At 62.4% G+C, this 217,001-nt stretch carries 211 protein-coding genes, 2 tRNA genes and 1 pseudogene; 151 read left to right on the forward strand and 63 right to left on the reverse strand.

Translation table 11 applies throughout. From position 1 onward, the window contains the following. Nucleotides 1–135: 135 nt before the first annotated feature. The gene (locus GGQ67_RS10575) at nt 136–531 is read right to left on the reverse strand and encodes a winged helix-turn-helix domain-containing protein (RefSeq protein WP_246400159.1); all 396 of its coding nucleotides are present in this window, start codon (nt 529–531) and stop codon (nt 136–138) included. 80 nt (nt 532–611) lie between these two features. Continuing rightward, nucleotides 612–1,901, reverse strand: coding sequence for a citrate synthase (gene gltA / locus GGQ67_RS10580; RefSeq protein ID WP_183900137.1), 1,290 nt, complete (start codon nt 1,899–1,901; stop codon nt 612–614). Nucleotides 1,902–2,195: 294 nt separating this feature from the next. On the opposite strand from gltA, the gene GGQ67_RS10585 reads away from it, so the two are divergent. Then, the gene (locus GGQ67_RS10585; protein ID WP_183900138.1) at nt 2,196–4,640 is read left to right on the forward strand and encodes a ComEC/Rec2 family competence protein; all 2,445 of its coding nucleotides are present in this window, start codon (nt 2,196–2,198) and stop codon (nt 4,638–4,640) included. Here GGQ67_RS10585 and lexA read toward each other — a convergent pair. Next, a complete protein-coding gene (gene lexA, locus GGQ67_RS10590; protein ID WP_183900139.1) occupies nt 4,621–5,346 on the reverse strand; it encodes a transcriptional repressor LexA in 726 nt (241 codons plus the stop codon). The two genes, GGQ67_RS10585 and lexA, sit on opposite strands and share 20 nt — an antisense overlap. Nucleotides 5,347–5,545: 199 nt before the next feature. Here lexA and GGQ67_RS10595 point away from each other — a divergent pair, with 199 nt between their 5' ends. The 18 genes from GGQ67_RS10595 (at nt 5,546) to GGQ67_RS10680 (ending at nt 19,806) form a co-directional block, all read left to right on the forward strand. Further along, the gene (locus tag GGQ67_RS10595) at nt 5,546–6,430 is read left to right on the forward strand and encodes a VOC family protein (RefSeq protein WP_183900140.1); all 885 of its coding nucleotides are present in this window, start codon (nt 5,546–5,548) and stop codon (nt 6,428–6,430) included. Beyond that, complete coding sequence (gene kdsA, locus GGQ67_RS10600) at nt 6,427–7,269, forward strand: 3-deoxy-8-phosphooctulonate synthase (RefSeq protein WP_183900141.1); 843 nt, start codon at nt 6,427–6,429, stop codon at nt 7,267–7,269. Before GGQ67_RS10595 ends, kdsA begins: the two co-directional genes overlap by 4 nt. Nucleotides 7,270–7,422: 153 nt before the next feature. Then, complete coding sequence (gene eno, locus GGQ67_RS10605) at nt 7,423–8,697, forward strand: phosphopyruvate hydratase (RefSeq protein ID WP_183900142.1); 1,275 nt, start codon at nt 7,423–7,425, stop codon at nt 8,695–8,697. A gap of 185 nt (nt 8,698–8,882) precedes the next feature. Further along, nucleotides 8,883–9,203: an FtsB family cell division protein gene (locus GGQ67_RS10610; RefSeq protein ID WP_183900143.1), complete on the forward strand. Its 321-nt coding sequence runs from the start codon at nt 8,883–8,885 to the stop codon at nt 9,201–9,203. 146 nt (nt 9,204–9,349) lie between these two features. Next, entirely contained in the window at nt 9,350–10,396 is a 1,047-nt protein-coding gene (pdhA, locus tag GGQ67_RS10615; RefSeq protein ID WP_183900144.1) for a pyruvate dehydrogenase (acetyl-transferring) E1 component subunit alpha, read from the forward strand. Between the two features lie 17 nt (nt 10,397–10,413). Next, on the forward strand, nt 10,414–11,796 hold the full coding sequence (locus tag GGQ67_RS10620) for a pyruvate dehydrogenase complex E1 component subunit beta (RefSeq protein WP_183900145.1): 1,383 nt from the start codon (nt 10,414–10,416) through the stop codon (nt 11,794–11,796). 18 nt (nt 11,797–11,814) lie between these two features. Next, nucleotides 11,815–13,164, forward strand: coding sequence for a pyruvate dehydrogenase complex dihydrolipoamide acetyltransferase (locus GGQ67_RS10625; protein WP_183900146.1), 1,350 nt, complete (start codon nt 11,815–11,817; stop codon nt 13,162–13,164). 19 nt (nt 13,165–13,183) lie between these two features. Then, on the forward strand, nt 13,184–13,825 hold the full coding sequence (locus GGQ67_RS10630; protein WP_183900147.1) for an SGNH/GDSL hydrolase family protein: 642 nt from the start codon (nt 13,184–13,186) through the stop codon (nt 13,823–13,825). 2 nt (nt 13,826–13,827) lie between these two features. After that, nucleotides 13,828–14,409 carry a GNAT family N-acetyltransferase gene (locus tag GGQ67_RS10635; protein WP_183900148.1) on the forward strand — a complete coding sequence of 194 codons (582 nt, stop codon included), beginning with the start codon at nt 13,828–13,830 and terminating at the stop codon, nt 14,407–14,409. Nucleotides 14,410–14,424: 15 nt separating this feature from the next. Next, nucleotides 14,425–15,870, forward strand: a complete 1,446-nt coding sequence (gene lpdA / locus GGQ67_RS10640) for a dihydrolipoyl dehydrogenase (RefSeq protein WP_183900149.1) — start codon at nt 14,425–14,427, stop codon at nt 15,868–15,870. A gap of 76 nt (nt 15,871–15,946) precedes the next feature. Continuing rightward, nucleotides 15,947–16,201 (forward strand): GlsB/YeaQ/YmgE family stress response membrane protein, encoded by a 255-nt coding sequence (locus GGQ67_RS10645; RefSeq protein ID WP_018899984.1) that lies wholly within the window; start codon nt 15,947–15,949, stop codon nt 16,199–16,201. Between the two features lie 14 nt (nt 16,202–16,215). Beyond that, nucleotides 16,216–16,464 (forward strand): GlsB/YeaQ/YmgE family stress response membrane protein, encoded by a 249-nt coding sequence (locus tag GGQ67_RS10650; protein ID WP_183900150.1) that lies wholly within the window; start codon nt 16,216–16,218, stop codon nt 16,462–16,464. A 40-nt stretch (nt 16,465–16,504) separates the two neighbouring features. Beyond that, entirely contained in the window at nt 16,505–17,479 is a 975-nt protein-coding gene (gene lipA, locus GGQ67_RS10655; RefSeq protein WP_183900151.1) for a lipoyl synthase, read from the forward strand. A gap of 54 nt (nt 17,480–17,533) precedes the next feature. Further along, nucleotides 17,534–17,815, forward strand: coding sequence for a type II toxin-antitoxin system RelE/ParE family toxin (locus tag GGQ67_RS10660; RefSeq protein WP_183900152.1), 282 nt, complete (start codon nt 17,534–17,536; stop codon nt 17,813–17,815). Nucleotides 17,816–17,824: 9 nt separating this feature from the next. After that, a complete protein-coding gene (locus tag GGQ67_RS10665) occupies nt 17,825–18,121 on the forward strand; it encodes a HigA family addiction module antitoxin (protein WP_183900153.1) in 297 nt (98 codons plus the stop codon). Between the two features lie 32 nt (nt 18,122–18,153). Next, on the forward strand, nt 18,154–18,741 hold the full coding sequence (locus tag GGQ67_RS10670; RefSeq protein WP_183900327.1) for a P-loop NTPase family protein: 588 nt from the start codon (nt 18,154–18,156) through the stop codon (nt 18,739–18,741). Between the two features lie 42 nt (nt 18,742–18,783). Next, nucleotides 18,784–19,353 (forward strand): AAA family ATPase, encoded by a 570-nt coding sequence (locus tag GGQ67_RS10675; protein ID WP_183900154.1) that lies wholly within the window; start codon nt 18,784–18,786, stop codon nt 19,351–19,353. A gap of 9 nt (nt 19,354–19,362) precedes the next feature. Next, nucleotides 19,363–19,806, forward strand: coding sequence for a type II toxin-antitoxin system RatA family toxin (locus GGQ67_RS10680; protein ID WP_183900155.1), 444 nt, complete (start codon nt 19,363–19,365; stop codon nt 19,804–19,806). Between the two features lie 7 nt (nt 19,807–19,813). On the opposite strand, the gene GGQ67_RS10685 is transcribed toward GGQ67_RS10680, so the two are convergent. Then, entirely contained in the window at nt 19,814–20,314 is a 501-nt protein-coding gene (locus GGQ67_RS10685) for a CinA family protein (RefSeq protein ID WP_183900156.1), read from the reverse strand. Continuing rightward, nucleotides 20,311–21,531: a bifunctional 2-C-methyl-D-erythritol 4-phosphate cytidylyltransferase/2-C-methyl-D-erythritol 2,4-cyclodiphosphate synthase gene (locus tag GGQ67_RS10690; RefSeq protein ID WP_183900157.1), complete on the reverse strand. Its 1,221-nt coding sequence runs from the start codon at nt 21,529–21,531 to the stop codon at nt 20,311–20,313. Before GGQ67_RS10690 ends, GGQ67_RS10685 begins: the two co-directional genes overlap by 4 nt. Before the next feature lie 147 nt (nt 21,532–21,678). Here GGQ67_RS10690 and dusB point away from each other — a divergent pair, with 147 nt between their 5' ends. From dusB to hflX, 7 genes are all read left to right on the forward strand, one after another. Then, nucleotides 21,679–22,695, forward strand: a complete 1,017-nt coding sequence (gene dusB, locus GGQ67_RS10695; RefSeq protein WP_183900328.1) for a tRNA dihydrouridine synthase DusB — start codon at nt 21,679–21,681, stop codon at nt 22,693–22,695. Next, nucleotides 22,692–23,843 carry a two-component system sensor histidine kinase NtrB gene (locus tag GGQ67_RS10700; RefSeq protein WP_183900158.1) on the forward strand — a complete coding sequence of 384 codons (1,152 nt, stop codon included), beginning with the start codon at nt 22,692–22,694 and terminating at the stop codon, nt 23,841–23,843. The genes dusB and GGQ67_RS10700 overlap by 4 nt, the downstream gene beginning before the upstream one ends. Beyond that, nucleotides 23,840–25,291, forward strand: a complete 1,452-nt coding sequence (gene ntrC, locus GGQ67_RS10705) for a nitrogen regulation protein NR(I) (protein ID WP_112433760.1) — start codon at nt 23,840–23,842, stop codon at nt 25,289–25,291. The genes GGQ67_RS10700 and ntrC overlap by 4 nt, the downstream gene beginning before the upstream one ends. Nucleotides 25,292–25,515: 224 nt before the next feature. Continuing rightward, the gene (locus tag GGQ67_RS10710) at nt 25,516–27,786 is read left to right on the forward strand and encodes a sensor histidine kinase NtrY-like (RefSeq protein ID WP_183900159.1); all 2,271 of its coding nucleotides are present in this window, start codon (nt 25,516–25,518) and stop codon (nt 27,784–27,786) included. After that, nucleotides 27,776–29,140 (forward strand): nitrogen assimilation response regulator NtrX, encoded by a 1,365-nt coding sequence (gene ntrX / locus GGQ67_RS10715; RefSeq protein WP_018899970.1) that lies wholly within the window; start codon nt 27,776–27,778, stop codon nt 29,138–29,140. The genes GGQ67_RS10710 and ntrX overlap by 11 nt, the downstream gene beginning before the upstream one ends. 241 nt (nt 29,141–29,381) lie before the next feature. Beyond that, nucleotides 29,382–29,624, forward strand: a complete 243-nt coding sequence (gene hfq / locus GGQ67_RS10720) for an RNA chaperone Hfq (RefSeq protein WP_018325164.1) — start codon at nt 29,382–29,384, stop codon at nt 29,622–29,624. A 76-nt stretch (nt 29,625–29,700) separates the two neighbouring features. Then, entirely contained in the window at nt 29,701–31,029 is a 1,329-nt protein-coding gene (gene hflX, locus GGQ67_RS10725) for a GTPase HflX (RefSeq protein WP_183900329.1), read from the forward strand. Between the two features lie 33 nt (nt 31,030–31,062). Here hflX and GGQ67_RS10730 read toward each other — a convergent pair whose 3' ends face one another. Genes GGQ67_RS10730 through GGQ67_RS10740 form a run of 3 tightly spaced genes read right to left on the reverse strand, consistent with a single transcriptional unit; the run spans nt 31,063 to nt 33,744 of the window. Next, nucleotides 31,063–32,292: an FAD-dependent oxidoreductase gene (locus GGQ67_RS10730; RefSeq protein ID WP_246400161.1), complete on the reverse strand. Its 1,230-nt coding sequence runs from the start codon at nt 32,290–32,292 to the stop codon at nt 31,063–31,065. A gap of 11 nt (nt 32,293–32,303) precedes the next feature. Further along, complete coding sequence (gene mazG, locus GGQ67_RS10735) at nt 32,304–33,137, reverse strand: nucleoside triphosphate pyrophosphohydrolase (RefSeq protein WP_183900160.1); 834 nt, start codon at nt 33,135–33,137, stop codon at nt 32,304–32,306. A 19-nt stretch (nt 33,138–33,156) separates the two neighbouring features. After that, on the reverse strand, nt 33,157–33,744 hold the full coding sequence (locus GGQ67_RS10740; RefSeq protein ID WP_183900161.1) for a deaminase: 588 nt from the start codon (nt 33,742–33,744) through the stop codon (nt 33,157–33,159). 228 nt (nt 33,745–33,972) lie between these two features. Between GGQ67_RS10740 and cysG the strand changes: the two genes are divergently transcribed. From cysG to GGQ67_RS10765, 5 genes are read left to right on the forward strand one after another with little or no spacing between them, the layout of a single operon-like run. Continuing rightward, complete coding sequence (gene cysG, locus GGQ67_RS10745) at nt 33,973–35,409, forward strand: siroheme synthase CysG (protein WP_183900162.1); 1,437 nt, start codon at nt 33,973–33,975, stop codon at nt 35,407–35,409. Between the two features lie 2 nt (nt 35,410–35,411). Then, a complete protein-coding gene (locus GGQ67_RS10750) occupies nt 35,412–35,726 on the forward strand; it encodes a DUF2849 domain-containing protein (RefSeq protein ID WP_111561437.1) in 315 nt (104 codons plus the stop codon). An 8-nt stretch (nt 35,727–35,734) separates the two neighbouring features. Next, nucleotides 35,735–37,408: a nitrite/sulfite reductase gene (locus tag GGQ67_RS10755; protein WP_183900163.1), complete on the forward strand. Its 1,674-nt coding sequence runs from the start codon at nt 35,735–35,737 to the stop codon at nt 37,406–37,408. After that, the gene (locus GGQ67_RS10760; protein WP_183900164.1) at nt 37,408–37,920 is read left to right on the forward strand and encodes a DUF934 domain-containing protein; all 513 of its coding nucleotides are present in this window, start codon (nt 37,408–37,410) and stop codon (nt 37,918–37,920) included. Before GGQ67_RS10755 ends, GGQ67_RS10760 begins: the two co-directional genes overlap by 1 nt. A gap of 37 nt (nt 37,921–37,957) precedes the next feature. Then, nucleotides 37,958–39,169 (forward strand): UbiH/UbiF family hydroxylase, encoded by a 1,212-nt coding sequence (locus GGQ67_RS10765; protein WP_183900165.1) that lies wholly within the window; start codon nt 37,958–37,960, stop codon nt 39,167–39,169. Between the two features lie 59 nt (nt 39,170–39,228). Here the strand turns inward: GGQ67_RS10765 and GGQ67_RS10770 are convergent, their stop codons facing one another. Then, nucleotides 39,229–39,978, reverse strand: coding sequence for a cytochrome c biogenesis protein CcdA (locus tag GGQ67_RS10770; RefSeq protein ID WP_183900166.1), 750 nt, complete (start codon nt 39,976–39,978; stop codon nt 39,229–39,231). A 153-nt stretch (nt 39,979–40,131) separates the two neighbouring features. On the opposite strand from GGQ67_RS10770, the gene GGQ67_RS10775 reads away from it, so the two are divergent. Continuing rightward, a complete protein-coding gene (locus tag GGQ67_RS10775) occupies nt 40,132–41,937 on the forward strand; it encodes a sensor domain-containing diguanylate cyclase (RefSeq protein ID WP_183900167.1) in 1,806 nt (601 codons plus the stop codon). 29 nt (nt 41,938–41,966) lie between these two features. On the opposite strand, the gene GGQ67_RS10780 is transcribed toward GGQ67_RS10775, so the two are convergent. From GGQ67_RS10780 to GGQ67_RS10800, 5 genes are all read right to left on the reverse strand, one after another. Then, nucleotides 41,967–42,296 carry a DUF6665 family protein gene (locus tag GGQ67_RS10780; protein ID WP_183900168.1) on the reverse strand — a complete coding sequence of 110 codons (330 nt, stop codon included), beginning with the start codon at nt 42,294–42,296 and terminating at the stop codon, nt 41,967–41,969. Between the two features lie 183 nt (nt 42,297–42,479). After that, nucleotides 42,480–42,641 carry an entericidin domain-containing protein gene (locus tag GGQ67_RS10785; RefSeq protein ID WP_183900169.1) on the reverse strand — a complete coding sequence of 54 codons (162 nt, stop codon included), beginning with the start codon at nt 42,639–42,641 and terminating at the stop codon, nt 42,480–42,482. An 86-nt stretch (nt 42,642–42,727) separates the two neighbouring features. Beyond that, nucleotides 42,728–42,994, reverse strand: coding sequence for a DUF2934 domain-containing protein (locus tag GGQ67_RS10790; RefSeq protein ID WP_183900170.1), 267 nt, complete (start codon nt 42,992–42,994; stop codon nt 42,728–42,730). A 93-nt stretch (nt 42,995–43,087) separates the two neighbouring features. Then, complete coding sequence (locus GGQ67_RS10795) at nt 43,088–43,732, reverse strand: SAM-dependent methyltransferase (RefSeq protein WP_183900171.1); 645 nt, start codon at nt 43,730–43,732, stop codon at nt 43,088–43,090. Between the two features lie 190 nt (nt 43,733–43,922). Further along, a tRNA-Lys gene (locus GGQ67_RS10800) sits at nt 43,923–43,998 on the reverse strand. Nucleotides 43,999–44,364: 366 nt separating this feature from the next. On the opposite strand from GGQ67_RS10800, the gene GGQ67_RS10805 reads away from it, so the two are divergent. From GGQ67_RS10805 to GGQ67_RS10825, 5 genes are all read left to right on the forward strand, one after another. Beyond that, nucleotides 44,365–44,571: a hypothetical protein gene (locus GGQ67_RS10805; protein ID WP_183900172.1), complete on the forward strand. Its 207-nt coding sequence runs from the start codon at nt 44,365–44,367 to the stop codon at nt 44,569–44,571. A gap of 248 nt (nt 44,572–44,819) precedes the next feature. Next, complete coding sequence (locus tag GGQ67_RS10810; protein ID WP_183900173.1) at nt 44,820–46,139, forward strand: efflux RND transporter periplasmic adaptor subunit; 1,320 nt, start codon at nt 44,820–44,822, stop codon at nt 46,137–46,139. 10 nt (nt 46,140–46,149) lie between these two features. Continuing rightward, nucleotides 46,150–46,866, forward strand: a complete 717-nt coding sequence (locus tag GGQ67_RS10815; RefSeq protein ID WP_183900174.1) for an ABC transporter ATP-binding protein — start codon at nt 46,150–46,152, stop codon at nt 46,864–46,866. Beyond that, nucleotides 46,856–48,064: an ABC transporter permease gene (locus tag GGQ67_RS10820; protein WP_183900175.1), complete on the forward strand. Its 1,209-nt coding sequence runs from the start codon at nt 46,856–46,858 to the stop codon at nt 48,062–48,064. Before GGQ67_RS10815 ends, GGQ67_RS10820 begins: the two co-directional genes overlap by 11 nt. 110 nt (nt 48,065–48,174) lie before the next feature. After that, on the forward strand, nt 48,175–48,792 hold the full coding sequence (locus GGQ67_RS10825) for a GntR family transcriptional regulator (protein WP_183900176.1): 618 nt from the start codon (nt 48,175–48,177) through the stop codon (nt 48,790–48,792). Between the two features lie 55 nt (nt 48,793–48,847). Here GGQ67_RS10825 and GGQ67_RS10830 read toward each other — a convergent pair whose 3' ends face one another. Further along, nucleotides 48,848–49,660: a ferredoxin--NADP reductase gene (locus tag GGQ67_RS10830; RefSeq protein ID WP_183900177.1), complete on the reverse strand. Its 813-nt coding sequence runs from the start codon at nt 49,658–49,660 to the stop codon at nt 48,848–48,850. Nucleotides 49,661–49,907: 247 nt separating this feature from the next. On the opposite strand from GGQ67_RS10830, the gene pcsA reads away from it, so the two are divergent. From pcsA to GGQ67_RS10900, 14 genes are all read left to right on the forward strand, one after another. Next, nucleotides 49,908–50,636 (forward strand): phosphatidylcholine synthase, encoded by a 729-nt coding sequence (pcsA, locus tag GGQ67_RS10835; protein WP_183900178.1) that lies wholly within the window; start codon nt 49,908–49,910, stop codon nt 50,634–50,636. A gap of 10 nt (nt 50,637–50,646) precedes the next feature. Further along, complete coding sequence (locus GGQ67_RS10840; RefSeq protein WP_183900179.1) at nt 50,647–51,630, forward strand: quinone oxidoreductase family protein; 984 nt, start codon at nt 50,647–50,649, stop codon at nt 51,628–51,630. A 39-nt stretch (nt 51,631–51,669) separates the two neighbouring features. After that, nucleotides 51,670–53,244 (forward strand): ATP-binding cassette domain-containing protein, encoded by a 1,575-nt coding sequence (locus tag GGQ67_RS10845; RefSeq protein ID WP_183900180.1) that lies wholly within the window; start codon nt 51,670–51,672, stop codon nt 53,242–53,244. Further along, nucleotides 53,234–54,319, forward strand: coding sequence for an ABC transporter permease (locus tag GGQ67_RS10850; RefSeq protein WP_183900181.1), 1,086 nt, complete (start codon nt 53,234–53,236; stop codon nt 54,317–54,319). The genes GGQ67_RS10845 and GGQ67_RS10850 overlap by 11 nt, the downstream gene beginning before the upstream one ends. Then, the gene (locus tag GGQ67_RS10855; protein WP_183900182.1) at nt 54,316–55,236 is read left to right on the forward strand and encodes an ABC transporter permease; all 921 of its coding nucleotides are present in this window, start codon (nt 54,316–54,318) and stop codon (nt 55,234–55,236) included. Before GGQ67_RS10850 ends, GGQ67_RS10855 begins: the two co-directional genes overlap by 4 nt. A gap of 45 nt (nt 55,237–55,281) precedes the next feature. Further along, nucleotides 55,282–56,355 carry a BMP family ABC transporter substrate-binding protein gene (locus GGQ67_RS10860; RefSeq protein ID WP_183900183.1) on the forward strand — a complete coding sequence of 358 codons (1,074 nt, stop codon included), beginning with the start codon at nt 55,282–55,284 and terminating at the stop codon, nt 56,353–56,355. A gap of 145 nt (nt 56,356–56,500) precedes the next feature. After that, nucleotides 56,501–57,463, forward strand: a complete 963-nt coding sequence (gene ytfQ / locus GGQ67_RS10865; protein WP_183900184.1) for a galactofuranose ABC transporter, galactofuranose-binding protein YtfQ — start codon at nt 56,501–56,503, stop codon at nt 57,461–57,463. A 120-nt stretch (nt 57,464–57,583) separates the two neighbouring features. After that, nucleotides 57,584–59,107: a galactofuranose ABC transporter, ATP-binding protein YtfR gene (gene ytfR, locus GGQ67_RS10870; RefSeq protein ID WP_183900331.1), complete on the forward strand. Its 1,524-nt coding sequence runs from the start codon at nt 57,584–57,586 to the stop codon at nt 59,105–59,107. Beyond that, on the forward strand, nt 59,104–60,120 hold the full coding sequence (locus GGQ67_RS10875) for an ABC transporter permease (RefSeq protein WP_183900185.1): 1,017 nt from the start codon (nt 59,104–59,106) through the stop codon (nt 60,118–60,120). Before ytfR ends, GGQ67_RS10875 begins: the two co-directional genes overlap by 4 nt. Next, on the forward strand, nt 60,117–61,085 hold the full coding sequence (yjfF, locus tag GGQ67_RS10880; RefSeq protein ID WP_183900186.1) for a galactofuranose ABC transporter, permease protein YjfF: 969 nt from the start codon (nt 60,117–60,119) through the stop codon (nt 61,083–61,085). Before GGQ67_RS10875 ends, yjfF begins: the two co-directional genes overlap by 4 nt. 14 nt (nt 61,086–61,099) lie before the next feature. Further along, a complete protein-coding gene (locus GGQ67_RS10885) occupies nt 61,100–61,852 on the forward strand; it encodes a FadR/GntR family transcriptional regulator (protein ID WP_183900187.1) in 753 nt (250 codons plus the stop codon). 81 nt (nt 61,853–61,933) lie between these two features. Next, the gene (gene glmU / locus GGQ67_RS10890; protein ID WP_183900188.1) at nt 61,934–63,295 is read left to right on the forward strand and encodes a bifunctional UDP-N-acetylglucosamine diphosphorylase/glucosamine-1-phosphate N-acetyltransferase GlmU; all 1,362 of its coding nucleotides are present in this window, start codon (nt 61,934–61,936) and stop codon (nt 63,293–63,295) included. 108 nt (nt 63,296–63,403) lie between these two features. Continuing rightward, on the forward strand, nt 63,404–65,230 hold the full coding sequence (gene glmS, locus GGQ67_RS10895; RefSeq protein WP_183900189.1) for a glutamine--fructose-6-phosphate transaminase (isomerizing): 1,827 nt from the start codon (nt 63,404–63,406) through the stop codon (nt 65,228–65,230). A gap of 115 nt (nt 65,231–65,345) precedes the next feature. Next, nucleotides 65,346–66,050 carry a DUF502 domain-containing protein gene (locus GGQ67_RS10900; protein ID WP_183900190.1) on the forward strand — a complete coding sequence of 235 codons (705 nt, stop codon included), beginning with the start codon at nt 65,346–65,348 and terminating at the stop codon, nt 66,048–66,050. Between the two features lie 5 nt (nt 66,051–66,055). Here GGQ67_RS10900 and GGQ67_RS10905 read toward each other — a convergent pair whose 3' ends face one another. Then, entirely contained in the window at nt 66,056–66,550 is a 495-nt protein-coding gene (locus tag GGQ67_RS10905; RefSeq protein ID WP_183900191.1) for a peptide deformylase, read from the reverse strand. A gap of 169 nt (nt 66,551–66,719) precedes the next feature. Between GGQ67_RS10905 and mgtE the strand changes: the two genes are divergently transcribed. Next, a complete protein-coding gene (gene mgtE / locus GGQ67_RS10910; RefSeq protein ID WP_183900192.1) occupies nt 66,720–68,132 on the forward strand; it encodes a magnesium transporter in 1,413 nt (470 codons plus the stop codon). A gap of 77 nt (nt 68,133–68,209) precedes the next feature. Continuing rightward, a complete protein-coding gene (locus GGQ67_RS10915) occupies nt 68,210–68,602 on the forward strand; it encodes a MerR family transcriptional regulator (RefSeq protein WP_183900193.1) in 393 nt (130 codons plus the stop codon). A 16-nt stretch (nt 68,603–68,618) separates the two neighbouring features. Here GGQ67_RS10915 and GGQ67_RS10920 read toward each other — a convergent pair whose 3' ends face one another. Continuing rightward, the gene (locus GGQ67_RS10920; protein WP_183900194.1) at nt 68,619–69,605 is read right to left on the reverse strand and encodes a heparan-alpha-glucosaminide N-acetyltransferase; all 987 of its coding nucleotides are present in this window, start codon (nt 69,603–69,605) and stop codon (nt 68,619–68,621) included. Next, nucleotides 69,606–70,370, reverse strand: a complete 765-nt coding sequence (locus GGQ67_RS10925; protein ID WP_183900332.1) for a DUF599 domain-containing protein — start codon at nt 70,368–70,370, stop codon at nt 69,606–69,608. Nucleotides 70,371–70,558: 188 nt separating this feature from the next. Between GGQ67_RS10925 and GGQ67_RS10930 the strand changes: the two genes are divergently transcribed. Further along, a complete protein-coding gene (locus GGQ67_RS10930) occupies nt 70,559–71,965 on the forward strand; it encodes an L-serine ammonia-lyase (RefSeq protein ID WP_183900195.1) in 1,407 nt (468 codons plus the stop codon). A 124-nt stretch (nt 71,966–72,089) separates the two neighbouring features. Next, complete coding sequence (locus GGQ67_RS10935; RefSeq protein ID WP_183900196.1) at nt 72,090–72,527, forward strand: DUF1489 family protein; 438 nt, start codon at nt 72,090–72,092, stop codon at nt 72,525–72,527. Between the two features lie 37 nt (nt 72,528–72,564). Here GGQ67_RS10935 and GGQ67_RS10940 read toward each other — a convergent pair whose 3' ends face one another. The 7 genes from GGQ67_RS10940 to GGQ67_RS10970 all read right to left on the reverse strand — a co-directional run bounded on the left by GGQ67_RS10940 (nt 72,565) and on the right by GGQ67_RS10970 (nt 78,906). Further along, nucleotides 72,565–72,843: a hypothetical protein gene (locus GGQ67_RS10940; protein ID WP_183900197.1), complete on the reverse strand. Its 279-nt coding sequence runs from the start codon at nt 72,841–72,843 to the stop codon at nt 72,565–72,567. 114 nt (nt 72,844–72,957) lie between these two features. After that, nucleotides 72,958–74,412, reverse strand: coding sequence for a serine hydrolase (locus GGQ67_RS10945; protein WP_183900198.1), 1,455 nt, complete (start codon nt 74,410–74,412; stop codon nt 72,958–72,960). A gap of 140 nt (nt 74,413–74,552) precedes the next feature. Further along, complete coding sequence (locus GGQ67_RS10950; protein ID WP_183900199.1) at nt 74,553–75,305, reverse strand: hypothetical protein; 753 nt, start codon at nt 75,303–75,305, stop codon at nt 74,553–74,555. Nucleotides 75,306–75,553: 248 nt separating this feature from the next. Continuing rightward, nucleotides 75,554–76,159: a transglutaminase-like cysteine peptidase gene (locus GGQ67_RS10955; protein ID WP_183900200.1), complete on the reverse strand. Its 606-nt coding sequence runs from the start codon at nt 76,157–76,159 to the stop codon at nt 75,554–75,556. Between the two features lie 376 nt (nt 76,160–76,535). After that, on the reverse strand, nt 76,536–77,504 hold the full coding sequence (gene pip, locus GGQ67_RS10960; RefSeq protein WP_183900201.1) for a prolyl aminopeptidase: 969 nt from the start codon (nt 77,502–77,504) through the stop codon (nt 76,536–76,538). A 60-nt stretch (nt 77,505–77,564) separates the two neighbouring features. Continuing rightward, a complete protein-coding gene (locus GGQ67_RS10965) occupies nt 77,565–78,176 on the reverse strand; it encodes a PilZ domain-containing protein (RefSeq protein ID WP_183900202.1) in 612 nt (203 codons plus the stop codon). 88 nt (nt 78,177–78,264) lie between these two features. After that, a complete protein-coding gene (locus GGQ67_RS10970) occupies nt 78,265–78,906 on the reverse strand; it encodes a PAS domain-containing protein (RefSeq protein WP_246400162.1) in 642 nt (213 codons plus the stop codon). Between the two features lie 303 nt (nt 78,907–79,209). On the opposite strand from GGQ67_RS10970, the gene GGQ67_RS10975 reads away from it, so the two are divergent. After that, entirely contained in the window at nt 79,210–79,977 is a 768-nt protein-coding gene (locus GGQ67_RS10975; protein WP_183900204.1) for a rhomboid family intramembrane serine protease, read from the forward strand. 102 nt (nt 79,978–80,079) lie between these two features. Next, nucleotides 80,080–80,514 carry a CBS domain-containing protein gene (locus tag GGQ67_RS10980; RefSeq protein WP_183900205.1) on the forward strand — a complete coding sequence of 145 codons (435 nt, stop codon included), beginning with the start codon at nt 80,080–80,082 and terminating at the stop codon, nt 80,512–80,514. Nucleotides 80,515–80,534: 20 nt separating this feature from the next. Here the strand turns inward: GGQ67_RS10980 and GGQ67_RS10985 are convergent, their stop codons facing one another. The 3 genes from GGQ67_RS10985 to folE all read right to left on the reverse strand — a co-directional run bounded on the left by GGQ67_RS10985 (nt 80,535) and on the right by folE (nt 82,704). Further along, nucleotides 80,535–81,497 (reverse strand): patatin-like phospholipase family protein, encoded by a 963-nt coding sequence (locus GGQ67_RS10985; protein WP_183900206.1) that lies wholly within the window; start codon nt 81,495–81,497, stop codon nt 80,535–80,537. 109 nt (nt 81,498–81,606) lie between these two features. After that, nucleotides 81,607–82,065, reverse strand: a complete 459-nt coding sequence (gene hisI, locus GGQ67_RS10990) for a phosphoribosyl-AMP cyclohydrolase (RefSeq protein WP_183900207.1) — start codon at nt 82,063–82,065, stop codon at nt 81,607–81,609. 24 nt (nt 82,066–82,089) lie between these two features. Then, the gene (gene folE, locus GGQ67_RS10995; RefSeq protein ID WP_183900208.1) at nt 82,090–82,704 is read right to left on the reverse strand and encodes a GTP cyclohydrolase I FolE; all 615 of its coding nucleotides are present in this window, start codon (nt 82,702–82,704) and stop codon (nt 82,090–82,092) included. A 303-nt stretch (nt 82,705–83,007) separates the two neighbouring features. Between folE and GGQ67_RS11000 the strand changes: the two genes are divergently transcribed. From GGQ67_RS11000 to thrS, 4 genes are all read left to right on the forward strand, one after another. Next, nucleotides 83,008–83,451 carry an iron-sulfur cluster assembly scaffold protein gene (locus tag GGQ67_RS11000; protein WP_183900209.1) on the forward strand — a complete coding sequence of 148 codons (444 nt, stop codon included), beginning with the start codon at nt 83,008–83,010 and terminating at the stop codon, nt 83,449–83,451. A gap of 3 nt (nt 83,452–83,454) precedes the next feature. After that, the gene (gene yidD, locus GGQ67_RS11005; RefSeq protein ID WP_183900210.1) at nt 83,455–83,856 is read left to right on the forward strand and encodes a membrane protein insertion efficiency factor YidD; all 402 of its coding nucleotides are present in this window, start codon (nt 83,455–83,457) and stop codon (nt 83,854–83,856) included. Further along, a complete protein-coding gene (locus tag GGQ67_RS11010) occupies nt 83,856–84,380 on the forward strand; it encodes a DUF1697 domain-containing protein (protein WP_425503776.1) in 525 nt (174 codons plus the stop codon). The genes yidD and GGQ67_RS11010 overlap by 1 nt, the downstream gene beginning before the upstream one ends. A 122-nt stretch (nt 84,381–84,502) precedes the next feature. Further along, nucleotides 84,503–86,509 (forward strand): threonine--tRNA ligase, encoded by a 2,007-nt coding sequence (thrS, locus tag GGQ67_RS11015; RefSeq protein ID WP_183900212.1) that lies wholly within the window; start codon nt 84,503–84,505, stop codon nt 86,507–86,509. A gap of 83 nt (nt 86,510–86,592) precedes the next feature. Here the strand turns inward: thrS and GGQ67_RS11020 are convergent, their stop codons facing one another. Beyond that, on the reverse strand, nt 86,593–87,687 hold the full coding sequence (locus GGQ67_RS11020; RefSeq protein WP_183900213.1) for a hypothetical protein: 1,095 nt from the start codon (nt 87,685–87,687) through the stop codon (nt 86,593–86,595). Between the two features lie 113 nt (nt 87,688–87,800). Between GGQ67_RS11020 and GGQ67_RS11025 the strand changes: the two genes are divergently transcribed. The 3 genes from GGQ67_RS11025 to GGQ67_RS11035 all read left to right on the forward strand — a co-directional run bounded on the left by GGQ67_RS11025 (nt 87,801) and on the right by GGQ67_RS11035 (nt 90,250). Further along, on the forward strand, nt 87,801–88,385 hold the full coding sequence (locus GGQ67_RS11025; protein WP_183900214.1) for a nitroreductase family protein: 585 nt from the start codon (nt 87,801–87,803) through the stop codon (nt 88,383–88,385). Next, on the forward strand, nt 88,385–88,987 hold the full coding sequence (locus tag GGQ67_RS11030; protein WP_183900215.1) for a flavin reductase family protein: 603 nt from the start codon (nt 88,385–88,387) through the stop codon (nt 88,985–88,987). The genes GGQ67_RS11025 and GGQ67_RS11030 overlap by 1 nt, the downstream gene beginning before the upstream one ends. 123 nt (nt 88,988–89,110) lie before the next feature. Continuing rightward, on the forward strand, nt 89,111–90,250 hold the full coding sequence (locus GGQ67_RS11035; protein WP_183900216.1) for a DUF2336 domain-containing protein: 1,140 nt from the start codon (nt 89,111–89,113) through the stop codon (nt 90,248–90,250). 5 nt (nt 90,251–90,255) lie between these two features. Here GGQ67_RS11035 and GGQ67_RS11040 read toward each other — a convergent pair whose 3' ends face one another. Together GGQ67_RS11040 and GGQ67_RS11045 are read right to left on the reverse strand one after the other, a co-directional pair. After that, nucleotides 90,256–90,666 (reverse strand): hypothetical protein, encoded by a 411-nt coding sequence (locus GGQ67_RS11040; protein WP_183900217.1) that lies wholly within the window; start codon nt 90,664–90,666, stop codon nt 90,256–90,258. Between the two features lie 117 nt (nt 90,667–90,783). Next, a complete protein-coding gene (locus tag GGQ67_RS11045; RefSeq protein WP_183900333.1) occupies nt 90,784–91,953 on the reverse strand; it encodes an AI-2E family transporter in 1,170 nt (389 codons plus the stop codon). A 326-nt stretch (nt 91,954–92,279) separates the two neighbouring features. Here GGQ67_RS11045 and GGQ67_RS11050 point away from each other — a divergent pair, with 326 nt between their 5' ends. Continuing rightward, on the forward strand, nt 92,280–92,741 hold the full coding sequence (locus tag GGQ67_RS11050; protein WP_183900218.1) for an OsmC family protein: 462 nt from the start codon (nt 92,280–92,282) through the stop codon (nt 92,739–92,741). 20 nt (nt 92,742–92,761) lie between these two features. Here the strand turns inward: GGQ67_RS11050 and parE are convergent, their stop codons facing one another. Beyond that, the gene (gene parE / locus GGQ67_RS11055; protein WP_183900219.1) at nt 92,762–94,849 is read right to left on the reverse strand and encodes a DNA topoisomerase IV subunit B; all 2,088 of its coding nucleotides are present in this window, start codon (nt 94,847–94,849) and stop codon (nt 92,762–92,764) included. A gap of 219 nt (nt 94,850–95,068) precedes the next feature. Here parE and GGQ67_RS11060 point away from each other — a divergent pair, with 219 nt between their 5' ends. The 6 genes from GGQ67_RS11060 to GGQ67_RS11085 all read left to right on the forward strand — a co-directional run bounded on the left by GGQ67_RS11060 (nt 95,069) and on the right by GGQ67_RS11085 (nt 99,942). Further along, complete coding sequence (locus GGQ67_RS11060; RefSeq protein WP_183900220.1) at nt 95,069–95,959, forward strand: dienelactone hydrolase family protein; 891 nt, start codon at nt 95,069–95,071, stop codon at nt 95,957–95,959. A 152-nt stretch (nt 95,960–96,111) separates the two neighbouring features. Next, on the forward strand, nt 96,112–96,882 hold the full coding sequence (gene tpiA / locus GGQ67_RS11065) for a triose-phosphate isomerase (RefSeq protein WP_183900221.1): 771 nt from the start codon (nt 96,112–96,114) through the stop codon (nt 96,880–96,882). 106 nt (nt 96,883–96,988) lie between these two features. After that, the gene (gene secG, locus GGQ67_RS11070; protein ID WP_183900222.1) at nt 96,989–97,537 is read left to right on the forward strand and encodes a preprotein translocase subunit SecG; all 549 of its coding nucleotides are present in this window, start codon (nt 96,989–96,991) and stop codon (nt 97,535–97,537) included. Between the two features lie 182 nt (nt 97,538–97,719). After that, the gene (pyrG, locus tag GGQ67_RS11075; protein ID WP_111561478.1) at nt 97,720–99,348 is read left to right on the forward strand and encodes a CTP synthase; all 1,629 of its coding nucleotides are present in this window, start codon (nt 97,720–97,722) and stop codon (nt 99,346–99,348) included. Between the two features lie 64 nt (nt 99,349–99,412). Further along, nucleotides 99,413–99,619, forward strand: a complete 207-nt coding sequence (locus GGQ67_RS11080; protein WP_183900223.1) for an antitoxin MazE family protein — start codon at nt 99,413–99,415, stop codon at nt 99,617–99,619. Then, nucleotides 99,616–99,942: a type II toxin-antitoxin system PemK/MazF family toxin gene (locus GGQ67_RS11085; RefSeq protein ID WP_183900224.1), complete on the forward strand. Its 327-nt coding sequence runs from the start codon at nt 99,616–99,618 to the stop codon at nt 99,940–99,942. Before GGQ67_RS11080 ends, GGQ67_RS11085 begins: the two co-directional genes overlap by 4 nt. On the opposite strand, the gene GGQ67_RS11090 is transcribed toward GGQ67_RS11085, so the two are convergent. Then, a protein-coding gene (locus GGQ67_RS11090) for an IS5 family transposase (RefSeq protein ID WP_183900225.1) occupies nt 99,935–100,698 on the reverse strand; the annotation gives its coding sequence in 2 pieces (ribosomal slippage) (nt 99,935–100,371 and nt 100,371–100,698; 765 coding nt in all). The two genes, GGQ67_RS11085 and GGQ67_RS11090, sit on opposite strands and share 8 nt — an antisense overlap. 204 nt (nt 100,699–100,902) lie before the next feature. Next, the gene (locus GGQ67_RS11095; RefSeq protein WP_183900226.1) at nt 100,903–102,615 is read right to left on the reverse strand and encodes a methyl-accepting chemotaxis protein; all 1,713 of its coding nucleotides are present in this window, start codon (nt 102,613–102,615) and stop codon (nt 100,903–100,905) included. Nucleotides 102,616–102,883: 268 nt separating this feature from the next. Between GGQ67_RS11095 and GGQ67_RS11100 the strand changes: the two genes are divergently transcribed. The 4 genes from GGQ67_RS11100 (at nt 102,884) to GGQ67_RS11115 (ending at nt 108,180) form a co-directional block, all read left to right on the forward strand. Continuing rightward, complete coding sequence (locus GGQ67_RS11100) at nt 102,884–103,411, forward strand: FecR domain-containing protein (protein ID WP_183900227.1); 528 nt, start codon at nt 102,884–102,886, stop codon at nt 103,409–103,411. 6 nt (nt 103,412–103,417) lie between these two features. After that, nucleotides 103,418–105,277, forward strand: a complete 1,860-nt coding sequence (locus GGQ67_RS11105) for a CHASE2 domain-containing protein (protein WP_183900228.1) — start codon at nt 103,418–103,420, stop codon at nt 105,275–105,277. 96 nt (nt 105,278–105,373) lie between these two features. Then, nucleotides 105,374–107,296 carry a DEAD/DEAH box helicase gene (locus tag GGQ67_RS11110; RefSeq protein ID WP_183900229.1) on the forward strand — a complete coding sequence of 641 codons (1,923 nt, stop codon included), beginning with the start codon at nt 105,374–105,376 and terminating at the stop codon, nt 107,294–107,296. A 47-nt stretch (nt 107,297–107,343) separates the two neighbouring features. Continuing rightward, nucleotides 107,344–108,180 carry a class I SAM-dependent methyltransferase gene (locus GGQ67_RS11115; protein ID WP_246400164.1) on the forward strand — a complete coding sequence of 279 codons (837 nt, stop codon included), beginning with the start codon at nt 107,344–107,346 and terminating at the stop codon, nt 108,178–108,180. Between the two features lie 21 nt (nt 108,181–108,201). On the opposite strand, the gene GGQ67_RS11120 is transcribed toward GGQ67_RS11115, so the two are convergent. The 6 genes from GGQ67_RS11120 to GGQ67_RS11145 form a co-directional block, all read right to left on the reverse strand. Next, nucleotides 108,202–108,615: an ACT domain-containing protein gene (locus GGQ67_RS11120; protein WP_183900231.1), complete on the reverse strand. Its 414-nt coding sequence runs from the start codon at nt 108,613–108,615 to the stop codon at nt 108,202–108,204. Between the two features lie 109 nt (nt 108,616–108,724). After that, nucleotides 108,725–109,948 (reverse strand): molybdopterin molybdotransferase MoeA, encoded by a 1,224-nt coding sequence (locus tag GGQ67_RS11125; protein WP_183900232.1) that lies wholly within the window; start codon nt 109,946–109,948, stop codon nt 108,725–108,727. Beyond that, nucleotides 109,945–110,445, reverse strand: coding sequence for a cyclic pyranopterin monophosphate synthase MoaC (gene moaC, locus GGQ67_RS11130; protein ID WP_183900233.1), 501 nt, complete (start codon nt 110,443–110,445; stop codon nt 109,945–109,947). Before moaC ends, GGQ67_RS11125 begins: the two co-directional genes overlap by 4 nt. A 1-nt stretch (nt 110,446) precedes the next feature. Next, entirely contained in the window at nt 110,447–111,259 is an 813-nt protein-coding gene (gene trpC, locus GGQ67_RS11135) for an indole-3-glycerol phosphate synthase TrpC (RefSeq protein WP_183900234.1), read from the reverse strand. Between the two features lie 9 nt (nt 111,260–111,268). Continuing rightward, nucleotides 111,269–112,285: an anthranilate phosphoribosyltransferase gene (gene trpD, locus GGQ67_RS11140; protein ID WP_183900235.1), complete on the reverse strand. Its 1,017-nt coding sequence runs from the start codon at nt 112,283–112,285 to the stop codon at nt 111,269–111,271. A 15-nt stretch (nt 112,286–112,300) separates the two neighbouring features. Then, nucleotides 112,301–114,193 (reverse strand): peptidylprolyl isomerase, encoded by a 1,893-nt coding sequence (locus GGQ67_RS11145; protein WP_183900236.1) that lies wholly within the window; start codon nt 114,191–114,193, stop codon nt 112,301–112,303. A gap of 218 nt (nt 114,194–114,411) precedes the next feature. Here GGQ67_RS11145 and GGQ67_RS11150 point away from each other — a divergent pair, with 218 nt between their 5' ends. The 4 genes from GGQ67_RS11150 to visR all read left to right on the forward strand — a co-directional run bounded on the left by GGQ67_RS11150 (nt 114,412) and on the right by visR (nt 118,084). Then, nucleotides 114,412–114,693 (forward strand): hypothetical protein, encoded by a 282-nt coding sequence (locus GGQ67_RS11150; protein WP_018899882.1) that lies wholly within the window; start codon nt 114,412–114,414, stop codon nt 114,691–114,693. 99 nt (nt 114,694–114,792) lie between these two features. Beyond that, a complete protein-coding gene (locus GGQ67_RS11155; RefSeq protein WP_183900237.1) occupies nt 114,793–116,163 on the forward strand; it encodes an IS1182 family transposase in 1,371 nt (456 codons plus the stop codon). Between the two features lie 412 nt (nt 116,164–116,575). Further along, the gene (gene visN / locus GGQ67_RS11160; protein ID WP_183900238.1) at nt 116,576–117,322 is read left to right on the forward strand and encodes a transcriptional regulator VisN; all 747 of its coding nucleotides are present in this window, start codon (nt 116,576–116,578) and stop codon (nt 117,320–117,322) included. Between the two features lie 12 nt (nt 117,323–117,334). Further along, a complete protein-coding gene (visR, locus tag GGQ67_RS11165; protein ID WP_183900239.1) occupies nt 117,335–118,084 on the forward strand; it encodes a transcriptional regulator VisR in 750 nt (249 codons plus the stop codon). 21 nt (nt 118,085–118,105) lie between these two features. Here the strand turns inward: visR and GGQ67_RS11170 are convergent, their stop codons facing one another. From GGQ67_RS11170 to GGQ67_RS25650, 6 genes and pseudogenes are all read right to left on the reverse strand, one after another. Further along, entirely contained in the window at nt 118,106–118,546 is a 441-nt protein-coding gene (locus GGQ67_RS11170; protein WP_183900240.1) for a hypothetical protein, read from the reverse strand. A gap of 4 nt (nt 118,547–118,550) precedes the next feature. Then, nucleotides 118,551–119,630 (reverse strand): flagellar biosynthesis protein FlhB, encoded by a 1,080-nt coding sequence (gene flhB, locus GGQ67_RS11175; RefSeq protein WP_183900241.1) that lies wholly within the window; start codon nt 119,628–119,630, stop codon nt 118,551–118,553. A 126-nt stretch (nt 119,631–119,756) separates the two neighbouring features. Then, nucleotides 119,757–120,797 carry a flagellar motor switch protein FliG gene (fliG, locus tag GGQ67_RS11180; protein WP_183900242.1) on the reverse strand — a complete coding sequence of 347 codons (1,041 nt, stop codon included), beginning with the start codon at nt 120,795–120,797 and terminating at the stop codon, nt 119,757–119,759. 29 nt (nt 120,798–120,826) lie between these two features. Continuing rightward, nucleotides 120,827–121,396 carry a flagellar motor switch protein FliN gene (fliN, locus tag GGQ67_RS11185; protein ID WP_183900243.1) on the reverse strand — a complete coding sequence of 190 codons (570 nt, stop codon included), beginning with the start codon at nt 121,394–121,396 and terminating at the stop codon, nt 120,827–120,829. Nucleotides 121,397–121,458: 62 nt separating this feature from the next. Continuing rightward, complete coding sequence (locus tag GGQ67_RS11190; RefSeq protein WP_183900244.1) at nt 121,459–122,397, reverse strand: FliM/FliN family flagellar motor switch protein; 939 nt, start codon at nt 122,395–122,397, stop codon at nt 121,459–121,461. A 5-nt stretch (nt 122,398–122,402) separates the two neighbouring features. After that, nucleotides 122,403–122,501, reverse strand: a pseudogene (locus tag GGQ67_RS25650) (flagellar motor stator protein MotA); the annotation flags it as partial. Nucleotides 122,502–122,820: 319 nt separating this feature from the next. On the opposite strand from GGQ67_RS25650, the gene flgF reads away from it, so the two are divergent. The 13 genes from flgF to fliP all read left to right on the forward strand — a co-directional run bounded on the left by flgF (nt 122,821) and on the right by fliP (nt 131,783). Further along, complete coding sequence (gene flgF, locus GGQ67_RS11195) at nt 122,821–123,555, forward strand: flagellar basal-body rod protein FlgF (RefSeq protein ID WP_183900245.1); 735 nt, start codon at nt 122,821–122,823, stop codon at nt 123,553–123,555. Between the two features lie 16 nt (nt 123,556–123,571). Further along, nucleotides 123,572–124,963, forward strand: coding sequence for a flagellar protein export ATPase FliI (fliI, locus tag GGQ67_RS11200; RefSeq protein ID WP_183900246.1), 1,392 nt, complete (start codon nt 123,572–123,574; stop codon nt 124,961–124,963). A gap of 27 nt (nt 124,964–124,990) precedes the next feature. Next, nucleotides 124,991–125,536: a flagellar protein gene (locus GGQ67_RS11205; protein ID WP_183900247.1), complete on the forward strand. Its 546-nt coding sequence runs from the start codon at nt 124,991–124,993 to the stop codon at nt 125,534–125,536. A 167-nt stretch (nt 125,537–125,703) separates the two neighbouring features. Next, a complete protein-coding gene (flgB, locus tag GGQ67_RS11210; protein WP_183900248.1) occupies nt 125,704–126,096 on the forward strand; it encodes a flagellar basal body rod protein FlgB in 393 nt (130 codons plus the stop codon). Between the two features lie 4 nt (nt 126,097–126,100). Next, nucleotides 126,101–126,517, forward strand: a complete 417-nt coding sequence (gene flgC, locus GGQ67_RS11215) for a flagellar basal body rod protein FlgC (protein WP_183900249.1) — start codon at nt 126,101–126,103, stop codon at nt 126,515–126,517. Further along, nucleotides 126,517–126,843, forward strand: coding sequence for a flagellar hook-basal body complex protein FliE (gene fliE / locus GGQ67_RS11220; protein ID WP_183900250.1), 327 nt, complete (start codon nt 126,517–126,519; stop codon nt 126,841–126,843). The genes flgC and fliE overlap by 1 nt, the downstream gene beginning before the upstream one ends. 20 nt (nt 126,844–126,863) lie before the next feature. Next, nucleotides 126,864–127,652 carry a flagellar basal-body rod protein FlgG gene (flgG, locus tag GGQ67_RS11225; protein ID WP_183900251.1) on the forward strand — a complete coding sequence of 263 codons (789 nt, stop codon included), beginning with the start codon at nt 126,864–126,866 and terminating at the stop codon, nt 127,650–127,652. A 17-nt stretch (nt 127,653–127,669) separates the two neighbouring features. Next, nucleotides 127,670–128,155 carry a flagellar basal body P-ring formation chaperone FlgA gene (flgA, locus tag GGQ67_RS11230; RefSeq protein ID WP_183900252.1) on the forward strand — a complete coding sequence of 162 codons (486 nt, stop codon included), beginning with the start codon at nt 127,670–127,672 and terminating at the stop codon, nt 128,153–128,155. Next, the gene (locus tag GGQ67_RS11235) at nt 128,152–129,273 is read left to right on the forward strand and encodes a flagellar basal body P-ring protein FlgI (protein ID WP_183900253.1); all 1,122 of its coding nucleotides are present in this window, start codon (nt 128,152–128,154) and stop codon (nt 129,271–129,273) included. The genes flgA and GGQ67_RS11235 overlap by 4 nt, the downstream gene beginning before the upstream one ends. Next, nucleotides 129,270–129,818, forward strand: a complete 549-nt coding sequence (locus tag GGQ67_RS11240; protein WP_183900254.1) for a MotE family protein — start codon at nt 129,270–129,272, stop codon at nt 129,816–129,818. Before GGQ67_RS11235 ends, GGQ67_RS11240 begins: the two co-directional genes overlap by 4 nt. After that, entirely contained in the window at nt 129,815–130,534 is a 720-nt protein-coding gene (flgH, locus tag GGQ67_RS11245; RefSeq protein ID WP_183900255.1) for a flagellar basal body L-ring protein FlgH, read from the forward strand. Before GGQ67_RS11240 ends, flgH begins: the two co-directional genes overlap by 4 nt. Before the next feature lie 11 nt (nt 130,535–130,545). Continuing rightward, nucleotides 130,546–131,049 carry a flagellar basal body-associated FliL family protein gene (locus GGQ67_RS11250; protein ID WP_183900256.1) on the forward strand — a complete coding sequence of 168 codons (504 nt, stop codon included), beginning with the start codon at nt 130,546–130,548 and terminating at the stop codon, nt 131,047–131,049. After that, the gene (gene fliP / locus GGQ67_RS11255) at nt 131,046–131,783 is read left to right on the forward strand and encodes a flagellar type III secretion system pore protein FliP (RefSeq protein WP_183900257.1); all 738 of its coding nucleotides are present in this window, start codon (nt 131,046–131,048) and stop codon (nt 131,781–131,783) included. The genes GGQ67_RS11250 and fliP overlap by 4 nt, the downstream gene beginning before the upstream one ends. Before the next feature lie 107 nt (nt 131,784–131,890). Here fliP and GGQ67_RS11260 read toward each other — a convergent pair whose 3' ends face one another. After that, the gene (locus tag GGQ67_RS11260; RefSeq protein ID WP_183900258.1) at nt 131,891–133,798 is read right to left on the reverse strand and encodes an O-linked N-acetylglucosamine transferase family protein; all 1,908 of its coding nucleotides are present in this window, start codon (nt 133,796–133,798) and stop codon (nt 131,891–131,893) included. 378 nt (nt 133,799–134,176) lie between these two features. Between GGQ67_RS11260 and GGQ67_RS11265 the strand changes: the two genes are divergently transcribed. From GGQ67_RS11265 to folD, 26 genes are all read left to right on the forward strand, one after another. Next, nucleotides 134,177–135,067, forward strand: coding sequence for a flagellin N-terminal helical domain-containing protein (locus tag GGQ67_RS11265; protein WP_183900259.1), 891 nt, complete (start codon nt 134,177–134,179; stop codon nt 135,065–135,067). A gap of 274 nt (nt 135,068–135,341) precedes the next feature. Then, the gene (locus GGQ67_RS11270; RefSeq protein ID WP_183900260.1) at nt 135,342–136,226 is read left to right on the forward strand and encodes a flagellin N-terminal helical domain-containing protein; all 885 of its coding nucleotides are present in this window, start codon (nt 135,342–135,344) and stop codon (nt 136,224–136,226) included. A gap of 258 nt (nt 136,227–136,484) precedes the next feature. Then, a complete protein-coding gene (locus GGQ67_RS11275) occupies nt 136,485–137,393 on the forward strand; it encodes a flagellin N-terminal helical domain-containing protein (protein ID WP_183900261.1) in 909 nt (302 codons plus the stop codon). 287 nt (nt 137,394–137,680) lie between these two features. Next, nucleotides 137,681–138,646, forward strand: a complete 966-nt coding sequence (locus GGQ67_RS11280; protein ID WP_183900262.1) for a flagellin N-terminal helical domain-containing protein — start codon at nt 137,681–137,683, stop codon at nt 138,644–138,646. Nucleotides 138,647–138,804: 158 nt separating this feature from the next. Continuing rightward, on the forward strand, nt 138,805–139,437 hold the full coding sequence (locus tag GGQ67_RS11285) for a hypothetical protein (protein ID WP_183900263.1): 633 nt from the start codon (nt 138,805–138,807) through the stop codon (nt 139,435–139,437). Beyond that, complete coding sequence (locus GGQ67_RS11290; protein ID WP_183900264.1) at nt 139,434–140,693, forward strand: MotB family protein; 1,260 nt, start codon at nt 139,434–139,436, stop codon at nt 140,691–140,693. The genes GGQ67_RS11285 and GGQ67_RS11290 overlap by 4 nt, the downstream gene beginning before the upstream one ends. 3 nt (nt 140,694–140,696) lie before the next feature. Further along, complete coding sequence (gene motC, locus GGQ67_RS11295) at nt 140,697–142,124, forward strand: chemotaxis protein MotC (RefSeq protein WP_246400165.1); 1,428 nt, start codon at nt 140,697–140,699, stop codon at nt 142,122–142,124. A 1-nt stretch (nt 142,125) separates the two neighbouring features. After that, nucleotides 142,126–143,547, forward strand: coding sequence for a flagellar hook-length control protein FliK (gene fliK, locus GGQ67_RS11300; RefSeq protein WP_183900265.1), 1,422 nt, complete (start codon nt 142,126–142,128; stop codon nt 143,545–143,547). Beyond that, a complete protein-coding gene (locus GGQ67_RS11305) occupies nt 143,468–144,052 on the forward strand; it encodes a transglycosylase SLT domain-containing protein (RefSeq protein ID WP_183900266.1) in 585 nt (194 codons plus the stop codon). The genes fliK and GGQ67_RS11305 overlap by 80 nt, the downstream gene beginning before the upstream one ends. A 282-nt stretch (nt 144,053–144,334) precedes the next feature. Then, nucleotides 144,335–145,006, forward strand: coding sequence for a transcriptional activator Rem (rem, locus tag GGQ67_RS11310; protein ID WP_018898445.1), 672 nt, complete (start codon nt 144,335–144,337; stop codon nt 145,004–145,006). A 127-nt stretch (nt 145,007–145,133) separates the two neighbouring features. Then, nucleotides 145,134–146,420, forward strand: a complete 1,287-nt coding sequence (locus GGQ67_RS11315) for a flagellar hook protein FlgE (protein WP_183900267.1) — start codon at nt 145,134–145,136, stop codon at nt 146,418–146,420. 19 nt (nt 146,421–146,439) lie between these two features. Further along, complete coding sequence (gene flgK, locus GGQ67_RS11320) at nt 146,440–147,900, forward strand: flagellar hook-associated protein FlgK (RefSeq protein ID WP_183900268.1); 1,461 nt, start codon at nt 146,440–146,442, stop codon at nt 147,898–147,900. A gap of 3 nt (nt 147,901–147,903) precedes the next feature. Further along, nucleotides 147,904–149,025 carry a flagellar hook-associated family protein gene (locus tag GGQ67_RS11325; RefSeq protein ID WP_183900269.1) on the forward strand — a complete coding sequence of 374 codons (1,122 nt, stop codon included), beginning with the start codon at nt 147,904–147,906 and terminating at the stop codon, nt 149,023–149,025. Between the two features lie 41 nt (nt 149,026–149,066). Further along, the gene (gene flaF / locus GGQ67_RS11330) at nt 149,067–149,414 is read left to right on the forward strand and encodes a flagellar biosynthesis regulator FlaF (protein WP_183900270.1); all 348 of its coding nucleotides are present in this window, start codon (nt 149,067–149,069) and stop codon (nt 149,412–149,414) included. Next, nucleotides 149,411–149,860 carry a flagellar biosynthesis repressor FlbT gene (gene flbT, locus GGQ67_RS11335; protein WP_018898450.1) on the forward strand — a complete coding sequence of 150 codons (450 nt, stop codon included), beginning with the start codon at nt 149,411–149,413 and terminating at the stop codon, nt 149,858–149,860. The genes flaF and flbT overlap by 4 nt, the downstream gene beginning before the upstream one ends. Beyond that, entirely contained in the window at nt 149,851–150,291 is a 441-nt protein-coding gene (gene flgD / locus GGQ67_RS11340; RefSeq protein WP_183900271.1) for a flagellar hook assembly protein FlgD, read from the forward strand. The genes flbT and flgD overlap by 10 nt, the downstream gene beginning before the upstream one ends. 69 nt (nt 150,292–150,360) lie before the next feature. Then, nucleotides 150,361–150,627 (forward strand): flagellar biosynthesis protein FliQ, encoded by a 267-nt coding sequence (gene fliQ, locus GGQ67_RS11345; protein WP_183900272.1) that lies wholly within the window; start codon nt 150,361–150,363, stop codon nt 150,625–150,627. An 88-nt stretch (nt 150,628–150,715) separates the two neighbouring features. Continuing rightward, nucleotides 150,716–152,803, forward strand: a complete 2,088-nt coding sequence (gene flhA, locus GGQ67_RS11350) for a flagellar biosynthesis protein FlhA (protein ID WP_183900273.1) — start codon at nt 150,716–150,718, stop codon at nt 152,801–152,803. After that, nucleotides 152,800–153,552 carry a flagellar biosynthetic protein FliR gene (fliR, locus tag GGQ67_RS11355; RefSeq protein ID WP_183900274.1) on the forward strand — a complete coding sequence of 251 codons (753 nt, stop codon included), beginning with the start codon at nt 152,800–152,802 and terminating at the stop codon, nt 153,550–153,552. The genes flhA and fliR overlap by 4 nt, the downstream gene beginning before the upstream one ends. A gap of 4 nt (nt 153,553–153,556) precedes the next feature. Beyond that, nucleotides 153,557–153,970, forward strand: coding sequence for a hypothetical protein (locus tag GGQ67_RS11360; RefSeq protein ID WP_183900275.1), 414 nt, complete (start codon nt 153,557–153,559; stop codon nt 153,968–153,970). 32 nt (nt 153,971–154,002) lie between these two features. Next, a complete protein-coding gene (locus GGQ67_RS11365) occupies nt 154,003–154,566 on the forward strand; it encodes a rod-binding protein (protein ID WP_183900276.1) in 564 nt (187 codons plus the stop codon). A 17-nt stretch (nt 154,567–154,583) separates the two neighbouring features. After that, nucleotides 154,584–154,949: a hypothetical protein gene (locus tag GGQ67_RS11370; RefSeq protein ID WP_183900277.1), complete on the forward strand. Its 366-nt coding sequence runs from the start codon at nt 154,584–154,586 to the stop codon at nt 154,947–154,949. Beyond that, on the forward strand, nt 154,949–155,482 hold the full coding sequence (locus GGQ67_RS11375; protein WP_183900278.1) for a hypothetical protein: 534 nt from the start codon (nt 154,949–154,951) through the stop codon (nt 155,480–155,482). Before GGQ67_RS11370 ends, GGQ67_RS11375 begins: the two co-directional genes overlap by 1 nt. Before the next feature lie 249 nt (nt 155,483–155,731). After that, the gene (locus tag GGQ67_RS11380) at nt 155,732–156,544 is read left to right on the forward strand and encodes a WecB/TagA/CpsF family glycosyltransferase (protein ID WP_183900335.1); all 813 of its coding nucleotides are present in this window, start codon (nt 155,732–155,734) and stop codon (nt 156,542–156,544) included. Nucleotides 156,545–156,801: 257 nt separating this feature from the next. Further along, nucleotides 156,802–158,466 carry a GumC domain-containing protein gene (locus GGQ67_RS11385; RefSeq protein WP_183900279.1) on the forward strand — a complete coding sequence of 555 codons (1,665 nt, stop codon included), beginning with the start codon at nt 156,802–156,804 and terminating at the stop codon, nt 158,464–158,466. A gap of 123 nt (nt 158,467–158,589) precedes the next feature. Next, entirely contained in the window at nt 158,590–159,489 is a 900-nt protein-coding gene (gene folD / locus GGQ67_RS11390) for a bifunctional methylenetetrahydrofolate dehydrogenase/methenyltetrahydrofolate cyclohydrolase FolD (RefSeq protein ID WP_183900280.1), read from the forward strand. Nucleotides 159,490–159,495: 6 nt separating this feature from the next. Here the strand turns inward: folD and GGQ67_RS11395 are convergent, their stop codons facing one another. Next, nucleotides 159,496–160,518: a substrate-binding domain-containing protein gene (locus GGQ67_RS11395; RefSeq protein ID WP_183900281.1), complete on the reverse strand. Its 1,023-nt coding sequence runs from the start codon at nt 160,516–160,518 to the stop codon at nt 159,496–159,498. A 273-nt stretch (nt 160,519–160,791) separates the two neighbouring features. Here GGQ67_RS11395 and GGQ67_RS11400 point away from each other — a divergent pair, with 273 nt between their 5' ends. From GGQ67_RS11400 to GGQ67_RS11425, 6 genes are all read left to right on the forward strand, one after another. Then, a complete protein-coding gene (locus GGQ67_RS11400; RefSeq protein WP_183900282.1) occupies nt 160,792–162,153 on the forward strand; it encodes an ABC transporter substrate-binding protein in 1,362 nt (453 codons plus the stop codon). 165 nt (nt 162,154–162,318) lie between these two features. Continuing rightward, nucleotides 162,319–163,332 carry a carbohydrate ABC transporter permease gene (locus GGQ67_RS11405; protein WP_183900283.1) on the forward strand — a complete coding sequence of 338 codons (1,014 nt, stop codon included), beginning with the start codon at nt 162,319–162,321 and terminating at the stop codon, nt 163,330–163,332. Between the two features lies 1 nt (nt 163,333). Then, complete coding sequence (locus GGQ67_RS11410; RefSeq protein ID WP_183900284.1) at nt 163,334–164,497, forward strand: ABC transporter permease subunit; 1,164 nt, start codon at nt 163,334–163,336, stop codon at nt 164,495–164,497. 45 nt (nt 164,498–164,542) lie between these two features. After that, nucleotides 164,543–166,195, forward strand: a complete 1,653-nt coding sequence (gene bglA / locus GGQ67_RS11415) for a beta-galactosidase BglA (RefSeq protein ID WP_183900285.1) — start codon at nt 164,543–164,545, stop codon at nt 166,193–166,195. A 24-nt stretch (nt 166,196–166,219) separates the two neighbouring features. Then, nucleotides 166,220–167,311: an ABC transporter ATP-binding protein gene (locus GGQ67_RS11420; protein WP_183900286.1), complete on the forward strand. Its 1,092-nt coding sequence runs from the start codon at nt 166,220–166,222 to the stop codon at nt 167,309–167,311. A 172-nt stretch (nt 167,312–167,483) separates the two neighbouring features. Next, complete coding sequence (locus tag GGQ67_RS11425; protein ID WP_183900287.1) at nt 167,484–167,837, forward strand: hypothetical protein; 354 nt, start codon at nt 167,484–167,486, stop codon at nt 167,835–167,837. Between the two features lie 83 nt (nt 167,838–167,920). On the opposite strand, the gene edd is transcribed toward GGQ67_RS11425, so the two are convergent. The 5 genes from edd to GGQ67_RS11450 all read right to left on the reverse strand — a co-directional run bounded on the left by edd (nt 167,921) and on the right by GGQ67_RS11450 (nt 174,886). Beyond that, nucleotides 167,921–169,741 carry a phosphogluconate dehydratase gene (gene edd, locus GGQ67_RS11430; protein WP_183900288.1) on the reverse strand — a complete coding sequence of 607 codons (1,821 nt, stop codon included), beginning with the start codon at nt 169,739–169,741 and terminating at the stop codon, nt 167,921–167,923. Between the two features lie 78 nt (nt 169,742–169,819). Next, nucleotides 169,820–170,518, reverse strand: a complete 699-nt coding sequence (gene pgl / locus GGQ67_RS11435) for a 6-phosphogluconolactonase (RefSeq protein WP_183900289.1) — start codon at nt 170,516–170,518, stop codon at nt 169,820–169,822. Nucleotides 170,519–170,530: 12 nt separating this feature from the next. Continuing rightward, complete coding sequence (zwf, locus tag GGQ67_RS11440) at nt 170,531–172,006, reverse strand: glucose-6-phosphate dehydrogenase (protein ID WP_183900290.1); 1,476 nt, start codon at nt 172,004–172,006, stop codon at nt 170,531–170,533. A 134-nt stretch (nt 172,007–172,140) separates the two neighbouring features. Further along, nucleotides 172,141–173,439 carry an NAD(P)/FAD-dependent oxidoreductase gene (locus GGQ67_RS11445; RefSeq protein ID WP_183900291.1) on the reverse strand — a complete coding sequence of 433 codons (1,299 nt, stop codon included), beginning with the start codon at nt 173,437–173,439 and terminating at the stop codon, nt 172,141–172,143. A 10-nt stretch (nt 173,440–173,449) separates the two neighbouring features. After that, nucleotides 173,450–174,886 carry a glutamine synthetase family protein gene (locus tag GGQ67_RS11450; RefSeq protein ID WP_183900292.1) on the reverse strand — a complete coding sequence of 479 codons (1,437 nt, stop codon included), beginning with the start codon at nt 174,884–174,886 and terminating at the stop codon, nt 173,450–173,452. A 174-nt stretch (nt 174,887–175,060) separates the two neighbouring features. On the opposite strand from GGQ67_RS11450, the gene GGQ67_RS11455 reads away from it, so the two are divergent. The 4 genes from GGQ67_RS11455 to GGQ67_RS11470 all read left to right on the forward strand — a co-directional run bounded on the left by GGQ67_RS11455 (nt 175,061) and on the right by GGQ67_RS11470 (nt 181,379). After that, on the forward strand, nt 175,061–176,194 hold the full coding sequence (locus tag GGQ67_RS11455) for a BaiN/RdsA family NAD(P)/FAD-dependent oxidoreductase (RefSeq protein WP_246400167.1): 1,134 nt from the start codon (nt 175,061–175,063) through the stop codon (nt 176,192–176,194). A gap of 164 nt (nt 176,195–176,358) precedes the next feature. Next, a complete protein-coding gene (locus GGQ67_RS11460; protein ID WP_183900294.1) occupies nt 176,359–176,502 on the forward strand; it encodes a hypothetical protein in 144 nt (47 codons plus the stop codon). Between the two features lie 304 nt (nt 176,503–176,806). Continuing rightward, nucleotides 176,807–179,335 carry a methyl-accepting chemotaxis protein gene (locus tag GGQ67_RS11465; protein WP_183900295.1) on the forward strand — a complete coding sequence of 843 codons (2,529 nt, stop codon included), beginning with the start codon at nt 176,807–176,809 and terminating at the stop codon, nt 179,333–179,335. A gap of 193 nt (nt 179,336–179,528) precedes the next feature. After that, nucleotides 179,529–181,379, forward strand: coding sequence for a methyl-accepting chemotaxis protein (locus tag GGQ67_RS11470; RefSeq protein ID WP_183900296.1), 1,851 nt, complete (start codon nt 179,529–179,531; stop codon nt 181,377–181,379). 84 nt (nt 181,380–181,463) lie between these two features. On the opposite strand, the gene GGQ67_RS11475 is transcribed toward GGQ67_RS11470, so the two are convergent. Together GGQ67_RS11475 and aceA are read right to left on the reverse strand one after the other, a co-directional pair. Continuing rightward, a complete protein-coding gene (locus GGQ67_RS11475; RefSeq protein ID WP_018898479.1) occupies nt 181,464–181,700 on the reverse strand; it encodes an SMc00767 family acetate metabolism repressor in 237 nt (78 codons plus the stop codon). A gap of 24 nt (nt 181,701–181,724) precedes the next feature. Further along, nucleotides 181,725–183,014 (reverse strand): isocitrate lyase, encoded by a 1,290-nt coding sequence (gene aceA, locus GGQ67_RS11480; RefSeq protein WP_183900297.1) that lies wholly within the window; start codon nt 183,012–183,014, stop codon nt 181,725–181,727. A 195-nt stretch (nt 183,015–183,209) separates the two neighbouring features. Here aceA and GGQ67_RS11485 point away from each other — a divergent pair, with 195 nt between their 5' ends. From GGQ67_RS11485 to GGQ67_RS11505, 5 genes are all read left to right on the forward strand, one after another. Continuing rightward, nucleotides 183,210–184,619 (forward strand): helix-turn-helix domain-containing protein, encoded by a 1,410-nt coding sequence (locus GGQ67_RS11485; RefSeq protein WP_183900298.1) that lies wholly within the window; start codon nt 183,210–183,212, stop codon nt 184,617–184,619. 142 nt (nt 184,620–184,761) lie between these two features. Continuing rightward, entirely contained in the window at nt 184,762–185,859 is a 1,098-nt protein-coding gene (locus GGQ67_RS11490; protein ID WP_183900299.1) for a polyamine ABC transporter substrate-binding protein, read from the forward strand. An 81-nt stretch (nt 185,860–185,940) separates the two neighbouring features. After that, a complete protein-coding gene (locus GGQ67_RS11495; protein ID WP_183900300.1) occupies nt 185,941–187,083 on the forward strand; it encodes an ABC transporter ATP-binding protein in 1,143 nt (380 codons plus the stop codon). A 4-nt stretch (nt 187,084–187,087) separates the two neighbouring features. Continuing rightward, nucleotides 187,088–187,999 (forward strand): ABC transporter permease subunit, encoded by a 912-nt coding sequence (locus tag GGQ67_RS11500; RefSeq protein ID WP_183900301.1) that lies wholly within the window; start codon nt 187,088–187,090, stop codon nt 187,997–187,999. 3 nt (nt 188,000–188,002) lie between these two features. Then, a complete protein-coding gene (locus GGQ67_RS11505) occupies nt 188,003–188,821 on the forward strand; it encodes an ABC transporter permease (protein WP_183900302.1) in 819 nt (272 codons plus the stop codon). On the opposite strand, the gene GGQ67_RS11510 is transcribed toward GGQ67_RS11505, so the two are convergent. Further along, on the reverse strand, nt 188,822–190,717 hold the full coding sequence (locus GGQ67_RS11510; protein WP_183900303.1) for an AsmA family protein: 1,896 nt from the start codon (nt 190,715–190,717) through the stop codon (nt 188,822–188,824). A gap of 161 nt (nt 190,718–190,878) precedes the next feature. Here GGQ67_RS11510 and GGQ67_RS11515 point away from each other — a divergent pair, with 161 nt between their 5' ends. Then, the gene (locus GGQ67_RS11515) at nt 190,879–192,843 is read left to right on the forward strand and encodes an acetoacetate--CoA ligase (protein WP_183900304.1); all 1,965 of its coding nucleotides are present in this window, start codon (nt 190,879–190,881) and stop codon (nt 192,841–192,843) included. 219 nt (nt 192,844–193,062) lie between these two features. On the opposite strand, the gene GGQ67_RS11520 is transcribed toward GGQ67_RS11515, so the two are convergent. Continuing rightward, nucleotides 193,063–197,112 carry a sensor histidine kinase gene (locus GGQ67_RS11520; protein ID WP_183900305.1) on the reverse strand — a complete coding sequence of 1,350 codons (4,050 nt, stop codon included), beginning with the start codon at nt 197,110–197,112 and terminating at the stop codon, nt 193,063–193,065. Nucleotides 197,113–197,325: 213 nt separating this feature from the next. On the opposite strand from GGQ67_RS11520, the gene GGQ67_RS11525 reads away from it, so the two are divergent. After that, complete coding sequence (locus tag GGQ67_RS11525) at nt 197,326–197,769, forward strand: phasin (protein ID WP_183900306.1); 444 nt, start codon at nt 197,326–197,328, stop codon at nt 197,767–197,769. Nucleotides 197,770–197,896: 127 nt separating this feature from the next. Further along, nucleotides 197,897–197,973 (forward strand) — tRNA-His (locus GGQ67_RS11530). 55 nt (nt 197,974–198,028) lie between these two features. Here GGQ67_RS11530 and GGQ67_RS11535 read toward each other — a convergent pair. After that, the gene (locus GGQ67_RS11535) at nt 198,029–198,910 is read right to left on the reverse strand and encodes a universal stress protein (protein WP_183900307.1); all 882 of its coding nucleotides are present in this window, start codon (nt 198,908–198,910) and stop codon (nt 198,029–198,031) included. A gap of 365 nt (nt 198,911–199,275) precedes the next feature. Here GGQ67_RS11535 and GGQ67_RS11540 point away from each other — a divergent pair, with 365 nt between their 5' ends. From GGQ67_RS11540 to GGQ67_RS11555, 4 genes are all read left to right on the forward strand, one after another. After that, entirely contained in the window at nt 199,276–199,521 is a 246-nt protein-coding gene (locus GGQ67_RS11540; protein WP_183900308.1) for a helix-turn-helix domain-containing protein, read from the forward strand. Between the two features lie 210 nt (nt 199,522–199,731). After that, nucleotides 199,732–200,193, forward strand: coding sequence for a hypothetical protein (locus tag GGQ67_RS11545; RefSeq protein ID WP_183900309.1), 462 nt, complete (start codon nt 199,732–199,734; stop codon nt 200,191–200,193). Nucleotides 200,194–200,278: 85 nt separating this feature from the next. Continuing rightward, on the forward strand, nt 200,279–200,749 hold the full coding sequence (locus GGQ67_RS11550; RefSeq protein ID WP_183900310.1) for a DUF4174 domain-containing protein: 471 nt from the start codon (nt 200,279–200,281) through the stop codon (nt 200,747–200,749). Nucleotides 200,750–200,775: 26 nt separating this feature from the next. Further along, nucleotides 200,776–200,934, forward strand: coding sequence for a hypothetical protein (locus tag GGQ67_RS11555; protein WP_183900311.1), 159 nt, complete (start codon nt 200,776–200,778; stop codon nt 200,932–200,934). Between the two features lie 52 nt (nt 200,935–200,986). On the opposite strand, the gene GGQ67_RS11560 is transcribed toward GGQ67_RS11555, so the two are convergent. Next, nucleotides 200,987–201,868, reverse strand: a complete 882-nt coding sequence (locus GGQ67_RS11560) for a LysR family transcriptional regulator (RefSeq protein ID WP_183900312.1) — start codon at nt 201,866–201,868, stop codon at nt 200,987–200,989. Between the two features lie 120 nt (nt 201,869–201,988). On the opposite strand from GGQ67_RS11560, the gene GGQ67_RS11565 reads away from it, so the two are divergent. From GGQ67_RS11565 to GGQ67_RS11600, 8 genes are all read left to right on the forward strand, one after another. Beyond that, nucleotides 201,989–203,485 (forward strand): CoA-acylating methylmalonate-semialdehyde dehydrogenase, encoded by a 1,497-nt coding sequence (locus GGQ67_RS11565; protein ID WP_183900313.1) that lies wholly within the window; start codon nt 201,989–201,991, stop codon nt 203,483–203,485. Between the two features lie 180 nt (nt 203,486–203,665). Further along, nucleotides 203,666–204,148: an iron-responsive transcriptional regulator RirA gene (gene rirA, locus GGQ67_RS11570; protein ID WP_183900314.1), complete on the forward strand. Its 483-nt coding sequence runs from the start codon at nt 203,666–203,668 to the stop codon at nt 204,146–204,148. A gap of 337 nt (nt 204,149–204,485) precedes the next feature. Continuing rightward, nucleotides 204,486–206,081 (forward strand): ABC transporter substrate-binding protein, encoded by a 1,596-nt coding sequence (locus GGQ67_RS11575; RefSeq protein ID WP_183900315.1) that lies wholly within the window; start codon nt 204,486–204,488, stop codon nt 206,079–206,081. Nucleotides 206,082–206,170: 89 nt separating this feature from the next. Beyond that, nucleotides 206,171–207,175 carry an ABC transporter permease subunit gene (locus GGQ67_RS11580; protein ID WP_183900316.1) on the forward strand — a complete coding sequence of 335 codons (1,005 nt, stop codon included), beginning with the start codon at nt 206,171–206,173 and terminating at the stop codon, nt 207,173–207,175. Nucleotides 207,176–207,184: 9 nt separating this feature from the next. Continuing rightward, on the forward strand, nt 207,185–208,072 hold the full coding sequence (locus GGQ67_RS11585; protein WP_183900317.1) for an ABC transporter permease subunit: 888 nt from the start codon (nt 207,185–207,187) through the stop codon (nt 208,070–208,072). Between the two features lies 1 nt (nt 208,073). Next, nucleotides 208,074–208,922, forward strand: coding sequence for an ABC transporter ATP-binding protein (locus GGQ67_RS11590; RefSeq protein WP_183900318.1), 849 nt, complete (start codon nt 208,074–208,076; stop codon nt 208,920–208,922). After that, on the forward strand, nt 208,919–209,755 hold the full coding sequence (locus tag GGQ67_RS11595; protein WP_112979890.1) for a dipeptide ABC transporter ATP-binding protein: 837 nt from the start codon (nt 208,919–208,921) through the stop codon (nt 209,753–209,755). The genes GGQ67_RS11590 and GGQ67_RS11595 overlap by 4 nt, the downstream gene beginning before the upstream one ends. A gap of 52 nt (nt 209,756–209,807) precedes the next feature. Next, the gene (locus GGQ67_RS11600) at nt 209,808–210,341 is read left to right on the forward strand and encodes a gluconokinase (protein WP_183900319.1); all 534 of its coding nucleotides are present in this window, start codon (nt 209,808–209,810) and stop codon (nt 210,339–210,341) included. Here the strand turns inward: GGQ67_RS11600 and GGQ67_RS11605 are convergent. From GGQ67_RS11605 to GGQ67_RS11620, 4 genes are all read right to left on the reverse strand, one after another. Then, nucleotides 210,338–211,558 carry a YeeE/YedE family protein gene (locus tag GGQ67_RS11605; protein WP_183900320.1) on the reverse strand — a complete coding sequence of 407 codons (1,221 nt, stop codon included), beginning with the start codon at nt 211,556–211,558 and terminating at the stop codon, nt 210,338–210,340. The genes GGQ67_RS11600 and GGQ67_RS11605 overlap by 4 nt on opposite strands. Before the next feature lie 132 nt (nt 211,559–211,690). After that, nucleotides 211,691–212,938 carry an NAD(P)/FAD-dependent oxidoreductase gene (locus tag GGQ67_RS11610; RefSeq protein WP_183900321.1) on the reverse strand — a complete coding sequence of 416 codons (1,248 nt, stop codon included), beginning with the start codon at nt 212,936–212,938 and terminating at the stop codon, nt 211,691–211,693. Nucleotides 212,939–213,014: 76 nt separating this feature from the next. Continuing rightward, nucleotides 213,015–213,515 (reverse strand): isoprenylcysteine carboxyl methyltransferase family protein, encoded by a 501-nt coding sequence (locus GGQ67_RS11615; RefSeq protein ID WP_183900322.1) that lies wholly within the window; start codon nt 213,513–213,515, stop codon nt 213,015–213,017. Between the two features lie 2 nt (nt 213,516–213,517). Continuing rightward, nucleotides 213,518–214,567, reverse strand: a complete 1,050-nt coding sequence (locus GGQ67_RS11620; protein WP_183900323.1) for a 3-oxoacyl-[acyl-carrier-protein] synthase III C-terminal domain-containing protein — start codon at nt 214,565–214,567, stop codon at nt 213,518–213,520. Between the two features lie 200 nt (nt 214,568–214,767). Here GGQ67_RS11620 and GGQ67_RS11625 point away from each other — a divergent pair, with 200 nt between their 5' ends. Genes GGQ67_RS11625 through GGQ67_RS11635 form a run of 3 tightly spaced genes read left to right on the forward strand, consistent with a single transcriptional unit; the run spans nt 214,768 to nt 216,746 of the window. Further along, complete coding sequence (locus tag GGQ67_RS11625) at nt 214,768–215,313, forward strand: tetratricopeptide repeat protein (protein WP_183900324.1); 546 nt, start codon at nt 214,768–214,770, stop codon at nt 215,311–215,313. A gap of 39 nt (nt 215,314–215,352) precedes the next feature. Continuing rightward, nucleotides 215,353–215,958, forward strand: a complete 606-nt coding sequence (locus GGQ67_RS11630) for an RNA polymerase sigma factor (protein WP_183900325.1) — start codon at nt 215,353–215,355, stop codon at nt 215,956–215,958. Continuing rightward, on the forward strand, nt 215,955–216,746 hold the full coding sequence (locus GGQ67_RS11635) for an anti-sigma factor family protein (RefSeq protein ID WP_183900326.1): 792 nt from the start codon (nt 215,955–215,957) through the stop codon (nt 216,744–216,746). The genes GGQ67_RS11630 and GGQ67_RS11635 overlap by 4 nt, the downstream gene beginning before the upstream one ends. Nucleotides 216,747–217,001 lie beyond the last annotated feature (255 nt).

Genomic DNA, 217,001 nt, shown 5'->3' on the forward strand with positions numbered 1-217,001 from the left:
TAGGCGGCAAAGCGGCGGCCCTTGGCAGACCATCCGGTGCGTTTCGTCAGACGTGTATTCGTTGAAGTCTCATCGATAAAAATGAGCCGCGACAAGGCCTTGTTGAAGAACCGCTTGCGGCGGCTGATCCACAGATCACGCGCCTTGGCGATCTCCGGCCTGCGCTGCTCGCTTGCCTTGAGGCTTTTTTTTATTGCTCAGCCCAAGCCGGTGTAGAAACCGCCCGACGGTCGCGCGGTGGACCTCGATGCCGCGCTCCGCGAGCGCAACGCACAGTTCATCCAACGTCGTTTCGCCATGGGCAGCCATCCGCTCGCGGATCCAATCACCATGAGCCAAAAGCTTTGTACCACCAGGCGGGTGTCCCTGCTTGGCGGCGGTCAGGGAACCGCATGACCGATGCAGGATCATCATGTTGTTGACGAACCGGGGCGAAACCCGGAAATGCCGAGCGGCTTCGCGATTACTATGCCCCTCATTCACAAACGCAACGACACGCTCTCGCAACTCGATCGGATGCGGCTTGCCCATGGTGCATCTCCTTCCATGGGATAAGTGAATCACAAATCACGTCAAACGGGAATCCTGAATCAGGTTGGCTGCGACATGCTTTAGCGCTTGGAAACCGGAACGTAGTCGCGCTGCGCTTCGCCGATATAGAGCTGGCGCGGACGGCCGATACGCTGCTGCGGGTCCTCGATCATCTCGTTCCACTGCGCGATCCAGCCGACGGTGCGGGCAAGCGCGAACAAAACGGTGAACATGGTCGTGGGGAAGCCGAGAGCCTTCAGCGTGATACCCGAATAGAAGTCGATGTTCGGATAGAGCTTCTTCTCGATGAAATAGGAATCGGTCAGCGCGATGCGCTCGAGTTCCATGGCGACGTCGAGCAGCGGATCGTCCTTGATGCCGAGCTCGCCGAGCACTTCATGCGTCGTCTTCTGCATGATCTTGGCGCGCGGGTCGTAGTTCTTGTAGACGCGGTGGCCAAAGCCCATCAGGCGGAACGGATCGTTCTTGTCCTTGGCGCGGGCGATGTACTCGGGAATGCGATCGACCGTGCCGATTTCCTGCAGCATGTTGAGCGCTGCTTCGTTGGCGCCGCCGTGGGCAGGGCCCCAGAGGCAGGCAATGCCGGCCGCGATGCAGGCGAACGGGTTGGCACCCGAGGAGCCGGCGAGGCGAACGGTGGAGGTCGATGCGTTCTGTTCGTGGTCGGCGTGCAGGATGAAGATGCGATCCATGGCGCGGGCGAGCACCGGATTGACCACATATTCCTCGCAAGGAACGGCGAAGCACATACGCAGGAAGTTCGACGCGTAGTCGAGATCGTTCTTCGGGTAAACGAAGGGCTGGCCGATGTGGTATTTGTAGGCCATGGCGGCGATCGTCGGCATCTTGGCGATCATGCGCAGGGAAGCGACCATGCGCTGGTGCGGATCGGTGATGTCGGTGCTGTCGTGGTAGAAGGCCGACAGCGCGCCGACGCAGCCGCACATGACGGCCATCGGGTGTGCGTCGCGGCGGAAGCCGGTGAAGAAGCGGCTCATCTGCTCGTGCACCATGGTGTGGTGCGTCACGCGATAGTCGAAGTCCTTCTTCTGCGCCGCCGTCGGCAGTTCGCCGTAGAGCAGCAGATAGCAGACTTCGAGGAAATCACCCTGTTCGGCCAGCTGCTCGATCGGGTAGCCGCGGTGCAGCAGAACGCCCTCGTCGCCATCGATATAGGTGATTTTCGATTCACAGGATGCGGTCGAGGTGAAACCAGGATCGTAAGTGAAGGAAGCCGTGTTCTTGTAAAGGGCGCCGATATCGATGACATCGGGGCCAATCGTGCCACTCTTGACAGAGAGCTCGACGGTTTTGTCACCGAGTTTCAGTGTTGCGCTTTGATCCGTCATTATGATCCTCCAAACTGGCGGGTGGCGCCATAAAAGCGCCATAGGGTTAAGCGTCGTCTGCGATAGCTATATGATCGCGCGCCTAATGCCAAGTTACCGTGATGCCATTTTGTGCATCGCAGTATCAACTTTTGAGCACTGCTGAAATGCCGTCTCCGCATAGCGGAAGTCGATGATAATCCTGACATTTTCGATGGTTTTATTTCTCATTTGAATTCAAACGATTATAGTTGCGTTTCGGTTCCGAGAGCGGCATTCTGACTGCAGGTCAGGGTGGCTTTCGGGTGTTTTTGCATGCCGGAGTTGAATGCCAGTAACGCGGTTTTGAAAGCACCCGAAGCGGCGCAAATTGCCAATTTGCCGGACGCGGCCGGGCAAAATGCCCGTGCCATAGTCACACGTCCGCCCTTGACGCAGTCCTCGTCAGGCTTTCTTGGTCGCGCAAGCCGCCGAATCGCCCGCCAGATGGTGGTCGCCAGACAGGCGTTCGCCGCCGAATTCGACCATGGCCGGTTCTTCCTGGCGTCACCGGTTCTGCTCGGGGCCGGCGCCATCGCATGGTTCAGGCTTTCGAGCGACCCTCCGCCGACGCGATTGCTTGCCTGGGCGGCCGCCTTTGTGCTCGTATTCCTGCTTTCCGGCGTCGGGCGCGTCGCAACCCGCCGCATGGCTGTCGCCGGTCTGCTCGTCGTGCTCGGCATGTTTGCCGCGCAGCTCGAGACATGGCGCGCGGCCACCGTGGTTCTGGACACGCCGGTGACAACGACCGTGACCGGCCGCGTGGAACGGCGTGAGGGCGACGACAACGGCCGCTGGCGCTATATTCTCAGGGTAACGCGAACGGAGACGCCGGCTCTCAAGCGGCCACCGGAACAAATCTCGCTGGTTGCCCGCGCGGGCGAACCCGTCGCGGTCGGCGGCTGGCTGACCGGCCGCGTGCGTCTGACGCCGCCGGCGGGACCGGCGCTGCCGGGACTGAGCGATTTCGCATTTTCCGCCTATTTTGACGGCATCGGCGCCAACGGTTTTTTCTACGGCGCGCCGCAACCCATCCCATCGCCGGTGGATAGCGTCGAGCTCTCCGCGAAAGATCGCGCCATGGCCTGGCTCTACGGCCTGCGCAGCCGCATCGGCGACCGCATCCGTGGCATCCTGCCCGGTGATACCGGCGCCTTCGCCGCCTCTCTGGTCACCGACGAGAGACGGGCCATCTCCAACGAGACGACCGAGGCGCTGCGTCAATCCGGTCTCGCGCATATCGTCGCGATCTCGGGGCTCAACATGGCGCTGTCGGCCGGCATCTGCTTCGTCGGGCTGCGCCTGTTCTTCGGTCTCTTTCCCGGCTTCGCTCAGGCCTATCCGACCAAGAAGTTCGCCGCCGGCAGCGCGCTTCTGGCGCTGACCGCCTATTACATGATCTCCGGCTTCGCCGTCTCCGCCGAGCGCGCCTTCATCATGATGGCGATCATGCTGGTCGCGGCGCTGTTCGACCGTCCGTCGATCAGCCTGCGCAACATCGCTCTCTCCGCGCTGCTGATCATATCGCTGTCGCCATCGGAAGTGCTTGGCCCCAGCTTCCAGATGTCTTACGCCGCGACCCTGGCACTGGTCGCCGGCTTTGCCGTCTGGACCAGAAGACGACCTCGCGAGAGCGTCTTTTTCACGCATCCGGCGATGAAACCGGTCATGTTCGCGCTTCGCTTCTTCGGCGGCATCGCGCTCACCTCCATGATCGGCGGCTTCTCGACCGCATTGTTTTCGATCGAGCATTTCAACAGGCTGAGCGGCTACGGGCTGCCGGCCAATCTGTTGGCCATGCCGGTCATCTCCTTCATCGTCATGCCCTTTGGAATGGCCGCCATGCTGGCGACGCCATTCGGCCTCGATGCGCCCTTTTGGATCGTCGCCGGCTTCGGGCTGGATCTGGTGATCGCCATCGCCAGGATGGTCTCGGGCTGGGGCGGCAGCGTCGATACCGGCAGGATTCCCGAATGGTATTTCGCGATCGCCGTCGTCGGCTTTCTGATCTGGGGGCTGATGCTGACGCGCCTGCGCTGGATCGGCGCCGTGGGTGCCGCGGTTGCAACCCTTGTCCTCGTCATGCTGCCGGCCGAGCCGCTGCCCGAGCTCGTCGTGTCCGAGGATGGAAGCCTCGTGGCATCGCTCAAGAGCGACAGCCTCGCCAGCAACCGCGAACGCCCGCCCGACTTCATTCTGGGGCAATGGCAGCGCGCGCTTGCCATTCAAAATCAAACGCCGCCGGACATGCTCGATGGCGAGGCGCTGTCCATCCCGAAAAAGGGCGAGCCAAGGCCGAGATTAACATCAAGGCAACAACGCGAAGCCCGCGGCATGATGCGCGGCGCGGCGGATTCGACCAACAATAATGGCTTCCAGTGCCTGAAGACGGCGTGGTGCGTGACCACGCTCGACAGCGGCTACATCATCGCGACGCTGGAAAACGCCGCTTATCTCGGTCCCGCCTGCGACGTCGCCGACATCGTCGTCACACCCGTCCGTCTCCGCGAGGTGACATGCCGCTCCGGCGCCATGCTCCTGACCGGAGAAACCTTGCGGCGATCGGGAGCCGTCGAAATCCGTATCGACGAGCAAGGCGCGCCAGTCGTCAAAACCGCTTACGGCAGTCTCGATCGCCCCTGGATGCGTCATCGCGCCTATGACTGGCGCAATAACAGCTTCGCGGGCGACCCGTCACCGATCAGTGATATCGGCGAATGAGGCCGACGAGCTTGCCCTGGACCTTGACGCGGTCCGGTCCGAATATACGGGTTTCGTAAGCCGGGTTGGCTGCCTCGAGCGCGATCGAGGCGCCTTTGCGGCGGAAGCGCTTCAGCGTTGCCTCTTCGTCATCCACAAGCGCCACGACGATGTCACCGGGATTGGCGGTGCTGCCGTTGCGGATGATGACGGTGTCGCCGTCGAAAATGCCGGCCTCGATCATCGAATCGCCCTTGACCTCGAGCGCGTAGTGCTCACCCGAGCCGAGCATGTCGGCGGGAACGGTGATGTCGTGGGTGTTGTTCTGGATCGCCGAGATCGGCACGCCTGCTGCGATCCGGCCCATGACGGGAACGGAAGCCGAGTTTCCGTTGTCGGCGCTCGGCGCCGGCTTCGGGGCAGGGGCGGCGGCCACCGGCTGCGACTTGCCGAGGCTGCCCTCGATGACGCTCGGCGAAAAGCCGCGGCGTGGCTGCAGGCTCGGATTATAGGCTTCCGGCAGCTTGATGACCTCGAGCGCGCGCGCCCGGTTTGGTAGCCGGCGAATGAAGCCGCGTTCCTCCAGCGCCGTGATCAGCCGGTGGATGCCGGACTTCGACGCGAGATCGAGTGCATCCTTCATCTCGTCGAAGGAGGGCGGAACGCCCGACTCTTTCATTCGCTCGTGAATGAACAGAAGCAGTTCCTGTTGCTTGCGCGTGAGCATCGAATTGAACCCCAGAGTCGTGAAACAAATCCAGAACGGACACTATATGTTCCATATGTGTTCCGCAAGTGCCTAAATTTTCGTAAAACTTGGCTCTGAATCGTCGCGATTTTGCGCTTCATTCGATTTAACCGCGCTCGCCTCTTGCATTGTGGCGAAAGCCAGCGCACATCTCTGCCGATTTCGGGAGGATTTGCCTATGAGTGAACCCCATCCTCTGGACCACGTCGTCCTGCCGGTCGTCAACATCGAGATGGCGCGCGAGCGTTTGGGCAAGCTCGGCTTCACGGTCGCCGCCGATGCGCTGCATCCCTTCGGAACCGCGAACGCCTGCGTTTTCTTCGCCGACAAGACCTATCTCGAGCCGCTCGGCATCGCCAGTATCGAGGCCTATGAGGCCGCCATCGCCGACGGGAACGTGTTTGCGGCGCGCGACCGCGCCTTTCGCTTTCGGTGCGGCGACGACGGCTTGTCGGCGATCGTGTTCGGCACGCCGGACGCCGATCGTGATCACGCGCGATTTATGAGCGATGGCATGAGCGGCGGCGATATGCTGCAATTCGCCCGGTCGATGAGGATGCCGGACGGGTCGGAGGTGACGGCGGCGTTCCGCCTGGCCTTCGCGGCCGATCTGCGCGCGCCCGATTTCTTCCTCTTCGCTTGCCAGCGGGTCAATCCGCTGCCAAGCGACCGCAAGGCCTTGGAGACGCACGCCAACGGCGTATCGGGGATCGCTTCGATCGTGCTCTCGTCGTCCGATCCCAAGGCGTTCGCGCCGCTGTTGCAGCTGGCGTCCGATGCGGCCGCGTCGCGCCAGGAGGCCTTCGGTGTCAGTCTCGACGCGGGCAACGTCCGTATCAATATCCTGTCGCCGGATGGGCTGGACGCCTATTACGATCTGTCCCAGCCGACAGCCGATCGCGGTTTGCGCGGCTCGGCGATTGTTTTCGCCGTTGCCGATCTCGCCGTGACAGAGGCGCATTTGGCTGCTAACGGGATCACCTACACACGCAAGAACAATCGAATTCTGGTGAAGGCCGCGCCCGGCCAGGGTGCACTCTTCGCCTTCGAGGAGAAACGATGACTGAAACCAATTCCGAAGTGGCCGTGGGCGAAGGCGCCGGCCGTGTTGTGTTTTCCAACAGCGCCCGCCTGTCTCTGATCGCCGGCCCTTGCCAGATCGAAAGCCGCGAGCATGCCTTCATGGTCGCCGGCACGTTGAAGGAACTCTGCGACAAGCTTGGCATCGGCCTCGTCTACAAGTCGTCCTTCGACAAGGCAAACCGCACGTCGCTGTCGGCGCAGCGCGGCATCGGGCTTGAAGCGGGGCTCGAAATCTTCGCCGATCTCAAGAAGGCGTTCGGCTTCCCGGTCCTCACCGACGTCCACAGCGAAGAGCAGTGCGCCGACGTGGCCACCGTGGTCGATGTCCTGCAGATCCCGGCCTTCCTTAGCCGGCAGACGGACCTCCTGGTTGCCGCTGCCAAGACCGGCCGCGCCATCAACGTCAAGAAGGGTCAGTTCCTGGCGCCGTGGGACATGAAGAACGTGCTTGCCAAGCTGAATGCCAGCGGCAACCCGAACATCATGCTGTGCGAGCGCGGCGCCTCCTTCGGCTACAATACGCTGGTCTCCGACATGCGCTCGCTGCCGATCATGGAAGCGATGGGCGCGCCGGTCGTTTTCGACGCGACCCATTCGGTTCAGCAGCCGGGCGGGCAGGGCGGCTCGAGCGGCGGTCAGCGCGAATTCGTCGAGACGCTGGCGCGCGCGGCGGTCGCCGTCGGTGTCGCCGGCGTGTTCGTCGAGACGCATGAAGACCCCGATAACGCCCCGTCGGATGGCCCAAACATGGTCTATCTCAAGGACATGCCGCGCCTGCTTGAAAAGCTGCTGGCCTTCGACGCCATCGCCAAGGGCTGACGTTCAAACGACTGACACGTTCGTGTATTAGGCCAGCCACGAACAATGCGGCGAAGCATGCGCAAAAGGGTCCCGAACTGGCATTGTAATTTGCGCATCTTCGATTAAGACGAATTTCAAACGATTTATCCACCCTCCAGCAGAGAAGAGCCGATGACCGCTATTACCGACATTATCGCCCGCGAGATCCTCGACAGCCGTGGCAACCCGACCGTCGAAGTCGATGTCTATCTCGAAGATGGCAGCATGGGCCGCGCCGCCGTTCCGTCGGGCGCCTCGACCGGCGCGCATGAAGCCGTCGAGCTTCGCGATGGCGGCAAGCGTTACCTCGGCAAGGGTGTCGAAAAGGCCGTCGAAGCCGCCAACACGGAAATCTTCGACGCCATCGGCGGCATCGATGCCGAAAACCAGATCCAGATCGACAACATCATGATCGAGCTGGACGGCACGCCGAACAAGTCGCGCCTCGGCGCCAACGCCATTCTCGGCGTTTCGCTCGCCGTCGCCAAGGCAGCCGCTGAAGCTGCCGGCCTGCCGCTCTACCGCTACGTTGGCGGCGCTTCCGCCCACCTGCTGCCGGTTCCGATGATGAACATCATCAACGGCGGCGCGCATGCCGACAACCCGATCGACTTCCAGGAATTCATGATCCTTCCTGTTGGCGCCGATTCGATCCGCGAAGCCGTCCGCATGGGCTCGGAAGTCTTCCACACGCTCCGCAAGGAGCTCGCTGCCCAGGGTCACAACACCAACGTCGGCGACGAAGGCGGTTTCGCACCGGGCCTGAAGAGCGCTCCTGAAGCTCTCGACTTCATCATGAAGTCGATCGAGAAAGCCGGCTACAAGCCTGGCGAGGACATCCACCTCGGCCTCGACTGCGCCGCGACCGAATTCTTCAAGGACGGCAAGTACGTTCTCGAAGGCGAAGGCCGCACGCTGGAGCCGGGCGCCATGGCCGAATACCTCGCGCAGCTCGCTGCCCAGTACCCGATCATCTCGATCGAGGACGGGATGGCCGAAGACGACTGGGATGGCTGGAAGACGCTCACGGATCTGGCCGGCAAGAAGGTTCAGCTGGTCGGCGACGATCTCTTCGTCACCAACTCGGCTCGCCTGCGCGACGGCATCAAGATGGGCGTCGCCAACTCCATCCTCGTCAAGGTCAACCAGATCGGCTCGCTGACGGAAACGCTCGATGCCGTCAACACCGCGCACAAGGCAGCCTACACCGCCGTCATGTCGCACCGTTCGGGCGAAACCGAAGATTCGACGATCGCCGATCTCGCCGTCGCGACCAACTGCGGTCAGATCAAGACCGGCTCGCTGTCGCGCTCGGATCGTCTGGCCAAGTACAACCAGCTGATCCGCATCGAAGAGGGCCTCGGCCCGCAGGCGCAGTACGCCGGCCGTTCGATCATCCGCGGCTAAGCCGCTGATTTCAGGCATTTGGAACCCGCGCTCTCGTGAACTGATCCCCGAAATTGGATAACCAACTTTCGGGGACAGTTCATGACGGCGCGGGTTTTTTGTTGCGCCGCGTTCATAGTCAACGGACGGTTAATCTCTGCCCGTTAGGCTTGTTGATAACGGTAATGCGTTTCGAGAATGCGTGTATGTGGACCAAGCATCATAAGAAGAAAAAGATCGGCCGTTTCATCATTCCGGCGATGACGGTCGCGTTTCTCTCCTACTTTGGCTATCATGCCATCCATGGCGATTATGGTCTGCGCGCGACCGAGGCGTTCGAGCGCCAGCGCATCGCCAAGGAGAGGGAGCTGGCCGTGCTTAAAAATAAGCGCGAGCACCTTGAAAAGCAGGTGGCGCTCCTAAGTGATGGTTCCATGGATAGGGACATGCTGGACGAGAAGGCGCGTCTTCAGCTGAACTTCTCGCGCGCCGACGAAGTCGTCATTTTCAACAATTATACAAATTAACCGAATTCCGGTTAATCGAAATAAATTGATAACTATCAATAGCTTACGGCAGAATATGAGCCATGCATTTATGGCATTGCTGTGGCGAAATTTCTTCCCTATGGTGCGCACCACCCAAGAACCGATAAACCCATAGGGAGGGTTGAATGGCTCCGCGAAAAAACGCGACCGTTTCCAGCCGTAAGACAAGCGCAAAGCCAGCCGCGAAGGCATCGAATGGTGGCCCGGTGGCCGATTTCGATCGTGACGAAGAGCTCAAGGCCTATCGCGAAATGCTGCTCATCCGCCGTTTCGAAGAGAAGGCGGGCCAGCTTTACGGCATGGGCTTCATCGGCGGTTTCTGTCACCTTTATATCGGCCAGGAAGCTGTCGTCGTCGGCATGCAGATGGCGCAGAAGGACGGTGACCAGGTCATCACCGCTTACCGCGACCACGGTCACATGCTGGCAACCGGCATGACCGCGCGCGGCGTCATGGCCGAGCTGACAGGCCGCGTCGACGGCTACTCCCGTGGCAAGGGCGGCTCGATGCACATGTTCTCCAAGGAGAAGCATTTTTACGGCGGCCACGGCATCGTCGGCGCCCAGGTGTCGCTCGGCACCGGTCTCGCCTTCGCCAACAAATATCGCGGCAATGACAGCGTCTCGATCGCCTATTTCGGCGACGGCGCCGCCAACCAGGGCCAGGTCTACGAGAGCTTCAACATGGCTGCTCTCTGGAAGCTCCCGATCATCTACATCATCGAGAACAACCGTTACGCCATGGGCACGTCCACGGCCCGCGCCACGGCGCAGTCGAACTACTCGCTGCGCGGTTCCGGCTTCGGCATCCCCGGCGTCCAGGTCGACGGCATGGACGTTCGCGCCGTCAAGGCCGCGGCGGACGAGGCGCTCGAGCATTGCCGTTCCGGCAAGGGTCCGATCATTCTCGAAATGCTGACCTATCGCTATCGCGGTCACTCCATGTCCGACCCGGCCAAGTATCGCTCCAAGGAAGAAGTGCAGAAGATGCGCTCCGAGCAGGATCCGATCGAGCAGGTCAAGGCACGCCTCATCGAGCGCGGCTGGGCGAGCGAAGACGATCTCAAGGCGGTCGATAAGGACGTTCGCGACATCGTCGCCGACAGCGCCGACTTCGCCCAGGCCGCACCGGAGCCGGATGTGTCCGAGCTCTACACCGACATTCTGCTGTAATCGGGGAGGGTAGACCCATGCCAATCGATATTCTCATGCCCGCCCTCTCTCCGACGATGGAAGAAGGCACGCTGTCCAAGTGGCTGAAGCAGGAAGGTGACAAGGTCACCTCCGGCGACGTCATCGCCGAAATCGAAACCGACAAGGCGACGATGGAAGTCGAAGCCGTCGACGAAGGCGTCATCGGCAAGCTTCTGGTTGCCGCCGGCACCGAAGGTGTCAAGGTGAACGCCAAGATCGCGGTTCTCCTGCAGGACGGCGAATCCGCATCCGACATTTCGGCTGCACCTGCCGCTGCCGCACCGGCCGCCACTGAGGCGCCGAAGGCCGCTGAAGCGCCCGCCGCCGCTGCTGCTCCGGTTCCCGCCGAGCCCAAGGCCCAGGTTCCGAACGATCCGGAAATCCCCACCGGCACCGAAATGGTCTCCATGACCGTTCGCGAAGCGCTGCGCGACGCCATGGCCGAGGAAATGCGCGCCGACGACAACGTCTTCGTCATGGGCGAGGAAGTGGCCGAATACCAGGGCGCCTACAAGGTGACCCAGGGTCTGCTGCAGGAATTCGGCGCTCGCCGCGTCATCGACACACCGATCACCGAGCACGGCTTCGCCGGCGTCGGCGTCGGTGCCGCGATGGCCGGCCTGAAGCCGATCGTCGAGTTCATGACCTTCAACTTCGCCATGCAGGCGATCGACCAGATCATCAACTCGGCTGCCAAGACGCTCTACATGTCCGGCGGCCAGATGGGCGCTCCGATCGTGTTCCGTGGCCCGAACGGTGCCGCTGCCCGCGTCGGCGCCCAGCACAGCCAGGACTACGCTTCGTGGTACAGCCAGATCCCGGGCCTCAAGGTCGTCATGCCCTACACGGCATCCGACGCCAAGGGCCTGCTCAAGGCCGCGATCCGCGATCCGAACCCGGTCGTCTTCCTTGAAAACGAAATCCTCTACGGTCAGCATTTCGATGTGCCGAAGATGGATGACTTCGTTCTCCCGATCGGCAAGGCACGCATCCATCGTCCGGGCAAGGACGTCACGATCGTCTCCTTCGGCATTGGCATGACCTACGCCACCAAGGCCGTCGCAGAACTCGAGAAGATCGGCATCGACGCCGAGCTGATCGACCTGCGCACGCTGCGTCCGATGGACCTGCCGACCGTGATCGAATCGGTCAAGAAGACCGGCCGTCTCGTCACCGTCGAGGAAGGCTACCCGCAGAACTCTGTCGGCACCGAAATCGCCACCCGCGTCATGCAGCAGGCCTTCGATTATCTCGATGCGCCGGTTCTCACGATTGCCGGCAAGGACGTTCCGATGCCTTACGCCGCCAACCTCGAAAAGCTTGCGCTTCCGAGTGTCGCCGAAGTCGTCGATGCCGTGAAGGCTGTTTGCTACAAGTAACAAGGGAAGGGTATTTCGATGCCTATCAACATCACGATGCCTGCCCTGTCTCCGACCATGGAAGAGGGCAACCTCGCCAAGTGGCTGGTCAAGGAAGGCGATACGGTTAAGTCCGGCGATGTCATCGCCGAGATCGAAACCGACAAGGCGACGATGGAAGTCGAAGCGGTCGACGAAGGTGTCGTCGCCAAGCTCGTCGTTCCCGCCGGCACCGAAGGCGTCAAGGTCAATGCCTTGATCGCCGTTCTGGCCGCCGATGGCGAAGACGTCGCTGCCGCCGCAAGCGGCGCTGGCTCGGCCGCGCCGGCACCGAAGGCTGCCGAAGCGCCGAAGGCCGAGGCGAAGACCGAAGCCGCTCCGGCTCCGGCCGCGGCCCCTGCTTCTGCCCCGGCACCGGCTGCGGCACCTGCCGCTGCGTCGGCAAGCGGCAACCGCACCTTCTCCTCGCCGCTCGCGCGTCGTCTGGCGAAGGAAGCCGGTATCGATCTCGCAGCCGTCGCAGGCTCCGGCCCGCATGGCCGCGTCGTCAAGAGCGACGTCGAAGCCGCGGTTGCCGGTGGTGGCGCGAAGGCTGCATCTGCCGCTGCTCCGCAGGCTGCCGCATCGGCTCCTGCCGCCGCGCCGAAGGGTGCATCCGACGAGACCGTTCTCAAGCTGTTCGAGCCGGGTTCCTACGAACTCGTGCCGCATGACGGCATGCGCAAGGTCATTGCCAAGCGCCTGGTCGAATCCAAGCAGACCGTGCCGCACTTCTACGTCAGCGTCGATTGCGAGCTCGATGCGCTGCTGGCGCTGCGCGCCCAGCTCAACGACGCCGCTCCCCGCAAGGATAGCGCGCCGGCCTACAAGCTGTCGGTCAACGACATGGTCATCAAGGCCATGGCGCTTGCGCTGCGCGACGTTCCGGATGCCAACGTGTCCTGGACCGAATCCAACATGGTCAAGCACAAGCACGCCGATGTCGGCGTTGCTGTCTCCATCCCCGGCGGCCTGATCACTCCGATCATCCGCAAGGCCGAGGAAAAGACCCTGTCGGCCATCTCCAACGAGATGCGCGATCTCGGCAAGCGTGCCAAGGACCGCAAGCTGAAGCCCGAGGAATATCAGGGCGGCACCACGTCGGTCTCCAACATGGGCATGATGGGCGTCAAGCACTTCGCAGCGGTCATCAATCCGCCGCACGCAACCATCCTCGCGGTCGGCGCGGGCGAGCAGCGCCCTGTCGTGAAGAACGGCGAGCTCGCTGTCGCCACCGTGATGACGGTCACGCTGTCGACCGACCATCGCTGCGTCGATGGCGCGTTGGGCGCGGAGCTCTTGCAGGCGTTCAAGGGCTACATCGAAAACCCGATGGGCATGCTCGTCTGATCAAACGGCGGAGGCGGAAATGACGAAGACCGTTCTTTGCTATGGTGATAGTCTGACCTGGGGTTATGATGCCGCTTCCGTCGGCCGTCATGACTACAAGGATCGTTGGCCGAGTGCGCTGCAAGTGGCGCTCGGCAACGAGGTCAGGGTCATCGCCGAGGGATTGAACGGCCGCACGACCGCCTTCGACGATCATCTCGCCGATTGCGACCGCAACGGCGCCCGCGTCCTGCCGACCATTCTGCAGACGCATGCGCCGCTCGATCTCGTCATTCTGCTCCTCGGCACCAACGACATGAAGAATGTCGTGGCCGGATCGGCCTTCGCCGCCTGCCAGGGCATCGCCCGGCTGGTGCGGCTGATCCGCAACCACGCCTGGCCGTTCGATTTCGAGGTGCCGGACATCCTGATCGTCGCGCCGCCGAGGATCTGCGAGACGGCCAACGTGCCCTTCGCGGCCTCCTTCGTCGGCGGCATCGAGGAATCGGCGATGCTGGCGACACTCTACCGGGATCTCGCCGACGAGCTCGGCTGCGGTTTCTTCGACGCCAATTCGGTCGCCAGGACGACGCCGCTCGACGGCATCCATCTCGACGCCGAGAACACCCGCGCTCTCGGGCGCGGCATGGAATCGACCGTGCGGATGATGTTGGGGCTTTGACCGTGGCGTCTTTCGTGACGCTCCGTCCCGCCACACGGGATGACGCGGCCGAACTGGCGATCCTCTCGGACATCGCCTCGCATGGTTTCGCCTCCTGGCTTTGGCTGGGCGAGCTTGATGGCACCGGCAGCGATACGCCGATGGAGCTTGGCCGGCTGAAGATGCGTCGGGACGACGGCTATGGCACATGGCGCCATGCGGTGCTGGCCGAGGCTTACGGGGAAACGGCGGGCGCGGCGATCGGCTACGCGCTGGGCGAGGACGTAAAGAAGATGGAAGTCGATCGCGTGGCTTTGCAGCCGGTGATCGATCTGCAGAAGACGGTTGTTGGCAGCTGGTTCATCGCAACGCTCGGCGTCTACGGCCATCTGCGCGGCATCGGGATCGGCAGGGACATACTGAAGGATCAGATCGACAGGGCAGGGTCGCTGCCGGTCAGTCTGATCACCGCAAGTGACAATGAAGCGGCTTTGTCGCTTTACAAGAAGAATGGTTTTTCGGAAGCGGCGCGCCAAAACGCAATGTCTCTTTTCGAAAGCAGCAGGAAACACGAGTGGGTGCTTCTCACCCGCGACGCCCGATAACAAAGGCAGGAAAACATGGCTGAGAATTACGACGTCATCATCATCGGCTCCGGTCCCGGCGGCTATGTGGCCGCTGTGCGCGCCAGCCAGCTCGGTCTCAAGACCGCGATCGTCGAGCGCGAGCACCTGGGCGGCATCTGCCTGAACTGGGGCTGCATCCCGACCAAGGCGCTGCTGCGCTCGGCCGAGATCCTCGACCACGCCAACCACGCCAAGGACTACGGCCTCGTGCTTGAGGGCAAGATGAGCGCTGACGTGAAAGCCGTCGTCGCCCGCTCGCGCGGTGTCTCCGCCCGCTTGAACGGCGGCGTCGGCTTCCTGATGAAGAAGAACAAGGTCGATGTGATCTGGGGCGAAGCCAAGATCACCAAGCCGGGCGAGATCGTCGTCGGTAAGTCCTCCAAGCCGGTCGTCGAGCCGCAGAACCCGGTTCCGAAGAACATCAAGGGCGAGGGCACCTACACCGCCAAGCACATCATCATTGCAACCGGCGCCCGCCCGCGCGCGCTGCCGGGCATCGAGCCGGATGGCAAGCTGATCTGGACCTATTTCGAAGCGATGAAGCCGGCAGCCTTGCCGAAGTCGCTGATCGTCATGGGCTCTGGCGCCATCGGCATCGAATTCGCGAGCTTCTACCGCTCGATGGGCGTCGACGTTACCGTCGTCGAAGTCATGCCGACGATCATGCCGGTCGAGGACGTCGAAGTCACCGCGATCGCGCGCAAGCAGCTCGAGAAGCGTGGGATGAAGATCCTCACCAGCGCCAAGATCACCAAGGTCGAAAAGGCTGCCGACAGCCTCACCGCGCATGTCGAGACGGCTGACGGCAAGGTCCAGCAGATCACAGCCGACCGCATGATTTCGGCCGTGGGCGTCCAGGGCAATATCGAAAACCTCGGCCTCGAAGCCGTCGGCGTCAAGACCGACCGCGGCTGTGTCGTCATCGACGGCTACGGCAAGACCAACGTATCGGGCATCTATGCCATCGGCGACGTCGCCGGCCCGCCGATGCTCGCCCACAAGGCCGAGCACGAAGGCGTCGTCTGCGTCGAAAAGATCGCCGGCCTGCCGAATGTTCACGCCACCGACAAGAGCAAGGTCCCGGGCTGCACCTACTGCAACCCGCAGGTCGCCTCCGTCGGCCTGACGGAAGCCAAGGCCAAGGAAGCCGGCCGCGACATCCGCGTCGGCCGCTTCTCCTTCGCCGCCAACGGCAAGGCGATCGCGCTCGGCGAGGACCAGGGTCTCTGCAAGGTGATCTTCGACAAGAAGACCGGCGAACTGCTCGGCGCGCACATGGTCGGCGCCGAAGTCACCGAACTCATCCAGGGCTTCGTCGTCGCCATGAACCTGGAAACGACCGAAGAAGAACTTATGCACACCATCTTCCCGCATCCGACGGTTTCCGAAACCATGAAGGAAGCGGTTCTGGATGCTTATGGTCGCGTCCTCAACGCTTGATAATTTTCTTCGCCGCTCTCTATGACGGATTGAACCACGTTCAATCACGGACTGGAAAAAGCGAAAGGAAATCATCATGTCTATGGGTACGCAGGCACTCGTCATCTTCCTCCTGATCGGTCTGGTCGCGGGGTTCCTCGCCAGCCTGATCGTTGGTGGAGGCGGATTGATACGGTGCCTGCTCAGCGGCATCATCGGCGCGTTCGTCGGAGGCTTTCTCTTCAACGCGCTGGGGATCAACCTGGGCATAGACAGCGCCATCGTGGTGCAGATTATTCACGCCACCGTCGGCGCCATCATCGTGGTGTTGATCGCAAGGGCGATAGCTTGAGGGGATAGGACTGCATGGAAGGTGTGGGCTGGATTACGGCGATCATCGTCGGCGGCTTGGCGGGCTGGCTCGCGGGCATTTTGATGGGCATACGCTTCGGCGTTTTGATGAACATCGTCATCGGCATCGTCGGTGCTGTTATCGGCAGCGCGGTCTTTGCCCGCGCCGGCATCTATGTCGCCAGCGGTTGGCAGGGTTACCTTGTGACGGGTTTCATCGGCTCTTGTATCTTGCTATTTCTGGCAAAACTCGTCAGACGCTGACGAAGAAGGCCGCTTCCGGCGGTTTGAAGGCAGGTTATTGATGGTAACTATTCTCGACAGGATCAATCCAAGCGCTGAAAAGCGCGTGCGGCACCCGGAAAAGGCGCATCGCCCGGACACGGAAGTCATGCGCAAGCCGGACTGGATCCGCGTCAAAGCGCCGACCTCCAAGGGCTACGCCGAAACCCGCTCGATCGTGAAGGAGCACAAGCTCGTCACCGTCTGCGAGGAAGCCGGCTGCCCGAATATCGGCGAGTGCTGGGACAAGAAGCACGCGACCTTCATGATCATGGGCGAGATCTGTACCCGCGCCTGTTCCTTCTGCAACGTCGCGACCGGCAAGCCGAACGCGCTCGACATGGCCGAGCCCGAGAGCGTGGCGAAGGCCGTCAGGGAGATGGGCCTCAGCCACGTGGTCATCACCTCAGTCGACCGCGACGATCTGGAAGACGGCGGCGCGGAGCACTTCGAGAAAGTGATCTGGGCGATCCGCGCCGCATCGCCGACGACCACCATCGAAATCCTCACGCCTGACTTCCTTAAGAAGCCCGGTGCGCTGGAGCGCGTCGTCGCCGCCAAGCCCGACGTCTTCAACCACAACATGGAAACCGTTCCGGGCAACTATCTGACGGTTCGTCCCGGTGCCCGCTATTTCCACTCCGTACGCCTGCTGCAGCGCGTCAAGGAACTGGACCCGACCATGTTCACCAAGTCGGGCATCATGGTCGGCCTCGGCGAGGAACGCAACGAAGTGCTGCAGCTGATGGACGACCTGCGCGTCGCCGACGTCGACTTCCTGACGATCGGCCAGTACCTGCAGCCGACCCGCAAGCACCACGCGGTCATGAGCTACGTCACGCCCGAGGAATTCAAGTCCTACGAAACGGTCGCCTACACCAAGGGCTTCCTGATGGTGGCCTCCAGCCCGCTGACCCGCTCCTCGCACCATGCCGGCGACGACTTCGCCCGCCTGCGCGCCGCGCGCGAGAAGAAGCTGCTGGTGGCCGCTGAGTAATCAGGCTAACGACGATATATTGATATCCGTATCGTTTTCCGATACGGATATCGGATGATCGTTGGCTTTCGCAACAAGCAGACTGAAGGCCTTTTCCTGCGACGCGATGCCCGCCATTTCCCGGCGGATGTCGTCGAGCGGGCACGACGGAAGTTGATGGCACTCGACGCTGCTATAAGCCTTGATGATTTGCGTGTTCCGCCAAGCAATCGTCTTGAAGCCTTGAAGGGCAGCCGGGCCGGCCAGCATTCGATCCGTGTCAATGATCAGTGGCGCATATGCTTCGTCTGGAAAGACGGCAATGCAGACAATGTCGAATTCTGCGACTACCATTAGGAGATGCGGATGCAGATCATTCCCGTCGACCCCATCCATCCCGGTGAAATCCTCAAGGAGGATTTCCTGAAGGAATACGGCATCTCCGCCTATAAGGCGGCGGAGGACATGGGAATTCCACGCACGCGGATCGAACGAGTCCTGCGCGGTGAAAACGGCATTACCGCGGACACGGCGTTGCGTCTGTCCCGCTATTTCAACAACAGCCCGGAATTCTGGCTCAATCTGCAGCGCACCTACGACCTTGCGGTCGCGCGGCGGGCTGCTGGAGATCTCAGCGGGATTACACCTGTCCGGGCGGCCTGATCTTCCCCGCAATCAGACAAGAGGCCATCGTGTTGCAACAACCGAAGCATCGGCTGAACGTCACCGGTCTTGCTGAGGCGGCCGAACTCCTCAAGCGCGCCGACCGCATCGTCATCTTCGGCTCATCAGGTGGCGGCAAGAGCACGCTGGCGCAGAAGCTCGCGCGGATACTCGGCGTCCGCTACGTCTCCATGGACCGCGAGGTGTTCTGGCTTTCAGGATGGGTGGGCAGGCCGAGGCCGGAGCAGCGCGAGATCATCGCCAGGATCGTCGCCGAGGAGCGCTGGATCATCGATGGCAACAACCCGAGGACGCTCGATCTCAGGCTGCCGCGCGCCGATGTGATCTTGTGGGTGAGGGTGTCGCGCTGGCTCTGCCTGTGGAGCATCTTCAAGCGCGGCATCGTCCATCGTGGCAGGACGCGCCCCGACATGGCGCCTGGATGCACGGAAAAGTGGCCGGACCGGGAGTTCATCTCCTATGTCTGGAATTTCGAGAGGGACGATGTACCCGATTTCATGGAAGGCATCCGCCTGCATGGGCCTGACGTCCCGCTCGTCGAATTGAGGAGCAGGGCGCAGATGGGACAACTGCTTCAGCGCCTCGAAGCCATCGGCTAGGATGACAGCCTGATTCGGTCTTTGCTTGCGGGAGGGGAAGACATGCCGAATTACGTCACCGATATCACCACTGCCGCGGACCTCGTCAGCCGCGCCGACCGCATTCTCGTGATCGGCTGCTCTGGCGGCGGCAAGACCACGCTGTCGAGACGCCTCGGCGCGCGGCTCGGCGTGCGACACATATCCATGGACCGCGACTTCTATTGGCTGCCGGGCTGGGTGAAGCGACCCAAGGCCGAGGAGCGCGAGATGATCGCGGCCGCTGTTGCAGAGGAGCGGTGGCTGATGGACGGCACCGGCGCCTCGACCTTCGATCTCAGGATGCCGCGCACCGATATGGTGCTCTGGGTGCGGCTGCCGCGCTGGCGCTGTCTTCTCGGTGTCACCACAAGGTGGCTTGCCTGGCGGGGCAGGGCGCGGCCGGAAATGGCGCCGGGTTGCCCGGAAAGACTGGATGGCGAGTTCCTGACCTACATCTGGAATTTCGAGCGACGGTGGGCGCCGCTCATCATCGCGGGGATCGAGCGACACAAGCCCGAAGTGCCCGTCCTTCAGTTGAAATCGCACCGGGAAATGCGCCGCCTTCTTGATCTTCTCGGCGCGCCCGCTTAACTGCGGCTCATGCCTCAGTTCGAAACGCACCGCCCCGTCCCGCATTCCGCAGACCAGATGTTCGATCTCGTTGCCGATGTCGATAAATACCCGCAATTCCTGCCGCTATGCGAAGGGCTTGCGATCCGCAGCCGCAAGGAGCGCGATGGCAAGGTTCTGCTCGTCGCCGACATGACGGTTGGTTACAAGGCGATCCGCGAGACTTTCACGACGCAGGTGCTGCTCAACAAGGCCGAGCGCGTCATCGACGTCAAATACATCGACGGCCCCTTTAAGTATCTCGACAATCGCTGGCGCTTCGAGGACACCCCGTCGGGCTCCAACGTGCATTTCTTCATCGACTACGAGTTCAAGAGCCGCATCCTCGGCGCCCTGATGGGCTCGATGTTCGACCGCGCCTTCCGGATGTTCACCGAAGCCTTCGAAACGCGCGCCGGCAAGATCTACAGCTGAGCGAAACTCATCGCGGCCCGAGCTGCCGGATCATCGCCAGCGCCGTCCTGACGGTGGCGAGACGAACCGCGCCACGACCGATATCGCCATAAAGCATCTTGTTGTGAATGAGGTCACCGTTGCGTGACTTGGCGGCGAGATGCACGAGGCCAACAGGCTTTTCCGCCGATCCGCCGCCTGGGCCGGCAATACCCGTGACCGCGACGGCGATCGACGCGCGCGAGCGGAAGAGGGCACCATGCACCATCTGCCGCGCCGTCTCCTCTGACACCGCGCCGAAACGCGCAAGCGTCGCTTCCTGAACGCCCAGCATCTCCATCTTCGCGGTGTTCGTATAGGTGACGAAACCCCGGTCGACGACCGCCGACGAGCCAGCAATTTCCGTGAGCGCGCCGGCGATCAGCCCGCCGGTGCATGATTCCGCCGTCGATACCATCAATCCCGCCGCTCCGAATGTCCTGATAATGGCTTCGGCCTCGGACAGGATATCGGCGAGATAGAGGCTCATTGGCTGATCTCCTGATAGACGACGGTGGCGGTCGCGATGGCGGCGATCCCCTCGCGGCGGCCGACGAAGCCGATCGTCTCGTTGGTCGTCGCCTTGACCGAGCAACGGTCGATCGAAATGCCGAGGAATTCCGAAAGCATGGCGCGCATCGTGTCGCGGTGCGGCCCGACCTTCGGTGCTTCCGCGATCAGCGTCACGTCGGCGTTCATGACGGTGCCGCCGCGCTCGCGCACGATCTTGGCCGCATGCTCGATGAAGATACGCGACGGCGCGCCCTTCCATTGCGGGTCCGATGGCGGGAAGTGATCGCCGATATCGCCGGCGCCGCAGGTAGCAAGCAGCGCGTCCGTCAGCGCATGCAGCGCCACGTCGGCATCCGAATGGCCCTTGAGCTTCTGGTCGTGCGGAATGAACACGCCGCACAGCGTCACGCCGTCACCGGCCTCGAGCTGGTGCACGTCGTAGCCGTTGCCGGTGCGCACATCGGGAAGGCGTGTGCTGGAAAGTCTCTGGTCGGCCATTGCGATATCGCGCCTCACTGTCAGTTTTACATTGTCGGCCATGCCCTCGACGATGGTCACGGGGTGGCCTGCCCATTCGGCGATCGCCGCGTCGTCGGAAAAGTCGTTGCGATCTGCGGCGGCCGCCTGCGCATGCGCGGCAAGAATGATGCCGAAATCGAAGGATTGCGGTGTCTGCGCCGCATGGAGCTGCGCGCGGGGCACTGTCTCGACCACGATGCCGGATTGATCGGCACGCTTCAGCGTATCGGCAACCGGCATGGCCGGCAGCACGGCAGGCGCGCCCTCAGCCAGCGTGGCCATCACGCGGTCGAGCAGGTCGTGATCGAAGAACGGCCGCACGGCGTCGTGGATCATGACATGGGTGATCCCCTTGTCCTGCAGGTGCCGAAGCCCTGCGAGCACCGATTGCTGGCGCGTCGAGCCGCCATGCACAGTGGCGATCGGCAGCCTGAACGCGACACCAGCGGTTGCCTTCGCAAACAGGGCCTCGTCATCGGCGTGAATCACGGCGACGATCTCGGTGGCTTGAGGCCATGTCGCGAAAACTTCGAGCGTATGGGCAATGACGGGCCGATCACCGATGCGGCGATATTGCTTCGGGCCTTCGACGGATGCGCCGGCGCGCTCGCCCCGGCCAGCGGCCACAACAATGATTCCGATGGATATCGGTTGCTTTTGATGCATTTGCGGCATAAATCCCCGAAAAGCAGAATTTCTGGAGGTGCTCTAACGGCTTGGCGCACCGAATTCCAGCATCTGCCCGAAAAATATCAATTCGGGCACTTCCCCCTTGGCAAGTCTTTTAAATCTGTCTAAAAATAGTGCACCTGCTTAGCGTGCCTGAAAGATAATCAGTTGTCTGACATACACCTCGCATCTCCTTTGTGCATCGGAACCGTTGCGGTGCGCAACCGTATCGTGCTGGCGCCCATGTCTGGCGTCACCGATATGCCGTTCCGGCAATTGGCCTGGCGCCATGGCGCGGGACTGGTGGTGACCGAGATGGTCGCAAGCCGCGAGCTCGTCAACGACACCGAGCAATCCTGGGCGCGGCTGAAGACCGCGGGCTTCAATCCGCACATGGTGCAGCTTGCCGGTCGTGAAGCGCACTGGATGGCGGAGGGCGCGAAGATCGCCGCCGCGCACGGTGCCGATATCATCGATATCAACATGGGTTGCCCGGCCAAGAAGGTGATCGGCGGCTATTCCGGCTCGGCGCTGATGCGCGATCCGGATCACGCGCTCGGCCTCATCGAGGCGACGGTCAAGGCGGTCGATGTTCCCGTCACGCTGAAGATGCGGCTTGGCTGGGACGAGAATTCGATCAACGCCCCCGAAATCGCAAAGCGTGCCCAGGAGGCCGGCGTCCAGCTGGTGACGATCCACGGCCGTACGCGTATGCAGTTTTACGAGGGACACGCCGATTGGGACGCGATCCGCGCCGTCCGCGATGTCCTCACCATCCCGCTTGTCGCCAATGGCGACGTCGAAACGGTCGAGGACGCCCATGAAATCCTGCGCCGCTCGGGCGCCGACGCCGTGATGATCGGCCGTGGCTGCCAGGGGCGTCCGTGGCATGCCGGCGTGCTCGCCGGCGCCGATGCGCCCCAGCCTTGGGAAATCGCCGATATCGCCGTCGAACATTATCGCATGATGCTCGATTTTTACGGTGAAGCGGTCGGCGTTCGTCATGCGCGTAAGCATCTCGGGTGGTATATGGAGCGCTTCGCACCGTCGGTGTCGGCAAACGACAAGGCGGCGATCATGACCGCGCGCGATCCTCGCGAGGTCTCGCAGCGATTCCACGATGCCCTGGTCGCGGCGGCGGACAATACAGATGCCCGGGAGGCCGCATGACAAACGACGCGTCGCTATCATCTGCCCATGCCGGCAGTGCCGTCGCCATGGCCGTTCTCAACGCCATCCAGAACCCCGTCATCATGGTCGATGATGCCGGATTGGTCGCCTTTGCCAACTGGGAGGCGGAAGCATTCTTCGGGGCAAGCGCCTCGCATCTGGCGCGATACAAGATCTCGACCTTCATTCCCTTCGGCAGCCCGCTTCTCGCGCTGATCGATCAGGTGCGCGAGCGCCGGGCGCCGATCAACGAGTATCGCGTCGATCTGAGCTCGCCGAGGCTCGGCCAGGACAAGCTCGTCGATATCTACGTCGCGCCGGTGACGAGCGAGCCGGGCTCCGTCGTCATCGTCTTCCAGGAACGCTCGATGGCGGACAAGATCGATAGGCAGTTGACGCACCGCGCCGCCGCCCGTTCGGTCACCGGTCTTGCCTCGATGCTGGCGCACGAGATCAAGAACCCGCTGTCGGGCATTCGCGGCGCCGCCCAGCTGCTCGAGCACTCGGCGACCGACGATGACCGCGCGCTGACAAGGCTGATCTGCGACGAGACCGACCGGATCGTTTCGCTGGTCGACCGCATGGAGGTCTTCTCCGACGAGCGCCCCGTCGACCGTGTGCCCGTGAACATCCATTCCGTGCTCGATCATGTGAAGGCGGTGGCCAGGGCAGGCTTTGCGCGTCACATCAAGATCACCGAGAACTACGACCCCTCGTTGCCGTCGGTCTACGCCAACCGCGACCAACTGGTGCAGGTCTTCCTCAACCTCGTCAAGAATGCCGCCGAGGCGATCGGCGACCGGCCGGATGGCGAAGTCGTGCTGACGACCGCCTATCGTCCCGGCATCCGCCTCTCGGTCGCGGGAACGCGCGAGAAGATCTCGCTGCCGCTGGAGTTCTGCGTGCAGGACAACGGTCCGGGCGTGCCGGCGGACCTGCTGCCGCACCTGTTCGACCCGTTCATCACCACCAAGACCAATGGCAGCGGCCTCGGCCTCGCGCTGGTCGCCAAGATCATCGGTGATCATGGCGGCATCATCGAATGCGACAGCCAGGCCAACAAAACCACATTCCGCGTGCTCATGCCTGCCTCCAAGGACGCATCGCTTGAGGACGCAACCATAACCTCCACAGGACCCTCTCGATGACAGCAACGATCCTCGTCGCGGATGATGATGCGGCAATTCGTACGGTGCTTAATCAGGCCTTGAGCCGCGCCGGATATGACGTGCGTATCACCTCGAACGCGGCCACCCTGTGGCGCTGGGTTTCGGCCGGCGAGGGCGACCTCGTGGTCACCGACGTCGTCATGCCCGACGAGAATGCCTTCGACCTGCTTCCGCGCATCAAGAAGGCCCGTCCGGATCTCCCCGTGCTGGTCATGAGCGCGCAGAACACGTTCATGACGGCGATCAAGGCCTCGGAGAAGGGCGCCTACGACTATCTCCCCAAGCCCTTCGATCTGACCGAGCTGATCGGCATCATCGGCCGGGCGCTGTCGGAGCCGAAGCGCAAGCCGGCCAAGGTCGAGGACGACGTGCAGGACGGCATGCCGCTGGTTGGCCGTTCGGCCGCCATGCAGGAAATCTACCGCGTCCTGGCGCGTCTGATGCTGACCGACCTGACGCTGATGATCACCGGCGAATCCGGCACCGGCAAGGAGCTCGTCGCCCGCGCGCTGCACGATTACGGCAAGCGCCGCAACGGCCCCTTCGTCGCCATCAACATGGCCGCGATCCCGCGCGACCTGATCGAATCCGAGCTGTTCGGCCATGAGAAGGGTGCCTTCACCGGTGCGCAGACCCGCTCCACCGGCCGCTTCGAGCAGGCCGAGGGCGGCACGCTGTTCCTTGACGAAATCGGCGACATGCCGATGGATGCGCAGACGCGCCTGCTGCGCGTGCTGCAGCAGGGCGAATACACCACCGTCGGCGGCCGCACCCCGATCCGCACCGACGTGCGCATCGTTGCCGCCACCAACAAGGATCTGAAGCAGGCGATCAACCAGGGCCTCTTCCGCGAGGATTTGTACTACCGCCTCAACGTCGTGCCGCTGCGCCTGCCGCCGCTGCGCGACCGCGCCGAGGACATCCCGGATCTCGTCCGTCACTTCATCCAGCAGGCGGAGAAGGAAGGCCTCGGCACCAAGCGTTTTGATCAGGAAGCGCTCGATCTGATGAAGGCCTATGCCTGGCCGGGCAACGTGCGCGAGCTGGAGAACCTGATCCGCCGCCTGATGGCACTTTATCCACAGGATGTGATCACCCGCGAGATCATCGAGTCCGAACTCCGTTCCGACGTGCCCGACAGCCCGATCGAGAAGGGTCCGATCCGCAATGGCAACATGACCATTGCCCAGGCCGTCGAGGAAAACATGCGGTCCTATTTCGCGACTTTCGGCGACAATCTGCCGCCTCCGGGCCTTTATGACCGCGTTTTGACCGAGATGGAGTATCCGCTGATCCTTGCTGCGCTGACGGCGACGCGCGGCAATCAGATCAAGGCCGCCGATCTGCTCGGTCTCAACCGCAATACGCTGCGCAAGAAGATCCGCGAACTCGGCGTATCGGTCTACAGAAGCTCTCGCACCGCTTGAAGCCGCATGGCTTGACCCTGCACGGCTTGACAATGTGACGCGATGCGTTGCATTTTCGCCACATTGCGTTGCCAATAAGTCACGCAAGGGGTTTGTGTTCCTGCGGTCAGTTCTGCGTCCGATGATCCGGCTCGACGATGCACGAGCGGGAGATCGAGCGCGGTCTTTCACCCTGACCCAAGGACGGCGGTGAAATACGTTTCACCGCGTGGAGAGTTAAACGAATGAACGAGGATGCGTTGCCGCCGGCGGCGGATGGCGAAGCAGTTACCACGGTAACGGATCGCCGCGCGCTGTTTGCTCTGCCCGGTCTGGTCCTTGCCGGGGGCGCGCTTCTCTGCGCCACGATGACGCTCTTCGTGCTGCTCGGCCTGACGCCGATCGCGCCGACGTCGCCCGTCGTCATCACCTCGGTCGTCGTCAATTCCTTCTTCGTGCTTGGTCTGATGGCGCTGATCGGCCGCGAGGTCTCGCGGCTGTTGAAGGCGCGCAAGCGCGGTCGCGCCGCCGCACGGCTGCATATACGCATTGTCGTCCTGTTCTCGATCGTGGCGATCACGCCCGCCATCCTCGTCGCTCTCTTCGCCAGTATCACGCTGAACGCCGGTCTCGACCGCTGGTTCGCGCTGAGGACGCAATCGATCGTCAGTTCCTCCCGCAATATCGGGCAGGCCTACATGATGGAGAATGCGAGCTATCTGCAGGGCCAGACGGTCTCCATGGCAAACGACCTGGAGCGCAATCGCCAGCTGTTCAATCTGGATCGCACCGGCTTCGCCGAGCTGATGACACGCCAGGCGAGGGGACGCGGCCTGCTCGGCGCGTTCCTGGTGCAGGCGGATGGTACTGTTATCACGCAGGCCGACATCAAGACCGAGAAGCCGTTGCCGGCGATCCCGCAGGACGCGCTGAACAAGGCCTCGGCCGGCCAGCCGACGCTGATCCCGCCAGGTGTCACCAATCTTGTCGGCGCCATCATCCGGCTGGAATCGATCGACAGCGCCTTCCTCTATACGGTACGCGCGGTGGACCCGAAGGTCATGACCGCGATGCGGATGATGGAGGAGAACGCCACCGAGTATAAGTCGATGGAGGCGGGGCGCTTCTCGCTGCAGATCGCCTTCGCCATCCTCTACGTCGGCTTCGCGCTGATCGTATTGCTTGCGGCCATCTGGACCGCGATCGCCGTCGCCGACCGTATCGTCCGGCCGATCCGCCTGCTAATCACCGCCGCGGATAGCGTCGCGTCCGGCAACATGGACATCGTCGTGCCCGTGCACGCCGTCGATGGCGACGTCGCCAACCTGTCGCGTACCTTCAACAAGATGATCTCCGAGATCCGCACCCAGCGCGACGAGATCCTCGAAGCCAAGGACGAGGTGGACGACCGCCGCCGCTTCATCGAAGCCGTGCTGTCGGGCGTGACCGCCGCCGTCATCGGCGTCGAGCACGATCGCCGCGTCACCATCGTCAACAGTTCGGCCGAGACGCTGATGGCGCTCGATGCAGGTGACATGCTCGGCAAGCAGCTCTCCGAAATCGCCCCAGAGGTGGACCAGGTTCTGACCGAGGCGGCCTCGCGCTATCGCGGCGATTTCCGCAAGCAGATCGCGCTCGTGCGCGCCGGCACCGTGCGCACGCTGAGCGTCCAGGTGACGCGCGAGGAAGTGCGCGACATGAGCGAATCCTACGTCATCACGCTCGACGACATCACCGACCTCGTCATCGCACAGCGCTCAACCGCCTGGGGCGACGTGGCGCGCCGTATCGCTCACGAGATCAAGAACCCGCTCACCCCCATCCAGCTGTCGGCCGAACGCATCCAGCGTCGCTACGGCAAGCAGATCAACCAGGACGATCGCGGCGTCTTCGATCAGTGCACCGAGACGATCATCCGCCAGGTCGGCGATATCGGCCGCATGGTCGACGAGTTCTCCTCTTTCGCGCGTATGCCCAAGCCCACCAAGGAGCCGAGCGATCTGCGCAAGATCCTGCACGACGCCGTCTTCCTGCGCGAGATGGGCAACAGCCATGTCGAGTTCCTGCAGGAGTTCGGCGATGCGCCGCTCGAAGGACAATTCGACAGCCGCATGCTGGGCCAGGCCTTCGGCAACCTCATCAAGAACGCGGTTGAGGCGATCGAGGGCGTGCCGGCCGGCGAACGCGAGGAACGCAAGGTGCTGGTGCGCGCATCGCTCGATCAGCCGCGTGACCGCTTCACCGTCGATATCATCGACAATGGTCGCGGTCTGCCTGTCGAGAACCGGCACAGCATTCTGGAACCGTATATGACGATGCGCGAGAAAGGGACCGGTCTCGGCCTCGCCATCGTGAAGAAGATTATTGAAGAACATGGCGGGCAGCTCGAACTGCATGACGCACCCGCTGATTTTGACCAGGGAAGAGGGGCCATGATCCGCGTGCATCTGCCGCGCCTGGAGCAGACGCCCGCCGCCTCGGCCGCAAGTGACAAGGAAAATGCATATGGCCTCTGACATTCTGGTCGTCGACGACGAACACGACATCCGCGAGATCGTCTCCGGCATTCTCTCCGACGAGGGCCACGAGACCCGCACCGCGCACGACAGCGACAGCGCCCTGGCTGCGATTTCCGACCGCGCGCCGCGGCTGATCTTCCTCGATATCTGGATGCAGGGCAGCAAGCTCGACGGTCTGGCGCTGCTGGATGAGGTCAAGGCGCGCCATCCCGACATTCCCGTCGTCATGATTTCCGGCCACGGCAACGTCGAGACCGCCGTTTCCGCCATCAAGCGCGGCGCCTTCGATTTCATCGAGAAGCCCTTCAAGGCCGATCGCCTGATCCTGATCGCCGAGCGTGCGCTGGAAAACTCCAAGCTCAAGCGCGAAGTCTCCGAATTGAAGCGCAAGGCCGGCGATCCGGTAGAGCTGATCGGCACGTCCGTTGCCGTCTCGCAGCTGCGCCAGACGATCGAGAAGGTCTCGCCGACCAACAGCCGCATCATGATCCTCGGCTCCTCCGGCTCCGGCAAGGAGCTGGTCGCGCGAATGATCCACAAGAAGTCGTCGCGCGCGAGTGGCCCGTTCGTGGCCATCAACGCCGCCAACATCACGCCCGACCGCATGGAAGTGGCGCTCTTCGGGACCGAGGGTTCGCCCGGTCAGGCCCGCAAGATCGGCGCGCTCGAGGAAGCCCATCGCGGCATTCTCTATCTCGACGAAGTCGGCGAAATGCCGCGCGAGACGCAGAACAAGATCCTGCGCGTGCTCGTCGATCAGCAGTTCGAGCGCGTGGGCGGCTCCAAGCGGGTGAAGGTCGACGTGCGCATTGTCTCGTCCACCGCCTATAATCTGGAAAGCCGCATTGCCGAAGGCTGGTTCCGCGAGGATCTCTATCACCGCCTTGCCGTGGTGCCGGTCAAGGTGCCGTCCTTGGCCGAGCGTCGCGAGGATATCCCGTTCCTCGTCGATCAGTTGATGCGCCAGATCTCCGAACAGGCCGGCATTCGCCCGCGCCGCATCGGCGACGACGCCATGGCGGTGCTGCAGGCGCACGACTGGCCGGGCAATATCCGCCAGCTGCGCAACAACATCGAGCGCCTGATGATTCTCGCCCGGTCCGACGGCCCGGATGCGCCGATCACCGCCGAGATGCTGCCGACCGACCTTGGCGACATGCTGCCCAAGGTATCGGCGAAGAACGACTACCACATCATGACGCTGCCGCTGCGCGAAGCGCGCGAGATGTTCGAGAAGGATTATCTCATCGCCCAGATCAATCGATTCGGCGGCAATATCTCGCGCACCGCCGAGTTTGTCGGCATGGAGCGCTCGGCATTGCACCGCAAGTTGAAGTCGCTCGGCGTCTGACGACAGGTGTGATCGGTAGCCGGCGTGCGTTTGTGGTCGGCGGGCAGGGTGCTGGCGGCGCTTGGCGGCGATCCGGCGTCCATAAAATTAGACGGGCCTTTTTCGCCGTTGCGGAAAAGATTGCGATTTGATACCAAGGGCTTTCCGGGCAGCAGGGATGAGGGTTGTCGGCTGCCTGATGGAAAAATAAGAAGTATTTTACCGGCACGTGAAGGCCGGCAATAAAGAAAGAATCGGCGCGATGGCGGAACGTTCTCAAAACCTGCAGGACTTATTTCTCAATACTGTTCGCAAGCAAAAGATTTCCCTGACTATATTTCTGATTAACGGTGTGAAGCTGACCGGCGTTGTTACGTCGTTCGACAACTTCTGCGTTCTGCTGCGCCGTGACGGCCATTCGCAACTCGTGTATAAGCACGCGATCTCGACCATCATGCCCGGCCAGCCGATGCAGATGTTCGAAAGCGAAGAATCCGCTTCCTGACAGGACAGACGTCATCTCGACACGCGATACCAAGAATGATTCGATCATCCCGGAAGCCATGAAGCACCGGGATGACATGCGCGCGACCGTCGTCGTGCCCGTGCTCAAGCAGGCACGCGGCAGCCGAGGCGGTGCCGACACCGTCACCACGACCCGCACGCCGGAAAGTCGCCTCGAGGAGGCGACGGGCCTGGCGCAGGCGATCGATCTCGATGTGGTCAAGGGCACCATCGTCGCCGTCAGCGAGCCGCGTCCGGCGACGCTGATGGGCACCGGCAAGATCCAGGAGATCAAGGACAGCCTTGACGAGACCGATTCCGGCCTCGTCATCGTCGATCATCCGCTGACGCCGGTTCAGCAGCGCAATCTCGAGAAGGAATGGAACGCCAAGGTCATCGACCGCACGGGCCTCATTCTTGAAATCTTCGGCCGCCGCGCCTCCACCAAGGAAGGCACGCTGCAGGTCGATCTCGCCCATCTCAACTACCAGAAGGGCCGGCTGGTTCGCAGCTGGACCCACCTTGAGCGCCAGCGCGGTGGCGGTGGATTCATGGGTGGTCCGGGTGAAACCCAGATCGAAGCCGACCGCCGCATGCTGCAGGACCGCATCATCAAGCTCGAGCGCGAGCTTGAACAGGTGGTCCGTACCCGCCAGCTACATCGCGCCAAGCGCCGCAAGGTGCCGCATCCGATCGTGGCGCTGGTCGGCTACACCAACGCCGGCAAGTCGACGCTGTTCAACCGCATCACCGGCGCCGGCGTGCTCGCCGAAGACATGCTGTTCGCGACGCTCGATCCGACGCTGCGCCGCATGAAGCTGCCGCATGGCCGCACCGTCATCCTGTCGGATACCGTCGGCTTCATCTCCGACCTCCCGACCCACCTCGTCGCCGCCTTCCGCGCGACGCTGGAAGAGGTGCTCGAAGCCGATCTCGTTCTGCATGTCCGCGACATGGCTGACGACGACAACCAGGCGCAAAGCGCCGACGTTCTGCGCATCCTGAAGGATCTCGGCATCGACGAGGCCGAGGGCGAGAAGCGCATCATCGAGGTCTGGAACAAGATCGACCGCCTCGAGCCGGAAAACCACGAAGCGATCGTCCAGAAGGCCGAAGGCGCGCGCAATGTCGTGGCGGTCTCCGCCGTGACGGGCGAGGGCGTCGATGCGCTGATGGAAGAAATCAGCCGCAGGCTGTCCGGCGTGTTGACGGAGACGACCGTCGTGCTCCCGGTCGACAAACTGGCCTTGCTGCCATGGCTTTACGATCACGCTATCGTCGACAGCCGCGAAGACAACGAAGACGGATCGGTGACGCTCGATCTCAGACTGTCTGAAACGGAAGCCGTCGAACTCGAGCGCCGGCTTGGCAATACGGCAAGGCCGAAAGAAGACTGGGAGCGCTGATCAGGCGCCCCGTTCTCTATGTGTCGCGCTCGGCTAGACCAGCGCGCCCTGATTTTCCACCACGGCTTTCTTCTCTGGCACGAGCCGATCAAGCTCGATCCGACCAACCGGATCGAGCAGCTCACCCGTAACCAGCGTTGTGATCAGGCTGCGCACCAGCGGCAGCTTGGTCGCCGGCCCAATCATGATGTCGCGGCTGAACGGCAGCACTGAACTGTCTGATTGATAAAACGGCGTCAGGATACGGCTGAGCAGCTGATAGAAGCGGATATGCATCTGTCGCTGCTTCAGATGCCGCGCGATCGCCTCGCCGACCGTTGCCTCACGGCAGAGTGCCGAAGCGAGAGACGCCGCGTCAAGCAACGCCATGTTCGCGCCCTGGCCAAGCTGCGGGCTTGTCGCGTGCCAGGCATCGCCGATCTTCACGACGTGCTTGCCGGCAACCGGCGTGCGGGTCAGATGCCGGTAGCGCGCGTGCACCGGCTCGGCCACGGCGGCAAGCGCCTCCGCCTCAGGCCAGAAGGAGCGCACCGCGTCGATCCAGGCCTCGCGCCCGGCGGCGCGCCACGCCTCGAAATCCCCGTTGCGGATGCTCCAGAAGAACGTCGCCATCGGAGCCGCGCCATCGCGTGCGGTGCCGACAGGCAGCACGCCGGCCATCTGGCTTGCTCTCTTGTAGCGTTGCTCCAGCTCGTCCTTGCGGAAGACGCCATGCTCCGGCCAGGGAACCGTCGCCCAGAGCGCGCCGTAGCCGAGCTCGGTGGCGGCCTTCGCGGCGACCGGCGAGTTGGCGCCCATGGCGTCGATGGCGAGATCGGCGGTCGCCGTTCGGATGCCGGTCGCAAGCACGAGACGCGGCGCGCTACCTGGCTCGATGTCGGTCACCCGTGATGACGTCTCGAACCGCACCCCAGCACTGATCGCGGCCTCAAGCAGCAGATCGAACAGCGCGACGCGCTGGATGGCGATACCGTAGGCGCCCGGGCGATAGCCGACGTCGAGCACCGTGCGGCCATTGCCGGACAGGCGCCCATGCATGCGGCTGATGCGGGCGCCGCGCGCCTCGACTTGCCCAAGCAGGCCCATTCGCGAGAGCACCGCGGCCCCTGTCGGCTGCAGCACGAAGCCGGATCCGACCGGCTGCGGCGCGTTCATCTGGTCATAGACGGTCACGCGGGCGCCGCGGCCTGCCAGAAGGGCGGCCAACGAAAGACCGCCAACGCCGGCGCCTGCGATCGCGATGTCGAGCGTTTCAAGCTTCATGACGCGCCCAGTCAGCCCAGCTGCCGCTCGATGGCCTTGGCGGCCTGCCAGAGTTCTTCCATCCGCTCCAGCGTCGCGGCCTCCAGCGTTTCACCTTCTGCTTCAAGAGACGTTTCTATATGGCTGAAACGGCGCCGGAACTTCGTATTCGTCCCGCGCAGGGATTGCTCCGGATCGGCCTTGACATGCCGGCCGATATTGACCACGGCGAAGATCAGGTCGCCGAGCTCGTCGCTGACCTTGGCGTGGTCGCCCGAGGCCAACGCCTCTCTCAATTCCGCGATCTCCTCCTCGATCTTGTCGAGAATGGGCTCCGGCGCCGACCAGTCGAAGCCGACCTTGGCGGCGCGTTCCTGCAGCTTCAGCGCTTCCGTCAGCGCCGGAAAGCTGCGCTGCACGGAACCCAGGAACCCGGCCTTGAAATCCTCCGAAATCCCGCGCGCGGCCCGACGTTCGGCGCGCTCGCGCTTTTCCGCCTGCTTGATATCGTCCCACTGCTTCTTCACCGCGTCGGGCGTATCCGCGTCGGAGCGGGCGAAGACATGCGGATGGCGGCGGATCATCTTTCTCGTGATCGCTTCGACCACGTCGCCGAACGAAAACGCGCCGGCCTCCTCGGCCATGCGGGCATGGAACACGACCTGCAGCAACAGGTCGCCCAATTCGTCGCAGAGGTCGTCCATATCGTTGCGCTCGATCGCGTCGGAGACCTCGTAGGCCTCCTCGATCGTGTAGGGCTTGATCGTCTCGAAGGTCTGGACGATGTCCCAGGGGCAACCGGTCTCGGGATTGCGAAGGGCGGCCATGATCTCGATCAGGCGGGAAATGTCTTTGGAGGCTTCCATCGTGCGCGGGCCGATCGTGTCAGTTCAACGGAATGTCGTTGTCGCCCTTGGACGACTGGTAGCTCTCGGAAAGCGCGTCGTAGCGACCCTTGATCCGCGCCGTCTGCGCCTTGAGGTCGACCTTTCTGGCATCACTCTCGGTCTCGACGAGATCGGCGATCGCGAAGCTGTTCCAGAAGGCGTTGCTGCGACTGTAGCCGCCAGGCTCGAGCCCGAACACTTCCTTCAGGATCTTCAGGTCGTGGGGGATCGCGAAGGCGTCGCGGGAATCCTCGTGGCTGAAGAAATAGTAGAAATTGTCGAACCCGGCCCAGGTGATCGCTGACATGCACATGGTGCAGGGCTCATGCGTCGAGAGGAAGATCAGGTCCTTGGTGGCAGGCTTCTCGCCCAGCTCGTAGAAACGCTTCAGCGTATGCACCTCGCCATGCCAGAGCGGATTTTCCAGCTCGTTGTTGGTCTCGGCGACCACGAGCGAAAGGTCCGATTTGCGCAGGATGGCGGCGCCGAAGACCTTGTTGCCGAGGCCGACGCCGCGTTCGGTCATCGGCAGGATATCGCGCTCCATGACATCGAGAAGGCGGGCGGCAATGGTGGTGTCGGACATGGCGTTCTCCTTGTTGCCGGCACCTTATCGCCGGTACCGCGCCAGGCAAACGAGGATTCTTGGGCCAGTCCGAATTTGTCACAGGCTTTGTGCCGCACCGGTGAGTTTTGCTCAAATCATTGACATGCCGGGTAAAACAATACGCGGCCATACCGGGTTTGGAATTTCTGTTTCTTCATTTGGCTGGTCGGGTGGTGCATATTCCGGCAACTTCGAAATGGATTGATGATGCCTTCCAAGATTGAGCAACTGTCGGTTTTTCCTGCCTTCGTTCGTGTCGAAGGCAAGATCGCGGCTGTCTTCGGCAATGGCGATGAAGCCTTCGCCAAGGTGCGCCTTCTGTCGAACACCAAGGCCCGGATCGTCGCCTATGCGGATCGTCCCGAGGCCGATTATCACGCCCACCTGATCGCCAACCGCATCGAGACTGTCCGTGCGCCCTTCGCGCCCGAGCAGGTCGATGACGCAACGCTAATCTTCGCCGCAACAGGTGATGGCGCCGCCGATCGCGCCATCGTCGATGCCGCGCGCGCCGCCAGGGTCCCGGCCAATGCCGTCGATCAGCCCGACTATTGCGATTTCTACACCCCGGCACTCGTCAATCGCGCCCCCGTAGCGGTTGCCATCGGCACGGAAGGTGCGGGGCCCGTTCTCGCCCAGATGATCCGCGCCCAGGTCGACCAGTTGCTGGCACCGTCGCTCGGCCGCCTTGCCGAACTGGCTGTCAGCTACCGCGGACGCGTCGAGCATATGCTGGAGAAGGGCGCCACGCGCCGTCTCTTCTGGCGCCGTTTCTTCTCCGGCGCGGTGGCCGATGCTGTCTCCAACGAAAACATGCCGCAAGCGAAAAGCCTTGCCGACGAGCTGTTGCACTCCGCCGACAAGGCCGATGGCCGCGTCTGGCTGGTCGGCGCCGGCCCGGGTGCTGCTGATCTCCTGACGCTGCGCGCCCAGCGCGTGATGATGGAAGCCGATGTCATCGTCTATGACGCATTGGTGCCGCGGGAAATCGTCGACATGGGCCGCCGCGATGCGGAGCGCCTCTCGGTCGGCAAGCGCAAGGGCTGTCATTCCAAGTCGCAGGAAGAGATCAACGACCTCCTCGTCTATCTCGGCCGCCACGGCAAGCGCGTCGTCCGCCTGAAGTCTGGCGATCCGCTGGTCTATGGTCGCGCCGGCGAGGAAATGGCCGCGCTGCGCGCCGCCGGTATCGCCTACGAGGTCGTGCCCGGCATCACCTCTGCTTTTGCCGCCGCCGCCGATTTCGAACTGCCGCTGACGCTGCGTGGCGTCGCCTCGTCGCTGGTCTTCACGACGGGCCACGACCTGACCGGCGACGTGCTTCCCGATTGGGCAAGCCTTGCCGTCTCAGGCGCCACGATCGCCGTCTATATGGGCCGCACCGTCGCCGCATCGGTTGCCGAGCGGCTGATGCGCGCCGGTATCGCGCCGGAAACGACGGTCGCCGTCATCGAAAACGCCAGCCGCGCCGATCGTCGGCTGCTGCATGGCACGCTTCGCGATCTGCCCGATCTGCAGAACCGCGATGAACTCACCGGACCTGTCATGGTCATCATCGGCGACGCCGTCGCCGGCGCCAATTTCGAACTGTCCGAACCGCTGGTGCGTGCACGTGCCCGGTCCGATGAACTGCTAAGGAGCTGACTATGGGAGACAAGGTTCTGACCGCCAACAGGCTGACCGACGGCATCGCCGTCTGGCTCGATGCCAACGGCACCTGGGTGACGTCGCTGCAGGATGCGCTGGTCGCGCGCCATGCCGAGGCCGTCGCCGCGCTGGAGGCGATCGGCAAGAAGTCCTATGCCGATAATCTGGTCGTCGATGTCGCCGTGGTTGACGTGCAGGAGACCGATGGTGTTCTCTGGCCGCTGCGCCTTCGCGAGCGCATTCGTGCACAGGGTCCGACCATGGAATACGCGCCGGGCTACAAGCCCGCCGATCCCGCATTCATTGCAGTCTGAGGAATACCATGTACCGTTACGACGAATTTGACCATGCCTTTGTCGCCGAGCGCGTCGCGCAGTTCCGCGATCAGGTTGAGCGCCGTCTGTCCGGCGAGCTGGCCGAGGACGCGTTCAAGCCGCTGCGCCTGATGAACGGCGTCTATCTTCAGCTGCATGCCTACATGCTGCGCATCGCCATTCCCTACGGCACGCTGAATTCCAAGCAGATGCGCATGCTGGCACATGTCGCGCGCACCTACGACCGTGGCTACGGCCACTTCACGACCCGCCAGAACCTGCAGTTCAACTGGCCGAAACTGTCCGACATGCCCGACGTGCTGGCCGAGCTCGCCACCGTCGAGATGCATGCGATCCAGACCTCGGGCAACTGCATCAGAAACGTCACCGCCGACCACTTCGCCGGTGCCGCCGCCGATGAAGTCGCTGATCCTCGCCCATACGCCGAAATCCTGCGCCAGTGGTCTTCCGTCCATCCGGAATTCTCCTTCCTGCCGCGCAAGTTCAAGATTGCCGTGACCGGCGCCGAGCGCGATCGTGCCGCGATCCAGGTTCACGACATCGGCTTGCACCTGAAGAAGAACGACAAGGGCGAGATCGGCTTTGCCGTCTATGTCGGCGGCGGCCAGGGCCGTACGCCGATGATCGCCAAGCTGATCAAGGACTTCCTGCCGGAAGAGGACCTGCTGTCCTACACGACTGCCGTCATGCGCGTGTATAACCTGCACGGCCGCCGCGACAACAAGTACAAGGCCCGCATCAAGATCCTCGTCCACGAAACGGGCGCCGAGGAACTGGCCCGCCAGGTCGAGGTCGAGTTCGCGGCGCTGAAGGACACCGAGCTGAAGCTCCCGGAAGTCGACGTTGCCGCTATCACCGCCTATTTCGCGCCGCCGGCTTTGCCTGAGCGTGCCGAAGGCTGGGAAAATCTCGCCCGCTGGAAGAAGGCCGATCCGGCGTTCTCGCGCTGGGTCCACCAGAACGTCCAGCCGCACAAGAATCCCGATTACGGCATGGTCACGATCTCGCTGAAGCCGATCGGCGGCATCCCGGGCGACGCTTCCGACAGCCAGATGGATGCGGTTGCCGATATCGCCGAGGAATACGCCTTTGACGAAATCCGCGTCAGCCACGAGCAGAACCTGATCCTGCCGCATGTGGCGCTGGCCGACCTCGAAGCCGTCTATCGCGGTCTGGTCACAATCGGTCTCGCCGAAGCCAATGCCGGCCTGATCACCGACATCATTGCCTGTCCCGGCTTGGACTACTGCGCGCTCGCCAATGCGCGCTCGATCCCTGTCGCGCAGGAAATCTCCAGGCGTTTCGGCAACCCCGAGCGTCAGGCCGAGATCGGTGAGCTGAAGATCAAGATCTCCGGCTGCATCAACGCTTGCGGTCACCACCATGTCGGCCATATCGGTCTGCTGGGTGTCGAGAAGAAGGGCGCCGAACTCTACCAGATCACGCTCGGCGGTTCCGGCGACGAACACACCTCGATCGGAGAAATCATCGGCCGCGGCTTCGAGCCGGAGAAGGTGACGGATGCGATCGAGAAGATCGTCGACACCTACCTCGGCCTGCGCAACGATCCGTCGGAGATCTTCCTCGATGCCTATCGCCGCGTCGGACCGCAGCCCTTCAAGGATGCGCTCTACGGTGATTCCAAGGCGGAGGCCGCGTAGTGACTAGGATCTGGAGAGAAACCGGCTTCGTCGAGAACGACCCGTGGGTCATCGAGACCGAGGAAGTGAAGGCGGGCGAGGGGCAGAAGCCTCTGCTCAGCCTTGAGGAACTGGCGGTCAAGGCCGAGGAGAGCAACGAAGTCGGCTTCGGCGTGCTGATCAAGCCCGCCGACGACGTGCGCAAGCTCGAGCCCTATCTCTATCGCCTCGAACTGGTGGCGGTGGCTTTTCCGGCCTTCAACGACGGCCGCGCCTTCAGCCATGCATCGCTGCTGCGTGAACGTCTCGGCTATACCAACGAGCTGCGCGCCGTCGGCGATGTGCTGATCGACCAGGTGCCGCACATGCTGCGCTGTGGCATCGACAGCTTCGCGGTCACCAACGAGACTGCGATAAAGCGTCTCACCGAAAAGCGCCTGCCGGAGATTCCGCATTATTATCAGCCGACTGCGCGTGACGCGGAGCCGGGCAAGAGCTATAGTTGGCGCCGTCAGGCGAAGCCGGCGGCATAAGGCCGGCTCGCCGTTTCAAAATTTGCGGAACGGTGCAATGAAGACTTTCGAAATCGCGGTGATCGGCGGCGGACTGGCCGGAATGATCGCCGCAATCGCTCTTGGACGCGGCGGACGCAACGTTGCACTCGTTGCTCCGCCGGCACCAAGGGAAGACCGCCGGACCACGGCGCTGATGGATCAGTCGATCCGCTTCCTCGACCGGCTGACGCTCTGGGAGCGCCTGCGGCCGTCTTCCGCGCCGCTATCGACCATGCGCATCATCGACGGCACCAACCGCCTGTTGCGCGCGCCGACCGCGACCTTTCGCGCCGCCGAAGTCGGGCTCGAAGCCTTCGGCTACAATTTTCCCAACAAGGCATTGATGGATGTGCTGGAAGCGGCCGCCGCCGCCGAGGGCAACATCACCCGTTTCACCGCCTTCGCCGATGTGATCGATGTTACCGAGGACGCCGTCTCCATCTCGCTCGACAATGGCGAGACGCTCACCGCCGATTTCGCGATCGGTGCCGATGGCCGCAAGTCGAAGCTGCGCGAGACGGTTGGTATCGACGTCAAGAAATGGTCCTATCCGCAGTCGGCCATGGTGTTGAATTTCGAGCATTCCCTGCCGCACGAAAACATATCCACCGAATTCCACACGGAAAGCGGTCCCTTTACGCAAGTGCCGCTCCCCGGCAAGCGCTCGAGCCTCGTCTGGGTGCAGAGCCCTTCGGATGCTGAAGCGCGCCGGGAGCTTTCGCTGGCCGAGCTTGGCAATGTCGTCGAGGAGCGCATGCAGTCGCTGCTGGGCAAGGTGACTGTCGAGGACGGTGTGCAGATCTGGCCGCTGTCGGGCATGATGGCACACCGCTCCGGCAAGGGCAGGGTGGCGCTGATCGGCGAGGCGTCCCACGTCTTCCCGCCCATCGGCGCTCAGGGTCTGAATCTGAGCCTGCGCGATGTCATGGCGCTGACCGATATCCTCTGCGACCGGGCGGAACTGCCGATCTCGAAGGATGCGGGCAGCCAGTTCGACCGCAAGCGCCGCGTCGATATCATGACCCGCACGGCAAGCGTCGACGTGCTGAACCGCTCGCTTCTATCCGATTTCCTGCCGATGCAGGTGCTGCGCGCGGCCGGCCTGCATATCCTGGCCGCCATCCCGCCGTTCCGCAGCATGGTGATGCGCGAGGGTGTCGAACCGGGGCGCGGTCTACGCGCGATCCCGGATGCGATCAAGGAACACCTACGTCGGAAGAAAGCCTGACTTCATCGCGATCAGGAGAGACTGCGGCCACTGCCGCTTGCCTGCGAACAAGCCAAGGCCTAGCCGATTTTCATCAGGATTGGAAAGGTCTGCTGGAACCAGATCGCGGCGTCGGTGACGAATCCGAAGATGAAGGCGAGGCCGGTGAGGATGAGGAACACGCCCATTATCTTCTCGACCGTTCCTACGTGACGGCGGAAGCGGGTGAGGAAGTTCATGAAGGCGCCGGAAAAGGCGGCGGCGATCCAGAAGGGAACGGCAAGGCCTAGCGAATAGACCGCAAGCAGGCTGGCGCCCGAGCCGACCGTTTCGCGCGAGGCCGCGACACCAAGGATGGTGCCGAGCACGGGGCCGATGCACGGCGTCCAGCCGAAGGCGAAGGCAAGCCCCATCACATAGGCGCCCGTCAGCGTGGCCGGCTTGCCGTTGCCCTGAAAGCGTGCTTCCCGCGACAACAGGCCGATCCGGAAGACACCCAGGAAATTCAGGCCCATGACGATGATGACCAGCCCGCCGATCTTGGAGAGCAGGTCGAGATGCTGGCGCAGCGCCATGCCGATGCTCGACGCGCCCGCGCCGAGCGCCACGAAGACGGTGGCGAACCCAAGCGTGAAGAACAGCGCCGAAAACAGCACGCTGCGACGCGTATCCGGCGCGATGGTCACCGTTCCTCCGCCGCGGAACTGGTCGACGGATATGCCGGCCATGTAACAGAGATAGGGGGGGACCAGCGGCAAGACGCAGGGCGAAAGAAACGACAGTGCACCGGCAAGCAAGGCACTAAACAGGGAAATATCGGCAATCGACACGCGGTTCTCCGGCGCAGGGCATTCGTGTGCAGTCCTAGCGCAGCCGATGGCCCGCCGCCAATCACCTTTTTGCGCCTCACCTCTGGGGAGCTTGGCTGGACCGATACAACCTGTGTTAATTGTCTGGCAATTGAGACGGTCTACTGTAATCCCATGCGGATCAGCGTCATCACCAACTGGGCCTATGCAGCGACGGTTGTTCTGACCGTCCTCTCCGGGTCTGCCTTCATCCTTTCCGCCACCAGCGCGAACCGCGAGCGGATCGCGGTCGAGGAACATCTGGCGCTGAGCGATCTCGCCGAAGGCCTTGCGCTGGGTGCCGAGGAACGTACCGATGAAGCGCGCCTTTATGTCATGCGCGACGATATCAGCTATCTCGACGCCTTCCAGGGCAAGGAAGCCGAGGAGCGCCTGCGCGAACGTTCGATCAAGGGCATCCGCGACTTGGGCGTCGCGCCTATCGAACTGCAGGCGCTCGATGACGTGCAGAAGAACGCCGACGTTCTCGACAGGATCGAGCAGGAGGCCATCGCCCTCTATCGCAAGGGCGATCAGGCAGGCGCCCGCCAGGCCCTGTTCGGCCCGGAACACGAGCGTATCCAGACGGCCCTGCTCAGCGCCGTCACGCGCTTCCGCGACCTGGTGAACGCGCGCACCCAGGCGGTGATGCAGGACACGCAGAAGCGCAGCGACTGGTGGGGCTTTGTCGCCAAGACGCTTTTGGCTGTCACCGCAGCCGTGTTTCTCAGCGTTCTCTATTTCATTCTCAAGCGTCGTATCGCCATGCCGTTGATGCGGATGACCGGCATCGTCACCCGCCTTGCCAGGCAGGACTACGCCGTCGACGTGCCGCTCGATCGCCGCCGCGACGAAATCGGCGAGATGAACGAGGCGATCCACATATTCCGCGAAAACGGCCTGGAACGCGATCGCCTGGATGCCGAACGCCGGCGCGATCAGCAGACGAAGGACCTGATCCTGCAGATGATGCACCGCCTGCAGGCCTGTCAGGCGCAGGATGAACTGGCCGAAGTCGTGGCGCTATTCGCCCCGCAGATCTTTCCGGATCTCGCCGGCAACCTCTACATCATGAACGAGAGCCGCTCGACATTGTCGCGCATCTCCTCCTGGCACGAGCCACGGCGGTCCGAGCCGGTGTTTCCCGCGACGGCCTGCTGGGGCCTGCGGCGCGGCCGCCCGCATGCAAGCTCGCGGGAGCACGGCGACATCAGCTGCCAGCACCTCGACCATCAGGATGCGATGGGGCTTTGCGTTCCGCTGACGGCGCAGGGCGATGTCGTCGGCTTGCTCTATTTCGAGGAACGGCCGCAGGGCCACATTCAGGCGGAGGCGTCGCGGCTCTATCTCGAGCTGATCGCCGAGAATATCGGCCTGGCGGCCGCCAATCTGCAGCTGCGCGACAAGCTGACCAACCTTTCCATTCGCGACGCGCTGACGGGGCTTTACAACAGGCGCTCGCTTGACGAGGACGTGAACCATCACGCGCGAGACCGCGAGATGGAGCAGCTTTGCTGCATGATGATCGACATCGATCACTTCAAGCGCTTCAACGACGAGTTCGGCCACGATGCCGGCGACGAGGTGATGCGCTACGTCGCCCAGACCATTGTCGATACGATTGGCGAGGCCGGTCGCGCCTACCGGTTTGGCGGCGAGGAGTTCACCGTCCTGCTGCCCGGTATCGGCGACGCCGAAGGTTTCGACATCGCCGAGCGCCTGAGGTCCAATATTCGCGGCCTGCCGCTTTCGCATCGCGGCCGCATTCTCGGGCCGATATCGGTATCGATCGGCGTCGGCTCGCTGGCCGAAGGCGCCGCCGTCTCGACATTGCTCACCCGCGCCGACGCAGCGCTGCTGGAAGCCAAGGCGCAGGGACGGAACATGACCGTCATGGCCTCCGTGCTTCTACCTGATAGCAAAAGACGCGGTTCCGCCTGAGTGAGGGCTGGAGTAAGGGGTAGTGCTTTCTATTTCTGCGTCGACCCAAGCCGCACCAGCACCTCGTCCGGAATGCCGTAGCGCTGGATGACGTCGCGGCTGTTGCGCAGGCCGCAGATCTCACGCTGGACGAAAAGACCCCATACCGCGTCCACGGCCTTACGGAGGCGCGCGTCGCGGTCTTCCTGGTGATGGCGCGAGGCGTCCCAGCCTTTCAGACTGGCCAATGCCTCTTCCGCCTTCAGCCCGCTGCGACCGAGTGAACTCGCGCGTTCGGCTCTCAACTCGTATTCGAGAACATTGAACCCACCTTCGATCGAGAAAGGTTGCCTCAGCGATTGCGGCGGACGAACGGTCATGACATGCCCTCAATGCTCGCGCGGATAAGCGATCGGCGCGCGTGGCTCGATTGACGAATGCCATGATAGAGTAGGATTGATCGGCGCGCCGGTAAAGACGGCGACGGCCGAGGCATGCCAAATGCCCCGGCCTTGATCGCCTGTCTCGACGGGCACGTCAGCCAGCCAGCTTATCTGCGCCGTCTACTTCGCAGCGGCGTTGCCAACCCGGTTGCCCGCATTCTGCGTCGCATCCACGGTATTGGCCGCATCCTTGCCCATGCCGCGGATGGTATTGCCGCAGGAGCTGAGGGCTAGCATGACGCAAAGAGCAGCCGCGATCTTCGTGGTTAAGGAGGAAGTCATGTCACAATCCTTTTCGTGGAACCTGTGACAGAACGCACGGCAGGCCAGCTGGTTGCATTCTGTGTCACTCACGCATGCGGCTCGCTCTATGGCTGCTCACGCATGCCGGGGGTCGCTTCCCGCTGGTCGGCATCTTCGAGATCCGTCTTCACGATGAATGCATCCGTATGCTGTCTCGCGGCTTCGCGGAGCGCCTCGAGATTCGGCACGTCATCGCCGTCTATCTGGTCACCGCCATGACTGATTTCATGCTCCGCCTGCGACCAATGCTTTTCATGCCGTCCCTCAGGCTTGCCCTCGCGCTCCCAGATGGCGTGGGCGCGGTCGCGAATGTCTTTCTCACGGTCTGACATGGTGCTCTCCAATGTTTGCATCGCTAGAACTGGCGGCAACGTCAAATGTTCCGGAGAATCGCCCGGTCAGCGACGACGGACAACTGGCAGCCTCTAGCGGATGGCGATCATCGACTTCGGCAGGCCCATGAAACGTTCCCAATGGATGGTGGCGTCGGGGAAATAGCGCTTCATCTCGGTTGCCGTCAGGAGTTGCGTCGACTGCACCTCGTCGAACGTCCGGCCCTGCGGGCACCCCCAACCATGCCCGAGCGGCCACCACTGCGCGGTCTTGAAATCAGGCGCCATCGGCATGAACTGCATGTCGGGCAACAGCCAGTGCGCCTTGATCGGGAAATACCGATAGGGCGTCTGGATGAGGTAGCGCGGCGCCATCTTGCTTGCGACCTGCGCGAGTTTCGAAAATGACTGATGCCCGCCCACATGCTCGATGAGGCTGTTGGAAAAGACGAGGTCGAAACGTTCGTCGTGCGGAATCACGTCTGCTTCGCAGGCATTGCCGCGGATCGTTCTGATCCGGCCGCTCTGTTCTTCGATATCAAGGTTGACGATCGTGACCTGTGGCGGCTGGAATGGTGCGTCGAGCCACCAGCTTTTCGTTCCGCCGAGATCGAGGATTCTCATATTGGGCAGATCCGGCATCAGCTCCAGAATCATCTCCCAGCGTTTGATCCTGATGCGCGCTGACACGGACCGGTCGCCGTTGACGAACACGTTTCGAGCTGCTGCAGCATCCATTTCGCACCCCCAAACACGTCGACGGACGCGACGACGATAGCCGGAAGCGACGAGAACATCGCCTTAGCCAATCGCATTAAGGATGCAGGGAGATCGTGCGAGGATGTTGGAACCGCAGAACGAAACCACGAGGGACAGCCGCTTAGTCGCAGTTGAAACCAAATGACATCATAAGCTATTGATTTTACGATGGTGAGAGCGATGGGGCTCGAACCCATGACCTACTGATTAAAAGTCAGTTGCTCTACCAGCTGAGCTACGCTCTCCCGTGTTCCGAAGTATCCGTGAAGGACCCCGGCTGGAAGTGCGCGGAACATATGCAGACGACCCATTGCGGTCAACTGAAAAATCCACCTTTCCTGTGCATTAGGCACATTTCTTGCGCGGGACGGCGAAGCGGACGGTGGTCATGGCCGCGGGAAGGTTTGGTTTCTATGGATTGACGGTGCAAGCGTAAGATCGCGGTGAAGACCACCGCCAATGCAGGATTCATGGCCCGATTTTAAGCATCCAATGCGCGAGCGCAGATAAAGTTCCCTAAAAAAATTTAAGAAAATCAATCGGTTCAATCGCATTCGCGACTTAACAAATCGCTCCTGGACCCTAAATCTCCGTTATACAAGGAGATGACAATGACCAATGTGATCGAACACACCAATACACGCAAGGTACTGCGTGGCCGCGCCTACAGTCTGACGGAGTTCTCGCGCAAATACCGGCTCGGTGACGATGAAGCCATTCGCCTGTTCGAGAAGTTCGGCCCATCGGCCACCGAGCTCGATCTGCTGATGGCCGCCAAGCGCCGTCCGCCGGTCTCGCTGGAATCACTTGGCGCCTGATAGGCGCCATCCGCCTGCGAATTGTTGCGGCAGGCCCGGGCCGCCAGCGCCCGTGGGTTGGGAATCTCAAGCGACGGCGGAATTGCGCCGTTCGCCCGCGACAAACTCGAGTTTCATTACCAAGATTTCATTTCCATTTGACGTTGCTGCGTGCCAATGCGGTCAACTTGCTAATCCTGCGTTCAGCTTCGGACCGTTATTCCCGAAGCTGACAGTCGTATTGGCTGTATCTGACCGAGGCCGCCCGCATGAACGATATGACCAAGCCAAACGAACCCAAGAGCACGGGCCAACCGGCGAGCACGGCAACTGCCGATCTCGCCGCTGTGCTTGCCGCGTCGCGGCAGAAGCAGAAGGGCCGGTGGCTGAAGCGCTCGCTGGTGTCGCTGGTCGTGCTCGCGGTGGTGGCCGGCGGTGGCCTCTATCTCTATTCTCGCCAGGGCGCCGGCGAGGTGAGCTACACCACGCAACCGGTCAAGAGCGGCGACCTGACCGTCCTCGTGACGGCGACCGGATCTGTGCAGCCGACCGAGCAAGTCGACATATCCAGCGAGCTCTCTGGTACCGTTCGCGATGTGAATGTCGACTATAACAGCGAGGTGAAGGCTGGCGACGTGCTGGCCGTGCTCGACACGATCAAGGTCGAGGCGGACGTCAAGAGCACGCAGGCGAAACTCGATTCGGCCAAGGCGAACGTCGTCAAGGCCACCGCCGATCTCGAATCCGCCAAGAGCTCCTACGACCGCTACCGCAACCTCGTCCAGAGCAACGTGACCACGCAGCAGAGCCTCGAGGACGCGCGCTACAAGTACGATTCGGCTGTTGCCACGAAAGAGATTAACGAAGCGGCGGTGCTGTCGGCGGAGGCCGATCTGCAACTCGCCCAGGTCAATCTCGCCAAGTCCAAGATCATCTCGCCGATCAATGGCGTGATCCTGACGCGCTCGGTCGATCCGGGCGCGACGGTTGCCGCCTCGCTGTCGGCGCCCGTTCTCTTTGTCATCGGCGGCGATCTCAGGAAGATGGAATTGCAGGTTGATGTCGATGAGGCCGATGTCGGCCAGATTGCCGTCGGCCAGAAAGCCACCTTTACGGTCGATGCCTATCCCGATCGCACATTCCCGGCCGAGATCAAGCAGATCCGCTTCGCCTCGGAGACGACGAACAACGTCGTCACCTACAAGGCCATCCTCTCCGTCGACAACGCCGATCTGTTGCTGCGCCCGGGCATGACGGCGACAGCCGACGTTACGGTGGAGGCGGTCAAGAGCACGCTGATGGTGCCGAATGCCGCCTTGCGCTACGCGCCGCCGGCCACGGAAGCAAGGCGGAACCGTGGCCTGTTCGGCATATTCGCTCCGCCGCGCATGGGCCGACGCGGCGGCAACCAGGGCGGCGGCGAGACGCTGACCGGCGCCAAGCGTCGCGTCTGGGTACTGAAAGCCGGCAACCCGGCGCCCGTTGTCATCCAGGTCGGCTCCTCGGACGGGCAGTTCACCCAGGTGGTCTCCGGCGATCTCAAGGAGAAAGACGCGATCATCACCGATTCGACCGAGCGGTCGAGATAAAAGGCGCGCCATGACAACGCCGCCTCTCATCGAGTTCAGCAGGGTGTCGAAGATCTACGGTCGCGGCGAAGCCTCGATCCGCGCGCTCGATCATGTCGATCTGGCGATCCGCGAACATGAGTTCGTCGCGATCATGGGACCGTCTGGCTCCGGCAAGTCCACGGCCATGAACATTCTCGGCTGCCTCGATGTTCCAAGCGCCGGCGACTATCTGTTTCAGGGTATTTCGACCACCGGTTTCGATCGCGCGCAATTGACGATGCTGCGCCGGCATATGCTGGGTTTCGTCTTTCAGGGCTTCAACCTTTTGCCGCGCACCTCGGCGGTCGAGAATGTCGAGCTGCCGCTCATCTATCGCGGAATGCCGGCCGCCGATCGCCATCGTCTGGCGAAGGAAGCGCTCGGGCTGGTGGGGCTCGGCGGCCGCGAGCATCACAAGACCCAGGAACTGTCGGGTGGTCAACAGCAGCGCGTCGCCATCGCCCGCGCCATCGTCACCCGGCCATCCCTGCTTCTCGCCGACGAACCGACGGGCAATCTCGACACCAAGACCAGCATCGAGATCATGGACCTGATGACGCGGCTCAACCGCGAGCAGGGCATTACCATCGTCATGGTCACGCACGAACCCGATATCGCTGCCTATGCCCAGCGGCTGCTGCGCTTCGTCGATGGCAAGCTGGAAACCGAAACCGCGCATCAGGGAAGGGCGGGTCATGTTTCTTGAGACCGTCAAGCTCGCGCTGCGCGCCATCAGCCGCAACATGCTGCGGTCGTTCCTGACCGTGCTCGGCGTCGTCATCGGCGTCGCCGCCGTCATCGCACTGGTGACGATCGGCAACGGCACGACGGCACAGGTCACCTCCGAGCTGTCGCGGCTTGGCACAAACATGCTCTTTGCCCGCCCCGGCCAGTTCGGTCCCGGCCGCGCGAGTGCCGAGGCGCGGCGCTTCACCGTCGCCGACGTGGATGCCATCAGCGAGCAGGTCGGCGGCCTCAGGGCCGTGGCGCCGCTCAACCAGACGACCGCGACCGTGATCTATGGCGGGCAGAGCCATTCGACGACGGTAATGGGCACCACCAATGACTATTTCACCGCGCAGGACTGGGACATCGCATCCGGCCGCAGCTTCGACGCCGCCGAGGAGCGCGGCCGCGCGCGCTGCGTTCTAGGAGAGACCGTCCGGTCGCAGCTCTTCGGTTCGGCCGATCCGATCGGCCAGCAGGTGCGCGTCGGCAAGGTCTCCTGCGGCGTCATCGGCGTGTTGGCAAAGCGAGGGCAATCCGGCATGGGCAACGACCAGGACGATGTCGTCATCGTTCCGATCAAGGTCTACCAGCGCCGCATCGGCGGCAAGGCCAATGCCAATGTCTCGATGATCCTGATCTCGGCGCGTGACGGTGTCGCGACGTCCAAGGTTCAGTCGGATACGGAAAACCTGCTGCGCGAACGCCGCAAGATCATTCCCGGCCGCGAGGACGATTTCAGCGTCAACGACATGACCCAGATCGCCGCCGCCATGACCGGAACGACGACGCTGCTGACAAGCCTGCTTGGCGCCGTCGCCGCCATCAGCCTGCTCGTGGGCGGTATCGGCATCATGAACATCATGCTTGTCTCGGTGACCGAGCGCACGCGCGAAATCGGTATCCGCCTGGCGATCGGCGCGCTGGAGCGGCAGGTGTTGATGCAGTTCCTCGTCGAGGCGGTGGCCCTGTCGATATTCGGCGGCATGAGCGGCATTCTGCTGGGGCTGGGGCTTGGCTTCGGCGCGGTTTCCCTGCTCAAGGTACCGTTCGTGGTGAGCCCGACGATGATCGCCGTCGCTTTCGTCTTCTCCGCCGCGATCGGCATGATCTTCGGCTATTTTCCGGCGAGGCGCGCCGCGCAGCTCAATCCGATCGATGCGCTGAGGCACGAATAAACCCTTGTGAACCAACGGACGTACCTCTCGGTCTGATATATCATGGCAACCTGCCATTGAATCCATGAGTGCCTACGTTATGATATATCAGGTCGAATCACGGATCCGCGATGCCGAACTCCTCACAGAGCCATCTTGCCTACCTGGCGCTGGAACATGCCATCGTGACCCTGGCGCTGACGCCTGGCGCGCTCGTCAATGAAAAGCAGCTGATCGATCTCTCGGGCCACGGTCGCACACCGGTGCGCGAGGCGATCCAGAAGCTCGCCTGGCAGGGGTTGATCGTGGTGAAGCCACGCGTCGGCCTGCAGATCGCCGAGATCGGGCTGACCGACCACGCCCATGTCATGCAGGTTCGCCGTGAGCTCGAGCCGATCGCTGCGGCCCTCGTCGCCGAACACGCGACCGAAGGGCAGCGCAACCAGCTTGTCGAATGCGCGCGTGCGATGAGCAACTGCGCCGTCAGCGGCGATCTCGCGGGTTTCTTCGCGGCGGACAAGGCATTCGACGAAATACTGGAAGAGTCGTGCCCGAATGCCTTCATCACCTCGGCGCTCGGGCCCGTGCAGACCCATTCGCGCCGGCTCTGGTATTCGAAGGCAAGCCCCGAGCGCATGGATCGATCGATCTCCCTTCATGTCGCCGTCATTCGCGCGATCCAGCAGGGCAAGGCCGGCGAAGCGCGCAAGGCGATGACCGCGTTGATCGATTATCTCGGCCACAAGTGAAAACGGCCCCGTTTCCGGAGCCGTTGTTCATGCGAGAAACAATGAATCGGAGCGGTCAGCCGACGAAGGCGCGCTCGATGACGAACTGCGCGGGCTTGCTGTTGGCGCCCTCTTCGAGCCCCGCCTTCTCGAGCAGTTCCTTGGTATCCTTCAGCATCGCCGACGAGCCGCAGATCATGCCGCGGTCGATCTCCGGATCGAGCTTGGGAACGCCGAGATCGGTGAACAGCTTGCCGGACGAGATCAGGTCGGTGATGCGACCGCGATACGCGAAATCCTCGCGCGTCACCGTCGCATAGTGCAGCAGCTTGTCGCCGACCACTTCATGCAAAAGCTCGTCGTGCTGGATCTCATGAACCAGATCGAAGCCGTACTTCAGTTCGGCCACGTCGCGCGTGGTGTGGGTCAGGATAACCTGGTCGAACTTCTCGTAGGTCTCGGGATCGCGGATCAGGCTGGCGAAGGGCGCGATGCCGGTACCGGTCGAGAACATGTAGAGACGACGTCCCGGCGTCAGCGCGTCGAGCACCAGCGTGCCGGTCGGCTTCTTGCGCATCAGAACCTGATCGCCCGGCTTTATCGCCTGAAGATGCGAGGTGAGAGGACCATCGGGAACCTTGATCGAGAAGAATTCGAGTTCCTCGGCCCAGGCGGGGCTGGCGATCGAATAGGCACGGAAGATCGGCTTGCCCTCGATCATGAGACCGATCATCGCGAACTCGCCCGAGCGGAAGCGGAATCCCTCGGGGCGCGTCATCGTGAAGCGGAACAGATGGTCCGTGTAATGCGTGACGCTGAGAACGGTTTCGGCGAAGACGCCGGCAGGGATTGGGGCTGCGAATTCTTCGGTCTTTGCAGGGGCGTTCATTGCGGTATCGGATCCCGTAGTTCGTCGATCATCAATTCGATGCGAGCCAGATATTACAAATAGGCCACGGATTAAAGGTATTCCATTCCCTCCGCGGCGACATGCATGAAATATGCATGTTCTCGTCAGGTTTGGGAAACGCGATGTGCATCGTTCGCTTTTGCTCTGGCGAAGCCGGACAAAGGATGCATATTAGGCCGAAATCGCGCCTCGGGGGTGCGGATTGCTTATGGCAACTCGGGGAAACATGAAGATTTTCAACTACAAGCGCGTACCCTACGCGGAAATGCGCGCATTTTCCGTCCACATTTTGACGGCCTCCGGTTCCTTTCTTGCCTTCCTCGGTGTTGTCGCCGCATCGGAGGGAAGCTTTGAGGCCATGTTTTGGTGGCTGGGGCTGGCGCTGCTTGTCGATGGCATCGACGGACCGATCGCTCGCAAGGTCAAGGTCAAGGAAGTGCTGCCGAACTGGTCGGGCGATACGCTCGACAACATCATCGATTACGTTACCTACGTACTGTTGCCAGCCTTTGCGCTTTATAAAAGCGGCATGATCGGCGAGCCATGGTCGTTTGTCGCCGCCGGCATGATCGTCGTGTCGAGTGCTATCTATTACGCCGACATGGGCATGAAGACGGAGGAGAATTTCTTCTCAGGATTCCCCGTGGTCTGGAACATGATCGTTTTCACGCTGTTCGTCATGGATGCGAGCGCCACGACGGCACTCGCGGTCGTCACAGTCTCGGTGATCCTGACCTTCCTGCCGATCAATTTTCTGCATCCGGTGCGCGTCAAGCGCCTGCGCCCGCTCAATCTCGGCGTCTTCCTCCTGTGGTCGGCGATCGGCGTCTACGCGCTGTTGATGCGTTTCGTCGTGCCGCAGTGGGCTCTCGTTCTTTTCGTTGCGAGCGGTATCTATCTGTATTGCATCGGTGCCGTCCTGCAGTTCCTGCCGGCGCTGGGGCGCCGCGCCTAGGAGAAGACGAATGACGAAGACGCAGGCCGTCGTGCTGAACGGGACCGGTGGTCCCGAGGTTCTCGAATATGTCGATATCGACCTGCCGCCGCCGAAGGCCGGCGAAGTGCGGATACGGCACGCCGCGATCGGCCTGAACTTCATCGACGTCTATTTCCGCACCGGCCTCTACAAGGCCCCGCACATGCCCTTCGTGCCGGGCAAGGAAGCGGCGGGAACGGTGACGGCGGTCGGCGCCGGCGTTTCGGATTTCAAGGTTGGCGACCGCGTCGCCTATGCCGGCTCCGACGGCGCCTACAGCCTCGAGCGCAACATCGAGACCAGGCATCTGGTCACGGTGCCTGATGGCATCGCGCTTGAAACAGCCGCGGCGATGATGCTGAAAGGCATGACGGCGCAGTATCTGTTGAACCGCACCTTCAAGGTCGGCCCCGATACCACGCTGCTCTTCCACGCCGCCGCCGGCGGTGTCGGCCTGATCGCCGGCCAATGGGCCAAGGCGCTCGGCGCGACTGTTATCGGCACGGTCGGATCGGCCGCCAAGGCGCAGCTCGCGCGCGAGCATGGCTACGACCACGTCATCAACTACGCCACCGAGGATTTCGTCGCCAGGGTGGCCGAAATCACCGGCGGCAAGGGCGTCGATGTTGTCTACGATTCCATCGGCCGCGATACCTTCCCCGAATCGCTCGATTGCCTCAAGCGCCTGGGCATGTTCGTGTCCTTCGGGCAGTCGTCCGGGCCGATCGAGGATTTCACCCTGGCGTTGCTTGCGCAGAAGGGCTCGCTCTTCGCGACCCGGCCGACGCTTTTCACCTATATCGCCACGCGCGATGAGCTAACTGATTGTGCAAACGCATTATTTGATGTTGTTTTGAGCAACAAAGTGCGTATCAATGTCAATCAGACCTATCCGTTGCGCGAGGTTGGGCGAGCCCATACGGAACTGGAAGCTAGAAAAACGACCGGAACGACGCTGCTGATCCCAGAATGATCCCGAAGGGGCAGGTCGGCAGTGGGAAATGAGGGGAAAGTGTCGTCATCGACTGTGCCGGCATCAGGCGCGTTATTGTCGGTCCAGAAACTGACAAAGCTCTTCGGCAGCTTTGCTGCCTGCAACCAGATAGACCTCGATATCGCTCCCGGCGAAATCCACGCACTGCTGGGCGAAAACGGCGCCGGCAAATCCACGCTGGTGAAGATGCTGTTCGGCGTCCTGGAACCGAGCGACGGCGAGATCCTGTGGCAGGGGCGTCCCGTGGCGATTGGCTCGCCGGGCGCGGCGCGCAAGCTCGGCATCGGCATGGTGTTCCAGCATTTTTCGCTGTTCGAGGCGCTCACCGTCGCCGAAAACATCGCGCTCTCGCTTGATGACAGCATCCCCATCGGCAAGATCGCCGAGGAGGCGAGGGCGCTGTCTCATGCCTATGGCCTGCCGCTCGACCCGCACGCCCATGTGGCCGATCTGTCCGTCGGCGAGCGCCAGCGTATCGAGATCGTCCGCGCGCTGCTGCAGAACCCGAAGCTGATCATTCTTGACGAGCCGACCTCGGTGCTGACGCCGCAGGAGGCCGACAAGCTGTTCGAGACGCTCTTCAAGCTCAAGGCCGAGGGGCGCTCGGTGCTTTATATCAGCCACCGCCTGGAAGAGGTGCAGCGCATCTGCGACCGTGCCACGGTTTTGCGACACGGCAAGGTTACCGGCGCCTGCGTACCCGCCGACGAAACACCGGCATCGCTGGCCCGCATGATGGTCGGCAACGACGTGGCCTCGGTCACCCACCCGGACCGGGGTGCCAAGGGGCCGGTTCAGCTTGCCGTCTCCGGCCTCTCCGTCGCCCCGCGCACGCCCTTCGCCATGCCGTTGAAGGACGTGTCGCTGACCGTCTGTTCGGGCCAGATACTGGCGATCGCCGGCGTCGCCGGAAACGGCCAGGGCGAGTTGTTCGATGCGCTGTCGGGCGAATATCCGGTATCGACCGCTGATGCCGTCGTCATCCGCAACAAGCCGGTCGGAACGCTAGGGATCACCGCCCGCCGCCTGCTCGGCGCCGGCTTCGTGCCCGAGGAACGGCACGGCCACGCGGCGGTGTCGGCAATGAAGCTCTCCGACAACCTCGTGCTCGCCCGCAGCAAATCCGACCGCAAGGCGTTTCTGTCGGGCGGATTCCTCAAGATCATCCGCCGCGGCGCCGTCAAGAACGCGACGAAGCGTATTTCCGAGCAGATGGACGTACGCAAGAGCGGCGAGGATCCGGCCGCCGGCTCGCTGTCGGGCGGCAACCTGCAGAAGTTCATCGTCGGCCGCGAGCTTGACCGCCAGCCGGCCGTCCTCGTGGTCAACCAGCCGACCTGGGGCGTGGACGCGGGCGCCGCAAGCCGCATCCGTCAGGCCCTCGTCGATCTCGCCCGCAATGGTTCGGCGGTGGTCGTGATCAGCCAGGATCTGGACGAGATCTTCGAGGTCGCGACCGAGATCGCCGTGATTTCCGAGGGACGGCTGTCCTCGCCGTTTCCGGCCGGCGAGCTGACGCGCGAGAAGATCGGCCTGCTCATGGGCGGTCTGCATGAAAGCAAGACCGCGCCGGAGACAACGCATGCGCATTGAACTGGAAAAGCGCCCGCAGGCGTCGAAGCTCTACGGTCTCGTCTCGCCGCTTCTGGCGCTGGTGCTGACGCTGGTGACAGGCGCCATCATGTTCAATATCCTCGGCAAGGACCCGGTCGAGGCGCTCGACGCCTTTTTCCTGGAACCGCTGCTGGAGGTCTGGTCGCTGCACGAGCTGGCGATCAAGGCGGCACCTCTGATCATCATCGCCGTCGGACTGGCTGTCAGCTACCGCTCCAACAACTGGAATATCGGCGCCGAGGGCCAGTTCACCATGGGCGCGATCGCAGGCTCGATCCTGCCGATCCTGTTTGCCGGGTGGCAATCGCCGTTGGTGCTGCCGCTGATGCTGGTCATGGGCGCGCTTGGCGGCGCGCTTTTCGCCGGTATTCCGGCTCTGCTCAAGGCGCATTTCAACACCAACGAAATCCTCACCAGCCTGATGCTGGTCTATATCGCTCAGCTCTTTTTGGACTGGCTGATCCGCGGTCCCTGGCGCGATCCCGCCGGATTCAATTTCCCCAAGAGCGTGTCATTTCCCCCCGAAGCGGTGCTCCCGGCCATCTGGGAAGCGTCCGGCCGCGCCCACTGGGCCTTCGTCTTTGCGATCATCGCCGCGATCCTCGCCTGGTTCATGCTGAAATACACGCTCAAGGGCTTCGAGATCGTCGTGCTCGGCCAGTCCGAGCGGGCAGGGCGTTTCGCCGGGTTCTCGTCGAAGAAGATGATCTGGTTCAGCTTCCTGTTCTCCGGCGCCCTTGCGGGCCTTGCCGGCATCTCCGAAGTCTCGGGCTCGATCGGCCACCTGCAGCCGGCGATCTCGCCCGGCTACGGTTTCACGGCGATCATCGTCGCCTTCCTCGGGCGCCTCAATCCGCTCGGCATCATCGCATCGGGGCTGGTGCTGGCGTTGACCTACCTCGGCGGCGAGGCGGCGCAGCTGTCGATCGGCGTTTCCGACAAGGTCACCCGTGTATTCCAGGGGCTGCTCTTATTCTTCGTTTTGTCCTGCGACACGCTGATCTTCTACAAGATCCGCATCGTCTGGTCGCGCGTCAGGGGAGGTGTGGCATGAGCATTTTCGAAGCGATCCTGCTCACCGTCATCACGGCCTCCACGCCGCTCGTCATCGCCGCCCTCGGCGAGCTTGTGACCGAACGCTCCGGCGTGCTGAACCTCGGGGTCGAGGGCATGATGATCATGGGCGCCGTCGCGGCCTTCGCCGGGGCGCAGATGTCGGGCTCGCCCTATGTCGGGCTTCTGGCCGGCATCGCCATGGGCGCGCTGTTCTCGCTGCTCTTCGCCTTCCTGACGCTGACACTGGTCGCCAACCAGGTGGCGACGGGCCTGGCGCTCACCATCCTCGGCCTCGGGCTGTCCGGCATGCTCGGCGAGGGCTATGTCAGCGTCCCCGGCGTTCGCCTGGCGCCGATCGTCGTGCCCTATCTCTCCGACCTTCCCTTCGTCGGCTCGGTGCTCTTCAAGCAGGACCTGACCTTCTACCTGTCGCTCGCGCTGCTCTTCGGCGTCAGCTGGTTCCTCTTCCGCAGCCGCCCAGGCCTGAAGCTGCGCGCCATCGGTGACAGCCATGGCTCGGCGCATGCCCTCGGCATCGGCGTCATCCGCACGCGCTATCTCGCCGTGATGTTCGGCGGCGCCTGCGCGGGGCTTGCCGGCGCGCAGCTGTCGCTGGTCTATACGCCGCAATGGGTGGAGAACATGTCGTCCGGTCGCGGCTGGATCACGCTGGCGCTGGTGGTCTTCGCCTCCTGGCGTCCCTGGCGGGTATTCGCCGGCGGCTACCTGTTCGGCGCGGTCACGATCCTGCAGCTGCACGCCCAGGCTTTCGGTATCGGCATTCCGGCGCAGTTCCTGTCGATGCTGCCCTATGCGGCGACTATTGTGGTTCTCGTCATCATTTCTCATAATCGGCGCACGACGCTGATCAACACACCGGCGTCACTGGGAAAGCCATTCGTCCCGGAACGATAGAACAACAACAAACGAACAATGAACTTCCAAACCACAGGGGTTATCATGAAAAGACTAGCATTCGCATTCGCTGCTTCGGCGGCGGCCATTCTGAGCTTCGGCTCTGCCGCCGAGGCTGCGGACAAGACCAAGGTCTGCTTCGTCTACGTCGGCTCGCGTACCGACGGCGGCTACTCGCAGGCGCACGATCTCGGCCGCCAGCAGATCCAGAAGGAATTCGGCGACAAGATCGACACGCCTTTCCTGGAAAGCGTTCCTGAAGGCCCGGATGCCGAGCGCGCCATCGAGCGTCTCGCCCGCTCCGGCTGCAAGCTGATCTTCACCACCTCGTTCGGCTTCATGGACGCCACCGTCAAGGTCGCCGCCAAGTTCCCGGATGTGAAGTTCGAGCATGCTACCGGCTACAAGAGCGGCCCGAATCTGGGGAACTACAACTCGCGCTTCTACGAAGGCCGCTACATCCTCGGCCAGATCGCCGCCAAGACCTCGAAGAACAAGGGCGCCGCCTACATCGCCTCCTTCCCGATTCCCGAGGTCGTGATGGGCATCAACGCCTTCGAGCAGGGCGCCAAGTCGATCGATCCCGCCTTCAAGCTGAAGGTCATCTGGGTCAACACCTGGTTCGATCCGGGCAAGGAAGCCGATGCCGCCAAGGCCATGGTCGACCAGGGCGTCGACGTGCTGACGCAACACACCGACACGACGGCGCCGATGCAGGTTGCCGAAGAGCGCGGCATCCACGCATTCGGCCAGGCCTCCGACATGATCGCGGCCGGTCCGAAGGCGCAGTTGACGGCGATTGTCGACACCTGGGGCACCTATTACTCCAAGCGCGTGCGCGCGCTGCTCGACGGTACCTGGAAGCCCGAGCAGAGCTGGGACGGCCTGAAGGACGGCATCCTGGAAATGGCGCCCTACACCAACATGCCTGACGACGTGAAGAAGATGGCCGAGGAAACCGAGGCCAAGATCAAGTCCGGCGAACTGCACCCCTTCACCGGCCCGATCAACAAGCAGGACGGCACGCCGTGGCTGAAGGCTGGCGAGAAGGCCGACGACGCCACGCTGCTCGGCATGAACTTCTACGTCGAGGGCGTGGACGACAAGCTGCCGAAGTGACCATTTCCCGCTGTTAGCAGATGCGAAAGGGCGCTCGTTTCGGGCGCCCTTTTTGCTGCAGTGCATACCAGAAAGTGCATTTACAAAAGTAATACTATATGATTTTCCTAGTGCGTGCCGCGGGAGGCGGCTTTTGGAGGAAATCATGAAATTCAAGACAGCACTCATGAGTGCCACGGTTTTTGCTGCCTGCATGTTCGGTTCGGCGCAGGCCGCCGAACTGGTTGTCGGCTTCTCGCAGATCGGTTCGGAATCGGGCTGGCGCGCTGCTGAGACGACCGTCACCAAGGAAGAAGCCAAGAAGCGCGGCATCGACCTGAAGTTCGCCGACGCTCAGCAGAAGCAGGAAAACCAGATCAAGGCGATCCGCTCCTTCATCGCCCAGGGCGTCAATGCCATCCTGCTCGCACCGGTTGTCGAAACCGGCTGGGACGCGGTTCTGAAGGAAGCCAAGGAAGCCGATATCCCGGTCATCCTGCTCGACCGCACGATCAAGGCGCCTGAAGACCTCTACCTGACCGCAGTCACCTCCGACCAGGTGCACGAAGGCAAGGTTGCCGGCGACTGGCTCGTGAAGACGGTTGCCGACAAGAAGTGCAACATCGTCGAGCTTCAGGGCACCACCGGCTCCTCGCCGGCGATCGCCCGCAAGAAGGGCTTCGAGGACGCCATCGCTGGCAAGTCGAACTTCAAGATCGTTCGCAGCCAGACCGGCGACTTCACCCGCACCAAGGGCAAGGAAGTCATGGAAAGCTTCCTGAAGGCCGAGAACGGTGGCAAGGATATCTGCGCCCTCTACGCCCATAACGACGACATGGCCGTCGGCGGCATCCAGGCGATCAAGGAAGCCGGCCTGAAGCCGGGCAAGGACATCCTCGTCGTTTCGATCGACTCCGTTCCTGACATCTTCAAGGCGATGGAAGCCGGTGAAGCCAACGCCACCGTTGAGCTGACGCCGAACATGGCGGGTCCGGCCTTCGACGCGCTCGATGCCTATCTCAAGGACAAGAAGGCTCCGCCGAAGTGGATCCAGACGGAATCGAAGCTCTACACCCAGGCTGATGATCCGAAGAAGGTCTACGAGTCCAAGAAGGGCCTTGGCTATTGATCTGACATAGGAACCGCACCGGTCCGTCATGGACCGGTGCGGAACTGCCGCGAACGCTGCCAGACATCATGTCGGGTTGCTATCAGGCCGTGTCGGTCAATATCAGGAAAAATCCACTTGATGATTCACAATTTCGAGAACGTCCTAGCCGCAACCGGCATATCGAAATTCTTCCCCGGAGCCGTAGCCCTCGACAAGGTCGATTTCACCCTTCGCAAGGGCGAGGTGCACGCGCTGCTCGGTGAAAACGGCGCCGGCAAATCGACGCTGATCAAGTGCATCACCGGCGCTTATCTCAGGGACGAAGGCAGCCTCACGCTTGACGGCGTCGAGATCGATCCGGCCGATACGCTGGCCGCCCAGAAGCTCGGGATCGGAACGGTCTACCAGGAGGTCAACCTCCTTCCCAATCTCAGTGTTGCCGAAAACCTCTTTCTCGGACGCCAGCCGAAGCGCTTCGGCATGATCGACGTGTCCGCCATGAACCGTCAGGCGCGCGAACTGCTGCGCCAGTACGGCATGGAGATCGACGTCTCCGCCCAGCTCGACCGCTTCTCCGTCGCCGTCCAGCAGGTGGTCGCCATCGCCCGCGCCGTCGATCTCTCGGGCAAGGTGCTGATCCTCGACGAGCCGACGGCCAGCCTCGACGCGCAGGAAGTGGCCATGCTCTTCGGCATCATGCGTGACCTGAAGAAGCGCGGCCTTGGAATTGTTTTTATTACCCATTTCCTGGAACAGGTATACGATATCAGCGACCGCATCACGGTGTTGCGCAACGGCAAGCTGGTCGGCACCCGCGACAAAGCCGAATTGCCGCGGCAGGGCCTGATCTCGATGATGCTCGGTCACGAACTGGCGCATGCCGAGGCCGCAGTGAAGGAGCGCAGCGTCGCTGCCGGCCCCGTCAAATACAGCTTCGAGGGATACGGCAAGCGCGGCAAGGTCAAGCCGTTCGATCTCGACGTCCGCGTCGGCGAGGTCGTTGGCGTCGCCGGTTTGCTTGGCTCCGGACGCACGGAGACCGCCGAACTTCTCTTCGGCATCGAGAACGCCGATAGCGGTACCGCCAAGATCGATGGCAAGCCGATCGCGCTCTCCAATCCGCGCGCCGCGATCCGCGCCGGCTTCGGCTTCTGCCCCGAGGACCGCAAGACCGATGGCATCATCGGCGATCTCTCGATCCGCGAAAACATCGCGCTGGCGCTGCAGGCACGCCGGGGATGGGCGCGGCCGCTGTCGCGCGGTGAGCAGAACACGCTCGCCGATCAGTACATCAAGGCGCTCGATATCCGCACCACCGACCGCGAAAAGCCGATCCGGCTGCTGTCGGGCGGCAACCAGCAGAAGGCGATCTTGGCCCGCTGGCTGGCCACCAATCCCGACTTCCTGATCCTCGATGAACCGACGCGAGGCATCGATGTGGGCGCCCATGCCGAGATCATCCGGCTGATCGAGGAACTGTGCGAAAAAGGCATGTCCCTGATCGTCATTTCATCGGAATTAGAAGAGCTTATCGCTTATAGTTCACGTATCTTGGTATTGCGGGACCGCGAGCATGTGGCGCAGTTGACGGGTGAGAACGTCAGCACGTCGCGCATCGTGCAGGCAATTGCCGCCGTGCAGAAAAAGACGGAGGACGCATGACGTCGTCACAGAAGGCGCTGCTGATCCGCCTGGCACCGCAACTGATAGCTTTGGCGGTCATATTGCTGTTGAACTTCATTATGTTCCCGCAGTTTTTTAATGTCACCATTCAAAACGGTAGGCTCTATGGCAGTTTGATCGACGTCCTCAATCGCGGCGCGCCCGTCGCACTGCTGGCGATCGGCATGACGCTTGTCATCGCCACCAAGGGCATCGATCTGTCCGTCGGCGCGGTCATTGCCATCTGCGGCGCCGTCGCCGCGTCGTCGATCGTATCCGGCAATTCGCTCGCCTGGACATTGGTGCTCACGCTCTTGGTCGGTCTGGCATGCGGGGTCTGGAACGGCTTCCTCGTGGCCGTCCTGAACATTCAGCCGATCATCGCCACGCTGGTGCTGATGGTCGCCGGCCGTGGCATCGCGCAGCTTATCACCGAAGGCGTGATCATGACCTTCAACGATGACGGCCTGACCTTCTTCGGCAGCGGCTCCTTCGCATTCATGCCGATGCCCGTCGTCATCTGGCTGGCGGTCGGCCTTCTTGTCACGCTCCTCGTCCGCCGCACGGCGCTCGGCATGCTGATAGAGGCAACCGGCATCAATCGCCGCGCAAGCACGCTGTCCGGCGTTCGCACGCCGGTGCTCCTGATGGCGGTCTACATGCTGAGCGGACTGTGCGCGGCGATCGCCGGCATCATCGTCGCCGCCGATATCAAGGGCGCCGACGCCAACAATGCCGGCCTCTGGCTCGAGCTCGACGCCATCCTGGCGGTCGTCGTCGGCGGCAATTCGCTGCTTGGTGGCCGTTTCAGCATCGTCGGTTCTCTGATCGGCGCGATGATCATCCAGTCGGTCAATACCGGCATCCTGCTCTCGGGCTTCCCGCCGGAGTTCAACCTGATCATCAAGGCGGTGATCGTTCTCGTGATCCTGGTGATCCAGTCTCCGGCCGTGCAATCGGCAGCCGTCTTCATGGGGCGTCGCTCCAGCCCGAGAGGGGTACTGCAGAAATGAATTCGAAATACCTGCCGCTGCTCGCGACCATCGTGATCTTTATCCTCTCCTACGCCGTCTGCGCGATGCAGTACCCAAGCATGCTGTCGACACGCGTGATCGGCAATCTCCTGACCGACAACGCCTTCCTTGGCATTGCCGCGGTCGGCATGACCTTCGTGATCATCTCCGGCGGCATCGATCTCTCGATCGGCTCGGTCATCGCCTTCACCGGCGTGTTCCTCGCCGTCATCCTGCAGAACACCGGCATCCATCCGCTGGCCGCCTTCGCGTTGGTGCTTGTGATCACCACCGCTTTCGGGGCGGCGATGGGCGCCGTCATCCACTATCTGCAGATGCCGGCCTTCATCGTCACGCTGGCCGGCATGTTCCTGGCGCGCGGCATGGCCTTCGTGCTCTCCATCGACAGCATCCCGATCAGCCACGACTATTACAGCACGCTCTCCGGTCTCTATTACAAGCTGCCCGGCGGCGGACGACTGACGCTGGTAGGGGCGGTCATGCTCTTGGTCTTCGCGGTCGGCATCTTCATTGCTCACCGCACGCGGTTCGGCACCAACGTTTACGCGCTTGGCGGCGGGGCGCACACGGCGCAGTTGATGGGTGTGCCGGTTGGTCGCACCACAATTCAGATTTACGCGCTGTCCGGCTTCCTTGCCGGCCTGTCGGGAATCGTTTTTTCCCTCTATACGTCCGCCGGCTACTCGTTGGCGGCTGTCGGTGTCGAACTCGATGCCATAGCGGCGGTCGTCATTGGGGGCACATTGCTGACGGGTGGAGCCGGATTTGTAGCGGGGACCTTCATCGGCCTCCTGATACAGGGGTTGATTCAGACCTACATCACCTTCGATGGAACACTTTCCAGTTGGTGGACGAAGATACTGATCGGCCTGCTGCTTTTTGCATTCATCCTGATGCAGAAAGCCATCCTGTTCCTCTCTAGTCTGAACAAGAGGTATGCCTGACGGGGGCTGTTGGCTTGCGCAATCGAATTCTGGACACCGGGAAGACACAACGCCGATCTCGCACCAGCCACGCACAGGTGGTGGACGAGCTCGGCCGCTCCATCGTGGCCGGAACCTATCCTGTCGGAACCATCCTTCCGGGTGATATAGAGCTCGCGCAACGCTTCAAGGTGTCCCGCACGGTGCTGCGCGAAACGATGAAGACGCTGGCCGCCAAGGGCATGATCGTCGCCAAGGCGCGCGTCGGCACCCGGGTTACCGAAAAGAGCCAGTGGAACATGTTCGACAGCGAGGTGATCGCCTGGCACTTCGACGACGACGTGACCGAGGAATTCCTGCTGCAGCTCTACGATATCCGGCTGGCCGTCGAACCCTTCGCGGCCGGTCTCGCGGCGGAGCGGGCAACGGCTGACGAGGTCGCGCTGTTGACCGATCTCGCCAAGGACATGGCCGCCCCCGATCATACGACGGAAAGCCTGGCGATGGCCGATCTGCAGTTCCACATGGCGATCGCCGACGCCGCCCACAATCCCTTCATGCACACGTTGGGAAGCCTGATCGAGGCGGCGCTCGTCGGCATGTTCCGGATCAGCACGCCGCCGTCGCAGAACGGCTTCTCGAACATCGCCGAAACGCATATGCGCATCGTCAACGCGATCGCGGCGGGCGACGTGCCGGCGGCGCGCACTGCCATGGAAGCGGTCATCGTCGAGGGGCGCGATCACGTCCATGACGCCTATGCCGGAATGACCAGGGTTTCCGCCTGATCCTTTTTTGATCTTTGTTCCGTCAACGACTTGCTGCTATGAGGCGGCAACGCGCCTGTAACGGATTCTTGGGAGCAGACCATGGAACGCACTTGTCTTGCCGTCATTCTTGCCGCGGGTGACAGCACGCGAATGAAATCGTCGAAGTCGAAGGTTCTCCACCCGGTGGCCAATCGTCCGATGATCGCCCATGTCGTCGAAGCCGTGGCCAAGACCGATATCGGCGCTGTGGCGCTCGTGGTCGGCCGCGATGCCGACGAGGTTGCCAAGGCCGCCGCGGTCGGTGGCGTCGAGATCGAGGCCTATCTGCAGAAGGAACGGCTCGGCACCGGCCATGCGGTGCTCGCGGCGCGCGATGCCATTGCCCGAGGCTATGACGATGTGATCGTAACTTACGGCGACGTTCCCCTGCAGACCGAAGCGCCGCTCAAGGCGGCACGCCAGGCGCTGGCCGATGGCAGCGATATCGTCGTCATCGGTTTCCACACCGGCAAGCCGACCGGCTACGGCCGCCTGCTGGTCAAGGACGGCGAGCTGATCGCCATCCGCGAGGAAAAGGATGCGACCGACGCCGAGCGCGCCGTCACCTGGTGCAACAGCGGCCTGATGGCGATCAACGGCCGCAAGGCGCTGGAGTTGCTGGCGCTGATCGGCAACAACAATGCCAAGGGCGAATATTATCTGACCGATCTCGTCGAGATCGCCCGCTCGCAGGGTGGCCGCGTCACCGCGGTCGATGCCCCCGAGGTCGAAATGACCGGCACCAACAACCGCGCGGAACTTGCCGTCATCGAGCGTCTCTGGCAGGAGCGCCGTCGCCACGAACTGATGCTGTCGGGCGTCAGCATGATCGCGCCCGAAACCGTCTTCCTGTCATACGACACAGTCATCGGCCAGGATGCGCTGATCGAGCCGAACGTGGTCTTCGGCCCCGGCGTGGTGATCGACGGTGGTGCCATCATCCATGCCTTCTCGCACATCGAGGGCGCGCATGTCAGCGCCGGCGCGACGGTCGGTCCCTTTGCGCGGCTGCGGCCGGGCGCGGATCTCGCCGAGGGATCGAAGGTCGGCAATTTCTGCGAGGTGAAGAACGGCAAGGTGGGCGAGGGCGCCAAGGTCAACCATCTGACCTATATCGGCGACGCCCGCATCGGCGCCGGCGCCAATATCGGCGCTGGCACGATCACCTGCAACTACGACGGCGTCAACAAGAGCGAGACCGTGATCGGCGCGCATGCCTTCGTCGGATCGAACTCCTCGCTGGTCGCGCCCGTCAGCATCGGCGACAACGCCTACATCGCCTCGGGCAGCGTCATCACCAATGACGTGCCGGCCGACGCGCTGGCGTTCGGGCGCGCGCGCCAGGAAATCAAGCCCGGCCGCGCCAAGATCCTGCGCGAACTGGCGCTTGCGAAGAAGGCCGCGAAGAAGGCGAAAGGCTGATTGTCTTCGTAACGTGCGGTCACCGAAAGTGACCGCCGAGCCGATTGAGAAAAAAGCGAAAATTGTTACGACTGCCTGCAATTGATTGCTGGCCCTGAGGATTTCTTTATGTGTGGTATTGTTGGTATCGTTGGTAACAGCCCTGTGGCGGTGCGTCTGGTCGATGCGCTGAAGCGGCTTGAATATCGCGGTTATGATTCGGCTGGCGTTGCTACCATTCACGACGGCGCCATGGACCGCCGTCGCGCCGAAGGCAAACTCTTCAATCTCGAAAAGCGCCTCGATGCCGAGCCGCTGGCCGGCACGATCGGTATCGCCCACACCCGCTGGGCGACGCACGGCGTCCCCAACGAAACCAACGCCCACCCGCATTTCGTCAAGGGCGTCGCCGTCGTACATAACGGGATCATCGAGAATTTCTCCGAGTTGCGCGACGAACTGACCGCCGAGGGCGCCGTGTTCGAAACGCAGACCGACACCGAAGTCGTGGCGCATCTTGTCGCCAAGTATCTCGGCGAAGGCCTCGAGCCGCGCGCGGCGATGATGAAGATGCTGAACCGCGTGACCGGCGCCTACGCGCTGGCCGTCATGCTGCAGAAGGACCCCGGCACGATCATGGCGGCGCGCTCCGGTCCGCCGCTCGCAATCGGCTACGGCAAGGGCGAGATGTTTCTGGGCTCCGATGCCATCGCGCTGTCGCCTTTCACAAGCGAGATCACCTACCTCGTCGACGGCGACTGGGCGGTTCTGACGAAGGATGGCGCGACCATCCTCGATTTCGCCGGCAACGAAGTCTCGCGTCCGCGCCAGATCTCGCAGACGACGGCCTACGTTGTCGACAAGGGCAACCATCGCCACTTCATGGAAAAGGAAATCTACGAGCAGCCCGAGGTCATCTCGCACGCGCTCAGCCAGTATGTGGATTTCGTCAGCAACACGCTGAGCGCCAACACGGCGGCGATCGATTTCAAATCGGTGAGCGGCCTGGCGATTTCCGCCTGCGGCACCGCCTATCTCGCGGGTCTCGTCGGGAAATACTGGTTCGAGCGCTATGCGCGCCTGCCTGTCGAGATCGACGTCGCCTCGGAGTTCCGCTACCGCGAGATGCCTCTGTCGCCGACGCAGGCGGCACTCTTCATCTCTCAATCGGGCGAAACCGCCGATACGCTGGCCTCGCTGCGTTACTGCAAGGACAACGGCCTGAAGATCGGCGCCGTCGTCAACGTCAGGGAATCGACGATCGCCCGTGAATCGGATGCGATCTTCCCGATCATGGCCGGCCCCGAAATCGGCGTCGCCTCCACCAAGGCCTTCACCTGCCAATTGGCCGTGCTGGCATCGCTGGCGCTCGGCGCGGGCAAGGCGAGGGGAACGATCAGCCCGGATCAGGAAAAGGAGATGGTGCGCCATCTCGCCGAAATGCCACGCATCATGAGCCGCGTGCTCAACGCCATCCAGCCGCAGATGGAAACGCTGTCGCGCGAGCTGTCGAAGTGCAAGGACGTGCTATATCTCGGCCGCGGCACCAGCTACCCGCTCGCCATGGAAGGCGCGCTGAAGCTCAAGGAAATCTCCTACATCCACGCCGAAGGCTATGCCGCGGGCGAGTTGAAGCATGGCCCGATCGCGCTGATCGACGAGAACATGCCTGTCATCGTCATCGCCCCTTATGACCGCTTCTTCGAAAAGACCGTGTCCAACATGCAGGAAGTGGCTGCCCGCGGCGGCCGGATCATCTTCATCACCGATGAAGCGGGTGCCGCCCACTCCAAGCTTCCGACCATGGCGACGATCGTTCTTCCGAACGTCGACGAGATCATCGCGCCGATGATCTTCTCGCTGCCGATCCAGCTCCTGGCCTATCACACGGCGGTCTTCATGGGCACCGACGTCGATCAGCCGCGCAATCTGGCAAAGTCGGTCACTGTCGAGTGAGGCCGGCCGACCTAGTCTTGTGCGGCGCGGCGAATTCTGTCAGTTTTTCTCATGGAAAGCATGGGGGCACTGATTTCCGATCGCAGCTAAACTCAACGGAGTTCGTCGGCATACGATGACGGAAAAACTGCCTCGATTGTCGGTCGCGACCCGCATCAGAAACAATTTTCTGGCGGGCATCATCATCTGCGCGCCGATCGCCATCACGCTCTGGCTGACATGGTCGGTGGTGCGCTGGGCCGATAGCTGGGTGAAGCCCTATCTTCCGGCGCGCTACGATCCCGACAACTACCTGAACTTCGCCATGCCGGGCTCCGGCCTGCTGATCGGCCTGATCATCATCACGCTCATCGGCTTTCTCGGCAAGAACCTGATCGGCCAGCAGATCGTGATGTTCAGCGAGTCTCTCGTGCGCCGCGTGCCGTTGGTCCGCGTCATCTACAAGAGCGTCAAGCAGATCTTCGAGACGGTGCTGAAGGAACGCAGCAACTCGTTCAAGAAGGTCGGGCTGATCGAATATCCAAGCCCGGGCCTTTGGGCGATGGTGTTCATCGCGACCGATGCGAAGGGCGAGATCGCCTCGAAGTTCAACGCCATGGGCCACGACATGGTCAGCGTCTTCCTGCCGCCGACCCCGGTGCCGACGGCGGGCTTCCTGATCTTCGTGCCGCGCGAAAAGATCGTGCTTCTCGACATGTCGCCGGAGGATGCGGCGAAGCTTCTGATCTCGGGTGGCCTCGTGACGCCGGAAGAACTCGCCTCGCAGATCGCAGCACCCGAAGCCGTGCGCAAGCCGTTGCCCGCGCCGGTCGAGATGTAGGCCGATCAGCCGCCGGCTTTTTCCCACTTCTTCAGCAACCGGTCACGCTTCAGCTTCGACAGACGCTGCAGCCAGAAAATGCCGTCGAGCTGGTCGATCTCGTGTTGGATGCAGATGGCAAGGAAGCCTTTTGCGTCCTCCTCATGCATCTTCCCCTCGACATCGTGATAGCGAAACCGGATCGCCTCCGGCCTGATCACCTCGTCGGTCGCTCCGGACATCGAGACGCTCCCCTCCGTATTGCGGCTGGTCTCCTCGGATGCACTGATGATCTCCGGATTGATGTAGATCCGCACCCCATCCTCTCGGGCAAGCTCGATGACCGTTACGCGCTCGAACACCCCGATATGCGCCGCGGTGATGCCGACACCCGGCGCCGCTCGCATCGTATCGAGGAGATCGCCGACAAGTGTGCGCAACGCTTCGTCGAAGACCGTCACCGGCGCGCAGCGGGTTTTAAGACCTGGGTGAGGGAAGCGTAAAATGGCGCGGACGGTCACGAAAATCTCTCCTGATTTGAGACCTTTCGAAACTATCGTCCGGCTGGCGAATTGTCATCCGCATGAACGGTTTAACGCTGGACGTTCCCATGTCCTTAAGCTAGCAGGGATGGACTTCCGGTGTATCGAAGAACTCTAAACTTCGAGAGAGATGCGAGGGGCGGCAAAGATGACGAACGACGCAGAAGAGCTCGTCCGCACGCGTCCTGAGGACAACGAAGCCGACCTCTACGACGAGAACGGAAACGTCCGCGGCGACTTCCTGGCGCTAGTCGGCGCGGCCATCGCCGACCGCGATACGATCTTCCTCAGGCAGCATGTGGCGCGCCTGCACGAATCGGAGCTGGGCGATCTGCTGGAATCGATCCAGCCCGATCAGCGTCTGGCGCTCGTCCAGCTGCTCGGCGACCAGTTCGACATGACGGCGCTGACAGAGGTCGACGAGGCGATCCGCCGCGAGATCGTCGACCAGATGCCGAACGAACAGATCGCGGCGGCGATCGGCGAGCTCGATTCCGACGACGCCGTCTATATTCTCGAGGATCTCGACCAGGAAGATCGCGACGAGATCCTGGCGCAACTGCCGTTCACCGAGCGCGTTCGCCTGCGCCGGGCACTCGATTATCCCGAAAGTTCCGCCGGTCGCCGCATGCAGACGGAGTTCGTCGCCGTGCCGCCGTTCTGGACGGTCGGCCAGACGATCGACTATATGCGCGACGAGGAGAATCTGCCGGAATCTTTCTCGCAGATCTTCGTCATCGATCCGACATTCAGGCTGCTCGGCGCCATCGACCTCGACAAGATCCTGCGTACCAAGCGGCAGAACAAGATCGAAACGATCATGCGCGAGACCAACCACCCGATCCCGGCCGAAATGGACCAGGAAGAGGCCGCGCAGCTCTTCGAGCAATACGACCTTCTCTCCGCCGCCGTCGTCGATGAGAACGACCGCTTGGTCGGTGTGCTGACGATCGACGACGTTGTCGACGTCATCCACGAAGAGGCCGATGAGGATATCAAGCGCCTCGGCGGTGTCGGCGACGAAGAGCTGTCGGACAACGTCTCCTCGACCGTCAGATCGCGTTTCCTGTGGCTGGCGATCAATCTGGGCACCGCGCTCATCTCGGCCAGCGTCATCGGCTTGTTCGACGAATCGATCGAGAAGATGATCGCGCTTGCCGTATTGATGCCGATCGTCGCTTCCATGGGCGGCAATGCCGGCACGCAGACGATGACCGTGACCGTGCGCGCGCTCGCGACCGGCGATCTCGACATCTACAATGCCGGGCGCGTCATTCGAAGGGAGGCGGCCGTCGGTCTTGCCAATGGCGTCATGTTCTCGACGATCATGGGCACCATCGCGGCCACATGGTTCGGCGATTATCAACTCGGCTTCGTCATCGGCGCGGCGATGATCATCAACCTCTTCGCCGCCGCGCTCGCCGGCATTCTTCTGCCGTTGCTGCTCGACAAGATTGGTGCCGATCCCGCCATCGCCTCGTCGGTTTTCGTAACCATGGTCACTGACTGTACCGGCTTCTTTGCTTTTCTGGGGATCGCCACCTGGTGGTTTGGCATATAGGCCGCTCGCAACCGGGTTGCACAAATTGACTATTACGTAAAAGTCAATATTATGGGTTCCTGAAAATCGAGGGATCCATGCCGGTTAGCAAGTATTACAGCATCACGGAGTTGACGCGCGAATTCGGAGTTTCGACGCGCACGCTTCGCTTTTATGAAGACGAAGGTCTCATCCATCCGGAGCGTCGCGGTCGCACGCGGCTGTTTCGCCCGACCGACCGGCGCCTGATCCAGGAAATCCTGCGCGGTCGCCGCATCGGCTTCACCATCGCCGAAATTCGCGAAATCATCCAGGTCTACAAGGAGCCGCCGGGCGAGCTTGGGCAGCTGAAGCTGCTGATGAAGCGCGTCGACGAGAAGCGCGACGATCTGCGCCAGAAGCGTAAGGACATCGACGATACCTTGGCCGAATTGGACAACATCGAGGAGGCCTGCCTTGGCCGCCTCGCCGAGATCGGTGTCGGCACCTGATCAGGCACTGCGCCCCTTATTGGGGCGCTGCGCTGCATTCGCTGGCAAGGCTGAGGATACGACCGTCATCTGGCTTGATCTCGCCGGATTGAAACGGCGTGAAGAGCTGCTGTTCCTGAAGTTTGTCGAGCGTGCACTGGCAGAAGCTGCGGCAAAGCGCTTGGCCCTGCTCGACGGTGCAGGATGTGTTGCACTGCTGCAGGTAGGTCTCCGCGGGATCCGGCTTGGCCGGCGGCACGACGTAAGCCATGGCGAAGGCGATCGAGATCAGCACCGGCTGATGGATCAGGTAGAAGGAGAGGCTGCGACGGCCAATCTTGGCAAGCAGGCTTGACCCCGTTCCCATGGCCGCCAGTTTTGCTGGCAGTTCCGTTCTGATAGCGAGCGCCGCGCTCGTGAACCCGAGCAGAAATGGCACGATCCAGGGGAACAGCGGGACATAGTCGTTGGAGCGCTGCGGCATCTCCGCGAAGCCGATCCAGGCAAGATAGCGCGGGTTGAAGAACGGCCAGCGCAGGATACCCGGCGATACAAAGGTATCGGCGATCCACGCGGCCGTCGCCACCACCGTGAGGACGATGATGACCGGCAGGGGCAGCCGCAAGAGCAGCATGCCGATCACGCTCAGCACGGCGATGGAGTGCAGGATCCCGAAGAAAATCCATTCTCCCGGTGTCAGGAAGTAGGTCGCGACAGAGATGGCGGCGGCCGCCGCGACAATCATCCCCAGCCGTTTCCAGAACGATTTCCAGCGTGTCTCTGGCGTATTGGCGAGCACGAGGCTGACGCCGACGATAAACACGAAGGTGGATGCGATGGAGCGCGCGTAGAGCTTCATCCAGCCGGTCGTGGCCGTGCTCGGCGGAAGGTAGCCGACGAGTTCGATATCCCAGCCGAAATGATAGGTCGCCATGGCGATCAGCGCCGCGCCACGCAGCGTATCGAGCAGGCCGATGCGCGGCAGTTTAGGCCTCCCGGCGGTATCCGTCGTTGCAACAGTCATTCACAGGCCCCCATGTGAGTCGTTTCCGTCGGCTGACGGTCTAGTGCGGGGAATAGGAGAAAGGTGGAGATTTGATGACGGGTCACGATCCATGATCGCCAATCGTGCCTCCGAGAAGAACTGCCGCCGCGCGAGAACCACGATGACAATGGTGGTCGTCACCATGAAGACGTAGGGATTGATGAACCAGCCGAGATAGCCGATCGACAGGAAGATCGCCCGGAGCCCCTCGTTGAAATGACCGCCGGCGATGATGTTCATGCGGATGACGCGCTCGGCGGCCCGCTCCGCCGCGAGAACGTCGTTTTCGCAATCGCGCATCATCGGGATGGCGCCGAAGAGAATGGTACAGTAGTTGAACAGCCGGTAGGACCAGCCGAACTTGAAGAAGGCATAGCCGAACAGAACGGCTAGCCCGCCTACCTTCATCTCGAACCCCACGCGGCCACTCTGCAAGACCAGCGGTACGTCGGCCAACACCGCATCGACCTTGTCCGCCGCCCCGAGCAACGCAAAGCAGCTGCCGATCGCGAAGATCGAGGTGGAGGCGAAAAAGGCTGTGCCGTTCTGCAGGCCCGCCATGATCTGCGTATCGATCATCTTCAGATCGCGGCGCAGTGAATTGTAAATCCACTCGCGCCGACGCTCGATCATCGCATGCGTCAGGCTGGTGCGGCCGAAGAGACTGGCGCTCCGCAGCAGCCGGGCGTAACCGAACCACGTGAGTGCGAAGAAGCACAGGGCGATGTAATCTGCTGTCGTCATCATTATATTGATTCAGTCCTTCTCCACGCGCCCACTCTATAGATGCAAGCGCTGACCGCAACAACACACGGATAGGGAACCTTTCACAGGATGATGTCGCACGCGTGAAATGCTATGTCGGTGAACCGAACGGATCGCAGGCCGCGCTGGCGTAGCCTGAACAAGCAAATTCTCAACAGGACGCACCCATGTTCCTTTCTGTTTTCGACGTATTCAAGATCGGCGTCGGCCCTTCCAGTTCCCACACCATGGGGCCGATGACGGCGGCTAACCGCTTTCTCGATCTGATTCTGTCGGATGAATGGCCGCGCCCGTCCTCGGGCGCCAATGTCGCGGCGATCAAGGTCAGCCTGCACGGCTCGCTCGCCCATACCGGTATCGGCCACGGGACGGGCAGGGCCGTCATCCTCGGTCTGATGGGCGAGCAGCCAGATAGCGTCGATCCCGACCAGATGGACGGTATCATCGACAAGGTCGAGCGCTCCGGCCGCATTACCCCGCAAGGGCATCCCGCCTACCAGTTCCAGCCGAAGACCGATCTGGTGTTCGACAAGAAACAGCCGCTTCCTGGTCACGCCAACGGCATGTCCTTCTCCGCCTTCGACAAGGACGGCAGAATGCTCATCCGCCGCATCTATTATTCCGTCGGCGGCGGCTTCGTCGTCACCGATACGGAACTGGAGACGATGCGCGCCAAGAAGAAGGCGCCGTCGGACGGCATCAAGGTGCCCTATCCCTTCTCGACGGCCAAGCAGATGCTCGAGATGGCGGCGCGCTCCGGAGTCTCCATCGCGCAGATGAAGCGCGCCAACGAGGAAAGCCAGCGTAGCCGCGAGGAACTGGATGAGGGCCTCGACCGGATCTGGGAAGCGATGCGCTCCTGCATCGAACGCGGCCTCAAGGTCGACGGCATCATGCCCGGCGGCCTCAATGTTCGCCGCCGCGCCCGTTCCATCCACGACAAGCTGCAGGAAGAGTGGCGCAGCAACCGCATCAATCCATTGCTCGCCAACGACTGGCTGAGCGTCTACGCCATGGCCGTCAACGAGGAGAACGCCGCCGGCGGCCGCGTGGTCACCGCGCCGACAAACGGTGCGGCCGGCGTGATCCCGGCGACGATCCGCTATTACGAGCACTTCCATGACGATTGGGACCAGAACGGCATCCGCGACTACCTGCTGACGGCGGCGGCGGTCGGCGGCATCATCAAGCATAATGCCTCGATCTCGGGCGCCGAAGTCGGCTGTCAGGGCGAAGTCGGGTCTGCGGCCGCCATGGCCGCGGCCGGTCTCGCAGCCGTCATGGGCGGTACGCCCGAGCAGATCGAGAACGCCGCCGAAATCGCGCTCGAACATCATCTCGGCATGAGCTGCGATCCCGTCGCTGGCCTCGTCCAGGTTCCCTGCATCGAACGCAACGCGCTTGGCGCCGTGAAGGCCGTGACCGCCGCATCGCTCGCGATCAAGGGAGACGGTCGCCACTTCGTCCCGCTCGACGCCTGCATCGAGACCATGCGCCAGACCGGCTACGACATGAGCGAGAAGTACAAGGAAACCTCCACCGGCGGCCTCGCGGTCAACGTCGTGGAGTGTTGATCGGACAGACCGGCTATCGCGGTCAGGACGGTGCATCACACTGTGATTGGAAAACCGGCGGCTACCGGCCGCCGGCACGCGCAAGTCGCTTGACGCTGCCGCGCAAAAGGATTTGAACGGCGGTATGGCATTGCATCTAATCAAACTCTGCGTCGGCGCCGACTCGATCGACGACCTGCGGGAATGGGTGGCCGAGCGTTCCTTGAGGGCGATCGCCGCCGGCATGGAACCGCACTCCGTTCATACGACCCGAATGGTCCCGAAGCGCGTTGAAGAGCTGCTCGACGGCGGTTCGCTCTACTGGGTGATCAAGGGTCAGGTTCAGGCGCGGCAGAAGCTGCTCGATATCCAGGCGTTTACCGATGGCGAAGGCATCGGCCGCTGCCATCTGGTGCTCGGCCCCGAGGTCATCGAAACGGCCGTGCAGCCGAAGCGCGCATTTCAAGGCTGGCGCTATTATCCGGAAGATGATCGCCCGCGCGATCTCGATACGCTCGGCGAGGGCGTCGCCGAAATGCCGGCGGACCTGCGCCGCGAACTATCGGAACTCGGCCTTCTCTGACGCAACGAATGACGACAGAGAGGCCGGGTCCATCGGCTCAGCGCAGACGCATCGTCACCGGCGCCCGGCCTTCCGGGTTGGTGACGTGAAGATGAATGCGGGCTTCCGGCTGCGAGTAGCGCCAGGCGCGTGCGCCGTGCGACAGCAGCAGGTTGATCAGGTCCTTGGTCTTGGCCGTGGTTGTTTTCGGCCGCGGCATGCCGATCTCGGCAAGCCGCATGGCCGCTTCGTGAAGCGGATGCAGAACCGAGCGTGGATTCTTGCCAGTCAATCGACCTTCGGCCGGAAATTCCGGAACATTCTCGTTGATCGCCATAATTATCCCCGTACGCAATACAAATCAGGTCTAGGAAGGCCGGCCATGTCGCGAACACCGATCAAGGCCGATTTCCGGGCCGCCGCCTGAACTGATAGGCGGCGGTATCGATCATTACTGGGCGGAGGCCCAGCACTTCACGCCCGCACGCTTCAGCGTGTTGCAGGCATTGACGGCTTGCTTCTGGTCGTCGAAGCCACCGAAACGTGCGCGATAGCTGCCGGCGTTGGCGACGGCGAAAGGCTTTGCGGAGCTCAGCGCCTTGCCGCCCTTGTTCTTGGCGCCGTCAAGCAGTTCCATCGCGGCTTCGCGGCTGGCGGACACGCCGACCTGCACGACCCAGCCGGAAGGCAGCGATTCCTTCACCGATGCCGTCGTGATGCTATCGACCGAGGTGTCACCCTGTTCCGGTGGAACATAGGCCGCGGTCGGCGTCGGCACGGGCGCTACGGCCGCCTGCCGGATCGGCTGCGTCTTCACCCGCGTCGGCTGCGGCATTTCCTGCAGCAGTGGATTTTCGGACTTGGAAGAAGCCGGCGCGGCATAGGCCACCTGCGCCGAGGCAACTTCGGTGCGGCTGACGGGTGCCGGGCGCGTCTGCGGCAGCGCGGCGGCGGAAGCGACCTCCTGCTTGGCGACGGTTACCGGAATGACGGTTTCGGGAGAAATCTTCGGCGCCTGGGCGACAAGCGCCGACGAACCACCGCGGGTCGAAGCCTTCGGCAGATACGACGCGATCAGGTTGCGCATCTGGGTATCGCGAGCAGGCGTGGAGGCACCACCCAGAACGACACCGACGATCGACTTGCCATCGACCTGCACCGAGCTGACGAGATTGAAGCCGGCGGCGCGCGTATAGCCCGTCTTGATGCCGTCGACGCCGCGAACCGAACCGACCAGGCGGTTATGGCTGCGGATGATGCGGGTGCCGAACTTGAAGCTCTGCGTGGAGAAGTAGCCGTAATACTGCGGGAAGTGCTGACGCAGCGCGATGCCGAGCCGAGCCTGATCGCGCGCCGTGGTCATCTGCGCGGTATTGGGCAAGCCATTGGCATTGCGGTAGGTGGTACGCGTCATGCCGAGCGCACGCGCCTTGGCCGTCATCATCTGGGCGAAACGGTCTTCCGAACCGCCGAGCAACTCGCCGAGCGCCGTGGAGGCGTCGTTGGCGGACAGGGTGACGAGACCGAGAATTGCCTGCTCGACCGAAATGGAAGCGCCCGGGCGAACGCCGAGCTTGGTCGGCGCCTGGCCGGATGCAAAGGCGGAGAAGGGGACGGCGCTATCGAGACGGATGCGGCCCTGATCGAGCGCTTCGAACGTAAGATAAAGCGTCATCATCTTGGTGAGGGATGCCGGATACTGCAAGCGATCGGCGTTCTCGCTGTAGAGGACATTGCCCGTATTGGCATCGACGACGATGCCCGCATACTTCGAATTGGCTGCTTGCGCGTCGGCATTGACCAGGTCCAGGCCGAGCGTACCAACTGCCATTGACAGCGCAACGATTGCCTTGATCAGGAAATTGCTGGAGCGGGATGGGGAAGCGGAGGAGGCTGACCTTGACACTATTTCACTCTTTGCTTGGCTTGCACTTTAGAAAGAATCGAGACCGCGCTTCTCCCGCACGATCAAGTTCATCGAAGGTAGCCTTTCGGGGTTACCAATCCGTTTATGATTAATCGTTTGTTTCACCGTTCGGGACCATTCTACCGAGATGTCACGGAACGGTTCACGAGGCGCGTTTCCACAAATTGGGCAATAGCGGCATCAATATGTTCCCACTGCGCCAATTGCCGGCTGGAGAAGCGATAAAGCACACTTAAGTCGCGTCCGACCCTGATATCGCGCTGGCAGTCACCGCTCGTGGACAACTCCGGGGTCGCCGGCAAAAGGCAGCGCACCACGTAGTCGGGACGGCCCTGGCGCGGCGCGGTCAGCAGCACTTCCTCGCCATATCCGGAATCGGCCCGAAACCTGCGCAGCGTCATGCCATTGGCGTATGGCTGCGGCGTGGGATCGACCAGATGCGAATAGATCGGCTCGAATCGGCCGGACATGTCGCGCGACATGGTCGCCTGCGTGACTTGCAGGAAAATCAGGTCCGATGACTTGGCGGTATCGTCGAAGCGATCGCGGTTCTCGCTGGAATAGCCCTGCATCTGCGGCCACGTAAGGTAGAGGTCGGCGCGGTCGGCGGAGCCGCCGTGACGCTGGCTCGGGAAGCGAATCGTATTTTCCTGCAGCTGCAGCGTATCCTGACCGATCGTCAGCGTGACTTGAGCCGTGCTGTCGGTGTTTCCGGCAAGCGAAACGCGGGCGCCGAACCATCGCCCGCCAATGCTGATGGCAACGGTCAGTGCCGCCAGAAGCGCGATGATAATGGTTGTGCGAATGAGAAAGCCGGTCGACAGGAGAGGGGATTCCTCGACCTCCGTGGAGCTTTGAAGGGCCTGGCGCATGACGGCTTTCGAATATCTGACCGTCGCAGGAAAAACGTGAGCCGCCGGTATCGCTGAACTGTGTCGCGATCATCAAGCTTGCATGGTTAATTAACCGTTAAGGGCGAGCGGCGCGATGGCTGCGAAACCCATAAAAAGCGAGCCGCTCCTGGGACAGCAGGAGCGGCTCCTAAGACGCCGGTTTAGACGAGTATGCGGGACGGAACCAGGCGTCTGGATCGACCGTCGGATTGCTCCGGCGAAAGCGATTACTTGATGCTGCCGACCGCGACGGCACGCCCGTCCTGGATCTTCACCCACTGGGCCGGATCGTCGACCGACTGGCGCTTCAGGTAGGTGTATTCGGTGTCAGCCCAAAGCATGACCTTGTTGCGCATGTTGTCGAGGACGAAATCACCGCGATCGGTGCGCACCGTCAGGACGGCATGACCGTCACCAGTCGGCTGGAGAACAACCGTTACAAGCAGGTCGGACGGAGAAAACCCGGCTTTGATGAGGTTTTTGCGCTTCTCCAGCACGTAGTCTTCACAGTCCGCGGCGGTCTGCGGGTAGGCCCAGCGTTCCTCGACGCCGTAGATTTCCTTGTCGGTCATCGGCGTGAACGTCGTATTGGCATCGTAGTTGACCTGCAGGATGGTCTTCCAGTTGCTTTCCGTCAGCACCATCGGGCCCTGGTCGCCGGCCGCGTTCTTGCAGTCCTCTGGAATTTCCTTGCAGAACTGGTAGGCGCCGATCGGCGGGCTGGTGTTGCCCAGCAGCGTCATGGTCTGGTAGCCGGCCTGTCCGGCGCTTGCCATCGACATGACCATTGCGGCAGCGGCGAGGCCGCTCTTGATGAAGTTCGTGATCGTCATTTGTATGTCCCCGTTTCGTGAGGAGGACATTGCCAGACGTGTTTTTATTCGGCGCAAAATTCAGAAGCAAAATTAAAGACTTAGTTGATTCAAAAGCGCGTCGAATTCGGCTAAAATCAATATCGAATTTTACGGGAATTCGAAGAAAGTCTTCACCACGTTTGATTCAAGTTTTAGCTTTCGCGAAAAGCCCTCCATGTCGCCGGATGGCTCGTTTCGGGGCAAACGATTAACGCGCTCGGCTGTGGCGCGATCTCGGTAATATTGCGTTCATCATGTCGTCCTTGGGTAATCAACGCTTTGCTGTGTGCCGATAGGCCGGATTCCACGCGGATTGGCGCATTTTGAACCGCTTTTTCGCGTGCTGCGACAAAAATTATTTTTGAGAAATTTCGAGAAATTTTTCGGTCGCAGCGATAATTGCGCTCGCCATGCCGTCATGAGCGGGCGAATGGGCGGCATCTTCGACGACGACAAGCTCGCTTCCCGGCCAAGCGCGCGCCAGCTCCCACGCCGTGGTCAAGGGCGCTTCGAGGTCAAGCCGGCCCTGAACCAGCACGCCGGGGATGGAAGCGAGCCTTCCGGCGTCCCGTAATAGTACACTTTCCTCGAGCCATGCCGCATGACTGAAGTAATGCGTTACGATCCGGGCGCGGGTCAGCAGGTATGCCGGATCGCGCCAGCGTCGGGGGTAGCCGTCGGCATTGGCGAGCAGGATGGAGGCCGCCTCCCAATCGTGCCAGTCCCGAGCCGCCTTGAGGCGCACCTCGGGATCGGGCGCATTGAGCAATGCCCTATAGCCCTCGATCACGCCCTTGGCTCTCATGTCACCGGGCAGGGATTCGTTGAGCCGATGCCATTCGGCTGGAAACAGTGCTGCCATGCCCTGTGTCAGCCAGTCGATTTCCAGGCGACGCGTGATCGTCACGCCAGCGAGCACCATTGCCGAGACGCGGGTCGGATGGGTCTGCGCGTAGGCGAGCGCAAGCGTGGATCCCCAGGATGTCCCGAACAGGACCCAGCCCGTCACCGCAAGGTGATGACGGAGCTTCTCGATATCCTCGATGAGGTCCCAGGTCGTGTTGGCGGAAAGATCCGTGCCCATGTCGGCGGCATCGGGAAGACTGCGGCCGCAATTCCTCTGGTCGAACAGGACGATGCGATAGGCCGAAGGGTCGAAATAGCGTGCCGCCGAGGGCGAGGAGCCGGAACCCGGCCCGCCATGCAGATGGAGCGCCGGCCGGCCCTGCGGATTGCCATAGCTTTCCCAATGGATGAGGTGACCGTCCCCGACATCGAGAAGGCCGCGGTCGTAAGCTTCGATCTCGGGAAAAAGAATCGCCATCCGGACGCCTCCTGAAAGGCGCCTCAATCCATCAGCTTCGTGAAGCCGGTATGACGATGATCAGAGAAATTCCCGCAGCGTGTCGCGGGATTGCAGCGACAGGAACTCGATCGCCACGCCTTCGACGAAGTGGCGCACCACGCGGCCGCGCATGTTGCCGAGACGCAGCGGCGTGCCGATGGCAGGACGAACCTCGACGTCGACGGCGGCACCCGAAAGCGAAAGGTCCATGATCCGGCACGTATACTGCGTGCCGTCCTCGAGCGTGATTTCCGTCTGGGTCTCGCGCGGCATGAGGCGGTCGTGGCGGCGGTCTTCCGGCAGGCCGAGTTCATGCTTGTTGGCGAGCCACGTCAGCTGTGCCGCAAGCTTCTCGCGCTTGCGCTCGGTGGCGTGGATCGACATGGTGAAGCCGCGATTGTCGATCGTCTGGACATAGCCTTCGACGCGACCGAGGTGATCGATATAGGCGACGACGCGCTCGTTCACACGCGGGCGGCCCTGACAGGTCACATACATGTCGCCGGGCGACATATCGATGACCAGGCACTCGAATTCCTCGTAATTTGCCAGCATAAGGCGGCCCTGCATGTTGATGGGCACGCGCTGGAATGCACCTTGTTCAAGGCGAGGCGCAGTTTTTTGCGTCTGAGCTTGCTGGAAAGCGTGCATTAAAGGGCTTCTTTTACAAATAGCTTGGCGCCAAGCTTTACTCGCAATCCATTAACAGAAGGTTGTTCAGGAGGGTGTGTTTTACCGCTCAGCGGTAGTGCCGAAATGGAGCATCTCGTTTCGCGGGATCGTCGATCAGGCTCGACATCAGACGGCGCACCGTATCGGCGATCGAGCGGCTGCGGCCTGTCGCGGCTTGCGGTTCGTTCGCGCCCTGCGTGGTGTTCGCCAGCGGGTAGAGCTGCTCGTGCAGCAGCCGGCTGCGGTCGAGCGCCAGAAACTGCAGCGGAACGACTTCCAGCCAGCTGGCGGTCGTGGCCGGCGCGATGGCGCCGAGCAGCTTGCCGCACTCGCCGTCTGCGTCGCGCAGGGGCAGAAGAATGATCTCGAAGGCGGCGCGATGGCCGGCGGTGCTGTATCCGGTTGCGTTTAACAGGGCCGGAATACCATGCTCCATGACGCCGATGGCGGTCTTCTCCATGTCCTCATGGCCATGCGCCCAGAGCTCCGACAGGCAGCTGCCGCCGAGGTCGTGGCCGAAGAGGTCGCAGATCCGCGTGCCGGCGAGACGAAAGGTGATGCGGCCGGCGCCGGATGTCTCGAGCATGAAGAGGCTTGAAAGAAGATGTCTGATGTCGCGAGGCTCCACCTGCGTCCGCAGGGGAGCGATCTCGCTGCCGCGTAGCTTGTTCCAGTAGTCGAAGATCTGGATAGTGGTGTTGAGGCGCATTGGACTGCCGATCTGTTTCATTTCGGTTCAAACGGCGGCCATCATGGCCACGTCGCCCCATGCCATGCGGATTTCATGCCAGATCCGGCCAGTTAAGGTTAAGGAAGGGTTTCGATTGTCTGCCGGGCCCCGCCGTGCCAGTATCTTTTCATTGCTTCCGGTATTGGAAGTTCAGCATGAATTGCTCGGGCGCGAGGTCATTCTCGGGGGACGCTCGGCAAGCCGTTCGGTAGATTGCCGGACGGCTTTTTTTTTGACCTGTCGTCCTGTAAGCCAGTGCACGCGAAGTGAACGAGGAATGCAATGGACGATACGAACGAGCCGCATCAGTCGACCGAGCCCGCCGCCAAGCCGCCGCGCACGCCCGTTTTCAATCTTCCCGGCACCATCGTCGCGACCATCGGTCTGTTGGCCGTGATCTACGCCGGGCAGACGCTTCTGCTTTCCGACAGCGGTGTCGATGCGCTGTTCTTCGATTTCGGCTTCATCCCGCTGCGTTACATCACGCCTCTGTCCGAGCAGGGGCCGCAATTGTTCTGGACGCCGCTCACCTATTCGCTGCTGCACGGAAGTATCGAGCACATCCTGTTTAACGGCCTCTGGCTGATGGCGTTCGGCGCCCCCGTCGCCCGCCGCATCGGCTGGGTTCGCTACACGGTTTTCTGGGTGCTTGCCGCGGTCGCGTCGGCAGCGCTTCAAGCCGTGCTGAACTGGGGTGACGCCGCGGTGCTGATCGGCGCGTCCGGCGTGGTCTCCGCGCTGATGGGCGCTGCCTGCCGCTTCGCCTTTCCGTCCGAGCGCCGCGTGACGGTTCCAGCCCACCTCAATCCCCGGCTGTCGATTGGCGAGGCGTTGCGCAGCCGTACCGTCGTCATGTTCATGCTCTTCTGGTTCGCCGGCAATCTTCTGATTGCGGTCGGCGTTCCACTGATCGGTGACACCGGTCAGCCGATCGCGTGGGAAGCCCATATCGGCGGCTTCGTCTTCGGCTTCCTGCTGTTTTCGCTGTTCGATCGCCCGCCGCCCGAACTTACATCTGTTTCGGAAGAAGCGGATATATTGCAATCCTGACCGTTGAAGTGCACCATTCGAACTGATCCGCGTTGGGAGGAGAGACCGCCGCGGATGCCTGTGATCAGCTGAAGTGTCTCACTTTCGACATAGGAGGTTCAAATGTCCAATACAGTCAAAGCCATACTCGATGCCAAGGGCAGGGATGTCGTCACCGCCGGCCCGAACACCACCGTTTCCGAGGCCGCTGCGATTCTCAGCAAGAAGAAAATCGGCGCCATCGTCATCGTCGGCATGGAAAACAAGATCGCGGGGATTTTCACCGAACGCGACGTGGTCCACGCGATCGCCAAGTCCGGCCCCGCCTGTCTTGATAGTTCGGTGGCATCGGTGATGACGGCGAAGGTCTATCGCTGCAACGAGGCGACGACCGTCAACGAGTTGATGGAACTGATGACCAGCCGTCGCTTCCGCCACGTGCCGGTCGAAAGCGCCGGCAAGCTGGCCGGCATCATCTCGATCGGTGACGTGGTCAAGACCCGCATCGCCGAGGTCGAGCGTGAAGCCGAGGATATCAAGGCCTATATCGCAGGCTGACGAAGGGCGCGCCGGCTCGCTCAGCTGGAGCCGGCAAATAGCTCCTGCATGCGCCTCAACTCGGGAAGCCGCGCCGTGGCTTCCTGATAGCCGCGCTCGATGGCTTCGCCGGCGCGGTGAAACTCCGAAAGGCCGATATCGCTCAATCTTGGTTGAAGCGAGATGTCGGGCGGGTCGCCGGCCAGACGCGCGCGCGCGATGCGATCCTGGATGATGTTGAATGCCTGCACCATGACCCCGGTCATGCCGAGCTTGGCATAAGGCGCGTGCTCCTGCTTCTGCACTTCCGACGGCGTCAGGCTGGCGCTGTGGCGAACCACGGCCGAGCGGCCATAGATGTCGTAGTTCAGGTTGACGGCGACGACCAGCGGCTGCTCGTAGGCGCGGCAGACCGAGACGGGCACGGGATTGACGAGAGCGCCATCGACCAGCGTCCGGTGATTGCTGCGCACGGGTTCGAAAATGCCGGGCAGGGCATAGGAGGCCCTGAGCGCCGTGATCAGCGAGCCGTTGGCGATCCACACCTCGTGGCCGCTGTTGACCTCGGCTGAGACCGCGACGAACGGCCGGTCGAGATCCTCGACGTTCAGCCCTTCCAGATGCTCCTGCATGCGTTTGGTAAGCCGCATGCCGCCGAACAGGCCGCTGCCGCCGATCGTAAGGTCGAGCAGGCTTGCGATCCGGCGCATGGTCAAGGACCGGGCGAAACTCTCGAGCTCGTCGAGCTTGCCGGCAAGATAGCAGCCGCCGACCAGCGCGCCGATCGACGTGCCGGCGATCATGCCGATCTCAATTCCCGCTTCGTCGAGCGCCCTGAGCACGCCGATATGCGCCCAGCCGCGCGCCGCGCCGCCGCCCAGCGCGAGCGCCAGCTTCGGCTTCTGCTGTGCGGGAACAGGGAGCTTGATATCGGAGGGCGAGGCTATGCCGGCGTCGGAACCGACGGTTTCGGAGCCTTGACGGATCAAACTCCAGCTCACCATGGCAAACCTCCCCCTGGCACGACACCCACGCAAATATTAGTGCGCCGCCACCCTTTCGAATTGGTATATGGCCGCCTCTCTTGACCCAAAAAGAGACGGCTAGCCGTCCTTACGGCTGTTTTCCGTAGACTTCGTGGGGATCGAACTGGCGCTCGTCGTCGGCGATCGCAAGCATCGGCTTGCCGTCTTCCAGGCTGACGGTCCGATAGAAGCAGGATCGGCGGCCAGTGTGGCAGGTTGCATCGTGGCCCGCAACTTCGACCTTTAGCCAAATTGCGTCCTGGTCGCAGTCGGTGCGGATTTCCTTCACCGTCTGGATGTTGCCCGAAGTCTCGCCCTTCAGCCAGAGCTTGCCGCGCGAGCGGCTGAAATAGTGGGCCTTGCCGGTCTGGATGGTCAGCGCCAATGCCTTGGCGTTCATATGCGCCACCATCAGCAATTCGCCGTCATGGGCGTCGGTCACGATCGCGGTGATCAGGCCGCGGTCGTCGAACCGCGGCGTGAAATCACCGGCATCCTCGAGCTCGGACTTGTCTTCGGACGGCGCATTGAAGGCAAATGGCATCATCGCGGCTTTCTGAAATGAAGCCGGTCAGCGGCTCCGCACCATGGATATGAATCGGGCTTGGTCAGCCGGCTCAGTTTTAAATGTGCCGGTGAAGGTTGTCGTCAATGTGGTCGAGCCCTGTTTCTGAACGCCGCGCATCGCCATGCACATATGTTCGGCCTCGATCATCACCGCGACGCCGCGCGGGGCAAGCGTTTCGTCGATCGAACGGGCGATCTGGGCGGTCATGGTTTCCTGCGTTTGCAGGCGGCGGCCGTAGATTTCGACGACGCGCGCGATCTTCGACAGACCGAGGACCTTGCCGTCGGGCATGTAGGCCACGTGCGCCTTGCCGATGATCGGAACCATGTGATGTTCGCAGTGCGAAAAGAACGGAATATCCTTCACCAGAACCATGTCGTCGTAACCGGCGACCTCCTCGAAGGTCCGGCCAAGCACCTCTTCGGCATCCATCTCGTAGCCGGCGAAGAGCTCGCGATAGGCTTTCGCGACACGCGCCGGCGTATCCAGCAGTCCCTCGCGCGAAGGGTCGTCGCCGGCCCAGCGGAGCAGCGTGCGCACCGCCTCTTCGGCTTCCTTCTGGGTTGGGCGATTGGATTCTGGCGTGGTCTGCGGAAAGTTCTTTACGATGGCGTCCATCTGCAACTGTCTCCTGATCCGCAAGGCGGACCGTATTTCGGACTAGCCACTGGCAATCCCACTCGGGAATAGTGCACCTTTGGCAGGCTCCGGGGCTTTCAGGGCGAAAATCTGAGGCCCGTCCGGCACGGTTTCCCATTCAAACTTACACGAGGCCATTGCATTTCGATGGCCTTCGAACGACATACATATAGGAAAATGGCATCGCTATGTAAGTCTTCCAGCGCGACACGGTGTGTTTTTGTTTGTGCTACAATAAACGATCAGCCGCCTATCCGCATGAAATATGGAGCGGAATACCCGATGGACGACATATACAACAGCAAAATTCTCGAATTCGCCGGCAATATACCGCTGATCGGCACTCTTGAGGACGCCGATGCCAGCGCCCAGGCGCACTCCAAGCTCTGCGGCTCGAAGGTCAGGATTTGGCTGAAGATGGATGGCGATACGGTTTCGGCCTTCGCCCATGACGTCAAGGCCTGCGCGCTCGGCCAGGCCTCGTCCTCGATCATGGCCCGCCATGTCGTCGGCGCGACGGCGCAGGAGCTGCGCCAGGCACGCGCGGACATGCTCGCCATGCTGAAAGAGGAGGGCGAGGGCCCCTCCGGGCGCTTCGAGGAGATGCGCTATCTGAGGCCCGTCCGCGACTACAAGGCCCGTCACGCTTCCACCATGCTGACCTTCGACGCCGTGGTCGACGCGATCGGACAGGTCGAGGCCAAGCGCGAAACGGTGGAGGCTTGAACCATGTGCCAGTTCTGCTTGCCGAACGATCACGACGACGAGGATGAAGGCGGCAGCGCCGCGCCGACCCAGGCAAGGCCGATTGTGCAGTCGCGCAATTACACCGGACCCTTCCGCAAGACACCTGACCGGTTGTTCGGAATGGGCTTTATCCGGCTCTACCAGCTGACGCTGTCCGGCTTCATCGGCAATTCCTGCCGCCATATCCCGACATGCTCGGAATACGGCTACGAGGCCATTGCGCGTCATGGTCTGTGGAGCGGCGGATGGATGACGCTGTTTCGCGTCGGCCGTTGCGGCCCCGGCGGCACCAGCGGGCTCGACCGCGTTCCGGAAACGCTCGGTTCGCGTTTCCATTGGTGGACGCCGTGGCGTTATCTGGCGCTCGGCCGCAAGCCGGCGTGATAACCTGCGTCGCGCTCCTGCATAGCATCGTTCTGGCGCCGGGCCGCAGGGTCGTCATGTCTGATCTGCGAGACATGACCTCGTCGCTCGGTTATCGAAATCCGCGCACACTGGTCTCGACGGGCAATATCGTCTTCGAAACGCAGCCGTCACCGATCGGTGATATCGAGCTGCGGCTGGAGCAGGCGTTCAAAGCGCGCTTCGGCAAGCCGGTCGATATCCTTGTTCGAACGGGAGAGGATTGGCGCAAGATCGCCGCCACCAACCCGTTTCCCGACGGCGATGGCAGTCAGGTGATCCTGCGCGTCATGCGAAAGCCGCTCGACCACGCGGTTCTCGACAGGTTACGGCCGCATGCGCAGCCGAACCAGCGCCTTGCCGTGATCGGCGGCGATCTCTGGATCGATTTTGCCGGCAAGCCCAGCGAATGGAAACTGCTGTCGGCGCTCACGACGAAGCGCATGGGCGTCGGCACGCTGCGCAACTGGAACACCGTTCGCGGGCTCGCCGAAATGGTCGGCTAACCCGTCTTTTCCTTTACTGCGACGGCAAATCCCGGTATCAGGCGGCGGCGTATTCATGATCCGAAACGCATCATTGCAACCACCCGCATTCGTTGGCGGGACTGGACAAGGAGAAGTCTAAAATGTCCCAATCCGTTTCCCTGACATTCCCCGATGGTTCCGTGCGCAGCTACGATGCTGGCGCAACCGGCAAGGATGTCGCTGAATCCATTTCCAAGTCGCTTGCCAAGAAGGCTGTCGCCATCGCGATCGACGGCACCGTGCGCGACCTTTCCGATCCCGTCGCCGACGGCGCGATCGAAATCATCACCCGCACCGATCCCCGCGCGCTCGAGCTCATCCGCCACGACGCGGCCCACGTCATGGCCGAAGCCGTGCAGGAGCTGTGGCCCGGCACGCAGGTCACGATCGGTCCGGTGATCGAGAACGGCTTCTATTACGATTTCGCCAAGAACGACCCCTTCACGCTCGACGATCTTCCTAAGATCGAAAAGAAGATGAAGGAGATCATTTCGCGCAACGCTGCCTTCACCAAGCAGATCTGGTCGCGCGAGAAGGCCAGGGAAGTCTTCGCCGCCAAGGGCGAGAGCTACAAGGTCGAGCTCGTCGATGCGATCCCGGAAGGGCAGGACCTGAAGATCTACAATCAGGGCGAATGGTTCGACCTCTGCCGCGGGCCGCACATGGCCTCCACCGGCCAGGTCGGCACGGCCTTCAAGCTGATGAAGGTTGCCGGCGCCTACTGGCGTGGCGACAGCAACAACGCCATGCTCTCGCGCATCTACGGTACGGCTTGGGCCGAGCAGGCGGATCTCGACAACTACCTGCACATGCTGGCGGAAGCCGAAAAGCGCGATCACCGCAAGCTGGGGCGCGAGATGGACCTGTTCCATTTCCAGGAAGAGGGCCCCGGCGTCGTCTTCTGGCACGGCAAGGGCTGGCGGATGTTCCAGGCGCTGACCTCCTACATGCGTCGCCGCCTCGCCGGCACCTATGAAGAGGTCAACGCCCCGCAGGTGCTCGACGCCTCGCTCTGGGAGACCTCCGGTCACTGGGGCTGGTATCAGGAAAACATGTTCGCGGTGAAGTCGGCCTATGCCTTCACGCATCCGGAGGACAAAGAGGCCGACAACCGCGTCTTCGCGCTGAAGCCGATGAACTGCCCAGGTCACGTGCAGATCTTCAAGCATGGCCTGAAGTCCTATCGCGAGCTGCCGATCCGTCTGGCCGAGTTCGGCACGGTGCACCGCTACGAGGCCTCCGGCGCGCTCCATGGCCTGATGCGTGTTCGCGGCTTCACCCAGGACGACGCGCACGTCTTCTGCACGGAAGAGCAGATGGCGGCCGAATGCCTGCGCATCAACGATCTCATCCTGTCGGTCTATGAAGACTTCGGCTTCAAGGAAATCGTCGTCAAGCTCTCGACCCGTCCCGAAAAGCGCGTGGGATCCGACGCTCTCTGGGACCGCGCCGAAGCCGTGATGACCGAGGTACTGAAGACCATCGAGGAACAGTCCGAAGGCCGCATCAAGACCGGCATCCTGCCGGGCGAGGGCGCGTTCTACGGTCCGAAGTTCGAATATACGCTGAAGGACGCCATCGGCCGTGAATGGCAGTGCGGCACCACGCAGGTCGACTTCAACCTGCCGGAACGCTTCGGCGCCTTCTATATCGACAGCAACTCCGAAAAGACGCAGCCGGTGATGATCCACCGCGCCATCTGCGGCTCGATGGAGCGCTTCCTCGGTATCCTGATCGAGAACTTCGCCGGACACCTGCCGCTGTGGATGTCGCCGCTGCAGATCGTGGTCGCGACGATCACGTCGGAAGCCGACGCATACGGCGAGGAAGTTGCCGAGGCGCTGCGCGAGGCAGGCCTTCATGTCGAGACCGACTTCCGCAACGAGAAGATCAACTACAAGGTCCGCGAACACTCGGTCACCAAGGTGCCCGTCATCATCGTTTGCGGCAAGAAGGAAGCCGAAGAGCGCACGGTCAACATCCGCCGTCTCGGCAGCCAGGAGCAGAGCTCGATGTCGCTTGACGACGCGATCGCTGCTTTGACGCACGAGGCGACGCCGCCGGATGTGCTGCGCAAGGCTGCTGCCAGGAAGGCGAAGGCCGCCTGAGGCTTTTCTGATCTCCTACTGAAAACGAAAACGCCCGGTCCGCAATGGCCGGGCGCTTTGCATTGATGAGGATATCGATTGCCTCAGTCGGAATCGACGCCACTGTCCGCCGTACCGCTCTGGAGCTGTTCGAACGACGGCATCGCTTGCGAGTTATGCGGCTGTTCCGTTTCGTTTTGCTGCTCCGGCGGCAGCTGCTGCAATGTCGTCGCCGCCGGTCCCTGGTCCGGCTGCACGTCCTTCATGAGAACTTCGACGTCCATGTTCTTGCCGGCCGCGACCTTGAATTCGCGCTGATAGATCTTGTCCTTGTTGCGCGCGACGGCGGAGTATTCGCCCTCGGCAAGTACCATGGTCGGAAAGGCGCTGACGCTTTCGCCAACGGCGTCGCCGGCGGCCGTCAGGATCGACCAGGCGGTATCCGCGATCGCTTCGCCGCCCTTGTCGGAGACGAGTTTGAAGGTGATCTGCGCCGCCTTGTGCTGGATCGTCGCTTCCGTGAGCTTGCCCGCTTCCACCTGGATGTCGGCACGCACCGATGCGTTGGTCTCGCCATACTCGGAAACGACATGATAGGTGCCGGCGTTGAGCCTTACCACCGTATTCGGCGGCACATCAGCCATCACGAGACCACGCTCGCCATCCTCGCGTACATCGCCGGAATAGATCGAGAAGCTCAGCTGATCGGGCCGGATCTTCACATCCGATCCGGAGACAGCGTTGAGCAGCAGGCCGCCGGCCTCAAGAACCATGGTCTGCTTTTCAAGCGCGCCGTCCTCTGGAACCGAAAGCTTGCGTGTCACGCCGGCACGGCCGAACGACACGTTGACGAAATAGTCGCCCGGCGCCAGCTGGAAGTCGGCCGAACCGCCCTGGGAACTGGCGATCAGCGGCAGCTTGCCATCGCTCCCGGCAACAGGGCTGAACACATACCAGGAGAGGCCGTCCTTGACGGCATCGCCGGACGCCGTGAGCTTTGCCTCGAGCGCGACCGGACGCAGCTGCGTGCCCTGCGGCGCCCCGCCGGGCGCGATGAAGGCATTGAGCTTGGGCATCTTCGCGGTCGTGTCGAGCTGCTTGAACTCCTTGAAGGCGTCCTGCGCGCCGACGGCGACGGGCATCAAGGCAAGGAGAGCGGCGGCAACACTCCAGCGGGCGTATGGCAAAATGCCGAGCATGTGTTTTGCGAACCAATTGACAACTGAAATGACAGAGGCCACTTCAAGACCAACCCGATGGCAAATTCAAGACCCATCGCCGATACCGCAATGAAAATGAGAGTTTCTTGTCCATGAGATCCGATATCAAGCTGATCGACTATCTCGGCGTCCGCCGCTCCATCCCCGCCTTCCAGATGTCCGAGCCGGGCCCCGAAAAGCCCGAGATCGAGGAGATCCTGCGCCTTGCCTCGCGTGTGCCGGATCACGGCAAGCTGGCGCCCTGGCGCTTCATCGTCTATCGCGGCGAGGAACGGACCCGCATCGGCGAGGAGCTTCTGAAGCTTGCCCTGGAAAAGAAGCCCGATCTGTCCGAGGAGATGATCCAGGTGGAGCGCAGCCGCTTCACGCGCGCGCCCGTCGTCGTCGCGGTCGTCAGCAAGGCCGGCCCGCACGTCAAGATCCCGGAATGGGAGCAGCTGATGTCGGCCGGCGCCGTCTGCCTCAACATGATCTTCGCGGCCAATGCCCATGGCTGGGTCGCCAACTGGCTGACCGAGTGGTTCGCCTATGACGAACGCGCCTATCCGCTGCTGGGCGTCGAGCCCGGCGAGAAGGTCGCCGGCTTCATCCACATGGGCTCGACGACGTTCCCGCCCATCGAGCGCCCGCGCCCCGAGCTTTCCGAGACGGTCACCTGGGTCGGCGGGGAAGGTTGATGTTCTACGCGACGGATCAGAACCGGCATGGCCTCGCGCACGATCCCTTCAAGGCGATCGTGTCGCCAAGGCCGATCGGCTGGATCGGCAGCAAGGGCGGGGACGGCATGCTCAACCTGGCGCCGTATTCGTTCTTCAACGCCATATCGGACCGTCCGAAGCTGGTCATGTTCTCGTCGAGCGGTCGCAAGGACAGCTATCGAAACGCCAGCGAAACCGGCGAATTCACCTGCAACTTCGTCAGCCGCAACCTGATCGACAAGATGAACATGTCCTCGGCCGCCGTCGCCTATGACGTCGACGAGTTCGCATTGGCCGGACTGACGCCGAAGAAGGGGGAGCTCGTCGATGCTCCCTATGTGGCCGAAGCTTTCGCGGTCCTCGAATGCAAGGTAACCGAGATCATCGAGCCAAAGTCACTCAGCGGCGAGCCGTCGGACAGCGTCATGATCTTCGGGCAGGTCGTCGGTATCCATATCGATGAAGCGATCCTGCGCGACGGCCGTATCGACATGGGTCTGGCGAGACCCGTCGCCCGTCTGGGCTACATGGATTACAGCGAGAGCAGCGATGTATTCGAGCTCTTCCGGCCCAAGGCCTGAAAAGCCCCGCGGCCCTGAAGAAGGGTTAAAGTATATGGTGAACCAATCATAAACTTTTTGCCGCTACCGTCATCCTCAACACTTGGGGTGTGAGAGAATCGCACTTGAGGATCGGGGTTCGCAGTGATCGTAGAGGCATTTCTTCGTTGGGTTGAGACTGCCAAGACCGGAGACCGGGCGAGGGCGGCAAGCGCGCTCGGCCGCGCCTACCTGCAGTCGGAAATGTCGCGGGAAGAGCGCAAGGCCGCGGAAATGGCCATGACCTTCCTGCTCGACGACCCGTCGCCGAAGGTTCGGCTCGCCATGGCGGAAGCCATCGCGTGGTCGCCGGATGCGCCGCGTGCCATCGTCTTGTCCCTGGCCGGTGACCAGGCGGAGATCGCCTGCCATGCCATCACCTGCTCACCGCTTCTATCGGACACGGACCTCGTCGATCTTGCCGCGCGCGGCAGCGCCGTCACCCGCATGCTGATTGCTGCCCGCTCCAGCATATCGCGTTCGGTTTCCGCCGCCCTGGCCGAAATCGGCGGCGAGGAAGATGTTCTGTGTCTGCTCGAGAACGAAGGCGCCGAGATCGCGCCGCAGGCTCTGAAGCGCATTGCCGAGCGGCTGGGCGACGACTGCGAGGTGCGCAACCTCCTGCTCGACCGCCCCGACCTGCCGGCCGATGCCCGCCAGTTGCTGACGCAGCATGTGAGCGACGCCCTGATCAATCTGCCGCTGGCGCAGGCGGCGATCGGCGCCGGCCGTCTTCAGCGTGTTGCCCGCGAGGCGACCGAAGCCGCGATCGTCGCCCTTGCCGGCGAGATCACGCCGGGCGAGGTCGCCGACCTGGTCGAGCATCTGCGTGTCAGCGGACGCCTCACACCGTCTTTCCTCATGCACGCGCTGTGCTCCGGCAAGGTCGAGTTCTTCGCCGGCGCCATCGTCAATCTGACCGGCTGCGACGAGCGGCGGGTGCGCTCGATCCTGGCGACCGGCCGCATGCACGCCGTGCGCGCGCTTTACGAGACGGCCGGTCTCGCCCGCGACATCAGCGTGATCTTCGTCGAAGCCACCTTGCTGTGGCGCGAGGCGTCGAAATCCACATCGGGCACCATGCTTGCCAATGTCTGCGGCCGGCTGCTGCAGAGCTTCCGAGGCCGCAACGCCACCCATGGCGCCGTGCAGGAGTTGCTGGAGATGGTCGAGAAGCTGCATGTCGCCGAGCAGCGACAGTCCGCGCGCGGATATGCCCATATGACGGCGCTGGCCGCGGCCTAGCTAGTCTAGCTCTGATTGCTCAAGCGCCTGATGACCCAGGAATAGCTTCCTGATACGAAATGCACGGGCGTTGCGAGCGCGGATTTCATCGAATGGCCGGAGGGCAGGTATGCGCGTACCTCTGCCGCCATTCTGGACCCCAGACCGGAAATCCCGGTCTGCGGCCTTTCCTCAACCACGGCGGGCACGGGCGCAGGCGCTGCGGCGACGACACTCGGTTCCGGCGGCCGCGGGGGCTCGCAGACGGCGATGACCGTCGGGTATTTGATGTTGGAATAACGCGTCAATTGCCGCTCGGAATCGCCGTCGCACATCGCCACCGTTTCCCAGCGCTTCTCGACCGTCGCAACGTAGTTACACTGTGTGACCGCGTCGTTGCATCCGAGGATGGTCATGGCGATGAGGACGGCTTGCATGGGGGCGCTTTCGATATTGAACCGCTCCCCTTAGACGCAGCAATTTCAGCCAAATGAAGGCCGCTTTCCGGCATCCATGCGGAACAATGTCTGCTATCCGGAAAGGCGGCGCCCCGATCAGCCTTCGGCGACCCGGGGCGGCGGCGGCGCCTGTTCGTCGATCAGCACCTGAGGGCCGATATCCGGCTTTTCGGCCGTGCGGACCTCGTGCATCCATTCGCGCCAGATCGCCACCAGAAGCGCCATCAGCACCGGGCCGATGAACACCCCGAGGAAGCCCAACGTCTTCACGCCGCCGATCAGTCCGAAGAAGGTTGGCAGGAAGGGGAGCTTGATCGGGCCGCCGACCAGTTTGGGGCGCAGTGTCTTGTCGACGATGAAGAGTTCGACGGTACCCCAGACGAACAGGACGACGCCGGCCAGGGGCGAGCCGCTGGCAACAAGGTAGATCGAGACCAGCGTGAACGACAGCGGCGCGCCGCCGGGGATCAATGCCATGATGCCGGTGATGACGCCGAGCGTCACGGGCGAGGGCACGCCGGCCATCCAATAGGCGACGCCGAGCACGATGCCTTCGCCAATGGCGATCAGCGTCATGCCCATGACGGTCGAGCTGATCGTGGCCGGGACCACGCGCGAAATTCGCTCCCAGCGGTTGGGCAGGATACGCTCGCCTAGCATGTCGATCTGGCGCGAGAACGCCGCGCCGTCACGATAGACGAAGAACAGCGCGATCAGCATGAACAGCAGCGTCAGAAGCAGATGGAAGGCACCGCCGCCGGCCGCGAGCACGGCGCGGTAGATGTTGGCGATATGGGCGCCGCTGACCGCCTGGATCAGTTCGCCCATGGCGCCCGGCGTGCCGATATACTTGACCCACATCTCGTCGAGGTTCGGACCGACGAACGGAAGTGCGGCGATCCATGTGGGCGTGGGCGCGCCGGCGCGGTTCGCGTGGATCAGCCAGGCGACCCATTCGCGCACTTCGCCCGTCGTGTAGGTGACGGCAAGCACGATCGGCGTGATGAGAAAGGTGATGATCAGTATCAGCGCGATGGTTGCGGCGATCGTCGTGTTGCCGCCGACCTTCTGCAGCAGCTTGCGATAGAGCGGCCAGCTTGCAAATCCGATGACCAGAGCGGCCAGCACCGGCACGAGGAAGCCGTAGAAAAAATAAACGCCCGCGGCCACGACAAGCATCAAAAGCCAGCGCGCCGCGGAAATCGAAGGAATGAGCGGCGTACGTGCGTGAGACGATGGGCCAATCCATCTCGACTCACGCTGCATGTTGTTGTTTGGAAGGCTCACGTCGTCCTTTTCCCCCTATTTCACCTACCGATATGGGCCATGCGTCCTCTGCACGCAAGCTCCATCGCCGATTTATGCCGGACAACGCCCCCGTCGTCCGTCGATCGGTCGTCCCGCAGACCTCATAATCTCACATCGCGCAATCATTAAGACAGAATTCCTTCGATATGGTTTTCATACAGGGCGAGCGCCGAATGCTGACGACATCGTGATCTCGTGTGCGCGCCGAGCGCCGGAGCGAAAGCCGAGACAAGTATGCCTGGAGCTGATAGTGGCGGCGCTGCGACCCAAGAAGGAGAAGAGGCATGACGACGTTTTCGGCACAGGTGGCGTGGCAGCGCGGTGAGGACAACTTTATCGACGGGCGCTACAGCCGCGGCCACAGCTGGTCCTTCGACGGTGGCATCACGGTGCCGGCTTCCGCGTCTCCTCACAATGTGCCTTTGCCCTATGCGGTGGCGGAGAATGTCGATCCGGAGGAAGCCTATGTGGCGGCACTCTCCAGCTGCCACATGCTGTTCTATCTTTGGATCGCATCGAAAAAGCGCATCGGCATCGACAGCTATGTCGATGATGCGCTCGGCGTGATGGAGAAGGTCGACGGACGAATGATGGTCAGCCGTGTCGAACTGCGTCCGAAGGTCGTCTATGCCGATGAGATTCCAACGCGGGAGGTCGAGGCAGCGATGCACCATCAGGCGCACGAGCTCTGCTTCCTCGCCAATTCGGTGAAGACCGTGATCGAAATCAGGCTCGACCGAGCCTGATCTTCCATCGGATCTCGGCGTCAGATGTCGAGGTTTTCCGCGAACGCTGCGCGATCCTGGATGAACCGGAAGCGGGCTTCCGGCTTCGTGCCCATGAGATCGTCGACCGCCGTGCGCGTGCCCTCGAAATCCACCTCGTCGATCAGCACGCGCAGCATGGTGCGCTTGCTTGGGTCCATGGTGGTTTCCTTGAGCTGCGCCGGCAGCATTTCGCCGAGACCTTTGAAGCGGCTGATCTCGACCTTCGTCTTGCCCTTGAACTCCGTCTCCATCAGCTCGGCACGGTGACGGTCGTCACGCGCATAGGCCGATTTGGCGCCCTGCGTGATCTTGTAGAGCGGCGGAACGGCGAGGAACAGGTGACCGCCGCGAACGAGCTCGGGCATCTCCTGATAGAAGAAGGTGATGAGCAGCGAGGCGATATGCGCCCCGTCGACGTCGGCATCGGTCATGACGATGATGCGTTCGTAGCGAAGGTCTTCCTCGCGGTATTTCGAGCGCGTGCCGCAGCCGAGGGCCTGGACGAGGTCGGAGAGCTGCTGGTTGGCGCCAAGCTTTTCGCGGCCGGCGCTGGCGACGTTCAGGATCTTGCCGCGCAGCGGCAGGATCGCCTGGTTGGCGCGGTTGCGCGCCTGCTTGGCGGAGCCACCGGCCGAATCCCCTTCTACGATGAAGAGTTCGGCGCCCTGGGCGGTGTTCTGCGAGCAGTCGGCAAGCTTGCCGGGCAGGCGCAGCTTGCGCACGGCGGTCTTGCGGTTGACTTCCTTTTCCTTGCGGCGGCGCAGGCGCTCCTCGGCGCGCTCGATGACCCAGTCGAGCAGCTTGGCCGTTTCGTTCGGATTGTCGGCGAGGTAGTGGTCGAAGGGGTCGCGCAGCGCGTTTTCGACGATGCGCTGCGCTTCGACCGTGGCAAGCTTGTCCTTCGTCTGGCCGACGAATTCCGGCTCGCGGATGAAGACCGAGAGCATGCCGACGGCCGAGATCATCACGTCGTCCGTGGTGATCTGTGCGGCTCGCTTGTTCTGCGTCAGCTCGCCATAGGCCTTGAGGCCCTTGGTCAGCGCGATGCGAAGGCCGGCCTCGTGGGTGCCGCCTTCGGGTGTCGGAATAGTGTTGCAATAGGAGTGAACCTGCGGGTCGCCGCCATACCACGTGATCGCCCATTCGAGCGAGCCGTGGCCGCTGGTCTTCTCCGTCTTGCCGGCGAAGATCTCGCGGGTGACGGTGAACTCCTTGCCCATCGTCGCCTGCAGATAATCCTTCAGGCCGCCGGGGAAGTGGAAGACCGCCTTGTCGGGGATCTCGCCGCCTTCTGCGACGACACCAGGATCGCAGCTCCAGCGGATCTCGACGCCGCCGAACAGATAGGCCTTCGAGCGCGCCATGCGGAAGACGCGGCCGGCATCGAACTTGGCGTGATCGCCGAAGATCTGCGGGTCCGGATGGAAGCGCACGCGCGTACCACGGCGGTTGTGAACGTCGCCCAGTTCCTCAAGGCCACCCTGCGGAATACCGCGCGAAAAGCGCTGGCGATAGAGCTTGCGATTGCGCGCGACCTCGACTTCGAGAACATCCGAGAGCGCGTTGACGACCGACACGCCGACGCCGTGCAGACCGCCCGATGTCTCGTAGGCCTTGCCGTCGAACTTGCCGCCGGCATGCAGCTTGGTCATGATGACTTCGAGCGTCGACTTGCCGGGAACCTGCGGGTGGTTCTCGACCGGAATACCGCGCCCGTTGTCGCTGACGGTCAGGAAGCCCATCGCGTCGAGATGCACTTCGATGAAATTGGCGTGGCCGGCGACCGCTTCGTCCATCGAGTTGTCGATGACTTCGGCGAAGAGGTGGTGAAGGGCCTTTTCGTCGGTGCCGCCGATATACATGCCCGGCCGCATGCGGACCGGCTCGAGACCTTCCAGAACGCGGATCGACGAGGCGCCGTAGTCCTCGGACGTGGAGCTCGCCGGCGGCGCCTGCCGTGGCGCGGCACTGGCGGCAGCGCTCGGCGCAGCCGGAGCGGCAGCGGGTGCCGTCTCGGCCGGCTGGGGCGCATCCTCCTGCTTCTTGGTCAGGGGCATTCCGGAAAAGAGGTCGTTGCTATCGTCCATGGAGCCGTTCAGATCTTCATCTTGTCGTGGGCTGGCCGCTTGCGCTTGAGCCCGACCCAAAATCACCGCAATTCATGCCACGTTTGCGAATCAGGCAGAGTCTGCCAGAAAGCACCTCGATACGCGACGCCGCCTCGTCGGGCGGACTTTCTTCAAGAAATGATTTGCGTCCTGGGTCGCCGAATGGCAAGCGGCCAGACGCATCAGGGAACCTTGCGCATGCGAATGTCCACAAGTCATTGCATAACGATCACAGCAATTGCGGCCTTTTTCATGTTCGCACACGCCGATATCAGCACAGCCGACACCTTGCCGCCGTTCAAGGACGACCTGTTCTCGACGCAGACGACGCTTCAGACCGGCAATGACGGCGCCTTCGATGTCATCGATTACGACGAGATGCGCGACATCAACGGTCGCGACCAGATCCCGGAAAAACGCACGCAGCAGAAATACGTCTCGCTCGGCATCCGCAAGCTGCAGAACAACGAGACGCTGTCGCTCGACGGCGTCAAGCTCGACGTTGCGAGGGTAGGGCCGAGCACTGGCGCCGCCTTTACGGTCATCTTCGTCCACGGCCGAAACGGCGACCGCCGCCTCGGCGTCAACGATTACACCTTCGGCGGCAATTTCAACCGGCTGAAGAACCTCGTCGCCGGCAATGGTGGCGTCTATTACGCGCCCTCGGTCAAGACGTTCGACAGCGATGGCGTGACCGCCGTCGCCGGCCTGGTGCGCTATGCCAGCGCCCAGGCGCCGGGCCGGCCGATCATCCTCACCTGCGCCTCCATGGGAAGCCAGATCTGCTGGGGTGCGACGCGTGACGCCGAAACGGTAAAGCGGCTCAAGGGAATGGTCATCATGAGCGGCGTCGCCGATCCCGATTTTGCGAAGAGCGCCTTCTACAAGGCCAGGCTGCCGCTCTGGTTCGCCCATGGCAGCCGCGATCCGACCTATGCCGCCGCCGACCAGCAGGCGCTCTTCGAAACGCTGGTCAAATCGGGCTATCCGACGCATTTCACCCTGTACCAGACGGGAAATCACGGCACGCCGATCCGCATGATCGACTGGCGCCGGACGCTGAACTGGATACTGGCCTCCAAAAATTGAGGGGCCAGCCATGGTTTAGGCAACGCGGCCGACAAATTTTAAGCATTTGCGCCGCAAAACGCCGCAATTTCCCTTACGTAAGCGTCCGAAACCTTTTCATTGCCGCATGCTTTTGCTAAGGCCGTCCTGACCGAGAAATGGGGAAGGCCGGCATGACACCTGACGTGCGCCCGCTTGTGGCGGGAAACTGGAAAATGAACGGCACGCGTGCCTCGCTGGATCAGATAAAGGCGATTGCTTCGGGCGTGCAGGGTCCTCTTTCCAACAAGGTGGAAGCGCTGATTTGCCCGCCGGCGACGTTGCTCTACGTCGCGACCGCGCTCTGCACCGATAGCCCGCTCGCCATCGGCGCGCAGGATTGCCACCAGAACCCCGAAGGCGCCCATACCGGCGATATCTCGGCCGAAATGATCGCCGATTGCTTCGGCACCTATGTCATCGTCGGCCATTCCGAACGTCGTACCGATCACGCAGAGACGGACCATCTGGTGCGCGCCAAGGCGGAAGCCGCCGCCGCCGCCGATCTCACCGCGATCGTCTGCATCGGCGAGACCGCGGCCGAGCGCCAGGCGGGCCAGACGCTCGATATCATCAAGCGGCAGCTGTCGGCCTCCGTGCCGGAGAACGCCACGCCCGAAACCACCGTGATCGCCTACGAGCCCGTCTGGGCGATCGGAACCGGTGTGACGCCAACCGTCGAGGACGTCGAGAAGGCGCATGCCTTCATGCGCGCCGAGCTGGTCGCACGCTTCGGCGACAACGGCCGCAAGTTCCGCATCCTCTACGGAGGCTCGGTCAAGCCAGGCAACGCCTGGGAACTGATGGGCGTCGCCAATGTCGACGGCGCGCTGATCGGCGGCGCGAGCTTGAAAGCAACCGATTTCCTCGCCATCTACGGCGCATACGAGGCGTTGCTCTCTTGAGATGCGTGTATATTCCAGGCCGAAGGGCTTGGAATAGCGGATCACCTCATGTAAAGAGCGCCAGAATTTTACTTTATGCCCGCTTCGCGCCGGCAGGACTGGACCCATGCAGACCGTATTGATTGTCATTCATCTCATGATCGTGCTGGCGCTTGTCGGCGTTGTGCTTATCCAGCGCTCCGAAGGCGGTGGCCTTGGTATCGGCGGCGGTTCGGGCTTCATGTCGGCGCGCGGCACGGCAAATGCGCTGACCCGCACGACCGCGATCCTCGCAGCACTCTTCTTCATCACCTCGCTCGGCCTCGGCGTATTGAACCGCTACGAAAGCCGTCCGACGGATATCCTGAACCGCATTCCGGCAACGAGCGGGCAGGGCAACGGCATTCTCGATTCGCTTGGCGGCCAGCAGAACGGCGCCGCCGCTCCGGCGGCTCCCGCGGCTCCTGCCGGCAACGGTGTTCCGACCGGCGGCGACGCACCTGCTGCTCCAGCCGCTCAGGCTCCCGCCGCGACCGCTCCGGCTGCCCCTGCAGCCACCGCACCGGCTCCCGCCGCGACCACGCCGGCCCCGGCAGCGACTGAAACCGCTCCGGCAGCACCGCAGGCCACCACGCCTGACGCTCCGGCCCCGGCGACTGCTCCGAGCGGCCAGTAAGCCGCACGACACATACACCGCCGGCAGGCCCCAGGGTCTGCCGGTTTTCTTTTGTCTTGAAGTCACCGACAGCGATCGCCCGGCAACCGCGGGAAGAATGCTGTTAAATTGGAGCCCTAAAATTCAGGACATGAATTTTAGGGCTGGTGGAATCGTTTTTGAAAAGGTAAGCGGTAGCTCCCATGGCGCGATACGTATTCATCACTGGCGGCGTGGTTTCCTCTCTCGGTAAAGGAATTGCGGCCGCCGCTCTCGGAGCGTTGCTGCAGGCCCGTGGTTACCGGGTGCGGCTGCGCAAACTCGACCCCTATTTGAACGTGGATCCGGGCACCATGAGCCCGACCCAGCACGGCGAAGTCTTCGTCACCGACGATGGCGCGGAAACCGATCTCGATCTCGGCCACTACGAGCGCTTCACCGGCCGCTCGGCCACCAAGACCGACAACATCACCACCGGCCGCATCTACAAGAACATCATCGACAAGGAACGCCGCGGCGACTATCTCGGCGCGACCGTTCAGGTGATCCCGCACGTCACCAACGAGATCAAGGATTTCGTGATCGAGGGCAATGACGAATACGATTTCGTCATCTGCGAAATCGGCGGCACCGTCGGCGACATCGAGGCGATGCCCTTCATGGAAGCCATCCGCCAGCTCGGCAATGACCTGCCGCGCGGCACGGCGGTTTATGTTCACCTGACGCTGATGCCCTATATCCCGGCAGCCGGCGAGCTGAAGACCAAGCCGACCCAGCACTCCGTCAAGGAACTGCAGGCGCTCGGCATCCACCCCGACATCCTCCTAGTGCGCGCCGATCGCGAAATCCCGGAAGCCGAGCGCCGCAAGCTCTCGCTGTTCTGCAACGTCCGCGAGAGCGCCGTCATCCAGGCGCTCGACGTCGCCAACATCTACGACGTGCCGATCGCCTACCACAAGGAAGGCCTCGACAACGAAGTTCTGGCCGCCTTCGGCATCGAACCGGCGCCCAAGCCGCGTCTCGATTCCTGGGAAGAGGTCTGCAATCGCATCCGCACGCCCGAGGGCGAGGTCACGATCGCGATCGTCGGCAAGTACACCGGCCTCAAGGACGCCTACAAGTCGCTGATCGAAGCGCTGCACCATGGCGGCATCGCCAACCGTGTGAAGGTCAATCTCGAGTGGATCGAATCGGAAGTCTTCGAAAAGGAAGATCCGGCGCCCTACCTCGAAAAGGTCCACGGCATCCTCGTGCCCGGCGGTTTCGGCGAGCGTGGCTCGGAAGGCAAGATTTTGGCCGCCCAGTTCGCACGCGAGCGCAATGTTCCCTATTTCGGTATCTGCTTCGGCATGCAGATGGCAGTCGTCGAAGCCGCCCGTCATCTGGCCGGCATCGAAAAGGCCTCGTCGACCGAGTTCGGCAAGACCGACGAGCCGGTGGTCGGCCTGATGACCGAATGGGTCAAGGGCAACGAGCTGCAGAAGCGCAACGCGGCCGGCGACCTCGGCGGCACCATGCGCCTCGGCGCCTACAAGGCCGCGCTCAAGAAGGACACCAAGATCGCCGAGATCTACGGCTCGACCGACATCTCCGAGCGCCACCGCCACCGCTACGAAGTCAACATCGACTACAAGGACCGCCTGGAAAACTGCGGCCTCGTCTTCTCCGGCATGTCGCCGGACGGCGTGCTGCCCGAGACCGTCGAATATCCTGACCATCCCTGGTTCATCGGCGTGCAGTACCACCCGGAACTGAAGTCGCGCCCGCTCGAACCACACCCGCTGTTCAAGAGCTTCATCGAAGCGGCGACCGAGCAGAGCCGGTTGGTCTGATCCAGCCCGAGCTTGACGAATTTCATCGTCGCTTCCATCTTGTAGAAGACAGAAGGAGGCGACGATGACGTCTGCAGTGCGCAAGAGGCAGGAAACGCTCAAGGCGGCCGGGATGCGGCCCGTCCGAATTTGGGTGCCTGACACACGTGCGCCCGGATTTGCTGAGGAATGCCGCCGTCAATCACTGCTGATAGCAAAAGCTGATGAGACGGATGCCGATCTCGGCTCCTTCATGGACGAAGCACTTGCCGACATCGATGACGAAGAATGAGACGAGGTGATCTTGTCACCGTCTCGATGCAAGGGGATTTTGGAAAACCGCGTCCCGCGCTCATCATTCAAGCCGACCAATTCGATCTGACTTTCAACGTTACCGTGCTGCTTCTCTCCGGCACCTTGATCGACGCACCGCTCGTCCGCGTGACAGTGGCGCCGAACGCTGAGAACGGACTAAGGAAGATTTCGCAAGTCATGATCGATAAGACGATGACCGTTCGGCGCGAAAAGGTTGGCCCAACGTTCGGCAGTCTTGACGGTGATACTATGCTTTCAATCAGCAGCCTTCTAGGCTGTGGTGACAATTTAACTATTTGATCCATAGCATGATGCTTGCGAGCTTTATGAAGCCGAGGAAGTTGTGGGCGAGCTTGTCGTAGCGCGTTGCGATACGCCGCCATTGTTTGAGCTTGGCGAAGAAGCTCTCAATGCCCCATCGCTGCTTGTAGGCAAGGCGATCATAGGCATGTTGGTGCTTGCGATGTCGGCGTGGCGGAATGACTGGCTCGCCGCCTTGATCAAGAATGATGTCATGCAAGCTGTCGGCATCATAGGCGCGATCCGCGAGCACCTGTTTGGCTGGCAGAGCGCGGATAAGGTCGCAAGCCGGTGCCATGTCGTTTTGTTGACCAGGGCCGAGTTGAAAGCGAACCGGCAATCCCAGTGCATCGACTACCGCATGGATTTTGCTGCCAAATCCACCTCGGGAGCGGCCGAGAGCCTGGGCTTGCGCTCCCCCCTTTTTCGCCGCCCGCCGGCGGCTTGGGCCTGCGCCCGGATAACCGTGGCGTCGATGGACAACCACTCCATGTCCGGATCGACAGAAACGGCTTCGAAAATCCGGTCGAATATGCCCTGCTCGATCCAACGGTAATAGCGCCGTTTGACCGTCTGATAGGGGCCGAAACGGTCTTCCGGCAGATCACGCCAGCGCGCTCCGGACCGGGCAAGCCACAGTATCGCGTCGAAGAACCGGCGCCCATCACTGCGAGGACCGCGCCTGCCTTTGCGACCACCGGGCACAAACGGCTTCAGCCGCTCCCACTGGTCATCTCGAAGAACCTCACCATCCATCGCCGACCTCCAAAAGTCAGCCTTGAATCTGATTTGCAACTCAAATGGAATCCCGGATCGTTAAATTGTCACTAAAGCCTAGCCCTTTTCCTGGGATTTGCCTAAGCGGTCGCTTTGGAAACGCCCGTCAGCTTGCGAAAGCAAAAACCGCCGACATCCAACGATGCGGCGGCTCCGTCATTCCCAAATCTGCACCTCGCCGCCTCAGGCCGCGCGCTGTCCCCGCGCGGGAGCTCCGGATTGCGTCCCCTGATCGCGGATCGCTCCGCGCCGATTGAGCTTGAAGTGGTTGACCAGCTCGGCGAGCAACGCCGCACCCGATGCGAGTTCCGAGCTGATGCCGGTCGTGCGCTCCACCATGCCGGCGTTCTGCTGCGTCATCCGGTCGATCTGCGAGACCGCGTTGTTGATCTCCGAAAGGCCGGTCGATTGCTCGGCGGCGGCCGTCGCCAGCGCGGTCATGTTGGTGTCGATCGATTCGACGAAGGTCTCGATCTCGTTCAGCGCCGTGCCGGTCGCATCGACGAGGCGAACGCCTTCATTGACTTCCTTGCCGGAATTCTCGATCAGGCCCTTGATCTCCTTGGCGGCCTTGGCGGAGCGCTGCGCCAGTTCGCGCACTTCCTGGGCAACGACGGCGAAACCCTTGCCGGCTTCGCCCGCGCGCGCCGCCTCGACGCCGGCATTGAGCGCCAGAAGGTTGGTCTGGAAGGCGATCTCGTCGATGACGCCGATGATCTGGCCGATCTCCTTCGACGCCGAGGCGATCCGCTGCATGGCGGTGATCGTCTCGCGCACCACGGCGGCGGACGTCGAGGCAGAGGCGCGCGCGCTCTGCACCAGCTTGCGCGTCGCCTGCGTGTTCTCGGTCGAGGACTTGACGGTCGCCGTGACCGTTTCAAGCGCCGCCGACGTCTCCTCCAGCGAGACCGCCTGTTCCCTTGTCCGGGCCGAGAGCTGTTCGGCGGCGTCGCGCATTTCCTGGCTGTTGCCGTTCAGCGCGTTGGTCTGCTGCAGCACCTTCACCAGCGTCGCCTGGAACGCGCCGATCGAGGTGTTGAAATCGCGGCGCAACGTCTCGAATTCGCCGACGAAGGGCTCGTCGATCGTCTGCCGGATATTGCACTCGGAGAGGCGGGCAAGCCCGGCGCCGAGATCGTTGACGACCTTCATCCGCTCGGTGACATCGGTCGCGAACTTCACGACCTTGAAGACGCGGCCGGAGGCATCGAGGATCGGGTTGTAGGAAGCCTGGATATAGATCTCGCGCCCGCCCTTGCCGATCCGCTTGAATTGGTCGGCCGCGAACTTGCCGGCGGCGAGGTTTGCCCAGAAGGCCTTGTAGGTCGGGCTGCGGCTGTAATCGTCTTCGCAGAACATCGCATGATGCTTGCCGACGATCTCGCCGAGCGAATAGCCGAGCGTCGATAGAAAGTTCTCGTTGGCGGTGATGATGTTGCCTTCAGGCGTGAACTCGATCACCGCCTGCGCGCGCGACAGCGCCTCGAGCTTGCCCTTGTCCTCGGCCGCCTGCTTCTTGGCGGCGGTGATATCGGTCGCGAACTTCATCACCTTGTAGGGCTTGCTGCCGCGATAGATCGGATTGTACGTCGCCTCGATCCAGATCTCGCGGCCGCCCTTGGCGATGCGCCTGTACTGGCGCTGGTCGAACTTGCCTTCGCCGAGACGCGCCCAGAAATCGGCATACTCCTTCGAGTTCGCCTCGGCCGGATCGACGAACATCCTGTGATGCTTGCCGACGATCTCGCCGAGCTCATAACCGACCGCCTTGCAGAAATTCTCGTTGGCCGTCAGAATCTTTCCGTTGAGATCGAATTCGATGATTGCCTGCGACTTGTTTAGCGCGTCCAGCACCGCGCTGCTGGAAGAGCCGATGCTTGATAGAAATCCGACCATTGGACAAACCCCGATATGCCAAGCGTGCCAAACCGCACGCCGGGCGAATCTATGGGATTTGAGTAAATATTCGCTAAATCTCTATTAGTGTTGAGTTTTTTGGATTATGCGACCTTTGGTAGAGGGCCGGTGTAGATCGAGCGGGGACGGATCAATCGGCCGTTGAGTGCCTGCTCGCGGACTGCGATAGATTGCGGGTGCACGCGGCTCGTGGTTAAAATGGGCAATCACTGTTTTTGCCGGCTTCCAAGTTGGCGGAGGGGACGTTATGCCGATCGGATCGATCCATAGACCGGGAGTGATCATCGCCGCGACGATCCTGCTCTGGGCGGATATCGCACCGGCTCAGTCGGCTGGCTGCGCGCTCGAGCGCGTCGCGGGCTCGTCGCGCCAGATCATGCGCTGCGCCGATGGTGTGACTGTCACCGCCGAAGGTGGCGCGCGCTTCAGGCTTGTCGACAGCAACGGCGACGGTCGCCCCGATTCGGTGTCGTTGCGCGAAAAGGCGGTGCTCGTCGATGTCGATCGCGCCAGGCGCGGCAATGGCTTCCAGGTGGTGACGCCACAGGCGATCGCCGCCGTGCGCGGTACGCGTTGGGCCGTCGACGTCAAGAACGGCACCACATCGGTCTTCGTGGTGCGCGGCCGTGTCGCCGTCGGCAGGCCGTCGGCAAGGTCGACGGTCGTGCTGGCGCCGGGCGAGGGCGTGGACGTGTCGAGCAACAGTGGTGCGCTCACCGTGCGGCGTTGGCCGCAGGCGCGCGCGGCGGCGCTTCTCGCGCGGTTGGGCCAGTAGTCGCCCATGCAGGCCAGACGGCTTCTTATGACGATATCGATGATCGCGGCCGCCCTTTGGGCCGGCGCGCTCGGCTATCTCCACATGCAGGGCAATGCCGGCTTTCTCGACCGCATGGAAGCATCGCTGGCCGACCTCAGGAGCCATCTTCTCGGGCCGGTCAGCGCGCCCTCGGTCGTCAGCATCGTCGCGATCGATGATCGGACGGCGAGTGCCAATGGATACCCCTTGAGCAGGGCAACACTTGCGCGCCTGGTGGAAACCATCGGCGCGCTCAAGCCGAAGGTCATCGCGCTTGACCTGCTGCTCGTCGATCCGGGTCCCGAGGAGGGTGATCGGGCGCTGGCCGATGCGCTGAAGAGCGTGCCGAGCGTCGTCGCCGCGGCCGGTGTCTTTCCCTTAAGTGTCCAGTCGGTGACATCGAGCGCCGAAGACCCGCTGGCGACCATTCCGGTGGCGGATCGGATGATGCTGCCGATCGCCCGCTTCGCCGATTCCGCTGCTATCGGCGTCGTCAACGTGTCGACCGACCAGGGTGGTACGCCGCGCTATGTTCCGCTGATCTCGCGCGGCGCGCAGCGGGTCGATGCCTCGTTTCCGTTGCGCGTCGCGTCGCTGGCGCTTGGCGTCAATCCGGCGTTCACGCCCGCGACCCTGACTTTGGGCGACAGACGTCTTCCCACCGATGTCGGGCAGCGCCTGCCGCTGACCTTCTACGGTCCGCGCGGAACGATCCCCACTTTCAGCGCAGCCGATGCGCTGGCCGGTGGGATCGATGCCGAGGCGATCGAGGGCAGGGTGGTCGTGATCGGCTCGACCGTGACTGGCGGCGGCGATGTCTTTCCGACGCCGTTCGATCCGGTTCTGCCCGGCGTCGAGGTGATGTCAACGGCTATCACCCGGTTGATATCAGGCGACAACATCGTGCGCGACGGCAATGTGCGCTCCTTCGACGCGCTGCTCGGCGTCATGCTACCGGTACTCGTTATCAGTCTGCTCGGCTGGCGGCGCAGCGCCGCGGCATATAGCGCCATCGCCGCCGTGGTGCTGGCGTGGCTGGTGTTCAACGTCGTCGCCTTTTCGCATGGCTACTGGTTCAGCGCCGCGCTGCCGATCGCCGCGACGCTGCCGCCGGTGTTGTTGTTCGGCGCGATGGAACTGTGGCTGGATCGCCGCCGCGCCACGCATTTCGCGGCGCAAAGCGATCTCCTCCAGCGAATCGAGGCGCCCGGCCTCGGCGAATGGCTTGCGCGTGATCCATCCTTCTTGTCGCGCCCGGTGCGTCAGGAAGCCTCGGCGGTGTTCGTCGACCTGTCTGGCTTCACCGGATTGAGCGAGGCGATCGGCGCGGCACGGGTGCAACAGGTGCTGAGTGGCTTCTTCGAGCTCGTCGATGACGAGGCGCGTGCTCATGGCGGCGCGATCACCAGTTTCATGGGCGACGGCGCGATGATCCTCTTCGGGTTGCCGCGACCAGCCGACGACGACGCCTTGCGGGCGGCTGCCTGCGCCGTCGGGCTTGGTAACCGCCTGAGGGCGTGGCTTTCAGCCGATCCGGGGCTCTCCGGGCGCAAGATCGGCTTCAAGATCGGCGCCCATTGCGGCCCCGTCGTTGCGTCGCGTCTTGGCACCGGTGCGCGCCAGCAGATCACCGCGACCGGCGATACCGTCAACGTCGCGAGCCGCCTGATGGAAGTGGCGGCAAGTCGCGGTTTCGAGCTGGCGCTCAGCGCCGCGTTGATGAGCGCGGCGGGGGCGGAGGCAACGCCCAGCCAGCAGGGTGATCTCGGAGGCCCGGTCTCCGCCAGGATCCGGGGTCGCGCCGAAAGCATCGATGTCTTTCTGTGGCGCGGACATCCGCTTTGACATTTGTCGTGTGACGCAGTAGGAACAGCCCAACTTTTCAACCGGCAAGTTCCGGACGGCGCACCGTGCGCCCGATTATTCCGAAAGACAGACAAAATGACAGAGATAAGCGGCGTCGTTCCGGCGATCGGCAAGGCGTTGGCGAAGCGCGGTTACTCCGAGCTCACCCCCGTTCAGCAATCCATGCTCGATCCGGCCCTTGCCGCATCCGACGCGCTGGTGTCGGCGCAGACCGGCTCCGGCAAGACGGTTGCCTTCGGCCTTGCCATGGCGCCGACCCTGCTTGGCGACGACGATCGCTTCGAGCCGGCCGCCACCCCGCTTGCACTCGTCATCGCCCCGACCCGCGAGCTGGCGCTTCAGGTCAAGCGCGAGCTGGAATGGCTCTACGAGATGACCGGTGCCGTCATCGTCAGCTGCGTCGGCGGCATGGACATCCGCAGCGAGCGGCGTGCGCTCGAGCGTGGCGCGCACATCGTCGTCGGCACGCCGGGTCGCCTTTGCGACCATATCCGCCGCCGCGCGCTCGACATGTCCGATCTGAAGGCCGTCGTTCTCGACGAAGCCGACGAGATGCTCGACCTCGGCTTCCGCGAAGACCTCGAATTCATTCTCGATGCGTCCCCGGACGATCGCCGCACGCTGATGTTCTCGGCGACCGTGCCGGCCGCGATCGCCAAGCTCGCCAAGAGCTACCAGAAGAACGCCGTGCGCATCGCCACCACGACGGAAGAAAAGCAGCACGTCGATATCGAATATCGCGCGCTGGCCGTCGCTCCGAGCGACCGCGAAAACGCCATCATCAACGTCCTGCGATACTACGAGGCGACCAACGCCATCGTCTTCTGCTCGACCCGCGCCGCCGTCAACCACCTGACAGCCCGCTTCCATAACCGCAATTTCGACGTCGTCGCGCTCTCGGGTGAACTGACGCAGAACGAGCGCAGCCACGCGCTGCAGGCAATGCGCGATGGCCGCGCCCGTGTCTGCATCGCCACCGACGTCGCCGCCCGCGGCATCGACCTGCCGGGCCTCGATCTCGTCATCCATGCCGACCTGCCGACCAATCCGGAAACCCTGTTGCACCGCTCGGGCCGCACCGGCCGCGCCGGCCGCAAGGGTGTCAGCGCGCTGATCGTGCCGCTGAATGCCCGCCGCAAGGCCGAGCGTCTGCTCGACAATGCCGGCATCGCCGCCACCTGGGCGCTGCCGCCGTCGGCCGAGGAAGTGATCGCCCGCGACGAGGAACGTCTGCTCGCCGATCCGATCTTCGAGGAAGCGCCGCGCGAGGAAGAGCAGGACATCGTCAAGCGCCTCCTCGACGCGCATGGCGCCGAAAAGCTCGCCAACGCTTTCGTCAACCTCTATCGCGCCAAGCAGTCGGCGCCGGAGGATCTGATGGAGATCAGCCTGCAGGCCGGTCCGCGCAAGCCGCGCGACAATGCCGATGGCCCGCGCGATACGAGCCCGCGTGGACCGCGCGACGATTTCGGCCCCAGCGTCTGGTTCTCGTTGTCGGTCGGCCGCAAGCAGAACGCCGAGCCGCGATGGCTGATCCCGATGATCTGCCGCAACGGCAACCTGACCAAGCGCGAGATCGGCGCCATCAAGATGCAGTCGGAAGAGACCTTCGTCGAGATCGCCGCCGGCAGCGCCGATGCCTTCCTCGCGGCAACCGGCCCGAACAAGACGATGGAGCGCGGCATCCGCGTCAGCCGTCTGCCCGGTACGCCGGAATTCGGTCGCCAGGATTACGGCAAGCCGGATTTCAATAAATCGGGTCCGAAGCCCTACGCCGCCAAGAAGAGCTATGACGACCGTCCGCGCGACGGTGGCTTCAAGAAGGGACCGCGCAGCGATGCGGCACCATCCGGCGAGCGCGACAGCAAGCCGTGGAGCAAGCCCGGCAAGCCCAAGTTCGAAGGCAAGCCCAAGTTCGAGGGTAAGCCGAAATACGAAGGCAAGCCGAAGTTCGACGGCAACGGCCCGAAGCCGAAATTCTCCAAGAAGAAGGGCTGAGGCCCAAAGCGTGACGGCGAGGATCGCATGCGCCGCCGGTCGTTCGGATGATCCTGATTTTCAGGGCACCACTCGACCTGGTAGCCATGCCTCGCCGTTTCTCATATCAAGCAATCGCGAAACATGAATCGCGCGATTGCCGATCCGGATCGGGCGGCGCCATGCATGATAAAACCGAACGCATGACATCCGTTTCCATTGACGATGGTGTTCAACCACAAACGCGCACGTCTTCCTTCGACGCCAGCGCCTTCATCGCCAAGAATCTCCGGCTTTTGCCCGTCCCGGGCCTCTCAAATATCCAGCTCTACACCGCTCATTCCGGCAGCCGCCTGTCACGGCTCGGCGGCACTGATCCCGACGCACCGGCGCCGTACTGGGCCTATGGCTGGGGCGGCGGTGCGGTGCTGGCGCATCACATCGCTGAACATCCGCATCTCGTGCGCGGCCGCCGCGTGCTCGATCTGGGTACCGGGTCCGGCCTCGTGGCGATCGTCGCTGCCAAGGCAGGCGCGACATCCGTGGTCGCCACCGACATCAACGAAAACGCCATCGCTGCCGCCCGCCTCAATGCGGCCGCCAACGGTGTCGAGATCGATCTTATCCACGCCGATCTCCTCGACGGTCAACCGCCTGCGGTCGATATCGTGCTCGCCGGTGATCTCTTCTATGACGAAGCACTGGCAAAGCGCACGCTGGCCTTTCTCGAAACCTGCCGTACCGCCGGCATCGACGTCCTGATAGGCGATCCCTATCGCATGCCGCTGCCAACCGGGAAGCTGCGCTGCATCGCCGAGTATTCCGTGCCGGATTTCGGTCTGGGTTGCGACGGAGCGGAGGTGCGCGCCGGCATTTTCAGCTTGGCCACGCTTCCTGACCGCTAGCCAATTCCAGGCGCTCCAGTGTCAGCCTGCCGCCACCTGCAGGTCCAACAGAACCCTCATGGCCTCTTCCGCGTCCGCCGTTGGCACGAAGACGTGATCGTGATGATATGCGGCCACCATGTTGCAGGAGATGTTGTGATTGGCGAGCGCGGTCGCGACGGCCGCCGTTAGTCCGACACCTTCAAGCGACGAAAACACGGTGAGCGTGATCCGTCGCATGGTGAGTGTGGTGTCGAATCCCAGTCGCAGAGCGTCGCCATGTGCGAGTATCAAGGACACGCCTTCGGCTTCCCGAAACCAGCCGAGCGAGATTGGTGCAGCCAGCATCGCGAGCTGCTCGTCTTCAGTCGTGCAGAACACATAGTCCGCAGCGTCAAGGCTTGGCGTCATGCCGCGCAGCATGGCCTTGGTGTTGCGAACCGGCTGGGTGGTCATGATCGTGCGTCCCGGCTGTGGTTGAAGATGCGTCGAGTGTGGAACAAGCGCGATATCCGCACAAGTCACCGCAATAACAGCAATTAGTCGGGTGCGCCCGACCGAGCGTTCAGACGAGCAGCTCCGGACGGATCAACATAACCTCGCATGCCCCGCCGGCCGCGAGCTCCGGCGCATGCGGCGGCCTTATGATGAGGCAGTCTGATTCCGCGAAGATCTTCATCATCGACGAATCCTGCTTGCCGAATGGCTCCACCCGAAGATCGCCCGATGGCGAACGCACCGCTCTTGCCCTGACATAATCCTGCCGCTGGTCGTTCGCCTTCATGCTCACGGCGGCCTCCGCCATGGCGGCCCGCTTGACCGGAGGCAGAGACGCGAGCTTGCGGATCAGCGGCTCGAGGAACAGCAGGCCGCAGACGAGGCTGGAAACCGGGTTGCCTGGCAGGCCGAGCACATGCGTATCGCCGAAACTGCCGACCATCAGCGGCTTTCCGGGGCGCATGGCGATCCGCCAGAAATCGAGCTCCATGCCCGCATCGAGCAAGGTCGCCTGCACGAGATCGTGGTCGCCGACGGATGCGCCGCCCAGCGTGACGATCACGTCCGCCTTGGCTTTTCTTGCTCGCTCGACGGCGGTCGTGATCGCGGCCTTGTCATCGGCGACGATGCCGAGATCGAGCACCTCGGCGCCGGCCTTGCGCGCGAGTGCCGCAATGCCGAACGTGCTGGAAGCAATGATCTGCGAGGGGCCCGGCTGCTGGCCCGGCGTCACCAGTTCGTCGCCGGTCGCAAGCAGCGCGACCAGAGGCTTGCACCGGACGTCGAGCGTCGCGTGGTTCATGCCGGCGGCAACCGTCAGTCGCGAAAAATCGACTACTGTGCCGGCCATCAGCACCGGCGCGCCCTCGACAAAGTCCTGCCCGCGCGGACGCACATGCTGGCCCGGCCGCACCGCATAGGTGGTGCGGATGCCGCTTTCGGTCTTTTCCGCATCCTCCTGCAGCAATACGCTGTCGGCGCCCTCTGGAACCGGCGCACCGGTGAAGATCCGCACGGTCTCGCCTGCGCCGACCGTGCCGCCGAAGGCATGGCCGGCCGAGGACGTCCCGATCAACAGGAGTTCGCTGCCTGGCTGAAGGGCATCCTCGCCGCGCAGCGCATAGCCGTCCATCGCCGATGAATTGAAGGGCGGCTGTGTCAGCCGTGCCGCGACGTCGGTGGCGAGAACACGACCATCCGCTTCAGACAATGAAACGGTCTCGACCGCCATCACGGGCTTTGCCCGCGACAGCAGCCGTTCCTGCGCTTCGGCAACGGGCAGAAGGCTCATCTCGCATGCTCCGGATGCTTGAAGTCGCCCGACTTCCCGCCCGATTTCTCAAGCAGTCGGATGCCGCCGATCTCCATTGCCTTGTCTGCCGCCTTGGCCATGTCGTAGATCGTCAGGCAGGCAACCGAGACGGCCGTCAGCGCTTCCATCTCGACGCCGGTCTTTCCCGTGAGCTTGGCGGTCGCGGTGACGCGCAGGCCGGGCAGGGCGCCGTCCTCGCTGATGTCGACGGAAACCTTCGTCAGCATCAGCGGATGACAGAGCGGGATGAGATTGCTGGTCTGCTTGGCGGCCATGATGCCGGCCAGCCGCGCCGTGCCGATCACATCGCCCTTCTTGGCGTTGCCCTCGAGGATCAGCCGAAGCGTCGCGGGCGCCATCTTCACGTGGCCTTCGGCCGTGGCGATACGGGTGGTGTCGGCCTTGTCGCCGACATCGACCATATGCGCTTCGCCGGCCGCGTCGATATGGGTCAGACCGGCCTTCTCTCCACTCATCTTACTCGGCCGCCAGCGAGGTCTGGCCGAAGAGCAGCGCCTGCGTCGCCGCCGTCACATCGTCCTTGCGCATCAGGCTCTCGCCGACGAGGAAGGTGTTGATGCCGAAAGCCTGCAGCCGCTTGCAATCCTCATGCGTGAAGATGCCGCTTTCGCCGACCAGCAGCCTGTCATCCGGCACCATGGCCGATAGCTCCTCGCTGACGCTGAGGCTGACCTCGAAGGTTCTGAGATTGCGGTTGTTGATTCCGACCAGCGGCGACGAGAGCTTCAGCGCCCGTTCCATCTCGTCTGCGTCATGCACTTCGACGAGCACGTCCATGCCAAGCCCGAAGGCTTCGTCCTGCAGGCGTTCCGCATCGCTGTCCGTGAGCGAGGCCATGATCAGCAGAATGCAATCGGCGCCCCAGGCGCGGGCTTCCTGCACCTGATAGGTCTCGAACATGAAATCCTTGCGCAGCGCCGGCAGCTTGCAGGCCGCCCGCGCCGCCATCAGAAACTCGGGCGCGCCCTGGAAGCTCGGTGTATCCGTCAGCACGGAAAGACAGGCTGCGCCGCCGAGTTCGTAAGCTTCGGCCAGAGCCGGCGGATCGAAGTTCGGCCGGATCAGGCCCTTGGAGGGGCTTGCCTTCTTGATCTCGGCGATCAGGCCGAACTCGCCCGCATCGCGCTTGGCGATCAGCGCCTTGTGGAAGCCGCGCGGCGGCGTCTGCTCCTGCTGTAGCGCCTTCAGATCGGCGAGCGAAACCCTGGCTTTCGCCGCGGCGATCTCTTCGCGCTTGTAGAGTTCGATCTTCTGCAGAATGTCGGTCATGTCGGTATCCTAGTCCAGGTCGTTGGATACGGCGACAAGTTTGTCGAGCGCACCCGCGGTCGCGCCGCTGTCGAGCGACTGGGCGGCGAGCCGCATGCCGTCATGCAGCGTTTCCGCCTTGCCGGCGATGACGAGCGATGCGGCGGCATTGGCCAGCGCGATATCGCGGTAGGCGTTCTTCGCGCCGCTGAGCACGTCGCGCAGCGCAGCCGCGTTGACGACGCCGTCGCCGCCCTTGATGGCCTCGAGTTCGACCGTATCGACGCCGAAATCGGCCGGCGACAGTTCGAAGCTGCGGATCTTGCCACCCTCGAGCGCCGCCACGCTGGTCTTGCCCGTTGTGGTGATCTCGTCGAGGCCGTTGCCGTGCACGACCCACACGCTCTCGGACCCGAGGTCGCGCATCACCTCGGCGATCGGCATGACGAGCTGCGGCGAATAGACACCAAGCAGCTGACGCCGTACGCCGGCCGGATTGGAGAGCGGGCCGAGAACGTTGAAGATCGTGCGCGTGCCGAGTTCGACGCGCGACGGGCCGACATGGCGCATCGCCGAGTGGTGCTGCTGCGCGAACATGAAGCCGACGCCGGCCTCGCGGATGCAGCGCGAGATGATCTCGGGCGTTACGTCGAGCTTGACGCCCAGCGCCGCCAGGCTGTCGGCAGCACCCGATTTGGAGCTCAGAGCGCGGTTGCCGTGCTTGGCGACGGGCACGCCGGCGCCGGCGACGATCAAGGCCGCCAGCGTCGAGATGTTGTAGGTGCCGCTGGCGTCGCCGCCCGTGCCGACGATGTCGATGGCGTCGGCGGGTGCTTCCACCGTCAGCATCTTCGAACGCATGGTCGTGACGGCGCCGACGATCTCGTCGACGGTCTCGCCGCGAACCCGAAGCGCCATCAGGAAGCCGCCGATCTGCGAAGGCGTTGCCTGGCCGGACATCAGGATGTCGAAGGCCTCGCGGGCCTCCTCGCGCGTGAGAGGTTCGCGGCTTGCTGCCTTCGCCAGGAGGGGCTTCAGATCGGTCATGCGTTCAATGTCCCCTTAGCGTGATGCTGCCTGTTCGGCGAGCTGCTGGTTGACCGAGACGCCATACTGCGTCTGCAGCAGCGAGACCATCTGATCCAGGATATCGTCACCGGCGGCGTTGGCGATGGCGTTGATCTGCTGGTCCTGGTTTGCAAGCACGTCGCCTGTCGGCTCGGTGTTCACCTCGGTCACCTTCATCAGGATCTGTGTCGTCGGATCGGCGCCGACAGCGGCCGCGATCGTGTCGATCGGGCCGGAGAAGGCGGCGTTGACACCAGGCGTTCCGAGAACCGCGTCGTCCATGCCGCGGGTGATGCCGCTCTTGGTTTCGACGGAGATGCCGAGCGGCGCGGCGATATCGGCAAGCGCGGTGCCCTTCTGGGCCTGCTGCTTCAGCTCGTCGGCCTTCTTGGCGAGTTCGATCTTCTGCTGCTCGGCCGTCCAGTCGGCGACGGCCTTGTCGCGCACTTCGGCAAGCGGGCGGTCGCGCTCGGGCGTGACCTCACCCAGAGCGAACCAGAGATAGCCATCCGTGCCGATCGACAGCGACGGGACGTCCGCGCCTGCTTCGGCGCGGAATACGGCGCTCAGCACCTGCTGCTGTTCCGGAATGTCCTTGACGGCGTTGCCCGCCTTGTCGAGGCCCGTTGCATCGACGGCGTCGATGGTGACAGCCTTGAGCTTAAGCTGCGTGGCGATCTGGTCGAGCGTCGAGCCCGAGCTGCGCATTTCCTCGATCTGATCGTGAACGGTGATCATCTGCTGCGATGCGTTGGCGACGGCGAGCTGATTGCGCAGGTCTTCCTTGACCTCGTCGAAGGTCTTCGCGCTCTCGGGCTTGATGTTGGTGACGCGCAGGATCACCGGGCCGAAGCTGCCTTCGACGACCGGCGACGTGCCGCCGCTGCGGGAGACGGCGAAGGCCGCGTCGGCGAGCGACAGATCGGGAACGTTGTCCTTGGTGAACTCGCCGAGCATCACGTCGTTGGCGGTCTTGCCCTGGTCGGTCACCAGCTGGTCGAAGGTCGTGCCGGTCTTCAGCGCGTTGGCGGCCGCGTCGGCGAGATCCTTGTTCTGGAAGGTCAGCTGCTCGATCGTGCGGCTCTCCGGCGTGCGGTAGGTGTCCTTGCGCTTCTCGAAATCCTCGCGGATCTGATCGTCGGTCACCGTTCCAGCGTCGGCGATGTCGGCCGGCTGCAGTTTCAGATAAGTGAACTTGCGGTACTCGGGCGCGCGATACCGCGGCTTGGCGCCTTCGAACCATTTCGCCAGAACGTCGTCCGCCGGCGCCTTGATCGGCTCGATATTGGCGTTGGTGAGCAGCAGATAATCGATGCCCCGGCTTTCCTGGCGATAGAGCTTGAGGGAATCGACGAGCGTCTTCGGCGGCGTGAAGCCGTTCGAGATCGCATCGACGATCTGGCTGCGGACCGCGACCTTGCTGCGCTCGTTGATATAGTCGTCCTCGCGGATGCCGGCATTGCGCAGGCGCGAGGTGAACAGCGAACGGTCGAACTGGCCGTTGACCGCCTTGAACGCCGGGTCGTCGCCGATCAGCTTGGCCAGGCGGTCTTCGGAGAGGCCGAGATTCATGTCCGCCGCGAGCTGGTCGAGCGAAGCGCCGGCAACCAGCTGCGAAATCACCTGCTGTTCGACGCCGAAGGCGCGCGCCTGTTCGGGCGTCAGGCGCATGCCGAACTGCTGGCTGAGGTTCGAGACCTGGCGCTGATAGGCGAGACGGTACTCGTTGACGCCGACCTCCTGGTCGCCGACCTTGACCACGGTCGTGCTGGTGCTGCCGGTGAGCAGGGAGCTCGACACGCCCCAGATGCCGAAAGAGGCGACAAGGAGCAGCAACAGGAGCTTGGCGGCCCAGGTCCGGGCGGCTCTACGGAGAAGATCGAACATCGAAACGCAAACCTCGCAATATATTCGCCCGTTCGCGGGCAAAGCATTGGACGTTCCTTAGAGCAAACGCATCAGGAATTGAAGGGTTATCGCGCGAAAACATCCGCGCTATATCAGCCCCGTTTCGCGGCGCCGACCAACGACAAAAGATGCTCGCTTGCGGAACCTTTGGCGGCGCTATTTCGTTGAACAGCATTCCCAGGAAACAGGAGCAAACAATGGCCGACATGAAAACCGCCTCCGCACAGTCCACAGCCGCGCGCGTCAAGGCGGAAATCGCAACGGACGATCTGTCCGCGCAGGTGGCCGCGTTGCGGGAAGATCTGGCGCGTTTGTCCGAGAGTGTCGTTGCGCTGGGGCAGGGCGCCAAGACCGCCGTTGCCGATGAAGCCTCGGTCCTGACGGAGCGCGTTCGCGACAAGGTCCGCGAGGAGCCAATTCTCGCGATCGCGGTGACCGCCGGCGTGGCATACTTGTTTGGCCTGATGAGCCGCCGATAGAATATCTCGACGGAGACCGGATGGGCCGAGCCGCAAAGCTCGGCCTCAGACTGCTGACAAACCCCTGGCTCTTGCTGGGGGTTTGTGATTCACTGGGACATGTTGAAGAAACCTGCTCCCGAACAGACGGCTCTCGAGATGGTGACGCTCGACAGTCTGGTTCCCAAGGATCACCTGCTTCGCAAGATCGATGCGGTGATCGACTTCACCTTTATCCATGATCGCGTTGCCGGGCTTTATTGCGCCGACAACGGCCGACCGCCGCTCGATCCGACCTTGATGTTCAAGGCGCTGTTCATCGGCTACCTGTTCGGTATCCGCTCGGAGCGTCAGCTGGTGCGTGAGATTGAGGTCAATGTCGCCTATCGCTGGTTTCTGCGGATGAAGCTGACGGACGGGGTGTTCGATGCCTCGACGCTCAGCCAGAACCGGCGGCGGCGCTTCAACGATACGTCGGTCGCCCAGGACATCTTCGACCACATCGTCGAACAGGCGATCGGCCACGGCCTGGTCGACGGTACCGTTCTTTATACCGACAGCACGCATCTGAAGGCCAATGCCAACAAGGGCAAGTACGATCTCGAGATGGTCGCCAAGTCGCGTTCCGACTACTGGGCCGATCTCGACCGGGCGATCGAGGCCGAGCGGGCGCTGCATGGCCAGAAGCCCTTGAAGGAGAAGGAGCGCGAGCCCGAGATCAAGCAGACCAAGGTCAGCCGCACCGATCCCGACAGCGGCTACATGGTGCGCGACGGCAAGCCCAAGGGCTTCTTCTATCTCGATCACCGCACCGTCGATGGCCGTCATGCGATCATCACCGACACCCATGCGACGCCGGCCAACGTGCATGACAGCATCATCTACCTCGACCGGCTGGACCGCCAGCGCGAGCGCTTCTCTTTCGACGTCAAGGCGGTGGGCCTGGATGCCGGCTATGCGACTTCAGGCATCGCCAACGGCCTGGAGGATCGCGCCATCCTCGGCGTCACCGGTTATCGCAACCCGACCCCGCCGAAAGCCGGCATGATGCGCAAGTCGAAGTTCGTCCATGACGCCGAGGTGGATGGCTATCGTTGCCCCGAAGGCCAGTTGCTTACCTACGCCACCACCGACCGCAACGGCTATCGCCACTACACGTCAGACCCGGTGATCTGCCGCGATTGCCCGCTTCTGGCGTCGTGCACATCGAACGGCAAGGCGGTGCGCACCATCACCCGCCATGTCTGGGCCGATGCCCGCGAGCGCACCGATGCCAACCGGCTCAAGCCCTGGGGCAAGGCGGTCTATAAACGGCGCAAGGAGACGGTCGAGCGATCCTTCGCCGATGCCAAACAGCTGCATGGCCACCGCTACGCGCGGTTCCGAAGTCTCGTTCGGGTCCAATGCCAGTGCCTGATGGCCGCAACCGCCCAGAACATCAAGAAGATCGCAATGGCCCTCACCAAGGCCAGCCAACCGAGCCCCGCATGAGCAAGCGGCCATCCGAAAGCCTCGTTCAAAACAGCCGATCCAGCGCGCAACTCAGAACAAAATAAACCCCGCCAAAAAATGACGGGGTTTGTCAGCAGTCTGAAGGGCCGGGAAACCGGCCCTTTTTCTTTTGCACACATCGCACGCACGAAATCAGTGCATGACTCGCGTTTGACGCGAATCGTATTGCAATAGGCCCTCGAATCATCTTAGCTTACTATAACTTCTAAGAGATGATTTCCTTGTGCGAATCAGCGCACAGTTTGCGGACAAAGTAAATCCCCAGAACTCGGAGATGGTGATTTGCATCTGTTTGCGTACCCTTGGATGATTCGCGGAGAAGGTGCATTTCTTTGCTGACAGACGTGATCAAGCTTTTTTCGTGATAGGTTCTCAGCCTCAGGAATTGCCAATGGACATGCATATTTTGCAAGCTCTCAAGAGCGAGACGAGGACAGGAAACTTCGTCGGGATTGCCACGGCCAACCTGTCGTCGCGCTCGGAACTCATCGCCCAGCTTTGTGAGATAGCGGGCACGGGAAGGTTGCAGCCTGGTTTGCGCATCCTGACCGACTATGTGGGGGCTTCGCACTATCTCCTGGCGCGTGCCGATCTGCTGCAGGAAGCAGGCCTCGATTTCGTGGTCTCGTCCGACTGGCCCTTCGATCTCGTTACCAACCTCGCTGAAGCGTTCGTAGGCGGTTTCGGTCGTGCGACCGAGCTTGAGAAATGCATGCAGCTGTTCCAGCCGCACTTCGCCGTCCTGCCTGAAACGGCCGATGTTCCCGATGGCGCCAGCCGCCAATATTGCTCGCTGATGTTCAATATCGGGCGTTCGCGCCTTGCGCTGATGTTCCTGTTCGACGACGGCTTCATTCTCTCGCAGGAGCGCCTGAGGGATGTCGGTCTGCTCACCGCCTATTACACGAGCCTGCTGCAATATAGCGGCACGACGACGGATCGCGATTTCGAACTGACCGATCGCGAACTCGAATGTCTCTTCTGGATCGCCGAAGGCAAGACCAGCGACGAAATCGCGATGATCCTCGGCATATCGCGCAACACCATCAACAATTACATCACCAGCGTCATGCGCAAAACGGCGACGAAGACGCGTTCCGAAGCCATCGCTTTCGCGGTCAGAAACAATCTGGTGTAAGGGGACGCGCTCATGGCATACGCATCGGGCCGCTCGATCAGCAACGCAGACACTGCCGGGCGCTCGGCGCGCGCCAGCAGGGTCAGCAGCCGATCTGATCTTTTCCCGCGCCTGGTCGCCATGCAGAAGCTGGCCGACGCGCAGAACTTCGCTGTCTATCGCATGTCGGGCTCCGGCCTGCCGGCCAAGCAGCGCCTGATCTGCGAGCTGGAGAACTGGGGTTCTGCCAATGCATCGCTGCACAAGACCTTTGTCGATGCCTATGGCGACGCGCTGATCGAGCACGTGGAGAAATCGCTGTTGCCGCTGGCCTGGGCCGGTAGCCACGATCGCAGCTTCCCTGGTGCCATCGGCATGGCGCCATTCGTGGTGCGGCTGCCCGATGGTCTCGTGCCCTTCTCCGGCCTTGCTTTTCCCGTTCGCCTCGGTGCGATCGGCAACGGCTTCGTCGTCTTTACGGGCGATGACCTCGATCCGCCGAACGACATGGTCGTCGAACTGCACGGTCGCGCCTGCCAGGTGATGATCGACCTGCTGTCGCTCGACGAGCGGCGTGTCGCCGCCGCCGAAGCGCTCAGCGAGCGCGAGATCGCCTGCCTGCAGCTCGCCGGTGACGGCCGCATCAGCGAGGAAATCGCCGACAAGCTGGGCCTGTCGGTGCACACCGTCAACGCCTATCTCGGTTCGGCGACGATCAAGCTCGATTCGGTCAACCGCATCCAGGCGATCGCCAAGGCGATCCGGCTCGGTTACATCAGCTAAGCTATGCTTTCCGTGAAATGATCAGCTCGCGAGCGCCTGAAGCGGCGGCACGTTGTAGCGCGCCTGGTTGAGGCTGTGCTCGAGAAACGCCGTATTTTCGTGTGGGTTCGACGAAGGGTTCTCGAAGGCGATGTGGTTGATCTCGATACCCGCATGCGCGTCGGCAAGCGTCAGCTGCGCGTAGATGGTCACGCCGCGCGGCTTGATTTCCAGGTCGATGACGACCTCCGGCTTGCCGCCCCACTCGAGCGTATAGCTGCCGCCATGGCCGAAGTTGACGGTACCCGGATGGAAGAACATCTCGGCGGCCGAGGAAACGAGGTCCGAAAGATTGCCGTAATACTCAAATCGCAGGATCGAAATCAGGTCCGAGGCATCCAGCAGCCGCAATTCGGTCGCGACGGGGCTGAGCGCTTCGGCTAGAATCTTCTCGCGCTGGGCAGAGTAGGGGCATTTCTTCATTCGTTTATCTTACCCGGTTGTTCTGGGCCTGCGCCGCGTACACCCGATGAATGAGCTCCGCGACGGCCTTGTAGAATACTGACGGGATGACACTATCCACCGAGACTTGCGCAAACATGGAGCGCGCAAGCGGCGGATCTTCGAAAACCGGTATTCCGTTCGTCTCGGCGATCTCTCTGATTTTCAAAGCAATTAGGTCCTGGCCCTTGGCGACGACGATAGGCGCGTCGTTTTCCTCGCGCACATAGCGCAAGGCAACGGCGAAGTGGGTCGGGTTGGCGATCACCATGGTCGCGCGCGGCACGTTGGCGATCATGCGGCGTCTTGCCCGGTCGCGCATCAGCGCGCGTTGCCGGCCCTTGACGAAGGGGTCGCCCTGGGATTGCTTGTTTTCTTCCTTGATTTCCTGCGGCGACATCTTCAGTTCGTTGAACCAGTAATAGCGGGTCCAGAAGAAGTCGATGACCGCCACGAGCGCGGTCGCGATGAGCACCACCAGCGTGATCTTCCGCATGCTCGACATCATGCGGGCGAAGATTGTCTGCGGATCGGAAAACATCGCGTCGATCGCCGCGAAGTAATCGCTTCGCAGGAGCAGCACCACCACGATACCGACGATCACGACCTTCGTCATCGATTTGCCGAACTCCATGAGGCCCTGCATGCTGAACAGCCGCGACCATCCCTGAGCCGGCGAGATGCGCGACCACTGCGGCCTTATGCGCTCGAGCACCGGCACGGGCAGGGTCTGCCCGATCGAAGCGACGACGCCGAAGACCATGATGAGAATCATCGCCGGCGCGAGCAGTTGCGCGCTGACCCAGCCGAGGTGCACGAAGAGCGACAATACGTCGGTCCCGGTGTTGAGCTTCCACTGATCCGGCTGCTCGAAAATATCCTTGAGGGATGCGCCGGCGGCGATCAGGCCGTCCGGCAGGAAGAAGATCAGGTAGATGTAGGTGGCGAGAACCGTCGCGAAGAGCGGCAGCTCGCGCGAGAACGGTGTATTGCCTTTCTCCGCCGCGTCGCTTTGTTTTTTCGCGGTAGGGTCTTCTGTTTTACTGTCCTTGTCGTCGTCCGCCACGGTCGCGACTCCTACTCAAAAGAAAAAGGCCGCGCCAGCGCGCGACCCTTGCTTTTGTAGTCCCCGCGGCTGCCGTGATCAATCGCGGCGTTCGCTTCGGGTCTATCTGTACACAGCAACAGCGGCTTAGGCCGCGGCCGCGCCCTCGGCTTCGCCTTCCTTGAGCTGGATCTGGCCGGAATTGGCCAGGCGAATCGCTTCCTGGGCTATGGCGCGGCGGGCGATCGCGATTTCGCGCGGGTTGATACCTGTCGTGCCGCTCTGCAGGTCGGATTCGATCATGCGGCGCTGGCGCGGGCTGATCGAGGCGAGAACGGATTCCTTCATCTCCGACGACGCGCCACGCAGAGCCATGGTCAGGATGTCCGCGGAAATGTCGTTCAGCAGCATGACGCGGCTGCGCTGCGGCATGACCAGCATGTCTTCGAACAGGAAGATCTTCGGACGGACCTTGTTGACCGATTCGCGGCTGATCGATTCGAGCGATGTCAGCAAGGTATCGACCTGCGGCTTTTCCATCTCGTTCATCAGCTCGGCAACCTTCGTCGAGCCGATCGAATTCTTCTCGGCATCGATCTCGGCGAGCAGCGTCATCACCTGCTTCTCGATGATCTGCGCGGCCTTCGGGCTGACGGATTTCAGGTTGACGGTACGGTTCATGATGTCGGCGCGCCGGCCGTCCGGGATCTGCATCAGCACCTTGGCGCCGAAGGAGGAGGGCATCATCGACAGGATGTAGGCGACCGTCTGCGGGTGTTCGCGCAGCAGGAACTTTCCGATGAAGGCGGGATCGCCTTCGCCCAGCCGGTCCCAGATCGAGGTTTCATAGGCCTGGAACGCCGTGCGACGGCCAAGCAGGCTGTCGACTTCGTCGGGCGTCAACCCTTCTTCGAGGATGCTTTCGATCGCCTTGGCGTTGTCCATGAGACCGGCGCCTTCGGTGAACAGATCCTCGAACTCGGCCACGAGGCCGAGCAGTTCGTCCGGCGGGATCGCGCGCAAGGCCTGCGCGGATCCGATGATCGTCTGCAGTTCGGCCTGCGTGAAATACTTCAACAGCCTGCCAGCGACCCCTTTCCCCATCGCGAGGAGAACGGCCGCTGCTTTCTCAGCCTGGGTCAACGGTTTCTCGGCAAGAGCGCCGCCGAAATCGTCAAAGTCCATCATGGTCTAACCTCTCCGTCCCTACAGCGGGATCAGGCTTTCTTAGTACCTAAAACTTCTATCAGTTTCACGCCAAAGCGCGTGTCGTCATTTTCAAGAACGGTGATCTCGCCGCGCGCGATCTTGCGGCCGTTCACCATGATTTCGACCGGCTCGCCGATCTTCTTGTCCAGCGCGATCGTCGCGCCCTCGTTGAGATTCATCAGGCCGGATACCTGCATGCGGCTGCTGCCGAGCATGATCTGGACATCGATCGGGATGTCCATGATCAGATCCATGTTCGACTGCATCGCGCTGCCGAGCGGGGCCGCGACACCGGCGCTCGCCGAGGTGTCGCCAAAATCGGAAACGCCGCCGAAGTCCGACGTGCCGCCGAAATCGCCGCCGCCGAAATCCGTGTCCGTGCCGGTATCGAGATCGCCGCCGAATGCCGACAGATCGGTACCGCCGCCAAACGCGTCGAGATCGTCGCCGCCGAAATCGGGCATGCCGCCTTCCGCGTCGGTTTTCAGAACGCCACGCAGATCATCGATAGCCTGATCAAGCTCGGCTTCGTTGCCTGGTTGCTCGAGATCGGTGCTCTTTGTTTTTTTCGTCGCCATGAAATCACTATTCCAGTTGAAACTTGCCTCAACCTGCCTTGGGGGTCAGGGGCCGAAATGCGTTAATTCATTAAGTAGCGGATGAGGTCGTCATCCGAGTTGATCGTATCCTTCACCCTGACGGTATAATTCTCGCCCGAGCGTCCAAACTCACACACGTAAAGCTCTTTGCTATTGGCACTGACGTCGACGCGGACATCACCGCTGTCGAGGAAAGGAATGACGTCGCCGGCCGCGAGCTTGGAGATGGTGCGCAGCGTCAGCTCCTGAAGGCGGATCCTTGCTTCCAGCGTTACCTGCGAACGGCGAACCTGTTCGCTGATCTGTTCCGTCCACTCCGACGAGTTGGCTGATGCATTCTTCGCGCGCGGGGCAACGACGGTTGTCTTCAGCAGCGCCGCCTGGGGAGCGATGAGCGAGAACTCCGATGTGATCCCCGAGAGCGTGATCGACATGTTGATCGCGGCCGCGAATTCGTCCGGCTTGTCGTCCGGCGCCTTGGGCCGGGTCTCGGCTGCGTGAGGCGTCTCGAGCATGGGCTCGAAACCACCCGGCGCGTTGACGGCGGAGCGCAATACGCTGGCGATCTTCTCGAAGACCGTGACGGCAAGTTCCAGCTCGATGATCGAGAGCTGGCGATCGGCCGGCTGTTCGACGGTCTCGGGTGATGCGCCAAGCAGGTGTTCCATCAGGGTGATGATGAAGCCGTTGCCGCAGGAAAGCGTGATATCCTGCGACCAGTTGCGAAGCGATCCGTCGACGAGGGTGACGCTGTCGCCGAGATCGGCGACCAGGTCATGCTTGTAGCCCGCCTGGCAGCCGAGATAATTGACCTGCACGTCGAGGTTTGTCTCGCTCTTGATGACGTCAGGAAGAAAGACGCGGTAGACGTCGCCGAACGCCGCGCAGAGTTTCTCCACCGTTGCCTTGTCGCCCAGCCTGCCCGTCAGCTTCGCGAGCAGTGCATCGTCCATGAGGGGTTTTTGAAGTTGCGCGTTCATGTCCGTCAGGCCGCCTTGTTCTCACCACCGGGGTTCATCATGTCTTGCTCGACCGCGTCGATTGAAGGACGTGCGTAAGCCGAGATCGTCTTGCGGCCGTATTCGCCATGAAGCTGCCGATGATACAGCCGCAGATAATGACAAACCCGATAATGATATTCATCGTCAGTCCAGCCTGAACTTCCTTTTCAACCGAAGGGATAGGATCGCTGGCTTGCGTGAGGCTGATCCTGGCCTTGCGGATCAAGCTTCTTTGAAGGCTTCCCGGATGCCAGCTTCGCGCAAGGATTTGGTGACAGTCTGTTGCTGACGAGTGGGCCACCATGCCCATGTCTGAGATGCCGCCTCAGCGGAATCGGGGTCCAACACACCACAACACCCGGGTTTCGTAACGTTCATCGCCAATGCCAGGAGCCTATCCCGATGCAATCCGGTCTCTATGTTTCGCTGTCGTCGCAGATGGCACTTATGCGTCGCCTCGACACGATCGCGGACAACCTGGCGAACGTGAACACGACCGGCTTTCGTGGCACCGAGGTCAAGTTCAATCAGCTGATCGGCGAGACAGAGAACAAGATCAACGCGAAGATCGCGTACGTTTCCCAGGGCAACGACTACCTGTCGGCCGAGAGTGGCGAAATGAACCAGACCGGCAACATGCTCGATTTTGCGATCAGGGGCGATGCGTGGTTCTCGCTCAATACCCCCGCCGGCAAGGTTCTGACCAAGGACGGCCGCTTCACGCTGACCGACACCGGGGAGCTTGTGTCCGTGCGCGGATATTCGGTGCTCGACGCCGGCGGCGCGCCCATCATACTCGACAAGACCGCCGGAGAGCCGAAGGTTGGCGCCGACGGCATGATCTACCAGAACGACAAGCAGGTCGGTTCGCTGGGGCTCTTCGAAGCGGATATCTCGAAGGGTTACCTGCGCTACGAAAACAGCGGCATCATGCCCACGCAGGCGCCGGTAGCGGTCACCGACCGCTTCAACGTCGGCGTGCGGCAGGGCTATCTCGAAAACTCGAACGTCAACGCCATGCGCGAAATCACCCAGCTGATCGAAGTCAATCGTGCGTTCGAAAGCATGACCTCGCTCACCAAGGACAGTGAATCGTCCTTCGGCGAAGCCATCAGGACCCTTGGCGGCAGCCGCTAGGCGGAAGGTTTGATCCATGGGTAACGAATTGCTGACCGAGGCGGCGCTCTCTCCGAAGCTCACCCATCTCGAGGCGCTTGCCGCACGCTACGCCAAGCCCGATTTCATGATCGCGCCCGGCGGCCATGTGCAGACGATCGCGACCGGTCACTACACGGTCACGGGCCTGTCGCGCCATCTTCGCCTGGGCGAGTTCGTCGCGCACAGGTCGCCGACCGGTGTGCATCTCGGCGAAGTCGTGCGCGTCGAGCCGGATCTTGCCTATGTATGCCCCATCGAGCCCGGCGAACCGATCGGGATTCACGATACCGTCATCCGCAAGGGCGCCTTCCGCATCGCGCCGTCGGACAGCTGGTGCGGGCGAACCATCAGTTCGCTCTGCGAGCCGATCGATGGCAACGGCCCGATCGTCGAGGGTCTGAAGCGCCGGTCGATCTCCAACACCGCGCCGCCGTCGATGACCCGTCAGCGTGTCGAAAAAGGCTTCAAGACCGGTGTCCGCGCCATCGACATCTTCTCTCCGCTTTGTCTCGGCCAGCGCCTCGGCATCTTCGCGGGCTCCGGCGTCGGCAAATCCACGCTGCTGTCGATGCTCGCGCGCGCTGCGGCCTTCGACAAGGTCGTGATCGCGCTTGTCGGCGAACGCGGTCGCGAGGTGCGCGAATTCATCGAGGATACGCTTGGCGCCGACATGCAGAAATCCGTCGTCGTCGTTGCGACCAGCGATGAAAGCCCGATGTTGCGCAAGATGGCGCCGCTGACCGCGATCACCATCGCCGAGCATTTCCGTGATCAGGGCGACAACGTGCTCCTGATCGTCGATAGCGTGACGCGCTTTGCCCATGCCATCCGCGAAGTCGCGACCGCCTCGGGCGAGCCGCCGATCGCGCGCGGCTATCCGGCATCCGTGTTCACCGAGTTGCCGCGCCTTCTCGAACGCGCCGGCCCCGGCCCCGAGGGAACCGGCACCATCACGGCGATCATCTCGATCCTGGTCGACGGCGACAATCACAACGATCCGATCGCCGACTCCACCCGCGGTATTCTCGACGGCCACCTCGTTCTCCAGCGCAGTCTCGCCGACGAGGGACGCTATCCCCCCATCGATCCGCTCGCGTCGATCTCGCGTCTGGCGCGCAAGGCGTGGACGCCGGACCAGGAGAAGCTTGTCTCGCGCCTCAAGGCACTGGTTCACCGCTACGAGGAAACCCGCGACCTTCGCCTGATCGGTGGTTATCGCCAGGGCGCCGATCCCGATCTGGACATGGCGGTCAAGCAGGTGCCGATCATTTACGACGTACTGAAGCAATCGCCGGGCGATCCGCCATCCCCCGATTCCTTTGCCGATCTGGCGGGAGCCTTGAAGGCGGCGGCCGGTATCGGCAATCAGCCGAACGTACGCAGATAGCCGAGCTAGAAGATGGAAAGAAACCACGTGACCGATTTCGACGACGACGAAAAGATTCCCCCGCTGGCGCCGCAGGGCGGTCGCAGATCGACCTTCAACGATCGCGCGCTGACGATCATCGGCCTGCTGCTCGCCGGCGCATCGGCGATCTTTCCGTGGTACGTGTTCTTCAACGAAAGCAAGTTCGGCATCGATGTCGCCGCGGGCGACCGCACGCGCGATCTGCCGGACTGGCCCGCGCGCAACGTTTTCAGCGTCTCGCCGCTGGCGATGGCGAATAAGAACCCTCCGGAAACCAAGCCCGACATTCCCGTCGACCCGTTGACGACGGCGACGGTTTCGTCGATCGGCAAGGAGGACGACCGCGGCGCTCCGCTGGAAGATCAGCCCTTGCCCGGAAAGTCCCCTTTCCGCCTCCTGTATGTCGCGAACGGCAGAGCGCTGATCGAGGCCACGTCTGGCATGTACGTTGTTCGTATTGGCTCCATCCTGCCGGATGAAAGCCGTCTTGCCGCACTGGAACAGCGCGACGGAAAGTGGGTCATCGTGACCTCCAAGGGCGAGGTCTACTGACGCGTCGGCTGCCCCCAAGCCCAGTTTTTCAAGGCTCCTCCGCGCCGCGGTGGGGCCTTTTTCGTTCCGCGCGATCCAAGCCTGCTCTTAGGGAGCAAGAACGCATTCTCCGTAAGTCTGACGCAAGATTACCCGCCTAGGTTCGGCTCAGTAAGAAGGAGAGTTCCATGCAACCGATTCAACTGTTCGACTTGGCCTCGCGGCAGGCGGAATGGCTGACCATTCGTCAGGAAGTCGTTGCCGGCAACATCGCGAACGCGAACACACCAAAGTATCGCGCCCAGGACATCACCCCGTTTCAGGCCGTTCTCGACCGTTCGGACATCACGATGGCGCGCACCAATGCCGCGCATCTGAGCGGCAACAATCTGAACACCAAGAACGACATCAACGTCAGGGATGCCGACTTGAATCAGGAAATGGGTGTGCAGGAATCGGGCAATACGGTCGGTCTGGCCAAGGAGCTCTCCAAGTCCGGCGAAATCAAGCGCCAGTATGAGCTGAACACCTCGCTGGTGGGGTCTTTCAATCGAATGATGCTTATGACGGTGAAGAGCTAATACCATGGATCCTTTGTCAGCCGCTTCCAAAATCGCATCTTCGGGCCTCGAGGCGCAATCGACGCGTCTTCGCATCGTCTCCGAAAACATCGCCAACTCCCGCTCGACGGGTGATACGCCCGGCTCCGATCCTTATCGTCGCAAGACCATCACCTTCGGCGAGGCCATGGATCGCGCCAACGGCTTGGCGACGGTCGGCGTCAAGAAGCTCGGCGTCGACGAATCGAAGTTCAGCACCGAATACGATCCGAACAACCCGGCGGCCGACGCCAGGGGCGTGGTGAAGTTGCCCAACGTCAACATGCTGGTCGAGATGGCCGACATGCGCGAGGCCAACCGCTCCTATGACGCCAACCTGCAGGTTATCAAGCAAACGCGCGATCTCGTTTCGTCGACGATCGACCTTCTGAAGAGCCAATAATGATTAACAGCATAAACAGCCTCAGCTCCCTGTCGATCACGCGCGATCTCAGCGGCGTCGATCTCGGCAAATCCCAGGCCTCGTCGTCGGCGCAGAGCGCCACCAACGACGCCAGCTTCGCATCCGTCCTTGGCAATGCGGCCACCAACGCCGTCAATTCGATCAAGGGCGCGGAAAACATGTCGTTCCAGGGCATCAACGGTACCGCGACGACGCGCGAAGTCGTCGACGCCGTGATGCAGGCGCAACAGACCCTTCAGACCGCCATTGCCATTCGAGACAAGGTCGTTTCCGCCTTCCTCGAAGTGACCAAGATGCAGATGTAGTTGATTTTGAGGATTGAGCCATGAGAGCGCTTGCCATCGCAGCAACGGGCATGGATGCCCAGCAGACCAACCTTGAAGTTATCGCGAACAACATCGCGAACATCAACACGACAGGCTTCAAGCGCGCCCGCGCGGAATTCACGGACCTGCTCTACCAGACTGAGCGCGCGCAGGGCGTTTCCAACCGCGCTAACCAGGCAATCGTGCCTGAAGGCGCCAACATCGGTCTCGGTGTACAGACGTCCGCTGTCCGCAACCTGCACATGCAGGGCGAGCTCTCCCAGACCGGCAACGATCTCGACGTGGCACTGGTCGGTCGCGGCTTCTTCCAGATCCAGGCTCCAGACGGGACGACGCTCTACACCCGCGCCGGCGCGTTCAACAAGAACGAGACCGGCCAGATCGTGACCATCGACGGTTACACCGTTGCGCCGAACATCACCATTCCCGTCGGTTCGAAGGAGCTCACCATCAGCCGCTCCGGCGAAGTGACCGCGGTGCTGCCGGGGGCCACGGCGCCCACCACGCTCGGCCAGCTGCAGATCGCCGATTTCGTCAACGAAGCGGGTCTCAAGCCGCTCGGCGACAACCTCTTCCAGGAAACGCCGGCTTCCGGTCAGCCGGTCGTCGGTACGCCCGACGATCCGGGCTACGGTTACCTCAAGCAGAGCTACCTGGAATCGTCCAACGTCGATCCGGTGAAGGAAATCACCGAGCTGATCTCGGCGCAGCGCGCTTACGAAATGAACTCGAAAGTCATCACCACCGCCGACGAAATGGCCTCCATCGTCAGCAAGAACCTGAAGTAACAGGGAAGGGCCGAAACATGACGTTTTGCCGGGTAGAACATCTTCGTGGATGGGCGAAAGCCGCGGTCATCGCGGCCATCACCCTTGCGGCGCCGTCGGCCTATGCCGCCGCCGACCTGGGGTACGCCGTCATTCCGACCACCATCATCTATCCCGGCGAAACGATATCCAGCGCGCAATTGCAGGAAGTCGAGGTCACAAACCCCAACCTGCAGGGAGACTACGCCAAGACCATCGGGCAGGTGGACGGCATGATTTCCAAGCGCACGCTGCTTCCCGGCCAGTCGATTTCCATCTCCGCTTTGCGCGAGCCCTACACCGTGACGCGCGGCTCCTCCATCCGCCTGATCTTCACCGTCGGGCCGATGGCGATCTCCGCCGCCGGCTCGCCGCTTGAAGACGGCATGACCGGCCAGCTGGTCCGCGTCCGCAACATGGACTCCGGAGTGATCGTCAGCGGCACCGTGCTCGCGAACGGCACCATACACGTGGCTGCAAAATGAAGATCCTGTCTCGTCTTTTCATAGCACTTGCGCTGCTCGCGCCAAACGTCCTGGCCGTCACGCCGGCCTCGGCGCTGAACTCGCGCATCAAGGACATTGCCTCGCTGCAGGCGGGTCGCGACAACCAGCTCATCGGCTACGGCCTCATCGTCGGTCTCCAGGGGACCGGCGATGGTTTCCGTTCATCGCCGTTCACCGAGCAGTCGATGCGCGCCATGCTGCAAAACCTCGGGATTTCCACCCAGGGCGGGCAGTCGAATGCCAAGAACACCGCCGCCGTCATGGTCACCGCCAACCTGCCGCCTTTCGCAAGCCCCGGCAGCCGCCTCGACGTCAACGTCAGCTCGCTGGGCGACGCCACGTCGCTGCGCGGCGGAACGCTGATCATGACGTCATTATCAGGCGCCGATGGCCAGATCTACGCCGTCGCCCAGGGCTCGGTGGTCGTCTCCGGCTTTACCGCGCAGGGTCAGGCCTCGACCGTGACCGAAGGCGTCACGACAGCGGGCCGCGTGCCGAGCGGCGCCATCATCGAGCGTGAACTGCCGTCGCGTTTCAAGGACTCGGTCAATCTCGTCCTGCAGTTGCGCAACCCGGATTTCTCCACCGCCGTGCGCATCGCCGACGTGGTCAATGGTTATGCGCGCGTACGCTTCGGCGGCCCCGTCGCGGAGGCGAAGGATGCGCAGGAAGTCATCGTCCAGAAGCCCCGCGAAGCCGACCTCACGCGTCTGATGGCCGATATCGAAAATCTCGCTGTCGCAACCGACACGCCGGCCAAGGTCGTGATCAACGAACGCACGGGAACGATCGTCATCGGCGCGGACGTTCGCGTCTCCCCGGTCGCCGTCAGCTATGGCACACTCACCGTGCAGGTCACCGAGACGCCTCAGGTCATTCAGCCGGAGCCCTTCTCGCGTGGCGTCACCGCGGTCCAGCCGCAAACGGATATCATCGCCCAGCAGACCGGCGGCAATGTCGCGCTGCTCGACGGGCCTGACCTGAAGACGCTGGTGGCCGGCCTCAACAACATCGGCGTCAAGCCGGATGGCATCATCGCCATTCTGCAGGGCATCAAGTCGGCCGGCGCGCTGCAAGCGGAGCTTGTCCTGCAATGACGGCTATCTCTCTCGCGAACATGACGGTGTCGGAACTGACGCGGCGGTTGATCCTGCCGGCGGCGGCCGTCGTCATGCTGACCATCCCCGGCGCCTTCGCCCAGGAAGCCCGCACCTCGGCGGGCGGCGAGCTGACCTCCGAGGAGGAAATCAAGCAGTTCTGCAGCAACATCGCCGACCCCGCGCGCGACCAGCGCTACCTGCTGCAGAAGCAGGAGCTCGACAAGCTCAGGGCCGATGTCGACAGCCGCATCGCCGAGATGACGAAGCGGCGCGACGAGTATCAGGACTGGTTGAAGCGCCGCGACGACTTTCTGAAGCAGGCGGAAGCAGGCCTGACGGATATCTATAAGAAAATGAAGCCGGATGCCGCCGCGCAGCAGCTTCAGGAAGTGAAGGTCGAAGTGGCGGCCGCCGTGATCATGCGGTTGAACGCCACGCAGTCGAGCCTGATCCTGAACGAGATGGAACCGCAGAAGGCCGCGGTCATCGCCAACATCATCGCCAGCGCGTCCGACCCCAATACCTCGAAGGATCCCTCATGAAGAAGCGTTTCCCGCTCGCGATCGCCGCCGTGGCCGTTCTGGCCGCCGGCTGCCAGTCTCCGCAGGCGATCAAGGAGATCGGCCGCGCGCCGGCCATGAGCCCGATCGGCAGCGGTCTCGCCTATGGCCAGACGCAGCAGATGTCGATGTATCCGAAGCAGCCGCGCCAGGTCGCGCAGGGCTATTCGCTCTGGAGCGACTCTCAGGCGACGCTGTTCAAGGACGCGCGCGCGCTCAACGTCGGCGACATCCTGACAGTCAATATCTCGATCAACGACAAGGGCTCGTTCGAAAACAATACGAACCGCAGCCGTACCAATAGCAGCGGCCTGAACTGGGACGCGCAGGCCAACATTCTCGGCTGGAACCCGTCGTCGAAGACCGACGTCACCTACGGTTCCGATACGAGCACGGACGGCAAGGGCAAGATCGAGCGCACCGACAAGCTGAACCTGATGGTCGCGGCGGTCGTGACCGGCATCCTCGAGAACGGCAACCTGGTCGTCAGCGGCTCGCAGGAGGTGCGGCTGAACCAGGAACTGCGTATCCTCAACGTCGCCGGTATCGTGCGTCCGCAGGACGTCACCGCCGAAAACGAGATTTCCTACGACAGGATCGCCGAAGCGCGCATCTCCTACGGCGGCCGCGGTCGCCTGATGGAAGTGCAGCAGCCCCCGCGCGGCCAGCAGGCCGTCGACATTCTTTCACCGCTCTAAGGTCCGGTAAAATGGCAGACGCAGAAGGCACCGAGGGCCAGTCGAAGAAGAAGTCGGCGACGATGATGACGATCATCGGCCTCGCCGTCCTGACCCTCCTTGGCGGTGGCGGTGGCTGGGTCGTCGGCGGCATGATCGCACCGGGCGTGAAATCCGCGAAGCAGGCCGAGCAGGCAACCGCGGCGGCGGCAAAGCCGGCCGAGGCGGGATTGCAGAAAATCTCGACGGAAGCCAACAACGTCGTTCAGCTGGAACCGATCACGTCGAACCTGGCCTACCCCTCGGAAAACTGGGTTCGCCTCGAAGTGGCGCTGCTGTTTTCCGAGAAGCCCGACGTCAAGCTGGCCGAGGAGATCAACCAGGACATCCTGGCCTATATCCGGACAGTGTCGCTGCAGCAGATCGAGGGCCCTCGCGGCTTTGAATATCTTAGGGATGACATCCAGGAGCGTGTTGACCTTCGGGCGCAGGGACGCGTATCGAAAGTCATGTTCAGGACCTTCGTCATCGAATGATTCGATTCCTAGTGATCTTGGCTGCCATGATGGCGGTCCCGGAGCTGGCGCATGCGCAGCAGCTCCCGTCGAACCTGCTCAACCTGCCGGTGGACGGCTCGGTCGCGGCATGGATCATTCGCACCTTCGGTCTTCTGACCGTTCTCTCGGTTGCGCCCGGCATCCTGATGATGGTGACGAGCTTCCCGCGCTTCGTCATCGCTTTCTCCATTCTCCGGACAGGCCTCGGCCTCGCTTCCGCCCCCTCGAACATGATCTTGCTGTCGCTGTCGCTGTTCATGACGTTCTACGTCATGCAACCGACCTTCGATCAGGCGTGGCGCGATGGTGTCCAGCCGCTGCTGGCGAACCAGATCAACGAGCAGCAGGCGGTCGAGCGCGTTGCCGAGCCGTTCCGCGCCTTCATGACGCGCAACACCCGCGAAAAGGATTTGAAGCTCTTCGTCGATCTCGCCCGTGAGCGCGGCCAGACGGTCGATGCCGGCGAGAAGATCGACTATCGCGTCCTCGTTCCGGCCTTCATGATCTCGGAGATCCGGCGCGGCTTTGAAATCGGCTTCCTTGTCGTTCTTCCCTTCCTCGTCATCGACCTGATCGTCGCGACCATCACCATGGCCATGGGCATGATGATGCTGCCGCCGACATTGATCTCGCTGCCGTTCAAGGTTCTGTTCTTCGTCCTGATCGACGGCTGGAACCTGCTGGTCGGCAGTCTGGTTCGATCCTTCAACTGACGCGCGACACGCGGACGGAAGTACCATCAGTCAAGAACGAAGAAGCCGGCGATCGATCCGCCGGCTTCTTCGTTTGTTTCTGGGGTCGCGGCCTGTCGCGGCCCGGGTCAGAACGGCATGGTTCTGGCGGGCAGGGCGGGCACGTCGAGGTGATCGGGCTCCAGCCCCTTCTTGGCGCGCGCGACAGTCATCTCGTAGGCCGTCTCGAGGTGGTGGCAGAAGCGTTCCGCGTCGAACAGCGGCTTGATCATCTTGTTCTCTTCGATCGTCTGCTTGAAGTCGGCGATCCGCGCGGGGTTCTCGTAGAGAGCGACGGCCATGTCCTCGTAGGCCTGCGCATCGTTGGCCACCAGTTGGGGCAACCCGATCGCGTTCAGCAGGCTCTCGGTCACGCGTGAGGCGAAATTGGTGCCCTTCAGCGTCAGAACCGGCAGGCCGCCCCACAGCTGCTCCGACGTCGTGGTGTGGCCGTTATAGGGCCAGGTATCGAGCGCGAGATCGGCCGCCTGCTGCCTGTCGATATGGCTGTGATAATCCGCGTGCCCGCAGAAGACGAGACGCTTGGCGGGGATCCCCCGGCTTTTGAAGTAGTCGCGGAGATTGGCTTCCGTCTGCTTCGACACCGCCATCATCCACAGCACGCTGTTCGGCGCCCGGCGAAGCACGTTGCACCAGACATCGACCGTTTCGGGCGTGATCTTGCGGCTGGCGTTGAACGAGGCAAATACGAACTTGTCGTCGGGCAGTCCGAATTCGCCACGTTCCACGAAGCCGGGCGTCGGCCGGTGGAAAGGATCGTTCGGCTGGTAACTGTCCGGCAGGCGGATGAACTTTTCGTGGTAATGCGGCTTCGAGGTGTCGGGGAGCACGAACTTGTCGCCGATGACGTAGTCGACATCGGTGTTCGTCGCGCTGCCCGGAAAGCCGAGCCAGGAAATCTGGATCGGCGCCGGGCCGTTGTTGAGAACGTGATAGCGCGTCTCGTATGTCGGTCCCTTGAGATCGACCAGAATATCGATCTGGTCGGCCCTCATGCGCTCAGCCATCGCCTCGTCGCTGAGGTTGCCCACCTCGACGACCCGGCCCCAGAGGCTCCGGTCGAAAGTATTGTGTTCCAGGTTTGAAGCGCGCGAGTGGCAGTAGAGCGTGATCTCGAAGCGGTCCCGGTCGTGCAGCTCCAGGACACGGCCCATCAGCTTCATGGTCGCGTGCTGCTCGAAGAGATCGTTGGAAAGGTAGCCGACGCGGATCTTGTCCGCCCACCGGTGGGGCCTCGTCCTGCGCGCGATCGTCTGCTCCGCCGTCACCGCCTTGTTCATGCTCGACGTCATGCGATTGAGCGCTTCGTCCCCGCACCATTGCAGATTGTAGAACTCGCTCTCGTGATGCAGGAACGAGGTCTCGCCGCTCGCGATCAACTCGTCGATGATCTGCTTGTGAAGCTTGATGCCGGTCAGATCGCAGACATGTCTGGCGAACATCAGATACAGGAAGCGCAGCGGCACCAGCTTGGGGTAGCGCTTGAACAGGTTGCGGATCAGCAAGGCCTGGGCTTCATCGTTGGGATCGTTCTTGAGCAGCCTGATTGCAAGCAAGGTGTGTTCGGTGTTGCTGCTTTCCGCGAGAACCTTGACGAAAGGACTGAGCAGCTCGTCCTGACCGCGCTTTTTGTAGATCGAGGCAAGCGCGAAGGCGAGTTCGGCGTCGAGGCTCTGGTTGAGCATATAGCGCAGGCCGAGCCTGATCGCCTCGTCATGGTTGCCGACTTCGAAGTACAGAAGCGCCGCCTTGCGGGAGAATTCCGCCCCGCTCTGGCCCGCCTTTTCGCCGGCCACCGCGAAGGCCATCGCCGCATCGGCCTTCATTCCCAGCTGCGACAGCGTGCGGGCCAGCAAGGCGTAGGTCTTCGCGTCCTGCTGTGTCTCGAGCAACGCATTCAGTGTCTCGAGCGACTTGGTATAGCGCCCGCTCTGGTAGTCTTTTGATGCTGCGGCAAACGAAACCACACGATTCACGATCAAACCTCGTTCAGTTCTTTACGCGGCGCACAGGGTTCCGTGGGCCGGTTCGGCGCGGACCCAATGAGGCCATTGTGACGCAGAATGGCACGCGAACCTTGCCTCAGGCAGGAAGAGACGATCGCCGCGACCGAGCCGGCAGATGGCGTTAAACTTTTTGTGATCCGATTTAACTAGTAGTTAACCATTTGGATTCGTTTGGAAAATGCCGAGGCGACATTAATTAGTCCGCAAGGTTTTGCTGCGAAAGTCATCCTCGACATGACGGGTTTGGTCCCAATGCAGAATGACCAAGTGGCATGAAGCCGAACCGTCATTGCCGGTACATAAGTCCGGTAATGTCCTCCATTGGTATCGAATTTCGGGGACGTATCCATGACAAGCATCAACACCAACAACTCCGCAATGGCAGCGCTTCAGACGCTGCGTAGCGTGAACAACAACCTTTCCGACACGCAGGCTGCTGTGTCGTCTGGTCTGCGCGTTGGCAAGGCTGCCGACAACGCCGCTTACTGGTCGATCGCAACGACCATGAAGTCCGACAACAGCGCACTTTCGGCTGTTTCCGACGCGCTCGGCATGGGTGCCGCCAAGGTCGACACGGCCTACACCGCCGTTCAGAGCTCGATCGACGTCGTATCCGAGATCAAGGCCAAGCTCGTTGCCGCCACCGAAGACGGCGTTGACAAGGGCAAGATCAACGACGAAATCAAGCAGCTGCAGCAGCAGCTGACGAGCATTGCGTCCTCGGCTTCGTTCAACGGCGAAAACTGGGTTTCCACCACTGGCGCGGCAGGCAAGACCATGTCGGTTGTTTCCTCCTTCATCCGCACCGCTGGCGGCGTCAGCGTCTCGACGGCTGGCTACACCTCGACCGCTGACGACTACCTGTTCGCCAACGCCACGGGTATCCTGGACCGCGACGGCACGGGCACCATCACTGCCTCGCTCTCTACCTTCTCGATCACCGCTGGCGACACCAAGGGTGCCATCGACGGCCTGATCTCCGACGCTGAAACCGCGCTGAAGAGCATGACCTCGCTCGGCTCCAAGCTCGGCTCGCTGCAGAAGGGCATCGACCTCCAGAGCGACTTCGTCTCCAAGCTCAGCGACTCGATCAACTCCGGCGTTGGCCGTCTCGTCGACGCCAACATGGAAGAAGAGTCCAGCAAGCTTTCGGCTCTGCAGACGCAGCAGCAGCTGGCCATCCAGTCGCTGTCGATCGCGAACTCCTCCTCGCAGAACATCCTGTCGCTCTTCCGCTAAGAGCGCGAAGCGAAAATCGGAAATCGGTGCGGCCGGGCAATGCCCGGCCGCATTTTTTCGTGCCTGCGCCTGGCTCGCCTTAAGTGCCGGGTATTTCTTAAATTTCCTCTCGCTGGCTTTAGTATTTCTTAACCATGTTGCGGTCATATGGGTTCATCGAAACGGTGAGTTGATCAGCACACGCACGGTCAACAGGCATGACGCTGACCGCCGTTTCCGGTAAGAATCCGGAATGTCCCTTCGTATGAAAAATTGCCGAAAAGGGGCTTTTTAAATGACCAGCATTCTGACGAACAATTCCGCAATGGCAGCGCTGCAGACGCTGCGCAGCGTGAACAACAACCTCTCGGACACCCAGAGCGCTGTGTCGTCTGGTTTGCGCGTTGGCAAGGCTGCCGACAACGCCGCTTACTGGTCGATCGCAACGACCATGAAGTCCGACAACAGCGCACTTTCGGCTGTTTCCGACGCACTCGGCATGGGTGCCGCCAAGGTCGACACGGCCTACACCGCCGTTCAGAGCTCGATCGACGTCGTATCCGAGATCAAGGCCAAGCTCGTTGCCGCCACCGAAGACGGCGTTGACAAGGCTAAGATCAACGACGAAATCAAGCAGCTGCAGCAGCAGCTGAAGAGCATCTCCGCCTCTGCGTCGTTCAACGGCGAAAACTGGGTTTCCAACGCCGAAGCCAAGACGATGTCGGTCGTTTCGTCCTTCATCCGCACCGCCGGTGGCGTCAGCGTCAGCACTTCGGGCTACTCCGCCCAGGCCGACGATCTTCTCTTCAGCGACACGGCGTCGGGCATCCTGGACCGCACCGGTACGGCATCCAACGCAGCGATTGCCGAATTCTCGATCGCCACGACCGACACCAAGGGCACGATCGATCAGCTGATCACCGACACTGAAAGCGCTCTGAAGAGCATGACCTCGCTCGGCTCCAAGCTTGGCTCGCTGCAGAAGGGTATCGACCTGCAGACGGACTTCGTCTCCAAGCTCAGCGACTCGATCAATTCCGGCGTTGGCCGTCTCGTCGACGCCAACATGGAAGAGGAATCCAGCAAGCTTTCGGCTCTGCAGACCCAGCAGCAGCTCGCTGTTCAGTCGCTGTCGATCGCGAACTCCTCCTCGCAGAACATCCTCTCGCTGTTCCGCTAAGATCGCCGGCGCCGCCAGGCGCCAGCACGGGAATACCCCGCCGCTTCGGCGGATGGTTTTCGAAGGCCGCGCTCCCCGAGCGCGGCTTTTTTGTTGGCGTTAACTTTTTGTTAACCAAACTCATGTCTTGTGGCGATCATTAAACGGTATGTTAACCAAGCTTAAGAAGCGGTTAGCAGGCATGAGGCTGATGAACCGTTCCCGCGGTAGATCGGGATGTCCCTTTTTTAGAATTTGCCGACAAGGGGCGCTCTTTTCATGACAAGCATTTTGACCAACGTCGCGGCGATGGCCGCGCTTCAGACACTGCGCGGCATCAACACCAATCTCGAGACGACGCAGGGCAATGTGTCCTCGGGATATCGCGTCGCCGAAGCCAAGGACAATGCCGCCTACTGGTCGATCGCGACCACGATGCGCTCGGACAACAAGGCTCTTTCGGCTGTCTCCGACGCGCTCGGCTTGGGTGCCGCCAAGGTCGATACCGCATATGCCGCCATGGACAACGCCATCAACATCGTCAGCGAGATCAAGGCCAAGGTGGTCGCGGCCACCGAAAACGGCGTCGACAAGACGAAGATCCAGAACGAAATCCAGCAGCTTCAGCAGCAGCTCCTCAGCGTCGCGCAGTCGGCGTCGTTCTCAGGCGAGAACTGGGTTGCCGGCAACGGCACGAAGAGCGTCGTCTCCTCCTTCGTTCGCGGCGCGAACGGCGAGGTTTCGGTCCAGACCACCGACTACAATCTCGACGACAATCCCGACGGCAACGTTCTCTTCGGCATGCAGGTAAGCGGTGAACTGGACACCACCACCGGCATCATCGGCACCGAGTACGGCACCTACGGCTCCATCTACAACATGGATATCTCGCAGCTGAGCGTCACGGACCTGAACACCACGCTCAGCAACGTCGAAGCCGGGTTGAGCGCGCTGACCAAGGCAGCATCGCAACTTGGTTCGATCTCGACCCGCATCGATCTGCAGGACACATTCGTGTCCAACCTCAGCGACTCGATCGATTCGGGCGTGGGCCGTCTGGTCGATGCGAACATGGAAGAGGAATCGAGCAAGCTGACCGCGCTGCAGACCCAGCAGCAGCTGGCCATCCAGTCGCTGTCGATCGCCAACTCGAGCGCCCAGAACGTGCTCACGCTGTTCCAGAACTAAGCGGTCCGCAGGCGTGGAAAACGCCGCGAAATACACTGCCAAAGCATTGAAAGCCGTCTCGAAAGACGCGGCTTTCTCTTTGTTTTTGAAAAGAGAATCAAGGTTGCGCGAGGCTTGCCGGACCGTTTGTCGGCTACTTGCGCTGGCTGTATCCCTTGGTTACCTTCTCTTAAGAATTGATTTGTTGAGCGACGAGCCGATCGGGAAAATCCGGTTGGCGGCATGAAGCCAAGCCTGTCGCTGCCGGCGATCCGGTCTATCCTTTCCTCTACCATAGAGCTCCAAAAATGACCTATCGAATCACCAGCTCCGCACAGGTAAACGCTCTCGCCGCATTGCGGATCATCAACAACGAAGCAGCGACGACCCAGCAGCAGGTATCATCGGGCAAACGCGTGGAGACGGCGGCGGACGACGCGACCTACTGGTCCTTCGCCAGCGTTCTGCGCTCCGACGGTAGCTCCATGGCCAACATCAACGACGCGCTCGGCGTCGGCGCCTCGAAGGTCGATACCGCCTACACGGCGATGGATGGCCTCATCGATCAGTTGAGCAGCATCCGCGCAACGCTTGTCAGCGCCAAGGAAGTCGGCGTCGACAAGGAAAAGCTCAACACCACGCTGGATCAGCTCAAGCAGCAGATGCAGACGACGGTTCAGGCGACGAGCATCGCCGGCGAGAACTGGCTGTTCAACCAGGATCCCACGCTGACCACGTCACGTTCGGTCATCGGCGGCTTCACCCGGGCGCCCACGGGCGAATACCAGCCGCAGAACATCAGCTTCCCGGCCGACCAGACGGTCATGATCGATACCAACAAAGCCGATCGCGGCCTGCTGACCAAGACCGTCGATGCCAGCACCTTGAACCCGACCGGTTCGACCGCGCCGCGCAATTACTATCTGATCAATGCGGGATCGATCACCGGCGCCGAAGGGGACGAAATCAAGCTCGACAGCAACACCACGTCGGAGCAGGTCGATGACATGATGGCCGTGGTCGATAACCTCCTGTCGACGCTGACCACGACCGCCGCCGGTCTCGGCATCATGAGCGCCCGCATCAATGACCGCATCGATTACACCGCCGACATGGCGGACGTGATCAAGAAGAATGTCGGCGCGCTTGTCGATACGGACATGGACGAGGCGTCCGTGCGCCAGAAGGCATTGGAGACGCAGCAGAAGATGGGCGTGCAGGCGGTCTCCATCCTCAATACCGCCGCCAGCAAGGTCCTTCTCCTGTTGCAGTGATCGTAAGATCGCCGTCGGTGGCGGCCATTCATCTTCGCACAAGTTTGGCCTCCTACGGTCGGAAACAACAGGCGTGGTGAGAAACCGCGCCAAGGATTTGTTTGGTGCAATGTGAGGCGCGGCATGTCGCAGGCTTCTGCTGATAAGAGGTGGGTTGAGTGAGCGCGCTGCTGTCTCGTCTGAAAGACTTCGGCGAACCCGCCGTCATCGCACCTGCCGTAGCTGAAACTTCGTTTTCCGATGATTTCGGCGGCTTCGACGACATTGTCTCCGAGCCTGTCGTCGATATCGAGGCCGAGCGCCGCGACGCCAACGCGATCGGCGAAGCAAAGGCGACCGCCGAGCTTACCGAGAAGTTCGAGGCCGAGGCGCAGACGGTCGCGCTTGTTCACCAACGCGAGATCGAAGAGCTTCGCAACAGATACGAGACCGAGATCGCCGAGCTTGTCGCCTCAAGGATAGACGTGATCTCCAGGACGGTCGCGGATCTCGTAAGCGCTACGGTCGCGCGAACGCTGGCTCCCGTCTTGACCGAGGCGCTGGCCGAAAAGGCAGCCGTCGAGCTGGCGGCCCAGCTGCGCGATGCCGTTCTGGAGGGAGAGACCGGAACGATCACGGTCAAGGGTCCCGAAACGCTTTTCAATATCTTGAAGAACGAACTCGGCGAAAAGGCAGCAGTTCTGCGCCATCACGAGAGCGACGATATCGATTTGATCGCCGAGTTTGATGACTCGGTACTCGTAACCCGCATGTCTGCCTGGGCGGCGAGCGTCAAGAAAGTTCTGGAATGAGCGACAGCGAAAATCACCACCACGGCAAGAACGAGATCATCATCGTCAAGCGACATGGTGGTGGCGATCACGACGGCGCCCATGGTGGCGCCTGGAAAATCGCCTATGCCGACTTCATGACCGCGTTGATGGCGTTCTTTCTCGTCATGTGGCTGGTCAATGCCGCCAACGAGGAGACCAAGGCCTCCGTCGCCACCTATTTCAACCCGATCAAGCTGTCGGACGAGAAACCCACGGAAAAAGGCTTGAAGAAGCCGGTCGAGCAGGCTGACGGGCAGGAGAAGGCCGACAAGTCGAAGGAAAAGCAGGACCAGCCGAACCAGGGCGCTGCGGCGGCCAGCGGCGAGGATCAGACCTCGACATCGGGCGACCAGCAGAACTATTCCGAAGCGGATTTCTTCGAGAACCCCTATTCGGTTCTGGCCGAAATCGCCCAGGAGGTTGGCCAGCAGGCCAATGTCAGCGCCAAGGGCGAGGGCGGTGCGGCCGATTCCGGCCCCGCAACCGGCGCCGATGGCGGCGAGGCCTACCGCGATCCCTTCGATCCCGACTTCTGGACGAAGCAGATAGAAGTGACGCGCGCGGACAAGACCCAGCCCGACGATCCGGCCAAGCAGGCGATCGAACTCGCCAAGGCGGAAGACGCCAAGGCGCAGCAGGTCGACACCCAGCCCGTCGTCGCGCAGCCCCCCGAGGCGACCGCCAAGGCCAGCGACAAGACCAGTGACAAGACCGCCGACAAGGATGGCGTAGCGCCGCTGACGCAGACGCCGGCGGAAAAGGCAGTCGAGCAGGAACAGCAAGCCAAGGAACTCCAGCAGGAGATCGCCAAGCAGATCGGCGGTGTCGCGGGCAAGCTCGCGGAAGGGCTGACGGTGACGCCGGCGGAGGGTGGCCTGCTGGTCAGCATCTCCGACCAGAGCGACGATTCGATGTTCAACGTCGGTTCCGCCGTGCCGCGCAAGGAGATGGTCCTTGCGATGCAGAAGATCGGCGAGGTGCTCAAGGCGAAGAACGGCGTCGTGGCGATCCGTGGCCACACCGACGGTCGTCAGTACAAGGGCGAAAACGGGAACTGGCGCCTTTCGATGGATCGCGCCCAGGCCGCCTATTACATGATGGTGCGCGGCGGCCTCGACGAGAAGCGCGTCTCCCAGGTTTCAGGCTTCGCCGATCGCAGGCTCAAGGACACCGCCGATCCGTACAACGCCTCCAACCGGCGTATCGAAATTCTCCTCCAGGCCGATGAGGGGTAATCGATGAAGCGCCGGCAGCACAGGCATCTCCTGCCTCTCGCATTCAGCATCGCGCTGGCGGCGACCGGTGTCGCGCGCGCGGAAGACGCAGCGCCGCCCGCGGCACCCGCGCCGGCCGGAACTGCCGAGACACAGGCGGGCGGTGCCGAGGCACCCGAATCCAGGCAGGCACAACCACCGGCCGCCGCAACGGCCGCCGCCGAGGCGTTGCCTGTCGCGCCGGCGGACGATGGTGGCGACACGGCACCCTACAAGATGCTGCGCTCGCTGCAGTTCATTCAGGATTCCGTCGTGCTCGGCGACAGTTCCGCCAACGAGATGCAGCGCTTCATGCTCGGCACGATCGACAAGCGCCTGCGCGCTGTCGATCCCACCGTCTTCGATGACGACCGCAACGTCGACGCCGCCCTGATCTACGCCATGAGCGGCGGCAATCCGCAGACGCTGGAATATCTGGTGGCGCGCGACGTCAACGGCTACTTCGACAACCGCGTGACCGACATCCTGCGCAAATATCTGAGCGGCAAGGGTCTGCTCGTCGCCAAGACCTTGGTGGAGATGGCGCAGGAGTACAAGGACAAGAAGATCGGTCCCTACCTCGCGCTGGTTGGCGGCAACGTCACGCTTGCCAAGAGCCCGGAAGAGGCTCTCAAGCTCTACGACCTCGCGCGGTTGAACGCGCCCGGCACGATCATCGAGGAGGCGGCGCTGCGCCGCTCCGTGGCGATCTCCGTCGACAAGGGGCTCGTGGATCAGGGGTTGAAGTATTCGCAGCGCTATGTCCGCCGCTTCCTTTACTCGCCCTATGCCAGCCAGTTCGCCGATCTCTTCGTGAAGCTGCTGGTCGATCAGGACCGCAACGTCAAGCCCGACGACGTCGTCGGCATCCTCTCCTTCATGGACGAGGCGCGCCAGCGGGAAATCTATCTGCGCATCGCGCGCGCCGCGGCGATTGCCGGAAAGGGCGAACTCGCCCGCATGGCGGCCGGCCGCGCGCAGTCCCTGTCGGGCAATGCGAACAATGCGTTCGGCGCGCTTGCCGACTTCTACGGTGGCATGGCGTCGATCCCGACGGACAAGATCGATACCGCGGCGCGCAATATTTCGAACATCGCCGACAAGGCGCTTTCGCCGCGTGACCAGATCTTGCGGGCTGCCGCGCGGTCGGTCGCGGAGCAGGTGCTTCGGCAACCAGACGCTGCAAGCCTGACGCAAGGCTCTGCTAATACACCAAATGGTCAAGAAGCTAGCTCTGAACAGGCCGCCGGGGGAGGATCGGCCGCGGAGGGGGCGGTTGCCGACGCCGTGCCGGCGATCGGGTCGCAATCAGCGGATCCACAAAACGCCGACCCCGCATTCAGCTCATTTGTGACCTCGAGCCGCTCTCAGTTGGATGAGATCGACGGCCTTTTGAACAAGGAAAGCAATTGATATGATGGATATCAGCGTTCCGGCCGGAGCCGCGGATGCCGCCGCGGGAGCAAAAGCCGGCCGGCCGGCCGGCAAGGGTGCGGACACCGAAGGCAGCGGCGGCTTCGCCGACGTTCTGAACAAGGCCAATGCCGGTTCTGATCGCAACCAGGGCGCCAAGGCCAACGGCAAGCAATCTTCGGAAACGGCCGATAGCGGCAACGGAGCCGTGACCTCGGCGCCGCCGCGCTCGAAACCGAAAGCCATGATCGATCTTGGCAATACAGCCGTACTGGCGCAGGCGGAAGCGGATGCGACGACGGCCAATGCCGGCAAGGACACCCAGAAGGCCGGCCGGATCGATATCAAATCGCTTGGCAAGCAGATCGACGACGCGGCGGCCGACGAAACCGTGGCCGACGTCGCCGACAAGATTGCGGTACCGACATCGAAGGACGAAAAGACCGGCAAGCCGGTCAAGACCGAGACGAAGCCCGCATCCATGGACGACAATGCCGTCTCGGATGTCTTGAGCATGCTCGAGAAGACGCCGGTGGATGGCGCGTCCGTCGCCGCGGCGGGATTGTTCGCACAGAAGACGACGGAAGCGGTGGCCGCCGATGCCAAGGACAAGTCTTCAGGCAAGGCGAAGTCCAAGGATGACGCGGTCGCCGATGTGGCTGGTGCCCTGAAGTCGGCTACGGATACCACGTCCGACGTCGATATGCCCGGTGCGACCTCCTCCAGCGATACGGTCGGTCAGACCTTCCGGCTGACGCGCGCGGATAGCCGTGGAACGTCCATGGACATGTATATTGGCGCCGAAAAGGATGCCGGCGAAGTCGGCGGCAAGGCAAATATCGAGACCGTCACGGTTGTCGATTCCCGGCGATATCTTGGCCTGGCGCAGAATACGAACTCCGCCGCCGTGACGGCGGCAATCGCCGGCGACCAGGAATGGGCGCATGCGATGCAGGCGACGTCCTCCCTGTCGAACGCCGCGACATTGAGCAGCACCGGCAAGGTCGTCAATACGCTCAAGATCCAGATGAACCCGATCGATCTCGGCCTCGTCACCGCCACGCTGCGGCTTCAGGGCGATGCATTGAGCGTGGATCTCAAGGTCGAGACGGCGGCCGCCTACCGGCAGCTCAAGGACGATAACACCAAGATTCTCGAGTCGCTGCGCAGTCAGGGCTACGCCATCGACGGCGTCAGCATCAGCATCGCGCCTGTCGTCAACACGGATACCAGCAGCCAGGCGAACACGCAGAACGGCGCCGGTCAGAACTTCGCCCAGGGGCAGGGCGGAGAGGCGCGTGAGCGTCAGAATCAAATGGGTCAACGCAGTGCCGGAGGTTTCAATGTCACAGGTGAGGGCGACGCTACGGGCGCTTCTTCTGGCTCCTCTGGCAGCAGCGGCACTGGCGACGTATACCTCTGACGCGCGAGCCTCCGATGGCGCCTGCGAGCGGGAGATCCAGTCGGCGGCACTGAAATACGGTGTACCCGAGGGTATCCTCTATTCGGTCGGTTTGACCGAAACCGGCCGCAAGGGCTCGCTCTACGCCTACGCCTTGAACATAGAGGGCAAGCCCTTCTATCCCCGCTCCCAGCGCGATGCCCTGACGCAGTTCGACACGGCTCTGAGGTCGGGCGCGAAGCTGATCGATGTGGGCTGCATGCAGATCAACCAGTTCTACCACGGCGAGAATTTCCGCTCGGTGGAGGACATGCTCGACCCGCGTTCAAATGTCGAGTACGCGGCGAAGTTCCTCAAGAACCTGCGCAACCGTCACGAAACGTGGACCATGGCGGTGGCGCGATACCACGCCGGCCCCAACAATGACCCCGCGCAGAAGCAATATGTCTGTCGTGTCATCGCCAACCTGGTGGCCACGGGCTATGGGAAATGGACTCCCAATGCGAGCAATTTCTGCCGCGGTTGACTCGCCCAAAGATAGCGAAAAAAGAACAAATCGGAAATGTGTCATAATGTGGCGGGAATCCGGCCCAATGTGGCAAAGCAAGTCACAATTTAGGACATGTTAACTTTTCCACGAAACTTTTGTGTGCATAATCGGCAGCACCTACTAAATGTAGAGCAAATCGGGGGGTAAATCTTAATCAACTATTAATTTCCGCCAGTGAGTTCCTACAGCTTGTCCCAGAATCGTGCGATTCGTACCCATAGGTCATCGATGTGCCACAAGTGATTCGGAGGCGGACGAATGATCGTAGTGGTTGATGAGCGTGAGCTCGTGAAGGATGGCTACACTTCCCTTTTTGGTCGAGAAGGCATTCCTTCGACCGGTTTTGATCCAAACGAGTTTGGAGAGTGGGTGCAGACGGCTGCCGATTCGGATATCGCGGCGGTCGAGGCGTTTCTGATTGGCCAGGGACAGCAGACGTTCGAGCTGCCGCGCGCCATTCGCGATCGGTCGATGGCACCCGTCATCGCGGTCAGCGATCAGCCGTCGCTCGAAAACACGCTTGCACTTTTTGATTGCGGCGTCGACGACGTCGTTCGCAAGCCGGTTCACCCCCGCGAAATTCTCGCACGCGCAGCGGCCATTCGCCGCCGCTTGAAGGCGATTTCCACGCACACGGATATCGGCGCGATCCGCGTCTTCTCCGATGGCCGCGATCCCGAGATCCACGGCGAAGTCTTCGCGCTGCCGCGCCGCGAGCGCCGCATTCTCGAATATCTGATCGCCAACCGCGGTCGTCGCGTCACCAAGACCCAGATCTTCAACGCCATCTACGGAATCTTCGACGAGGAAGTCGAAGAGAACGTCGTTGAAAGCCACATTTCCAAGCTGCGCAAGAAGCTGCGCAAGAAGCTCGGCGTGGATCCGGTCGATTCCAAGCGATTCCTCGGCTACTGCATTGATTGGGAATAGTTTTTTTAACGCCCATTACCGGCCGGCGGTCTAGCTTCGGATCTTTTTCGATCACGCCAAAGCCAGACAGCTTCACGCAAGGCCCGCCGGATACTCTCAAGCCTACTAAGGAAATCGAGGTTTTCAGATGAGCATTTTCGGCAGCATGAAGACGGCGGTGTCCGGCATGAACGCGCAGGCGAACCGCCTGAGCACCGTGGCCGACAACATCGCCAACGTAAACACGTCGGGCTACAAGTCGGTGTCGACCGCCTTCTCGTCGCTTGTTCTGCCTTCGAGCTCGGGCAACTACAATTCGGGCGGCGTACAGACGTCGGTTCGCCAGTCTGTCTCCGCGCAGGGCGATATCTCCTACACCACCTCGGGCTACGACCTCGCCATCTCCGGCGACGGCTTCTTCATCGTCGAGAGCCCCGATGGTGTTCCGGTTCTGACCCGCGCCGGCGACTTCACGAAGGATCCGGACGGTAACCTCGTCAATTCGGCCGGCTTCAAGCTGATGGGCTATTCCTACGATTCCGGCGCGCCGGCAGTCGTCGTCAACGGCTTCTCGGGCCTGGTTCCGGTCAACGTAGCCCAATCAGGGTTGACAGCGATCGCCTCCACGGCCGGCACCTTCTCGGGCAACCTCAATTCCGGCGCCGCGATCGCGACAGGCAACCTGCCGGCCGACAACGTGCTGCCCATGACCACCGACACCAAGCAGATTTCGATGGTCGGCTACGACAAGCTCGGTAACACCGTGCAATACGACTTCTACTTCACGAAGACGGACGTCACCACGCCGCCGCCAGCAACCGGCGCCGCGAGCACCTGGGACGTCACGGTATACCGCAATGGGGACGCCGCGAGCGGCGGCACCACGTCCTTCCCCTATTCGTCGGCCGCCGTCGGCAGCGGTACGATAGAGTTCGACGCGCAAGGCAAGCTTCTTACCGGCGGCTCGCTTCTCATCGACGATCCGGTTACCACAGGCCAGATCCAGATGGATCTCTCCGGCTTCACGCAGCTTGCCTCCGACTTCGCCGGCAAGGGCACGCCGAACGGCCAGGCCGCTAGCCCTGTCGACAGCGTGTCGATCGGCAAGGATGGCACCGTTTCCGCCAAGTATGCGGATGGAACGTCCAAGCCGCTGTACCGGATTCCGCTGGCAACGGTCGCAAGCCCGGACAACATGACGCTCATGAGCGGCAACGTCTACAGCGCCAATGGCAGCTCGGGCGTTACGGTCACCGGCTTCCCGCAGACCAACGGCTTCGGCTCCATCCAGGCCGGTGCGATCGAAAGCTCGAACGTCGACCTCGCCGGCGAACTGACCAAGATGATCGAATCGCAGCGCAGCTACACTGCCAATTCCAAGGTGTTCCAGACAGGGTCCGACATCATGGACGTCCTCGTCAACCTCAAGAGATAAGTAGGGTAACGGGTAAGCCATGTCGCTCACGTCCGCACTTAATACCGCGCAGAGCATATTCAACAACACCGGCACGCAGAGCAGTGTCGCGTCGAACAATATCTCGAATTCCAGCAACAGCGATTACGTGCGCCGTCAGGCGATGGTCACGACGTCGCTGAATGGAGCGCAGGTTGTAAAGATCAGCAGGGCTCAGGAAGACGCCCTGATGCGGCAGTGGCTGTCGGCTAGCGCGGGAGACAGTGCCCAGCAGACTTTGCTGAACGGCCTGTCCGACCTGAAGTCGGTGCTCGGCGGCAATGATTACGAGACGTCGCCGGCCACCTATCTTTCGACCTTCGAGCAGAAGCTCCAGGCATTCCGCACCTCGCCGAGCAGCGCGATCGCGGCGCAAAGCGCGGTCACGGCGGCGCAGGACGTCGCCAATTCGCTGAACAGCGCCACCAAGTCGGTCCAGCTCATCCGCCAGAACGCGGACAAGGAGATCGCCACCCAGGTCGATACGCTGAATACGTTGCTGGCGCAGTTCAAGACGGCGAACGACGCCGTCAAGGGCGCCACCGCCACCGGCGGCAACACGGCCGACGCGCTCGATGAGCGCGACAAGCTGCTGAAGCAGATTTCCTCCATCGTCGGCGTCAAGACCGCCGATCGCGCCAATGGCGACATGGCGCTCTATACCAATGACGGAACGGTCGTCTTCGACACCATTCCGCGTGCGGTCACTTTCGTCTCGCAGGATACCTACACGACGGGAACCAAGGGTAACGGCGTCTACATCGACGGCGTGGCGCTGACCAGCGGGCAGGGGTCCACGACGACAGCCAAGGGCAGCCTTCAGGCCTTGCTGCAGATCCGCGACGAGGTCGCGCCCACTTTCCAGGCGCAACTCGACGAGATCGCCAAGTCCCTGGTGACGACGTTCTCGGAAACCGATGGCACGACGACGCAGCCGGGTCTGTTCGTCTGGAAGACGTCGACCGGGCTTGACGGCGACACGCCGACGACCCCTGATGTCATCAACGGCATCGCCGGTACGATTACGGTAAACACAGCGGTAATCACCAGCCAGGGTGGTGACCCGATGAAGCTGCGTGATGGCTCCATCACCGGGTTGACCAATCTCAACACGGACAACGCCAGCGGCTTCTCCGACAATCTCGACGCCTTGTATGCCGCGCTGGGCTCGGCGCAGACGTTCTCGTCGGACGCCGGCATCTCCTCGAATGTCAGCGTCATCAGCTACGCGCAGAACTCGGTCGGCTGGCTCGAACAGCTGCGAAGCGACGCAACGACGGCATCCGAAAATACAAGCGCTGCTCTGTCGCGCTCAACCGAAGCGTACTCAAATGAGACAGGCGTCAACCTTGACGAGGAACTGACACTGCTGCTTGATATTGAGCAGTCTTACAAGGCGGCCACGAAGATACTCAATGCCGTCAACGAGATGTACCAGTCGCTGCTGGACATAACGGGGTAAGCCATGAAAAGCTCTTTTATTTCTAGTTCGGCAATTCAAACCGCGATGCGACTGACCATTCGCCAGTCGCAGACCGAGCTCGTCAAATCCTCGCTCGAAGCAACGACCGGCGTCTACGCCGACATCGGCGCCTCGCTGGGCTCGGGAGCGGCGAAAAGCGTAAACTTCACCGCCGAAGTCACCCGCATCAAGGCGTTGCAGGGCAGCAACTCAGTCGTCTCGGGCCGCCTCGAAGCGTCCCAGCTTGGCTTGACCAGCATGAAGACGGCGGGCGATGCGCTCGTATCGAAGCTGACGGCGCTGCAGGGCAGCCAGGACAAGACCAGCATCACCGTCGCGATGCAGTCGGCCGGCGACGCGCTTTCCTCGCTGATGGACACCGGAAACTCGATGCTGAACGGAGAGTATCTGTTCTCCGGCATCAACACCGATGTTCAGCCGCTGACGGATCAGTCGACCACCGCGACCGCCGCGATCCAGGCGAATCTCGATGCCTGGGCAAGCAGCCTGGGCAAGACCAAGTCGGAACTGACCGGCGACGAGATGGACACGTTCATCTCCAACTTCGTCGAGCCGATGTTCTCGCAGGATACGCTGAACGCGACATCGACGCCGCTGCCGTTCCCGCCGATCGGCGTTGGAGCCCCCACGCCGCCGCTGGCCTATGTCACGCCGCCGGCATGGGCTGACTGGTCGAGCGCGTCCAACCAGAACATGACGAGCCGGATCAGCAACTCCGAAACCGTCACGTCGTCGACCAATTCCAATTCCGAAGGCATGCGCTACTTCGCGCTGGCTTCCATGACGGTATCGGCCCTTGCCGGCGTCGGCCTCAGCGGCGACGCGCTGGCGATGACGACATCGAAGGCGATCGGCTTCGCCGCGCAGGGAACGACCGGCATCGTCACCCAGGCGAGCCAGCTCGGTCTGTCGCAGGAGCGCGTTACGAAGGCGAACGACGCTCTCGATGCGCAGTCCAGCATCATTCAGAACAAGCTTGTCGACCTTCAGGGCGTCGACCAGTCGGAGGCGTCGACGCGCGTGAACACGCTGCAGACACAGCTCGAAACCGCATACACGATCGTTTCAAAAATTCAGCAGTTGAGCCTCGTGAACTACCTCTGATGATCAGAGGCAGAAGTACAAGTACAAAGAAGGATGCATGAATGTATCAGTTCTCTTATGCCGAGGTCATGCAAGACTCGGTGGCCGATGCGAAGGAGCGGGAGCGTCAAGTTCTCGACCGGTCCATCGAGCTTCTCGCGATTGCACGGGACAAAGAGAAGTATGGCCGGGAGGCCATCGATGCATTGTTTTACACCCGACGGGTTTGGGTGAGTTTTATCGAAGACCTCAAGCATCCGGATAATCAGCTCGAAGTTCAGTTGCGCGCCAATCTGATTTCGATCGCGATCTGGATACTGAAAGAGAGCGACCGGATCCGGAAACGGCAGTCGACCAACTTTCAGGGCATTATTGACATTACCACCATCATCAGGGATGGACTTAAATGAAAAGCACGCTTCGCATCTCGCTAAAAGCCGGGGAAAAGATCTTCATCAACGGCGCGGTTTTGCGCGTCGACCGCAAGGTCGCGCTGGAATTCCTGAATGATGTCACGTTCCTTCTCGAGAACCACGTCCTTCAGCCGGAAGACGCGACCACGCCTCTGCGCCAGCTCTACTTCATCGCGCAGATGATCCTGATCAACCCGGAGGGCAAGGATCAGTCGACGGCGATGTTCCGCAAGTCGGTGACGATGCTCCTCACCTGCTTCAAGAACGAGGAAGTCCTGGCCGAGCTTAAGCGCATCGACGGTCTCGTTTCGACCGGTCGCGCTTTCGACGCCCTGAAGGCCATCCGCGGTCTCTACGTTATCGAAGACAACATTCTGAACAACCAGGAAATGCACCCTGCGATGGTTGAGCAGATTCGCAAGGAGATCGCACCATGGCGGTAGGCGCAACAGGTTCCGCGACGTCCACGCAGAACACGACGACAACGACGTCCTCGGCTCAGAAGAAGGCGTCGCTCAACTACGACAACTTCCTGCAGCTCCTCATCGCCCAGCTGAAGAACCAGGATCCGACCAGCCCGGTCGATGCCAGCCAGCAGATGGCCCAGCTCGCGAGCTTCTCGCAGGTCGAGCAGACGATCCAGACGAACACCAAGCTGGATACGCTTCTGTCGAGCTCGAGCCTGACGCAGGCCAGCAGCTATATCGGCAAATACATGACCAGCGCCGATGGCACCGTCGCCGGCACCGTCGCATCGGTAAAAGTCTATTCCGACGGAATTATCGCGACGACCTCCGATGGAAAGAGTATCCTTGTTCAGGCGGGAATCACTCTCGCTGATCAGGCGCCGCCGCCGAAGACGACCGGCAGCTGATCGACAAGAAACTGAACGACGGTCCGGCCACCACGTGGACGGACCGAAAGGCGATATGAGGTTGCCTGGATGAATGAAGCTGACGCACTCGATCTGTTCCAGGCGGCGATCTGGACCGTTCTCGTTGCCTCCGGGCCGGCCGTGGCCGCGGCGATGATTATCGGTCTCGTCATCGCGCTGTTTCAAGCGCTCACCCAGATCCAGGAAGCAACGCTCACCTTCGTCCCGAAGATCGTCGCCGTTCTGGTGACGATTGGCCTCTCCGCTCCCTTCGTCGGTTCGCAGATTTCCATCTTCACCAATCTCGTCTTCTCGCGCATTCAATCCGGCTTCTGAGCCACCCTCGCGCAAGCTTCGCCATTTAACTGTCGATCCGAATTGGTGGGCATCATGCCCGCACCTCTCATGAAGAGATGGAATCGATATGGCGCAACCACCCGCACTACCCCTTCCGAAATCCGGTCCGAGCATACGCGACGTCGGCTTTGCCCTTGGCATCGTCCTCATCATCTGCGTGCTTTTCCTGCCGATCCCGCCGTTTCTCATCGACATGGGTCTGGCATTTTCGATCGCGCTGTCGGTTCTCATCCTGATGGTCGCGCTGTGGATCGAGAAGCCACTCGAATTCTCGTCCTTCCCGACCATCCTTCTGATCGCCACGATGACGCGCCTGTCGCTCAATATCGCGACGACGCGCGTCATTCTCTCGAACGGCAACAAGGGCGAGGAAGCGGCCGGCGGCGTTATCGCCGGCTTCGCGAGCCTTGTCATGTCGGGCGATTTCGTGATCGGTTTGATCGTCTTCCTGATCCTGATCACCATCAACTTCATCGTTATCACCAAGGGCGCGACCCGTATCGCGGAAGTCGGCGCCCGCTTCACCCTCGATGCCATCCCCGGCAAGCAGATGTCGATCGACGCCGACCTGTCGGCCGGCATCATCGACGAGCGCGAGGCGCAGCGCCGCCGCAAGGAGCTCGAAGAGGAGAGCTCCTTCTTCGGCGCCATGGACGGTGCATCCAAGTTCGTGCGCGGCGACGCCATCGCTGGTCTGATGATCACCGCCATCAACGTCTTCGGCGGCATCATCATCGGCTACTTCCGCCACGGCATGCCGATCGGCGAAGCGGCCGACGTTTACGTCAAGCTCTCTGTCGGCGACGGTCTGGTGTCGCAGATGCCGGCCCTGATCATCTCGCTCGCCGCAGGCCTTCTCGTCTCGCGCGGCGGCACCGTCGGTTCGACCGACAAGGCCGTCGTCGGTCAGCTGAGCGGTTATCCGCGCGCGCTCTCGGTCTCCGCCGTGCTGATGATCATCCTTGGCCTGATGCCCGGCCTGCCGTTCATTCCGTTCATGTTCCTCGGCGGCGTTCTCGCCTTCGGCGCCTGGTTCATCCCGCGCCAGGTCGACGCGGAAAACAAGGTTCTGCGCGAGGAAGAGGAAAAGAAGGTCGTCCAGAACAAGGAACTGGAGAAGGACTCGGTCAAGTCGGTATTGCGCACCTCGGAAATCGAGCTGGCGCTCGGCAAGATGGTCTCCTCGCGCCTTCTCGGTGCCCACCAGGAACTCGCCTTCCGCGTCGGCAAGATGCGCAAGAAGTTCGCGACGCAGTACGGCTTCGTCGTTCCCGAGATCAAGGTCACCGACGATATCGGCATCACCGAGAAGTCCTACCAGATCCGCATCCACGGCACGACGGTAGCCTCCAACGAGCTGCGTGTCGGCGAAGTGCTTGTCGTTACCGGCTCCGGCCGCAAGCCGCGCGTGCCCGGCGATGATATCCGCGAACCCGCTTTCGGCATGCCCGCCGTCTCGGTGCTCGAGGCATTCACCGAGGATCTCAAGCGCGAAGGCTTCCAGCCGATCGACAACGTCTCCGTCGTCCTGACCCACATGAGCGAGGTCATCCGCAACAATCTGCCGGCGCTGCTCTCCTACAAGGACCTCAAGGTTCTGATCGATCGTCTCGATCCCGAGTACAAGAAGCTTGCCGACGAGATCTGCTCCTCGCACATGTCCTATTCTGGTCTGCAGGCCGTGCTGAAGCTGCTTCTGGCCGAACGCGTCTCGATCCGCAACCTGCATCTCATCCTGGAAGCCGTGGCGGAACTTGCCCCGCACGTGCGCAAGACCGAGCAGATCGTCGAGCACGTCCGCGTGCGCATGTCGCAGCAGCTCTGCGGCGACCTTGCCGACAACGGCGTGCTTCGCGTGTTGCGCCTCGGCAGCAAGTGGGACCTCGCGTTCCACCAGGCCCTGAAGCGTGACAACAAGGGCGAAGTCGTCGAATTCGACATCGATCCGCGCATGCTCGAGGAATTCAGCGAGCAGGCGAGCAAAGTTATCCGTGAATTCATGGATCGCGGCCTGCCGTTCGCCCTTGTAACCTCGCCGGAAACACGGTCCTATGTGCGCATGATCATCGAGCGTCTGTTCACCACGCTCCCGGTTCTCTCGCATGTGGAACTGGCGAAGGGCATCGAGATAAAGATTCTAGGCTCTATTTCATGATAACTGACCCGCAAGGGACCGTGTTGGCACTCTTTCTGATCTTCTGCAGGATCGGGGGTTGCGTGCTGACGATGCCGGGCTTTTCGTCGGCGCGTGTCCCTGCGGTTCTCCGCGTTTTCATCTCCGCCGCGCTTTCGCTTTCGATCATGCCGGTGCTCTGGGACACGGTCTACCCTGCCGTTCGCACCTCGAACGCGACCTATATCGGCTTCATTTTCAGCGAATCGCTGATCGGCGTGATGTTCGGAATGCTGGCCCGGCTCTATACGCTGGGCCTCCAGTTCGCCGCCAGCACCGTCGCCATGATGATCGGCTACACGCAGCCGAGCGCGTCCGATATCTTTGAAGACGGCCAGGAGAGCGCGCTTTCCGGCTTCATCATCTTCGCCGGCATGATGATCCTGTTCATGTTGGATTTTCACCACCTCGTCTTCAGGGGGCTGATCGATTCCTACACCTCGATGCCGTTCGGCGGTGTCATGCAGATGCGCAGCACGCTGATTTCGTTCACCGATACGCTATCGACGACGTTCTCCATCATGCTGCGGCTTTCGAGCCCGTTCCTCATCTACGGATTGTTGTTCAACGTCGCCATCGGCTTCATCAACAAGCTGGCGCCGCAGATCCCGGTCTACTTCATCTCGACGCCTTATCTGCTCTTCGGTGGCCTCTTCCTCTTCTACTTCTCCGTCGCGGCGATGATCAGCCAGTTCGGCCAGTCCTTCACCAGCGTGTTCATGGGGCAGTAGGCCGATGGCGGAAAAGACGCGCTCGGACAAGCTCAGGCGCCTCGTCGCGGTCCAGCGGCATCTGGAGCAGATGGCTGAGTTCGATCTCGCCGAAACGACGCGCCAGCGCGCCGAGGTGAGCGAGGAGATGGACAGCGTCATTCATGCGCTCGGCTCCATGGATCCGGTTCATCACGCTTTTTCGCAAGGCTATGCCGACCGCTTCAGCCGCCTCGGCATCAAGGACAAGCAGCTGACCGGCATGCAGGAAGTTCACCAGATGCGCGTCCAGCAGGAGCGCGCCAAGGGAGACCGGCTGGAAGACGGCATGCGCGAGGCACTCGATGACGAGCGCCGCGAGGCCGACGACAACGCGGTCTATGATATCATCGATCAAAAATACGGTACGCCAGCCTCCAGCAAGCTTCAAAAATCATAATCGCTTCGATCTGAAATCAAGAGGATTATGACGTGGCTATTTCACCCCCGAGTGATCTGGTTCTGGACGTTGTCAGGGCGGCCGACCCCATGGAGGTCCAGGCCGCTCAGGAAAAACTGAAGGCAAACCAGGCTGCTTTCGCGGCCAATAGCCTTGCCGAAGCGGGCAAGGGCTTCACCTCGGCGGTGGACATACTCGATCGCGCCTCCAGCAAGGCCGGCCTCGGCGACGTCAACAATCGCACCGGCAACACGACGCAAATCCCCGAGTCCTATCGCAAGTTCGAAGCGATGGTGCTGCAGAACTTCATCAAGAGCATGCTGCCAAGCGAGAGCGAAGAGGTCTACGGCAAGGGCGCCACCGGTGACATCTGGAAGGGCATGATGGCCGAACAGCTCGGCAACACCATCGCCAAGGGCGATGGCATCGGCGTTGCCAAGCAGCTTTATCAGGACGCTTTGAAGAAGCAGGAAGGCAGGGTCAACGCCTCCACCGACCAGAACGATCGCAGTGCCGCGGTCAACATGATCAATGAAATACAGCGCCAGACGTTTGGCGTGACATCGACGGACAACAAGTCCGCAAACGACGCCTGAGGGAATCGAGGAAAACAATGGAAATAATCTCGAACGAATACCGTATCAAATCGGTTCTTGGACGCCTGGAAATGATCATCGACAACGAGAACGCTCGCATCGGCAGCGATCCGCAGTTTGATCTCAAGGTGTCGAATGCGCACAAGAGCCGCTGCCTCTATGAGCTGTCGATGCTCTTCAGCGATACCGATCCCAAGGAGCTCGCCGCTTCCCACCTTGAACAGTTGCATGGACTGAAGGAAAAGCTGGCGCTGAACGCCCGTCGCGTCGAGGCTCATCTCGAAGCCGTGCGCACGGTCGCCGACCTGCTGAAGAATGCGGTTCAGGACGCGGACGCCGACGGCACCTATTCGCAGGAACAGTTCCTGGCGCGTGAACACTGATGATTAAACTCGTTCTTACAGGCGTCTGGGTCTGCGTGATCACGCTGGCGGCGGTCTATATGTCGGTGACGCTGGCAACGGCGCCGGCTCCCGCCCCCGATCAGTCGAAGCAGAGCCTCGTCGAGCTTGTAAAGGGCGAGTCGATCACCATTCCTGTCGTCAAGGATGGCGCCGTCAGCGGCTATTTCCTCGGAAAGCTATCCTTCATGGTCAACAAGGAGATGGTGAAGGGCGCGACCCTGCCGCTCACCGAAATGACCACCGACGCGCTCTTCTCGCTGCTGGTCGGCAACAAGATGGTCGATATCGCCAATATGAAGTCGTTCGATCCGATTGCCTTCCGCGATATGGTCAAGAAAGACCTCAACACCAGCCTGGGCGGCGAGTACATCGATCAGGTATTGCTCGAGCAGCTCGACTATCTCTCCAAGGAAGAGGTCGCCGCCAATGCTTCCGGCCAGCCGAAGAAAACAGGCAAGCCGGTCAATGTCGTCCCGCCCGAGCCCGTCAAGGACGCGGCCGCCGGCGGCTGACGACCGCTTGTCGTCGCGGTGCCCGCGTCACCGCGAGCAGCCGTCCTTCGTGGTTAACAAATCCCTGATATCGCCGGGAAAAATAGACCGGTTTTCCTAAAGGTTGTTTGACGGCGGCCTGTTATACCGTCCCGCGATGGGCCGACATGCGCGCCGCCTTCCGGATTTGGAAGCCGACGTCCGATCCCAGGCAGACCTCAGTGTTACCGGGATCTCCGAGCCATGAAGCATTATCGTCAGGAAGCGGGTATGAACCTGATCGCGAATTTCGCGGTCCTCGCCTCTCGTCGCGCCATTTTCGATCTGCCTGTCTGCGATCTGGGTTGGGACGATGCGCTCGTCTTCATCAACGAGCTTCTGTCGATGCCGGTCGGCCAGACGTCCATCTCCTTCGTCAACGCGCACAATATGCTTCTGGCTCTGCGTGACGAGGAATATCGCGACATCCTCTCGCAGAACCTCGTTCTGCCGGATGGCATCGGTCTCAACATTGCATCGAAGATCGCGCACGGATCGCCTTTCCCGGCCAACCTGAACGGCACCGATTTCGTGCCCGCGCTGCTGACCTTCATGGAGCAGCCGCGCCGCATCGGCCTGATCGGCGGCACGCGCGCAGTGGTCGAGCGGGCGGCGGTGAATTTCCGCCGGCATGCGCCCTGGCATGAATTCATCGTGATTTCCGACGGCTTCTTCGACAAGAACGAGCCGTCCGCCGTCCTTGCCGAGGTCGCCGCGCAGGATCTCGACATTGTCATCGTCGGCATGGGCACGCCGTTGCAGGAGAAGTGGGCGCACAAGCACATTCGCGCCGATCACGCGCGCCTGGTGCTGACCGTCGGCGCCCTGTTCGATTTCGTCTCCGGCTCGGTGCCGCGTGCCCCGAAGCTGGTGCGCTCGATGCGCCTGGAATGGGCCTACAGGCTCGTCCAGGAACCGGGTCGCCTCTGGCGCCGTTATGCGCTCGGCATCCCGGCCTTTCTTTATCAGGTCGCCAAGTATCGGTTCAGCCGCCGCAAGGTCATCCTGAAGCGCTCGGAAATCGGCGACGTCAGTCGAGGTTGAGCGAAAATTAACCTTTTGTTTGCCAAGCCTGTTTAGGCTCGATTAACCACACGCGACTGCGATGGGTTCGATCGTTCCATGCACGAGACTTGGTGATGCGCGAAAATCATTCGAGACGTCCCACCCATTCATGGCCATCCGCGCCGAGAGATGAAGCCGGCTCGAACCGTCTTGACGCGGACCACTTCCCGCTAGAATTGGCCGTGCCGGAAGCGGAGTTGCTGCGGATCATCGAACGGGCCCTTCAGGCGCAGCGAATGCCACAACCGGAAGAGCCCGCGACGCAGGACGCCGTCCCGCCTCTCGTCAGCCGCATCGAAACCATTCTCGGCAAAAGGCTCGAGGCCGCCAACGATGGCGCCACCCCGCCGAAGCAGCCGCTCGACAACGCCGCGCCGAATGCCGCCGTCCCTGACGCCGGTGCCCCGCACGCCGGTGCCCCTGACGCCGCGGCGATGGACGATCTGATAGACGATCTGGCTGCGCAGGAATTTCGCGTCGAATCGGCAGCGCACCCGGACATCGAGCATTCGGCGCCGGCATTCCGCCGCAGCCGCCGGTCGCTGATCGCCGCCGGCGCGCTTTCCGCGCTGGGCGCTCTTGCAGGAGCGATGACCCCGGGCGAGCCATCCGGCTTTCGGGCGCAAAGCCTGCTCGGCGTCGACGGCGCCGCCAAGGACCGGCCGGCCCTTGTCACAGCGGCACACGATGCCTTGCTCTCGCGGAAAACAGTCGCGACCGCCGTGGCCAGATTGAGGCTCGACCGCGACGCTGAGTTCGCTGGCGCCAGCGGCAGCGCATTCAATGTCGTCGTCGATATCCTGTCGCCGAGCGGCGTGGCCGCCGATCCGGTCTCGCGCGCCGAGGCGTCTCTCGCCGCCGCCATTCGTGCCTCGGCCGATCCGAAATCCGGAACGGTCGGGTTCAGCGTCACGACATCGAGTGCTGCGAAATCCGCGCGCATCGCGTCCTATCTCGTCTCGACCGTAGCCAATCCCGCGTCGACCGCGATCGTCAGCGACAGCGCGGCGAAGAACGCAAGCGCGCAGGCGGATGCCGAACTGGACGCCTTCACCAGGACGAACGGCCAGGGCAATGTCGAGGTTGCAACCCGGCTGCAGCAGCAGCTTGTCGAGGCCAACGGCGCCCTGCAGGACGCGCAGCAGAGGATCGTGGCGGCGAAGGAGCGCGCCGACCTGCTGAAGACCGCGACCGCCGACGATGCGCTGACCGGCGCGCTCGCCGCCGAAATCACCTCGCCGGCGCTGGACGAGCGCCGTGGCCGCTATGCGCTGGCCAAGTCGACGCTCGCGCAGCTTGCCGCCAGCCTCGGTCCCCGGCATCCGCGTCTGATCGCCCAGCAGGCCGAGGTGGATGGCCTGCGCGACAGCATCGGACAGGAGCTAGGCAGGCTGTCGCGCGATGCCGCCGACGAAGTCAAGTCGGCTGTCGGCGCTGTCAGGCAGCTTGGCGACCAGAGAAACACGCTGATCGCGCAAAGCCGCGACACCGGCGTCGATCTCGCCAAGCTGACGGAACTGCGCGAAAAATCGGCCGCGGTGCGCCAGCGTCTCGAAGATCGGCTCGGCACCGGCGCGATCGGCGCCGATGGCGCGCCGGTGCGGGTCATCAAGGCTCCCGTCGTAACGGCCGTCGAACCCGGCCGAGGCCCGTGGCTGGCCCCGGCACTCGGCGCGCTGGCTGGCCTCGCCTTCGGTCTTGCGGGCTTCAGGCGACGCGTGGATGCGGGCAAGACCATCGCGCACAGCGAGCCGGTCGCCGCGATCGAGCCGTCGGTCGATATCCCGCGTCAGCCTGTGTCGGAGCCCGTGGCCGAGCACGCCGCGGACGAGGTCGAAATCCTCCGCGCCGAGATCGCCGCCATGCGCGACCGCCTGCGCTCCTACGCCGCGACGGCCTGATCGTCACCCACCTGCGGCATGATTGTACTTGCATTTCTCGTTTCAGGCAGGATAGGGCGTGGACAGGCAAATTGTGTCTGATGCCGCCGACTAGAATGGCGGCGTAGTGGCAGGGAGACGGTCTTGGCGACAGTAATCGACGGCAAACAGGTTGCAGCTTCGGTCATCGAAACGGTGAAGGCGGCGACCGCGGCATTGGACAAGCAGAGCGGTGTTCAGACCGGTCTCGCGGTCATCATCGTCGGCGACGATCCGGCAAGCCACGCCTATGTGAACTCGAAGAGCAAGATGGCCAAGGAATGCGGCTTCAAATCCGTGCAGCACACGCTGCCGATCGAGACGACGCAGGAAGAGCTGGCCGCGCTCGTGGCCTCGCTCAACGCCGATGACGCGATCCACGGCATCCTCGTGCAATTGCCGCTGCCCAGGCATCTGAATTCCGAGGCGATCATCCAGTCGATCCTGCCTGAGAAGGATGTCGACGGTCTTCACGTCGTCAACGCCGGCAAGCTGGCGGTCGGCGATCTGCGGACGGGTTTGGTTTCCTGCACGCCGGCCGGGGCCATGGTCTTCGTGCGCCGCACCCATGGCGAGGATCTCTCCGGCCTCAACGCCGTCGTCGTCGGCCGTTCCAATCTGTTCGGCAAGCCGATGGCGCAGTTGCTGCTCAACGCCAACGCCACGGTGACCATCGCGCATTCCAGAACCAAGGATCTCCCGTCGGTCTGCCGCAACGCCGATATTCTGGTTGCCGCCGTCGGTCGTCCCGAGATGGTGAAGGCCGACTGGGTCAAGCGCGGCGCCACCGTCATCGACGTCGGCATCAACCGCATCGCCGCACCCGAAAAGGGTGAGGGGAAGACACGCCTGGTGGGCGACGTCGCCTTCGCCGAGGCCGCCGAGGTCGCGGATGTCATCACGCCCGTGCCGGGTGGCGTCGGCCCGATGACGATCGCCATGCTGATGGCCAACACCGTCATCGCCGCGCACCGCGCCGCCGGCCAGACGCCGCCGAAGTTTTGATCGAGACTAGCGCGGCGCCGCGCCCGTCGACGCCCGCACGATCAGCTCCGTCTTCCAGAGTTCCTGTTCCGGGAAGGGGCCGTCCTGCTTGACGGTCCCGATCAGTCGCTCGGCGATCCTGACACCCGCCGCGCGCAGCGATGAACGCGTCGTCGTCAGCGGCACGGAGAAATTCTCCGGCTTCAGATGCGGCAGCACGTCGTCATGGGCGATGAGCGAAATATCCTCGCCGAGTTTCAGCCCCGCCTGCGTCACCGCGCGGATGGCGCCAAGCGCCAGAACCGTACTCGAGCAGAGAATGGCGGTCGGCGGCTCCGGCAACTGCAGGAAGCGCTCCATCGCCAATTGCCCGTGCTCGTCGGTCATCGACATGTGGCTGACGCAGCTCTCGGGCAGTTCCAGCCCCCGTTCGGCGAGCGCCGAGACCACGCCCTTGTTGCGGCGGATGGCGAAATCCAGATGCCCCGGCCCGTTCAGCAGGCAGAAATGCCTATGCCCGAGCTGCAGCAACAGCCGCGTCGCGTCATAGAAGGCACCCTCGTTGTCGATGTCGAGATAGGGATAATCCGGCTCGGTGCCGAACGAGCGGCCATGCACCAGAAACGGCATGGACAGCGATTTCAGAAGCGGCAGCCGGGGATCGTGCCCGCGCATGTAGGCGACGAACAGCGCATCCACATTGCCGCTGATCGCGAGCCGCCTGAGCGCGCCCACCTCGTCGTCGGGATCGGCCGGCATGATGACGAAATGAAAGTCGTGCCTTACCGCTTCCTCGCCAAGCCCGGTCAGGAATTCGCCGAAATGCACGTCGGAATAATGCCCGGGCGCGGTGGGCATGACGAGGCCGATCGAGCCCGCCTTGCCGGTCGCCAGCCGCTGCGCCGCCTTGTTCGGCCGGTAGCCGGTCTCCTGTACGGCGCGCAGCACCCGCTCGCGTGTCGCCTCGTTGACCTCGGGATAACCGTTCAACGCACGGCTCACCGTCGTCTGGGACAGGCCCAGCATTTCCGATAGCTGTTTCAGATTCACGTGTTAAACTTCCTCCACACGCCCTGGAGGTCATCTCTCCCAAATGGCATCCAAAGCGCTTTTGTTAATGTAGCAGCTGCCAAGCTTGACTCAAGAAAAATCGCTCCATATTTCCGTTCAAGCCTTGCTGCATCGCGATAATTCGCGGCTCCGAGGCAGGTTTTGCGAATTGCCTTGACTCTTTTGTGCCGAAAGTGAAATGAGTTCGTTGTCAAAGCGCTTTGGAGTTTCGATTGCAAAGCGTGATTGGGATTGTGATGGGAGGTTGATCACATGAAAAAGTCATTTTTGATGGGCGTTGCCATGGCGGCGCTTCTGGCCGGCGGCGCGTCCGCGGCCGATCTGAAATTCGCGCCGGGCGAGGACAGCAAGTTCAACTGGAAGAGCTACGAGGACTTCAAGGCGGCCAATGCCGACCTGAAGGGCCAGGAGCTGACGATCTTCGGGCCGTGGCGCGGCGAGGACGAGGCGCTGTTCCGCAGCATTCTCGCCTATTTCACCGAAGCGACGGGCATCGACGCCAAATATTCGTCCTCGGAAAACTACGAACAGCAGATCGTCATCGACACGCAGGCCGGTTCGCCGCCGAATATCGCGATCCTGCCGCAGCCGGGCCTTCTGGCCGATCTGGCCGGCAAGGGCTTCCTGGCGCCGCTCGGCGATGAGAACTCCAAGTGGGTCAAGGACAATTACGGCGCCGGCGACAGCTGGGTCGGCTACGGCACCTACAAGGGCAAGGACGGCAAGGAAGCCTTCTACGCCTTCCCCTACAAGGCCGACGTGAAGTCGCTGGTCTGGTACGTGCCTGAAAACTTCAAGGAAGCGGGCTACAAGGTCCCGACGACGATGGAAGAGTTGCAGGCTCTGTCCGAGCAGATCGTCAAGGACGGCGGCGTTCCGTGGTGCATCGGTCTCGGTTCCGGCGGCGCCACCGGCTGGCCGGCAACCGACTGGATCGAAGACCTGATGCTGCGCATGCAGCCGCCGGAAGCCTACGACAAGTGGACCACCAACGAACTGAAGTTCGATGATCCCGCCGTCGTTTCCGTCATCGACGAGTTCGGCAAGTTCGCCAAGAACGAGGCCTATGTCGATGGTGGCGTCAAGGCTGTTGCCTCGACCGACTTCCGCGACAGCCCGAAGGGTCTCTTCGCCGTGCCGCCGAAGTGCTACATGCACCACCAGGCGTCCTTCATCCCGTCCTTCTTCCCCGAGGGAACGAAGCTCGGCCAGGATGCGGACTTCTTCTACATGCCGACCTTCGCGTCGAAGCCTGAGCTCGGCAAGCCGGTTCTGGGTGCTGGCACGCTGGTCACGATCGCCAAGGATTCCAAGCCGGCACGCGCTTTCGTGGAATTCCTGAAGACGCCGATCGCGCATGAAGTCTGGATGGCGCAGTCGAGCTTCCTGACCCCCTACAAGGGCGTCAACACGGCCGCCTACGCCAACGAGCAGATGAAGCGCGAAGGCGAAATCCTGACGACGGCGACCACCTTCCGCTTCGACGGTTCCGACCTGATGCCCGGCAAGATCGGCGCCGGCGCCTTCTGGACCGGCATGGTCGATTTCGTCGGCGGCAAGTCGGCTCAGGATACCGCCAAGGAAATCCAGAGCGCCTGGGATGGCATCAAGTAACATCGCCTGATCTCCATGCCGCCTGCTCGGGCGGCGTGGATGCGAATGTCTGGCCGGACGCCGTCACAAGCGTCCGGCCATCGCCGCCCCTTGCGCCCGCTGCCAGCGTGCCCGGCCGTCAGGCGGCGTGATTTCAAGAAGACGTAGACATCAGGGGAGGGATGAATGCTATCGCAGCTGGTTTCCGCTTTGGGGGTCGTGGTCGTCGCCGTATTCGCTTGCGCGGCCTATTTCTATTTCTCGAACAAGTTCCTTGATATGGCGCTCCCGGTGAGGGACGGCGACATCACCGCCGCCTCGCGAAACCTCAACCGCCGTGCCGTCATCCGGCCGTGGCTGTTCCTGTTCCCGGCGCTCTTCCTGCTTGTCGTCTATCTCGTCTATCCCGTGATCGCGACCGTTATCCTGTCCTTCTACGATCGCTCCGGCGTTCAGTTCGTCGGCTTCAGCAATTACCAGTGGGCCTTTACCGACCGCGAATTCCGCCAGTCGATCTTCAACAACATCCTCTGGCTCGCCGTCGTGCCCGCTGCCTGCACCTTCTTCGGTCTCGTCATCGCCGTCATGACCGACCGCATCTGGTGGGGCAATATCGCGAAAAGCATCGTCTTCATGCCGATGGCGATCTCCTTCGTCGGCGCCTCCGTCATCTGGAAATTCATCTACGAGTATCGCGGCGGCAACGCCACGCAGATCGGCCTCCTGAACGCCATCGTCCAGCTCTTCGGTGGCACACCGCAGGTGTGGATCTCGGTGCCCTTCTGGAACAGCTTCTTCCTGATGATCATCCTCATCTGGATCCAGACCGGCTTTGCCATGGTCATCCTGTCGGCGGCGCTCCGCGGCATCCCGGAAGAGACCATCGAGGCCGCCGTCATCGATGGCGCCAATGGCTGGCAGATCTTCTGGCGCATCATGGTGCCGCAGGTCTGGGGCACGATCGCGGTCGTCTGGACCACGATCACCATCCTCGTCCTCAAGGTCTTCGATATCGTGCTCACCATGACCAACGGTCAGTGGGACACGATGGTTCTCGCCAATCTCATGTTCAACTGGATGTTCCGCGGCGGCGGCGACAGCGGCCGAAGCGCCGTCATCGCGCTGATCATCATGCTGGCCGTCACGCCGATTATGGTGTGGAACGTCCGCCGCGCCAATCGCGAACTGGGAGGCAAGTGAGATGACCCTGACCCGCGATTTCTTCAAGATCGGCCCGGCCCGTCTGTTCGTCCACGCTGCCGTCCTCTTGATCGTCATCATCTGGCTGATCCCGACGCTGGGCATCTTCGTCAGCGCGTTGCGCGACAAGGACCAGATCGTCGTTTCCGGCTGGTGGACCGCCTTCTCCGGCTCGTCGCGCACCGTCGCCGTCCGCCTCGGCCAGGTCGATCAGCAGAAGCAGGATGGCGCGGCCTATGTCATTTCAGGCAATGTGCTTGAAGGCCAGGAGGGACGCTCGATCAATGCCTTCGGCACCCGCGTCGCGCAGCCGTCGGCCTACAAGGCCGGCGAGACCGCCGATCTCGGCGATGGTCTCTCGCTTGTCGTCAACGAGGACGGCACCTATCGCTACGCCAAAAACGCCGCTTTTGGGCCGGATGACGGCGGCCGCCGCGTCTATATCTCCGTCGCCACGCCGCCGGAATTCACCCTGCAGAACTATCGCACGGTGCTGACGGGCGAGGGCATCGGCCAGTCCTTCATCAACTCGCTGACGGTCACCATCCCGGCCACGATCATCCCGATCCTGATCGCCGCCTTCGCCGCCTACGCGCTGAGCTGGATGGAATTCCCCGGTCGCGCGCTGCTGATCGCGCTGGTCGTCGGTCTCATCGTCGTGCCGCTGCAGATGTCGCTGATCCCGCTTTTGCGGCTCTACAATCAGGTCGGCATGCTCCTCGATACGCCGTCCAAGACCTATCCCGGCATCTGGTTGGCGCACACAGCCTTCGGCATGCCGCTCGCCATCTATCTCCTGCGATCCTACATCGCGGGCCTGCCCAGGGAGATCATCGAATCCGCCCGCGTCGATGGCGCCAGCGATTTCGAGATCTTCACGCGCATCGTTCTGCCCCTGTCCTTCCCGGCGCTCGCCTCCTTCTCGATCTTCCAGTTCCTGTGGGTCTGGAACGACCTGCTCGTCGCCATGGTCTTCCTCGGCACGGACAGGGAACACCTCGTGCTGACGGGTGCGCTCAACGCGCTGCTCGGCTCGCGCGGCGGCAACTGGGAAATCCTGACGGCCTCGGCCTTCATCACGATCATAGTACCGCTGCTCGTCTTCTTCGCATTGCAGCGCTATCTCGTGCGTGGTCTGCTCTCGGGTTCGGTCAAGGGCGGCTAGTCATTTCCCAGGACACTTAGAAGACAATATCCAACAGGACCACATATGAGCATGGCATCTCAATCCAACCTGACGGCTGACAAGGACTGGTGGCGCGGCGCGGTGATCTACCAGATCTATCCGCGCTCCTATCAGGACAGCAATGGCGACGGCATCGGCGATCTCAAGGGCATCACCGCGAGATTGCCGCATGTGGCCGCCCTTGGCGCCGACGCCATCTGGATCTCGCCCTTCTTCACCTCGCCGATGCGCGACTTCGGCTACGACGTCTCCGACTACGAGAACGTCGACTCGATCTTCGGCACGCTGGTTGATTTCGATTCCCTGATCGCCGAAGCACATCGCCTCGGCATCCGCGTGATGATCGATCTCGTCATCTCGCACTCCTCCGATCAGCATCCCTGGTTCGTCGAGAGCCGTTCCAGTCGCACCAACGCCAAGGCCGACTGGTACGTCTGGAGCGACTCGAAGCCGGATGGCACCCCGCCCAACAACTGGCTGTCGATCTTCGGCGGCTCCGCTTGGGCGTGGGACCCGACCCGCATGCAATATTACATGCACAACTTCCTGACCTCGCAGCCGGATCTCAACCTGCATAACCCTGAGGTTCAGAACCGCCTGCTGGATGTCGTCCGCTTCTGGCTGAAGCGCGGCGTCGACGGTTTCCGCCTCGACACGATCAATTTCTATTTCCACGACAAGGAACTGCGCGACAATCCGGCCCTGGCGCCGGAGCGCCGCAACGCCTCGACGGCGCCGGCGGTCAATCCCTATAATTTCCAGGAACACATCTACGACAAGAACCGCCCCGAGAATATCGCCTTCCTGAAGCGCTTCCGCGCGGTGCTCGAGGAATTCCAGGATATCGCCGCGGTCGGCGAAGTCGGCGATAGCCAGCGCGGTCTCGAGATCGTCGGCGAGTATACGTCCGGCGACGACAAGATGCACATGTGCTACGCCTTCGAGTTCCTGTCGCCGGACCCGCTGTCGCCGGAGCGCATCGAGGACGTGATGAATGATTTCGCCGCCGCCGCCCCCGATGGCTGGGCCTGCTGGGCGCTCTCCAATCACGATGTCGTGCGCCATGTGACCCGTTGGGGCTCGCTCGTTGCCGATCGCGACGCCTTCGCCAAGCAATATGCGGCGATGCTGATGACGATGCGCGGCTCCGTCTGCCTCTATCAGGGCGAGGAGCTCGGTCTGACGGAAGCCGATCTCGCCTACGAGGACCTGCAGGACCCTTACGGCATCCAGTTCTGGCCGGAGTTCAAGGGCCGCGACGGCTGCCGCACGCCGATGGTCTGGGACAGCCAGGTCGCCCAGGGTGGCTTCTCCACCGTCAAGCCATGGCTGCCGGTGCCGGTCGAACATATCCTGCGCGCCGTCAGCGTCCAGCAGGGCGACGAGACCTCGGTGCTGGAGCACTATCGCCGCTTCATCGCCTTCCGCAAGCAGCACCCGGCCTTCGCCAAGGGCGAGATCAAATTCATGGAGCCGCAGGGCGACATGCTGATTTTCGAGCGCGAATACGGCAACGAAAAGCTGCTCTGCGTCTTCAACATGAGCGCGACCGAAGCCTTGGCCGCTCTACCTGAAGGCAACTGGCAGGCGTTGACGGGCCATGGTTTCGTCAGCAATAACTATGGCGACAAGATCGATATACCCGCCTGGGGCGCGTATTTCGCTCGTCTCGCCTAGAGACTTCCGGAGGAGGAGAACTCGATGACTGGACTGACACTCAAGGACATTCGCAAATCCTACGGTGCCGTGGACGTGCTTCATGGCATCGATCTTGAGATCAAGGAGGGCGAATTCGTTGTCTTCGTCGGTCCGTCGGGCTGCGGCAAGTCCACGCTGCTGCGCATGATCGCCGGTCTGGAGAACATCACCGGCGGCGACATGTATATCGACGGCCAGCTGGTCAACGACGTCCCGCCTTCCAAGCGCGGCATCGCCATGGTGTTCCAGTCCTATGCGCTCTATCCGCATATGACCGTCTATGACAACATGGCCTTCGGCATGAAGATCGCCGGCGAGAACAAGCAGGAAATCGATCGTCGCGTGCGCGCGGCGGCCGAGAGCCTGCAGCTCACCAAGTATCTGGACCGCCTGCCAAAGGCACTGTCCGGCGGCCAGCGCCAGCGCGTCGCCATCGGCCGCGCCATTTGCCGCAACCCGAAGGTCTTCCTCTTCGACGAGCCGCTGTCGAACCTCGACGCGGCGCTGCGCGTTGCCACCCGCATCGAGATCGCCCGCCTCAACGAGCAGATGGCCGACACGACGATGATCTACGTTACCCACGACCAGGTCGAGGCGATGACGCTGGCCGATCGCATCGTCGTGCTGTCCGCCGGCAACATCGAACAGGTCGGCGCGCCGCTCGAGCTCTACGAGCGTCCGGCCAATCTCTTCGTCGCCAAGTTCATCGGCTCGCCCGCCATGAACGTCATCCCGGCCACCGTCACGGAAGCCGGCAACACGACGACGGTCACGTTGACCGGCGGCAAGTCCGTGACGCTCGGCATTCCCACGGCTGCGTCCGAGAAGGGCAAGACCGCCAGCTTCGGCGTTCGCCCCGAAGACCTGCGCATCGCCGCGCCGGCTGACGATTATCTGTTCGAGGGTGAAGTATCGATCGTCGAGGCGCTCGGCGAGGTGACGCTGCTCTACATCGAGGGTCTGGTGCAGAACGAGCCGATCATCGTCAAGCTGCCTGGCATCTATGATGTGAAGCGCGGCCAGAAGATGCATTTCTCCGCCGATCGCTCGAAACTGCACCTCTTCGATGCGGAAGGTCGCACTTATCGCAAGTAAGTTGTAAATCTCTCCCGGGCTGTGTGAATAACGCGGCCCGGAGACTTGGTGTTCTCACCTTCTGTTAAAGATCGCTTGGTAGTCTTCCTCATTGCGCATTCAGAGGATTACTACAGTGGCGACACCGAGCCCCCAGTCACCAGGACATTTTCTAAACAAGGAAGAATCCTTCATGTACGACCGCGAAGTGCGGTTCAAGATGGAGGACACGATGAACGCGGCGCGTCTCGAGTATACCGAGAAGGGCGTCATGAACATGGCCTCGCGCCGTTGCGACATCATCCGCATTTCCAAGAGCAGCGCGGTCCTGGCGATCCTGACGCAGTTCAATCTCCCGCGTCAGTTCTATCTCGATCTTCCCGATGCCCGCATCAGCAAGATCGGCTGCATGCTGACCCGCGTCAACGCCAACAACACCGTGGAAGTCCGCTTCCTGCGCATGCTGACCGACAAGGAACTGAACAAGATCTTCGTCTACAGCACCCATCCGGCCCATCGCGACCGCGTGCTCGACATTCGCGGCTGATCGCTGCTTGCAGATATGAACGACAAGGCCCGCGAGATCGTCTCGCGGGCCTTGTCGTTTTCAGCGGCAGATCGCGGCGCTGCTCAGTGGAAGAGCACGCTGGCGCCCTTGTCGGATGCGCCGACGGCGCGGCGGAAGGGGGCGAAAAGCTCGCGGCCCATGCCGAATTCGTTGTCCGAGAGATCGGCGTCGGCAGGCTTGCGGTCGGCGAGCGTGGCCGCGTCCACAAGCACTTCGAGCGTTCCGGCGATCGCGTCGAGACGGATGATGTCGCCGTCCATGATGCGCGCGATCGGTCCGCCATCGACGGCCTCCGGCGTCACATGGATCGCCGCCGGGACCTTGCCCGATGCGCCGGACATGCGCCCGTCGGTCAGAAGCGCCACGCGGAAGCCGCGGTCCTGCAGCACGCCGAGCGGCGGCGTCAGCTTGTGCAGCTCCGGCATCCCGTTTGCCTTCGGTCCCTGGAAGCGGACGACGGCGATGAAGTCGCGGTTGAGCTTGCCTTCCTTGAAGGCCTCCTGAAGCTCCTGCTGGCTGTGGAAGACGATCGCCGGCGCCTCGATGACGTGGCGATCGGGCTTCACGGCCGAGATCTTGATCACGCCCTTCCCGAGATTGCCGCGCAGCATCTTCAGGCCGCCATTCGCCTGGAACGGCGTTTCGATGTTCGCGAGCACCTTCGGATCGACACTCTTTTCCGGCGAGGGCTCGCGCACGATGCCGCCATCCTCGCCAAGGCGCGGATCGATCGTGTAGGCCTGCAGCCCATGGCCGAACACGGTGCGCACGTCGTCGTGCACCAGGCCGTGCTTCAACAGTTCCTTGATCAGGAAGCCCATGCCGCCAGCCGCGTGGAAATGGTTCACGTCGGCAAGCCCGTTCGGGTAGACGCGGGCAAGCAGCGGCACCACCTCGGAGAGCTCGGCGATATCCTGCCAGGTCAACTCGATGCCGGCGGCGCGCGCCATGGCGACGAGGTGCAGCGTGTGGTTGGTCGAGCCGCCGGTGGCGTGCAGGCCGACGACGCCGTTGACGATCGAGCGCTCGTCGATCATCTCGCCCGCGGGCGTGAACTCGTTGCCCTGCGCGGTGATCGCCAGCGCCCGCTTGGTGGCCTCGCGGGTGAATGCTTCGCGAAGCGGCGTGCCCGGATTGATGAAGGACGAGCCGGGCATGTGGAAGCCCATGATCTCCATCAGCATCTGGTTGGAGTTCGCCGTGCCGTAGAAGGTGCAGGTGCCCGGCCCGTGGTAGGACTTGGATTCGGCCTCCAGCAGTTCGGCGCGGCCGACCTTGCCCTCGGCGTAAAGCTGACGAACGCGCGACTTCTCGTCGTTCGGCAGCCCAGATGTCATCGGCCCGGCCGGAACGAAGATCGACGGCAGATGGCCGAAGGTCAGCGCGGCGATTGTCAGGCCCGGCACGATCTTGTCGCAGACGCCGAGATAGAGGGCCGCGTCGAACATGTTGTGCGACAGGCCGACACCCGCGGCCATGGCGATCAGGTCGCGCGAGAAGAGTGAGAGCTCCATGCCCGGCTGGCCCTGTGTCACGCCATCGCACATGGCCGGAACCGCGCCCGCCACCTGCGCGATGCCGCCGGCTTCGGCGGCAGCCTGGCGAATGATCGCGGGATAGGTCTCGAACGGCTGGTGCGCCGAGAGCATGTCGTTATACGAGGTGATGATGCCGAGATTGGAAACATGGTCGCCGGCCAGCGCTTCCTTCTCGGCGGTGGAACAGACCGCGAAGCCGTGTGCGAGGTTCGCGCAGCCGAGCGAGGAGCGAACGACGCTCTTGCCCACCGCGTTTCGCAATCGCTCGAGATAGAGCTCTCGTGACAGTTTCGACCGTTCGACGATACGGTTTGTGATGGCGGCAACGCGCGAATGAGCGGACATGGGAAATCCTTGTCGTTTGCTGGTATTCGATTGTCTGTTCGCGGCTTCAGGCCGTATCGGCCACGAGGGCCTGTCGGCTTATGGAGCCCAGTATATGTCGACCGGCGTCGCGGCGCGGCGAAGGACTGCCCGGATCGGCATCTCCGCTTCGTCGCCGGCACCCTCGGCCTTGGCCAGAACATCCTTCTTGCCGTCGCCTTCGATGTGAAGAACAAGCAGCCCCGCATCCTGCAGGCTTGAGAAGGTGAAGGTCAGGCGTGGTTCGCCGGCGCCTTCGGCGTCCATGGTAATGATGCCGCGTGGCGTTTTCGGGTCGAGCGCGACAGCAAGATTGCTGCCACCAGGGAAGAACGAAGCCGTGTGACCGTCGCCGCCCATGCCTAAAATGACGACGTCGAACGGATTGCCGATCGAAGCCGTGGCCACAGTCGAAAGCCTTGCGGCTTCCTCGACCGTTGCCGCCGGCTGGTAGAGCGGCTGGAACTTTGCCGCCTTCGCCTTGTTCTGCAACAGGTTGCTGATGACGAGCAGATGGTTCGAGCGCGGATTGTCGGCGGGCACGAAACGCTCGTCGACGAGGGTGATCGTCACCTTCGTCCAGTCGAGATCGCGCGTCGACAGCTCCTGGAAGAATGCCTTCGGCGTCGAGCCGCCGGAAACGGCGATCTCGGCCGTTCCCTTCTTGGCGATGGCCGTCGAAAGCGATGCAGCGACCTTGTCGGCAAGGTTGCGCGCCAGTTCGGCGGCGTTGGCAAAATTGTGCATGGTCGCTGCCATCTCTCTCGATCCTTAGAGGTTGTCGTGCCAGGTGCGGCCGTCACGCTCGATGAGCGCGATCGACTGGCTCGGGCCCCAGGTGCCCGCCGTGTAGCCCTGAACCTTCTGGCCGGTGGATTCCCAACCCTTGAGGATCGGGTCGACCCACTGCCACGCCGCTTCCACTTCGTCGCGGCGCATGAACAGCGTCTGGTTCGAACGGATGACGTCCATCAGCAGGCGCTCGTAGGCGTCGGGATTACGAACCTGGAAGGAATCGGCGAAGCTCATGTCGAGCGAAACCTCGCGCAGGCGCATGCCGCCCGGACCAGGATCCTTGATCATCAGCGACTGCTTGACGCCTTCGTCGGGCTGCAGGCGGATGATGAGCTGGTTCTGGTTGATGCGTCCGGCCGACTGGTCGAAGACAGAGTGCGGGATCGACTTGAAGGTGATGACGATCTCAGACATGCGGCCGGCAAGACGCTTGCCGGTGCGGATGTAGAAGGGAACGCCAGCCCAGCGCCAGTTGTTGATCTCGGCCTTGATGGCGACGAAGGTCTCGGTGTTGGACACGCCGCCTTCGAGCTCTTCGAGGTAACCCTTGACCGGGCCGCCCGCCGAAGCGCCGGCACGATACTGTCCGCGCACGGTGGTCTGCTCGACATTCGACGCGTCGATGGGCTTCAGCGCGCGCAGCACCTTCAGCTTCTCGTCGCGAACCGCTTCGGAATCCATCGAGGACGGGACTTCCATGGCGACCAGGCAGACCAGCTGCATGATGTGGTTCTGAACCATGTCGCGCAGCGCGCCCGCGGTGTCGTAGTAGCCGGCACGGCCTTCGAGGCCGACGGATTCGGCAACGGTGATCTGCACATGGTCGATATGGTTGGCGTTCCACAGCGGCTCATAGAGGGCGTTGGCGAAGCGCAGCGCCATCAGGTTCTGCACCGTCTCCTTGCCGAGATAGTGGTCGATGCGGAAAATCTGCTCTTCCTTGAAGACCTTGCCGATCGTGTCGTTGAGCTGCAGCGCGGAAGCGAGGTCGCGGCCGATCGGCTTCTCGACGACGATGCGGGTCGACTTGGTGATCAGCTTGTGGTCGTGGATCTTCTGCGAGATGTCGCCGAAGATGCCCGGCGCGACGGCCAGGTAGAAGGCGCGCACGCGGTCCTTGCCCTCGTCGAGCAGCTTCTTCAGCTGGTCCCAACCGGCGTCGGAGCGGGCGTCGACAGGCACGTAGTACAGGCGCTCGCAGAACTTGGCGACTTCGGCCTCGTTGTACTCGCCCTTCTTCAGGTGCTCCTTGAGCGCGTCCTGCGCGAACTTGCGGTATTCTTCGTGGGTCAGCGCGCTTCTGGAAGCGCCGATGATGCGGGTCGGCTCGGAGAACTGGCCTTCGATCTGACGATGGTAGAGGGCCGGCAGCAACTTGCGCTCGGCAAGGTCGCCACTGCCGCCAAAGACGACGTAATCGAAAGGTTCAACGGGAATGATTTGGCTGCTCATGAGGCTATCTCTCAATCAGACTGGTTCATGGCCTCTTTAATCTAATCGATTTAAAAAAGCCAGTGTGCGCTGCAACGAATTTGTCCGGCACTGGTTTTAGATCGAAAAGCCGCGTGAGGAAATCCGCAATCTGACTAAAACTTGTCGCGCAGGGCAAACCAGGAAAGTGCCAGGAAGAGCAGGGGAGCGCGCATCGCCCGACCACCGGGGAAGGCCGGGATTTTAAGTGCCTTGAAGAGCTCGAGATCGCCGGATTTCCCGATCACGGTCTCGGCGTAGAGCCGCCCACAATAGTTGGCAAGCATCACGCCGTGGCCTGAATAGCCGCCGATCGAGGTGACGCCGGGCATAACCTCGCGCACGAAAGGCTGCCTCGGCATGGTGATGGCGACCGATCCTCCCCAGGCATGGGTGATCTCGACATTGCCGAGTTCCGGATAGATCTCGGCGATCTGGCGGCCGATATGCTCGGAAATATCGCGCGGATTGTCGGCCGTATAGGCCTCGCGCCCTCCAAACAGCAGCCGCCCGTCCTTGGATTTTCTGAAATAGCGCACGACGAAACGCGAATCGGCGACGGCCTCGCCGCCCGGAATGACCGTGGATGTCTCGCCGAGCGGCACGGTCGCGCCGATGAAGGAGCGGATCGGCATGACATGGCTTGCGGTGATCGGCTCGAGATTTTCGATATAGCCGTTGCAGGCGATCAGCGCCTTGTCGGCGGTGATCCGCCCTCGCGGCGTGTCGATCGTCACTTTGCCGCCACCCTGGCGGATCGCCGTCGCCTTGGTCATTTCGAAGACCTGAGCGCCGGAAGCCGCCGCCGCCCGCGCCAGCCCGACCAGGAGCTTCAACGGGTGGATGTGGCCGGTGCCGGTGTCGCGCACGCCGCAGAAAAAGCGCGTCGACCCCAGCCGCTCCTGCGTTTCCGCTCTGTCCATGAAGGTGGCGTGCGGGTAGCCGTAGCGGCTGGCGGCGATCTCCGCATTTGCGCGAAAGTCCTTCTCGTAGCTCGCCTTGTGCGCCACATTCATCTGGCCCGGCATGAAATCGATATCGATCTGGTGCTCGGTCGCGAAATCAAGCAGGTGCTTCTTGGCGTCCTCGGCCAGATCGAACAGCGCCTTCGATCGCTCGAAGCCGATCTCTTCTTCCAGTTCCTCCGGCCACGAGCGCTGGCCGGTGCCGAGCTGCCCGCCATTGCGGCCGGACGCGCCATCGCCGAACCGGCAGACCTCGATGAGCACCACCGACACGCCCGCCTTGGCGAGATGATAGGCCGCCTGCAGCCCGGTATAGCCGCCGCCGATAATGGCGACGTCGCATGTCTTCGATCCGTCGAGTTCAGGATAGGTGGGCCGCTCGCCCACTGTGGCCTGATACCATGAAATGCCGGGCGCGATCGGGCTCTGCCATTTCTGTTCGGATGTCATGACGCGATCCTCACACGTTGAGCAGGAGGAATTCGCGTTCCCACGGGCTGATCACCTGCATGAAGGTCTCGAACTCGCCGCGCTTGACACCGGCATAGAGCCCGATGAACTCGCGGCCGAACACCTCTTCGAAGGCCGGCTCGTCCTCCATCAGGGCGACCGCTTCAAGCAGCCCACGCGGCAGGTCGATCGAGCCTTCGTTGGCCGAATCCTCGGTCGGCGCCGTCGGCTCGATCTCCTTCATGATGCCCAAGAGACCGCAGGCAAGTGAAGCCGCCAGCGCCAGATAGGGGTTGGCGTCGGAACTCGGCAGCCGGTTCTCGACGCGCCGCGCCTGCGGGTCCGAAACCGGTACGCGGAACGCCGTCGTGCGGTTGTCGTAGCCCCATGCGTTGTTGACAGGGCACGACATGTCGGGCGTCAGGCGGCGGTAGGAGTTGACGTATGGCGCCAGCATGCAGAGTGCGCTCGGCACGTATTTCTGCATCCCGCCGATGAAGTGGAAGAACTCCCTGGAGGGCGAGCCATCGGGGTTGGAGAATACGTTCTTGCCCGTGTCCTCGTGGATGACGGACTGGTGGATGTGCATCGCCGATCCGGCCTGGCCCTGCATCGGCTTGGCCATGAAGGTGGCGTAGATGCCATGCTTCATCGCCGCCTCGCGGATCGTGCGCTTGAACATGAAGACCTGGTCGGCAAGCTCGATCGGATTGCCGTGGCGCAGGTTGATCTCGAGCTGCGCCGGGCCTTCCTCGTGGATCAGCGTGTCGATCTCCAGCCCCTGCTTTTCGGAGAAGTGGTAGATGTCGTCGATCAGTTCGTCGAACTCGTTGATCCCGGCGATCGAATAGCCCTGACCGCCCAGAATGGCGCGGCCCGAGCGGCCTTTCGGCGGATGCAGCGGATAGTCGGGGTCGTCGTTCTTGGCGACGAGATAGAACTCGATCTCAGGCGCCACCACCGGCTTCCAGCCGCGGTCGTGATAGAGCTTCAGCACCTGCTTCAGCACGTTGCGCGGCGTATAGGGCACTTCGTGGCCATCGGCGCTGACGACGTCGCAGATCACCTGCGCGGTCGGATCGGTCTCCCACGGCACCACGGACAGCGTCGAAAGGTCGGGCACCAGCTTGAGATCGCTGTCGCGCGGTTCGTAGCGGAAGCTTTCGGTTTCCTCGGGATATTCGCCCGAAATCGTGTGCCGATAGATCGCGGACGGCAACGCCAGCGATGTGTTCGAGGTGAATTTCGAACTCGGCATCATCTTGCCGCGTGGCACGCCGGCCAGATCGGGCGTGATGCATTCGATGTCTTCGATCCCGCGTGCCCGCAAGAACTGCGCTGCTTCCTTCCAGGAGGCCACGCCGCGAAGATATCCAGGGTCCGGGGGGGATTTCTTCGAGGCGGGAACGTTCTTGGCAGGTTTCAGCGTCGTCTTTTTTGGGGACATGACACACCGGTTTACGTTGATCTTGCAGCCATAATAACCGGAGTTTGGCAATTGGCGAGGGGGGACGCACGTTGACTTTCGCCTATTGATGGAAAAAGAAGGCGCCTTTCGACGAAGGAAACGGCCGTGCAGCGAAGAAGCGATGTAATCGTCATAGGCGCGGGCGCCGCCGGCATGATGTGCGCCATCCGCGCCGGCCAGCGCGGCCGCTCGGTGGTCGTGCTCGATCACGCCAAGGCGCCCGGCGACAAGATCCGCATTTCCGGCGGCGGTCGCTGCAACTTCACCAATATTCACGCCTCGCCGAAGAATTTCCTGTCGGCCAATCCGCATTTCATGAAGTCGGCGCTCGCCCGCTTCACGCCATCGGACTTCGTCGCCATGGTCGATCGCCACAGGATCGCCTGGCATGAGAAGACGCTGGGCCAGCTGTTTTGCGATGACAGCGCCAAGGACATCATCCGCATGCTGCTGGACGAGATGCAGGCGGCTGGCGCGAGGCTCGAGCTGCGCACCGAGATCGTCGCTGTCGAAAAGACCGAAGACGGCTTTCGCGTCTCGACCTCCGAGGGCGAGTATCTCGCAACGTCGCTGGTGATCGCGACCGGCGGCAAGTCGATACCGAAGATGGGCGCGACCGGTTTCGCCTATCGCATCGCCGAACAGTTCGGCTTGCCCATGATCGAAACCCGTCCCGGCCTCGTGCCGCTGACGCTCGACCCGCAACTGCTCGAAAGCGTCGCGCCGCTCTCGGGGATCGCCGCCCCCGCCGAACTCAGGCATGGCAAGACGGCGTTTCGCGAGGCGCTGCTCTTCACCCATCGCGGCCTGAGCGGCCCGGCCATCCTGCAGATCTCCTCCTACTGGCGCGAGGGCGACGAGATCACCGTCGATATCGAACCGGACGTCGATCTCCTCGCGCATCTTAAGACGGCAAAGCAGGCGAACGGTCGCCAGTCGGCGCAGACCGCGCTCGGCGAGGTGCTACCCAAGCGCCTGGCGCAATATCTGACCGAGCGCGCCGGCGTCACCGGCAACATGGCCGACATGTCCGACAAGGTGCTGGCGCGTCTGGTCGATGCCGCGCAGAACTGGACGATCAAGCCTTCGGGCTCCGAGGGCTATCGCACGGCCGAAGTCACGCTCGGTGGTATCGATACCGCGGCGCTCGATTCCCGCAGCATGCAGGCCAAGACCGTCCCCGGCCTTCATTTCATCGGCGAATGCGTCGACGTGACCGGCTGGCTCGGCGGCTACAATTTCCAGTGGGCCTGGGCATCGGGCGTCGCGGCTGGTGACAGTCTATAAAGCCTATTCTTCGTAGAGATGAAACCAGTTGCAGGATTCAAGAGTTCTTAAGCAGGGTGCGCCATCCTGTCTCGGTGACGTGCTTAAATTGGCTTCCTAAATAAGGCTTTACGAGCACAGTCTTTTGTTGGATTGTTGTGACATACAGAAGTGAGGTTCTGCAGATGAACAAGAACACACGACGCGCCCGCGCCATCGCAATTGCCAAGGCCCAGCCGGATACACGGCTTGTCGCAATCCGCTACGTCGTGCTGGCCGCCAGCGCCGCCGCCGCCGTCATGGCGCTGCTCCTGCCACGGATGCTCTAAGGCCCTCCTCGCAATAGGACGAGACCTTGCCGTGCGCTGATGCGCTTGCATCTTCAAACGTGCGCGAACGTTATGGCTTGCGGCAATATCCAGCCATTTAAGCTTATATAAAAATTAACGCATCTTCTGCAAAGCTCTAAAGTATGACTTATGGGCGCTTCGCACTTGCGGAGCGTGACAGGCAATGATTGCCGTCCGAGCATGCGCTCGCGATTCCCCATTGTTCCAAATTGTTCGATGCACTCAGCCGACGCGCGATGTCGCCGCCGGTGGGAGGAGTGGTGTATGGAAGGCCGGAACCCGCATGTTTATTGACAGGATTCTTTCCCGTTTCAGGATCAAGACCAAGGTCCTTATCTTCGTCTTGCCGTTTGTTTTAAGTATTTCCGCAGTTGGCTTCACCGGCCTTTACGCGTCCGGCCTGCTTCAGGGCCGAATGGAGATCTCCAACAGCGTCCTTCAGTCGCTGAGCGGCTTCAAGGATCTCTTCGGCTCCATGGATGACTTTCTGCGTGTGACCAACGAGGAAGCACGCGACAAGCTTTACGCCGATGTCGCCACCCAGCATGCGACGCTCAACGCCACGCTGAAGCAGATCGGCGACAATGCCGGCCGCGCCAATTTGCAGGCCGCGACCGATGGAACCTCGCGCATCTCCGATACCGTCGGCAAGCTCTGGACCCTGCACGAACAGGAAGTCGCCCTGCGCAAGTCCATCGACGAAGCCCAGAAGGTGATGATCTCCAGCCGCTTCAACGTCAATTACGACGCCCAGCAGCTGCAGGAAAATATCCGCAACGACGAAGGCAACGCCACCGCGACGCTGCGCGCCGCCGATCGGCTCCTGAAGGGCGGCGACGCTCTGGCGGCCGTGATGGCCGATTTCGGCAAGGCGCAGCTGCCGGCCGACAAGCTCAAGGTCGTCACCGACGCGTTCCCCGGCATCCTGAAAGCCCAGCGTCTGATCGAGATTTCCGTTCCGCAGAACCAGAAGAGCATGACGCAGTCGCTGTCGCAGACGATCAGCGACGTGAAGGCGCAGGCGACCGCCGCCGACGCCGGCACCGATGAGGCGATCGCCAATCTCGGACGCCTGGTCTCGCGCTTCCGCCAGATGTCGACCTACACCCAGCTGACGGCGACGCAGATGATGCGGGCCGCCACGACCACCTTCGTCGAGCTCGACAGCCGCATCGCCCAGACGAATTCCGTACTGGAAGATACGCGACGCCTCGAAAGCGCGATCTATTCGCTGCAGCTGGTGCTCGGCGAATTCGCCGCCAAGCCCGACAAGGACAACCGCGTCCGCCTGCAGCAGGAAATCGCCACGCTCGGCACCAACCTCAACACGTTGCTCGCCAGCGCCAAGGGCATGAATTTCGCCGAGGACATCGTCGCGGCGATGTCGCCGGCGCTTGCCTCCATGGCCAAGGATGCCGAGAGCCTCGTCGCCACCATCGACCAGCGCGTCGCCGACTTTGCCTCCGCCCGCCAGCAGCTGAACGCCGTCTGGGGCGAACTCACCGCCTTCGCCGAGCTGCAGAAGCAGACCGCCGGCGCCGAACGCACCCAGGCCAACGGCATCTCCGTTCTCACCACCGGTCTTGGCATCCTGTTGTCCGTCGTCGGCGGCATCGCGTTGGTGCTGACCCTGCAGCGGCCGATCGGCCAGATCACGTCGGCGATGCGCCGCATCGCCGATGGCGCGCTCGACACCAGCATCAGCGGCGAGCAGCGTCATGACGAAATCGGCGACATGGCCCGCGCGCTCGGCATCTTCAAGGAAAACGCCATCTCCAAGATCCGTATCGAGGAGCAGAGCGACGAGGAGCGCGCCGCATCCGAGCACGAGCGCCAGCGCAACGACGCCGAAAAGCGCGAGATGGACCGCCAGATCGAATTCGCCGTCAACGCGCTTGCATCTGGTCTCGAGCGCATGTCGCAGGGCGACATCTCGACCACGATCGACACGCCCTTCATCGGCCGCCTCGAACAGCTTCGCCAGGATTTCAACGGCTCGATGATGCGCCTCCAGGCAACCATGAGCCAGATCCGCGACAACGTCGAGATGATCCAGGGCAACGGCAACCAGATGGCCCAGTCGGCCGAGGATCTCGCCAAGCGCACCGAAAACCAGGCCGCTTCGCTGGAAGAGACCGCCGCCGCCGTCGATCAGATCACCGTCACCGTGCGCTCGTCCGCCGAGCGCGCAAAGGAGGCCGATCAGGTCGTGCGCCAGGCCAAGCGCAGCGCCGACGACTCCGCCACCGTCGTCAGCAACGCGATCGACGCGATGGGCCGCATCGAGGAAGCCTCGCATCAGATCGAACAGATCATCGGCGTCATCGACGAGATCGCCTTCCAGACCAACCTTCTGGCATTGAACGCCGGTATCGAGGCCGCGCGCGCAGGTGAGGCAGGCAAGGGCTTTGCCGTGGTCGCCATGGAAGTCCGCGAACTGGCGCAGCGCTCCGCTGCCGCGGCCCAGGAGATCAAGGGGCTGATCAACAAGTCGACCAACGAGGTAAACTCCGGTTCGCAGTTCGTGCAGCAGACCGGCACGGTCCTGGCGAAGATCAGCACCCAGATCGTCGCCATCAGCGAGCATGTCGAAGTCATCGCCCGCGCCAGCCACGATCAGTCCGGCGCGCTGCAGGAGGTCAACACGACCGTCAACCAGATGGACCAGATGACCCAGCAGAACGCCGCGATGGTCGAGGAGACCACGGCCGCCAGCCGCGAGCTTGCCAACGAGGCCGACGCTCTGCTCCAACTCGTCAGACAGTTCAAGATCGATAGCGGCAGCCAGGAGCGGGTCTACCGCGCCGCCTGATCGCGCCCATCATATTCGAAAAACATGCGATGGCTCCGGAAACGGAGCCATTTGCATGTCGTTCAGTGGGCGGATGCAGGAAATTACCCGTGCATTCTTGCTGCTCAAAGCATGATATTCGTCAGTTTCGCTGCAATTTATCTTAAAACTTTCCGATTAATTTCGCCCCGGATTATACGTCAGGGGTGTTTCTATGCTTCATTTCTTCTCAGCTTCTATTGTCCGGCAAATCGTCGCGATTACGATTGCTCTTCTTGTCTTCAGCACGGCTTCGATTGTTTCTGTAACATACTACAATCTTGGCGCGTATGTCATGACCAGCGCGGTCACCGACGCCAAGGACGCCAGCCGCGCCATGGCGGTGCTCTACGCGGCCGGCGATCCGGCGGCGAAGGTCGATGTTCGCGACAACAAGCTCGTCGCCGTTAGCGAAGAGAAGCTGCCATCGTCGCTCGGCGACCACGCCCTTGTCGATCGCACCGCCGCTTCCATCGCCGGCTACGCCACGGTGTTCGAGCGTCAGGGCGGCGACTATGTCCGCGTCTCGACGAACGTGAAGAAGGAAAACGGCGAGCGCGCCGTTGGCACCAAGCTCGCCGCCGATCATCCGGCGCAGGCGGCTCTTGCCAAGGGTGAAGCCTATTACGGCCCGGCCGATCTCTTCGGCAAGAAGTTCATGACCGGATATTTCCCGGTCAAGAGCAGCGCGGGCTCCACCGTCGGCGTCCTCTTTATCGGCATCCCGATGGAAGTCTACTACAGCAGCCTGCAGCAGCTCCTGACCCTGGTCGTCGGCGTTGGTCTCGCCGTCCTGCTGATCGTCGGCATCATCGCCTATGTCGCGATCCGCGCCACGATCCGCCCGCTCGAAACCCTGACAGGCGCCATCAACACGATCTCCTCGGGCAATCTCGATACGAAGATCCCCTGCACCGACAAGGAGAACGAGTTCGGCGCGATCGGCAAGGCGCTGGCCCTGTTCCAGGACGGCGCCCGCGCCCGGCTCACGCTGGAAACGCAGGCGGCCGAGCAGCGCGCCCTGAGCGACGAGGAACGCAGCCGCAACGACGCCGAAAAGCGCACGCTCGACGATCAGATCCAGTTTGCCGTCAGTGAACTCGCCGCCGGCCTCGGCCGCCTGTCGCGTGGCGACGTCTCGGAAATGATCAGCACCCCGTTCGTCGGCCGGCTCGAGCAGCTGCGGGTGGATTTCAACGCCTCGCTCGAACGCCTGCAGGATACGCTCTCGCGCATCCGCGACAACGCGACGACCATCCACCGCAATTCCGGCTCCATGCTCGCATCGGCTGACGAGCTTTCCAAGCGCACCGAGGCGCAGGCCGCCAGCCTGGAGGAAACCGCCGCGGCCGTCGAGGAAATCACCGTTACCGTCCGCTCGTCGGCCGAACGCGCCCGCGAGGCAAACAGCGCCGTCATCGTCACCAAGAAGACGGCGGACAGCTCGAGTGTCGTGGTCGGCGATACCGTCGCCGCGATGGACCGCATCGAAGCAGCCTCCAAGCAGATCGAACAGATCATCGAGGTCATCGACGACATCGCCTTCCAGACCAACCTTCTGGCGCTGAACGCGGGCATCGAGGCGGCACGCGCCGGTGAGGCCGGCAAGGGCTTTGCCGTCGTCGCCATGGAAGTGCGCGAACTCGCTCAGCGCTCGGCCGATGCCGCGCGTGAGATCAAGAGCCTGATCGAGACCTCGACCAGGGAAGTCGCGGCTGGCTCCGGTCTCGTGCAGAAGACGGGGGCGGTTCTCGCCTCGATCAGCAGCGAGATTATCGCGATCAGCAAGCACGTCGAGACCATCGCCACCGCCAGCGCCGACCAGTCGGCGGCCCTGCAGGAAGTCAACAGCTCCGTCAACGCGATGGATCAGATGACGCAGAAGAACGCGGCGATGGTCGAAGATACGACCGGCCAGAGCCGCCAGCTGGCAAGCGAAGCCGACGCGCTCATGTCGCTGATCCAGCAGTTCCGCATCGATGCGTCTTCGGCCCCGCAGCAGGTTCGTATGCGCGACGCCGCCTGATCGCCTTGCTGTCAGGTTTCATCATCGAAGGGTCGCCCGTCGGGCGGCCCTTTTTCGTTCGGAACAGGGCGGATTTGGGGCTGGTCAGCTCCGGCCCGCGACGATGACCGGGATCAACAGATCCCCCCAGTTGCCATCGCCGCCGTGATGGCGGGCCGAGCGGACGATCTCGACCGAAACGCCGGCATCGACCGCCTTCATGACCGACTGGTTCAGCCGGTGCAGGTCGTTGGCGAGCATGCGGATCATGCCTTGCTGATCCGGCGTCATGCTGGTGGATTGTTCCTCGGCGCGTTCCTTGACGCGTGCAAGCGTGGGCATGGCTTTCTCCTCCTTCGGTTGACGTTACTCGGCTGCCGGCTTGAACTGTGCGTGTTCGGTGGATTCCCGCATCGCGGTGGTCGAGGACCGGCCGCCTGATATCGCCATCGACACGGCGTCGAAATAGCCGGTGCCGACTTCGCGCTGGTGCTTGGTCGCCGTGTAGCCGTTTACTTCGGCCGCGAATTCCGCCTGCTGCAGTTCCGAATAGGCGGCCATCTGCCGGTCCCTGTAGCCACGGGCGAGCTCATACATGCCGAAGTTCAGCTGGTGGAAGCCTGCCAGCGTGATGAACTGGAACTTGTAGCCCATGGCTCCAAGCTCGCGCTGGAACCTGGCGATCGTCGCGTCGTCGAGGTTCTTTTTCCAGTTGAACGACGGCGAGCAGTTGTAGGCGAGCAATTTGCCCGGATGCACCTTGTGCACGCCCTCGGCGAACCGTCTTGCCTGCTCCAGATCCGGTTTCGAGGTCTCGCACCAGACCAGGTCGCAATGCGGCGCGTAGGCGACGGCACGCGCGATGCAGGGCTCCAGCCCGTTGCGGACCTGATGGAAGCCCTCGACCGTGCGGCCGGCATCGTAATCGACGAAGGGCTGGTCGCGCTCGTCGATATCGGAGGTCAGGAGCTTGGCGGCTTCCGCGTCGGTGCGGGCGATGACGAGTGTCGGCACCCCCATGACGTCGGCGGCAAGGCGCGCGGCATCGAGGTTGCGGATATGGGCGGCGGTCGGGATCAGAACCTTGCCGCCGAGATGGCCGCATTTCTTTTCCGACGCCAGCTGGTCCTCGAAATGGACCCCCGCGACACCGGCTTCGATATAGGCCTTCATGATCTCGAAGGCGTTGAGCGGCCCGCCGAACCCGGCTTCCGCATCGGCGACAATAGGCGCGAACCAGGTATCGACCGAAAGCTCCTTGTCTTCCGAGGTCTCGATCTGGTCGGCGCGCTGCAGCGTTCTGTTGATCCGCTTGGCAAGCTCCGGCCCGGCATTGGCAGGGTAAAGCGACTGATCGGGATACATCGCCGACGCCGTGTTGGCATCGGCCGCGACCTGCCACCCCGAGAGATAGATCGCCTTCAGCCCGGCGCGGACCATCTGCATGGCCTGGTTGCCGGAAAGCGCGCCGAGTGCGTTGACGAAGTCGTCCTGATGCAGCAGCTGCCAGAGGCGGTTGGCGCCCATTTCTGCGAGCGAGTAACGAAGCTCGACCGATCCGCGCAGCCGTCGCACATCATCGGCCGAATAAGGGCGTTCGATGCCGGCAAAGCGGTTGGCGGGAATATTCCGGTGGAGCTTGTCAAAATCTGTCATGTCTTCCTCCCTGCATAACATCATGGCCGGTCTGGCTGATTGACAGGATTTACAAGTCAGCAGGAAATGGCCAGAGTTATCTGGAGAAGTGCGATGGAATAGGGGTCGCGATGCAAAGAACGTGACAAGTTGCGTCAGTAAATTTGTCAAGTTTTGTAAATTCTGTGACCCGGATACTCTGTAAAGGATTGTCACATGGCTGAGCGCAAGGTGTTTGCCGGTCCCAGGGTTCGCCGCATCCGAAACGGTCTCGGCGTCACGCAGGCGGCCATGGCCGGGGCGCTGGAGATCTCGCCGTCCTATCTCAATCTGATCGAGCGCAACCAGCGCCCGCTGACCGTCCAGCTGCTGCTGAAGCTTGCGGCGGTCTACAAGGTCGATCTGGAGGAGCTGCGCGCCGAAAGCGGCGGCAGCTTGGGCCAGTTGAAGGAAGTCTTCGCCGATCCGCTGTTATCCGGCGAGCTGCCGGGCGATCAGGAACTGGTCGAAGTCGCGGAAGCGGCGCCTAATGCGGCAAGTGGCGTCATCAAGCTCTACCGCGCCTACAAGGAGCAGGCCGCGCGCCTCTCCGATCTAACCTTGCTCAGCGCCGGCGAGGGGCAGGTGCCGCTGTCGGGCGCGCGGCTGCCGGCCGATGAGGTGCGCGATGTGCTGGAACGCCGCTCGGCCTATTTCCCGCGCATCGAGACGGCGGCCGAGGCGTTCCTGCATGCGCTCGCCGATCCCCGCGATATCATCTCGACGTTCAAGGAGTGGCTGCGCGCCGAGCGCGGCATCGGCGTTCGCGTTCTGCCCATCCACGTCATGCCGGATCTGCGCCGCCGTTTCGATCGTCACTCCATGCGGCTGTTCATTTCCGAGCGCCTGTCGCCGGCCGATCAGGCGCAGGAGATCGCCATCGAAGTCGCGACGCTGGCGCTGCGCGAGGCGATCCTGGGCGAGCTCGAAGGCCTGATGCTGTCCGCCGAGGAGGCGAGGCGCATCGCCCGCTTCGAGCTCGCGCGCTATGCGGCACTGGCGCTGACGATGCCCTACGCGCCCTTCCTCGCCGCTGCCCAGGCGGCTTTCTACGACATCGATATCCTGCGCGTCCGCTTCAACGTCTCCTTCGCGCAGGCCGCAACCCGGCTGACCATGCTGCAGCGCCCCGGCGCCTCGGCGGTCGCCTTCTTCACGATGGAAATCGACGGCGCCGGCCACCGGCTGCGGCGCGCCGGATCGCAGGGCTTCCCGCATCGGCGCTTCGGCGGCGACTGTCCGAAGCTCAACGTTCATGTCGCGCTCCTCCAGCCCGGGCAGATTCTGGCCGAGACGGTCGAGATGCCGGACGGTGCCCGCTATCTCACCATATCGCGAACGCTGGAGGGACCGAACGCGCCGTTCGGGGAGCGCGTCCGCCGCACCGCGCTTCTCGTCGGTTGTGATGCCTCGGCCGGTGAGGGAACGGTCTACGGTCAGGCGGTCTCCACGCAAAAGGCGATCACGGCGGGCTCCGGCTGTCGTCTTTGCGAAAGGCGCGGCTGTCTCTCGCGCGCCGAGCCGCCCGTCACGAGGCCGCTGGGGCTCGATGAGATGGTCTCGGGCCTCAGCAGCTTCGACGTCTAGCTACTGTGTCTCGTCAGGGCGAAATCATTGAGAGTGCAGGATTTTGCGCTTGTCGGCTTCGGAAATCCTTTCTAGTCTGCAACCAAAACCAGAGGGAGGGCAGCCGCGGAAAACGATGCCCAAACAAAAAGCAGGAGATAGCATGAGGTCAATTCTCGTTAAGCTCGCGGCCACAGCTCTCGTGGCGGGGCTTTCGGCCACGCCGTCCGTTGCCGATGATCGCGTCGTCAACGTCTACAACTGGTCCGATTACATCGACAGTTCCATCCTCGAGGATTTCACCAAGGAAACCGGCATCAAGGTGGTCTACGACACCTTCGACAGCAACGAGACGCTGGAAGCCAAGCTTCTGGCCGGCGGCACGGGCTACGACGTCGTGGTGCCGACCGTCTCCTTCATGCAGCGCCAGATCGCCGCCGGCGTCTATCAGAAGCTCGACAAGTCGAAGCTGCCAAACCTCGTCAACATGTGGGACGTGGTGATGAAGGGCGTCGCTTCCTTCGATCCGGGCAATGAGTACAGCGTCGATTACATGTGGGGCACCACGGGTATCGGCTACAATGTCGACAAGGTGAAGGCGGCGCTCGGCACCGATGAGAAGCCCAATTGGGATGCGCTCTTCGATCCCGCCAAGGCCGCCAAGCTCAAGGATTGCGGCATCTACATGCTGGACTCTCCGACCGACGTCATCCCCTCCGTGCTCGCCTATCTCGGTCTCGATCCGAACAGCACGAAGACCGAAGACCTGAAGAAGGCGCAGGAAGTGCTGCTGTCCGTTCGCCCCTACGTGCGCAAGTTCCACTCGTCGGAATACATCAGCGCGCTTGCCAATGGCGACATCTGCATCGCGCTCGGCTTCTCCGGCGACGTCTTCCAGGCCCGCGACCGCGCCACCGAAGCCAATGCCGGCGTCAAGGTCGATTACTCGGTGCCGAACCAGGGCGCGCAGATCTTCTTCGACGTCTTCGGTATCCCGAAGGATGCGCAGCATGTCGAGGAAGCGCACGCTTTCATCAACTACATGATGAAGCCCGAGGTTGCCGCCAAGGCATCGAACTACGTCTTCTACGCCAACGGCAACAAGGCCTCGCAGCCGCTCCTGGACAAGGCGGTGATCGACGACACGGCAATCTATCCGACGCCGGAGGTCATGGCGAAGCTCTTCACCGTCCCGCCGCTTGATGCGAAAGCGCAGCGTGCCGTGACGCGACTGTGGACGACGGTCGTCACCGGTCAGTAATGCACTGATCTGCCCGAACCATCAGGTTCGGGCATTTCTTTTCGTGGCGCATCGGATCAGGTCAGTTTTCGGGGAAAAATCATGAAGTCACTCGGCAATATTCGCCGTTCCTTTGCGCCTTGGGCCGATCCGGCCGCCAAGCCGTTCATCTCGGTCAAGAACGTCACCAAGCGCTTCGGTGATTTCACCGCCGTCGACGACCTGTCGCTCAATATCTACCACCGTGAGTTCTTCGCGCTGCTCGGCGCTTCGGGTTGCGGCAAGTCCACGCTGCTGCGCATGCTGGCCGGTTTCGAGCAGCCGACCTCGGGCGAGATCATCCTCGACGGCACGGACCTTGCCGGAACCCCGCCCTACAAGCGGCCCGTCAACATGATGTTCCAGTCCTACGCGCTCTTCCCGCACATGACGGTCGAAAAGAACATCGCCTTCGGCCTCCGCCAGGATGGCATGGGCAAGGACGAGATCGGCGAACGCGTGCTGCAGATGCTGAAGATGGTGAAGCTGGAGAAATTCGCTTCCCGCAAGCCGAACCAGCTTTCCGGCGGCCAGCGCCAGCGCGTGGCGCTCGCCCGCTCGCTTGCCAAGCGCCCGAAGGTGCTGCTGCTGGACGAACCGCTTGGCGCGCTCGACAAGAAGCTGCGCGAGGAAACCCAGTTCGAGCTGATGGACCTGCAGCAGAACCTCGGTCTCACCTTCGTCGTCGTCACCCACGACCAGGAAGAGGCGATGACCATGGCCGACCGTATCGCGGTCATGAGCCACGGCAAGGTCGTCCAGGTGGCGACGCCGGCCGAGATCTACGAGGCGCCCAACTGCCGCTTCGTGGCCGATTTCATCGGCGACGTGAACATTTTCGACGGCAAGGTCACGGCGTCTAATGCCAACGGCGTCGAGATGTCTGTCGACGAGAACCTGACCATCAGGCTGTCGGGCGCCGAGCCCCTGGCCGTCGGCAGCACCGCCGGGTTCGCCATCCGCCCCGAAAAGCTGAGGGTCAGCCGCACGCCGCCGGCCAATCCCCGCATCAACGCCGCCTCGGGCGAGCTCTGGGACATCGGCTATCTCGGCGACATGACCGTCTTCCATGTGAAGCTGAAAAGCGGCAAGGTCGTCAAGGCGTCGTCGCTGAACGCGCAGCGCGCGGTCGATGATCCCTTCGTCTACGATCAGGAAGTCTGGGTCACCTTCGCCGAGGACGCCGGCGTTCTGTTGAAGGATTGATGCTATGGGCAAGCTCGGATCATCGGTCTACAACCGCCTCGTCATCATCATTCCATACGTCTGGCTGCTGCTCTTCTTTCTGGCGCCGTTCTTCATCGTTTTCCGCATTTCGCTGTCGACGACGGCGATCGCCATGCCGCCCTATGATCCGGCCTTCTCATTCTCCGACAGCTGGGCGGACGTATGGGACAAGATCGCCACCTTCTCCTTCGACAATTACAGCTACCTGATCGACGACCCGCTCTATTTCAACGCCTATGTCTCCAGCGTCACCATCGCCGGCATCTCGACGCTGCTGACGCTGTTGATCGCCTATCCGATCGCCTATGGCATGGCGAATGCGCCGCGCAGCATCCGGCCGACGCTGCTGATGCTGGTCATCCTGCCGTTCTGGACAAGCTTCCTGATCCGCGTCTACGCCTGGATCGCCATCCTGAAACCGGAAGGGCTGCTGAACCAGCTACTGATCTCGCTGAACATCATCGACAGTCCGCTGATCATCCTCAATACCAACATCGCGGTCTATATCGGCATCGTCTATTCCTATCTGCCCTTCATGGTGCTGCCGCTCTATTCCTCGCTGGAGAAGATGGACGGCACGTTGATCGAGGCGGCGCAGGATCTCGGCTGCCCGCCCATATCGGCCTTCTGGCGCGTCACTTTCCCCCTGTCGCTGCCGGGTGTCGTCGCCGGCTGCATGCTGGTCTTCATTCCCGCCGTCGGCGAGTTCGTCATCCCCGATCTGCTCGGCGGATCGCAGACGCTGATGATCGGCAAGACGCTGTGGAACGAGTTCAATTCCAACCGCGACTGGCCGGTATCCTCGGCCGTGGCCACCATCCTGCTCCTCATTCTGGTGATCCCCATCGTGTTCTTCCAGAATGTGCAGGCCAAGGCCGACGAGCAGGGGAGATAGGCCATGATGAAATGGACCCGCTTCAACGTCGTCTCGGTCGTTCTCGGCTTCGCCTTCCTCTATCTGCCGATCGTGCTGCTCGTCATCTTCTCGTTCAACGAATCCAAGCTCGTCACCGTGTGGGGCGGCTTCTCGACCAAGTGGTACGTCTCGCTCTTCAATAACCAGGCGCTGCTCGATGCCGCCTGGGTGACGCTCAGGGTCGGCGTTCTCTCGGCCACCGCCGCGACCGTCCTCGGCACGCTCGCCGCCATCACGCTGGTCCGCTACACCCGCTTTCGCGGCCGCATGCTGTTTTCCGGCATGGTCTACGCGCCACTGGTCATGCCCGAGGTCATCACCGGCCTGTCGCTGCTGCTGCTCTTCGTGGCGATCGGTTTCGACCGCGGCTTCTGGACCATCGCGCTGGCGCATACGACGCTCACCATGTGCTTCGTCGCCGTCGTCGTGCAGTCGCGCCTGCTGAGCTTCGACCGGTCGATCGAGGAAGCGGCGCTCGATCTCGGCTCGCCGCCGGTCCGCACCTTCTTCGAGATCACGCTGCCGATCATAGCGCCCGCCGTGGCATCGGGCTGGATTCTCGCTTTCACCCTGTCGCTCGACGATCTCGTCATCGCGAGCTTCACGTCGGGACCGGGCGCCACCACCCTGCCGATGAAAATCTACAGCCAGGTGCGTCTCGGCGTCACGCCCGAGATCAACGCGGTCTGCACCATCCTGATCGGCATCGTCGCGGTCGGTGTCATCTGCGCATCCGTCATCACCAAGCGGCGCGAAGTGCAGCGCGAGCGGGATGAGCGGGCAGCGGCGAACGCGCCATGATTATTTCGTAGCGCCCTGTTGCTGCTGCTTTTGTTGGTTGCCCGGCAGTGCCGAAAGAACCGGATCGGGCCAGGAACCGCCGACGAAGAACGGCAGGGCCGGAAAGGCCGCATCGTTGGCGGGGTCCGTCGCGGCGATCTTGCCGGAGAGCGCGAGCCCGCCTGATTTGTAGGGAATGACGCCCGACAGCGTGATCGTCTCCTTCGGCCCTTCGATCAGGCCACGCCGGATTTGCGCCGCCCCGTCATCGAGATCGGCCTCGATGTCGAAGCGATCGAACGCGAAGGCCCGATGCGAGACGGCATTCAGCGAGAAGAAATCCGCCTTCGCCGCTTCGCTGCGCACCGCATCGGAATCGAACCCGGGCAACGAGCCCGCCTGTGCGCGGAAACGGATATTGCCGGTCACGTCGGCCGGCCCCGCCTTCCAGATAGGCAGCGCGGTGCTGACTGCGAGGTCGAGCGAACCTGTTGTCAGCGGCAACGGACCCTGCAGGTTCAGGCGTTCGATCAGGCCGGCGAAATCCGCGCCCCGGATCGACATCTGCAGCTTGCCGCCGCCGTCGAAGTCACCGCGCTTGGCCGCGATATAGGCGGTCAGCGCCCCGCCTTCGAACTGGCTGTCGCCGATATCGAACCGTGCTTCGTTGCTGGAGACGATAATGCTGGCGCCGACATTGGAGAGCTTGAAGGGCACGAGATCGGCTTGCCTGGCGGAAAGCCGCAGGTCGATGTCAAGGGCCTGCAACGCTCCGCCCTCGGGCGCGCCACGGTCCTCGCCGGCGGCAAGCCGGACCACAAATGCGTCGAACAGGGATTTGAAGTTGATCTGGTCGAAGGCCAGCGTACCGCCGAGCTTGGGACGCTTTCCCGGCATAAAGCTCACATCCATCGCGCCACGGGCGCTTGAACCATTCATGCCCAGGCTGACATTGTCGAAACGGAAGCCATTTGCCGCCGAGATCACGTCGCTATCGATCGAAAACGCCTTCAGCGTCGCGGCATCCGGCAGCGCTTGCCCGGCCCATGTCAGCAATGCCGGAAGGTCCGGAATGCCGAGAGACATGCTGCCCTGCAGGTTGAAAAGCCGCGCGATGTTCGCCACGCCATCGAACTTGGCTGTTACCAGCGTCGAGGTCAGCGCGGCCTTCAGCGGCGCGTTCTTGCCACCGAACGCCAGCAGCGGGCTGCGCGAGGAAAAGTCCAGCTTGATGTCGAGGCCGTTCATTCTGGCGATCAGAACCGCGGTGAGCGGGCTCGACAGGCGCGGCCAGCCGATATCGGCGGTGACGCTGTCGAAGCGGTAGGTCTTGCCGCTGGCGACATCGGCCACGTCAAGGGTGCCATCCTCGACAGTGATCGTTCCGATGTCGGCGTCGAGCGCCGCGTCGAGCGTTTCCTCGCCGTTCTGCTCCCTTGCGCCGATGATTGCCTGGGCCAGTTGGCCTTCATCCGTCCAGTCGATGGTGCCATCGCGCTCGCGCGTCAAAAGCAGGTTGGGCCGCAGTATATTGAAATCGTGGAAGCTCGCCTTGCCCCTGAAGGCATCGATCAGGCTGAACTCCGCCGAGATGCTTTCGATCGTGCCGAAAAGCTTGTTGTCGCCATCCTTCTGGCGAACGGTGATCTTGTTGATGGTGATGCGCGGTGTCGGCCAGAACTCGATCACCGGGCGCCCGGAAATCTCGGCGCTGTAGCCCGTCCATCGCGACAGCGAATCCTCCATGCCGGAGCGCACCAGGCCGGTCGAGATCACGTAGGGTCCCGCCACGCGCAGAGAAACGAAGACGGCGAGGAAGACCAGCAGCGAGATCGTCGCGACGCGGGCGACACCCGGCAGCCAGCGGTTGACCGGCCTGATTTTTATCCGCCATGGCGGTGGTCGGGACGTACCCATGCGTTTCGCCAGTCTTTCGACGTCTGCCCGTTAATGTACTGAAATTCCGGATATATCAAATGCCGGGCGGTTGCAAATATATAGCCGGGTGGCCTGGTTGGCCGCCACCTTTATCCGTCTTCATGGCGTGTTATATAGGTTGGCAACAAGAGGAGTTCTGCATGCGTGACGATAAGCCACTCTGGATCCCTTCGCGAGCCTCGGTCGAAGCCAGCCCCATCTTCGCGTTCATGCAGAAGTGCAACCGGGACTTTGGTCTTTCCCTGTCCAGTTATGGCGAGTTGCATGCATGGTCGGTCGCCGATCGCGGCGGATTCTGGACGGCGGTCTGGGAGTTTTGCGCTGTCAAGGGAGAGCGCGGCGAGCGCGTGCTTGTCGACGACGCGGTCATGCTCGACGCCCGCTTCTTTCCCGACGCGACGCTGAACTTCGCCGAAAACCTGCTCTCGGGCGAGGGAGCCGGGGATGGAACAGCTGAGGCGATCATCTTTCGCGGAGAGGACAAGGCGCAGGACCGCTGGAGCTGGGACAGGCTGCGTGCGCTGGTTTCGAGGCTGCAGCAGGCAATGCGCGCCGAGGGCATAGGCCCGGGCGATCGCGTGGCGGCGATGATGCCGAACATGCCCGAAACGGTGGCCTTCATGCTTGCCGCCGCCTCGATCGGCGCGATCTGGTCATCCTGCTCTCCCGATTTCGGCGAGCAGGGCGTGCTCGATCGTTTCGGCCAGATCGAGCCGAAGCTGTTCGTCACCTGCGACGCATACTGGTACGGCGGCAAGCTGCAGGACATCAGGGAGAAAGTGGCCGCGGTCGCAGCCAAGCTCGGCATTCCCACCGTCGTCGTGCATTATGCCGGCAATGCGGAGGATGTCGCCCGCGCCGTATCGGGCGCTCGAACGCTGGACGTCTTCGTCGAGGGCCATACCGCCCGCGCGGTCGAATTTACCCGCCTTCCGTTCTCGCATCCGCTCTACATCCTGTTTTCCTCGGGCACCACCGGCGTTCCCAAGTGCATCGTGCACTCGGCCGGCGGCACGCTGCTGCAGCACCTCAAGGAACATCGTCTGCACTGCGGTCTTGGCGCCGGCGAGAAGCTCTTCTATTTCACCACCTGCGGCTGGATGATGTGGAACTGGCTGGTATCCGGGCTTGCGGTCGGCGCCACGCTCTGCCTGTTCGACGGCTCGCCCTTCGCGCCCGATGGCAACGTGCTCTTCGATTACGCGCAGGCAGAACGGTTCGCGGTCTTCGGCACCTCGGCGAAATACATCGATGCCGTGCGCAAGAGCGGCCTCACGCCACGCAGTTCACATGATCTCGCCAGCCTGCGTCTGATGACCTCGACCGGATCACCGCTGTCACCCGAAGGCTTCACCTTCGTCTATGAGGGCATCAAGGAGGACATTCAGCTTGCCTCCATCTCCGGCGGCACCGACATCGTCTCCTGCTTCGTGCTGGGCAATCCCATGCAGCCGGTCTGGCGCGGCGAAATCCAGGGGCCGGGGCTCGGCCTTGCCATGGACGTATGGGACGACGACGGCCATCCGGTGCGCGGCGAAAAGGGCGAGCTGGTCTGCACCAAGGCATTCCCGTCGATGCCGGTCATGTTCTGGAACGACGGCGATGGCGCCAAATATCGCGCCGCCTATTTCGAGCGCTTCGACAATATCTGGTGCCACGGCGATTTCGCCGAATGGACGGAGCATGACGGCATCATCATCCACGGCCGCTCGGACGCGACGCTCAATCCGGGTGGGGTGCGCATCGGCACGGCGGAGATCTACAATCAGGTCGAGCAGATGCCCGAGGTCGCCGAGGCGCTCTGCATCGGCCAGGACTGGGATGACGACGTCAGGGTCATTCTCTTCGTTCGTCTGGCATCCGGCGTGACGCTGACCGATGAACTGGTCAAGTCAATCAAAGCGCGAGTCCGCAGCGGCGCGTCGCCACGTCACGTCCCCGCCAAGATCATCGCGGTCGCCGATATTCCACGCACCAAGTCCGGAAAGATCGTCGAGCTCGCCGTTCGCGAGATCGTGCACGGCCGGCCGGTGAAGAACAAGGAAGCACTCGCAAATCCGGAAGCTCTTGATTTGTTTTCTAAAATAGAAGAACTGCGCGTCTGATTCATTAAAATGATAGCGAAACTACAATATATGACCGTGCAGAGCTTCGTGGCTCCGGCAACCTTTCGTTAAGAAAGCCTCGTCAAAGGTAAATGTAACTTGGGGCTGCATATGAACGAGGCAGCTTGGAGCCTTCGCTCCCGCAACATGATGTTAGACCGCCTAAGCCCTTGTTGAACAGCACCCAAATTTCAGGCAGCCCTTTGGCTGCCTTTTTTCTTAGCTTGCCAGAACCCGCTGTGACGGAAACGCGATCTCGACGAGCGTCCCTTCATTGGGCGTCGAGCTGATCGCGAAGATCGCCCTGTTGGCATCGACCATGGCCTTGGTAAGCGGCAGGCCGAGGCCCGTGCCTTCTCCGCGATGGCGCGATTGCGTCGAGACCTGCCGGAAGGGCTTCATCGCCTGGTCGAGTTCGCTGCGGGTCATCCCCACGCCGGTGTCGCGAATGCGAAGCACGACGCTGCCATTCGCCTCGTAGGAGGTCGATACCACGATCTGCCCGCCCGATGGCGTGAAACGGATGGCGTTGGACAGGATGTTGAGCGCGATCTGCTTGATCGAGCGCAGATCGGCGACCACATCGGGGACGGCATGCGAAAGCGCCGTGCGGATGATCACCCGCTGGCTGTTTGCCTGCGGCTGCAGCAGTGCCACCGCTTCCGAGATCGCTTCGTTGAGATTGATCGCGTCGAAATCGAGATCCATCTCTCCCGCTTCGATCTTGGAAATATCGAGCAGGTCGTTGACGATATCGAGCACATGCCGGCCGGAGCGGCCGATGTCGTTGGCATATTCGACGTAGCGCGGGTGGCCGATCGGCCCGAACCGCTCGCCGGCCATCATGTCGGAGAAGCCGATGATGGCATTGAGCGGCGTGCGGATCTCGTGGCTGACGCGGGCGAGGAAATCGGTCTTGTGGGCGTTGGCGGTCTCGGCGGCGCTCTTTGCGCCGCGCAATTCGTCCTCGGTGCGCTTCCACTGGGTGATGTCGCGGATCACGGCGCAGTAGCCGCTGGAGGAGGTCAGGCGTCCGAGCGTCATGAACAGCGGCACGAAGCCGCCCGATGCCTCGCGGCCGATCACCTCGCGTCCGTCATTGAGGACGCTGGCGACGCCGTGGCTGGAAATGCCGTTGATATAGTCGAGCACGGCCTTCTGGCTCTCATGCGCGAACAGCATCACGAAAGGTTTGCCGCGCGTATCGTCCTCGTCGTAGTTGAAGAGCGCGCTGGCGGACCGGTTCATCGACCGGATGTCGCCATCGGCGCCGATCACCACGACGCCATCGGTCGCGGTCTCGAGGATCGACCGCAGTTCCTCGACTTCCACCTGTAGCTTGGCGACCTTTTCGATCATCCGGTCGGCAGCGCGCCCGTCTGTGGGCGGAGCGACGTCCGGGGCAGGCGCCGGCCGCTCGCTGACGACAGGCATCAGCGCCAGCATCAATGCCGTGCTGTCTTCCCAGCGGATCGACTGGAGGCGCGCCGATACCGGCACGAGGTCGTCTTCCATGGTCACGAGCATCATGCCGTCATGACGCGCGCTGACGTCTGCGATGTCGTCGCGCTGGAGCAGCGCATCTATGCCGCCGACATCGGCCAGATCCTGCAGCGAATTGTAGCCCGTCAGGCGCATGAATTCGGGGTTGGCATGGATGAGCTGGTCGCCGGCATGAATGAGCACGGCGACCGGCAGCTGATCGATCATCCCGGCCGAGAAGCCATCGGTCATCTTCACCCGGGGCGGAATGAAGCTCGCCAGGATATCCATCTGGCTGACGGTCTCTTCGAGACCTTCGGTCACGTCGTCGCTGTCGTCGTTCGCCGTATCCGGCGTTTTGCTGAGCGGTTCGTCCGGCGACTGCTCGGAAGAGGAGGGGACCTCGGCGTCACTGAGTACAGCGTCGTTGTCTGCGGTGTCGTTGGCTACCTGCTGCTCAGCCTCATCCGATCCAGAGACCTCGGCGCTGTCCTCGTGCTGATCCGTCGTCTCGGCAACGACCTCATCGCCTTGCGATGCGTTGTCATTGATAAGGTCCGTTCGAGGTGCCTCGTCGATCGCCTTCTGCGCCTCGTCAGCCGCTGGCTTCGTCTCGCCATCCTCGTCCGACGTATTCACGCCAAAAGCCTCAAGACGCTTGGCGATCTCGCGGAAATTCGCCTGCTCGGCGTTTGTCAGGCCGGGGCCGACGCCATGCAACTGCACGATCTTGTCGGTCAGTCGGCGGTTCGGCGTTTCGACGATGCGCAAAACCGGCGGTTCGGCGCGCGGTGTTTCCACGCTCTGCGTTGGCGCCGGAGCAGGCGTATCGTCTTTAATGGAATGCTCTTCCTCGTCAACGAGCGAGTCCATGCCCGCATCGGCAGCGTCCGTCGTCGCCACGGAAGCGGGCGCTTCGTCGATGTCGTCCTCGGCAAGCGTCTCTTCCGCGAGATCATCCGTCACGGTCTCGTCGTTCAACTGATCGAGCGCGTCGTCGTAGGCGATGCCGTCGGGGCCGAATGTCAGGCCGAGCGCCAGCGGATCTTCCGCCGCGTCGGACAGGCGCACGACGCCGAAGCCGCGGAAGCCGTCGAATTCGCGGCTGCGCGTATAGGTCGGCAGCGCCGCCAGATCGACCGGGACAGCGAGGCTCGTACCCTCGATCGGCCAGTGAATGGTCTTGCCCGACCAGGTGTCGCGGCGCGCCAGCGCCTCGGAGATCTTGCCCTCGGGATCGAGGTTGAACAGCGCCGACACATCGCTGAAGGCGATGCCGATAATGTCCGCCGCATGCGGGCCGACAGCCTCCGCGAACTCGCTGGAGACCTCGCTGAAATGACCCTCGGCATCGATCTTCCAGACAAAACGGGTCGCCCGGCTGTTCGGCTTGAAGACGAAGCGGCCGTTCTCGACCCCCTGTACGACGTCGGAAATTGCCTCCGCCCCGGCCGCTACCACTTCCGCCTCATCATCAGGACCGGCGGCATCGGTCTCCGGATCGGCTATGTCGGCCTGTGCTTGATCGGCAACCGCCTCGTCTTCGGCGAGCTCGATAGCCGCCGGCGGCTGTTCGGGTTGCGCGCTCACATCATCGGGCTCGAAAGCCGCGATGTCGTCATCGGCAACCGTCTCGCCCGGATGGAACGCCTCGTCCGGCTCGCCATCATCGGTCGCCATCGCCTCTGCGACGCTCGCTGGCTTCTCGACAATCACAGGCTCCTCGCCGTCATCGATATCGTCGGCGGCGTTGTCCTCGGCAATCAATGTTTCTGGCTCAGGATCGGAATCCGCGAGGGTCTCGGCATCGCTGAACCCGGCCGTTTCCTCGCCCATACCGGGCCCCACACCGGCCCCCATGCTAGGCCCCAAGTCAGGCTCGATCGCGCCGGCCTCGAACGCTTCTTCATCGGCCGGCACCGTCTCCGCCTCGAAAGCCTCTGCCGCAACCGCCGAAGCCTCACTGACGTCGGTATCCTCAGCAATGGTCTCGTCTGGCGCGTCCTCGATATCCTCGATATCGGCGACGGCGTCGATCGCATCGGAGAATGTCGCGGCAGGGGCGGCGATATGGTTAACGGGGCTTGTGGATAAGTCGGGGGCATCGGTCGGGTCGAGACGCCCGAGCACGGTCTCCACCGCGAAGAGCAGGTAAAGCGCCGGCTCGACACTGATTCGCCCGACGGCGGCAGGCAGGTAACCCTTGCCTGTGGCGACCGGCCGCTTGATCAGTCCATGCGGATGCGCGCCGGCCATCGTCGCCAGCGCCTTGGCGGTGGGCTGCGTCACGCCGAGCGAAGGGAAACCGGGGGAGGCGGCAACGATCTCGCCTTCGCCGCCAATCACGGCCATATGCGTATCCGGATCGTCGAGCCCCTTCAGCATCTGCGCGGCCGATTGCTCCGTCGACAGCGCGCGGGTCGCGACCGGCAGCGACACGAGCACCGCCGCTTCGCCCGAAACGTCAATCAGTTCAACGGCGGCCTGCACGGCGACGCGCTGGAAACCCTGCGCGATGCGGATCATGAAATTCCTGCTATCGCCGATCCGTGAAAGCTGCCGGGCGGTCACCTCGAGCTGGCGGTAGGTGATATCGCCGCGATTGACGCCCTGATCGAGGAGATCATAGACGGCCGGATGGCCAAAAAGCTCGGCGCCCGAGCCGTTTGCCCAGAGCGCACGCGCAAGGTCCGCCGAGAAAAGCACCAGCGCTTCGCCACGGGCAAAGTGCTCCCGCACTCGCGGATGCACGGCGATGTCGATGAACGGATACTGGACTGCGGGCATCAGCGGACCTTTAGTCTTCGGGCCTGGCAAATTAACGGTCTATTAATAACGACAGGTCGCAAACCGGTCCAGCGCGACCAATGGCTTTCGGCCGAAAAGGTTAACGTCGGTTGCATCGCACAATCATGTTGCACTGCACAATAAAATGCGCTATATGATGGCCATCTAACAAACGAGGCTTTCACGATGCCGAGACCCAAGGAGCAAGCACCAATGGCGAAAATGGAAGACGTATTTTCTATCTCCTCTTTTGACCCCGCGAAGTTCGCTGACTCGTTTCGCGATTTCGCCGAAAAGGGTTCGCAGCAGTCGCGCGAAGCCTATGCCAAGATGAAGGCCGCCGGCGAAGAAGCCGGCAAGACGCTCGAAACCACCGTCCAGACGGCCCAGGCCGGTGCCGCCGAGATCGGCCATCAGGCCATCGGCGCGCTGCGCACCAACGCTGAGAACTCGCTGAGCCACATGGACGCGCTTCTCTCGGTCAAGTCCGTCGCCGAATTCTTCGAGCTGCAGACCTCCTTCCTGCGCAAGCAGGCGGAACTGACGATCGAGCAGGCAAAGGCCATGCAGGAAACCTCCAAGAAGGTTGCCGAAAATGTTGCCAAGCCGTCGAAGGAAGCAGCCGAAAAGGTCATGGCTTCCTTCAAGGCCGCCTGATTTTTGTCACCGACAAACGAAAAGGCTGGACCCTTTGTCCGGCCTTTTTGTATATTAAGGACAGATAGGGCTTGAATTAAATTTCAAGTCCCCGTATGTGAGCCCCGTCGCGCCAAGCGACGTTTGTGCGGTTGTAGCTCAGTTGGTTAGAGCGCAGGTTTGTGGCACCTGAGGTCGGAGGTTCGAGACCCCCCAACCGTACCATTCCCCACCACGACAAGATTAGGAAGCCGGCCTGTGCCTCTGTCGAGACGTGGCCTCAATGCTTCATCATCACGGGCATGGTCGCGTGCGAAAGCACGTAGCGGGTGATCCGGCCGAACAGCAGTTCCAGAACATAGCCGTGTCTGAAGGCACCGATGAGCAGGCAGGTGGCTTTCTCCGTCCGGGCGAAGTCGACGATCGCCTTGCCGATCGAACCGCTGCCCGAGGCCATAGCGACCACCTGTCCGTGAAGCGCAAGGCGTTCAAGCAGCGCTTCGGCGCTGGCCTTGGCCTTGCCGTCGGTATCGTCGACGCAGAGCACGGTGATCCGCGCGGCGGCCGACAGCCAGCGCCTGGCGGCGACCAGCGTGTCTTCGGCGTGTCCGTGCTGTCTCCAGCCGATCACCACATGGCCGAAAAGATTGCCCTGGTAGTAATCTCGCGTGGGCGGCATCAGCACCAGCTTGTGCTGGCTGAACACGACGCTGCGAAAGGCGTCCTGCGCGTCGGCGTTCCCGTGGCTCGATGTCACCACGAGCTCGCTTGCAGCACATTCGGTCGCGACGCAGCGGGCGACATCGCCGCGGCAATCGTCGAGAAAGACCGTGCGTCGTTGCGGGTCGCGCCGGCGCCAGGTCACGAATGCCTGGTTCACCTGCTCGAAACGCTGCCGGGACGAGCCCTCGGCGTGATCGCGCAACTGTATCAGATCGATCTCCTCGGCGGAAAAGACCAGCGTCATCGGTTCCGATCCGATGTGGGCCGCGGCCATGCAGCCATGGATGGCATGTGCCGCGTCCTCGGCAAGGTCGAGGCAGAGCCGGGCGGTCATCGGGTCCGGCAGCAGCGCCAGAACCTCCGCGCCGCCATGCGATCGGCACAGCGGACTATAACTTTCGAGATCCTGATCGGCTTCTTTTCGATCGCTTGTGAACATGGCCGTACGCGCTCCAAAGGGCGCTGCCGGGCAAACAATGACCGCATCGGGGCGGCCGCACCGCAGGCGCCAACGACGTGATTTTACGCCTGCGGATGACGCTCTGCAACAAACTCCGCAGCGAGAAAATCGCATGGTCCGGCGAAGCGCCGCGTTCCCGAAATGGCGCCCGCAACCACCCGCCAATCCCCGCGCGCACAGCGGACCGGCATTTTTTCGCGGCTGGCCCTTGTATAAAAGGCCTTGCTAATCAATATCATCGCGATGCCCGGAGCCCCCCGTGTCATATTGCGTTGCAAAATGTGATTGAGAATGCCATTTTCCCGCCGGGGGTTAATTCAGAGTGATTTTAGAAGGAGACTTATATGTCCATTTCGCTCAGCAATCTGGATAAATCCAACGCCCAGCCAATCCCTCCGGTCAACGCAGCCGCAGTTCTGAGAACGGCACGCGAGACCATTGGCTACAGCGTTGATGATCTCGCCGTGACGTGTGGTTTGCTCGTCGCGGAAATCGAGGAAGTCGAGAGCGGCGAAGATACGGATTCGGCCAAGATCAAGCGGATCGCCGCAGCCTTGCAGCTGCCGCTGACCTCGCTCGGCCTCGAATAATCCAGTTGTCTTGCGGGACTGGCGGTATGTCGCCAGTCCCGCCGACTTAACGGTTCCTTAACCGTGTTGCCCGAACCGCAGGGACGGGCCGATGCCAGAGGTAGTTTTACCTCTCCCCATATAGGATATATTGGCAACCTGAGGGCGAATGTTGAGCCGGGCGCTACATCGTGTTGAGCGGCAGCCGGACGATATCGTGGGGATGGCATCATGGAACGACGTGCATTTCGCATCGGCGATCGATTGGTCGATGGCGGGGAATTCCTGGAACGCGGCATGCTGCTCGCGTGCGCGGCTATGGCCGTCGTGCTCCCCATTCTCGGCACCAGTCTTTCCGATACGACCGACGATATCCGCTTGCATGATGCCCGCCTGTTCGGCGCGGCTACCTATCTTCTGCTTCTGGCCTATACCGCCGGTTTCTTCGGCGTCTTCACGCGTTCCGTGCGCGAGCATATGCGCTTCATCGATCTCGGCGGCCTGATCATGACCGCCGTTGCCATCTCGCGCGCCGTCTACATGCTTGGCTGGGTTCCGCTTGCCGGTACCGTGGATAACGGCGGCCTTGCGTCGGTGCCGCTGGCTGGATTTCACCTGTCCTACGGCAGCGTGCCGCTCTTCGTTCTGCTGTTCGGCGGCACATGGCAGTTGCGCCGGTCCTGGCGGACCTGATCGCCCGACAATACCGATCCTTTCCCGCTGATCGTGGAACTCCAGCCATCGGCACACGTTTTCCTTGTCTGAGAGGAGCGCGTGCATGGTGGAACCCCCGCCTATTCTTCAGACAGAAGGCGCAGCGAAGGACCGTGAGGACGGTCGCGACAGGCCCGTTATCGCGAGCCTTGGCCAATTCCGTTGGAACAGCCGCGTCGTCGTGATCTTTCCCGACAAGGACAATTCCCGAACCGCCCGGCAGGAAAACCAGCTGATGGCGGCCCGGCCGGGCCTGGAGGAGCGCGACGTGGTCGTGTTGAAGGTCAGTGGCAAGACCGTGCGCCCGCTTCTCGGTGCCGCGGAGGATGTGAAGGAGCAAGCGCTTGCCGGTGAACTGGCCCGGGATCTCGCCGCCCCGCCACCGGGAGAATTCATGGCCTTCCTTGTCGGCAAGGATGGGACGGTGAAGCTCACGATTGACCAGCCGATCACGGCCGCCGAGCTTTTCGCCATCATCGATGCCATGCCGATGCGCGCGGGCGAAGCCGCTCGAAACCAGCGCCGGCCACTCTGACCCACACATCATGAAAGGAGCGGATCATGTCCGTGCCAAACGAACCCTTGCCCGGCACGCCGCCGATGCCGGGACCCGATTGGGCGCCGCAGCCCCCGATCCACGAACCGGAGCCCGACGCCCTACCCGACGAGCTGCCCAACCCCAATCCGGATGAAAACGACGAGCCCGCGAAGCACGCGTGAGCCTGGCAACGCCTCGCGAAGCAGGGCGGCAGCAAGGTGTGCGGGGCGCAAGCTACAGGAACATCCGCCGGTCGTCCGACACCAGTTCCTGCAGGAAGTCGACCACGGTGCGCACGCGCAGGAGATCGCGTGCGCTTTCGTGATATGTCGTCCAGTAGGCGCGCTCGATCGAGACATCCGGCAGGATGCGGATCAGCTCGGGATATTGCCGGGCGATGTAATCGTGCAGGATGCCGATGCCGGCGCCGGAGCGAACGGCCTCCGTCTGGCCGGTCGCGGTCGAAATCTCGAAGCCGGCATCCCAGCTGCGCATCACCGCCGACGAGAAGTTCAGCGATGCGGTGAAAACCAGATCCTCGACATAGCCGATGCGGGGGTGTTCCTTGAGCGTCTCGACATCATCGGGCGCGCCGTTCGCTTGAAGATAGTCCCTCGAGGCGTAGAGCCCGAGCGTGTAGTCCGTCAATTTCGCGGAGACGAGACGGCCCTGTTCCGGCCGCTCCAGCGTGATCGCGATATCGGCCTCGCGCTGCGACAGCGAGAAGGAGCGGGGAACCGGCACCAGCTGTATCCGCAGTTCCGGATGCCGCTTGATCAGCCGGCCCAGCCGCGGCGCCAGAAACGCGACGCCAAAGCCGTCGGGCGCGCCGATCCTCACCGTGCCGGCGATGCTGCTGTCGAGTTGGCCGAGGCTTGCCTGCGCCCGCAGCATCTCGGTCTCCATCCGCTCGGCCGCATGGAGAAAAGTTTCGCCCTCGGCCGTGAGCTCGCAGCCATTGGTGCGCCGAACGAGCAGCCGCGTCTTCAGCCGCTCCTCCAGCGTCGTCACCCGTCGGCTCAGCGTGGCGTGGTTGACGCCGAGCCGCTTGGAGGCGGACAGGATTTGCCCGGTTCGCGCCACGGCCAGGAACATTCGCACATCATCCCAGTCCAAATCGGCCTCCGGCTTTAATTTTTGCACAACGGTTGCTTAAACCTGTTCATTGATCTGTGCAAATTGAAGTGCGATGCTGGTTCATCCAATAAAGACTTTGAAACCAGAGGAGGCACACCCATGCATGAGATTGGTCATTTCATCGGCGGCAGGCACGTCGTCGGCTCGAGCGGCCGTTCGAGCAACGTCTACAACCCGGCAACGGGCGAAGTTCAGGCGACGGTCGCGCTCGCCAGCATCGAAGAGATGCGCGCCGCCGTCGAAAACGCCAAGGCCGCGCAGCCGAAGTGGGCGGCCACCAACCCGCAGCGCCGCGCGCGCGTCTTCTTCAAGTTCGTCGAGCTCTTGAACAAGCATATGGACGAACTCGCCGTCATGCTCTCCAGGGAGCACGGCAAGACGATCGAAGATTCCAAGGGTGACATCGTTCGCGGTCTCGAAGTCTGCGAATTCGTCTGCGGCATTCCGCACCTGCAGAAGGGCGAGTTCACCGAGGGCGCCGGCCCGGCGATCGACATGTACTCGATGCGCCAGGCCGTCGGCGTCGGCGCCGGCATCACTCCGTTCAACTTCCCGGCCATGATCCCGATGTGGATGTTCGCGCCCGCCATCGCCTGCGGCAACGCCTTCATCCTGAAGCCCTCCGAGCGCGATCCGTCCGTGCCGATGCGCCTGGCCGAACTGATGATCGAGGCCGGCCTGCCGGCGGGCATCCTCAACGTCGTCAATGGCGACAAGACCGCCGTCGACGCGATCCTCACGGACCCGGATATCGGCGCCGTCTCCTTCGTCGGCTCGACGCCGATCGCGCGCTATGTCTACGGCACGGCGGCGATGAACGGCAAGCGCGCGCAGTGCTTCGGCGGCGCCAAGAACCACATGATCATCATGCCCGACGCAGACATGGATCAGGCCGTCAACGCGCTGATGGGCGCTGGCTACGGTTCGGCCGGCGAGCGCTGCATGGCGATCTCCGTCGCCGTCCCGGTCGGTGAGGAAACCGCCAACCGCCTGGTCGAGAAGCTGACGCCGAAGATCGAGGCGCTGCGCATCGGTCCTTACACGGATGACAAGGCCGACCTCGGTCCGCTCGTCACCAAGGAAGCACAGGCCCGCGTCTCCGGTCTGATCGACAAGGGCGTCGAAGAAGGCGCCAAGCTCGTCGTCGATGGTCGCGGCTTCAAGCTGCAGGGCTATGAGGACGGCTACTTCGTCGGCGGCACCCTGTTCGACAACGTCACGCCGGATATGGACATCTACAAGACCGAAATCTTCGGGCCGGTCCTCTCCGTCGTTCGCGCCAGGAACTACGAGGAAGCCCTCGAACTGCCGATGAAGCACGAATACGGCAACGGCGTCGCGATCTACACCCGTGACGGCGATGCTGCCCGCGACTTCGCCTCGCGCATCAATATCGGCATGATCGGCATCAACGTTCCGATCCCGGTTCCGCTTGCCTACCACTCGTTTGGCGGCTGGAAGGCTTCGAGCTTCGGCGACCTCAACCAGCACGGCACGGACTCGATCAAGTTCTGGACGAAGACCAAGACGATTACCGCCCGCTGGCCATCCGGCATCAAGGACGGCGCCGAGTTCGTCATGCCGACGATGAAGTAAGTGTTTGTAAAAATTACACTTTGGAAGCGGGCTCCGTAAGGGGCCCGTTTTCGTTCAGGGCCGGGCGGCGCTCGCCTTTATAACGTGATTCATTTTTTCATCTTTTTCTATTTTGGAATTGTTCAAAACTATCAAAGGCACTATATACAGCGTCTGACACGAACGAATCTGGAGATCGGCATGCGTTTGACCAAGCAGACCAACTATGCTGTTCGCATGTTGATGTACTGCGCTGCCAATGACGGCAGTCTCAGCCGGATTCCGGAAATTGCCAAGGCATACGGCGTTTCCGAGCTCTTTCTGTTCAAGATCCTTCAGCCGCTGAACAAGGCCGGCCTCGTCGAAACCGTGCGCGGCCGCAACGGTGGCGTGCGCCTGGGCAAGCCTGCCGACAAGATCAGCCTTTTCGATGTCGTGCGCGTCACCGAAGACAGCTTCGCCATGGCGGAGTGCTTCGAGGACGATGGCGACGTCGATTGCCCGCTGGTCGATAGCTGCGGCCTGAACTCGGCGCTTCGCAAGGCGCTCAACGCCTTCTTCGACGTGCTGACGCAATACTCGATCGACGATCTGGTCAAGGCGCGCCCGCAGATCAACTTCCTGCTCGGCCTTGACGGCGATCATCATCACGGCAAGCCGCGGGCTGTCGCGCCGGCTGCCTGAAGTAGCAATCGTGAATATAGCGCAACCGCGGTCATCGAGCATGGCCGCGGTTGTTTTGTTTTCAAAAAGGGATCGAAAGCGCTCGTTGAGCGTGTCGTAATATGTCGTCTCCGACGCGAAATTATACCAAATGCGACGAAAACAAGGGTTATCCAGCGCGAATATTTCTAAATGCGGCCTATTTTCGGCGGAAAATTACTAAAGTTGTCCGACTGGAAAAATTTTCCACCGGGGTCGTTGATTTCAGCAAATAAATATCGTTCCATCGGCGCTCGATCCGGAGGAGCGCTCTGGGATCAGAAAAACGTATAAAAGAACAAACCTGGGAAACGAAATCATGAAAAAGATCTCTGTCCTTCTGGCAGCGACTGTTTTGGCCTCTGCCATGGCGTCGGCCGCTTGGTCCAAGACGCTGGTGTATTGCTCGGAAGGATCGCCGGAAGGCTTCGATCCCTCGATCTACACGGCAGGCACCACTTTCGACGCCTCGTCGCGTACCGTCTACAGCCGCCTGGTCGAGTTCCAGAAAGGCAAGACCGAAATCGAGCCGGGCCTCGCCGAAAGCTGGACCGTTTCCGATGACGGCCTGACCTATACCTTCAAGCTGCGTCCGGGCGTCAAGTTCCAGACCACCGAGTTCTTCACGCCGACCCGCGATCTGACCGCCGAGGACGTCGTATTTTCGTTCGAGCGCCAGCTGAAGGCTGATCACCCCTGGGCCAAGTACGTCGCCGGCGTTTCCTACGAATACGCGGCCGGCATGGGCTTCCCCGAGCTGATCAAGTCGGTCGAGAAGGTCGATGACCTCACCGTCAAGTTCACGCTGAACCGTCCGGAAGCACCGTTCCTCGCCGACCTCGCGATGGACTTCGCCTCGGTCGTTTCCAAGGAATACGCCGACAAGCTGCAGGCCGATGGCAAGATGGAGCAGATGAACCAGATGCCGCTCGGCACCGGTCCGTTCACTTTCGTCGCCTACCAGCCGGATGCCGTCATCCGCTACAAGGCCAACGAAACCTACTTCAAGGGCAAGGAAAAGATCGACGATCTCGTTTTCGCGATCACCCGTGACGCTTCGGTTCGCGCGCAGAAGCTGAAGGCCGGCGAATGCCAGATCATGCCTTACCCGAACGCCGCCGACATCAAGGATCTCAAGGCCGATTCGAACCTCAAGGTTCTGGAACAGCCGGGCCTGAACGTTTCCTACCTCGCCTACAACACGCAGCAGGCACCGTTCGACAAGCCTGAGGTCCGCAAGGCGCTCAACATGGCGATCAACAAGCAGGCGATCGTCGATGCCGTCTTCCAGGGCGCCGGCCAGGTTGCCAAGAACCCGATCCCGCCGACGATGTGGTCCTACAACGACGCCATCAAGGACGATGCCTACAGCCCCGACGAAGCCAAGAAGATGCTTGAAGCCGCTGGCGTCAAGGATCTCTCGATGAAGATCTGGGCCATGCCGGTTTCGCGTCCGTACATGCTGAACGCACGTCGCGCCGCCGAGCTGATGCAGGCTGACCTCGCAAAGGTCGGCGTCAAGGTCGAGATCGTCAGCTACGAATGGGCCGAATACCTGAAGCTCTCCAAGGACGTTAAGCGCGACGGCGCCGCCATCCTCGGCTGGACCGGTGACAATGGTGATCCGGACAACTTCCTCGACACGCTGCTCGGCTGCGAAGCCGTCGGCGGCAACAACCGCGCTCAGTGGTGCAACAAGGACTTCGACGCCCTCGTGAAGAAGGCCAAGACGACCGCCGACGTTGCCGAGCGCACCAAGCTCTACGAAGAAGCTCAGGTCATCTTCAAGAAGGAAGCGCCCTGGGCAACGATCGATCACTCGACGGAATTCGTTCCGATGAGCGCCAAGGTTTCGGGCTATGTGCAGGATCCGGTCGGTGTTCACCGCTTCGATGGCGTTGATATCGCCGAATAACCAAAACTATGCAAAGATGCCCGACAAGATCGGGCTTGGCCGGCGGTCAGGTTTGATACCTGACCGCCGGACTAATATGGACATCTGATATGTTTCGTTTTTTCATCGGGCGCCTAGCGGTCCTGATTCCCACCTTCCTTGGTGTCTCCATCATCGCCTTCTCGTTCATCCGCCTGCTGCCGGGAGATCCCGTCATGCTGATGTCGGGCGAACGCGTCATGGCGCCGGAGCGCTATGCCAAGATCATGAGCGACCTTGGCCTCGACCGGCCGCTCTACGTCCAGTACATCGATTACCTCGGTAATCTCGTGCAGGGCGATTTCGGCTCGTCCATCGTCACCAAGCGTCCGGTCCTGCAGGAATTCATTTCGCTGTTTCCGGCCACGATGGAGCTGGCGCTCTGCGCCATCCTGTTCGCCATCATCCTCGGCATCCCGGCGGGCATCTTCGCCGCCGTGAAGAGGGGGACATGGTTCGACCAGGGTGTCATGGGCGTGGCGCTTGTCGGCTATTCGATGCCGATCTTCTGGTGGGGCCTGCTCCTCATCGTTCTCTTCTCGAATACGCTGCAGTGGACGCCCGTCTCCGGCCGTATCTCGTTGATGTACTTCTTCAAGCCGGTCACCGGCTTCATGCTGATCGACAGTCTGCTGTCCGGTCAGGCCGGCGCGTTCAAGTCGGCCTTCCGGTCGCTGATCCTGCCTACCATCGTTCTCGGCACCATCCCGCTCGCCGTCATCGCCCGCCAGACCCGCTCGGCCATGCTCGAGGTTCTCGGCGAGGATTACGTTCGCACCGCCCGCTCCAAGGGCCTCGCGCCTCTTCGGGTTGTCGGCGTGCATGCGCTGCGCAACGCCATGATCCCTGTTGTCACCTCGATCGGCCTGCAGGTCGGCGTTCTGCTTGGCGGCGCCATCCTGACGGAAACCATCTTCTCCTGGCCGGGTATCGGCAAGTGGATGGTCGATGCGGTCTTCAAGCGCGATTACGCCGTGGTCCAGGGCGGTCTGCTGCTGATCGCTGCCATCATCATGCTCGTCAATCTGATCGTCGATCTCATGTACGGTCTCATCAACCCACGCATCAGACACTAGGAGCGGCTCATGAGCACGACAAACACCACGTCTGCCCAGCCCTCCGGCCTTTCGGAGTTCTGGTACTACTTCTCCCGCAACAAGGGCGCGGTCATCGGCCTCGTCATCTTCGTCTTCGTGCTGCTCCTGGCCATCTTCGCGCCGTGGGTCGCACCACATGATCCGAACGTGCCTTCGGGCATGCAGCGCGTGCCGCCGGCTTGGGCGGAAGGCGGCAACAGCCAGTTCCTGCTCGGCACCGATGCGGTTGGCCGCGACATGCTCTCGCGTCTGATCTTCGGCACCCGCTTCTCGCTGTTCATCGGCCTCGTCGTCGCCTCGCTGTCGGCCGTCGCCGGCGTCCTGCTCGGCCTCATCGCCGGTTATTTCCGTGGCCGCACCGATACGGTCATCATGCGCGTCATGGATATCATCCTGGCATTCCCGTCGCTGCTGCTCGCTCTCGTGCTGGTCGCCGTTCTCGGCCCCGGCCTGCTGAACGCGATGATCGCGATCTCGATCGTCAACCAGCCGCACTTCGTGCGCCTGACCCGCGCCGCCGTCATCAGCGAGCGCGAGAAGGAATATGTCGTGGCATCGCGCGTTGCCGGGGCCGGGACGCTGCGTCTGATGTTCAAGACCATCCTTCCGAACTGCGTGGCACCCCTGATCGTTCAGGCAACGCTCGCCTTTTCGGCGGCTATCCTCGACGCGGCGGCCCTCGGCTTCCTCGGCATGGGCGCCCAGCCGCCGACAGCCGAGTGGGGCACGATGCTCGCCGACGCCCGCGAGTTCTTCCAGAGCTCTCCGTCGCTCGTCACCTTCCCGGGCCTGTGCATCCTCATCACCGTTCTTGCCATCAACCTGATGGGCGACGGTCTGCGCGATGCGCTCGATCCCAAACTGAAGAGGTCCTGATATGGCACTTCTCGAAATCGAAAATCTCGTCGTCGAGTTCCAGACCTCGACCGGCACCTTCCGCGCTGTCGATGGCGTGTCGATGAAGGTCTCGGCCGGCGAAGTCCTGGCCATCGTCGGCGAATCCGGCTCTGGCAAGTCCGTCTCCATGCTGGCTGCCATGGGCCTTCTGCCCTGGACCGCCAAGGTCACGGCCGACAAGCTGGTCTTCGACGGCCGCAACCTGCTCGGCATGTCCGGAACCGAGCGCCGCAAGATCATCGGCAAGGACATGTCGATGATCTTCCAGGAACCGATCGCCAGCCTCAACCCGTGCTTCACGGTCGGCTTCCAGATCGAGGAAGTGCTGCGCATTCACCTCGGTCTCGGCAAGGCGGAACGCCGCAAGCGCGCCATCGAGCTTTTCGACGCCGTCGGCATTCCGAACCCCGCCGAGCGCCTCGGCCATTTCCCGCACCAGATGTCGGGCGGCCAGTGCCAGCGCGTGATGATCGCCATCGCGATCGCCTGCAATCCGAAGCTCCTGATCGCCGACGAGCCGACCACAGCACTCGACGTCACGATCCAGAAGCAGATCCTCGATCTCCTGATGCGCCTGCAGACGGAACACGGCATGGGCCTCATCATGATCACCCACAACATGGGTGTCGTCGCCGAGACCGCCGATCGCGTGATCGTGCAGTACAAGGGTCGCAAGATGGAAGAAGCCGATGTGCTGTCGCTGTTCGAAGCACCGAAGAGCGATTACACCCGCGCGCTGCTCGCGGCTCTGCCCGACAACGCCACCGGCGACCGCCTGCCGACCATCGGCGAAATTTTCAAACAGACGAGTGAGGGAGCGGCCCAATGACGCCAGTCCTCGAAGGCAAGAACATCGTCCGCAACTACTTTCTGCCGGGCGGCCTGTTCAAGAAGGAAAAGACCGTGCACGCCGTCAAGGGCGTGAACTTCAAGGTCGATGAGGGCAAGACGCTCGCCATCGTCGGTGAAAGCGGCTGCGGCAAGTCGACGCTCGCCCGCATCATCACCATGATCGATCCGGCAAGCGACGGCGAACTGTTCATCGACGGCAAGAAGGTGGATATCGCCGCCGGCGACCTGACGCCAGAGATGCGCCGCAAGGTGCAGATCGTCTTCCAGAACCCCTATGGTTCGCTGAACCCGCGCAAGAAGATCGGCGACATCCTGATGGAGCCGCTGATCATCAACACCAACACGCCCGCCGCCGAACGCCGCGAACTGGCGATGTCGATGCTGAAGAAGGTCGGCCTGCAGGACGTCCACTTCAACCGCTATCCGCACATGTTCTCCGGCGGTCAGCGCCAGCGTATCGCGATTGCCCGCGCGCTGATGCTGAAGCCGCGGCTTCTGGTCTTGGACGAGCCGGTCTCCGCACTCGATCTTTCGGTGCAGGCACAGGTGCTGAACCTGCTCGCCGACCTGCAGGACGAGCTGAACCTGACCTACGTCTTCATCAGCCACGACCTCTCGGTCGTTCGCTACATGGCCGATGACGTCATGGTCATGTATTACGGCGAGGCCGTCGAATACGGATCGCGGGACCAGGTTTTCAACGACCCGCAGCACAGCTATACCAAGACATTGTTCGCGGCGACGCCGCGCGCCGATGTCGACACCATCAGGGCACGTCTCGCCCGCAAGAATGCGGCCATCGCGTCGTAAGCTTGGGTCTCCTGACACGGCGGATCATGCCGAGGTGAGGAGAGATTCCGGAATGTCAGGACAAAACACGCGCCCCCATGCCATCATCGTCATGGGGGTCAGCGGCTCCGGCAAGTCGTCCGTGGGCGAGGCGATGGCGGAAGCGCTCGCCGTCGAATTCACCGAAGGCGATTCGCTGCATCCGGCGTCCAATGTGGAGAAGATGTCGAAAGGCATCCCGCTCACCGACGATGACCGCATGCCCTGGCTCGATATCATCGGCAAGACCATGAAGGCGGCGCTCGACCGCGGCGAGGGCATCGTCCTGTCCTGCTCGGCGCTGAAGAAGAGCTACCGCGACCGCCTGCGCGCCGCTGTCGACGGCAACCTGTTCTTCGTCTACCTGCACGGCTCCAGAGAGCTTTTGACCGAGCGCATGGGCGCCCGCAAGGGCCACTTCATGCCGCTCTCCCTGCTCGAAAACCAGCTTGCGACACTGGAAGTTCCGACCGGAGAACCCGGCGTCGTCACCGTCGATATCGATGGGACGATCGACGAGATCGCGAAGACGGCGCTCCGCGATCTCAAGGCTTTGGTGATTTCCTAGCCGTCGTTCCTGAGCAGGATCTTCTTCTCGAAGAAGAAGTAGGGCCGCAGGCGGACGCCGATGATGTTGCCCGCGAAGGCCGCCACTGCCCAGAGATAGCCATGCAGGCTGCCCGACGCGATGCCGGAGAAATAGGCGCCGACGTTGCAGCCATAGGCGATGCGCGCGCCGTATCCGAGCAGCAGCCCGCCGATGACGGCGGCCAGCAGCGAGCGCAGCGGGATATCCCAGCTCGGCGCGAAGCGACCGGCCAGCGATGAAGCGAGCATGGCGCCGGCGATGATGCCGAAATTCATCACCGAGGTGATGTCGGCGAATACGCTGTCGGAGAGCGCCTTGGCGTTGGCGGGCGTCTGCCAGTATGACCAGGCGGTCGGATCGATGCCGATCAGCTGCGCGCCCTTGGCGCCCCACAGCGCAAATGCCGAGGTGACACCCCAGGGACGTCCGGCGATCGACAGCGTCGCGAAGTTGAGCAGCGCCAATGCGACGGCGCCGAGCACCAGCGGCCAGGGGCCGCGCAGGAAGCGGGAAATGCCCCGGCGTGGCGAGGGGGCGGCCACTTCCAGCGATCCATGCCAGCGCTTTTCGACCAATATCGTCAGGCCGGCAATGGCGGCGAAGATGAGCAGCGAAACCGCGATGCCGCCCGTGGCGCCGAAGCTCGTCACCAGCGATGTCGGCGGCAGCGATGGCAGGCTCACCCACCAGTCGAAGTTGACGGTGCCGAGCAGCGAGCCGACGACGAAGAAGAACAGCGTCACCAGCATGCGTGCATTGCCGCCGCCCGCCGTGAACAGCGTGCCGGAAGCGCAACCGCCACCGAGCTGCATGCCGATACCGAACATGAAGGCGCCGACGATGACACCGATGCCTGCCGGCGCCACCGAGCCCCTTACCTCATTGCCGAACAGCGTGCCGCTGGCGAGAAACGGGAAGAACAACACGACGGCGATGGCAAGCAGGATCATCTGCACGCGCAGGCCGCGCCCGCGTCCATCCATGATGAAGACGCGCCAGGCGGAGGTGAAGCCGAAGGCGGCGTGATAAAGCGCGATACCGAGCGCGCCGCCGACGAGGAACAGCGCACCCTGTGCCGGGCCGTAATAATAGCCGAGCAGCAGCGTCCCGAGAACGAGAACGAGCAGGGAGCCGAGGCCCGGCGTGCCGAGCGAGGGTTCGCGGGTTTCGAGAACGGAGGTGGAGGCAATGGACATGAGAAATTTCCTAACGTTTCCCGCTCGTTTTAAGGATTATCCCGCCCGTCGTGTAGGAATCACGTTGCGTCATCCGCCGCCGGGGCGGATTCCTGTCCTCTCCGTGGGCTAAAATGCGAAAAGCAATGATCTCTACGGATTAAACCGCTGCGGCGAATAGGCGGAGATGTCGACGAAAGGCTTTTCGCCCGTCATCTGCTCCGCCAGCGCCCTGCCGGTCACCGGCCCGAGCGTCAGCCCGTGATGCGCGTGGCCGAAGGCGAACCACAGGCCCTCGTGGCGCGGCGCCTTGCCGATAACAGGCTTCATGTCGGGCGTGCAGGGGCGGGCGCCCATCCAGGGTTCCGGGTCGAGCCGCTCGCCGAGCGGGAACACGCCGCGCGCCACCGTTTCGGCGCGGTCGAGCTGCACCGGCGTCTTTGGCGCGTCGATCGCCGCGAACTCGGCGCCCGTCGTCAGGCGGATGCCGTTTTCCATGGGCGCCATCAGATAGCCGAGCTCCGTGTCGGCCACGGTGTTGTTAAGCACGGCGTTGCCTTTCGCCGAATAATGCATGTGATAGCCGCGCTTAACCCCGAGCGGGAAGGCGTAGCCGAGCCTCTTCGTCGCGACCGCCGCCCATGGCCCGAGCGCCATCACCGCCTCGTCGGCCTCCACGGGACCCTCGTCGGTCGCGATCTTCCAACCGGCGCCGAACTTGCCGAAGGAGTTCGCATCCCCGGTGATAAAGCGACCGCCGATGCTTTCGAAATAGCGCAGATAGCTTGCCGTCAGTGCCTGCGGATTGGTGACCGACCACGGATCGCGCCACTTCAACGCGCCGACGAAGCCGAGATTGAGATCAGGCTCAAGCCGCGCCAGATCGCCGGTATCCAGCCGATCGAAGCCCACGCCGAATTCCCGCTGCAAGCGTTCGGCCTCGGCGAATTCCGCGTCGCGTTTTTCACCAGTACGGAACACTTCGATCCAGCCGTTCTTGCGGATCAGATGCTCGGCGCCTGCCGCCTCGATCAGGTCGTTGTGCTCGGAGATCGAATGCGCGATCAGCGGCGCATAGGCCTTCGAGATCATCTGGTGACGCTTGGTGTTGGAGTGCCACCAGTAGCGCGCCAGGAAGGAGAGCTGCTTCGGCAAAGCGTTGAGGTGATAATGCGCGTCGATACGGTTGTTGAAGGCGTAGCGGACAAGAAGCCCGAGCTGCTGAGGGAAGCCATAGGGCACCACGCCCTCGCGCTGGATCAATCCGGCATTGCCGAAGGATGTGCCGTTGCCCGGCGGCTTGCGATCGATCAATGTCACCTGCCGTCCGCGCCGCTGCAGATGAATGGCCGTCGATACGCCGACGATGCCGGCTCCAAGCACGATTACGTTCTTCGTCATTTTCCCACGAAACCCACGATATTATCGCGATCGAAAATGCCCCTCTGCCAAGCCGCGTGCAAATGAAAAATCGCATTCATTTCAAAAACATTGCCGTCTTCAGCGCGCGGTTCTCCACCGAGATGCGAAGCCACAGCATCAGCCCGTTCAAGATGGAGAAGACGGCGGCGAAGAGCGGCAAGCCGAACGCCAGCGGCAACACCGCGATCTCGCCGATCACGACCGCGTAGTTGGGATGCGACAACAGTCGATACGGTCCCTCGCGCACCAGCGGCGCCCCCGGCAGCACGATGATCCGCGTCGTCCACCGCCCCTTGAGCGTGGCCAGAACCCAGAGCCGGCCAAGCTGCAGTACGACGAAGAGCATGAACCATATCGGCTGGACAGAATGGCCGGGCGCCAAGAACCAGAGCCCGGCAAGCCAGCTCGCATGCAGTGCCACCATGACCGGATAGTGGTCGGCGCCGATCTCGCGAGCGCCGCGCGCCATGAGTGCGCGGGTATTGCGCCGCGCGATGATGAGCTCTGCCAGCCGTTGCAGCGACACGAGACCGAGGATGAGGATCGAGGGCCACATCGTCAGGCCCTCGTCAACGTCACGCAGCTGGCCGAAAAACCCGGCCCCATCGCGATCATCGCCGCCCGCTCGGGCAATCCCTCGCGCAGCACCCGCTCAAGCACGAAAAGCACCGTCGGAGACGACATGTTGCCATATTCCTCAAGCACCGCCCGCTCATGGTCGAGCGCCGAGGACGGGATCGATAGCGCGGTCCCCAGCGCCGCCAGCACGCGGGCCCCGCCGGGATGGCAGATGAAGCGGTCGATATCCGCGCGCCTCAGCCCGTTGCGACCAAGTATCCCGTCGATGGCCGGCCCCAGCTCCTTCTCCGCGAAGGGCGGCAGGGATTGCGCCAGCACGATCCCGAAGCCGGTATCGTCGATCTTCCAGCCCATGATCCCCAGCGTATCGGGAAACAGATGCTCCCCGGTGGATTCGACCGCGGCAAGCCCTTCCGGCCCGGCGCGCAAGATACAGGCCGCCGCTCCATCGCCGAACAGCGCCGTGGCGATGATATTCGCCCGCGTCAACTCGTCGAGCCGGAAGGCCAGCGTGCAGAGCTCGATCGAGACAAAGAGCACTGTCGCGCCGGGCCTTGCTTTCGCCAGCCGCGCCGCGATCGCGAAGCCCGAAACGCCGGCCGCGCAACCGAGGCCGAACACCGGCAGGCGCTCCACATCCGTCCGAAACCCGATCTCGGAGGCCAGCTGCGCATCGAGGCTCGGCGTCGCGATGCCGGTCGAGGAGACCGTGACGATGCAGTCGACATCGGCTCCCCTGAGGCCAGCCTTATCGAGCGCCGCCGTCACGGTCCGCCGAAACAGGCTGCGCGCCTCCTCCTGATAGGCCTGCATGCGGTCTTGCCAGCCATGCGGCTCGGTGAACCATGAGAGTGGCCGCGCGGCATGGCGCGTGCGGATGCCGGCATTGGTGAAGACGGGCGCGAGATGCGCGAAGTCTTTGAGCCGGCTGGAAAACAGCCGCGCCGAGGTCTCCGCGGCCTCCTCCTGCGTGATGACATGCAGTGGCGCCGCGGTGGCGAGGCTGAGTAGTTTGACGGTCTCGTTCACGAAAATGCTCCTGTTCGTCCCCCGGCGCACGCGGAGCAAACACGCCAGACCGGGCTTTATTCGCCGCCGGCTCTCACGAAACGGTGATCGGAAAAATCGGGACGCCCGCCGAATAAACCCGCCGGCTGCCGTGTTCATTCGCCGCAACCCTGTCCTCAAGACCAACCGTGTCTCAGACATTGTCCCGAAGGAGATATTCCATGACCTCAGCAACCTCTCGGATTGCATCCGTCCTGATCAGCGGCGCGATCGCCGCCTTCGCGTTCGCCGCGCCTGCTTTCGCCGCCGGCGGCGACGATAGCGGCGGCGCCACCACGCCGACCTGCAAGAAGGGTGAGGTCTACGACAAGAAGACGCAGAAATGCGTCAAGCAGTCGGGCGCCAACATCACCGACGAGAACCGCACCGAGTACGCCTATTCGCTGGCCAAGGCCGGCCGTTACGACGAGGCGCTGGCCATGCTCGACACGCTGAAGGACCAGAACACAGCCGAGGCCCTGAACTATCGCGGCTACGCGACGCGTAAGCTTGGACGCACGGATGAGGGCATCGGCTACTATCTGAAGTCGGTCCAGCTCGATCCGCAATATGCCAAGGTCCGCGAATATCTCGGCGAAGCCTATGTCATCAAGGGTCGCATCGATCTCGCCAAGGACCAGCTCGGCACCATCAAGACGCTGTGCGGCACGAGTTGCGAGGAATATCGCGATCTCAACGAAGCGATCACCGATCCGTCGAAGATCTGAGGAGCGGGAACGCCCGATAATGTGACGAGGAACATGCCGATGGTCGTCGCCTACACGACATTTCCTGCCTATAGTCACGCCAACAGGACCGCGTCGGCTCGCCCGGCGCGGTCCACGGCAAACCCCGTGGCGGAGGCGGCCATCGCAAGCGAAACCGACATCAGGAGCGGTCTGACGGAAAACCTGTCGCGGCTCTGGCGCTATGGTCTCGTGCTCTCGCATCGCCGCGACGTGGCCGACGATCTGGTGCAGCAGACCTGCGTGCGCGCGCTCGAGAAGGCCACGCAGTTTCAGCCGGGCACCCGGCTCGACCGCTGGCTGTTTGCCATTCTGCATTCGATCTGGCTCAATGAAATCCGCTCGCGGCGGGTCCGGCAAGGGCAGGGCTTCGTCGATGCCGAGCAGGCGCTCGTCGTCGATGGCGCGCGTGAAACGGAGGCGCATGTCATGGCCGCGCAGGTGCTTCGTCTCGTCGGCGCGTTGCCAGACGCGCAGCGTGCCGCGGTCTTCCTGGCCTATGTCGAGGGCCTGTCCTACAAGGAGGTGGCCGCCGTGCTCGATATTCCGATCGGCACCGTCATGAGCCGGCTCGCCGCCGCCCGCGCCGCGCTGGCCGGCAATCTGAAAGAGGAGGGCGGACGATGACCGACAAGACCACGATCCCCTCCGACGAGGCGCTGACCGCCTATCTCGACGGCGAACTGCCACCCACCGAGGCCGCGCGCCTCGAAGCGCTGTTGGAAACGGACGCCGAGCTCGCCGCCCGGCTCGCGTTCCTGTCCCGCGCCAGCCTGCCCTTCGCGCAAGCCTTCGATCCGCTGCTGTCGCAGGCGCCGAAGGCCGAGCTCGAAGCCATCCTCTCGCGTCTCTCCGCCGCACCGGTGGCGACGCCCGCAAACCCCGGCCGCCGCCGCTTTATCGGCGCGCTTGCCGCCTGCCTCGTGGCCGGCGTCATCGCCGACCGCGCCTTCATCGGCCTGAGCCGGAAGCTCGCCGCCCCCGACGAAAGCAGCGAATGGCGCGCGACCGTCGCCGAATACATCGCGCTCTACACGCCCGAAACGCTGGCCGGGCCGGTGCCGTCGCTTGCGTCGCAGCAAGCGCAGCTGGCGGCTGTCGAAGCAAGGCTCGGGCTCAGCCTCTCGCCGGAAGCCGTGGCGCTATCGGGCATCGATTTCAAGCGGGCGATGCTTCTGCAATATGACGACAAGCCGCTCGCCCAGCTTGCCTACCTCGATCCAGAGACGGGACCGCTGGCGCTTTGCATCGTCCGCTCCGACGATGGCGCCAGACCGCCTGTGGCAGAAGCCCGCAAGGGAATGAACGTCGTCTACTGGTCCGACAAAACTCACGCCTTCATGCTGATCGGCCGCGCGCCGCCGCAGCGTATGCAGGCGCTGGCGGCCGATGTGAGGACGCGGTTGGCTGCTTGAAGGGTGCCCAAGGCGCAACGGAAAATGCCAAAGATACCAAATGTTTAACCGAAAAATTAGCGCCCGGAGCCCCCTCATCCGACCCTTCGGGCCACCTTCTCCCCGCGGGGGAGAAGGGAGGGTGGAGCGAGCGGCCAGCCCCGAGTCTCTTCTCCCCAGCGGGGAGCAACCATGTCTCATCCTTTCACATATTTCGGCGTCCATTCGGTCTGTCGGGTGAGGATTGTGTTGGCGAGAATGACGAGTTTGCGGGCC

The organism is Rhizobium metallidurans, assembly GCF_014196505.1.
Classification (GTDB): Bacteria; Pseudomonadota; Alphaproteobacteria; order Rhizobiales; family Rhizobiaceae; genus Rhizobium; species Rhizobium metallidurans.

Bases quoted from the DNA above. Each gene is read 5' to 3' on its own strand.
- GGQ67_RS10575 (WP_246400159.1), bottom strand. From the start codon at position 531: ATGGGCAAGCCGCATCCGATCGAGTTGCGAGAGCGTGTCGTTGCGTTT.
- gltA (WP_183900137.1), bottom strand. From the start codon at position 1,901: ATGACGGATCAAAGCGCAACACTGAAACTCGGTGACAAAACCGTCGAG.
- GGQ67_RS10585 (WP_183900138.1), top strand. From the start codon at position 2,196: ATGCCGGAGTTGAATGCCAGTAACGCGGTTTTGAAAGCACCCGAAGCG.
- lexA (WP_183900139.1), bottom strand. From the start codon at position 5,346: ATGCTCACGCGCAAGCAACAGGAACTGCTTCTGTTCATTCACGAGCGA.
- GGQ67_RS10595 (WP_183900140.1), top strand. From the start codon at position 5,546: ATGAGTGAACCCCATCCTCTGGACCACGTCGTCCTGCCGGTCGTCAAC.
- kdsA (WP_183900141.1), top strand. From the start codon at position 6,427: ATGACTGAAACCAATTCCGAAGTGGCCGTGGGCGAAGGCGCCGGCCGT.
- eno (WP_183900142.1), top strand. From the start codon at position 7,423: ATGACCGCTATTACCGACATTATCGCCCGCGAGATCCTCGACAGCCGT.
- GGQ67_RS10610 (WP_183900143.1), top strand. From the start codon at position 8,883: ATGTGGACCAAGCATCATAAGAAGAAAAAGATCGGCCGTTTCATCATT.
- pdhA (WP_183900144.1), top strand. From the start codon at position 9,350: ATGGCTCCGCGAAAAAACGCGACCGTTTCCAGCCGTAAGACAAGCGCA.
- GGQ67_RS10620 (WP_183900145.1), top strand. From the start codon at position 10,414: ATGCCAATCGATATTCTCATGCCCGCCCTCTCTCCGACGATGGAAGAA.
- GGQ67_RS10625 (WP_183900146.1), top strand. From the start codon at position 11,815: ATGCCTATCAACATCACGATGCCTGCCCTGTCTCCGACCATGGAAGAG.
- GGQ67_RS10630 (WP_183900147.1), top strand. From the start codon at position 13,184: ATGACGAAGACCGTTCTTTGCTATGGTGATAGTCTGACCTGGGGTTAT.
- lpdA (WP_183900149.1), top strand. From the start codon at position 14,425: ATGGCTGAGAATTACGACGTCATCATCATCGGCTCCGGTCCCGGCGGC.
- GGQ67_RS10645 (WP_018899984.1), top strand. From the start codon at position 15,947: ATGTCTATGGGTACGCAGGCACTCGTCATCTTCCTCCTGATCGGTCTG.
- GGQ67_RS10650 (WP_183900150.1), top strand. From the start codon at position 16,216: ATGGAAGGTGTGGGCTGGATTACGGCGATCATCGTCGGCGGCTTGGCG.
- lipA (WP_183900151.1), top strand. From the start codon at position 16,505: ATGGTAACTATTCTCGACAGGATCAATCCAAGCGCTGAAAAGCGCGTG.
- GGQ67_RS10660 (WP_183900152.1), top strand. From the start codon at position 17,534: ATGATCGTTGGCTTTCGCAACAAGCAGACTGAAGGCCTTTTCCTGCGA.
- GGQ67_RS10665 (WP_183900153.1), top strand. From the start codon at position 17,825: ATGCAGATCATTCCCGTCGACCCCATCCATCCCGGTGAAATCCTCAAG.
- GGQ67_RS10675 (WP_183900154.1), top strand. From the start codon at position 18,784: ATGCCGAATTACGTCACCGATATCACCACTGCCGCGGACCTCGTCAGC.
- GGQ67_RS10680 (WP_183900155.1), top strand. From the start codon at position 19,363: ATGCCTCAGTTCGAAACGCACCGCCCCGTCCCGCATTCCGCAGACCAG.
- GGQ67_RS10685 (WP_183900156.1), bottom strand. From the start codon at position 20,314: ATGAGCCTCTATCTCGCCGATATCCTGTCCGAGGCCGAAGCCATTATC.
- GGQ67_RS10690 (WP_183900157.1), bottom strand. From the start codon at position 21,531: ATGCCGCAAATGCATCAAAAGCAACCGATATCCATCGGAATCATTGTT.
- GGQ67_RS10700 (WP_183900158.1), top strand. From the start codon at position 22,692: ATGACAAACGACGCGTCGCTATCATCTGCCCATGCCGGCAGTGCCGTC.
- ntrC (WP_112433760.1), top strand. From the start codon at position 23,840: ATGACAGCAACGATCCTCGTCGCGGATGATGATGCGGCAATTCGTACG.
- GGQ67_RS10710 (WP_183900159.1), top strand. From the start codon at position 25,516: ATGAACGAGGATGCGTTGCCGCCGGCGGCGGATGGCGAAGCAGTTACC.
- ntrX (WP_018899970.1), top strand. From the start codon at position 27,776: ATGGCCTCTGACATTCTGGTCGTCGACGACGAACACGACATCCGCGAG.
- hfq (WP_018325164.1), top strand. From the start codon at position 29,382: ATGGCGGAACGTTCTCAAAACCTGCAGGACTTATTTCTCAATACTGTT.
- hflX (WP_183900329.1), top strand. From the start codon at position 29,701: ATGCGCGCGACCGTCGTCGTGCCCGTGCTCAAGCAGGCACGCGGCAGC.
- GGQ67_RS10730 (WP_246400161.1), bottom strand. From the start codon at position 32,292: ATGAAGCTTGAAACGCTCGACATCGCGATCGCAGGCGCCGGCGTTGGC.
- mazG (WP_183900160.1), bottom strand. From the start codon at position 33,137: ATGGAAGCCTCCAAAGACATTTCCCGCCTGATCGAGATCATGGCCGCC.
- GGQ67_RS10740 (WP_183900161.1), bottom strand. From the start codon at position 33,744: ATGTCCGACACCACCATTGCCGCCCGCCTTCTCGATGTCATGGAGCGC.
- cysG (WP_183900162.1), top strand. From the start codon at position 33,973: ATGCCTTCCAAGATTGAGCAACTGTCGGTTTTTCCTGCCTTCGTTCGT.
- GGQ67_RS10750 (WP_111561437.1), top strand. From the start codon at position 35,412: ATGGGAGACAAGGTTCTGACCGCCAACAGGCTGACCGACGGCATCGCC.
- GGQ67_RS10755 (WP_183900163.1), top strand. From the start codon at position 35,735: ATGTACCGTTACGACGAATTTGACCATGCCTTTGTCGCCGAGCGCGTC.
- GGQ67_RS10765 (WP_183900165.1), top strand. From the start codon at position 37,958: ATGAAGACTTTCGAAATCGCGGTGATCGGCGGCGGACTGGCCGGAATG.
- GGQ67_RS10775 (WP_183900167.1), top strand. From the start codon at position 40,132: ATGCGGATCAGCGTCATCACCAACTGGGCCTATGCAGCGACGGTTGTT.
- GGQ67_RS10780 (WP_183900168.1), bottom strand. From the start codon at position 42,296: ATGACCGTTCGTCCGCCGCAATCGCTGAGGCAACCTTTCTCGATCGAA.
- GGQ67_RS10785 (WP_183900169.1), bottom strand. From the start codon at position 42,641: ATGACTTCCTCCTTAACCACGAAGATCGCGGCTGCTCTTTGCGTCATG.
- GGQ67_RS10790 (WP_183900170.1), bottom strand. From the start codon at position 42,994: ATGTCAGACCGTGAGAAAGACATTCGCGACCGCGCCCACGCCATCTGG.
- GGQ67_RS10795 (WP_183900171.1), bottom strand. From the start codon at position 43,732: ATGGATGCTGCAGCAGCTCGAAACGTGTTCGTCAACGGCGACCGGTCC.
- GGQ67_RS10805 (WP_183900172.1), top strand. From the start codon at position 44,365: ATGACCAATGTGATCGAACACACCAATACACGCAAGGTACTGCGTGGC.
- GGQ67_RS10810 (WP_183900173.1), top strand. From the start codon at position 44,820: ATGAACGATATGACCAAGCCAAACGAACCCAAGAGCACGGGCCAACCG.
- GGQ67_RS10815 (WP_183900174.1), top strand. From the start codon at position 46,150: ATGACAACGCCGCCTCTCATCGAGTTCAGCAGGGTGTCGAAGATCTAC.
- GGQ67_RS10820 (WP_183900175.1), top strand. From the start codon at position 46,856: ATGTTTCTTGAGACCGTCAAGCTCGCGCTGCGCGCCATCAGCCGCAAC.
- GGQ67_RS10825 (WP_183900176.1), top strand. From the start codon at position 48,175: ATGCCGAACTCCTCACAGAGCCATCTTGCCTACCTGGCGCTGGAACAT.
- GGQ67_RS10830 (WP_183900177.1), bottom strand. From the start codon at position 49,660: ATGAACGCCCCTGCAAAGACCGAAGAATTCGCAGCCCCAATCCCTGCC.
- pcsA (WP_183900178.1), top strand. From the start codon at position 49,908: ATGAAGATTTTCAACTACAAGCGCGTACCCTACGCGGAAATGCGCGCA.
- GGQ67_RS10840 (WP_183900179.1), top strand. From the start codon at position 50,647: ATGACGAAGACGCAGGCCGTCGTGCTGAACGGGACCGGTGGTCCCGAG.
- GGQ67_RS10850 (WP_183900181.1), top strand. From the start codon at position 53,234: ATGCGCATTGAACTGGAAAAGCGCCCGCAGGCGTCGAAGCTCTACGGT.
- GGQ67_RS10855 (WP_183900182.1), top strand. From the start codon at position 54,316: ATGAGCATTTTCGAAGCGATCCTGCTCACCGTCATCACGGCCTCCACG.
- GGQ67_RS10860 (WP_183900183.1), top strand. From the start codon at position 55,282: ATGAAAAGACTAGCATTCGCATTCGCTGCTTCGGCGGCGGCCATTCTG.
- ytfQ (WP_183900184.1), top strand. From the start codon at position 56,501: ATGAAATTCAAGACAGCACTCATGAGTGCCACGGTTTTTGCTGCCTGC.
- ytfR (WP_183900331.1), top strand. From the start codon at position 57,584: ATGATTCACAATTTCGAGAACGTCCTAGCCGCAACCGGCATATCGAAA.
- GGQ67_RS10875 (WP_183900185.1), top strand. From the start codon at position 59,104: ATGACGTCGTCACAGAAGGCGCTGCTGATCCGCCTGGCACCGCAACTG.
- yjfF (WP_183900186.1), top strand. From the start codon at position 60,117: ATGAATTCGAAATACCTGCCGCTGCTCGCGACCATCGTGATCTTTATC.
- glmU (WP_183900188.1), top strand. From the start codon at position 61,934: ATGGAACGCACTTGTCTTGCCGTCATTCTTGCCGCGGGTGACAGCACG.
- glmS (WP_183900189.1), top strand. From the start codon at position 63,404: ATGTGTGGTATTGTTGGTATCGTTGGTAACAGCCCTGTGGCGGTGCGT.
- GGQ67_RS10900 (WP_183900190.1), top strand. From the start codon at position 65,346: ATGACGGAAAAACTGCCTCGATTGTCGGTCGCGACCCGCATCAGAAAC.
- mgtE (WP_183900192.1), top strand. From the start codon at position 66,720: ATGACGAACGACGCAGAAGAGCTCGTCCGCACGCGTCCTGAGGACAAC.
- GGQ67_RS10915 (WP_183900193.1), top strand. From the start codon at position 68,210: ATGCCGGTTAGCAAGTATTACAGCATCACGGAGTTGACGCGCGAATTC.
- GGQ67_RS10920 (WP_183900194.1), bottom strand. From the start codon at position 69,605: ATGACTGTTGCAACGACGGATACCGCCGGGAGGCCTAAACTGCCGCGC.
- GGQ67_RS10925 (WP_183900332.1), bottom strand. From the start codon at position 70,370: ATGACGACAGCAGATTACATCGCCCTGTGCTTCTTCGCACTCACGTGG.
- GGQ67_RS10930 (WP_183900195.1), top strand. From the start codon at position 70,559: ATGTTCCTTTCTGTTTTCGACGTATTCAAGATCGGCGTCGGCCCTTCC.
- GGQ67_RS10935 (WP_183900196.1), top strand. From the start codon at position 72,090: ATGGCATTGCATCTAATCAAACTCTGCGTCGGCGCCGACTCGATCGAC.
- GGQ67_RS10940 (WP_183900197.1), bottom strand. From the start codon at position 72,843: ATGGCGATCAACGAGAATGTTCCGGAATTTCCGGCCGAAGGTCGATTG.
- GGQ67_RS10950 (WP_183900199.1), bottom strand. From the start codon at position 75,305: ATGCGCCAGGCCCTTCAAAGCTCCACGGAGGTCGAGGAATCCCCTCTC.
- GGQ67_RS10955 (WP_183900200.1), bottom strand. From the start codon at position 76,159: ATGACGATCACGAACTTCATCAAGAGCGGCCTCGCCGCTGCCGCAATG.
- pip (WP_183900201.1), bottom strand. From the start codon at position 77,504: ATGGCGATTCTTTTTCCCGAGATCGAAGCTTACGACCGCGGCCTTCTC.
- GGQ67_RS10965 (WP_183900202.1), bottom strand. From the start codon at position 78,176: ATGCACGCTTTCCAGCAAGCTCAGACGCAAAAAACTGCGCCTCGCCTT.
- GGQ67_RS10970 (WP_246400162.1), bottom strand. From the start codon at position 78,906: ATGCGCCTCAACACCACTATCCAGATCTTCGACTACTGGAACAAGCTA.
- GGQ67_RS10975 (WP_183900204.1), top strand. From the start codon at position 79,210: ATGGACGATACGAACGAGCCGCATCAGTCGACCGAGCCCGCCGCCAAG.
- GGQ67_RS10980 (WP_183900205.1), top strand. From the start codon at position 80,080: ATGTCCAATACAGTCAAAGCCATACTCGATGCCAAGGGCAGGGATGTC.
- GGQ67_RS10985 (WP_183900206.1), bottom strand. From the start codon at position 81,497: ATGGTGAGCTGGAGTTTGATCCGTCAAGGCTCCGAAACCGTCGGTTCC.
- hisI (WP_183900207.1), bottom strand. From the start codon at position 82,065: ATGATGCCATTTGCCTTCAATGCGCCGTCCGAAGACAAGTCCGAGCTC.
- folE (WP_183900208.1), bottom strand. From the start codon at position 82,704: ATGGACGCCATCGTAAAGAACTTTCCGCAGACCACGCCAGAATCCAAT.
- GGQ67_RS11000 (WP_183900209.1), top strand. From the start codon at position 83,008: ATGGACGACATATACAACAGCAAAATTCTCGAATTCGCCGGCAATATA.
- yidD (WP_183900210.1), top strand. From the start codon at position 83,455: ATGTGCCAGTTCTGCTTGCCGAACGATCACGACGACGAGGATGAAGGC.
- thrS (WP_183900212.1), top strand. From the start codon at position 84,503: ATGTCCCAATCCGTTTCCCTGACATTCCCCGATGGTTCCGTGCGCAGC.
- GGQ67_RS11020 (WP_183900213.1), bottom strand. From the start codon at position 87,687: ATGCTCGGCATTTTGCCATACGCCCGCTGGAGTGTTGCCGCCGCTCTC.
- GGQ67_RS11025 (WP_183900214.1), top strand. From the start codon at position 87,801: ATGAGATCCGATATCAAGCTGATCGACTATCTCGGCGTCCGCCGCTCC.
- GGQ67_RS11030 (WP_183900215.1), top strand. From the start codon at position 88,385: ATGTTCTACGCGACGGATCAGAACCGGCATGGCCTCGCGCACGATCCC.
- GGQ67_RS11040 (WP_183900217.1), bottom strand. From the start codon at position 90,666: ATGCAAGCCGTCCTCATCGCCATGACCATCCTCGGATGCAACGACGCG.
- GGQ67_RS11045 (WP_183900333.1), bottom strand. From the start codon at position 91,953: ATGCAGCGTGAGTCGAGATGGATTGGCCCATCGTCTCACGCACGTACG.
- GGQ67_RS11050 (WP_183900218.1), top strand. From the start codon at position 92,280: ATGACGACGTTTTCGGCACAGGTGGCGTGGCAGCGCGGTGAGGACAAC.
- parE (WP_183900219.1), bottom strand. From the start codon at position 94,849: ATGGACGATAGCAACGACCTCTTTTCCGGAATGCCCCTGACCAAGAAG.
- GGQ67_RS11060 (WP_183900220.1), top strand. From the start codon at position 95,069: ATGCGAATGTCCACAAGTCATTGCATAACGATCACAGCAATTGCGGCC.
- tpiA (WP_183900221.1), top strand. From the start codon at position 96,112: ATGACACCTGACGTGCGCCCGCTTGTGGCGGGAAACTGGAAAATGAAC.
- secG (WP_183900222.1), top strand. From the start codon at position 96,989: ATGCAGACCGTATTGATTGTCATTCATCTCATGATCGTGCTGGCGCTT.
- pyrG (WP_111561478.1), top strand. From the start codon at position 97,720: ATGGCGCGATACGTATTCATCACTGGCGGCGTGGTTTCCTCTCTCGGT.
- GGQ67_RS11080 (WP_183900223.1), top strand. From the start codon at position 99,413: ATGACGTCTGCAGTGCGCAAGAGGCAGGAAACGCTCAAGGCGGCCGGG.
- GGQ67_RS11085 (WP_183900224.1), top strand. From the start codon at position 99,616: ATGAGACGAGGTGATCTTGTCACCGTCTCGATGCAAGGGGATTTTGGA.
- GGQ67_RS11095 (WP_183900226.1), bottom strand. From the start codon at position 102,615: ATGGTCGGATTTCTATCAAGCATCGGCTCTTCCAGCAGCGCGGTGCTG.
- GGQ67_RS11100 (WP_183900227.1), top strand. From the start codon at position 102,884: ATGCCGATCGGATCGATCCATAGACCGGGAGTGATCATCGCCGCGACG.
- GGQ67_RS11105 (WP_183900228.1), top strand. From the start codon at position 103,418: ATGCAGGCCAGACGGCTTCTTATGACGATATCGATGATCGCGGCCGCC.
- GGQ67_RS11110 (WP_183900229.1), top strand. From the start codon at position 105,374: ATGACAGAGATAAGCGGCGTCGTTCCGGCGATCGGCAAGGCGTTGGCG.
- GGQ67_RS11115 (WP_246400164.1), top strand. From the start codon at position 107,344: ATGATCCTGATTTTCAGGGCACCACTCGACCTGGTAGCCATGCCTCGC.
- GGQ67_RS11120 (WP_183900231.1), bottom strand. From the start codon at position 108,615: ATGACCACCCAGCCGGTTCGCAACACCAAGGCCATGCTGCGCGGCATG.
- GGQ67_RS11125 (WP_183900232.1), bottom strand. From the start codon at position 109,948: ATGAGCCTTCTGCCCGTTGCCGAAGCGCAGGAACGGCTGCTGTCGCGG.
- moaC (WP_183900233.1), bottom strand. From the start codon at position 110,445: ATGAGTGGAGAGAAGGCCGGTCTGACCCATATCGACGCGGCCGGCGAA.
- trpC (WP_183900234.1), bottom strand. From the start codon at position 111,259: ATGACCGACATTCTGCAGAAGATCGAACTCTACAAGCGCGAAGAGATC.
- trpD (WP_183900235.1), bottom strand. From the start codon at position 112,285: ATGACCGATCTGAAGCCCCTCCTGGCGAAGGCAGCAAGCCGCGAACCT.
- GGQ67_RS11145 (WP_183900236.1), bottom strand. From the start codon at position 114,193: ATGTTCGATCTTCTCCGTAGAGCCGCCCGGACCTGGGCCGCCAAGCTC.
- GGQ67_RS11150 (WP_018899882.1), top strand. From the start codon at position 114,412: ATGGCCGACATGAAAACCGCCTCCGCACAGTCCACAGCCGCGCGCGTC.
- GGQ67_RS11155 (WP_183900237.1), top strand. From the start codon at position 114,793: ATGTTGAAGAAACCTGCTCCCGAACAGACGGCTCTCGAGATGGTGACG.
- visN (WP_183900238.1), top strand. From the start codon at position 116,576: ATGGACATGCATATTTTGCAAGCTCTCAAGAGCGAGACGAGGACAGGA.
- visR (WP_183900239.1), top strand. From the start codon at position 117,335: ATGGCATACGCATCGGGCCGCTCGATCAGCAACGCAGACACTGCCGGG.
- GGQ67_RS11170 (WP_183900240.1), bottom strand. From the start codon at position 118,546: ATGAAGAAATGCCCCTACTCTGCCCAGCGCGAGAAGATTCTAGCCGAA.
- fliG (WP_183900242.1), bottom strand. From the start codon at position 120,797: ATGATGGACTTTGACGATTTCGGCGGCGCTCTTGCCGAGAAACCGTTG.
- fliN (WP_183900243.1), bottom strand. From the start codon at position 121,396: ATGGCGACGAAAAAAACAAAGAGCACCGATCTCGAGCAACCAGGCAAC.
- GGQ67_RS11190 (WP_183900244.1), bottom strand. From the start codon at position 122,397: ATGAACGCGCAACTTCAAAAACCCCTCATGGACGATGCACTGCTCGCG.
- flgF (WP_183900245.1), top strand. From the start codon at position 122,821: ATGCAATCCGGTCTCTATGTTTCGCTGTCGTCGCAGATGGCACTTATG.
- fliI (WP_183900246.1), top strand. From the start codon at position 123,572: ATGGGTAACGAATTGCTGACCGAGGCGGCGCTCTCTCCGAAGCTCACC.
- flgB (WP_183900248.1), top strand. From the start codon at position 125,704: ATGCAACCGATTCAACTGTTCGACTTGGCCTCGCGGCAGGCGGAATGG.
- flgC (WP_183900249.1), top strand. From the start codon at position 126,101: ATGGATCCTTTGTCAGCCGCTTCCAAAATCGCATCTTCGGGCCTCGAG.
- fliE (WP_183900250.1), top strand. From the start codon at position 126,517: ATGATTAACAGCATAAACAGCCTCAGCTCCCTGTCGATCACGCGCGAT.
- flgG (WP_183900251.1), top strand. From the start codon at position 126,864: ATGAGAGCGCTTGCCATCGCAGCAACGGGCATGGATGCCCAGCAGACC.
- flgA (WP_183900252.1), top strand. From the start codon at position 127,670: ATGACGTTTTGCCGGGTAGAACATCTTCGTGGATGGGCGAAAGCCGCG.
- GGQ67_RS11235 (WP_183900253.1), top strand. From the start codon at position 128,152: ATGAAGATCCTGTCTCGTCTTTTCATAGCACTTGCGCTGCTCGCGCCA.
- GGQ67_RS11240 (WP_183900254.1), top strand. From the start codon at position 129,270: ATGACGGCTATCTCTCTCGCGAACATGACGGTGTCGGAACTGACGCGG.
- flgH (WP_183900255.1), top strand. From the start codon at position 129,815: ATGAAGAAGCGTTTCCCGCTCGCGATCGCCGCCGTGGCCGTTCTGGCC.
- GGQ67_RS11250 (WP_183900256.1), top strand. From the start codon at position 130,546: ATGGCAGACGCAGAAGGCACCGAGGGCCAGTCGAAGAAGAAGTCGGCG.
- fliP (WP_183900257.1), top strand. From the start codon at position 131,046: ATGATTCGATTCCTAGTGATCTTGGCTGCCATGATGGCGGTCCCGGAG.
- GGQ67_RS11265 (WP_183900259.1), top strand. From the start codon at position 134,177: ATGACAAGCATCAACACCAACAACTCCGCAATGGCAGCGCTTCAGACG.
- GGQ67_RS11270 (WP_183900260.1), top strand. From the start codon at position 135,342: ATGACCAGCATTCTGACGAACAATTCCGCAATGGCAGCGCTGCAGACG.
- GGQ67_RS11275 (WP_183900261.1), top strand. From the start codon at position 136,485: ATGACAAGCATTTTGACCAACGTCGCGGCGATGGCCGCGCTTCAGACA.
- GGQ67_RS11280 (WP_183900262.1), top strand. From the start codon at position 137,681: ATGACCTATCGAATCACCAGCTCCGCACAGGTAAACGCTCTCGCCGCA.
- GGQ67_RS11290 (WP_183900264.1), top strand. From the start codon at position 139,434: ATGAGCGACAGCGAAAATCACCACCACGGCAAGAACGAGATCATCATC.
- motC (WP_246400165.1), top strand. From the start codon at position 140,697: ATGAAGCGCCGGCAGCACAGGCATCTCCTGCCTCTCGCATTCAGCATC.
- fliK (WP_183900265.1), top strand. From the start codon at position 142,126: ATGATGGATATCAGCGTTCCGGCCGGAGCCGCGGATGCCGCCGCGGGA.
- GGQ67_RS11305 (WP_183900266.1), top strand. From the start codon at position 143,468: ATGTCACAGGTGAGGGCGACGCTACGGGCGCTTCTTCTGGCTCCTCTG.
- rem (WP_018898445.1), top strand. From the start codon at position 144,335: ATGATCGTAGTGGTTGATGAGCGTGAGCTCGTGAAGGATGGCTACACT.
- GGQ67_RS11315 (WP_183900267.1), top strand. From the start codon at position 145,134: ATGAGCATTTTCGGCAGCATGAAGACGGCGGTGTCCGGCATGAACGCG.
- flgK (WP_183900268.1), top strand. From the start codon at position 146,440: ATGTCGCTCACGTCCGCACTTAATACCGCGCAGAGCATATTCAACAAC.
- GGQ67_RS11325 (WP_183900269.1), top strand. From the start codon at position 147,904: ATGAAAAGCTCTTTTATTTCTAGTTCGGCAATTCAAACCGCGATGCGA.
- flaF (WP_183900270.1), top strand. From the start codon at position 149,067: ATGTATCAGTTCTCTTATGCCGAGGTCATGCAAGACTCGGTGGCCGAT.
- flbT (WP_018898450.1), top strand. From the start codon at position 149,411: ATGAAAAGCACGCTTCGCATCTCGCTAAAAGCCGGGGAAAAGATCTTC.
- flgD (WP_183900271.1), top strand. From the start codon at position 149,851: ATGGCGGTAGGCGCAACAGGTTCCGCGACGTCCACGCAGAACACGACG.
- fliQ (WP_183900272.1), top strand. From the start codon at position 150,361: ATGAATGAAGCTGACGCACTCGATCTGTTCCAGGCGGCGATCTGGACC.
- flhA (WP_183900273.1), top strand. From the start codon at position 150,716: ATGGCGCAACCACCCGCACTACCCCTTCCGAAATCCGGTCCGAGCATA.
- fliR (WP_183900274.1), top strand. From the start codon at position 152,800: ATGATAACTGACCCGCAAGGGACCGTGTTGGCACTCTTTCTGATCTTC.
- GGQ67_RS11360 (WP_183900275.1), top strand. From the start codon at position 153,557: ATGGCGGAAAAGACGCGCTCGGACAAGCTCAGGCGCCTCGTCGCGGTC.
- GGQ67_RS11370 (WP_183900277.1), top strand. From the start codon at position 154,584: ATGGAAATAATCTCGAACGAATACCGTATCAAATCGGTTCTTGGACGC.
- GGQ67_RS11375 (WP_183900278.1), top strand. From the start codon at position 154,949: ATGATTAAACTCGTTCTTACAGGCGTCTGGGTCTGCGTGATCACGCTG.
- GGQ67_RS11380 (WP_183900335.1), top strand. From the start codon at position 155,732: ATGAACCTGATCGCGAATTTCGCGGTCCTCGCCTCTCGTCGCGCCATT.
- GGQ67_RS11385 (WP_183900279.1), top strand. From the start codon at position 156,802: ATGCCACAACCGGAAGAGCCCGCGACGCAGGACGCCGTCCCGCCTCTC.
- GGQ67_RS11400 (WP_183900282.1), top strand. From the start codon at position 160,792: ATGAAAAAGTCATTTTTGATGGGCGTTGCCATGGCGGCGCTTCTGGCC.
- GGQ67_RS11405 (WP_183900283.1), top strand. From the start codon at position 162,319: ATGCTATCGCAGCTGGTTTCCGCTTTGGGGGTCGTGGTCGTCGCCGTA.
- GGQ67_RS11410 (WP_183900284.1), top strand. From the start codon at position 163,334: ATGACCCTGACCCGCGATTTCTTCAAGATCGGCCCGGCCCGTCTGTTC.
- bglA (WP_183900285.1), top strand. From the start codon at position 164,543: ATGAGCATGGCATCTCAATCCAACCTGACGGCTGACAAGGACTGGTGG.
- GGQ67_RS11420 (WP_183900286.1), top strand. From the start codon at position 166,220: ATGACTGGACTGACACTCAAGGACATTCGCAAATCCTACGGTGCCGTG.
- GGQ67_RS11425 (WP_183900287.1), top strand. From the start codon at position 167,484: ATGTACGACCGCGAAGTGCGGTTCAAGATGGAGGACACGATGAACGCG.
- edd (WP_183900288.1), bottom strand. From the start codon at position 169,741: ATGTCCGCTCATTCGCGCGTTGCCGCCATCACAAACCGTATCGTCGAA.
- pgl (WP_183900289.1), bottom strand. From the start codon at position 170,518: ATGGCAGCGACCATGCACAATTTTGCCAACGCCGCCGAACTGGCGCGC.
- zwf (WP_183900290.1), bottom strand. From the start codon at position 172,006: ATGAGCAGCCAAATCATTCCCGTTGAACCTTTCGATTACGTCGTCTTT.
- GGQ67_RS11445 (WP_183900291.1), bottom strand. From the start codon at position 173,439: ATGACATCCGAACAGAAATGGCAGAGCCCGATCGCGCCCGGCATTTCA.
- GGQ67_RS11450 (WP_183900292.1), bottom strand. From the start codon at position 174,886: ATGTCCCCAAAAAAGACGACGCTGAAACCTGCCAAGAACGTTCCCGCC.
- GGQ67_RS11455 (WP_246400167.1), top strand. From the start codon at position 175,061: ATGATGTGCGCCATCCGCGCCGGCCAGCGCGGCCGCTCGGTGGTCGTG.
- GGQ67_RS11460 (WP_183900294.1), top strand. From the start codon at position 176,359: ATGAACAAGAACACACGACGCGCCCGCGCCATCGCAATTGCCAAGGCC.
- GGQ67_RS11465 (WP_183900295.1), top strand. From the start codon at position 176,807: ATGTTTATTGACAGGATTCTTTCCCGTTTCAGGATCAAGACCAAGGTC.
- GGQ67_RS11470 (WP_183900296.1), top strand. From the start codon at position 179,529: ATGCTTCATTTCTTCTCAGCTTCTATTGTCCGGCAAATCGTCGCGATT.
- GGQ67_RS11475 (WP_018898479.1), bottom strand. From the start codon at position 181,700: ATGCCCACGCTTGCACGCGTCAAGGAACGCGCCGAGGAACAATCCACC.
- aceA (WP_183900297.1), bottom strand. From the start codon at position 183,014: ATGACAGATTTTGACAAGCTCCACCGGAATATTCCCGCCAACCGCTTT.
- GGQ67_RS11485 (WP_183900298.1), top strand. From the start codon at position 183,210: ATGGCTGAGCGCAAGGTGTTTGCCGGTCCCAGGGTTCGCCGCATCCGA.
- GGQ67_RS11490 (WP_183900299.1), top strand. From the start codon at position 184,762: ATGAGGTCAATTCTCGTTAAGCTCGCGGCCACAGCTCTCGTGGCGGGG.
- GGQ67_RS11495 (WP_183900300.1), top strand. From the start codon at position 185,941: ATGAAGTCACTCGGCAATATTCGCCGTTCCTTTGCGCCTTGGGCCGAT.
- GGQ67_RS11500 (WP_183900301.1), top strand. From the start codon at position 187,088: ATGGGCAAGCTCGGATCATCGGTCTACAACCGCCTCGTCATCATCATT.
- GGQ67_RS11505 (WP_183900302.1), top strand. From the start codon at position 188,003: ATGATGAAATGGACCCGCTTCAACGTCGTCTCGGTCGTTCTCGGCTTC.
- GGQ67_RS11510 (WP_183900303.1), bottom strand. From the start codon at position 190,717: ATGGGTACGTCCCGACCACCGCCATGGCGGATAAAAATCAGGCCGGTC.
- GGQ67_RS11515 (WP_183900304.1), top strand. From the start codon at position 190,879: ATGCGTGACGATAAGCCACTCTGGATCCCTTCGCGAGCCTCGGTCGAA.
- GGQ67_RS11520 (WP_183900305.1), bottom strand. From the start codon at position 197,112: ATGCCCGCAGTCCAGTATCCGTTCATCGACATCGCCGTGCATCCGCGA.
- GGQ67_RS11525 (WP_183900306.1), top strand. From the start codon at position 197,326: ATGGCGAAAATGGAAGACGTATTTTCTATCTCCTCTTTTGACCCCGCG.
- GGQ67_RS11535 (WP_183900307.1), bottom strand. From the start codon at position 198,910: ATGTTCACAAGCGATCGAAAAGAAGCCGATCAGGATCTCGAAAGTTAT.
- GGQ67_RS11540 (WP_183900308.1), top strand. From the start codon at position 199,276: ATGTCCATTTCGCTCAGCAATCTGGATAAATCCAACGCCCAGCCAATC.
- GGQ67_RS11545 (WP_183900309.1), top strand. From the start codon at position 199,732: ATGGAACGACGTGCATTTCGCATCGGCGATCGATTGGTCGATGGCGGG.
- GGQ67_RS11550 (WP_183900310.1), top strand. From the start codon at position 200,279: ATGGTGGAACCCCCGCCTATTCTTCAGACAGAAGGCGCAGCGAAGGAC.
- GGQ67_RS11555 (WP_183900311.1), top strand. From the start codon at position 200,776: ATGTCCGTGCCAAACGAACCCTTGCCCGGCACGCCGCCGATGCCGGGA.
- GGQ67_RS11565 (WP_183900313.1), top strand. From the start codon at position 201,989: ATGCATGAGATTGGTCATTTCATCGGCGGCAGGCACGTCGTCGGCTCG.
- rirA (WP_183900314.1), top strand. From the start codon at position 203,666: ATGCGTTTGACCAAGCAGACCAACTATGCTGTTCGCATGTTGATGTAC.
- GGQ67_RS11575 (WP_183900315.1), top strand. From the start codon at position 204,486: ATGAAAAAGATCTCTGTCCTTCTGGCAGCGACTGTTTTGGCCTCTGCC.
- GGQ67_RS11580 (WP_183900316.1), top strand. From the start codon at position 206,171: ATGTTTCGTTTTTTCATCGGGCGCCTAGCGGTCCTGATTCCCACCTTC.
- GGQ67_RS11585 (WP_183900317.1), top strand. From the start codon at position 207,185: ATGAGCACGACAAACACCACGTCTGCCCAGCCCTCCGGCCTTTCGGAG.
- GGQ67_RS11590 (WP_183900318.1), top strand. From the start codon at position 208,074: ATGGCACTTCTCGAAATCGAAAATCTCGTCGTCGAGTTCCAGACCTCG.
- GGQ67_RS11595 (WP_112979890.1), top strand. From the start codon at position 208,919: ATGACGCCAGTCCTCGAAGGCAAGAACATCGTCCGCAACTACTTTCTG.
- GGQ67_RS11600 (WP_183900319.1), top strand. From the start codon at position 209,808: ATGTCAGGACAAAACACGCGCCCCCATGCCATCATCGTCATGGGGGTC.
- GGQ67_RS11605 (WP_183900320.1), bottom strand. From the start codon at position 211,558: ATGTCCATTGCCTCCACCTCCGTTCTCGAAACCCGCGAACCCTCGCTC.
- GGQ67_RS11610 (WP_183900321.1), bottom strand. From the start codon at position 212,938: ATGACGAAGAACGTAATCGTGCTTGGAGCCGGCATCGTCGGCGTATCG.
- GGQ67_RS11615 (WP_183900322.1), bottom strand. From the start codon at position 213,515: ATGTGGCCCTCGATCCTCATCCTCGGTCTCGTGTCGCTGCAACGGCTG.
- GGQ67_RS11625 (WP_183900324.1), top strand. From the start codon at position 214,768: ATGACCTCAGCAACCTCTCGGATTGCATCCGTCCTGATCAGCGGCGCG.
- GGQ67_RS11630 (WP_183900325.1), top strand. From the start codon at position 215,353: ATGGTCGTCGCCTACACGACATTTCCTGCCTATAGTCACGCCAACAGG.
- GGQ67_RS11635 (WP_183900326.1), top strand. From the start codon at position 215,955: ATGACCGACAAGACCACGATCCCCTCCGACGAGGCGCTGACCGCCTAT.